Here is a 230,686-nt window from a genome sequence, read left to right on the forward strand (position 1 = left end):
GAAGTCCACGCCGCCCAGTTCGGGCAGGCCGGTCCTGGACGGCAGGCGGACCAGGCCGGGCGGGATCATGCCGAGGGTGTGGGCCATCACGCCGAGACCCGCGCGGGTCGCGGCGATCAGACCGTTGAGGCTGCCGCTGGTGCAGGCGATGCGCCAGGCGCGGCCCTGCCGCTCCAGGGCGTCCAGGGCGCGGGCGCGGGTGACGGCGGGCGGCGGGAAGACGACCAGCGGTACCGGACGGTGCGGATCGAGCCGCAGCCGGTCGGTGCCCACCCACACCAGCCGGTCCCGCCACACCAGCCGCCCGCGGTCCTCCTCCGGGTTCCTTTTGGCCAGCACCAGGTCGAGCCGGCCGGCCGCCAGCAGCTTGTGCAGGGTGCCCGACAGCTCGACGGTCAGCTCCAGGTCGACCTCGGGGTGCTCGCGGCGGAACCCCTCCAGGACCTCCGGCATCCGGGTCAGCACGAAGTCCTCGGACGCGCCGAACCGCAGCCGGCCGCGCAGCCGCGTCCCCGTGAAGAAGCCGGCGGCCCGCTCGTTCGCCTCCAGGATGCTGCGGGCGAAGCCGAGCATGGCCTCACCGTCCTCGGTCAGCTCGACGCCGTGCGTATCCCGGGCGAACAGCCGCCGTCCCGCCGCCTCCTCCAGCTTGCGTACGTGCTGGCTCACGGTCGACTGCCGCAGTCCCATGCGCTGTGCGGCCTGGGTGAAGCTCAGTGTCTGCGCGACGGTCAGAAAAGTGCGTAGTTGTACGGGGTCGAACATCGGCCACCTCGATGGCGTGAAGGGCGGCGTGCCGGGCAAAGTCGCAGGCCGGGGAGACATCACTATTCACGATGACAGTGACCACGGTAAACGGGGTTCCCGATCGCCGGGGCGACCGGCAAGCTGGCGAGGGCACCGTCCATGCCCGTCCGTGACCGCTGAACAACCCGAAGTGAGATCCATGCGCCGCCCTTCGCTCTCCCTGCCCTCCTGGCTGCCCGTGGACGGCTACATCCTGGCGCTGCTCGGGACGGTCGGGCTCGCCGCCCTGCTGCCCGCGTCCGGCCCGGCCGCCACCGTCGCGGACGGCGCCTCCACCGGCGCCGTCTCGCTGCTCTTCTTCCTCTACGGAGCCCGGCTCTCCACCCGCGAGGCAATGACCGGGCTGCGCCACTGGCGGCTCCATCTGACCACCCTGGCCTGCACGTTCGTGCTCTTCCCCGTGCTCGGTCTGGCGGCCCGCGGGCTGGTGCCGTACGTCCTGCCGGCCAACCTCTACACCGGGCTGCTGTTCCTGTGCCTGGTGCCGTCCACCATCCAGTCCTCCATCGCCTTCACCTCCATCGCACGGGGCAATGTCGCGGCGGCGATCTGCGCCGGGTCGTTCTCCAGCCTCATCGGCATCGTCGTCACCCCGCTGCTCGCCGCGCTGGTGCTGGACGGTGAGGGCGCCGGCTTCTCGGCCGACTCGCTGGTCTCGATCGTCTGCCAGCTGCTGCTGCCGTTCGTGGCCGGGCAGGTGCTGCGCCGCTGGATCGGCGGCTTCATCACCCGGCACAAGAAGCTGCTCGGTTACGTCGACCGCGGCTCGATCCTGCTCGTCGTCTACAGCGCCTTCAGCGCCGGCATGGTCGGCGGCATCTGGAGCCAGGTGTCGCCGCTGCGGCTGCTGTGTCTGGTGGGTGCGCTGGCCGTGCTGCTCGCGGCGATGCTGACCGCGACGTCGTACGGATCGAAGAAGCTCGGCTTCGACCGCGAGGACCGGATCGCGATCACCTTCGCCGGGTCGAAGAAGAGCCTGGCGGCGGGGCTGCCGATGGCCAGCGTGCTGTTCGGCGCGCAGGCCGGTCTCGCGGTGCTGCCGCTGATGGTCTTTCACCAGATGCAGCTGATGGTCTGCGCGGTGCTGGCGAAGCGGTACGCGGCGCAGGCGGCGGAGGAAGCGAGGGCGCAGGAGGGCCCGGGTGCGGTGGCCGGGAGCGGCGGGCGGCCGTCGGCGGCGGAGGCCGCGGTGGGGGCCGGGAGCTGTCGGGGCTGAGAGCGGGGGAGGGGCGCCGGGCCCGGCGGACATCGCCGGGCCCGGCACCGTTCAGCGGCCCTGTACCCGGTCGAGCGGGAGCCGTAGCACCGTTGGGCCGGACGGTGCGGCGTCCGTGGTGCGCAGGCCGGTCAGCTCCTGGTCGGTCAGCGCCCTGCGGTAGACGCCGACCTCGTCGAGTGCGCCGGTGAACTGCGCCCGGCTGTCGAGCCGTTGGCCGAGGTGCACGCCGAAGACGGAGCCGCGGCTGACCGATCCCGGCACGTCGGGCACCGTCGTGGTCGCCGTGCCGTCCACGGTCAGCCGCAGCCGTCCGCCGCCGCGGCGCAGGGCGAGGTGGTGCCAGTGCCCGTCGTTGTAGGAGCTCGCGGTGGAGACCACGGCGGTGGCCGGGGGTGCCGCGCCGTCCACAGCGGTCAGCCGGCCGGTGATCCTGCCGTGCGCCGGGTCGCCGACCAGCGTGACCTGCGGCGCGGCGGCGCCGGATCCGCCCATCCACAGCAGCGGCTGCTCGCCGCGGGTGGCGTCGTAGCGGAACCAGAGGCTGCAGGTGAAGGCGTGGGTGCCCAGCGGGAGGGAGTCGCGGTACGGGAGGCGGACCGCGTCGTCGTTGCCGTCGAAGGCCAGGGCGCGGCCGAAGACGCCGTCGGTGGTCCTGGCGCCGCCCAGGACGAGGGCGCCGGGAGCGCCCGGTGCGGCGTCCCGGGTCGTCGGGTCGGGGGCGCGGCGCGGGCCGAGCCACTGCTGGGTGAAGCGGGCGAAGCGCAGTTCGTCGCGGGCGTCGGCGGCGCCGCCTTCGTAGAGGAGGCCGGTGACGTCGGGGGAGATGGCGACCAGGTCCGAGTAGCCGGACCAGTCCGTGGTGACGCGGGCGCCCCGGTCGACACCCTCCCAGGTGCGGCCCTCGTCCCAGGAGGAGCGGATGGTCATGGTGCGGCGCCGGTCGGGGTCGGCGGGTGCCGCGAGCAGCGTCCGGCTGTGGCCGCCGGTGGCGCGGGATGCCGGCAGCCGGAGCGCCGATGCCTGCACCATCGGTGTGTAGAGGTCGGGGATGGCGCGGAACGGGGCACTGAAGGTGTCGCCGCCGTCCCGGCTGACCGCGGCGGTGCGGTGGCCGAGGTCCGTGCCGTCCTGTTCGCGCCCGTTGACGTAGACCGAGCCGTCGGAGCGTTCCAGGAGGGCCATTTCGGAGGGTTTCTGGCGGAAGGTGCCGGCCGGCTGCGCGCCCTTTCCGGTCGTTGGGGTTCCCCGGGGGACGGCGCCTGCGGTGATCGGCCAGCTGTCGACGGCGCCGACCCGCCAGGTGGTGCCGCCGTCGTCGCTGTGGACGAGGGCCGCGTGGTTGGCGGTGATCCGGCCGTCCGCGTAGCTCTCGGCGTTGATGCCGACGACCAGCCGTCCCGCGTGCCGCCCCCGCGTCAGCTGGATGCCGTGCAGCGGGCCCGTCGTGTACCAGGAGTTCCACTGCGGGGGCCGGATGGCGGGGGTGAGGTCACGGGGCGTCGACCAGGTGGCGCCGTCGTCGTCGCTGTACTGGAGGTGAGGGGTGCGGTCGCAGGGGGTGGTGCAGTTGAGGCCGTCGGTGCGGCCCTTGTTGTAGGTCTCGGTGAGGAGGATGCGGCCGGTGCGGCGGTCGACGACGGGGACCGGGTTGCCGTGGGTGTCGCCGCCGCCGTCGTTGACGACCTGGAGCGGGCCCCAGGTGCGGCCCCCGTCGGTCGAGCGCTTGAGGACGAGGTCGATGTCTCCGGCGTCGCCGCAGTCGTGCACCCGTCCCTCGGCGAAGGCGAGCAGGGTGCCGCGCGCCGACTCGACGACGGCCGGTATGCGGAAGCAGGCATAGCCCTTTTCCCGGTCCGCCTTGAAGAGGACCTGCTGGTCGAAGCCGCCTGCGGGGGCGGTGACCGGGGTCGCCGCAGGGGCCGCGGACCGGCTGGGTGCGGCGTCGGCCGGAGCGGTGGGGAGGAGGGCGAGCGCCGCTGCGGTCAGTGCGGCGAAGGCGGCGGTGGCGCGCCGCCGGGGTCTGCTGCGGAGAACGGAGTGTGCACGGAGGGCTGACGTCATGGTCCGGCCTGCTTTCGAGGCGTCGGGCGTCGGTCATCAGGACGGGACATCCCACGTCCCATGTCCTGTGACGGAACGTACTGCCGCCGCTACAGCGCGACAAGGAGTGTGCGCCGGTTGGCCCGTCCCGGACCGGAATTCACCCGCGCGGACCGTGGTGGGTGCGCCGTCGGCGCCGCGCACGCCGGGCGCGTACCGCTGCCGCGCGCCCGGCGCCCGGCGAATGTCACGGCCGGAGCGCGACCTTGCCCAGGTTGCTCCGGGCCTCGACGATCGCGTGTGCCTTCGCCGCGTCGGCCGGCGGCAGTTCGGCGTGCACGGCGGCCCGCGGCCGGTCGGCTCCCGCACCTCGGTGTGGTGCCGGTCGTGCAGCTCCCGGTGCGCGGTGGAGAAGTGCCGCATCGTCAGCCCGGTGCGGGCCTCGGAGCCGGTGAGCAGGTCGTGCGGGGGGGCGCCGGAGTTGAAGAAGATCAGACGGCCGCCGTGGTCGGCGCGCCGAGTACGCGCGTGAAGTCCGCCGTGGCCGCGGATCCGGCGGCCGTCACGACGCGCGCCACGCCCCGGAGTTCGGTCGGCGGGACCGCGAGGTGACGTGGCGTGATGGTGAAATGCGCCGTATGGACGGGTGCCTGCGGAAGGTTCGTCGGGTGTCCCGGCGGTGATCCGCCGACGGAGGGGCCGCCAGCGCATTTCCGTTGGGAGCGCCAATGGATTCTCGGTAGCCTGACCCCATGGCCGACACCCCCTACGCCCCCAGTCGTATCCGTGTGCTCCCCAGTTGGCTGCTGGGCCGGGCCGCCGCCCGCGGGCACCGGCTCGTCGCCGACGCGCTGGCCGCCGAAGGGATGCGGATGATGCATCACGCCGTGCTGTCGGCCGTCGCCGAAAGCGGCCCGGTCTCGCAGGCGGACCTGGGCCGCACGCTGGGCATCGACCCCAAGGACATGGTCGCCGTCGTCAACGACCTGCAGAAGGACGGGCTGGTCACCCGCAGCCCCGATGCCAGGGACCGGCGGAAGAACGCCGTGGAGATCTCCGCCGAGGGGCGGCGCAGGCTGCGCCGCACGCAGAAGCTCGGCGACGAGGCCAACGCCGAACTGACCGCGGCCCTGACGTCGGACGAGCGCGCCCAGTTGGTCGCCCTGCTCACCCGGATCGTGCGGCCCGGGGCGGGCTGACGGTCACCCGGATCCCGGGGCGGGCCGTACGCGGGCCGGCGGCGCAGGGGGCGCGCTTCGCCGGCCGGCCCGCCGGTCCGTGCCGCGGGGGGCGTCAGGCCCGGCCGGCCGTGGCCGGCAGGGCGATCCGATGCTCGCCCGCGTACACGTTCATGGAGGTGCCGCGCAGGAAGCCGACCAGCGTCAGGCCGGTCTCGGCGGCGAGGTCGACGGCGAGCGAGGACGGGGCGGAGACCGCCGCGAGGACGGGGATGCCCGCCATCACCGCCTTCTGCGCCAGCTCGAAGGAGGCCCGTCCCGACACCATCAGCACGCTCGACGACAGCGGCAGCAGGCCCTGTTGCAGCGCCCGGCCGACGATCTTGTCCACGGCGTTGTGCCGCCCGACGTCCTCCCGCACGTCGAGCAGTTCCCCGTCCGTGCTGAACAGCGCCGCCGCGTGCAGGGCCCCGGTCCGGTCGAAGACGTGCTGGGCGGCCCGGAGCCGGTCGGGGAGGAGGCTCAGGGTCGCCGGGTCGATCCGGACCGGGGTGTCGGGGGAGGTGTCCAGTGCCCAGTGCGCCGTGGTGCGCACCGCGTCCAGGCTCGCCTTGCCGCACAGGCCGCAGGACGACGTGGTGTAGACGTTGCGCTCCAGGGTGATGTCGGGGACGGGCACACCGGGCGCCAGGCGCACGTCGACGACGTTGTAGGTGTTCGCGCCGCCCTCGGCCACCGGCAGGGGCGTCCCCTCGCTGCCGACGGCGCCCGCGCAGTAGACGATGTGTGCCAGGTCGTCGGCGGACGCCAGGACCCCCTCGCTGACGAGGAAGCCGGCGGCCAGCGCGAAGTCGTCACCCGGTGTGCGCATGGTGATGGCCAGCGGCTTGCCGCCCAGCCGGATCTCCATCGGCTCCTCGGTGACGAGGGTGTCCGGGCGGGTGGTGGTCTGCACCCCGTCGCGGATGCGGATGACGCGGCGTCGCTCGGTGACCCGTCCCATGTCTGATCAGTTCCGTCCTCACCGGCGCCGTGCGTCCGGTGCGTTCTGTGCTGCCGGCCGAAGCGGTTCCCCTGCGGAAGCCGCCGGGGCCACCGGACCGCGGTGCGGCGGGGTGGCCTCGGCCCTTGACGCTCTCATTGTCCTGTACGTACCGGGCGGGCGGTGGGTGGCGCCGTGGTGGGGCGTGTGCCGGAGCTCAGGTCGGCCGGGCAGGGCAAGCGAATATTGTCTACAGTATTCGCCCGCCGGCGGCAAGGGGGCGGCGGCAACGGGAGTGGTGAAGGGGCGGTTTCGGTCAACTCGCGTTCTCAGGAACGGAGTTCGCTTCCGCCGAAGGTCCCCGAGGTGTCGGACGCGGCCCACTGCCGTGCCAGCGCTTCCCGGTCCAGCGCCGGCCAGTCCGGTGTCTCCACAGGACCAGCCACCGGCCGAGCCGCCGGCCCAGCTCCACCATCGACCGGCCGGCCGCGCCGCGTCCGCTGCCGTACGCCGCCGGAGAACCGGGCCGCTCGCGGACGGTGCACAGCACGCGCTCCAGTGCCGCAGCGTCCTGGAGCGCCTTGACCGCGCCGGCCCCCGTGTGCGGCCGCGCGACGGTGGCCGCGTCGCCGGCCAGCAGCAGCCTTCCGGAGACGTAGTCGGGCGCGGTGAAGTCGTAGAGCGGCTGGATGAAGCGTTCCGCGGGGGGCGTCAGGCGGATCAGTCCGCCCCAGTACGGGGGCAGCAACTCGTCGGCCACTTGGTCGAGATGGGTGTGCAGTGCGTCGGAGAGCGTGCCGGGCGGCAGGCTGGTGGGGGTGTCCAGGTGGAGGCCGAGGCCCGGGGGCGGGGTGGTGTAGAGGACCCAGTTGGCGCGGTGGCCGCCCCGGCCGTCGGGGATGCGGTAGATGATGACGTGGCCGCCGGGGAAGACGGCGTAGACGCAGTCCTCCTCGGCCCAGCCGGACGGTGGCAGGCCGGGCAGGTCGAGGGTGCCGAGCAGTTCGCAGGGGACCGCGCCGCGCCAGGCCAGGTAGCCGGCGTAAGCGGGCCGGACGCCGGGGAACGCCGCCTGCCGCACCACCGAGCGGTAGCCGTCGGCGCCGATGACCAGGTCGTAGCGGCGGGTGTCGGCTTCGCCCTCGCAGCGCAGCGTGGCGCCGTCGGCCGTCGCCGCGACCTCGCGCACCGTCGTCCCGGCGCGGAACGTGACGTCCGCAGGCAGCCGCCGCCGTAACTCCCGCCAGAGCGGCCCCCAGCAGGAGGAGCGGAACGGGAACGGCAGGGCGGCGATCTCCCGGCCGAACGGGGCGCGGCCGTCCCTGACGTACCAGCGGCGGGTGGTCAGCCGGACGCATGGCATGGCGGCGTCGAGGTAGCCGGCGGCGGCCAGTTCGGCGTAGCGGTCGTCGTGGACCGCGAGGCCGACGCCGCGGTCGGCCAGCTGTCCGGCGGCCCGCTCGAAGACGGTGATCCGGCCGGCGCCCGCGCGGTGTGCGGCGAGCGCGGCCGCGCAGCCGGCGACGCTGCCGCCGACGATCGCGATGTCGGCCCCCGCCGTCGCGCATGGTTGTCGCCCCCTGCCGGGCGCCGGGAATCCGGCGCTTCCTGCCGGCGGTGCCGCCGGTCCCAATGGGGTTCATTCTCCCCGCAGTTGGCGCGGGCGCGAGGTGGCCGGGGCGGCAGATCACCGGTCGTCCTGCGCGAGGGAAGGGGAGTCGGTAGACTGTAGACGATAACCAATTGCACCACCACGCGTGAGAGCCGTGAGCGATAACCCATTGCACCGTGCTGTGCAGTTCCGTCGTCGTGCGGGCCGATGCCGTCGGTCCGCGGTCCTGTAGGTGCGCACGCTCCCGCAGGCGTCAACAGAGGGGATCTCGATGCTTTCCGCCGGACTACCGCAGGGCACCGTCCCGAAGCTCGAACGACCGGGACCGCTGCGCGAGCGCGTCTACGAAGCGCTGCTGGAACTGATCACCACCCGCGCGCTGCGCCCGGGGCAGCATCTGGTCGAGAGCGAACTCGCCGGGCATCTGGGCGTCTCACGGCAGCCGGTGCGCGAGGCGCTCCAGCGGCTGAGCACCGACGGCTGGGTCGATCTGCGGCCCGCCCAGGGCGCGTTCGTGCACGAGCCGACCGAGGAAGAGGCCGACCAGCTGCTGACGGTCCGTACGCTTCTTGAGGCCGAGGCGGCCGGGCTTGCCGCGGCCGCCACCGGGTCCGCGGGCATAGCGGAGCTGGAGGAGCTGTGCACCACCGGCGAGCGCGCGGTGCAGGACGACGACGTGGACGGTGCGGTGGTGGCCAATGCCGCCTTCCACGACAAGGTGATGGAGCTGGCAGGCAACACCGTGCTCGCCGAATTGTCCGCACAGGTCGGGAGACGGGTGCGCTGGTACTACACGCCGGTGGCCCGGCAGCGCGGCAAGCAGTCCTGGATCGAGCACCGGGAGCTGATCGCGGCCATCGCCGACCGCGACGAGGCCCGCGCCGCGGCCGTCATGCGGACGCACACCGAGCACACCCGCCGCACGTACCACGAGCGCGCGCAGACCTGACACCACGGTGGCTCCGGCGGGTCGGTCCGCTCCCCGAGACGCGGATCGGCACCGCCCCGCCCGGCGGGTAATGTGCACCCGTTCACGCACCACCGATGACGAATGGCGAGAGGCACATGAGCGAAGGGACAGCAGCGGCGGCCGGCGACGCGGCCCGCGTCGCCGACGAGGCGGCCCGGGAGCGGCTGCTCCACCTGCGCAGCAGCATCGACAACCTCGACGCCGCGCTGGTGCATCTGCTCGCCGAGCGCTTCAAGTGCACCCAGCAGGTCGGCGAGTTGAAGGCCCGGCACAGCCTGCCGCCCGCCGATCCGGCCCGCGAGGCGGCCCAGATCGAGCGGCTGCGCACCCTGGCCGCCGACGCCCGGCTCGATCCGGCCTTCGCCGAGAAGTTCCTGAACTTCATCATCAGCGAGGTCGTACGCCACCACCGGGCGATTGCCGACCGGACGCTGGAGGAGACCGGCAACCCGGAAGGCTGACCCGTACGGCATTGACGTCACAGCAGGGCCGGCACAGCAGGCGAGGCGGGCGGCGCCGATGAGACACCGTCCGCCTTCGTCATCCTGCCGGCCGCTGTCCGCCGCGGCCGGGCCGGCTCAGATCAGCTCACGGCTGATCGGCCGAGGATTGGGCAGGACCTTGCGCACCCGCGGCCTGCCCGGCTGCCGCAGCAGCAGCGCGCATCCCGCCGCCACCATGGAGACGCCGCCGGCCACCGCGTAGGCGCCGTAGTAGCCCCAGGAGTCGACCACCATCGACCCCAGGCCGCCGCCGAACAGGCCGCTGATCAGCTTGCCGCTGTAGACCAGGCCGTAGTTGCTGGCGTTGTAGTTCTCGCCGAAGTAGTCCGGGGTCAGTGCGGCGAACAGCGGGTAGAACGCGCCGCCGCCGAATCCCGAGAGGAAGGCGAAGACCAGGAAAAGCCATTGGCTGTGGAGGGTGCCCGCCCAGATCACGCCGAACTGCGCGAGCCCCAGCATGACGATGACGAACACCAGCGTGGCCTTGCGGCCCCACAGGTCGGAGAGCCAGCCGACCGCCCCTCGCCCGACGCCGTTGACGACGGACATCACGCCCATCGACGAGGCGGCCACCAGCGGCCCGAAGCCGACGTCCTCCGCGAAGTCCACCTGGAACGAGATCCCGAATATCGATACACCGGCGGTCATCACGACCGTGACCCACATCAGCGGAAGCATTCCGCTGCGGAGCGCCTCCTTGGGCGTGTACTGCTTCACCGCGGGCGGATTCTTCGCCAGGCTCGCCGCGCTCTTCCTGTTGCCGGCGAAATGATGGGGGTCTCCCCTGCTCGAACGGAGCTGAGAGCTTGAGGAAGGGTCGATATCGGCCGGCCACCAGTTCTTCGGCGGATCCTTGAAGAACCAGGCGCAGACCGCCACCACGATCAGCACGTACACGCCGATGAGATCCAACACCTCGGCGAAATTGCTGGTGTCGAACGCGTAGTTGAAGATGAAGATGAACGGCAGCGCGCCATAGGCGAATCCACCGTTGACGAATCCGGTCTTCGCGCCCCGCCGTTCCGGGAACCATTTGCCGACCATGTTGATACAGGTGGCATAGACCAGACCGGAACCGAGACCGCCGACCACGCCGAAGCCGCAGATCGCCAGGAAGACGTTGTCCAGGTGCGCGAGTGCGACGAAGCCGACGAGGCAGAGCCCCGCCCCGAGGAAGGTGGCCCGGCGGGCGGTGAGCAGACCCCGCTCACGCAGCCAGCCGGCCGGGAAGGCGACGCCCGCCTGGAAGAAGATCCAGACGCTCAGGATCCAGAAGGTGTTGCTCTGCGACCAGCCGTGCGCCTGCGACAAGGTGTCCTCGGCGGAGCCGTACGCGTACTCGGACACGCTGATCGCGATCATTGCGATCCACGGCAGGTACACCATTAATTTGCGGGAATGCCCGAGCAGGTCCCGGTCGGTTTCCCCGATCCGGTACACCCGCCCCTTGCTGTCCGTGACTTCCCGGAATGCGGCACCGCCTGCCGCATTCCGGTCGTTCGTTGTACTCATGTGGTCCCCTTGGAATCGAAAGAACTCGGTCAGCGCCCCCTGTCCGAACCTTTTTCGCGCTCCAGGAGAGCGGGGTCAGGTCAACAGCCCCGCAGCCCGCGCCCAGCGGTACTTCGCCCCGAGCGCCGCCACCGGCTTCTCGGTCGTGTACGGATACGCGACCACCCCGCGCTCGAAGAGATACGCGGCGGCCTCCTCCACCTCGGTGTCGCCGGCCAGCGACGCCACCACCGGCTTCTCGATGCCGCGCGCCCGGAACTCCTCGACCACCCGCGCCGTCAGCTTCGCGAAGACCATCGGCGGTGTGACGATGGTGTGCCAGTAGCCGAGCACCAGCGCATGGATCCGCGGATCCTCCATGCCCAGCCGGATCGTCGCCTCGTACGTCGAGGGCGGCTCACCGCCGGTGATGTCCACCGGATTGCCGGCCGCACCGAACGGCGGGATGAACTTCCGGAAGGCGGCGTCCAGATCGTCCGGTATCTCCATCAGCCGCAGCCCGTTGTCGACGATCGCGTCCGACAGCAGCACGCCGGAGCCGCCGGCGCCGGTGATCACCACGACGTTGTCGCCCTGCGGCGTGGGCAGGACCGGCAGCGCCCGCGCGTACTCCAGCATGTCGTTCAGACCCGGCGCCCGGATGACACCGGCCTGCCGCAGGACGTCGTCGTAGACCGCGTCGTCCCCGGCCAGCGCGCCGGTGTGCGAACCCGCCGCCTTCGCGCCCGCGCTCGTACGCCCCGCCTTCAGCACCACCACCGGCTTCTTGCGCACCGTCTCGCGGGCCGCTTCGACGAACGCCCGGCCGTCCTTGAGGTCTTCGAGATGCATGGCGATGCACGTGGTGTTGTCGTCCTCGCCGAAGTACGTGAGCAGATCGTCCTCGTCCACGTCGGACTTGTTGCCGAGCCCCACGATCGCCGAGACGCCGGTCCTGGTGGTCCGTGCGAAGCCCAGGATGGCCATCCCGATCCCGCCGGACTGCGAGGTCAGCGCCACCCCGCCCTTGACGTCGTACGGCGTGCAGAACGTCGCGCACAGGTCGTGCCAGGTCGAGTAGTAGCCGTAGATGTTCGGCCCCAGCAGGCGGATGCCGTACTCCTCGCCGATCGCCACGATCCGTTCCTGGAGCGCGTGTTCGCCGGTCTCGGCGAAGCCGGACGGGATCAGCACCGCGTTCGGGACGCCCTTGCGGCCGGCCTCCTCCAGGGCGGCGGGGACGAACGCCGCGGGAATCGCGAACACCGCCACATCGACCTCGCCCGGCACATCCGCCACCGACTTGTACGCCTTGCGGCCGAGGATGTCGTCGGCCTTCGGGTTCACCGGATGGATCTCTCCGCCGAAGCCGCCGTCGATGAGATTGCGCATCACCGAATTGCCGATCTTCCCGGGCTCGTTGGACGCGCCGATGACCGCCACCGACCGCGGCCGCATCAGCCGCCGCATCGCGGTCAGGATCTCCTCCTTCCCGTAGCGCCGCCGCGCCACCGGCGCCTCCTGTGCCAGCAGGATCCGCACATCGGCCGCCATCGCGCCGTCCGCGGCGGCGAACACCGGATTGAGGTCGACCTCGGCGATCTCCGGGAAATCCGCGGCCAGTTGCGAGGTGCGCACGATCAGGTCGGTCAGCGCCGCACGGTCCACCGGCGGCGCGCCCCGCACCCCGCGCAGCACCTCCGCCGCCCGGATGCCGTCCAGCATCGACGCGGCGTCGTCCGCCGACGCGGGCGCGAGCCGGAAGGTGACGTCCTTGAGCACCTCCACCAGTACCCCGCCGAGCCCGAAGGCCACGATCTTGCCGAACGTCGGGTCGGTCACCGCCCCGACGATCACCTCCTGCCCCTCGGGCACCATCTGCTGCACCTGCACCCCGCTGATCCGCGCCTCGGGGGCGTACGCCTTCGCGTTCTGCACGATGGCGCAGAACGCGCCCCGCACCTCGGCGGCCGATGCCAGTTGGACGCGCACCCCACCCGCGTCCGTCTTGTGCAGGATGTCCGGCGACACGATCTTCAGCGCCACCGGGAAGCCGATCCGGTCGGCCAGCGCCACCGCCTCGTCCGCGGTCTCCGCCAGGCCCTCCGCCGGCGTCGGGATGCCGTAAGCATCCGCGATCCGCTTGCCCTCCGGGGCGGTCAGCGCCGCCCGGCCCTCGGCCCGCGCGGCGTCCAGCACCGCCTGTACGGACTCTTTCCGATCAGCCATCAGATCACTCCGTTCGCCTTGAGCAGCCGCAGTTCCTCGCCGTCGAGTCCCAGCTCACCGGCGTACACCTCTTCGTTGTGCTCACCGAGCAGCGGAGAACGGTCGACGTCGACGGGCGAGTCGGACAGCTTCAGCGGCGAGCCGACGGTGGTGAAGCTGCCGCGCTCGGGGTGCTCGACCTGCACCACCATCTCGTTGGCGGCCAGCGAGGCGTCCTCGACGATCTCCTTCGTCGAGAGGATCGGGCCGCACGGGATGTTGTGCGCGTTCAACTGCTCCAGCACCTCCCACTTGGGCAGCGTGCTGGTCCACTCCTCGATCAGCTGGAACATCTTGGAGAGCTTGGGCAGCCGGGCCTCCGGCGTCGCCCACTCCGGGTCGGCGGCCAGCTCGGGGCGCCCGATCAGCGCGGTGAGCGGCTGCCAGCCGACCGGCTGCACGATCACATAGACGTAGTCGTTGGGCCCGCCCGGCGCGCAGCGCACCGCCCAGCCGGGCTGCCCGCCGCCGCTCGCGTTGCCGCTGCGCGGCACCTCGTCACCGAAGTCGTCGTTCGGATACTCCGCCAACGGGCCGTTCCCGAGCCTTTGTTGGTCGCGCAGCTTGACCCGGCACAGGTTCAGCACGGCGTGCTGCATCGCGACGTTCACCCGCTGGCCGCGCCCGGTGTGCTCCCGCTGGTAGAGCGCCGCGAGAATGCCGGCCACGCAGTGCACGCCGGTCCCCGAGTCGCCGATCTGCGCGCCGGTGGCCAGCGGCGGCCCGTCCTCGAAGCCGGTCGTCGCCATCGACCCGCCCATCGCCTGCGCCACCACCTCGTACGCCTTGAACTTGGTGTACGGGCCGTCGCCGAAGCCCTTGATGGAGGCGTAGACGATCCGCGGGTTGATCTCCTGGATGCGCTCCCAGGAGAAGCCCATACGGTCCACCGCGCCGGGGCCGAAGTTCTCCACCAGGACGTCGCTGCGCTTGATCAGCTCGGTGAGGATTTCCTTGCCGCGCTCGCTCTTGGTGTTGAGGGTGATGCTGCGCTTGTTGCAGTTGAGCATGGTGAAGTAGAGGGAGTCGACGTCCGGGATGTCGCGCAGTTGCTTGCGCGTGATGTCACCGGTGGTCGCCTCCAGCTTGATGACGTCCGCACCGAGCCAGGCCAGCAGCTGGGTGGCCGACGGGCCGGACTGCACATGCGTCATGTCGAGGACACGGACCCCGCTCAGGGCCTTGCCCGCCTCCGGAGTCTTGCTCATCTCCCGCTCCTTACCGGTCACTTGTACATGGTCTGGTTCATGGTTCCGGGGGCGTACGCATCCGGATCCACCCAGACGTTGATCAGCGAGGGCTTGCCCGACTGGCGGGCCCGCTCCAGCGCCGGACGGATCTGCGCGGGGTCGCGGACCTCCTCGCCGTACCCGCCGAGCATCCGCGCGAACTGGTCGTACGGGACGTCCCCGAGGGTGTTGCCGATCCGCTCGCGCGCATCGCCGTACTTGGCCTTCTGGCCGTAACGGATCTGGTTCATCGAGGAGTTGTTGCCGACGATCCCGACGAACGGCAGGTTGAAGCGGACCAGCGTCTCGAAGTCCCAGCCGGTGAGCGAGAACGCGCCGTCCCCGAAGAGCGCCACGACCTCCTTGTCGGGCCGGGCCTGCTTGGCGGCCATGACGAACGGCACGCCGACGCCGAGGGTGCCCAGCGGCCCCGGATCCATCCAGTGGCCCGGCGACTTGGGCTGGACGACCTGCCCGGAGAAGGTGACGATGTCGCCGCCGTCACCGATGTAGATCGAGTCCTCGGTCAGGAAGTCGTTGATCTCGCTGACCAGGCGGTAGGGATGGATCGGGTCGGCGTCCGAGCGCAGCTGCGGCAGCCGCTTCTCGATCGCGGTCTGCTCGGCGGCCCGCAGCTCCTCGATCCACTCCTTGCGCGGCGCGGAAGTCCCGGTCAGCTGCCCGGAGGCGGCCTGGGTGACGGCGGCGAGCACCAGACCGGCGTCGCCCAGGATTCCCAGGTCGACGTCGCGGTTCTTGCCGACGGTGCGGTAGTCCAGGTCGATCTGGACGACGGTGGCCGCGGGGGACAGCCGCTTGCCGTACCCCATCCGGAAGTCGAAGGGCGTGCCGACGATGACGATGAGGTCGGCGTTGGAGAAGGCGTAGCGGCGCGACAGCTGGAAGTGGTGCGGATCGCCGGGCGGCAGCGTGCCACGGCCGGCGCCGTTCATGTACGCGGGGACGTTCAGGGTCCGTACGAGTTCCGTCGCCGCGTCCGTCGCCCGGGTCGTCCACACCTGGCTGCCCAGCAGGATCGCCGGCCGCTCCGCGCGCACGAGCAGATCGGCGAGCTGCTGGACGGCTTCCGGGTCGCCGGCCGAGCGGGTCGACGCGCGGTAGCGGCCGGCCTGGGGGATCCGGGCATCCTCCCGCGGCACCTTCGCGTCCAGCACGTCCCGGGGGATCTCCAGGAACGAGGGCCCCGGCGCGCCGTGGTAGCACTCGCGGAAGGCCATCGAGACCATGTCGGCCGCGCGGGCGGTGTCGGGCACGGTGGCGGAGAACTTGGTGATCGGCGCCATCATCTCGACGTGCGGCAGGTCCTGCAGCGAGCCCATCTTGTGCTGGGTGTGCGCTCCTTGACCGCCGATCAGCAGCATGGGGGACTCGGCGCGGAAGGCGTTGGCGACACCGGTGACCGCGTCGGTGGTGCCGGGGCCCGCGGTGACCACGGCGCAGCCGGGCCTGCCGGTGATCCGGGCGTAGCCGTCCGCGGCATGGGCGGCGACCTGTTCATGGCGTACATCCACCACCTCGATGCCCTCGTCGACGCAGCCGTCGTAGATATCGATGATGTGGCCGCCGCAGAGGGTGTAGATGACGTCCACACCTTCGGCCTTGAGTGCTTTGGCGACCAAGTGCCCGCCGGAGATGAGGTCCTGGGCGTCCTCGGGCATGGGGCATCGCTTCCCTTCATGGGGTACCGGCCGGGCCGTCCCGGCAGATTGCATACAGTCGACGAATACTGTATGGATCCCGTTATCCCGCACCACCGCCCCGATGTCCAGAGGCGTGCGGGGTGATCGAGCCAAGAAACCTGTGAGAGCCGCACGGCATATCCGGCACGGGAACCCGGCCCCTCCAGGGCCTGTTGGCGCCGGTCGCGGAGCGCGCCCGCCTCCCGCCCGGCCCTCCCGCCCGGCCGCCGTCACGGCCCGGCCCGGCGCCCGGCGGGGCCGCCGCGGACACCGGCAGATACCTCGCCATCGGCCCGGCCGAGGGCGGAACGGACAGCGAAAAGCGGCCGAGACCCGGCCGAAAGTCATCGGGCGGGCCCTTCGCGACCGTCCGAAGCGCGGGTGCCTGGAACCTTTCCGTGCTCCTCGTCATCCGGGGCGACCGGTCCCGCCCCCGACACCGGTCAGCCGATGCCCTGCCGGTCGGGAAGCTCCGCGAACTGCCGATCGGCAGCCGTCGGCGCCGTCCGCTCCCATGCCTGCACCAGGAGCGCACGGTGGCGCCGCAGCGGATCCCGGCGGTCGGCGGGCGCGAGCGGCAACAGGTCGTCGATCCCCGCCAGCAGCCGCCGGGTGACCTGCGGAGAGCGCACCGAGCACGCCCGGATCCCGGCCGGCCCCAGATCCACCAGATCCGTCCGCCGGGAACGTTCTGCACCAGCCGCACCGCGCCCTTCCGGTCCCGGTGCCGCACCTGTCCGAGCGGCCGGTGCGCCGGCGCCGCCAGAATCTGCACGACCAGGTCCAGGTGCTGCACGGCCGTCGTCGGATCGTTCACCGCCGACGACAGGGCCCGCAGCGCGATGTCCGACAACTGCCGCAGCTCCAGCCCCAGATACTGGTGAGAGGTGCGCTCCACGCCGACCGACACCGTGTACCCCAGCGCCCGACGCGGCGGCGCTGCCCCGCCGTGCACCGCGAGCACCGGCGTCCCCGGCATCACGAAATCCCCGACCCGCGGAATCAGCCGCAACACCACCCCTGCCGCCGCGCGGCCCGCACCAGCCGCGCGACATTCACATCGCGCAGCACCCCCGCCGGCCCCTGATGTGCCACCCGCGCCGACTCGGGAACCGGCGGCCCCTCGTCCCGCCAACCGCCGGCTGCCGCGCCGGCATCCGGAACGTCTCCCGCGTGATCTGCTCCACGACCGGCCCGACCTGCATCAGCCGCAGCGTCGATGACACATACGCGATGACAGCAGGCTCAGACCGACCAGCGCCACGGTCAGCACGCTCTGCACCAGCGGCACCGTGGTGACCTGCCGTGCATGCGTCTCGCCCTCGTACGAGGCCGGCACCAGCAGCGAGAACAGGAACGTCGCCAGGAACACGGTGAGCGTCAGCTCGCTGATCCGGCTCCTGACGGAGATCCGCACCACCCGCGGCGTGAACTGCCGCTCGCCATCTGCACCGCGACCAGCGAGATGCTGAAGACCACGCCGATGAAGGCCGTCATCGCCGAGCTGACCGTTGTCACGATCGTCCTGGCGTCATCCGCGAACGAGACCAGATCCCGGACCGCGTCGTACTCCCGCCCCCGCTGCAACACCGCGATGATCTCGGCATCGAGCGCCGACGCCCCCACCGCAGCGCCACACCAGCCCCGCGGTGGGCGCGAACCAGAAGGTGTCCCGCAGATGCTCCCGCAACGGCGACAGGCCCCGGGGCCTGCGCGATGATGTCACCCTTTGCCGAATATGCCCCTTATCGCCCATGACGTGAGGCTGTGTGCCGGGTGGATACGCAGGTGAAAGGCACTCCGAAACCTTGGTATTGTTGTCTATGTCGCCGCGGGGAACGCCCCGCGAAGATCACACCTGGTCCGGGTGGCGGAATGGCAGACGCGCTAGCTTGAGGTGCTAGTGCCCTTTATCGGGCGTGGGGGTTCAAGTCCCCCCTCGGACACAACAGAGCAATCCCCACGATCTCTCGCAGATCGTGGGGATTTTTCGTTGTCACGCCCCCGGCGACGTAGGCACCGCCGCATGCCCCGCCAGGACGCCGGTGCGTTTGCGCTGGACGAACCAGTAGTAGGCGAAGCCGCCGAGTGCCACGACGCCGATGAACAGGAAGGCGCCCCAGCGCAGGTACCAGTGCTGCGGGCCGGTCGCGTTGTAGACCGCGGCCCGCGGCCAGGCGAGGTTGAGGGACATCGCGGCGCCCCACAGGACGGCGAGGATGTTGACCGGCAGTCCGAACCGGCCGAGGGAGAACTTTCCCTCGGCCGGTTTCCACTGGCCGCGCAGCCGCTTGACCAGCATCGGAGCCGTCACCATCAGATAGGCCAGGTAGATCATGATGATCGCGATGCTGGTGATCACCGAGAAGATCTGCGGCTGGTTGACGTTGATCAGCAGGATGCAGACCGCGACCAGGCCGATCACCACCGCGGGCAGCACCGGGGTCTGGAAGCGCGGGCTCACCTTGGCGAGCAGCGAGGCGGCGGGCAGGTTGTTGTCCCGGGCCATCGCGAACGCGAGGCGGATGCCCGCGGTGTGCACGGCCAGTTCGCACACGGTGATCGCGACGACCACGCACCACAGGACGACCTGCCCCACCGTCGAGCCCAGCGTCGACAGCACCACGAACTGCAGCCCGTCCACGGACAGTTGCTTGGAGTGCAGGTCCGGCACCGCCAGCAGCGCGAACAGCAGGATCAGGCCGCCGATGAGAAACGACGCGAGCAGCGCCCGCAGGATCGCCCGGGGCGCGTTGCGGCCCGGATCCTTGGACTCCTCACCGAGCGAGGACGCCGTGTCGAAGCCGTACATGACGTACGCGGAGGCCAGGGACGCGGTCAGGAACGCGCTGAAGTAGCCGAAATTCTGGCCGCTGCCCAGGCCGAAGGTCTCGGTGATCGCCGAGGGGCCGCGGGTGATGTGCGCGGCGAGGAGGATGATCAGGACGATGGCGGCGATGAGTTCGATGGCCACGCCTGCGGAGTTGATCCGTGCCATCAGCTTCACGCCGAAGGCGTTGACCAGCGTGGTGAAGGTGATGAGGACGGTGCCCAGCAGGACGGCGTTGGCCGCCGAGTCCGTCCTGCCGGTGCCGTTGCCGATGAACTGGAACCACGACGAGATCTGCGGCAGCGTCACCTGGTAGGCGAGGGCCACGGCGGACAGCGAGACCATGGTGGCGGTCAGCATCATCCACCCGCCCAGCCAGCCGACGTGCGGGCCGCCGAGCTGCTTGGCCCAGTTGTAGATCGAACCGGCCACCGGATAGCGGGCGGCCAGCTCGCAGAAGCACAGCGCGACCGTCAGCTGGCCGAGGAAGACCATCGGCCAGGACCACCAGTACGCCGGGCCGCCGTGGCTCACGCCGAAGTAGAACAGCTGGAAGGTGCCGGTGAGGATCGAGATGTAGCTGATGCCGGCGGCGAAGGTGTGGAAGTTGCCCAGGGTGCGCTTGAGTTCGGGTTTGTAGCCGAACTCGGTGAGCGAATCGTCGTCGTGGCTGCCGTCGGCGCGGGTACCGGGGCGGGGCGGGTCCTCCTCGCTCACTCGAACCACCTCTGCGGTCTGGGCGCGGTATTGCGCCACACATGCTTGGCTTCCTGGTACTCGGCGAGCCCCGCAGGCCCCAGTTCCCGCCCGATGCCCGACTGCTTCATGCCGCCCCACTCGGCCTGCGGCACGTACGGATGGAAGTCGTTGATCCAGACCGTTCCGGCGCGGATCCGGGCCGCGACCCGGTGGGCGCGCCCGCTGTCCTGCGTCCACACCGCCGCGGTCAGGCCGTACACCGTGTCGTTGGCGAGCCGGACCGCCTCGTCCTCGTCGCGGAACCGCTCGACGGTCATCACCGGCCCGAACGACTCGTCACGGATCACGGACATGTCAGGGGTGCACTCGTCGAGCACCGTCGGCAGGTAGTAGAAGCCGTCCCGCAGCGCCGGGTCGTCGGGAGCCGCCCCGCCGCACCGGAGCACGGCGCCCTCGGCCAGGCCGGCCGCCACATACGCCTCGACCTTGGTGCGGTGCGCGGCGGAGATCAGCGGGCCGGTGCGGGCGTTGTCGTCGAAGGGACCGCCGAGCCGGATGCGCCGGGCGCGGGCCACCAGCTCGTCGACGAACGCGTCGTGCAGTTCGTCCTGGACGAGCAGCCGGGCCCCCGCCGAGCAGACCTGCCCGGAGTGCAGGAAGATCGCCATCACCGCGTGGTCCACCGCGGTGTCGAACTCGGTGTCCGCGAAGACGAGGTTGGGGTTCTTGCCGCCCAGTTCGAGGGCGATCTTCTTCACGGTGGGTGCCGCGGCGGCCATGATGCGCCGCCCGGTGAGCAGCCCGCCGGTGAACGACACCATGTCCACCCGCGGGTCCTCGGTGAGCGGCGCGCCCACCACGGGCCCGGTGCCGAGCACCAGGTTGGCGGCGCCGTCCGGCAGCCCCGCCTCGGTCAGCAGCCGCATCAGGTGGATCGCGGTGTGCGGGGTCAGCTCGCTGGGCTTCAGCACGAAGGTGTTGCCTGCCGCGACGGCGGGCGCCACCTTCCAGGCGGTCTGGAGCAGCGGATAGTTCCACGGCGTGATCAGCGAGCAGACGCCGACCGGCTCGTGCCGCACCGTGCTGTCCGTCTCGGCGGCACCGGTGTCCACCACGCGGTTCGTGCCACCGGCCGCCCCGAGATTGCCGAAGTAGCGGAAGCAGTTGGCGATGTCGTCCATGTCGTAGCAGCTCTCGACCAGCCGCTTGCCGGTGTCCAGCGACTCGGCGCGGGCCAGCGCGTCCTTGTCGCGCTCCAGCAGATCGGCGACCCGCAGCAGCAGCCGCCCGCGCTCGGCCGCAGGCGTCCAGGGCCAGGGCCCGTCGTCGAAGGCGGTACGCGCCGCGGCGATGGCCGCCGCCGCGTCCTTCGCCCCGCCTTCGTCGACGGTCGCGACCAGGGTGCCGTCCGCCGGGCAGCGGATCTCGCGCACCTGCCCGTCTGCCGCTGCGGTCCAGCGACCGCCGATGAACAGGTCCGGCATGGGAGTGCCTCCGGTCTCGGTCTCGTACGCGGTGCCGGCGGCGGGCCTGGCGGCGCTGCCGACGGGACGGGGCGCGGCCGCGGCGTGCGGCGGGGGAGCGCACCCCGGTGACGCTCTCGACACCGAGCGTAGGCGCGGCGGTGCGAGTCCGCACGACACGTGCCGCCGGGCCCGGGAGCGGCGGCCCGCGCCGGTACCGGGCGGACCCGGGTGCCCGTGCGGCGGCCGCCGGGGGAGAATCGGGGCCATGTCCTCCCAGCCCGCCCGGCAGCCCGCCCGCCACCCGGTGCCCGACACCGCGGCCTATCTCGCCGGCCGCTGGAGCATCGAGCGGACCGTCCGCGATGTGCGGTCCGGCGCCGCGGGCAGCTTCCGCGGCACGGCGGAGTTCCGGCCCGACGACGCGGGTGAGGCGCTGCTGCACGTCGAGGAGGGCGAGCTGACCTGGGCCGGGGCGGTACACCCGGCGTCCCGGACGCTGCGGCTGCGGCCGCGTCCCGACGGCGGCGCCGAGGTGTCCTTCGCCGACGGCCGGCCCTTCCACGACCTGGACCTGCGCCGCGGCCGGTGGCACACCGTCCACCCCTGCGCCGCGGACCGCTACGAGGGGACCTTCACCGTTGCCGGGCCGGACGAATGGCACCTTCAGTGGCGGGTCGGCGGCCCGGCCAAGGAGCAGCTGCTGCGGTCGGTGTACCGGCGGCTGTGAGACCGGGGTCCGCGGCGGCGGGCCCGTACCGCCCGCCGCCGACGGTGCCCTCAGCTCTTCTTCACCGCCCGCAGCGCGTACAGCAGCGGGACGATCGGCTGCGACGGCGGCAGGCGCCACCAGCCGTTCTCGGACGGCACCATCGCGTCGAAGCGCTTCCAGGGCAGCAGCTCGGTCTCGCGCAGCAGCTCCACCGACAGGCCCGCCCCGACCACCGCCGAGACCACCTCACCGATGCCGTGCCGCCACTCGTAGCTGACCGTCGCCTTCTCGACCGGCGGCCCGTCCGTATACGTACCGGGGGTATCGCTCCTGAGCGGCCCGCGGCCGGACAAGTAGTCGTGGTGCAGCAGCAGTTGCTGCCTTTCGGGGTCGGGCGCGGGGCCCAGGGAGTCGAGCAGCGGGTGGAATTCCACGAGGTAGAGCGTGCCGCCGGGGCGGAGCAGCGCGCTGACGACCGAGGCCCACGCGGTGAGGTCCGGGAGGTAGCACAGCGCGCCCTTGCCGGTGTAGATCACGTCGAACCGGCGGCCGCCGAGCGCCTCCACGGCCCGGTGCACGTCGGACCGGACGAACTCCATGTCCCGGCCGCCCTCGCGGGCCAGCCGCCGGGCCTCGGCGACCGCGGCGGCGGAGAAGTCGAGCCCCACCGTGTGCGCGGCACCGCGGTCGGCGAACGCGGCCGTCTCGGTGCCCAGGTGGCACTGGAGGTGCAGCACGTCCCGCCCGCCGAGGCCGCCGAGGTCGTCCCATTCGAAGGGCGCGAACCAGTCATCGGCGGTCCTGGATCCGTCCAGTCCGTAGAACGCGCTGGCCACATGGACGGGGGTGCGCGCGTCCCAGTTGGCCTGGTTGGCGCGCACCATCTCCTCGACGGTCGGTATTCCCCCGGCGGCCGGTGCCGCCCCGCCGGTCGGCTCACTCATCTCTGTGGTCATCCGTCCCTTCTACCGGTCGGACGCGGGCCCCACCAGAGGAACGGAGCGGAGGGGCTGGTTCCGTCCCGCCGTGCGGGCGGACGGCGCCCGGGGCGTGCCGGGAGGCGCGCCGCCCTGCGTGCTCCTTGCCGGTCCCGCCCGCGCAGGCATAATCTGACCTATTAGTAAGTTAACCGAACGATAAGGGGAATGTCGTGACTGATGACGTCCGTGTCCGACTGGCCGCACTGGACTTCGCCGGCGTCACCCCCGACGAATTCGCCGGGATCGTCAAGGGGTTGAGTGCCCGGCAGATCACCGAGATCGCCACCGGCGACCTGCGGGCGCGGGTGCTCGGCGAGATCTTCGGGCGGATGGGCCGGCAGTTCCGGCCGGAAGCCGCCGGCTCGCTCAGCGCGCTGATCCGCTGGAAGATCACCGGAGAGTCCGAAGCGGTCTACGAGACGACCATCGCCGACGGCGTCTGCACGGTGCGGGAAGGCGGGTCGGCGGACCAGCCGCGGCTGACGCTGGTGATGGGCGACGCCGCGTTCCTCAAACTGGTCTCCGGCAACGGCAATCCGGTGACGATGTTCCTCAGCCGCAAGCTCAAGGCGACCGGTGACCTCGGCCTCGCCTCCGGCCTGAACCGCTACTTCGACATCCCCAAGGTCTGACGGGCGGGTACCGGACGCCTGCCCCCGTGTCCTGTCGGCCTCTCCGGTCTGCCGCACAATTGACTCCACCGCCGACCTGCAACGACCGCCATTTCGTGGGTATGTTGGGGGCTGAGCCCGGCGCGGCCGCAGGTGGTGCACCGTTGCGGCCGCGGGCCCATGCCGGTGATGCCGAAGCGACGGGAACGTATGCAATGAGCCAAGAATCAAAGCCGCTGTCCGGCGTCGTCGATGTCAGTATTCCGAGCGTGGCGCGGATGTACGACTACTACCTCGGCGGCAAGGACAACTACGCGGTCGACCGCGAGGCGTGCGGGGAACTGGACAAGGTCGTCCCCAGCACCCAGGTGCTCGCCATCAACAACCGCCGTTTCCTTCAGCGGGCGGTGCGCTGGCTCGCCCAGGAACACGGCATCCGGCAGTTCATCGACCACGGCTCAGGTCTGCCCACCCAGGACAACGTCCACCAGGTCTCCCAGGCCGTGGACCCGGAGTCCCGCGTTGTCTACGTCGACAACGACCCGATCGTCCTGGCGCACGGCCGGGCCCTGCTGGAGGAGAACCACAACACCGCCGTCATCCAGGCGGACATGCGCGACACCGACGGCATCTTCTCCAGCGCCGAGGTCCAGCGGCTCATCGACCTGGAGCAGCCGGTCGCCGCGCTGTTCGTGTCCGTGCTGCACTGCATCACGGATGAGGACGACCCCGGCGCCCTGATACGCCGGGTCGCCGACAAGCTGGCGCCCGGCAGCTTCCTGGTGGTGTGTCAGCTGGTCAGCGAGGACAAGGCGACCCGCGACTTCGTCACCGAGTTCATGCGGGTCAGCACGCAGGGACAGTGGGGCCGGGTGCGCCAGGAGCACGAACTGGCTTCCTACCTCGATGGTTTGGAGATATTGGAGCCCGGTCTGGTCGAGGTCTCCACCTGGAAGCCGGACGGGAACATCGGCCCCAAGCAGGCCACCATGGAGTGGATCGAGTACGGCGGCGTGGCCCGCAAGAACTAGCAGCCTTGAACGCACGCGGAGGGGCGGGGGCCTGCCGGGCCCCTGCCCCTCCGTATGCGCTTTCCGGCGGCTCAACTCTCCTGTTCGAGCAGCCTTTCCAGTATCGCCAGCGAGTTGCGCGGTGACTCGGCCTGAGCGCTCAGCCGGTCCATGACGGCCAGGTAGTGGTCGACGTCATCGCGCTTGTCCAGATAGAGCGCGCTGGTCAGCTGCTCCAGGTAGACGATGTCCGGCAGGTCCGGCTCCAGGAACCGCAGGATCGTGATCGGACCACCGGCGGCAGCCAGCCCGCCGAGGCTGAACGGGGCGATCTGCAGGGTGACGTTCGGCAGCTTCGACATCGTCAGGAGATGCCGCAACTGCTCGTCCATCACCTTCCGGTCGCCCAGCGGACGCCGCAGGGAAGCCTCGTCTATCACAGCCCACAGTCGTGGCGCGTGCGGAACGCTGAGCAGCTGCTGACGCTGCATCCGCAGCGCCACCCGGCGCTCGATCTCCTCGGCCGAGGCCCGCGGATGCCCGAGCTTGGTCACCGCGCGGGCGTATTCCGCGGTCTGCAGCAGGCCCGGCACGAACTGCACTTCGTACGTGCGGATGACCGAAGCCGCCTCTTCGAGGCCGATGTGGGTCTCGAACCAGCCGGGCAGCACATCGCCGTACTGATGCCACCAACCCGGCGTGCTGGTACGGCGGGCGAGCGCGAGGAAGTCGGCACGGTCCGCCTCGTCCGTGACGTTGTAGAGCGTCAGGAGATCGGCGACGTCGCGTTCCTTGCAGCTCACCCGGCCCAGTTCGAGGCGGCTGATCTTGGCGTGCGAGCCGCGGATGGCATCGCCTGCCGCCTCGCGGGTGATGTGGGCGGCCTCCCGCAGCCTGCGCAGCTGGGTGCCCAGGACGATGCGCAGAACCGTCGGCCCGCCCCGTGGGTGCTCCAGATAGTGGCGCAGAGAGGGTTCGCGGCTCGGCTGCGCGGCGATCATGCAGACTCCCCAGGGTGGTCGGGCGAACGCCCAGTGTCCCACCGCGAGATGGATACGTACAGCGGATCGACTATCCGGCCGACATATGCGTCAGTCACGGCCGATCAGATCGTCGAAATCGCCGTCCTTGGCGCCTTGGACGAAGGCCGCCATCTCCTCCCGGGTGTAGACGAGCGCGGGGCCCGTCACATGCCGGGAGTTGCGCACCGCCACCCCGCCGTCGGCAAGAACTGCCAGCTCAACGCAGTTGCCGCTGGGGTTGCTTCGGCGGCTCTTGCGCCATTCCGCGCGCTCGATACGGGTTGCCGCTATGCCGTTGGGCACCGTCTCCATCACTGCTGCTCCTTGCTGGAGGCCCCGCCTCCGACCGTTCCGTGGCCTGCGATCACGTTGGCGTGAACAAGCCCCTGTGCGGCCGTCCTTACCGATGTACTTGCAGATGCACTTGCAGCGAGGGACGGCTGACGAGGATATTAGCTGTCCTGGGCAACCCGGCCCAGCCCCCGAAAGCGCCCTTCGCGGAGATCGTGATGACGACACATCCGGCAGAGACCGTGCACGCCAGCCTGTGGGAGGAGCCGTGTGACGACCCCTGGTGGGTGCCGGGCCCCGACTCCTTCGCCGCCTGCGCGCTCAGCGTCTCGGGACGCACCGTCGCGGACGCCCGGCGGTTCACCCGGGTGACCCTCCAGGGCTGGCGCATGTGCGCCACGGTCGCCGACGACGCGGCCCTGATCGTCTCCGAACTGGTCAGCAACGCACTGCGCTACGGCATACGGAAGGCCGCCGCCGGCACCGGCGACGGCGCGCATCCGAGCCGGGTCCACCCCGCCTGGCTGGCCCTGACCCGGCAGGACGGCGGCGTGCTGTGCGCGGTGTCGGACGGCGGCGCGGCGGCGCCTGTGATAGGTACCCCCGACCCGCTGGCCGAGTCCGGGCGCGGCCTCCAGATCGTCGACCAGCTCAGCGACGCCTGGGGCTGGACGCCGCCCGACCACTCCGGCAAGACGGTCTGGGCCACCCTCTCCTCCCGCGGCTGACCGCGCCGTGGACCTGCTGGCCCTGCGCTACTTCCAGGCCGTGGCCCGCCGCGAGCACATCAGCCGCGCCGCCGAGGAACTGCGGGTGGCGCAGCCGTCGGTGAGCCGCACCATCGCCAGACTGGAGGCCGAGCTGGGCGTGCCGCTCTTCGACCGCCAGGGCCGCACCGTCCGCCTCAACCGTCACGGCGCGGCCTTCCTGCGGCGGGTCGAGCGTGCGCTGGGCGAACTCGACGACGGGCGGCGGGAGCTGGCGGACGCGGCGGGGCCGGGCCGGGGCAGCGTGGCCCTCGCCGCCGAGACCCTGCTGCCGCTCGCCGACCTGCTGGCCGGCTTCCACACCGCACACCCGGACGTCACCGTCCGCCTCCACCAGTCCACCGCCGACGTGATGAGCGAGCAACTCCGGGCCCGCGAAGTCGACTTCTGCGTCGCCTCGCAGCCGCTGTACGGACCCGGCCTCGACGTGGTGGAACTGCTGCGCGAGGAAGTGCTGCTCGCGGTGCCCGACGGGCACCCGCTGGCCGGCCGGGCGTGCGTCGCCGTCGACGAACTCGTCGACGAGCCGTTCCTCAGCACCCGGCAGGGCCACTGGCAACGTGCCCTGCTCGACCGGCTGTTCGCCGGGATCGGCTGCCGGCCGCTGATCGTCTGCGAGGGCGACGAACCGGGCGCCACCCACTCCCTGGTGGCCGCAGGGCTGGGGGTCGGCCTGCTGCCCGCGGTCTCCCGGGCCGGCGTCGCCCACGCCTCGCTGTCCCTGGTGCGGCTGGACGCACCCGACTGCGTGCGCACGCTCAGCCTGGTCCGTCGCGCGGACACCTATCTCTCGGTGGCCGCCGCGCGCTTCGCGAAACGGGCCGTCGCCCACTTCACAGCGGCGGCACAGGACGCTGCGTGAGGACGGCACACCGTAGGTCCCCGCCGGGCGGCGGCCCGTTCAGCCGTCGGCGACCGGCAGTCCGAACGCGTCCAGGATCCGCTCGGCGGCCAGCGTCGCCGTGAGGGCGCCCTCACGGACGTCCTGCTCGATTCCCGGGCTCAGCTTGCGGACCTCGGGGTGGTTCCGCAGCCGGTCGATGAGCTGTTCGCGGACCATCGTCCACGTCCAGTCCACCTGCTGCGCACGGCGCCGCTCGGCCAGCGCGCCGCTCGACTCCAGCAGCGTGCGGTGCTGCTCGATGCGCTCCCAGACCGTGTCGAGACCGGTGCCCTCGCGGGCGCTGCAGGTGAGCACCGGCGGCGTCCAGGCCGCGTCCGGCGGCTGCAACAGACGCAGCGCGCCGGACAGTTCACGGGCCGCCGCGCGCGCGTCCCGCTCGTGCGGGCCGTCCGCCTTGTTCACCGACACCAGGTCCGCCAGCTCAAGGACCCCCTTCTTGATGCCCTGGAGCTGATCGCCGGTACGGGCCAGGGTCAGCAGCAGAAAGGTGTCGACCATGTTCGCGACGGTGGTCTCGGACTGGCCGACGCCGACCGTCTCCACCAGCACGACGTCGTAGCCCGCCGCCTCCATCACGATGATGGACTCCCGGGTCGCCCGCGCCACGCCGCCCAGCGTGCCGGACGTGGGGGAGGGGCGGACGAACGCGGCCGGGTCGGTCGCCAGCCGCTCCATCCGGGTCTTGTCACCCAGGATGGAGCCGCCGGTACGGCTCGACGACGGATCGACGGCCAGCACGGCCACGCGGTGCCCCGCGCCGGTCAGTTGCGTGCCGAGCGCGTCGATGAACGTCGACTTGCCGACCCCCGGCACCCCGCTGATCCCCACCCGACGGGCCGTGCCGGAGTACGGCAGCAGCTCGACCAGCAGCCGCTGGGCCGCCGCACGGTGGTCGGCTCGGGTGGACTCCACGAGGGTGACGGCGCGTGCGATCCACGCCCTGGACCCCGCGCGTACCCCCTCGGCGTACCGCTCGACATCGATCCTCACAGGCATCGGCCGTACCGGCTCACAGCTCGTGGCCGAGGACCTGTGCCAGGTCCTTCACCAGGTCGTACGCGGCGTCCGGGATGACCGTGCCGGGCGGGAAGACCGCGGCGGCGCCCATGTCGCGCAGCGTCTGCACGTCCTGGGGCGGGATCACCCCGCCCACCACGACCGTGATGTCCTTGCGGTCCTCGGCCGCCAGCGCCTCGCGCAGCGCGGGCACCAGCGTCAGATGGCCGGCCGCCAGCGAGGACACCCCGACGATGTGCACGTCGGCCTCCACCGCCTGCCGCGCCACTTCGGCCGGGGTCTGGAACAGCGGGCCGACGTCCACGTCGAAGCCCAGGTCGGCGAAGGCGGTGGCGATCACCTTCTGGCCGCGGTCGTGGCCGTCCTGGCCCATCTTCGCCACCAGGATGCGCGGCCTGCGCCCTTCGGCGCGCTCGAACTCGGCCACCAGCTCGCGGGTGCGCTCGACACCGGATGAGGGGCCCGCTTCGTCTCGGTACACACCGGAGATCGTACGGATCTGGCCGGAGTGCCGTCCGTAGACCGACTCCAGGGCGTCCGAGATCTCGCCGACCGTCGCCATCGCGCGGGCCGCGTCCACGGCGAGCGCCAGCAGATTGCCCTCAAGTCCCTCGCCGGGCGTGGTGGCCGCGGCCGCGGACAGTGCCCGCAGCGCCTCCTGGCACGCGCCCTCGTCCCGCTCCGCGCGCAGCCGCCGCAGCTTCTCGATCTGCTGGGTGCGCACCGCGGAGTTGTCTACCTTGAGGACGTCGATCTCCTCGTCGGTCTCCACCCGGTACTTGTTGACGCCGATCAGCGCCTGCCGGCCGGAGTCGATCCGCGCCTGCGTGCGGGCCGCGGCCTCCTCCACGCGCAGCTTGGGGATGCCCGCGTCGATGGCCTTCGCCATGCCGCCGGCCGCCTCCACCTCCTCGATGTGCTGCCAGGCCCGCTGCGCCAGATCGTGGGTGAGCTTCTCGACGTACGCGCTGCCGCCCCACGGGTCGATGACCCGGCAGGTGCCCGACTCCTGCTGGAGGAAGAGCTGGGTGTTGCGGGCGATGCGGGCGGAGAAGTCGGTGGGCAGGGCGAGGGCCTCGTCGAGCGCGTTGGTGTGCAGTGACTGGGTGTGGCCCTGGGTCGCCGCCATCGCCTCCACGCACGTGCGCGTGACGTTGTTGAACACGTCCTGCGCCGTCAGCGACCAGCCCGAGGTCTGCGAATGGGTGCGCAGGGAAAGGGACTTGGGGTTCTGCGGCTCGAACTGCTGGACAAGGCGGGCCCAGAGCAGCCGGGCTGCGCGCAGCTTGGCGATCTCCATGAAGAAGTTCATGCCGATCGCCCAGAAGAACGAGAGGCGCGGGGCGAAGGAGTCCACGTCCATGCCCGCCGCCATGCCCGCGCGCAGGTACTCCACGCCGTCGGCGAGGGTGTACGCCAGCTCCAGGTCGGCCGTCGCGCCCGCCTCCTGGATGTGATAGCCGGAGATCGAGATGGAGTTGTAGCGCGGCATCTTCTGCGAGGTGTACGCGAAGATGTCGGAGATGATCCGCATCGAGGGCTGCGGCGGATAGATGTAGGTGTTGCGGACCATGAACTCCTTGAGGATGTCGTTCTGGATGGTCCCGGCCAGCTTCTCGGGCGGCACGCCCTGTTCCTCGGCGGCCACGATGTAGAGGGCGAGAACGGGCAGCACCGCGCCGTTCATCGTCATCGACACCGTCATCCTGTCCAGCGGGATGCCCTCGAAGAGCTGCCGCATGTCGTAGATCGAGTCGATCGCGACACCCGCCATGCCGACGTCGCCGGTGACCCGCGGATGGTCGCTGTCGTAGCCGCGGTGGGTGGGCAGATCGAAGGCGACGGACAGGCCCTTCTGGCCCGCCGCGAGGTTACGGCGGTAGAAGGCGTTGGACTCCTCGGCGGTGGAGAAGCCGGCGTACTGCCGGATCGTCCAGGGCTGGTTGACGTACATCGTCGGGTACGGGCCCCGCAGATACGGCGCGATCCCCGGGTAGGTGCCCAGGAAGTCCAGGCCCGCCAGGTCCGCGTCGGTGTAGAGCGGCTTGACGTCGATGCCCTCGGGTGTCCCCCAGGTCAGGTCGTCGACGCCCTTGCCGGTGGCCTGCTGCACCGCTTCGGCCCACTGCGCGGCGTCGCCCTCGGCGCCCGCATCGCCGAGGTCCACGGCGCTGAAGTCCGGGATGGCGCCCGCCTGTTGCGTCGTGCTGTCCATCACGCCACCTCCATGACATCCAGGGCCGAGGTCAGGGCCTCGACCGCATCGCAGCCCGCGAAGACGAAGGCGTCCACACCGGCCTTCCCGAATTCCTCGCGCCGCTCGCCCGGCTTGCCCGCCAGGTGCACCCGCCGCGCCCCCGCCGACTTCAGCGCGGCCGCGACACCGGCCGCCTGCTCGGCGTAGAGCGCGTCGCTCCCGCACAGGCAGGCGATCTGCGCGCCGCTGGCGGCGAACGCACCGGCGGCCGATTCCGCGTCCACCGACGGCGTCTCCTGCACCGTCTCGATCCCGCCCGCCTGGAAGAGGTTGGCGGCGAACGCCACCCGCGCGGTGTGCGCGGCCGCCGGACCCAGCGCTGCGATGAACACCTTCGGGCGCGCCCCGGTGGCCGCCAGGTGTGTATCGGAGCGGGCCCGCAGCGCCTCGTACGCATCGTCCCTGCGCACCCGCGGCAGCCCGCCGCCGGCCGGTACCGGAGCGGGCTCGCGGTGTACCGAAGGCTCCGCCAGGTGCGGGAACTCGCTGACGCCGGTGATCGGTTCGCGGCGGGTGGCGAGCCTGCGGGACCTGCGCTGCCAGGTCGCCGCACACCGGCCGGCCACCGCGCCGGACCGCAGGGCCGCGGCCTGGCCGCCCGCGCCCTCGATCTCCTGGAACCACGCCCAGGCCGCGCGGGCCAGCTCGTCCGTCAGCTTCTCGACGTACCAGGAGCCGCCCGCCGGGTCGATGACCTTCGACAGGTGCGACTCCTCAAGGAGCACCGACTGCGTGTTCCGGGCGATCCGGCGGGCGAACGCGTCCGGCACGCCGAGCGCCGCGTCGAACGGCAGCACCGTCACCGCGTCCGCGCCGCCCACCCCGGCGGAAAGACCGGCGACCGTGGTGCGCAGCATGTTCACCCACGGGTCGCGACGGGTCATCATCACCGACGAGGTGACCGCGTGCTGGCGCTGCGCGCGAGCGGCGGGCGAGGCGCCGCACACCTCGGCGACCCGCGCCCACAGCCGCCGGGCGGCGCGCAGCGTGGCGATCGTCAGGAACTGGTCGGCGGTGGCGGCGTAGCGGAACTCCAGCTGGCCGCAGGCGGCGTCGATGTCCATGCCCGCGGCGGTGAGGGCCCGCAGATAGGCGACGCCGGTGGCCAGCGAGCACCCCAGCTCCTCGGCCGCCGAGCCGCCCGCCTCGTGGTACGGCAGGGCGTCAACGGACAGCGCCCGCAGGCCGGGCGCCTGTGCCGCGCAGCGCACGGCGAGTTCCGCGGCGGCCGCCAGATGCGCGTCCAGGGCCTCGTCTCGGCCGCTGCGGGCGACGATGCCCAGCGGGTCGGCGCCGAGCGTGCCGGTCGCGGCGCCGAGCGGCACCTCCGAGGTGCCGTAGAGCCGCAGCAGTTCCTCGGCGGCCGCCGCGAAGTCCGCGCCCGCGTCCAGTGCCACCGCGGCCAGGTCCAGATAGACACCCGCAAGGGCCTCGGGGAGCGAGGCCACCGGGATGCCGTCCGCGCCGACGGTCAGCCACAGGGACGTCACGCCCATCTCCAGGTCGGCGAGTACCGAGGCGTTGGCGCGGCGCGGATCGGTGTCCGCCTGCCGCTGGCGGACGTCCCACCCGGAGGCGGTGGTCCCTTCCGGGCGGCCGGCCCGTACGAACGGCGGGAAGCCGGGGTAGCCGCCGGCCGTGCCGCCGTCTTCGGCGGTGTAGAGCGGGCGGACGCGGATGCCGTCCTGGAGGTCGGTGGCGAGGACGTCATCGGGGGCGTCCGGCGTCGGGGTGGCACCCGATTTGCGCAGCACGCCTTCGACGAGGCGCTGCCACTGCGCACGGTCGGCGTCCGGGAATGCGGCGGCCAGGGGGAGTTCGGGGGACTCGGCGGTCATGGCAGCAGGCTAGGCGAACGACCGTTAGCCGGAGCAGAGGCTCCTGCTGTGACCTTGCACTCGTTGACCTTGCGCGGGTCCGTACTCCGGGACGCGCCGGTGGGGCCCGTGCGGTGGCCGGTACGGTGGGCGCGGCACCCGACCGAGGAGCGGAATGTCCAGCACGACCCCGATGCGCCGGGTGACCGTCGCCCTCCTCGCCCTCGCCCTGCTCGCCGCCGTCGCGGTGTTCGTGCGGGCGCTGCCGGGAGCCGCCCGGCAGCGGGAAGCGGCCTGTACCGGACGCCGCGTCGCCTCCTGGTCCGCCGATGCCGCCCGGACCGGCGAGTTCGCCCGCTACGGCGACGACAGCACCCACGCCGACGCCTGGACCGGCGGCGACGGCACCCACTCGCTGCGGCTGCCCGACGGACGGACGCTGTGGTTCTTCTCCGACACCTATCTCGACCGCGTGCATCCGCCGCCGAACCCCCAGGGCGAGCCGTACTCCTGGCGCACGGCGGACCACGGCGGCACCCCCTACCTGCGGCACAACTCCGTGGTGGTGATGGACCGTTCGGGGCACATCGAACGCACCCTGACCGGCGGCGGGGCGGCTCCCGGGCCGTTCTTCCCCGACCCGCGGGGCGGCTGGCGCTGGCCGGTGGACGCGCGCGTAGAGCCGAGGACACCGGGTTCGGCCGACAAGGTCGTCCGGGTCCTGCTGTGGAACCGCGCCCCCGGCACCGGCCCGTGGGTCTTCGGACAGCCGCGCGGTACCGAGGTCGCCACCCTCTCCCTCCCCGGCCTGCGCCTGGAAGGCATCACGGAGACCGTCGGGCAGACCTCCGTCGCCGACCCGGCCCGGCGGGTCCTCTACGGCACCGCGGCGGTACGTGACGGCGGCTGGACATACGTCTTCGGCGGCGACGACCCGCCGTCCGCCCCGGGCTCCAGCGCCTACCTCGCGCGGGTGCCGGACGGGCGCCTCGCCGACCGCGCCGCCTGGCGGTTCTGGGACGGCGCGGGCTGGGCGCGGGGGCCGGGCAGCGCGGCGCCGGTACTGCGGGACGGCGGCCGGCGCGGGGTCGGCAGCTCGTTCACCGTGGTGCGCGACGGTGCCGCCTGGGTGCTGGTCACCATGGACACCGGGGGGACCGGCGCGGCCGGCCTGTCGGACATCACCAGCTACTGGGCCTGCTCGCCGCACGGCCCCTGGCACGGCCCCAACGGCCGGATCGCGCCGCCCCGCCCGCCCGGAGCCGACCCCCGGTACACCACGGTCTACAACCCGCAGGCGCACCCGGAGTTCACCGCGTCGGGCCGGCTGCTGCTCAGCTACGACGTCAACTGGCTCGGCCCGCCCGGCGTGGCGTCCGACAGCCGCCTCAACGGCAACGTCGGCCTCTACCGGCCGCGTTTCCTCCGGGTGCGCCTGGCGGCCACCGGTCCCTGACCCGCCCGCTACCCGCCGTGCCGCTCGCGCCAGGCGCGGGCCCGTTCCTCGATGTCGAAGGGCGTGAGCTGGAGCGGGGGGCCTTCGAGCGGCGTGCGCAGGGCCGCGCGGATCTTTTCGTTGACGGCCGTGAGGAGGCGCCGCAGCGCCTCCTCGGTGGGGGCGTTCGCCGCCGCCTCGTCCGCTTCCTCGGCCTCCTTGCGCAGGGCGAGCGAGGGCGGCAGGCAGGACAGGTCCTCGCGGGCCATCTTCTCCTTGACCCACCAGAGTGCGTCGTACGGCCGGCTGAGGTGCGGGAGGGGTTTGCCGACGCCGGGCAGATCGGCGAAGTCACCCCGCTCCTGGGCCTCGCGGATCTGCTTGTCGATCCAGGACTCGAAGCTGACACCGGGGGGCTTGCGCTCGGTCATCGCGTGATTCTCCCGAAGGCTCAGGGGCCGGCCGGACCTTTACTCGGCACGCGGGTGCCTGCTTTTACGGTAGCGCGCGCCTCATTCGGACGAGACCGGCGGCGAGCCCGGGGCCGGTGTCGACTGGAGCACCGGGAACGCGGTGTTGCCGCCGCAGACCATCGGGCCGACGCGGTCACCGGCGCCGGTCAGGTTCACGATGACCTCGCCCGGCGGCTTGTCGCCCGGTATCCGGGCATTGGCCGCCGTGCACACCAGCTGGCTCAGCGACGCGGTGTCCAGCTTCCGCGGCGTCACGGGCAGCTTGATGTCGACCTTTCCGGTGCCGGTCTCCGCGGTCGGCCTGCCGGAAAGCTTGGGCAGGATGCTGGACAGACCGCGCTGCCGCTCGGCGTGGTTGGGCCCGTCCAGCAGCAGGTCGATCGCCTGCTGCGGATCGACAGGTGCCTTCGCCGGACGGGTCGCCGAGCGCAGCCCCGCGGGCCCGTAGAAGAAGAGCTGGACGTCGGCGTCCGGACGGCCGGGGGCCTTCACCCCCGCGGCGGGCGTTCCGGCGTCGATGACATCGGTCGGCGCGATCCCGCAGCCGGCCAGCGTGGTCGCGGACCAGCCGGTCAGCAGCAGCCCGCCGAGCGTGATCCCTACGGCGCGCAGCGAGCGCGGCGTGCTCATGCGGTGGCCTTCTTCCCTGTGTCGTCGTGGGGTGCGGGGGCCGGGTCCGGGGTGCCTTCGCCGTCCGCTTCCTCCGCGGCCTCGGGTTCCGCGACGGCCGGCGCCGCCGGTCGCCCCGCCGCTTCCGCGTGCCGAGCCGCTGCGGTGTCCGTGTCCGCCTCCGTGCCGTTCCCCGCCCCGTCGTGCTCCTCCGTGGCGTCCGCATCCGGGGCGTCCGCGTCCGACCTGTGCAGGGGCAGTTCCACGGTGAACACCGCGCCGCCTTCGGGGGAGTTGGCCGCATGTACCGAGCCGCCGTGCAGCCGGACGTTCTCCAGCGCGATGGCCAGTCCGAGTCCGCTGCCCTCGGAGCGGGCGCGGGCCGAATCGGCTTTGTAGAAGCGGTCGAAGACGTGCGGCAGCACCTCGGGGTCGATGCCGGGGCCGCTGTCGGCGATCTCGATGCGCAGCAGGCCGTCGTCCGGGGCCGGGGCGCAGAGCCGTACGCGTACCGGCTCGCCGCCATGGTGCAGGGCGTTGCCCACGAGGTTGGCGACCGCCACGTCCAGGCGCCGCGGGTCCAGCCGGGCGCGGACGGCGGCGGGCAGGTCGGCCGTCACCCGGTCCTGCCAGGCGCGGGCCTGCAACGTCTTGCGGATGGTCTCGGCCACGTCCACCTCGTCCGGGTGCAGGGCGGCGGCCCCCGCGTCGAACCGTGAGACCTCCATCAGGTCCTCCACCATGCGCGCCAGCTTCCCGGTCTCCTGGCTGATCAGCCGCACGGCGGACGCGGTGTCCGGATCCAGCGCGTCGGCGTCCTCGTCGAGCACATCGGTGACCGCCGTCATCGCCGCCAGCGGCGTCCGCAGCTCGTGCGACACATCGGCGGCGAACCGCCGGGAGTTGGACTCCAGCCGCCGCAGCTCCGCCACGTTCTCCTCCAGCTTCGCCGCCATGTCGTTGAACGACCGGGAAAGATCGGCGAGTTCGTCGGCGCCCTTGACTTCGAGACGGGTGTCCAGCTTCCCCTCGGCGAGCCGCCCGGCCGCCAGCCGCAGCCCCCGTACGGGACGCAGCACGCCACGGGCGGCCAGCAGCGCGGGGATCACGGACAGCGCGAGCACCGGCAGCGCACCCCGCTGCGCCGCGCTCACCAGCGCATCGACGTTCGCCTCCTCGGCGTTCAGCGGCAGCTGGGCGTAGACGGACAGCGCGGACGCCCGGCCGTCGGTCTGGCGCACCGGCATGCCGATCAGCAGCCAGGGATCGCCGTTGCGGTCGACGCGCTGGAAGGCCGGCACATGGCGGGCCTCGACCGATTTGCGGAGGTCGGCGGGCACCACGACGCTGCCGCTCAGCGGGGACGCGCTGTCGTCAGGCACGCCCCGGTAGTGCACCGAGATGTCCCAGTCGCGCGACTTCCCCGACCGCTCCAGCTGTACCCGGAACGAGTCGAGGTCCGCGCGCGCGGGCGGTACCGCCAGCTCCGGGGCCAGCGAATTGATCTGCGCCCGCAGGTCGTTGACCGCGATGTCCTGGGAGCGCTGCAGGATGGCGTTGCGGGCCTCGCGGTAGGTCAGACCCGCGGTGGTCAGCGCGCTGACCGCGGCCACCAGCAGGAAGGCGACGACGAGGCGGGCCCGCAGGCCGCGCAGCAGCGAACGGGGCGGTACCAGCCTGCCGGGGCGGTTCACAGGGGGCCGAAGCGGTAACCGAAGCCGCGCACGGTCTGCACGTAGCGGGGGCTGCGCGGGGTGTCCTCTATCTTCGTCCGCAGCCGCATCACGCAGGCGTCCACCAGCCGGGCGTCACCGTGGTAGCTGTGCTCCCAGACGTGTTCGAGCAGCTGCTGGCGGCTGAAGACCTGGCCCGGTGTGGCGGACAGGAACAGCAGCAGCTTCATCTCCGACGGGGCGAGCGCCAGATCGTGGCCGCTCTTGGCGACGACCAGGCCCGCGCGGTCTATGGCCAGCTCGCCGTACGACTCGACGGGTGCGGGCCCGGTCTCGGTGGCGGCGCTGCCGTCGGCGGGCAGCGCGGTGCGCCGCAGCACCGCGCGCATCCGGGCCTCCAGGACCTCGCCGCGCGCCGGTTTGACGATGTAGTCGTCGGCGCCCGCCTCCAGGCCGAGCACCACGTCGAGGTCTTCGCCACGGGCGGTGAGCATGATGATCGGCAGCTGCCGTTCGGCGCGGATCAGCCGGCAGACCTCGAAGCCGTCCTTGCCGGGGAGCATCAGGTCCAACAGGACGATGTCCGGCCGGAATCCGGGCAGAATGTCGAGTCCTTCCTCGCCGCTGCCCGCGGCCGCCACTTCGTGGCCGCGCCGCCGTAGCGCGAGCGAGACTCCGTCCCGTACGGCGGCGTCGTCCTCGATCAGAAGTACACGTGGCATGGACCCAGTATCAATAACTTTCATGATGGATCGGTAACAGGAGCATCCTGACCGGTTTCCTGCGCATCTGTCGTGGTGCAGGGCAGCGCGTGAGTGGCAGCGCGCGCGGCCGCCGCACCGCATACGGACACGAACACAGCGCGAGGGACGGGATCGACATGGCACGGCGCTTCGGGGTTGAAGGCAGCATCATCGGAGCGGCCGCGGCGGGGGCAGTGGCGCTCGCGGTCGCAGGGGTGCTCACCTTCACACAGCTCAGCTCCGACACGGCCCAGGCGGAAGGCGTCGATACCGGCAGGCAGAAGGCCGCGCAGCCCGAGACCCGCAAGGTGGACCCGTCGATCGTGCACGCGTCGGAGCGCCCGGGGCGGAGCCTGAACATCACCATCGACGACGGACCCGATCCGGTGTGGACGCCGAAGGTCCTGGAGGTCCTGAAGAAGCACCGCGTCTCCGCGGTGTTCTGCATGATCGGTCCGCAGGCGAAGGCCCATCCGGACCTCGTCAAGCGGGTGGTCGCCGCGGGGCACCGGCTCTGCGACCACACCATCAGCCACAACACCGGCATGGACCACCGGCCGGAGAGCTACCAGGCGCAGCAGATACTCGACGCCCAGAAGATGATCGAGGACGCGGCGGGCGGCACCCGGGTCGAGTACTACCGCGCCCCCGGCGGCGCGTTCACGCCGTACAGCCGGAAGCTGGCGGCCGATCACGGGATGCGCCCGCTGGGCTGGAACATCGACAGCAAGGACTTCGAGGGCGGCAGCCTCGCGACCATCGAGTCGACGGTGCGCGACGAGCTGACGAACGGGCCGACGGTGCTCTTCCACGATGGCGGCGGCGACCGGTCGCGGACCGTCGCGGCCCTGGACCAGCTGCTCCCCGAGCTGCGGCAGCAGGGCTACGGCTTCGGCTTCCCGCAGCGCTGACCACCGGTTGGCGCTCCCCGGTGCGCGGCGCCCGGCGGCTCCCCGTGCAGCGGGGCGGCCGGGTGTCCGCGGGCGGGAGCCGGCGGCCCGCCCGTGGCGGATCATGCTGCTCCGAAGAGTTCGGCGAGCCCGCCGTCGACGTCGAGATGCGCCTGCTCCTGCCCCGCAGGTACGGCCGTGTAGGACCGGGCCAGGAAGCGCTGCACATCCGCCGTCCGCATCTGCACCATGGCGACGCCCTCGTCCGCGTGGAACTCCATCACCGTGCGCTCAGGGCCGTAGGGCCGCACTCGTACGTCGCCCCGGCCCGCGGGGGTGTGCAGCCCATCGGCCAGCAGTTCGCGGGCGAACGCCCAGTCCACCGCCGCGCCGTCGAGGGAGATCTCCGGCGGGAACGACATCCGGACCGCGAGCGGGTCGGCGGGCTGGTAATGCAGAACAGCCGGAACCGCGTGCGGGCCGGGCGCGGTCGCGATGAGACGGACCTGGACGGCTTGGTCGATGACACGGGTGGGCATCGCGGCTGCTCCCTCACGGCTGTCGGTTCATGGGCACGGCTCGCCCTGTAGGACGGTCGGGACGGGCTCGTCGTGCACGCGACAGGTGTGTGATGTGCGTCATGGGGACGAATCGACGCCGGAGGACGGGGTAACCGCAGGGGCCGGGCAACTGCCGTCACTCCGGCCCCGCCCGTCAGCCCTCCGTCGCCCGGCCCGGGTGCAGCAGGAAGGCGTCGATGATGCCCGGGGCCGCGTCCGCCGCGAAGGCCGGCGCGTCCGCCGCGGCCAGATCCGGGATGCGGTACCCCATCTCACCTGCGGCGACCGCCGCGGTCAGCGTCACCAGGCCGGCCCGGCGGGTGACCGGCGTGCTGGTGAAGGTCCAGGCCGCGATGGCGTCGCGCTCCAGCACGAGGGTGTCCCGGCTGAACGTGCCCGAGCGGACGACGAGATGACGGCCGTGCACCCCGTGCCCCAGCGTGCGGTACGCGTCCCGGGCCAGCCACAGCACGGCAGACGTGGCGACCACCGCAAAGATCCAGGCGGCGTGCAGCAGCACCGGCGCGAAGGCCAGGCCGCACCCGGCGAACGCCAGAGTGCCGGGCAGTACCACCCACAGCAGCCCGCGCAGCCGCCGCCTGCGCAGCGCGGCCCGCGGATGCCGGGCCAGGGCGGGCCGGTCGGGCCGGTCAGATCCGACGGCGGACGGCGCGGGGCGGCCGGGCACCCCCGCGTCGGCGAACTCCGCGTCGGGGAACGGCGAGCGCAGGGTGCCGCCCGCCACCCGCAGGGCGAGGGGGCGGGGTGCGGGCGGCAGTACCGCGCTGCGCTTGCGGTTCTCCTCGCGGTTGCCGAGGCCGCCCGCGACCGCCCGGACCAGTGCGCCGCCGCCGGCCCGCAGCAGCAGCGGTTCCCTGAGCAGCACGCCGCGCAGCCGGGCCCGTTCGATGGTGACCGCGCGGGTCGTGAAGAGCCCCCGCCGTATCCGCAGCGTGCGTGAATCCGCCCATTCCAGGCGGTAGTTCCACCAGTTCTCCGTGTAGAGGGCGGTCGCGCCGATCGCGCCGGCGGCGAGGACGGCGAGCAGGGCCGCGGGAATCGTCAGCCACAGCAGGCTGCTGCCGAACTCCTGGGCCGCGCGCCGGACGAAGCCGAGCTTCCAGGGCTCGATCCCGATGCCGTCCAGCACCCGGTAGACCGTGCCGACCGCGACGAAGACGCCGCCGACGACCCAGAACGTCAGCGGCGCGTACCGCAGCCACCGCAGGCTGAACCGGGCCAGGACCGGATCGCCCGCGGCCGCCTCGGTGTCCGCGCGCGCGAGCAGTTCGGCGCGCAGCCGCCTCGCCGCGGCGACCGTGAGCGCCTCCAGGGACAGCGCGCCGCCGCTTTCGGACGGACTCGCGGTGCCGGCCCGCAGGACGGTGACGCCCAGCAGGCGGTGCTGGGGCGTGGCCGTCAGGTCGACGGTGCGGATGCGGTGCAGCGGCACGCTGCGCAGCCGCCGGGTCAGCAGCCCGCTGCGCACCTCGAACGACTCATCGGTGACGCGGAACGCGGTACGGGCCCAGCGGATCAGGCCGAGCGCGGTGACGACGGCGAAGGAGACGGCGACGGCGGCCAGCGTGATCCACGCGCCGGTGGTGATCCGGCCGCCGGTGGCCAGTGCGGTCAGCCCGAGTGAGCCGAGCGGTGCGGCGAGCCAGCCGCAGTGCACCAGCAGGGTGCGCGGATCCAGCCGACGCCAGGGCACGGCGGGTGCGGGGGTACTGGGGGCGGTGCCGCTCATGTCGCGTCACCCCGGATGTCCTGCGCGGCCTTGCTGATCCGCCGGGACAGCGCCTCGGCGTCGGTGTCGGACAGCCCGGCGATGGTGATGTCGCCCGCGGTGGACGCGGTGGTGACGGTGACGGTGGCCAGTCCGTAGCGGCGCTGGAGCGGGCCGCGCAGCGTGTCGACGGTCTGCACCCGGGACAGCGGGGCGATCCGGCGCCGCTGCCGGAACCAGCCGGCCGACGCGTAGACGGCCAGGTCGCCCAGCTCCCAGGCGTGCACCGTGTACCGCCACCGCGGCATCACCAGGAGGTACGCCAGGGCGGGAAGGACGAGCACCACGAGCAGCGGCCCCAGCCAGGGCAGCGCGCCGGGGAAGAAGAGGACGGAGCACAGGGTGAGCGCCAGCGCGGTGAGCAGCAGCGGTCCGCTGAGCGTCAGCAGCGCCTGGGCCGTCCACCAGCGCCGGGCGCGCGGGTCGACACGGTGGCGCGGCGGGCGCAGCAGCGGGAGGGCGGGCCCGGTGGCGGGCGGGACGGCAGGTGGCACGGCAGGTCCCCGTTTTCAAGTCAATCGTATTGGGTAGCGGTACGTTATAACGGTACGAGCGACTTGTAAAAGCGGCCTGTCACAGCGCGGGACGCGACCGAGGGAGGGCGCGGGTGCCCAAAAAGGTGGACCACGAGACCAGGCGCAGGGAGATCTCCGAAGCACTCTGGCGGATCGCGAGCACCCGCGGCCTGGACGGCGCGAGCCTGCGCGACGTCGCGGCCGAGGCCGGCATCTCGCTCGGCAGGCTGCAGCACTACTTCCGCACCAGGGACGAGATGCTCGGCTTCGCCCTCCGGCACATCAACGAGCTGGCCGACCGGCGGATCCGCGACCGCATCGCCGGCATGGCGGCGGAGCCGACGCCGCGCGCCGTCCTGCGCGCCTGCCTGTCGGGCATGCTCCCGCTCGACGACAAGAGCCGCACCGGCACCCTCGTCGGCGCCGCCTACTTCGTTCGTGCCGTGCACGACGAAAGCCTGCGCGCCGAGGCCAGGGAAGGCATCCCCCGTCTGTGCGCCTTCTTCGCCGGCCAGCTGCGCCGTGCGGCGGAGCGCGGCGAACTGCCGCCCGGCCGGGACGCCGAGGACGAGGCGATGCTGCTGATCAGCCTCGTCGACGGGCTCTCCACCTATGTCCTGCTGGACGTCCACCCGCCCGAGAAGGCGCTCCACCTCCTCGACCTGCACCTGGCGAACCTCTTCGGCACGCCGCCACCGGACGCAACGGACTGATCAGGCCCCCGGCCCGTGACGCGGCTACGCCTCCCGCAGCAGCGCCGCCAGGTCGGCGTCGACGTCCAGATGCCGGGCCTCGTCCCCCCGGGCGACGAGCCCGTACGCCATGGCCAGGAAGCGCCGCAGATCCCGCGCGTCGAACTGGACCATCGCCAGCCCTTCGACGGTGTGCAGCTCGACCATGACGGTGCGCGGACCGCAGGGCCAGAGATGCACGTCGCCGATCCCCGCGGGCCCCCGCAGCCCCTCCGTCAGCAGCTCGCGGGCGAACGTCCACACCACCTCGGTGCCGTCCAGGGAGGCGGGCGGCGGAAACACCACCAGGACCGCGAAGGGGTCGTCCGGGTCGTAACGCAGCGCCGCGGGGATCTGCCGCGCCCGCGGCTCGGTCGCGATGAGGCGGGCCTGGACGGCGTGGTCGATGACGGTGGGCATCGCCGGCTCCCTTGCGTTCGGTGCGCTTCCTTGTCCCTTCGACCACTGGGACGTCGGCCGTGTCACGCCGGTGTGCGGCATTCCTGCGTGAGCTGCGTCACGGAGCGGTGCGCGCGGGGAGCGGGCCCGAGGGCCGCCGCTCAGTCCATCAGGCTGCCCAGGCGGCCTTCGAGTACGACCAGCAACTCGGCCAGCCCGTCGGAGAGTTCGTGCTGCCGCTGGTCGCCGATGCCGGCGAGCAGGGCCGCCTCGTAGCTCAGCTGATCGGGCAGCAGCCGGTCGATGATGCCGCGGCCCTCGTCGGTGAGGGAGAGGTGGGCGACCCGGCGGTCCCGGTCGTCGGGCCGGCGGACGATCAGCCCGCGCGCCTCCAGCTGCCGCACCCGCTTGGTGACGGCGGCGCCGGACGCAAAGGTCTCGCGGGCCACCCGGCCGGGTGTCAGCTCGCGGTCCATCCGGCGCAGGGTGCCCAGGATGTCGAACTCGGCACGGGTGAGCCCGGCCCGCCGCAGTGGGGCGTCGGCCGCCTGCTGGAGCAGCGCCGAACAGCGGTTGAGCCGCCCGATCAGCGCCATCGGGCCGGTGTCGAGCCCTGGGTGCACCTGCTGCCACTGACGCAGCACTCCCGCGACGATGTCCTCGGCCACCCGGGCTCTCCTCTCGGCCTGCCGTACGGAGCCTTCGGCCGCCGCCGTGCGTCTCACCTGTGCCGTACGTCCTCGGCTGCCGTACGCCCCCCCAATTGTGCCTGCCCGGCACGCGGGTTCCGGCACGGGTCAAGCGACCGGCACGGGCTGCGCGAGCCGCCGGGCGAGCCGCGCCAGCGTGCGGTGCCCCTGCTGTTCGGCGCGCGTGACCCGCTCCTCCGGGAGGGCGTGCTGCCACCACTCGCCGGACGCTACGTCGACGGCCTCGCGCAGCTCGGCGAGGCAGACGGCGAGCCGGTCGCGGGCCCAGCCGGTCTCCAGCCCGTCGTCCGCAGCCGGCGCGGGGTCCGACGCGAGCAGCCGTTCCGCGGCGGCCCCGGCCGCGTCGACACGGTCCAGTGCGGTGTGGATCCGGTCGGTGGCGCGGCGGTTGGTGACCAGCACGCAGCAGGCCAGGCCCACCACGGCGCCGACCAGGGTGTCGATCCAGCGGTCGGCGACCAGTGTGCGGGCCGGCAGCGGATTGCCGAACTCGGTGAGCAGCAGCGCCATGGGCGTCACACAGACCGAGCCGAGCCAGTAGTTGCGGGTGATCCACGCCTCGGCCCCGAGCTGGAAGGTCAGGGCGAGGCCGATCATCGTCAGATGGCCGGTGTGGATCAGCGGCAGCAGCGCGGTGAACAGCAGCAGCCCGAGCAGATTGCCGAGGGTGCGTTGCAGTGCACGCTGCCAGGACAGGGTGGTGTTGGCCTGGAAGACCGAGGCCGCGGTCACCACCGCCCAGTACGGATGCCCGACGCCGAGCGCCATCGAGGCCCAGCCCGCCAGCGCGCAGCCCGCCGCGACCCGCAGGCCGACCGGCAGCAGCACAGACCCGGGCGCGAGCGCGGCCGCCAGGGCACGGAACCCGCGCGGCCGTCCGGGCGCGGGCCGCCGCGGCCCGTCCGGGCGGGTCAGGTCCAGGTCCGCGGTCTCCGTGACGACGCCGTCGAGTTCCGCGCGCTGGGCCGTCGAGAGCGGCACGTCGGGGAGCGGCCCGCCGCCGCGGACCTCGCGCGCCCAGCCGCCGAACAGCTCCGCCTCGGCGGCCGCCGCGCCGCCCGGACCTGCCGGGCCTTCCAGGGCCGATTCGGCACGGATGAGCAGCCGTTCGAGACCGGTCCGTGCGGCGGCCTTCGCGGGGGTGCGGGCGGGCACGAGGAAGAGGGTGTGCCAGGCGGCGTTCACGGCGCCCGCGGTCGCCTGCCGTGCGCCTGCCGCGGCCGGTCCGCCGCCGGGATCCGTGCGCAGCAGCGCCGCCGCTGCCTCCAGGGCGCGGGCGGTGGCGATGCGCTCGGGGCCGTGCGGCCGGATCAGCGCGGGCGCCATGCACACCAGCCAGGCCAGCGCGCCGGCCGCCAGCGCCAGTGCCAGGTGCAGCGGTAGCTGCCCTGCCTGCTGAGGGACGAAGAAGGCCGATGCCGCGATGAAGGTGAAGATGAGGTTGCCCGGCGGGCCGATCCGCGTCGCGTCGCAGACCATCTTGTGGACCGCGGCGAGCAGCGAGGCCGGCACCACCAGCAGGGCGGTGGAGGTGATCAGGGACGCGGCCGTCAGGGCGGCGCCGAGGCTCGCGACCATGCCGGCCACGACCCACGGCAGGGTGCGGGCCCGCGCCGCGTACGGCAGGCCGTGCCCGTACAGGGCGCACATCGCGCCGGCCGAGGTGTAGAGGACCAGATCCATCCGGCCCAGCGCGAACAGCGTCAGGTCGGGGACGGCCATCGCGACGACCGCGCTGAGCGCGGGCTTGTGCCAGATGTCGACGGGCCTGCGCAGCCGTACGGTGCTGCGGATCGGCAGCGGCCGGGCACGCACACCGCCTCCCGGCGCGTGTGTGATCCGCGTCCTCGTCGGTCTGGCATGCTTTCCCATGCTTAAACGTTAACAGGTGTTTTACCTGTAAAAAGAATCGGCTGCGGCGGGCACCTCTCCGTCCGTCGCCGCGAGGACCCGGGCCCGGCAGGCCGACGGCGTGCCCCAGGCCGACCGCAGCGCCCGCGCCTTGCGGATCCACAGGGACAGGTCCAGCTCCTCCGTGTAGCCGACCGCGCCGTGCAGCTGGAGCGCGGCCCGCGCCGCCCCGTACGCCGCCTCGCCCGCGGCGGCCTTCGCCGCGGCCACGTCGCGCGTCGCCGTCCCGTCCGCGGCCCGCGCCAGCGCCACCGCCCCCGCGAACACCAGGGGCCGGGCGAACTCCAGGGCCAGCAGCGCATCGGACAGCCGGTGCTTGACCGCCTGGAACGAGCCGACCGGCACGCCGAACTGGATGCGCTGCCGTACGTAATCCACCGTGTCGGCGAGCAGGCGGCAGCCGGTGCCCAGGGCCTGGGCCGCGGTCAGCAGGGCCGCCGCATCGGCTGCCGCGGCGGCGGCCGCCGCGACCCCGGGGCCGTGCGCCAGCAGCGCGCCGTCATCGGCGGGCCGGGCGAGGCGCCGCGCCGGGTCGAGCGACGGCTGGACGGTGCCATGGCCCGCCGGGCGCCGCAGTTGGTCGCCGGACACCGCCAGCGTCACGTCGGCCACGTCGGCGTCGAGGGCGTACGGACCGTGCGCCGCATCCGCGTACGAGGCGAGGGCGGAGCCCGACGCGATGCCCGGCAGCCACGACGCGGCCGGCTCCGGGCCGTCGAGCCGATCCAGCAGGACGGCCGCCGCGACCGTCTCCACCGCCGGTCCCGGAACCGCGTAGCGGCCCAACTCCATGAACGCCACGGCCAGTTCGATGGGAAGGAAGCCCACTCCGCCGTGTTCCTCCGGTACCGCGAGCGCGAACACCCCTGTTCCGGCGAGCCGTTGCCACAGTTTCCGGCCGGGTCCGGCGTCGCCGTCCGCCCAGGCGCGGACCGCGGCCGCGGTGTCCGCGGCCCCCAGCAGCCGCCCCAGCGTGCGCCCGAACTCGCGCTGCTCGTCGTTGAGAAGAAATGCCATCCGATGCCGGTCCCTTCCCTTGCGTGGTCGTGCGGTGGCGGCGGTGCGGGCCCTACCGCCGTCCCTTGGGCAGTCCCAGCAGCCGTTCGGCGATGATGTCGCGCTGGATCTCGTTGGTGCCCGCGTAGACGGGGCCGGCCAGGGCGAAGGTCCAGCCGTCGGCCCAACTGCCGTGCGCGGGGGCCTCGGTCGCGGTGTCGGCGAGTTCGCCCTCGGCGCCGAGCAGATCGAGCGCGGTCTCGTGGAGCGCGATGTCCAGTTCGGACCAGAAGATCTTGTTGAGGCTCGACTCGGCGCCGAGATCCTCGCCCGCCGCGAGCCGCGCCGCGTGGGCGCGGGTGAACAGGTGGTAGGCGCGGGCCCCGATGACGAGGTCGGCGACGCGGTCGCGCAGCGCCGTGTCGGACGGGTCGGCGCGGCGGTTCCACAGGGCGACGAGGCGGTCGGCGGCCGCGGTGAAGCGGCCGGGGCTGCGCAGCGTCAGCCCGCGCTCGTTGCCCGCCGTGCTCATGGCCACCCGCCAGCCCTGCCCCGGCTCGCCGATCACGTCCTCGTCGGGGACGAACACCCCGTCCAGGAACAGCTCGGCGAAGGCGGGCTTGCCGTCCAGCCGCCCGATGGGCCGTACGGTCAGGCCGGGCGCCGTGAGATCGAACATCAGGTACGTCAGGCCGCGGTGCGGGCGGTCCGCCTCCGGGTGGCTGCGGAACAGGCCGAACGCGCGGTCGGCGAAGGCGGCCCGCGAGGACCAGGTCTTCTGCCCGCTCAGCAGCCAGCCGCCGTCGGTGCGCACCGCGGTGGACCGCAGCGAGGCCAGGTCCGAACCGGCCTCGGGCTCCGACCACGCCTGCGCCCAGACCACCGTGCCGCCCGCCATCGGCGGCAGGACACGGGCGAGTTGGGCTTCGGTGCCGTGCGCGAAGAGGGTCGGCGCGAGCAGGCTGATGCCGTTCTGGCCGACCCGTCCCGGGGCCCCGGCCGCGTAGTACTCCTCCTCGAAGAGCAGCCAGCGGGCGAGCGAGGCGTCCCGGCCGCCGTACTCCGCCGGCCAGGAGACCACCGACCACCGGTCGGCCGCCAGTGTGCGTTCCCACTCCCGGTGGGCCGCGAAGCCCTCCGCGGTCTCCAGGGACGGCAGGGGGGCGGCCGGTACGTGCGCGGCGAGCCAGGCGCGGGCCGTCCGCCTGAACTCCTCGTCCTCCGGGGTGTGTTCGAGATCCATCGGCGGGCGGCCTCTCTGCTGATCGGCTCCTGGAGGCGCGGTCGCCGGTGGGGTCCGGCGCGGCACCGAGTGTTCCCTAACAAGTGTTTGGTAGGTTAGCGTACGGCCATGACGACCGAGAAGCCTTCGTATGTGCCGGGGCACGGACTGCTGGCCGGCCGGACGGCCGTCGTCACCGCAGCGGCCGGTGCCGGAATCGGCGGCGCCACCGCCCGCAAACTGCTGGAAGAGGGCGCGGACGTCCTCATCTCCGACACCCACACGCGCCGCCTCGCGGAGTCGGCCGACCGGCTCGCCGCGGAGTTCGGCGCCGCCCACGTCACCGCCGAGCCCTGCGACGTCACCGACGAGGCACAGGTCGGCGCGCTCTTCGCACGGGCCGAAGAGCGGCACGGCCGGCTCGACATCGTCGTCAACAACGCCGGACTCGGCGGCACAGCCGACCTCGTCGACATGACCGACGCGCAGTGGGACACCGTCCTCGACACCACCCTGAACGGCACCTTCCGCTGCACCAGGGCCGCCCTGCGCCGGATGCGGGACCACCCCGGCACACCTGGAGGCGCCATCGTCAACAACGCCTCCGTCGTCGGCTGGCGCGCCCAGCGCGGCCAGGCCCACTACGCGGCGGCCAAGGCCGGCGTGATGGCGCTGACCCGCTGCGCCGCCGTGGAAGCAGCCGCCTACGGAGTCCGGGTCAACGCGGTCTCGCCGAGCCTCGCCATGCACCCGCACCTCGCGAAGGTGACCACCGACACCCTGCTCGCCGAACTGACCGCCCGCGAGGCGTTCGGCCGCTACGCGGAACCCTGGGAGGTCGCCAACGTCATCGTCTTCCTCGCCAGCGACTACGCGTCGTACATGACCGGCGAGGTCGTCCCGGTCAGCAGCCAGCACGCCTGAGCCGGCGATGACCTCATGCGCCAGTACGCCGGCCAGGGACCGGGAGCGACAATGGGCAGGTGTCCACCGCCAAGAAGTCAGCCGCGAAGAGCCCGGCTGCCAAGAAGAAGACGACGACCGTGAGTGCGTCGCCCGAGCGCCGCCGCGAACTGCTGCACACCGCCGCCGAGGTCTTCGCCGCCCACGGCTACAACGCCACCACCGTCCGCCGCATCGCGGACGAGGCCGGCATCCTCGCCGGCAGCCTCTACTACCACTTCGACTCCAAGGAATCGATGGTGGACGAGATCCTGTCCACCTTCCTGAACGAACTGTGGGACGGCTACGACGCGGTACTGGCCGCCGGCCACGCCCCCAGGAAGACCCTGGAGGCCCTGGTCACCGAATCCTTCCGGGAGATCGACCGGCACCGCGCCGCGGTCGCCATCTACCAGAAGGAGTCCCGGCACCTCGCCGCCCAGCCCCGCTTCGGCTATCTCACCGACTCCCAGCAGAAGTTCGAGAAAGCCTGGCTCGGCACGCTGGAGCGGGGCGTCGCCGACGGCAGCTTCCGCACCGACCTCGACATCCGGCTCACCTACCGCTTCGTCCGCGACACCGTCTGGGTGGCGGCGAGCTGGTACCGGCCGGACGGACACCACAGCCCGGAGGAGATCGCCCGCCAGTACCTCTCGATGGTCCTGGACGGCATCGCCCTGCGGGACTGACCTGACCCGCTCACGCGAAGGAGCCTGATCGCCATGGCCGTGGCCTACATCGTCGACGCGCTGCGCACCCCGGTCGGCAAACGCAACGGCGGGCTGGCCGCCGTCCACCCCGCCGATCTCGGCGCCCACGTCCTGGCGGCACTGATGGACCGGACCGGCCTGGACCCGGCAGCCGTCGACGACGTCGTCATGGGCTGCCTGGACACCGTGGGCCCGCAGGCCGGCGACATCGCCCGGACCAGCTGGCTGGCAGCCGGGCTCCCCGAAGAGGTGCCCGGTGTCACCGTCGACCGCCAGTGCGGCTCCTCGCAGCAGGCCGTGCACTTCGCCGCGCAGGCCGTACTCTCCGGCACCCAGGACCTCGTCGTCGCGGCCGGTACCCAGAACATGTCGATGATCCCGATCGCCTTCGCCAGCCGGCAGGCCGCCGTACCGCTCGGCCTCACCGAAGGCCCGTTCGCGGGCAGCGCGGGCTGGCGGGCACGCTACGGCGACCTGCCAGTGAACCAGTTCCACGGCGCCGAACTCATCGCCGAGAAATGGGACATCTCCCGCCCCGCCATGGAGGAGTTCGCACTCCGCTCCCACCGACGCGCCCTGCACGCCGTCGACGAGGGCCGCTTCACCCGCGAGATCGTGCCGTACGGGGACGTCGCCGTGGACGAGGGGCCGCGGCGCGACACCTCGCTGGAGAAGATGGCCGGGCTGAAGCCGGTGGTCGACGGCGGACGGCTGACCGCCGCCGTCTCCTCCCAGGTCTCCGACGGCGCCGCGGCGATGCTGCTGGCGAGCGAGCGCGCACTGCGCGAGCACGGGCTGACGCCGCGCGCCCGCATCCACCACCTGTCGGTACGTGGCGATGACCCGATCCGGATGCTCACCGCGCCCATCCCGGCCACCGCCCACGCGCTGAAGAAGACCGGCCTCACGCTCGACGCCATCGACCTCGTCGAGATCAACGAGGCGTTCGCGCCGGTCGTGCTGGCCTGGCTGAAGGAGACCGGCGCCGACCCCGCCAAGGTCAACGTCAACGGCGGAGCCATCGCCCTCGGCCATCCGCTCGGCGCGACCGGCGTCAGACTCATGACGACCCTGCTGCACGAGCTGGAGCGGACCGGCGGCCGCTACGGCCTCCAGACCATGTGCGAGGGCGGCGGCCAGGCGAACGTCACGGTGATCGAGCGGCTGTGAGCCGCGGGGAGCGCCGGCCGGCAGCGGAGCCCCGCCCGGCCGGCGCCTCCCGTCAGCCGCTCAGCACTGCGCGTTCTTGACGTACAGCGCCCGAGGCGCGCGCACCGTCGTGTAGGACACGTCCTTCGTCACGCCCTTGGAGAGCCGCCCGCGCGGGTCGGCGTGATGCGGCACGACGATGACGTAGCAGGCCGGGCGGCGGGTGCACAGATTCGTCAGCCGCACCGCGCGCTGCTCGCCCTTGGTGAAGAACTTCCGCACCTTGACGCACTGTGCAGGCGGCCCGGCGGCCGCCGCCTGCGACGCCGTCGAAAGGGTCAGTGAAGCGCTGCATGCCACCACGGCCAACGCCGTGGCCAGGAACTTCCGCATATGTGGATCTCTCCCCCCAGTGGACAATTCCCCCTGCGAAGCCCGCAGCGGTCTTCGCACGTACATTCTCCATTCTCCACAGGTACCCGCCAGGAATCAGCACCGCCCGTCGGACGTCCTCGGGAAAGCGGCCATACCCGCAGGTGGCACGGGCAGCCGCCGCAGCGTCGCACCCGCCTCCGCCATGATCCGCTCCACCAGTTCCGCGCACGACGGCAGATCCCCGATCAGTCCGGCCACCTGCCCCGAGGCCATCACCCCCAGATCCGGCCGGCCCTCCACCATCGCCGCGCGGAGCATCATCGGCGTGTTCGCGGCCAGCAGCACCTGGCTCCAGCTCAGCCCCTTGCCGCGCCGCAGGGCCAGCCCGTCGCGCGCCAGCTGCGACCAGCGCAGCCCCGAGCGCTTGCGGAAGGCCGCCGCATGCCGCACGGCCCGCAGCAGCGCGGCCGTCCGCCCGGACCGTTCGAGGGCGGTGACCAGATCGGTGCGCAGCATCCGGTGCGGCAGCCCGTCCACCTTCGTCGTGACGGTGACGTCGCGGACCGACGCCGCCAGGTAGCGCGCCTTGACCGCGTCCGGCACGGTGCTGTCCGACGTCAGCAGAAACCGCGTCCCCATGGCCACCCCGCACGCACCGAGCGCCAGCGCGGCCACCAGGCCCCGGCCGTCGTGGAACCCGCCCGCGGCGATCACCGGAATGTCCACCGCGTCCACGACCTGCGGCAACAGCACCGTCGTCGCCACCTCGCCGGTGTGCCCGCCGCCCTCGCCGCCCTGGACCAGGACGGCGTCCGCGCCCCAGGCGGCGACCTTCTCGGCATGCCGCCGCGCCCCGACGGAAGGGATCACCAGCACACCGGCGTCCTTGAGGCGGGCGATCAGTTCACGCGACGGCGCGAGCGCGAACGACGCGACCCGCACCCCCTCCTCGATGATGATCCGCACCCGCTCCGCCGCGTCCCCGGCATCCGCCCGCAGATTCACCCCGAACGGCGCCCGGGTACGCGCGTGCACCTCGCGCACCGCGGCCCGCAGCTCCGGCACGGTCATCGTCGCCGACGCCAGGATCCCCAGCGCCCCGGCGTTCGCGGTCGCCGACACCAGCCGCGGCCCGGCCACCCAGCCCATACCGGTCTGGACGACGGGATGCCGCACCCCCACCAGATCGGTCAGGGCGGTACGCAGCACCGGCGGGCCATCGGCCGGGGAGGCACGCCGCACCGGCGGACCGCCTTCGTCCTCTTCCCGCTGCCGCCCGGCCGTCACGTCCGCACCTCGCCCTCGCGCAGCCCGTGCGGGTCGATCACCTCACGGATCAGCCGCAGCTCACCGGCCGTCGGCTCCCGCGTCGCGGGCACGCCGGGCGGTACGGCCAGCGCGAAGCCGGTCGCCGCGCGGACCTGCTCGACGGTCACGCCGGGGTGCAGGGAGCGCACCCGCATCGTCCGGCCGGGCGTGGCGAAGTCGAACACCCCCAGATCGCTGATGACTTCGGGTATCCGGTGGAAACGGGCCGCGGCGGGCCCGGCCGCGGCCGCCCGGTCGTAGCCGACCCCGCAGACCATGTCGACCTGTTCCACGAAGGACCTGGGGGAGTGCCGCGGCACCCAGTAACTCGTCGGATTGTTCACGGTGTTGGCAGGGGCACCGCGAGCGCCGAGCAGCTGCCGGGCGGGCCGGGACCAGTCGCCGATGCAGGAGATGTTCTGGTTCCCGAAACGGTCGATCTGGCTCGCGCCCATCATGACGTGCCGGCGGCCCGTGGCCACCAGGGCGAGATGCCCGCGATAGGGCAGCCACCCCTCCGTCACCTCCGCCCGCGCCCCGAGCGCCGGCACATCGCCGATCAGCAGCGCCTCCCCGTCCGTGAGCAGCAGATCGGGCGAGAAGGTCAGCCGCGCCAGCCGCGCCCCGATGGACGGTACGGTCCCCATCGGGCTGGCAAGGACCTCGCCGGCGTCCCGCCACGCCTCCGCGCAGGCCAGCACGCAGTACTCGGCACGGGTGGGCGCCCCGTCAGTCACGGCACGCGGCCCGGCGCGCCCGCCGGCGCCCTGCCGCTGCGGACCCGCGCCCGCCGGCTCCGCCGCGCCCGTCCGCGTCGCATCCGTCTCCGCCATGGTCACGCCCCCTTCCGCTCGTGCTGCCCGGTGCGGCCGTGGAAGGCGGCGACCGCGTCCTGGTACTCCTGCTCGTCGCCGGAGAGGAAGCGCGCGGCGAACTCCGCCCACCGCGCCGGATCCGCCGCCGCCGTCGCGTACGCCTTCTGGAAGGTCTCGTCCCGGCCGTAGTCCGGCTCGCAGGCGGTGAAGTGCGCGCCGTTCGGGGCCTCCACCACGCCCTGCACGAACGGCCGCTTGACCAGCAGCGTCTGCGGCCCGCCCGCCGCCGTCAGCTCGGCACTGTCCACGATCCGCTCGCAGGAGAGATACGCGGCGTCCGCCGCCTCGCAGAACAGGTCGTCGAAATACGGATCGGGCCCCAGGTACTGCCCGTTGCCCCTGGCGTCCGCGCGGTGCAGATGCACCAGTGCCGCATCGAGCCGCAGCGCGGGCGCGGCCACCAGCTCCTCGCCGTCCGGATACGGCGAAGTGACCGTACGGAGGCCGGGGTTGACGCGCAGCAGGTCCGAGCCGAGCCCGGCCCGCACCGGCAGGAAGGGCAACCGCTGACCGGCCGCGGTCAGCCCCCACATGAACATCGCCTCGTCCAGTTCCGTGAAGTCGATGCTGCCGTTCTGGCGCGCGGCACGGAAATGCGGCTCCAGGGGGATCGAGTCGAGCGTCGCGAACGGGGCGATGACGCGCCGCAGTTTGCCGGCGGCCGCGAGCAGACCGACATCGGGCCCGCCGTACGAGACCAGCGTCAGCTCCCGCAGCTCGGACCGCAGCACCGCACGGACCAGTGCCATCGGCTTCCGCCGCGACCCCCAGCCGCCGATCCCGATCGTCATGCCGCTGGCCAGCCGCCCGACGGCCGCATCGGCGCTCATGGTCTTGTCGCTCAACGGGGCTCCTTCGGTGGGGTGGACGGGGGGACGGCTGGTGGGACGGGTGGGGGACGCGTTTCGGTAGGCGCGGTGTTCTCGGGGGCTTTGGTGCCTGCGTGGGGGCCGGGACCGGGGTCGGCCCCCACGGGGCCCGGGTCTCCGCGCCTGCCCATGAACGCGTCGCGATGCCGGTCGGCGATCCCGCTGAGGTTCGCCTCGAAGGTGAAGCCCTGCTCGAAGCGGTAGCTGCGGCGCACATCGACCGGATCGATACCGTTGATGGCGGCCTTCGCCAGCCGGATCAGGGAGCCGTCCTTCGCCGCGATCTCCCCGGCGAGCGCCAGCGCCGCGTCCCGCACCTGCGCACGCGGCACCACGTCCCACACCGAGCCGTGCCGCCGCAGCTCCTGGGAGGTGACGGTGCGTGAGGTGTAGTAGAGCGTGCGCATCAGGTGCGGCGGCACGAGCCGGGCGAGATGGGTGGCGGCTCCCAGCGCGCCACGGTCCAGCTCCGGCAGCCCGAACGTCGCGTCGTCGCTCGCCACGATCGCGTCCGCGTTGCCCACCAGGCCGATCCCGCCGCCCAGGCAGTACCCCGCCACCGCGGCGACCACCGGCACCTCGCAGTCATAGACCGCGGCGAACGCTTCGTAGCAGCCCCGGTTGGCACCGATCAGCGCGGCATGTCCCTCGGTCCGCTGCATCTCCTTGATGTCGACACCGGCATTGAACCCCCGCCCCGCCGCGGCGAGCACCACACACCGGATGCCCGGATCCCGGCCGGCGTCCCGAACCGCATCGGCCAGGTCGTACCAGCCCTGTACGGGAAGGGCGTTGACCGGCGGGAAGTCCACCGTGACCAGTGCGATACCGCGGCCGCCCGGCGGAGCGCCGGGGCGGGAGGTGGAGACACCCATCAGCAGATCAGCTACCTTTCCACCAAACGTTTGTTAGGTGCTGTTGAATGAGAAGGTAGCAGCGCGACGCGCGCTGCGGGAGGTGGCGCATGGCGCTCAGCATCGATCTGACGGGCCGCGTTGCGGTCGTCACGGGCGGCACACGCGGGGTCGGCGCGGGCATCAGCACGGCACTGCTGGCCGCGGGCGCCCAGGTCGTCACCTGCGCCCGCAGGCCACCCGACCGGCCTCTGGAGGCGGACGGACGCACCGCGCTCTTCCGTCAACTCGACCTGCGCGACCCCGAAGCGGTCACCGCCTTCTTCCGCCGCGTCCGACGCGAACACGGCCGCCTGGACATCCTCGTCAACAACGCCGGCGGCACGCCGTACCGCCTCCTCGCCGACTCCAGCCCCCAACAAGCCGCACGCGTAGTGGAGTTGAACCTCGTCGCGCCTCTGACGGCCTCCCTCGCCGCCTACGAGGTGATGGCCGCCCAGCCGTCCGGCGGCTCGATCATCATGATCGGAAGCGTCAGCGCCACCCGCCCCTCGCCCGGCACCGCCGCCTACGGCGCCGCCAAGGCCGGCCTCGACAGCCTCGCCCGCTCCATGGCCGTCGAATGGGCCCCGAAGATCCGCGTCAACACCCTCACCCTCGGCATGGTCCACACCGAACTGACCTCCCTCCACTACGGAGACGAGTCCGGCGTCGCCGCCGTCGGCCGCACCGTCCCTCTCGGACGGCTCGCCACCCCGTCCGAGGCCGGCGAGGCATGCGCCTTTCTCGCCTCCGACCTCTCGTCCTACGTCAGTGGCGCCGCCCTGCTCCTCCACGGTGGCGGCGAACGCCCCGCCTTCCTGGCAGCCGCCCACCCGGCCCCGAACCCGCCGACGCACTGAACGCCCGCCTGCGAGCAGGTCACTCCTGCCCCCCTCGAACCTCGCCCACCTCACTCCCTGCCACTCCAACTCCCCTCAAGGAGAGCCGAGATGCCTGATGTGCCCGAGAAGTCCGGAATCTGTGAAGGTCGCGTCGTCATCGTCACGGGTGCGGGACGCGGCCTCGGCCGTGCACATGCCCGCGCTTTCGCCGCGGAGGGCGCCCGCGTCGTCGTCAACGACCTCGGCGTCGGTCTCGACGGCGCTGGCGACGCCCTCGATCACGGCAGCCCCACCTCCGGCAGCCCCGCCGAGGAAGTGGCCGCGGACATCCGCGCGGCGGGCGGCGAAGCCGTCGCGCACGGCGGGGACATCGCGACCAGCGCGGGAGCCGCCTCACTCGTCGCCACCGCCCTGGACACATACGGCCGCCTGGACACCCTCGTCAACAACGCGGGATTCCTGCGCGACCGGATGCTGGTCAACCTGGACGAGGACGCATGGGACGCGGTGCTGCGTGTCCACCTCAAGGGCCACTTCCTTCCCCTGAAACACGCAGCGGCACACTGGCGTGCCGAGGCCAAGCACGGCCGGATGCCGCAGGCCCGGGTCATCAACACCACCTCCGGTGCCGGACTTTCGGGAAGCGTCGGACAGGGCAACTACTCGGCGGCCAAGGCCGGCATCCTCGGCCTGACTCTGGTCTCCGCCGCAGAACTGGGCCGCTACGGCGTCCAGGTCAATGCCATCGCACCCGCCGCCCGCACCCGTATGACGGAGCAGACCTTCGCCGACACCATGGCCGCCCCATCCGACGGGGCCTTCGACGCCATGGCCCCGGAGAACGTTTCCCCCCTGGTGGTCTGGCTGGGCTCGGCCGCATCGGAAGGCGTGACGGGCCGGGTCTTCGCGGCGGAAGCCGGCCGCATCACCGTCATGGAGGGGTGGCGCCCAGGCCCGGCCACCGACAAGTCCGCCCGCTGGACGCCATCCGAGGCCGGCGAGACCGCCCGCCAACTCCTCGCCGCCTCTGAACCGCCGCAGCCTGTCTACGGAGCGCGGTAGTGATGGCGGGGAGGGGAGCGGGCGGTGGGGTGGCGTCCGGGGAGGGCGGGGGTATGGAGACGCTGGACGAGTAGGCGGAGACGACAGAGACAGGACCTGGTGAACCCATGCGCACCCTCATCCGCACCACCGTGCTGCCCGCGGCCCCCGACACGGTCTGGCACACGATAGGCCGCTTCGACGGCCTCCCCGACTGGCATCCGCACGTCCCCCCTCTGGTCATCGAAAACGGAGCCGACCCCGAAACCCCCGGCGCCGTGAGGGCGTTCATGCTCAATGGCACAGTCGTCGCCCGCGAGCGCCTGCTCGCCCTGGATCACGTCGCCCGCGTGTACCGCTACACCGTGCTCGATCCCTTCCTCCCGATTTCCGACTACGAAGCAACCCTCACGGCCCTGCCGCACGCCATCGGAACCGAGGTCCGCTGGACCGCCACCTATCGCAGCGACGACGAGGCCGTATCCCAGGTCGAGGAACTCTTCGGGGACGCGGTCTACGCCACCGGCCTGACGTCCCTACGAGCACGCTTCTGAACGGCGGCACAATCCCGGGCCGCCCCAGCGGTCGTGTTCCGACAGGCATGCCCCGACAGTGGCGACCGGCAGTCAAGGGCGCCGACGGGGCACGTCCTCGTCAGCGGTCCCAGTGTGGTGATCCAGGCGCGGCGGCCCGAGCACGGTGGCCAAAGCGCAGGTGCGAGTGTGGGTGCGCGCTCTCCTCTCGTGTGGGTGGCCGGGGGTGGCCGGGGGCCGAGGTGTCCGATGGGTGGCGGGGTCAGACCGTGACACCAGGGCGGGCCGCTACCACCCGCAGGCCGCGGTCGGTGAACTCGCGGCGAGTGGCTTCCGTCGCGCCGCTGTCCGTGATCAGGGTGTCGAACACGTCCGCACCGCCGATCCGGGCGAAGCAGCGCTCACCGATCTTCGATGAGTCCACGACGATCACCGCACGCCGCGCCCGCTCCGCCATGAGGCGATTGACCCTGGCCTCGGCCTCGTCGTGCACCGTGGCACCCATGATCGGGTCCATGCCGTTGGCGCCGATGAAGGCGATGTCGACGGAGATCTGCTGGAGCACCAACTCGCTGAACGGGCCGACCAGTTCGAAGGATCGCGAGTGCGCCACCCCGCCGGTGAGCACGATCTTGATCTGCGGCCGCACGGCCAGCTCATTCGCGATGTTGAGGGAGTTGGTGACGATCGTCAGATGCGGCTGGGGGCCCGCCTCCGCGAATTCGGGACGCGTGGCCAGCACCCGCGCGATGGCCGTGGTGGTGGTGCCACCGCTGAGCCCGACCACATCGCCACGCTCGACCAGCTTCGCCGCTGCCTGCGCCACTGCCTCCTTCTCCTCGGACCGGTGCGCGTGCTTGTACCGGATCGGCAGGTCGTACGCCACCGAGCTGAGCACCGCCCCGCCCCGGGTGCGGGTCAGCAGTTGCTGCTCGGCGAGGGCGTCCATGTCGCGCCGCATCGTGGCGGCCGAGACCTCCAGCGCGGTTGCCGCCTCCTCGACCTCCACCCGGCCTCTTTCGCCGAGCAGCTCGAGCAGTGCGTTCATCCGTTCATGGCGCTTCATGCGGCGAGCCTAGCCGGGCCGTGACGGGGGCTCCTCCTCTCACCCCCGGACCGGTGCCTGGGCCGCGTACCGGTCGGGAGCCGCTATCGGGGTGCGCAGTACCTCCAGCAGTCTGGCCGCCTCCTGGGCCACCGCCTCCCGTGCCGGCTTGAGGTACTTGCGGGAGTCGACGAGCGCGGGATCCGCACCCAAAACATCCCGGACGGAGCGGGTGAAGACCGACACCAGGTGCGTCGAGATATTGATCTTCGTCATGCCTGCCGCGATGGCGCGCTGCAGTTCCTCGTCCGGCACGCCGGACGAGCCGTGCAGCACCAGCGGCACCGGAAGTGCCGCCTGCAATCGGCCGATCAGCTCCTTGTCCAGTACCGTCGTGCGTTCGTGCATCGCGTGGGAGGAGCCGACGGCCACGGCGAGCGCATCGACCCCCGTCGCGTCGATGAAGGCCAACGCCTCGTCCGGATCGGTGCGGGTGCCCGGCGCGTGGACACCGTCCTTGCCGCCGACCTTGCCGAGTTCCGCCTCGACGAAGGACCCGCGTTCATGGCACCAGGCGGTGAGCGCGGCGGTGGTGGCGACGTTCTCGTCGTAGGGGAACGCCGAGGCGTCCACCATGAACGAACTCACCCCGGCCGCGGCGCCCTGCCGGACCAGCTCCGCGTCGGTGATGTGGTCCAGGTGCACCGCGATGGGGGCGCTGGAGTCTTCTGCGAGGGCGAGGGTGGCACGGGTGATCGGTCGCAGGCTGCCGTGGTACCGGATGCAGTTCTCGCTGATCTGGAGGATCAGCGGGGCGTTGGCGCGCTCGGCTGCGGTGACCAGCGCCTCGGCGGTTTCCAGGTGGATGACGTTGAAGGCCGCGGCGCCGATGCCGGCCGTACGCGCGCTGTCGATGATCGATGAGGTCGGAACGAGGGACATGGGATCCTGACTCCCTTGCGTACGGGGTGACTTGAGTCGGGTGGGGTGGGCTAGCGGGCCGCCGGAATCCCGAGCATCACGGAACGGGTCAGGCTGCGCGGGCTGTCCGGGTTCAAGCCGCGGGCGCGGGCCCGCTCCAGGGCCACCCGCTGCACCAGCACCAGGTCGGCCAGCGGATCGCGGTCGTGGCGTACGAAGTGCGCCCCGGTCCTGGCCACATCCGCCTCCAAGCCCTCGGGAGCCTCGCCGAACAACCAGGTCACGCGGCCGGGGGCGGCTATCGCGATCGGGCCGTGGCGGTATTCCATCGCCGGATAGGACTCCGTCCAACTCTGCGAGGCTTCCCGCATCTTGAGGGCCGCCTCGTTGGCCAGCCCGAAGGTCCAGCCCGTACCGAGGAACGAGAACTGTTCCGCGTCGACCCATTCCTGTGCGACCGGCGCGGCGAGGGCTTCCCGCGCGTCGCGCACCGCGGCGGAGACGTCCTCGCCGAGGTGTGCGCGCAGCAGCGTCAGCGCGGTGGTCGCGAAGCGGGTCTGGACCACGGACTGCTCGTCCGCGAACGGCAGCGCGACCGTCGCGTCGGAGAGGCCCACCGCCGGTGTCCCGGGATCGCCGATGATCGTCACCGTCGGGATGCGGCCCTTCACCGCTTCCAGGATGCGCAGAACCTCGGTCGTGGTGCCGGATCGGGTGATCGCCACCACCGCGTCGTATCCGCGCTCGCTGCCGAGAAATGCCTCCGAGGCGGCAAAGGGATCGGTCACGCCCGCGCCGGCTCTCTCGCGCAAGGCGGCGTACGCCTGCGCCATGAACCACGACGTGCCGCATCCGACGACGGCCACGCGCTGTCCGGGTTCGGGCAGCGGGCCGCCCGCGGCTCCGATCCGCGCGGCTTCCTGCCAGGTCTCCGGCTGACTGCGCAGCTCCTGCTCCATGTATGAGGTCTCGCTCATGGCCACCCTCTCGTGAATGCCGCCGTGATGCGCAAAGATGCATTTTCGTGTTCCGTTGCAAGCAACTGTACGCAAGATCTTGGATCGCTTCCATACCTCGTAAGGGTGGCTGCAGCAGAGGGGAGGGCCGCCGGTTCCCTCGACTGGCCCTCTGAGGGCGGCAGGTGAAGGGGATATCGCAGTAGCCTGAGTCTGTTGACACTTGCGCGAAACGGCGCCAATACTTGCATGATCAGTCATGAGCAGGCCGCCCCGCCGCACAAAGGACTCATCATGTCCACTGCAACGCTCTCCGAGACGCCTCCACCATCACCCGCCAATGCGCGCCGAACCGGCCGTCTCTTCGCGCTGACGGGAGCCGTCGTCGGTGTCATCTATGGCTACGACTCCGGCAGCATCTCCGGCGCCCTGGTGTTCCTCAGCGAGGACTTCCATCTCACCGCGGCCGAAAAGGGCCTGGTCAACAGCATCTTGGTGTTCGGCAGCATCATTGGCGCGCTGATCGGCGGCAAGCTCGCCGACGCCCTGGGCCGCAAGACCGCGATGCTGATCGTCGCGAGTTCCTACGCCGTGTTCGTCGCACTGTCCGCCGTCTCGCCCAACGTCATCGTGCTCGACGCCGTCCGCCTGCTGCTCGGGGTCGCCATCGGCATCTCGATCGTCGCCGCACCGCTCTACATAGCCGAGTCGACGCCTGCGCGCATACGCGGCGCGTCCGTGGCTGCGTACCAGGTCGCCACGGTCGCCGGCATCGCCATCACCTACTTCGTCAACTGGGGCCTGTCCGGCGGCGGCCACTGGCGCTGGATGCTCGGCATAGCGGCGCTTCCCGCTGCGCTGGTGATGATCCCGCTGTGGCGGCTGCCCGATACGCCCCGGTGGTATGTGCTCAAGGGCGACACGGAGCGCGCGATCGAGGTCATGGCGACGACCGACCCGGGTGTGGATCCGCGCGCAGAGGTGGCGGCGGTGAGCGCCGCGCTCGCGGAGGAGAGCGGCGGATCGGTGGGCTCACTGCTGCGCAGGCCGTACGTCCGCGCCACGCTCTTCGTCCTCGGACTGGGTTTCTTCTGCCAGATCACCGGCATCAACGCCGTGACTTACTACAGTCCGCAGATCTTCGAGGAGATGGGGTTCACCGGCAACGGCCTGAACTTCCTGCTTCCCTCGTTCGTGCAGCTCGCGTCGCTGGCCGCGACCGTGCTCGCCATTCTCATCATCGACCGAATAGGACGCCGGGTGGTGCTGCTGTCCGGCATCGGCACGATGGTCGTCATGCTGGCCGTGCTCGCCACCGTCTTCGGCATGGGTGACCTGCACGGCGACATGATCTGGGTGGGCTTCGGCGCGATCCTGCTGTTCACGGCCGCCTTCAACTTCGGCTTCGGATCGTTGATCTGGGTCTACGCGAGCGAGGCGTTCCCGGCGCAGCTGCGTTCCACAGGCGCTTCGGCGATGCTCACCGCCGATCTCATCGCCAACCTGCTGATCGCGCAGTTCTTCCCGTCCGTGATGGCCTGGGCGGGGGCCGGCTGGACGTTTGCGGGCCTCGGTGTCCTGGCGCTCGGGGCGCTGGTCTTCGCGTCGATCACCGCGCCGGAGACCAAGGGGCGGCAGCTGGAGGAGATCCAGGGGTACTGGAGCAACGGCGGCCGCTGGCCCACGCCGGCGCCCGATGAGGGCCCCATGGCGAAGAAGGCCCCGGAAGCGGCCGCACCGGAGGCTGCCGCTCCGGAGACGGCTCCGTAACGACGGCCCAGGGACGGGGTGGACGCGGCAGGCGCATGGACAGCGGCCCGTCGCGGCCGCGCCTCCAGGAGGAGTGGCCGGTCGCGGGCCGCACAGGTGGCGCTTCAGGAAGACCGCTGCTCCCGGAGGCGCTCCAGTTCCGGTGCCGTGGTCGTCGCCACGAACTCGACGATGCGGTAGTCGCAGACGCCGGCGAGGGTGAACGGGTCCTCGGCCACGAGCCGTTCGACCGCCGGGCGGTCCATGCCGGCGGCGAGGATGACGCCGCCGTCGCGCGGTACCTTGCGGCCGGCGGCGATGAAGTGCCCGGCGTCGTACTGCTCTTGCAGCCACTCCACGTGGTCGGCCAACGCGGCTTCGACGCGTTCGATGGGGGCGGTGTAGGTCAGCTCAAGTACGAACATGAAGGAAATATAGAGGAGCCCCCCGGGTGCTGCCGATGTGGCCTCCTGCGGTGAAGACGCAGGCCGGGGGCGGTGCGGCGGCGCCCGCCGAGGGCCTGCGTCAGCTCGTCGGCAGGTACGGGCGCCGCCGTCCGTGCCGCGTCGCCTGCTCGTACGCGTGGCCGGCCTGGAGGAGCGCCAGATCCGCCCGGGGAGCGGCGATGATCTGGAGGCCCACGGGAAGCCCCTCAGGTGTGAATCCCGCCGGGACGGAGAGCGCGGGCACCCCGAGGACGGAGATGACGTAAGCGGACCGCATCCAGTCCAGATACGTCCGCGTGGGACGGCCGGCGACCGTCTCCGGGTACTCCAACGCGGCATCGAACGGGACGACTTGACTGACCGGTGCGAGCAGCAGGTCGTAACGGGAGAAGAAGTCGAGGGTATCCAGGTGGAGCCGGCTGCGGATCGCGGTGGCGGTGTTGAGCTCGTCCGTCGTCAGCCGGCGGCCCTCCTCGATGTTCCAGACCAGGCTCGGTTTGAGCGATGCGCGACGGGTGTCGAGCAGGGCGCCGAAGGCCAGGTCGAAGGCGTGCGCCCGCAGGGTCCTGAAGGTCTCGTCGGCGCCGGTGAGGTCGGGGCAGGCGGTGTCCACCTGGCAGCCCAGTTCGGTGAAGACCGCCAACTGGGGCTCCAGGACGGCGAGTACCTCCGGGTCGGCGGGGGCCGTTCCGCCGAGGTCGGGGGTCCAGGCGACGCGCATTCCGCGCAGATCGCGGTCGAGGGGAACCCGGAACGCCTCGCCGGGCGTTTCGAGACTGAGCGGGGAAAGCCGGTCGGGGCCGGCCAGTACGGACAGCAGCAGCGCCGTGTCGGCCACGGTCCGCGCCATCGGCCCGGCCACCGCCAGGGTGTCCCACAGATCGGCGGAGGGATGGGAAGGCACCCGGCCCGGAGTCGGCCGCAGCCCGACGACGTTGCAGAAGGAGGCAGGGTTGCGCAGCGAACCGCCCATGTCGCTGCCGTCGGCGAGCGGTTGCAGTCCGGCGGCGAGTGCGGCGGCCGCACCGCCGCTGCTGCCACCGGCCGAGCGGGAGGTGTCGTACGGATTGCGGGTGATCCCGAACACCGGGTTGAAGGTGTGGGAGCCGGCGGCGAATTCCGGGACGTTGGTCTTGCCGATACGGATGGCCCCGGCCTCCTGCACCCGGCGGACGAGGAGTTCGTCCTGGTCGGGTACGTGCTCGGCGAAGAGGGGCGATCCGTGGGTGGTGCGCATGCCGCGGGTGAGGTGGGTGTCCTTGAACGCGATCGGCAAGCCGTGCAGCGGCGGCACGTCCGCTCCCTGGGCGAGCCGCTGATCCGCGCGGGCCGCATCTGCCAGGGCGCCCTCGGGGTCGAGGGTGACGACGGCGTTGACGGCCGGGTTGACGCACGCGATGCGATCCAGGTGGTCCTGGACCACTTCCCGGGCGGACACCTCCCGGCGGCGCAGCCGGCCCGCGAGGTCGGTGGCGTCGAGCGTGTGCAGTTCGTCGGTCATGACGGCCTCGCGTCGGGTGGGTGCGGGGGCGGGGGAGGGCCTCATCTTGTGATCGCCTGACGGATCCGGTCAATGAGCCGGCAGGGAATGTCGCATTCACGCTTCACGTCCCGTCCGTGCGCGAAATTCCGTCGACCAAGCGCGAGATGAGGGCGGCAAGTTGTCAGCCGGATGTCAGAGGGCCAGGAGCCCTGCCCCCCCGTAACCCTCTCCCACTGTCCCGTCATCGGCCGGGCGCTGACCGTCAAGGAAGGCGCGCGAGACGGGTATCCCGGCGGCGCTCCGCTTGAGTGCCCCGACGGCGAGGTGTGACGGGCATCCGACGGAAGATGCAGGTCACGGGTTCGATAGCGTGGTGTCACCATGGACACTCCCGGAATGCTCTCCTGCGACGACGAACTGCGGAACTGGCCGTCCGGCGAAGCCGAGGCCCGTGCGGTCCAGGACCGGCTGCGGCGCCATGTGCGCCTTGACGAGGCCGGTCCGCCAACGGACTTCGACGGCACCGTCGTGGGTGTCGATGTCGCCTACGACGACGCACGCGATGTCGTCGCAGCGGCGGCCGTGGCACTGGACGCCCGCAGCTTCACCGTCGTCGACGAGGCCACCGCGGTCGGCCGGGTCAGCTTCCCCTACGTCCCCGGGCTGCTCGCCTTCCGTGAGATCCCCACGGTGGTCGAAGCCCTGGCCCGCCTCGCCCGCACACCGGATCTCGTGATCTGTGACGGCTACGGGCGTGCGCACCCGCGTCGTTTCGGGCTCGCCAGCCACCTCGGTGTGCTGACCGGACTGCCCACCATCGGCGTCGCCAAGAACCCCTTCACCTTCCGCTTCGAGGCCCCGGGACCTGAGCGCGGCGCGACCGCTCCGCTCCTGGACGGCCCCGAGGATGCCGCCGAAGAGGTGGGGCGGGCACTGCGCACCCAGGAGAGCGTCAAACCGGTCTTCGTCTCCGTGGGCCATCGCATCGGCCTCGACCGGGCCTGCGCGCACACCCTTCGCCTGGCGCCCGAGTACCGCCTACCGGAGACGACTCGGGCCGCTGACGCGCTGTGCAGGCGGGCACTGGCCGGCATCCGAACGCCGCGGTGGCCGGGAACCGCCCCGTAGGAGAGTGCGGCTCCCGGTGGGCGGCGGATCAGCCCCGTACGACCCGGAAGGTGATGCCGGCCTCCTGGAGCCGCACAGTGAGGGCGTCCCCCATGGCGACCGCAGGCGTCACCTGGCCCGCGGTCTTCGGTAGTTCGTCAAAGGCGAGGCTGAGGGCCGATTCGGCCAGCATCTTGGCCGTATCGCCGTAACCGGGATCGCCACCGGACACCTCGGTGAGCAGCCGCTGCCCGCCTCCCTGGGCGACGAAGCGGAGGGTGAACCAACTCTTCGCCCGCCGCTCCGGGCTCGGCCCCTCGCCCGGCTCCAGATGCCCGGCCAGCCACCGCCGTGCGGGCGGCAGTTGGGCCAGCGCGGCCACCGCGCCGGCGCCCAGCACACCCCCCACCGCGACCGGCAGCCGGCGCACCCCGGCGTAGTGGCGGTAGCGGAAGTCGGGTCCGTAGCGCTCCAGCGCGGCGGCTGAGCGGCCGATCACCTGGGGATCGAGGGTCGGCAGCGGCACACTCCATGGGTGCGTCGGGCCGCTCCTGAGAGGCGGGCCCGGAGCGGCCCGCACCGTACGGCCCTCCGGGATCGGCGGCTCCTTCAGCCGTCGCTCGCGGGCCGCCCGTGCCATGTCGCGCGGGCGGGACATCGCGGTCAGCGTCGAGGCCAAGGTGCCGCCGGAGAACATCGCCCGCGCCCGCACGAAGCCGTCGATGCGCAACGGGACGTCCTCCGGGAGGTGCTGCACGGTGAAGAGCACTCCGAGGTCGTGCGGTACCGAGTCGAAGCCGCAGGAATGCACGAGGCGGGTGCCCGAAGCGCGGGCCGTCGCGTCGTGACGCAGGTACATACGGTCGATGAACTCCGGCTCGCTGCTCAGGTCGACGTAGTCGGTGCCGGCCTCGGCGCAGGCGGCGACCAGGGGTTCGCCGTAGGACAGGTACGGGCCGACGGTTGTGGCCAGCACCCGGGTGCCGGCGGCCAGTGCGCGCAGCGATTCCGGATCCGCACTGTCGGCCCGCAGCAGCGGCAGGTGCGCGCAGTCCGGGTCGATGGCGGCCAGGCGGGCACGCAGCCGCTCCAGTTTCGGCACGCTGCGCCCGGCCAGTGCCCACCGGCAGTTCGTGGGGGCGTGCGCGGCCAGATATTCGGCGGTGAGCGCCCCCACGAATCCGGTTGCGCCGAAGAGGACGAGGTCGTGGGCCCGTCCCGGAGTGTCCTGCCGTCGCATCGAGCGTCCTTTCGCCTGGGGCTCCGGACCCTAAGTAGTCGCCGGCCAAACATCAACGCGTCGCCCGGAAGGTGCGGTTGGCGTGTCGTGACGCCTTTCCGGGTGGCCGCGCCTGCGGCACCGGCGGCCCGTCATACGGAGCGCCCCTCCCCGCCGGCGGCGCTCCGGCAGCGTCATTCCGTGCTGTCGCCCTGCCGCCCCAACGCCACTCCCCGCACGCCGTCGAGTTCGGTGAGCGCCTCCACCAGAGAATGCGCCGATGCGGTGCCCTCCAGGCGCAGCAGCACCTCGGCCGAGACCCGTTCGTCCTCCACGCCGGTCTCCACCTGGACGTCGGTCACCCGGAACCCGCTGCTCGTGCACATCTCCAGCATCCGCCCCAGCAGCCCGTGTTGGGAGCGGTAGGTCAGGCGCAGTTCGACGTTCTCCGGCAAGCGGGTGGGGCCGATGCGTTCCGACACCTTCGAGAAGCCGCGGACGATGAGGAAGTGCACGGCCGTCGCGCCGGCGGCCAGCAGCGGCAGGCCGCCGCCGCACGCCATGCCGATCGCACAGGTCAGCCAGATCGTGGCGGCCGTCGTCAGCCCGCGCACCGCGTCCTTCTTGACGAAGATCAGTCCGCCGCCGATGAAGCCGATGCCGGAGACGACCTGCGCGGCGACACGGGACGGGTCGAGGGCCACGCCGTCCATCCCCAGCAGCGCGCCGAAACCGTGTATCGACACCTCCATGAACAGCGCGCTGCCCACACCGACGAGCGTGTGGGTGCGCAGCCCGGCACTCTTCTGCCGGGCCTCCCGTTCCAGTCCGATCAGCGACGACAGCAGCAGCGCTATCGCCAGCTCGGCGAATTGACGCGGTCCCTGACCGCTGTGGATGTCGAAGAGGGCGGCGGCGAGATACGGGTGCGACATGCAGACATTGTCTCTCCGCAGACGGCGAATCCCCGCTCCGCGGGCCGTTGTCAGTGGTCGCCGTTAGCGTGGTGGGCGATGGAACGTGGCGTGGGCGAAAGCACCGCGGGACGACGGCATTCCGGTGCTGTCGACCGATACCGACGGGGGAGTGACATGGAGGTTCGCATGACGAAGGCGGCGGGCGCGGCGGAGGTGCGCGAACGGATCCGGGGGTATGCGCTGCGGCTTCCCGGCGCGTCGGAGGAGTTCCCGTGGGGTGAGAGCGTCGTCAAGGTCAACGACAAGGTCTTCGTCTTCCTCCGAGCCGAAGACGACGGCGGCCCCCTGAGAGTCACCCTCAAGCTCAAGGATCCGGAGGCGCACGCCCATGCGCTCTCCGCCCCTGGTGCCGAGCCGGCCGGCTACGGCCTGGGCAAGGCCGGCTGGGTGACGGTGCCGCTGGCGGAACGGGGCGCGCCGCCCGCCGAGTTGCTCTGTGACTGGGTGGAGGAGTCCTATCGCGTCATAGCCCCGAAGAGGCTCATCGCCGAGCTGGACGGGGGATAGCGGCGCACGGTCAGCAGTGCGCAAAGGCCCGTGGCGGCGATGGCAGTTGAGCATCGTCACCACGGGCCTTTTCCGTGGCGGGTCTTGACTCGGAGGGCTTGTGGAAAGTGGAACACGTTCTTAACATCACGAGTGTTACATCAGAAGTGTCACAGTGGGGCAGAGCGAGGGGCGTGAGGGTGGAGTCAGGCAACGGCCCGCTCAGCGGGGTGCGCGTGGTGGAGCTGGCAGGCATCGGCCCCTGCCCCTTCGCAGCCATGACACTGGCCGACCTCGGTGCCGACGTCGTGCGGGTGGACCGGCCCGGAGGCGCGGGGCTCGGCATCGACCCGGCATACGACCTCACCAACCGCAACAAACGCTCGGTCCTCATCGATCTGAAGAGCCCCGACGGAGCGCCCCGTGTCCTGGAGCTGGCCGAGCGCGCCGACGTCCTGATCGAGGGCTTCCGCCCCGGTGTCGCCGAACGTCTCGGGGTCGGCCCGGACGACTGCCTGGCCCGCAACCCGCACCTCGTCTACGGCCGGATGACCGGCTGGGGGCAGCAGGGTCCGCTGGCCGACACCGCGGGGCACGACATCGGCTACATCGCCATCACCGGTGCCCTCGGCATGATCGGCGCACCCGACGCACCTCCCGTCGCCCCCGCCAACCTCCTCGGCGACTACGCGGGTGGCTCCCTCTACCTCGTCATCGGCATCCTCGCCGCGCTCCAGCACGCCCGGAACGGGGGTGGCCGGGGCCAGGTCGTGGACGCTGCGATCGTCGACGGCACCGCCCACCTCTCCGCGATGATCCACGGCATGCTGGCGGCCGGCGGATGGCAGGACAGACGTGGCGCCAACCTGCTCGACGGCGGCGCGCCGTTCTACGGCACATACGAGACAGCGGACGGCGCCCATATGGCGGTCGGCGCCCTGGAACCGCGGTTCTACGCCGAGTTCATCCGCCTGCTGGGCATCGAGGACCAGGCACCCGACCGCAACGACCTCGCTGCCTGGGCGGAGTTGCGCAGCGCCATCGCCGCCCGTTTCCGGACCCGTACGCGCGCGGAATGGACCGCGGTCTTCGAGGGGACCGATGCCTGCGTGGCGCCCGTACTGACCCTGCGGGAGGCGCCGGCCCACCCCCATCTCGCCGCCCGCGGCACCTTCATCGACCACGGCGGCCTCACGCAGCCCGCTCCTGCCCCGCGCTTCTCCCGCACCCCGGGCGCGGTGCGCAGACCGCCCGCGCAGCCCGGCGCCGACACCGAGGAGGTAGCCCGCGACTGGCAGATCCCCGGCCTCCTCGCCGACGGCCACCCCGCCACGCCGCGCGCGGCGGACGACCGTGACGGGCAGCAGGACGTGGGCAGTTGAGGGAACCCACCACCACACCCCGGTACCTCGGCGCCCGGCCCTTCGGCCCGGAGCCGGGCGAGCCGGCCGACACCGTCAAGAACTGGCTCTGAGGAGGGCCCGGACAGATGAAGCGCCAGATCTTCACCGAGGACCACGAAGCCTTCCGCGGGACGGTACGCACCTTCCTCGCCAAGGAGGTGACACCGCACTACGAGCAGTGGGAGAAGGACGGCATCGTCAGCCGGGACGCCTGGCGCGCGGCGGGACGGCAGGGGCTGCTCGGCCTGGCCGTGCCCGAGGAGTACGGAGGCGGCGGGAACGCCGATTTCCGCTACAGCGCCGTGCTGGCCGAGGAGTTCACCCGGGCCGGCGCGGCCGGGCTCGCGGTCGGGCTGCACAACGACATCGTCGGCCCGTACCTCACCTCGCTCGGCACCGGGGAGCAGAAGCGGCGCTGGCTGCCCGGATTCTGCAGCGGCGACCTCATCACCGCCATCGCGATGACCGAACCGGGTGCCGGGTCCGACCTCCAGGGCATCCGCACCGGAGCCGAGGACCGCGGCGACCACTGGCTTCTGAACGGCTCCAAGACCTTCATCTCGAACGGCATCCTCGCCGACCTCGTCATCGTCGTCGCGAAGACGACACCCGAAGGCGGGGCGCACGGCCTGAGCCTGCTGGTCGTCGAGCGCGGGATGGCGGGCTTCGAGCGCGGCCGCAACCTCGACAAGATCGGCCAGAAGGCACAGGACACCGCCGAGCTCTTCTTCCGCGACGTCCGGGTGCCCAAGGAGAACCTGCTCGGCGAGCTGAACGGCGCCTTCGTCCATCTGATGACCCATCTCGCGCAGGAACGGATGGGCATCGCCGTCGCCGGGATCGCGGCCGCCGAACACCTTCTGGAGATAACCCGCCAGTACGTCAAGGAGCGCGAGGCGTTCGGGAGGCCGCTGGCCAAGCTCCAGCACGTCCGCTTCGAGATCGCCGAGATGGCCACCGAGTGCGCCGTCACCCGCGCCTTCCTCGACCGCTGCATCGCCGACCACGCCGCGGGCGAACTCGACGCGGTGCATGCGTCGATGGCCAAGTGGTGGGCCACCGAACTGCAGAAGCGCGTCGCCGACCGCTGCCTCCAACTCCACGGCGGCTACGGCTACATGACCGAATACCGCGTGGCCAAAGCCTTCACCGACGGCCGCATCCAGACGATCTACGGCGGGACCACCGAGATCATGAAGGAGATCATCGGCCGGTCCCTGCTCGGCTGACCCAGGACCGTTCGGTCCGCACCCGCCGCGACCGCTCCACCCCCATGCGAAAGGCTGCCTGACTTGAGCACCGAAGCGTACGTATACGACGCGATCCGCACCCCGCGCGGCCGCGGCAAGGCCCATGGCGCATTGCACGGCACCAAGCCCGTCGACCTCGTCGTCGGCCTCATCCACGAACTCCGCAGCCGCTTCCCCGGCCTGGACCCGGCGGCCATCGACGACATCGTGCTCGGCGTGGTCAGCCCGGTCGGCGACCAGGGGTCGGACATCGCCAAGGTCGCCGCCATCGCCGCGGGGCTGCCCGACACCGTGGCCGGCGTCCAGGAGAACCGCTTCTGTGCCTCCGGCCTGGAAGCCGTCAACCTCGCCGCCGCAAAGGTGCGTTCCGGCTGGGAGGACCTGGTCCTGGCCGGCGGCGTCGAGTCGATGTCGCGCGTCCCCATGGCATCCGACGGCGGCGCCTGGGCGATGGACCCGATGACCAACTTCGCCACCAACTTCGTCCCGCAGGGCATCGGCGCCGACCTCATCGCCACCATCGAGGGCTTCTCCCGCCGCGACGTCGACTCGTTCGCCGCCCTGTCCCAGGAACGCGCCGTCGAGGCATGGAAGAACAACCGCTTCGAACGCTCCGTCGTCCCGGTACGCGACCGCAACGGCCTGGTCGTCCTCGACCGCGACGAGCACATCCGCCCCGGCACCACCGCCGATTCGCTGGCCGGCCTCAAGCCGTCCTTCGCGATGATCGGCGACGCCGGCGGCTTCGATGCGGTGGCACTCCAGAAGTACCACTGGGTCGAGAAGATCGACCACGTGCATCACGCGGGCAACTCCTCCGGGATCGTGGACGGTTCCGCCCTGGTCGCCATCGGCAACGCCGAGGTCGGTGAGCGCTACGGTCTCGCGCCCCGGGCCCGGATCGCCGCGGCCGCCGTCTCCGGGTCCGACCCGACGATCATGCTGACCGGTCCGGCGCCCGCCGCCCGCAAGGCCCTCGCCAAGGCCGGGCTGACCATCGACGACATCGACCTGGTCGAGATCAACGAAGCCTTCGCCGCCGTCGTGCTGCGCTTCGCCAGGGAGATGGGGCTCTCCCTCGACAAGATCAACGTCAACGGCGGCGCCATCGCCATGGGCCACCCGCTCGGCGCCACCGGCGCGATGATCCTCGGCACCCTCATCGACGAACTGGAACGCCAGGACAAGCGCTACGGCCTGGTCACCCTCTGCGTCGGCGGCGGCATGGGCATCGCCACCGTCATCGAGCGCCTCTGACCGCCCGTCCCACCCCTTACGGAGAAGCCACAGTGAGCGAGACCTCTGCGATGTCGACCATCCGCTGGGAGCAGGACGAGACCGGCGTGGTCACCCTGGTCCTGGACGACCCCGGCCAGTCCGCCAACACCATGAACGACGCCTTCAAAGCCTCCCTCACCGCGATCGCCGACCGTCTGGAGGCCGAGCAGGACAGCGTCCGCGGCGTCATCTTCACCTCCGCCAAGAAGACCTTCTTCGCCGGCGGCGACCTGCGGGACCTGATCGCGATCACCCCGGACCGGGCCCAGCAAGCATTCGACGCGGGCAACGGCATCAAGCGCGACCTGCGCCGCATCGAAACCCTCGGCAGGCCCGTCGTCGCCGCCATCAACGGCGCGGCCCTGGGCGGCGGTTACGAAATCGCGCTGGCCTGCCACCACCGCGTCGCCCTGGACACCCCCGGCACCAAGATCGGCCTGCCGGAGGTCACCCTGGGCCTGCTGCCCGCGGGCGGCGGTGTCACCCGTACGGTCCGGCTGCTCGGCATCGCCGACGCCCTGCTGAAGGTCCTCCTCCAGGGCACCCAGTACAACGCCACCCGCGCCAAGGACAACGGCCTGGTCCACGAAGTCGCCTCATCCCCCGAGGAGTTGCTGGCCAAGGCCCGCTCGTTCATCGACGAGCACCCCGCATCCCAGCAGCCCTGGGACGTCAAGGGCTACCGCATCCCCGGGGGCACCCCGGCCCAGCCGAAGTTCGCCGCCAACCTCCCGGCGTTCCCCGCCAACCTCAAGAAGCAGGTCAACGGCGCGCCCTACCCGGCGCCGCGCAATATCCTCGCCGCGGCCGTCGAGGGCTCCCAGGTCGACTTCGAGACCGCCCAGACCATCGAGGCGCGCTACTTCGTCGAGCTGGTCACCGGCCAGATCTCGAAGAACATGATCCAGGCGTTCTTCTTCGACCTCCAGGCCGTCAACTCCGGAGCCAACCGCCCCCAGGGCATCGCTCCCCGCACGGTCGAGAAGGTCGCGGTGCTCGGCGCCGGCATGATGGGCGCGGGCATCGCCTACTCCTGCGCCAAGGCCGGTATGCAGGTCGTGCTCAAGGACGTATCGGCGGAGGCCGCGGCCAAGGGCAAGGCGTACTCCGAAGGGCTCCTGGCCAAGGCGCTCGCCCGCGGCCGCACGACCGAGCAGCAGCGGGACGAGCTGCTGGCCCGCATCACGCCCACCGCCGACCCGCAGGACCTCGCCGGCTGTGACGCGGTCATCGAAGCGGTCTTCGAGGACGTCTCGCTCAAGCACAAGGTCTTCCAGGAGATCGAGCACCTCGTCGCTCCCGATGCGCTGCTCTGCTCCAACACCTCGACGCTGCCCATCTCGGGACTGGCCGAAGGGGTCGAGCGCGACGGCGACTTCATCGGACTGCACTTCTTCTCGCCGGTCGACAAGATGCCCCTGGTGGAGATCATCAAGGGTGAGAAGACCGGCGACGAGGCGCTGGCCCGCGCCTTCGACCTGGTCCGCCAGATCCGCAAGACCCCGATCGTCGTCAACGATTCGCGCGGCTTCTTCACCTCCCGCGTCATCGGCCACTTCATCAACGAAGGCGTGGCGATGGTCGGCGAGGGCCTCGACCCGGCCTCCATCGAGCAGGCCGCGGCCCAGGCCGGCTACCCGGCGAAGGTCCTGTCGCTGGTGGACGAGCTGACCCTGACGCTGCCGCGCAAGATCCGCAAGGAGACCCAGCGGGCGGTCGGGGAGGCCGGCGGCAGCCGGCAGCCGCATCCGTCCGACGCGGTCATCGACCGGATGGTCGACGAGTTCGGCCGCCCCGGGCGCAGTGGCGGCGGCGGTTTCTACGAGTACGGCGATGACGGCAAGCGGGCCGGTCTGTGGCCGGGGCTGCGCGAGCACTTCACCGACAAGGACGCCGCCATTCCGTTCATCGACATGCAGGAACGGATGCTGTTCTCCGAGGCGCTGGACACCGTCCGCTGTTTCGAGGAGGGCGTGCTGACCTCGGTCGCCGACGCCAACATCGGCTCCATCTTCGGTATCGGCTTCCCGGGCTGGACGGGCGGCGTGATCCAGTACATCAACGGCTACGAAGGCGGCCTGCCCGGGTTCGTGGCCCGCGCCCGCGAGCTGGAGGCGGCCTACGGCGAGCGGTTCGCGCCGTCCGCGCTGCTGGTCGAGAAGGCCGGGAAGGGCGAGAAGTTCAGCGACGGCTGACGGGCGGCGGGGGCGGCCGCCAGAGAAAGCGGTCCGCCCCCGTCACTCCCCGGTCCCGCCGAACCACTCCCGCAGCTCTTCCTTCATCGACCGCTGGAAGGCCGTGACCAGCGCCTGCACGACCATGGGCTGCATATGGGCGGAGAGCGACTTCATCCGCGCCATCTCCTCGGGGTCGGGCCCGCCGCCGCGGTAGGGCTCCCCCATCTCGTCCTTGAAGAGCCGGCTCAGCTCGCGGGCCGCCGAGCGGGTGTGTTCGAGGACGACGGTGCGTGCCGCGAGGATCGTCTCCAGGGCGATCGGCACGTCGAGCAGCCGGGTGCCCAGGTGCAGCAGCCCCGGGTCGACCTGGAAGACGTCCGGGGCATCGGTGCGCACCAGCACGCTCAGGGCCGCGAGCCGGTCCAGATCGTCCTCGGTCAGCTCCCGGCCGACCCGGCGTTCCAGCTGGTCACGGGTGGTGTCCTCGGCCTTGTCCGGGATCCAGCTCGCCACCAGCGCCCGGTGGATCGCCAGGTCCTGGGCGCTCAGATCGGGCGGCAGCTGCCGCAGATAGCGCTCGATGGCGGACAGCGTCATGCCCTGGTGCTGGAGTTCCTCGATCAGCGCCAGCCGCGAGAGATGGTCCGGTCCGTAGCGGCCGACCCGGCGCGGGCCGATCTCGGGCGGCGGCAGCAGTCCGCGCGTGCTGTAGAAGCGGATCGTGCGGACGGTGACGCCGGCGCGGGCGGCCAGTTCGTCGACCGTCAGGCCGGTGGCGGACTCCATCATGTTCAACAGTATTGCTGTCTCACCATTCTTGTGAAACCTCCGGGACCGCCGCGGCCGCGCCGGGGACATGAGCCAGTGTGACTGCTCATGCTTGTTTGCGAATGCTCGCGTTAGTTTGCGAGACGGGCTGAGTGAACGATCGAGTTACGGGCAATATCGGTGATCGTCTGTGGACGGCGGGCCTGCTGTGCTCCCGTGGAGCCATGACGAGCCCGAGGACGAAGCCCCTCGTCCGTTCCGACGTGTGTCCGTTGAAGAAGTTGATCGTTCCGTACAGCGGCGGTGGGACTCGCAGCAGGCTGTCGCTGGGGGAGGAGTGGACGCGGCGGTGGACCGGCTCGTGGATCATCGGTGACGGCGAGGTTGCCTGGCCCGTACGTGACCTGGCCTCGGTGCCTGTGCTCTCGTCCCGGCCGGTTCGCAAGTTCACGTGGAGGGCCCGTCAGGGGAACCGGCCTGGGCTGCAGTTCATGGTGTCGACCGGCCGGCACCATGCGTTCGAGTCACTGGAGGAGCAACGACTGCTGCTCGCACTGGACTTTCTCGGCGTGAGTGAGGTGTTGCCGCAGCCGTTCCGGCTCGACTTCGACCACGTTGGTGGTCGTGGCCAGCACATCCCTGACTTCCTGGCCGTGATGCCCGGGGGCTTGGTGCTCTTCGACGTCCGGCCGGGCAATCGGATCGAGGACGACGACCGGCTGAAGTTCGACGCGGCGGCGGAGGCCGCGGCGGCCTGCGGCTGGCAGTATGTGGTGGTGACAGGATGGCGTCAGCACGTTCACAGCGTCCTGGATCATCTGTCGTCGCAGCGTCGGCCTCTGAAGGATCAGCTCGGGCTGCAGCGGCAGCTGATCGGGCAGGTCAATCAAGGGCCTTTGCCCTTCGGCGAACTGGTGGATCGCACGATCCTGCCGGCGGTGGCCCGGGCGCATGCGACGCATCTGCTCTGGCACCGGCGTCTCGCGGTCGGCCTGGGCCGGCCGCTCGGCGACGGTTCGCTGGTCTGGCTCGGGCAGCGACCTCGTCGGATGCCGTGATGGCGGGCGAGCGTGGTCTGTTGAACCTCGCGCCGGGCAGCCAGCTACGGCTGAACGGCGTCGAGTGGACTGTCGACGCGATCGAGCCGCAGAAGGGGCGCTTCGCCCTCTCGGACGGCGAGGGCCGGTCCGAGGTCCGCCCGATCCGCTGGCTGATCCACCACCCGGACGCCCGCCCTGTCAGCACGGCGGCCTCTTTGGTGCGGCTGGCCGACACTGGGCAGTCCCGGTCTCTGGCGGACCTGACGCCTGACCAGTTGGAGCTGGCCCGGATCCGGGCCGAGCACGTGCTGGAGGCGGCCACCGGGTTTCGCGGCGGCCGCGCGGACCGCGCCCGGCCGGGGGAGCCTCGGTCCGCATACGACCCGGCGACGACCACGCTCGGTCAGCGCCGGGCCGCGAAAGTTGTCGAATGCCGGTCCATGCCCCGACACGAGGCAGCCCGGCTGGGGCTGCAGTTCATGGGCCGCAGGACCTTGGAGACGCTCACCGTCTTGCGCGGGGAAAGCCTGTTGTTGGCTTGTGCGGACGGCCGGTGGACCCGCCGCAGTGGCGGTCACCGCAGCGTCACGGAGGAGGTCCGCCAGGCGATCTTCGCGGTCAAGGCCGAATGCGGTGACCGATCCACCATCTCGATGGCGGCCAAGCACCGGCTGGTGCATCAGTTCATGGCGGAGACCTTCAAGGATTTCCCGACGGAGAAGATCCCCAGCCGGATGACGCTGACCCGGGTCTGGGACGAGTGGTTCGGCTGCACCGGCGCCAGGGCCCGTTACGCGCGCTCGGCCCAAGCCGCCGCAGAGGCAGGAGTCGGCCAGAGGCTGGTGGTCTATCGCCCCGGCCAGGTGATCGCCTTGGACTCGACGCCGTTGCCGGTCAAGCTCCGCGAGACGGTCTTCGGCGAGGCGGTCTCCTCGACGCTCACGCTGGGGTTGGACCTCTATACGCATGGGGCGCCCGCATTCCGGCTGACGCTGGAGTCGGACACCTCGGTGGACGTCGCGATGCTGCTGCGGGACGTGATGCTGCCGCTGCCGATGCGTGAGAGCTGGGGCGAGGACATGGCCTGGCCCTATCCCGGGGTTCCTGCGGACATCGTTACCGAGTTCGCCGGCCATGAGGTCGCCGCCTTGCCGTTCTTCGCACCGGAGACGGTGACCACCGATCACGGCAGCTCCTATAAGAACCACGACCTGGTTGAGGCCGAGAGGGTGCTGGGCTGCAACATCCTGCCGGCCCGCACTTTCCGGGCCAGCGACAAGTTCGCGGTCGAGCGGGCCTTTCGAGCGTTCAACACCATGCTGCTCGAGCATCTGCCCGGCTACACCGGCGTCGATGTCGCCGACCGCGGGGCCGACCCCGAGGGGGACGCGGTGCTGACCAGATCGCAGATGGAGCACGTGATCGCGACCTTCATCGTGAAAGTCTTTACCGACCGTAGTTTGTGCTGTTCGTGATGTCTGTTCGAGCCTGTGGCATGGACGTCATGGGCTTGTTTACCGACCGGGTTCAGGACGTTCGTCATGTTCTGGAGTCGGTATGGAGGACGATGGTGCGGCACCTTGTGGTCGGGGACTTGAGGGTCCAGCGGATCGAGCGGAAGGGCGGGTGGAGGTCATGGACCATCGTCTGGCCCGAGGGTGCTCTCCACGCCGAAGCGGACAGGTTCCTGCGCGTCCATGACGGCTCGGGCACGCAGAAGACTTACGCGTACTACCTGGTTGATCATCTGCGATGGCTGGAGCGGGAGTGCCTGGCCTTTGGCGCGGTCCAACTGCGCGACCTGGAACGGTACATGGGCATTGTCGGCGCCGATGTCCACATGCCGCTCGGCGAGCCGTGGCGGGTGGGCAAGCGGCCCTACGGCCGGGACGCGTCGGCGACCGCGGCGTCCTGCCTGAAGGGCTTCTACCTGCACCAAGCCTCTCTCGGCGTCAATGTGGGCCTCGGTGAGAAGCTCGACGGCACGCGGCTGCCGTCGCGAGTGGACCGGCGCCGCTCGCTCCTCGGCACGTGAAGACGGCCATGCCAGCGAACCCGCTCGCGCCGAAGGGACCACACCGCCGGCACCCGAAGATGCTGCCCGACGGCGCGAGGGAGAAACTGTTGGCGACGGTGAACTCGGCCCGGGACCGGATGATGGTTACCTGGCTGGCCGACGGCGGCCTGCGCATCGGCGAGCTCTGCGGGCTGCACGGTTACTGGCGGGCTGATCAAGCGGGTCAGCCCGGCGATGGTGCACTCCTACTTCGAGTACCTCACCAGCGAGTACCCGCGCGAAGCAGGACATGGCATGCTCCTGGTCCAGCTGCACGGCGCCTGCGCCGGACAGCCGTGGGCGCCGGTCGGGGCCCGCCGGATGCTCGGCCGGGCCGGGAATCGCGCTGGTCTGGGGCTGGTGAAACCCCACGCCTTCCGGCACACGTTTACTTCCGCGGTCCTCGACGCCGCCGACGGCAACTTGCTGATCGCCCGGGACGCCGGCGGCTGGGCCTCGGCCGCCACCGTCGACGAGGTCTACGGACACGTCGACATCCACGACCCCGCCTTCGACTCCGCTCTGCGCGCGGTCTGGGGTGAGACGCGGTGACCGAGACAGTTCCGGCCCCGGTTCGGGTTGGGCGGGAGGGACGGGACCGGTTCGAGATCATGACCGCGCTGGTCAACTCCCCGACCTTCGATCCGGTGTTCCGCTCGGAGATCGTCGAGATCCCACCAGACCACCCTGTCTACCGATGGATCTGCCTGGTCACCGATTGCGAACGGCCGAGAGCAGGCCGGGGAGATCTCTGCGGCGCCCACGAAACTGCCTGGCGTCGGCTCCGCGCGGAGCAGTCCCGGGCAGACTTCCTGCGCACCGCCGACCTGGTCGGGCACGGCGAGGAACTGCGCGAACGGCCGTGCCGGCTATGCCCCGAGCGGCCGTCACGCCAGTTGACGTGGGAGTTGTGTCACCACCACCAGTTCAGCTGGTATCACCACCGTGACCGGCACGGAGACGCCGCCGACTTCGACAGCTGGCTGGCCAAGCAGTCGCCCCGGCCCGGATATGGACGCTGCAAGGCCGTGGTCTGCCCTGACCTGGTGGAATCGCCCCTGGGGCTTTGCTGTCGGCACCATCGGCGCTATCGCAGAGAGGGACGGCCGGGCGGAGCCGTGCTGCCCGCGCAGTGGGGCAACCGCTACGAGCGGGTCGGTTCGCCAGTGCCGGTCGCCTACGACAACGAATCGGACTTCCGGTGGTGGTGCTCAAGGACAGCGCCGGTATCCCGACCGGGTCAGATCAACCTCCGGGGTCTGCACCCGCTCCTGAGAGCTGAGACCCAGTGGGGACTGTTCGTCCATGCCCGTGGATCGGGCAGGCGCTGGGAACTCATCCAGGTCCAGAGCCTGGCGGACTATTGTCGCGACCACGGATTTCACTCGCTCACCGACCTGGCTGCCGACAGCCTGGACCTGGACGAGGAAGATAGTCGGCTGACCACAGCTGGCCTGGACGCCTCCTACCTCGCCCGGATCCTCATAGACCTGCTCACCCCGCTCTATGTGACGCCGGAGCAGACCCGCGAGCAGGGCTACCTGAACACCGAGCATTTCGGCCGCAGGCTGAACAACCGGTCGGCACGCATCGACCTGACCCCGATATCCCAGCGATGGCTCCGCGACCTTGCCTGGGATCATTTCGCCGCGATACTGCGATCACCGAGCTGCCCGCGCTCAGGTCACACCTTCGACGGCACCCGGCGGGCCTGCACCGAACTCAGCGCCTTCCTGGAGATCCAGGCCCCCGGCGGCAGTCACGACCCAAGGCTGCTTCGGGCGCATCACGTTCACGACTTCGCTGCCGACCAACGGCTGCGGGAACTGGACGGGCTGCCGTCCCTGGGAATGAAAGGTCTGCACGGGAAGCCTTCCATCGTGACGGCCTACACCCGCCAGATGGTCTTCACCCGCACCCGGCGGATTCTCTTGGAAGCCCTGGAATCGGTCGAAGCCGAACGGCTCGGCCTCGACCGGGGTTTCGTCACCGCCATGCCCCCTCCGGGAAGGATCGTCACCCGAACACGAACCCCCTTCTCCGACGAAGTCGCCCGGGCCCTCGCCGCGGAAGCGAACCTGCAGACGCTCGCCGCCTGCCACGACCCGGCCGACCGCGGACTGCGCGACGCCTGGGAGACCATCGTCGTCACCGGACGACGCTGCAGCGAGGTGATCAAACTGCGTCTGGACTGCCTGGGCCGCTACGGCGGCCTCCCCATGCTCTGGCACGACCAGACGAAGGTCGGCAACTACGACGCCGCGATCCGCATCCCAGAACAGCTCCACCAGCGGCTGGAAGCCCGGCAGCGTAAGACCCTGGCGCTGTTCGCCACGCGCCACAACCGCCAGCCGACCCCGGAGGAGCGCGCCCACCTGCCGCTGTTCCCCAGTAACCAGCGCAACAGTGACAGCCGCCGGCCGCTGTCCTACCAGTGGTTCCACCGGGGCTTCAAAGCATGGATCAACGGCCTCGACATCGGCCGGTGGGTGCCCCACCAAGCCCGGCACTCGCTGGCCACCAGCCTGCTTCGAGCCGGAGCGAGCCTGACCCACATCCGTCGATACCTCGGCCAGGTCTCCGAGCGCATGGCCGAGCATTACGTCCACCTCGCCCAGTCCGACCTGGAGAGTGTGCTCCAGCACGTCTGGGTCGCCGGCCCCGGTGCCGCCAACCCCGGCGAAATCCTCACCGACGACCTCACCCCACTCACCCGAGAGCACGCCATGGCCATCGCCATCGACCTCGGCCGCCGCAGCACCCCCGCCGAGGGTGGCTTCTGCACCTTCCAGCCCGTCGTCGACGGCGGCGACTGCCCCTGGAGCCTCAACTGCCACTCTTGCGACAAGTTCGTCCTGTCCGGGGCCGACCTCCTCTACTGGCGGCGCAAGCGCGAGCAGTGGCGACTGCTGGCCGAGGGCGCCCCGGACGATGCCACCGCCGACTACCTGCACGCCTACTTCGAACCCACCGCCCGCGCCATCGACGGCCTGGAGAAGGCCCTGGCCGGCCTCGGCCTCCTCGATGACGCCCTCGCCCTGGACCTGCGCAAACCCCAGGACTACTTCCACCGTGTCTGGTCCACCGCCTTCCGCGCCACCGACCTCGCCGACGTGGGCAGCGACGAGCCGGACGAGTACAGCGATGCGTGCACAACCAACGGCGACGACCCCGAACAGGAAGCCGCATGAACACCGCCACCGTTTCCGAGCCCCGCACCGCGGCGGCCCTGGCCGCCCGCCGTCGCAAGACCGAGACCGCCCTTGAGCGGGTCCGCCAAGCCCTCGCCCGCCTCCGGCGTGAGAAGGCCCAGGTCAGCGTGACCGCCGTCGCCCGCCGAGCGGACGTCTCCCGCACCTTCCTCTACGACAACACCGAGGCCAGAGCCGCGGTCTCCGCAGCGATGGCTGAGGCCGGCGAACGCCGGGCCCAGACGCTTGCCGAACAGGATGACGAACGCGAAGCGATCTGGCGCGAACGCGCACTGAACGCCGAGGACGCCCTCAAGGCCGCCCGAAGCGAGATTCTCGCCCAGCGCACCCGTATCGGCGAACTCCTGGGCCAGGTCCGAGACTTGCAAGCCGAATGGACCCAGGAATCCGTCCAGCGGATCACCACCGAGAACACGACTCTCAAGCAGCGGGTCCGCCAGCTCACCACCGACAACCGCACCCTCGAAGAGCGGCTCAAGGCCGCCCGCTCCAACCTCGTTTCCAGGACCGGCGCGTCGCCGACCTCGAAGCCCTCGACATGTGGTGGTGGCGGCGACACCCGCGTCTGCTCGTCGGCGATCTCGGCCGCTCGCTCCGCTCAGCGGGCGCCACCGACTGATCATCGACAGGACAACGCCCGAGAATCCGCCAGGCCAGGGCCACTGAGCCTTTTCCAACCGGTTGACGGCTTGTTGGCCTGCGGAGAGCGTCTCCCAGCGGCCCCAGTAGGGCAGTCGTATGGTGTCGCCGGCGCCGCGGTAGCCCTTGTCGGCGAAGCATTCGAGGCCGGCTTCGGTCAGGGCGTCGAGGATGCCGTGGGTGCGGGCGGCCTTGATGTCGTGGATGGTGCCGGGCAGGGCAGGCGAGGCCCACAGCAGTCGCCCCATCGGATCGGTGATGACCTGCACGTTCATGCCGTGTTTCTTGTGTTTCCCGGAGTAGAAGGGCCAGTCGGCCGCTGTCCGGTCGATCGGCAGCAGCGTGCCGTCCAGCATCACGAACGCCTTGGTGGAGGCGGTCTTCATCGCTCCGGCGAGGGTCGGCGCGAGAGCGGCCAGGACGTCGATGGCCTCGACGACGTACCGGTAGGCGGTGGCGGTGCCGCCGCCGAAGCCGGCGGCGAGCTGGGCGTAGGTATGGCCGCAGCGCAGGTGTGCCAGGACGAGCAGGGCCTGACGGCCCGCGCTCACGCGACGCCAGCGCGTTCCGCGTTCCTGGCGGTGGATCCGCAGGTGAGTGGCCAGGTAGCGCAAGGTCGAGCTGGACACATCGACGCCGGCGGGTAGACAAGCACGCGGAAGCTCCTGGCAGACAGGCGATCTTGGTCGTGAACCCGTCTACTGGCCGTGGGCTTGCCGACCCCGCTGAAGGCACCACGCGAGGCTTCGGGTGCCGCGTAGTCGTGTGTCGGTCCTGGAGTGGCTGTTCGGAGTGGGCAGGGCACGGTCGGGGTGCGGCGGTGACAGGTCGGCTACTGACGTGTGATCGGTGTGTCGGAGCCGCCCTCGAACGTGCCAGCCGGGGGCTGCGACGGGTCGGAGCTGGGCGTGGCCGCGGCCTTGAACAGCGGGGCCAGTGACCGACGCATGTACCGCCCTGTCCCGACGGCCACGAGCAGTGCCATGACCGGCTCGACGAGCGAGGTGACAGCGGCGGACACGGTCACCGGGAGCGTGTAGGCGAAGGCGACGCAGGCCAGGGCCGACACACCGAACGCGACCGCCCACAGGACAGTGAGGATCCGCATGGCGCGTAGACCACGCGGTTGGCGGGAGACCGCGTTGAATCGCGGGGCCGCATCGGGCCGGTTGCGGATGGTGAAGTAGCGCGCGATCAGCAAGATCAGCGGGCTGCGTGTGGGCACCGAGACGGCCGCGGCCACGGCAAGGGCCAGGTAGATCAGGCCGCCGCGCGCGATCACCGCCCGGGCGTCGTGGGTCACCAGCGCCAGCACCATCGACACCACGAGGAAGATCAGGATCAGGCCGGAGATCGCGTTGAACGGACGTCCACGGAGGCGGTCGGCGATCAGTCGAGCCAGCGGGACGACCGAACCGGCGAGATAGGCGAGCACGTCACTGATCCCGAACGCCCGCAGGACGTAGAAGACCAGTATCGACGGGACCACGTCGACGACGAGGTTGAGCAGTATCGAGCGCCAGGCACTGGGGGCCGGGGCTGGGGTGGTCATGAGCGTGCCCTCCACGGACAGTCGGAGTTGGTCAGGGGTGACGGGTGGACAGCGGGCGGTACACCTCGACCGCGAGGTCCTTCGTCACCGCAGTGGCGATGTCAGCGAGCGCGGCCACCGCGATCGAGACGAGGTAGCGGCCGACGGAGAACCAGGCCACCGCCGTGGCCGGTGCTCCGTCCTCGTTGGCGGGCAGCAGGTAGCCGCGGGCTGCCGGCACGCCGACGTCCACCGCGGAGGGATTCATGACCGCGAGGATCGATGTGCAGTCCGACGCGCCGCCGAGTTCAACCACGATCGCGTGTGCGATGCCCTGGCCCTCCTGCTCACCCCCGTCCTCCGCGCTGCTGTTGTGCTCTGGGCCGACGATCGGCCATGACGTGATCCAGCCACCGCGCAGCCCGTGACTCATCAACATCAGCCGCTGTTCGCGCTGTTCGGTGAAGCTCGAGTAGCCGGCCGGCATGTCGTAGCGCGCACTGATGGGCCCGGAACGCAGCGGCTCCGCGCGCCGCCCGGCCAGCACCGGGTCGGTCGGTAGGAGGGTCGAGTGGTCGATCCGGCCCGGGGACGCGTCCTCACCACAGCCGTCCGCTCGCGCGTCCCGGGCGGTGTCCGCGGCGGTGTCGTCGTCGGCGAGCAGGGCTGCGAACACGATGGACATGGCCACGACGCGGTCCTCGTCCGGGTCGGTTCCGGTCCGGCCGGCCTCCTGCGAAGCCGTGGTGAGCAGCTTGGTCAACAGTTCCTGCTCTTCCCGGAACACTTCGGCTCCGGCCGCGGTCATTCGGACCCAGGTCCGCGGCCGCCGGTTCTCGAACACCTTCTCCGTGGTGATGTAGCCGTGCTCCTCCAGCACGCCCAGGTGGCGGCTCAGGCTGCCGTTGGACTGCCCCAGAGCGTCCCGCAACTGCGAGAACGTGCACGGTCCACGTCGGTCGACGATGGCCAAGACGCCGAGGCGTACCCGCTGGTGAACCACTTCGCGCAACCCTGACTCGGGCTCTTGCTCCGCCACTTTAACTCCTGATCCGTGTGTAGTCTCAGATTGAGACTACACTCCAAAAGGGAAAGGTCGGTAAACATGACTGACAAGCTCGACCCCAGTGGCTGGGATCCCGGGGAACGCGCGCACGCCCTGGACTGGCGGAACGTCGGACTCGATCCGCGCTCCGCCAGCGCGACCGGGACGTCGGGGGCCTTGGTCGGGTCCACCGGCCCCTTCGCCACCCTCGCCGGCCGCTACACCCTCGACGCCGCAGGCAGCGCCACCGATGCCGTGCTGACTACCGCCTTCACCCAGATCGCGCTGTCTTTGGGCTCATGGGTCAGCTACGCCGGACTGTTCGGCATGGTGCACCACGAGGCCGCCACCGGAGCAACGACCAGCGTGTCCGCCGGATTCAGGACCTTCGCCGGAGAAACCCACCCGCTGGAGATCCCGCCCGCCCCGCAACCGAGCGGACGCACCGCCCTGGTCCCCGGATTCATCGCAGGCGCCTACGCCGCCCACACCCGCTCGGGCCGACTGCCCTGGGAGCAGCTCTGGTCACCCGCGCGGTACCTGCTCGAACGGGGTGTCCCAGTCACCGAGCACCTCTCGCGCCTACTTGCCCAGCGAGCCGATGTCCTCACCCGCACCGACGAGGGCCGCGCCGCATTCGCTGCGCAAGGACGGCTACCGCGGGCCGGCGAACTCTTCACCCAGCAGCGTCTGGCGGCCACCGCCGCGGCCCTCGCCGAACACGGACCGGACTGGATGTATCAGGGGCCCTGGGCGGAGCACTTCGTATCGGCGGTGCGCAGGGAGGGAGGCCAGGCGAGCATGGAGGATCTCGCGGGCTACCGGGCCCGCTGCGGCGAACCGGCACGCGGGTCCTTCGCAGGCCACGAGATCGCGACCCTGCCCGCCCCGGACACCGGTGGGACCAATCTGCTCGCCAACCTCGCACGGCTGGAGACAGCCGAGATCGGCGAACCCGCACAGGACCCGCACGCCCTGGCCGGATTCCTCACGGCCCTCGACGGCTCGCCCTCGACCGGCAGCCACTCCGACTACGTGCTAGCCGTCGACGCCGAGGGCAACCTCGCCGCACTGTGCCACAGCATCAACACCGCGATGTGGGGCACCACCGGCATCGTCGTGGACGGCATCCCCCTCCCCGACCCGGCGGCATTCCAGCAGCCGCTCCTCGCCGAACTCACCCCCGGGGACCACCTCCCCATGCCCGTCGAGCCCGCCATTGCCTTGCGCGAGGGTCGCCCCGTCCTCGCCTGCAGCAGCATCGGCGTCGGACTGCACCCGGCCACCGTGCTCGGTCTGCACCGCGTTCTCGCCCTCGAACAACCTCTCGCGGCGGCGGTCGATGCCCCGCTGGTCCACGGCCACGACATCATCATGGGCGACTCGGTGACCTCCATACTGGCCCACCGCGAACTGCCGACGCCCAGCCGAGTCATCGACGACTGCTTCCCCGACGCGTGTCTGGAGGCGGCTCGCGACGCTGGACACGCCGTGACGCCACGATCCGCCGATGACCCGACGCTGCCCCGCGGTTTCTGGGCCGCGATCACCACCGATCCCGATACCGGGGTGCACACCGCAGCACGTACCCCGTACGGCCAAGGCCCGGCGCGCACGATCGGATGACCGACAGGAGCACACACCATGTAGTGCTGGCTGCATGAGTCGATCGCGCGTCTCCTGTCGACGCAGCGATAAGTCACGAGGGGCTATCAGGAATCAATGGTGATTCCTGATAGCCCCAACGGTTCACTCACTACGTCGGCAGACCGTCACGAAAGAGACTGTAAAACGTTCGGTGTAACTCCCGATCATGGAAGATGCATCGATGACCAGCAACAATGTGACCGGGGCCGAGCCCGTCGAGCCGTCTGAGACGACCCCGTCGAAGTCTGTGGACGACCGGCTGATCGACGAGCTGGTGGGCCGGGCTCAGGCCGAGGGCCTGCAGCTGACCGCGAAGGCGGGCTGCTCCAGCAGCTGACGAAGCGGCTCCTGGAGTCCGCTCTCGAGGGTGAGATCACCGATCACCTCGGCTATGACAAGCACGATCCGGCGGGGAAGAACGGCGGCAACTCCCGCAACGGCACCCGCGCCAAGACCGTACCGGCCGATGTCGGCCCGGTGGAGATCACCGTGCCCCGCGACCGCGACGGCTCCTTCGAACCGAAGATCGTCAAGAAGCGGCAGAAGCGGCAGAAGCGTCTGACCGGCGTCGACGAGATGGTCATCTCACTCGCGGCGAAGGGCCTGACCACCGGCGAGGTCCAGGCCCATCTCGCCGAGGTCTACGGCGCCGATGTATCCCGCCAGACGATCTCCACGATCACCGACAAGGTCCTCGAGGGCATGGCCGAATGGCAGAACCGGCCCTGGACGCCGTTTACCCGGTGGTCTTCATCGACGCCATCCACGTGAAGATCCGCGACGGTGCGGTCGCCAACCGGCCCATCTACGTGGCTCTGGCGGTCACGGCCGAGGGCCGGCGGGACATCCTCGGGCTGTGGGCCGGCGATGGCGGCGAGGGCGCCAAGCACTGGATGCACATCCTCACCGAGATCAAGAACCGCGGCGTGAACGACGTCCTCATGCTCGTCTGCGACGGAGCCTTTTCCAACCTGGCCGGACTGGTGGCCAGTTGGATAGGTGGGGCGGTGTCTGGACGTGAGGAAGCTCCTGGTAGACGGGTTCACGACCAAGATCGCCTGTCTGCCAGGAGCTTCCGCGTGCTTGTCTACCCGCCGGCGTCGATGTGTCCAGCTCGACCTTGCGCTACCTGGCCACTCACCTGCGGATCCACCGCCAGGAACGCGGAACGCGCTGGCGTCGCGTGAGCGCGGGCCGTCAGGCCCTGCTCGTCCTGGCACACCTGCGCTGCGGCCATACCTACGCCCAGCTCGCCGCCGGCTTCGGCGGCGGCACCGCCACCGCCTACCGGTACGTCGTCGAGGCCATCGACGTCCTGGCCGCTCTCGCGCCGACCCTCGCCGAAGCGATGAAGACCGCCTCCACCAAGGCGTTCGTGATGCTGGACGGCACGCTGCTGCCGATCGACCGGACAGCGGCCGACCGGCCCTTCTACTCCGGGAAACACAAGAAACACGGCATGAACGTGCAGGTCATCACCGATCCGATGGGGCGACTGCTGTGGGCCTCGCCCGTCCTGCCCGGCACCGTCCACGACATCAAGGCCGCCCGCACCCACGGCATCCTCGACGCCCTGACCGAAGCCGGCCTCGAATGCTTCGCCGACAAGGGCTACCGCGGCGCCGGCGGCACCATACGACTGCCTTACTGGGGCCGCTGGGAGACGCTCTCCGCAGGCCAACAAGCCGTCAACCGCTCCCACGCAAAGATCCGCGCACTCGTCGAGCAGGCCATGGCCACCCTGAAGAGCTGGCGCCTCCTGCGCAAGCTCCGCTGCAGCACCACCCGCATCACCCACCTCGTCCAGGCCATCCTCACCCTGCACCTGACCTGCTCAAACTGAGGTTGGAAAAGGCTCACTACCTGAATCACTCGGACAAGCGACAGCATCGACCCAACTCAGCGTCACGGACATGTAGTCTATGAATCGCCGCAGTTCAGAGCAGGTTCACGAGTTCCTGCGGTCGGTAAACTTCGCTGGCAGAACCACAAGCTCAGCGAATACGCACCCGCCTGGGGCCCAGGCGAGGACCATAGCCCCAACTCGCTGTTCGCCGCCGCCATGCAGCAAGGCGGCTGGTCCATGCAGATCCCCGAGCCTCAGCTCTACTACCAGGTTCTGCGCAAGCACCACGTGATGATCCACCCGAGACGGGGCGTGAAGATCCTCGGGCTTTGGTACTACGACGAGGTCCTTGAGCTGGAGCGTTTCACCGGGCACTCGGGCCGCGGCGGGAAGCACAAGGGCAAGTGGGTCATCCACAGTGACCGAAGGGACCGGCGCCAGGTATTCGTCCAGGATCCGCTCGACCGGGACCGCTGGCACGACCTGCGCTGGACCGGACTGCCGCCGCAAGGCGAGGTCCCGGCCTTCTCCGACAAAACGGTGAGCCAGCTGCTGTCCGCCGTCCGTGAGCGCAAGCTCGCTCCCAAGTCAGACATCGAACTGCTGCCGCTGATGCTTGAGATCCTCGGTCAGGTCGTCCCGGTCGACCAGTGGCCGACCCAGCAGCAGGAAGCCAAGAAGCAGGCGAAGAAGGCCGCGAAGCGAGACCGGGCCGCCCGCTCTCGCGAGATCTCCCGAGCCGAGACTGCTGCGGCCGACCGGACCGCCGGCCGGCCTGCCGAGCCCGAGCCGGAGAGCTGGCAGAAGCAGGCCCGCACCGTCAGACAGGCCGTCACCGCCGACCGGCGCCGCCGCCGTGAGGCCGCCGTCACCGTCGATACATCCGTCCCTCGGCACCTGGACGAATCACTCAAGAGCCGTCATCTGTTCCTGGCGTCGCCCCTTCTGGAGGACGACGAGGACACGGCCGACACCGAGGAGAACGTGTGACGCTCGACAATGTCTCGGCTGGGCAGCTGGACGGCGTGCCGTCCCGCAGCCAGATCGCCGCCATGATCCTCAGTCCCGCGACGCACCGGCACACCTTCACTGGCTGGCAGCACTACCGCGCCACCCGCGACCAGTTCACCCCGCCGCCTCGGCTCACCGTCAGGCAATACAGGATGCTGCCGGACGACAGACGCTCCGACTACGACGTCTATCGGCGCCTGACCAACATCAACCTGCCGGTCCAGGAAACACCGATGCTCGGAGGCGTGACACGGTTGCTCGACCGGCGCCTGCAGGGCAACACGCTCCGGCGCAACAGCCCCACGATGCCCGGAGTGATGGTGAGCGGCTGGGGCAACCACGGCAAGACCGCCACGGTCTGCTCGGTCGCCGCGGCCTTCGAGGACCAGTGGCTGGACTTCCACCACCACCTCAACCCCGACTCCGTCCCGGGCACAGCGGACCTGCACGCGCCAGTCGTCTATGTCCAGACACCTGTCACAGCGACCCCGAAAAGTCTCTGCGAGTCGATCCTCAACTTCTTCGGGCCCGAACGCTGGAAGTTCACGCTTCCGCAGCTGATCCGGCTGGTCGCCGACTGCCTACGCGACCACGGCGTGAAAGCCCTGATCATCGACGACATCAACCGACTGCGGATGCACCGCGCCGACGACCAGGACGTCCTGGACTTGATCCGCGCCCTGATGAGTTTCAACGTCACGCTCGTCCTGACCGGCGTCAACATCCCCGGCACCGGGCTACTGCGGGAAGCGCATTTCAGCCGCCGCGCCCGCCAATGGGTGCTGCCACCGTTGGAGACCACACGTGTCCACGGCCTCGAAGTCACTCAGATCGAGCGTCGCTTTGAACTGGTGGAACTCGACCGCTTCGCCTACTCGACACCCTCCCAGATCCAGGCGTTCGTGAAGCACCTGAGAGGAATTGAGGCTCACCTGCGGCTACTGAAAGCGAAGAAGGGCATGCTCACGGACGGTTCGATGCCCGAATACCTTATGGACCGCACCGGCGGCGTCATCGGCCTCCTGGGCCGACTGCTTGAAGAAGGCGCCCAAGAAGCGATGGCCACCGGCAAAGAGGCCCTCACCGAGGCACTCCTCGACGAGATCGTCATCGGCCGGGACATCCCCGCAGAGGGGACCGAGCCGGCACCGTCAGCAGCAGCCGGCACCGAACTTTCCGACAACAAGAAGACGCCCGGGCGAACACGTAAGCCGCGCAACACCGTGTTCGACGACCGCGGCCCCCGAGGCGACTCCGAACCCCCATCAGAGGTGGCGAGTTGATACAGATCCCGCCCACCGGTGCCATGCCCCGCAGCCTGATCCCACTGCCGGGGGAGAGCGTGGCCGGCTTCATCCTGCGTCTGTCCCACCGCCTGCGCGTTGCGCCCAGCAACGTCACCTGGCGCACGGGCCTGACCCCCCATCGCTTCGGCAGCGGATTCTCGCCCATCCGCCACCTGCTCATGATGGAGCCGACCGAGGCTTCCGCGTTCGCGCACGCCGCCCGCATGTCCGCCGCGGACGCCGAGCGGCTCACTCTCCTGCCCTATCTCCGCCGCTGTCCACCTGTCTCCGGAGCCCTCAGACGACAGCCGGACGGGCCGCCCCGAGCGCGGAGCGTCTTCCCTTCCTGGCTTCTTATCGGTTCCACCCGCTACTGCCCAGCCTGCCTCAGGGGCGACGGCTCTGTGATCCAGGCACGTCACGGAGGTGCATGGCAGCTGCTCTGGCACCTGCCCGTCGTCTTTGCCTGCCTGGAGCACCAAGTCCTACTTCAGGACTCGTGCCCCGCCTGCCGGCACCCCGCCAGTCGACACCCCGAGGGCCGCCTCAAGCTGGTTCCGTCACCAACGGCAGCAGAACTTCACCCAGTTCAATGCCGCAATAGCGGCCTCAGCGCGAACATAGGGAGAACATTCTGCGGCCACCGGCTCGACGACAGCAGTAGCCTCACCGAGACCCGTCTCAGTTCCGAACTGGCCGTGCTGCAGCAGAAGATCCTCGACTGGCTCAGCCCAGACACGCCTGCTCAAACGGCCTTCCACAATTTCGCGGACCTGCTAGTCATGGCCTCGATCGTCAACGCGACTTGGCCGCACGGCGCAGCCGCGACCGACCTTCCCCACGCGCTGAGCGCAGCCTTCGATGAACACCTCGCCGTCCAGCAGCGGGCAGCCGAGTCCGTCGGCGGCAAACCACCCCACCGCAGCAGCCGCCACCCCAGCCTCTGGAGCACGGAACCGCGCTCCTCCGCGGCCACCGCCGCCCTACTCGCCATCGCTCACGCCCACCTCCAGCACCCTGTCCACCGAATGCGAAAGACCCTGATCACCCTGCTGGAACACGCACCGGAAACCGCTGATCGCCGATGGGGCTCCACATGGGGCACCCTGCAACTCGACGCTTCCCCCTTGATCCGGCACGAGATCGACAACGCCTTCAGGCGACGGTTCCCCGCCCAACACCCACCCGGCACGTCCGACCAACCCGACCGGACAGCCTGCGTCATCCCCGTCCGCACACGCGGCTACCGCGCCGAAAGCATCCCCCAGCACATCCCTGACGAGTGGTTCACCCTTGTGTCCAATGCCTCCCGCCCGAAGCCGCTGCCACGCTCTCCGCAGGCCACCGGGCTGCGGAGAGCACTTGCGGTTCAGCTCGTCCAGGCCGTCACCGGCATGCGCATGGATGAAGCCGCCCGGTTCCTCGGCGTCCCCGCTCACTGGATCGGCCACTTTCCCGCCCCGCTGCATCCCCTTCGTCTGATCTTCCAGAAGGATCCCTACGACCTGCCCGGCGCCCTTGAATACCTCGGCGAACACATCGCATCCCTCCCCGAGCCGATCGACCACCGGCAACGCCGCGAGACCTTCAGATCCTGGAACCTCACCACCACCGCTTGGAAAAGGATCCGCCGGTCTCACCCCGCACCCCAGTGGAGCAGCCGACCAGGGGCAGAGGGCAGGGAAAACAGGCTCCGCGAGTGCTCCTCCGCAGTCATCTGGACATACCTCACCGGCAGTGAATGGAAGCTCGCACCGTGCTTCCGGCCAGCCCAGGCGTCAGCCGCCAGGACCTTCACCATCCCGGAGAAAGCGCTCGTCAATGAGCTTTCAGACCCGCCAGACGGTGTCATCCGCACCGAGCTCGCAGTGCTCCTGCGGAGAACCGCCGAGGAGATCCTCAAGTCCAAGCTTGGACACCGGCAGCAACTCTCCGTGACTACGTGAATCTCAGCGGTCGCAAACTAGCGTGAGCAACGTCGCTAACTACGGTGAGCAGCCCTGCCGACGACCAGCGCAGTTCAATCGAGGCTCTCGCAAACCATCGCGAGCAGTCACAGAGCCACGCGGGCTCCGAAGTGCCGGTGACCGTATGGAACAGGTCACACGATGCCCCCGCTGAGGGCGAAGCAGGAGCCGGATGGCGCGGAAATTCCGGCATCGCGGTATGTCCAGTGTGGGATTAACCCTGTCAAAAACGCCCAAATCACCAATGGCGCGTAATGAATGTGATCCAGCACACAGACGAGGGGGCCCTCTTCGGGGATGGTGTGCCGTCGGCTGTCCGCGAACAGCGGAATCCGGCCACGGCTCCAGCACACCTGCCTGAAAGTGAGATGAATCAGCAGTGAGCACAGACACCGTCACGGATGAAGCGCAAAAGCCACCGGGCGGGGGGAGCGGGGCTCAGCAGGACGCGGGGGACGCGGGATACAGCAAGGGACTCAAGGGCCGCCACGTCAACATGATCGCGATCGGTGGCGCGATCGGCACCGGCCTGTTCCTCGGCGCGGGCGGCCGGCTGCACTCCGCAGGACCCGCGCTGGCCGTCGCCTACGCCGTCTGCGGCCTCTTCGCCTTCTTCGTCGTCCGGGCGTTGGGGGAGCTGGTACTGCACCGCCCGTCCTCCGGTTCGTTCGTCTCCTACGCCCGGGAGTTCCTGGGGGAGAAGGGCGCGTACGTCGCCGGCTGGATGTACGTCGTCAACTGGTCGACGACCGGCATCGCCGACATCACCGCCATCGCGCTCTACACGCACTACTGGAGCCTGTTCACCGACATCCCGCAGTGGGTGATGGCGCTGATCGCGCTCGCCGTGGTGCTGACCGTGAACCTCATCTCCGTGAAGATCTTCGGCGAGCTGGAGTTCTGGTTCGCGATCATCAAGGTCGCCGCACTGGTGATCTTCATGTTCATCGGCATCTTCCTGCTGGCCACCCAGCACCCGGTCGGCGGGCACCCGCCGGGCCTCGACGTGCTCACCGACAACGGCGGCTTCTTCCCGACCGGCATGCTGCCGGTGGTGATCGTCCTCCAGGGCGTCGTCTTCGCCTACTCCGCCGTCGAGCTGGTCGGCGTGACCGCGGGCGAGACCAGCGAGCCCGAGAAGATCGTCCCCAAGGCCGTCAACTCCATCATGTGGCGGGTGGGTGTCTTCTACGTCGGATCGGTGCTGCTGCTGACGCTGCTGCTCCCGTGGAACAAGTACACCGACGGCGAGAGCCCCTTCGTCACCGTGCTCTCCAACGTCGGGGTGCCGGCGGCGGGCGATGTGATGAACCTCGTCGTGCTGACCGCCGCCATGTCGAGCCTGAACTCCGGGCTCTACTCGACGGGCCGCATCCTGCGCTCCATGTCGATGGCGGGCTCCGCACCCAAGTTCGCCGGGCTGATGAACCGCAACCAGGTGCCGTACGGCGGCATCATGCTCACCTCCACGGTCTGTGTGCTCGGCGTGGCACTCAACTATGTCGTGCCGGGCAAGGCGTTCGAGATCGTGCTGAACATCGCGGCGCTGGGCATCATCAGCACCTGGTGCACGATCATGGTCTGTCACATGGTGTTCGTACGCCGTGCCAGGTCGGGGCAGGTGCAGCGGCCGCGCTTCCGGCTGCCCGGCACACCCGTCACCGACATCGTGACGATCGCCTTCCTGCTCGGCGTCATCGTGCTGATGTGGTTCGACGACGGCGTCGGCCGCCAGACCGTGCTGCTGATTCCGGTGCTCGCCGTCGCGCTGGTCGTCGGCTGGTTCGCGGTACGCGGCCGGGTGCAGCGCATCGCCGAGGGGCGTGAAACGGCGCCGTAGGCAAGCGCCGGACGCCTGACGTGCCGGGGCGGCCGCGGAGGCCCGGGCGGCGTCCGCGGCCGCCCCTGCACGTGCGCGAAGGCCGCCGCGCTCAGCCGCCGAGCAGCGGGTAGTGGTCGGAGAGATTGGTGTACGTGTAGTCCTTGCCCCAGCTGGAGACCGTCCAGGGCGCGGACTTCTCCTTGATCACGTCGTTGCGCCAGCCGGCGGGCCGGGCATGGCCGTTGCGGTGCAGGACGTAGTCCAGATCCTCGCGCGGGTCGTCCGGGTAGCGGTACTTCGCGACGGAGTTCTCCTGGGTGTCGAAGGAGTACGGATGGCCCGTACGGCTGTCGGCGGGGGCCAGGTCGCCGTTGGCGAGCAGCGCGTCGTACTCGGAGCCGTGCGAGTCGATGTTCATGTCACCGGCGACCATGACCTCTTCGCCGGCCGGGATGTGCCGGGCGTCCAGGAAGGCGTCCATCTCCTTGAGCTGGGACGCGCGGTCGGCGGCCGCCTCGCCCGCCTTGCAGCCCGAGTCGGTGGACTGGGTGTGCGTGCCGACCATGTGCACCTTGGTGCCGTTCACGTCAAGGACCGCGTAGACGAAGCCCTTGTTGGAGAAGGAGTCCGAGCCGCAGGCGTCCTTGTAGATGTACTGCTCCTTGTGGAGGACCGGCCACTTGCTCAGCAGCGTCACCCCGCCGTCCTCCGGAGTGGCGGCGGAGTAGGCGCCGCCGGTGGCGTCCCAGCCGTCCTTGCTGCGGCCCACCACGGGGGTCTGGTGCGGATACTGCGCCGCGGCACGGGACTTCAGGGCGTCGGACGAGGAGTTGTCGAAGGCCTCTTCCAGGACGACGACATCGTTGCTCTGGAAGAAGTCCGCCGCCGGTATGGCCTCGGCGCGGTGGTCCTGGCCCCAGTTGGGGTAGAGGTTCTTGCTCATCAGGAACGTGTTGTAGGTCAGGACCTTCAGGTGCGGGGGCGGCGCCGCCGATGCGGTGGGGGTCGCGGCGGTGACGGCCGCGACGGCGAGGACCGCGGCCGTCGCGGCGGCCCGTGAAGTGCGCAGTGAGGGGTGCGGCACTGAATCTCCCTGTGGGGTGGGGGACATGATCCGGCGAGGCACATCAAACCAGCTGCGGTTACCTCGTGGTAACCACCCGGTGTGCGCGAGATTCACAGGGCGTGGCGCTTGCCGGTGAGGCCGCGGCGGAGGCCCGGGGCCGACGGCCGGGCGGTCGTATCATGGAGGAACGCGAGGAATGTCGCGTGATACGGCAAAGGCGATGACGGCGGTGCACAACGACCCGCAACCCCCGCCACCGGGTGGCGTCCTGTGGTCCCTGGCCGGAGACATCCGCACCCTGCTGACCCTGCCCGCCGCCTTGACGCTCCAGGTGGCGCACCCCGAGGTGAGCGCCGGTGCCGACGCCCGCTCGGTGTTCCGCACGGACCCCTGGGGACGCGGCGAGCGGACGCCGACCTCCTTCCAGCTGTGGGTCTACGGAGGCCAGGCGGCGGAGGGCCGCAGGCTGCGGCGGCTGCACCGGAGCGTCCAGGAGGCCGACGCGCACGGCCGGACGTACCGCGGCCTCACGCCGGCCGGCTACGCCTGGGTGCACGCCACCGGCTACCCCGTCCTCCGCTACGGCCGGCGCTGTCTCGGCCGCCCGTTCACCGAGGCGCAGGAGCGGCGGCTGTACGCGGAATGGCTCCAGGTCGGCCGGGCGCTGGGCGTCAGCGACCGCGATATGCCGCAGACCGTCGAGGAATTCTGGCCGTACTACCGCAAGGTGCTCGACAATGATCTCGAACCGACGCCCGTGGTACGGGACTTGGTCGCCACCGGCCTGCCGCTCCCGGCACCCGACGCCGGCCCGCTCCCGCTGCGGCTGGCGCTGCGGGCCGCCTGGCCTGCGGTACGGCCGCTGGCCGCCCGCTGCCGCCGCTTCCTCACGATCGGACTGATGCCGCCCGACGCACGCCTCGCCATCGGGCTGCGGTGGAGCGACGCCCAGGAACGCAGGCTGCGGTGTTTCGGCCGGGTGGTCCGCCTGGTCGTGCCGGCTCTTCCGGAGCGGGTGCGGTACCTGCCGATGGCGCGCAGGGCACGGCGGGCGGTGCGGGGTGGGTGAGGGGGATGGGGGCGCGTTCGAGGTCTCGTCGCCCCCCACCCCCGAACCCACCCCCGCCCCCTCCCCCGTAGGGGGAGAGGGGGGAGGGGGCGGGGGAGCGCCGGGCAGGCCCTGAGTGGGGTGGTAGTGCCCGGCAGGCCCCGAGCCGACCCGTCTAGTGCGCCCCCGCCTCATGCGCGTGTACCTGGTGTGTGGCTGCGATCTGCTTCCAGGACTTGGGCTGGGCGGCCGGTGTGCGCGGTGCGCCGAGGGTGCGCTTGGTGGCGCCTGCGGCGGGCTTGACCGGTTGGAAGAGCCAGGTGTCGAAGAAGTCGGCGAGCGGTGTGCCGGTCTTCTTCTCTGCGAACTTCACGAAGTCGGCGACGGAGGCGTTGCCGTACTTGTGCTCGGTGGGCCAGGTCTTGAGGATGTCGAAGAAGACCTTGTCGCCGACCTTGTCGCGCAGTGCCTGGATGGCCAGCGCGCCGCGGTCGTAGACGGCGCCGTCGAACTGCTTGTCGGCGCCGGGGTCGCCCGGCTTGACGGTCCAGAACGGGTCGTCGGCGGGGTGCTGGTCGTAGACGTAGTCCGCCAGTTCCTGTGCGGTGCCCTCGCCTTCCTTCTCGGACCAGAGCCACTGGCTGTAGGCGGCGAAGCCTTCGTTGACCCAGATGTCCTTCCAGTCCTTGAGCGAGACGCTGTCGCCGTACCACTGGTGCGCGAGTTCGTGGACCACGACGGAGACGTTGGCACCGCGGTCGAATGCCTTCTTGCCGTAGAAGGGGCGGGTCTGGGTCTCCAGCGCGTATCCGGCGGGGACGTTGGGGACGTAGCCGCCGACCGCGTTGAACGGGTAGGGGCCGAAGACGCTCTCCAGCCATTCGGTGACTTCGGTGGTGCGCCCGATGCTGGCGCGTGCCGCGCCGTCGTTCGCGCCGAGGTCCTTGCTGACGGCGTTGATCACCGGCAGGCCGTCGGCGGTCTTGTCGGTGGTGATGTCGAACTTGCCGACGGCGAGGGTGGTCAGGTACGTCGCCTGCGGCTTGTCCGAGCGCCAGTTGTAGCGGGTCCAGCCGAGCTTGGAGGACTGGGAGGCCAGTACGCCGTTGCTGAGGGCCTGGGTTCCGTCGGGGACGGCGACGGAGATGTCGTAGGTGGCCTTGTCGGTGGGGTGGTCGTTGCTCGGGAACCACCAGACGGCGGAGTCGGGTTCCTGTGCGACCACGCCGCCGTCGGGGGTGCGGGCCCAGGCGGTGAAGCCGTCGATCTTCAGCTCGGACGGCTTGCCCGCGTAGCGCACGACGACGCTGATCTGCTTGCCCTTTTCGAGGGGCGAGGCCGGGGTGACTTCCAGCTCGTGCTTGCCGGAGGTGGCGTAGGTGGCCTTCTTGCCGTTGATCCGGATCTCGCTGACCTTCAGGCCGAAGTCCAGGTTGAAGCGGGAGAGGTCCTGGGTGGTGGTGGCGAGCAGGGTCGCCGTGCCTTCCAGGAGGTCCGTCTTCGGCTGGTACTTGAGCCGCAGGTCGTAGTGGGAAACGTCGTATCCGCCGTTTCCGCTCTCGGGGTAGTAGCTGTCGCCCGCACCCGGAGCGCCGGGGGTGAAGCCGGCTGCCGATGCCGGGATTGCCAGCAGCAGGCTGAGCGCAGCGGCGCCCGGGACGAGGAGTCTGTGACGCACGAGTCCTCCAACTCGTAGGGGAGGTGGATCTGTTCAGAGCCTATGTACCTGCCGGGGTGTCGTCATGTCCATGGCCTCATCTGACACATGACCGTCATGAAGCGCGGGCGGCCCCCGGTGCACGCCGCGTACCACCGGTTTCGGCCTCGCGCGGTGCCCTGAGCCCCATCGGCCCCCTTACGCACAGGAGTTGCGGCGCGCTACCTTCCCGCCGTGACGCATCCCGCGCGGGCCACCCGCATCCCCTGGAAAGCACTCGTGCTGGCGGCGGTCGTCGCCCTGCTGACCGCGCTGGCCGGTTCGCCGCCGGCACGGGCGGACTCCGGCGCCCCGCGCACATCGGCCCCGCCGGGCGAGAGCAGCCCCGTCTACTCCTACGACCGGGCGATCCGCGAAACGGTCTGGGTGGACACCCGGCTGGACGGCGACGGTGACGGGCGAACGGACCGCGTCGCCGTCGACATCATGCGCCCGAGCGAGCCCGCGCAGCAGGGCCGCAAGGTCCCGGTGATCATGGACGCCAGCCCCTACTACTCCTGCTGCGGGCGCGGCAACGAGAGCCAGAAGAAGACCTACGACGCGCAGGGCCGGCCGGTCCAGTTCCCGCTCGACTACGACAACTACTTCGTGCCACGCGGCTATGCGACGGTCCTCGTCGACCTGGCGGGCACCAACCGCTCGGACGGCTGCGTGGACGTCGGCGGGCGCTCCGACATCGGCTCGGCGAAGGCGGTCATCGACTGGCTGGGCGGCAGAGGCCGCGCCTACGACGCCCCGTCGGGCGGCGGCGCGGTCACCGCCGACTGGACCGACGGCAGTACCGGCATGATCGGCAAGAGCTGGGACGCGACCATCGCCAACGGCGTCGCGGCCACCGGCGTCAAGGGCCTCAAGACCATCGTCCCGATCGCCGGCATCTCCTCCTGGTACGACTACTACTTCTCCCAGGGAGCGCCGCTCTACGACTCAGGACCCGACGGGCTCGCGGACGCCGTCGAGAGTCCCGGCGCGCACAAGCGGTGCGCTGCCGTGCAGCAGAAGCTCGTCGACGGTGCCCCGCGCTCCGGCGACTGGACCGGCCTGTGGAGCGAGCGCGATTACGTTCCCGACGCGGGCAAGGTCCGCGCCAGCGTGTTCATGGTGCACGGGATGCAGGACCTCAACGTCCGTACCAAGCACGCGGGTCAGTGGTGGGACGCGCTCGCCCGGCACGGCGTGGAGCGCAAGATCTGGCTCTCGCAGACCGGCCACGTCGATCCGTTCGACTACCGGCGCCCGGAGTGGGTCAGCACCCTCCACCAGTGGTTCGACCACTACCTGATGGGCTACGACAACGGCATCGAGCGGGCGCCGATGGCCGACATCGAGCGCGCGCCCGGCCAGTGGTCCACGGACGCGCACTGGCCGGCCGACGGCACGGCGGCGACCACCCTGCACCCGGGCAACGGCGGCGCGCCCGGCGTCGGCACGCTGGGGACCGCACCGGCCCCGCAGGGCGCGACGGAGAAGTTCACCGACGACCCGAAGCTGAGCGAGGCCGACTGGGCGGCGGCCATCGACCGCACGACACCGGCCAAGGCCGGGTTCACCACCGGGAAGCTGACCGCGCCGCTGCGGCTGTCCGGCTCCGGAAAGGTGACCGTGACGGCCACGCCGACGACGGCGACCGCGCACCTCTCGGCCGTCCTGATCGACCTCGGCCCGGACACCATCCGCAACTACGCCGCCGCCGGGGAAGGCATCACCACCCTGGACCGCAGCACCTGTTGGGGAGCGGGCGACAAGGGCGACACCGGCTGCTTCCTGGAGACCGCAGCCGACACCGAGAAGGTGGACCGCACCGTCTTCAGCCGCGGCTGGGCGGACCTCGGCACATACGCCGATCCGCACAAGGGCCGCCCGCTCACCCCGGGCAAGCCGTACACCCTCACGCTGGATCTGGCGGCGAGCGATCACATCGTGCCCGCGGGGCACCGGCTCGCACTCGTCGTGGCCGGTACCGACGCCGGGCTGATCGATCCGCCGTCCACCCGGCCGACGCTGACCCTGGACCTCGCGCGCACCTCGGCGGAGCTGCCGGTGACGGGCGGCGCCCCGGCGCTGGCACGGGCGCTGGCGGGCGCCCGCCCGGCGACCGCGGGCCCCGGCGCAGGCGTCGCACCGCCGCACCTGCTCAGCCGGCTGCCGTCCGGACGGTGAGGCACGGGCACGGGACGGCCGGACGGCTGACGGACGTCTGAAGGGCGACGGGCCCGCCGCGGAAGCATCGCGGCGGGCCCGGTTCGCGCGCCGCTCCGGCTACCGGGCCGGAGCCTCCCGCACCTTGCGCACCACCTCGTCCGCACACCCCCAGGCCACGGTGACGCCGGCGCCGCCGTGCCCGTAGTTGTGCACGCACCACGCGCCGCCCGGCAGCCGCTCGGCGGCCAGCCGCACCGCGGTCCGTGCCGGGCGCAGTCCCACCCGGTGCTCCAGCACCCGGGCGCTCTCCAGCGCGGGGAAGTGCCGCGCGCAGCGTGCCACGATCGCCTCGGCCACCGCGGGATCGGGCTCCCGCGACCAGGCGTGCTCGCGCGCCGTGCCGCCGAGCACCACACCGAACGGCTGCGGCAGCACATACGTCGTGTCGGACGCGCCCCCGTCGGCCGAGACGAACCACTCATCGATCCCCGGGTTCGCCACCACCACCAACTGGCCCTGCACCGGCTGCACCTGCGGATCGGGAACCAGTTCGCGGGCGCCGAGGCCCGAGCAGTTCACCACCGTGCCGGCTTCCTCGCCCGCCTCCTTGAGCGAGGTGAACGGGCGGCGCTCCCGCGTCCCGCCGGCCGCCGCCAACCGCCGCTCCAGGTACCGCAGATGGGCCGGCATGTCCACCAGGGGCGTGCGGGCCCGCCACCCCGTGGTGTGTCCCGCCGGGAGTTCGTCCGGGCGGGCCTGCCGCAGGCCGGGCACGGTGTCGTACCAGGCGGTCAGCGCGTCGTCGGAGGACGCGGCGGTCTCCGTCATCGTGCCGGTCATCATCCGGGAGCCGGTCTCCTCCGGGCGCTCGGCGAGCGCCGCCAGCACCTCGAAGCCGCGTAGCGACCAGCGCACCGCCTGAGCCTGCGGCTGGATCCGGTAGGGCCAGCACAGTCCGCCGGCCACCGCAGATGTGGTGTCGTCCGCGCGGTCGCGGCTGACCAGGCGTACCCGGTGCCCGTCCTCCGCCAGCGCGATGGCCGACGTCAGCCCCACCACGCCGCCACCGATGACCAGTACCTCGCTCGCATTGATCCTCATATCCGGACGCTAGCCGCTGGCGTCGGCGCGGGCGAGGGAGGGGGAGGGGGAGGGGGAGGGGGAGCGGCCTGAACGGTATCGGGCGGGCGCGGGCACGGCTTCGGTGCGCAGCGTCCGTCCTCCCCGTGACGGCCCGGGTACGGACCGTCCGCCACCCGTTCGTGATCTTGAGGTAACCGGCCCGCAGTGGCCCGGACAAACCCGGACCTTAGGCTGGTAGGCAGCACCGTCGGCCGATGACGCCCCTCGGATCGTGTTCCCGCCGTCCGCCCGCCGTCGTCTGAGGAGGCCCATGCCCCGCGCCCCGCGCGCCGTGCCCGCCTGGCTCGCCCACCCGTTCCGCTGGCAGCGGCTGCCCGTCCCGTGGCCCGCCGTGGCCCGCGGCGCGCTCTGCGCGGGGCCGCTGCTGGGCGCGGGGGTCGCCACCGGGCATCCCGCGCCGGGCGTGCTGGCGGGGCTCGGCTCGATGCTGGCCGGCGTCAACGACCGGCCGGGCACCCGCAGGACCGGCATCGTGCACATCGGCCTGCCCGCGCTGGCCTCCGCCCTCGGCATGCTGATGGGCGCAGCCCTGCAGACGGCGGGCGCCGGCTGGTGGCTGGTGCCCGCCCTGTTCGCCGTCGGCTTCGTCTCCGGCGCGGGCAGCGTGGCAGGTCCCGTCCGGTCCACCGCCGGGATGCAGATGCTGGCCGCCACCGTCCTCGGTGCCGGCATGCCGTTGCCCGGAGCGCCCTGGATGAAGAGCCTCTACCTGCTCGCCGGGTGCCTGTGGCTGCTGCTGCTCCGGATGGTGCTGCGCAGCCCGCGGCCCGCGGGCGGCGCGCTGGGCGGCGAGCGGGCGGCCGTCGCCACCGTCTTCGACGCGCTGGCCGTCGCCCTGGGCGCGGCCGGCGGGCCGGGCGCCGAACCGGCCAGACGCCGGCTGACCGCGGCACTCGACCGCGCCGACGAGGCGCTGCGGCTGCGCCGGCTGACCGACCGGCTGCTGCGCCGTGCGCCCCGCCGCGAGGAACTGCTGCTGGCCGAGCGGTTCGCCGCGGCCACCGCGCTGTGCGAGGCGAGCGTCGCGCTCCTGTGGGAGGCGCGGCCGCTGCCCGCCCGGGTCGCCGACAGCCCCCGGCAGTTCGCCGACGCGCTGCGCTCCGGCCGCCCGCCCGGCCGGCTCTCCGCCCCGGAAACCGGCTCGGCGGCCCGCGGCGCCTTCGACCGCGCGCTGCTGGACGCCGCCGTCGTCTTCGCGCGGACGGAGCCGGCCTCGCCCGCGGCCCGTCCGCGGCCCCGCGCCTCGTGGCGCACCCTGGCCCGCCGGGCCCGCGGGTTCATCGACCGGCGCACCCGCCGCGGCCGCAACCTCCTCGGCCCCGCCGCGCGGGACTACGGCCTGCGGGTCGCCGTCTGCATCGGCGCGAGCACCGCGGTGGCCCTGCTGCTGCACGCCAACCACTGGTACTGGCTCCCGGCGACCGCCACCTTCCTGGTCAAGCCGGATCTCGGCCCGCTGTTCTCGCGCACCGTCAACCGCTTCGCGGGCACCCTCGCGGGTGTCGTGGTCTTCGCGCTGGCGGCCCTGGCGCTGCCCGGCCCGTGGTGGCCGCCGGTGGCGGCCGGTATCGGCGGCGCGCTGCTGCCGTTCGCCACCCGGCATTTCGCCCTCCAGACCTCCGCGATCACCTTCATGGTGCTGGCGTTCGTCTGGGTCAGCGGCGATCCGCAGGCGTCCGCCGAGCGGATCGCCGACACCGCCATCGCCTGCGGCATCGTGCTGGTCGTCGGCCACCTGCCGCGCCTCGCGGATCCGCGCCGCCGGGTCGGCCAGCGGGTCACGTCCGCGCTGCGTGTCACCGAGCGGTTCCTGCGGCACGTTTTGGAGGCCGAGCCGGGGCAGGACACCGCCGAGCGGCTGGCGCTGCGCCGGGCCGCGTACCGGGCGCTCGGCGAGGCCAGGGCGGCCGCGGAGACCGCCGCCGCCGAACTGCTCGCCGCCCGCGGCCGCAACCCCGACTGGCTGACCGTCGTCACCGCGGCCGAACGCATCGTGGACGCGGCGACCGCCTGCGCCGTACGCCTCGACCACGGCGCGCGCCGGCCCAGCGTCGCGGAGGCCGAGCGGCTGTGCGGGGCGCTGTCGGCGATGGCGGACGCCCTGGGGCAGCCGGGCCGCCGAACTCCCGGTGTGCACGACCGCGCGGTGGCACCCGTACCGGACTGCGCGACCCTCACCGACGTGGCCGCCGAACTGGAGCGGATGCGCGGCTTCGCGGGAGCGGCCTGACCGGGCGGGCCGCCGCGGGCGTCACCAGAGTGTCCGTACAGCCGAGCCGGGCGGGCCGCCGCGTGCCCCGCTACGCGGTCCGGTAGCGCAGCAGCACCTCACCGGGGCGGAACGGCCGGTCCGGCGTGAGGAAGGCCACCGCCTCGCTCCCGCCGGACCGCCGCCCCCGCTCACGAACGGCGCTTCGGCTCCTTGCCGCCCAGGAGACCGGCCCGCCGCAGCGCGTCGGCCATCGCGTCGTTGGCCGGTGCGGCCTCCCGGCCGCCGCCCCTGCGCTCGCCGCCGCGCGCCGCGCCGCCCGACGTCCGCTGCGCGCCGCCGGGCCGACCGCCGGATTGTTGCCCGCCGCCGCGCCGCTCGCCGCCGCCCCCGCGCCGCTCGCCGCCCGCCGGGCCGCCCTTGCCGGGCTCGTCGTCCAGGCGCAGCGTCAGCGAGATCCGCTTGCGCGGGATGTCGACGTCGAGCACCTTGACCCGCACGATGTCGCCGGGCTTGACGATCTCGCGCGGTTCCTTGACGAAGGTCTTCGACATCGCCGATACGTGCACCAGGCCGTCCTGGTGGACCCCCACGTCCACGAACGCCCCGAAGGCGGCGACGTTGGTCACCACGCCCTCCAGGAGCATCCCCGGCTGGAGATCGCCGATCTTCTCCACGCCCTCCTTGAAGGTGGCGGTCTTGAAGACCGGCCGCGGGTCGCGGCCCGGCTTCTCCAGTTCCTGGAGGATGTCGGTGACCGTCGGCAGCCCGAAGGCGTCGTCCACGAAGTCGGCCGGCCGGAGCGCGCGCAGCGCCGTGGCGTTGCCGATCAGTGAGCCGCCGCCCGCCGCGCCGACCATCCGGCGCACGACCGGGTACGCCTCCGGGTGCACGCTGGACGCGTCCAGCGGGTCCTCGCCGTCCCGGATCCGCAGGAAGCCCGCGCACTGCTCGTACGCCTTGGGGCCGAGCCGCGCGACATCCTTGAGGGCCTTGCGGGAGCGGAACGGGCCGTTGTTGTCGCGGTGCGCGACGATGTTCTCGGCCAGGCCCGAGCCGATGCCCGACACCCGTGAAAGCAGCGGCGCCGACGCGGTGTTGACGTCCACGCCGACCCCGTTCACACAGTCCTCGACCACCGCGTCCAGCGAACGCGACAGCTTCACCTCGGACAGGTCGTGCTGGTACTGCCCGACCCCGATCGACTTCGGGTCGATCTTGACCAGCTCGGCCAGCGGGTCCTGGAGGCGCCGGGCGATGGAGACCGCGCCGCGCAGCGACACGTCGAGCTCCGGCAGTTCCTGGGAGGCGAAGGCGGAAGCGGAGTACACCGAGGCGCCCGCCTCGGACACCAGCACCTTCGTCAGCTTCAGCTCCGGCTGCGCGGCGATCAGATCGGCCGCCAGCTTGTCGGTCTCGCGGGAGGCGGTGCCGTTGCCGATCGCGATCAGCTCGACGTCGTGCTCCTTCGCCAGCCGCGCCAGCGTCGCCAGCGAGGCGTCCCACTTCTGCTGCGGCACATGCGGATAGATCGTCTCGGTCGCCGCCACCTTGCCGGTCGCGTCGACGACCGCGACCTTCACGCCCGTACGGAAGCCGGGGTCCAGGCCCATCGTGGCGCGCGTGCCGGCGGGCGCCGCCAGCAGCAGATCGCGCAGGTTCGACGCGAAGACCCGCACCGCCTCGTCCTCGGCGGCCTGCCGCAGCCGCAGCCGCAGATCGATCCCGAGGTGCACCTGGACCCGGGTGCGCCAGGCCCAGCGGACCGTGTCCTGGAGCCACTTGTCGGCCGGGCGGCCCTGGTTGCGGATGCCGAAGCGGTGCGCGATGGCCTGCTCGTACGCGCTCGGCCCCTCCGTCACCGCCGACGGGTCGTCCGGCTCCAGGGTGAGATCGAGGATCTCCTCTTTCTCGCCGCGGAGCATCGCGAGCACCCGGTGGGAGGGCAGCGCCGTGAACGGCTCGGCGAAGTCGAAGTAGTCGGCGAACTTCGCGCCAGGACCCTCCGTGCTGTCGCCCTTGCCCTCGCGCACCTTCGCCGCGATCCGCCCGCGCGACCACATCCGCTCGCGCAGCTCACCGATCAGGTCCGCGTCCTCGCCGAACCGCTCGGTCAGGATGGCCCGTGCGCCCTCCAGGGCGGTGGCCGGGTCGGCGACACCCTTGCCCTCGTCCACGAACGCGGCGGCGGCCGCGGCCGGTTCCACCGACGGGTCGCCCAGCAGCCCGTCGGCCAGCGGCGTAAGGCCCGCCTCCCGGGCGATCTGCGCCTTGGTGCGGCGCTTGGGCTTGTACGGGAGGTAGATGTCCTCCAGCCGGGCCTTGGACTCGGCGCCACGGATCTGCGCCTCAAGTGCCGCGTCCAGCTTGTCCTGCGACCGTACGGACTCCAGGATCGCGGTCCGCCGCTCCTCCAGCTCCCGCAGGTAGCGCAGCCGCTCCTCCAACGCGCGCAGCTGCGCGTCGTCGAGCATCTCGGTGGCTTCCTTGCGGTAGCGCGCGATGAACGGCACGGTCGAACCGCCGTCGAGCAGTTCGACCGCGGCCTTCACCTGCCGCTCTTTGACGCCGAGCTCCCCGGCGATCCTCGCTTCGATGGTCCCGAGGGCCCCGATGGGCTCGGTGGATGCCGTCACGTTGATCCTGCCCCGCCTTCCAGCGCTTGCCTGAGCCTGCATTGTGCAGGGTCGCAGGTCGCACTGTCGCGCCGCCCGGCCAGCGGCGCCGCGGTGTGAGAAGGCGCACGCACACCCCGCGGCCGGCGCGCTGTTGCGGCTACTTGCCGAACATCTCCGCAGGGAACGCCCCGGCTTCCATGGCGGCGGTGGTGAAGCCGCCCGCGATCTCGGTGAGCCGGGCCACGCCCTCGGCGCCGAGGTGCTCGTACGGCGCCCGGTCCAGCCGGTCCGTGGTGTCCTCCAGGTCCTTGCGCAGCTGGTGTCCTGCCTCGGTCAACTCGCCTTCGGCGTCCAGCAGTCCGCGGCCGCGCAGCCGCTCCTGTGCCTCCGTCCAATCCTCCTGCGACCAGCCGCGGGTCTTCATGATCCCGAGGTGGCTCATGCCGCGGCCGCTGGCGTTGTGGGTGACCAGCGCCTCCAGGCCGTCCAGTTCGGCGTCGAGCAGCGCCATCAGGTGGCCGTCGCCGCGGTGTTCGCGCAGCAGGGACGCGGCGTGCCAGTAGGCGAGGTGCGGGGCGTCCGGTACCGGCAGGTCGGCGTGCGAGGCGAACAGCGGCCTGGCGTGCCGGGTGCCCGCCTCCGCGGCCCGCAGCGCCAGCTCCGCGGCCTCCGCCATCTCCGGCGACTCCAGCAGCGCGTCGCCGAGCAGGCGGCGCAGGGTGGTGTCGGCCGCGCGCAGCCGGGCCGCCAGCACGGTCTCGGGGGAGGCCACCGACCAGACGGCGGGGACGTGCCGGGAGACCAGGCTGTGGCTGAAGTTGTAGAAGGTCGCGGTGATGGTCCCGGGACCGACCGCGCCCATGGCCGCGCCGCGCACCGCGAAGTAGCCGGCGCTGCGGCTCCCGATGCCGATCTTCGCCAGCTCGTCGTGCAGGTCGGGTGAGAAGTAGTGCGTCGAGTGGAACGGGTTGATCACGTTGTGGCAGTGCCGTCCGGCGCGCGGCGGCAGCGAGGTCGCAGAGGTCATGCCGGGCAGGTTACCGACCCGTTGGTATGGCCCGGAGGCCAGGCCCCGCCGCCGGTCGCGGGGCGCCTGCGCGGCGATGGCAGAAAAGGTGGGGTATTCGTCATTGCCGCCGTCCCCGCCACTGGCCAGGATGGAGTCATGGAGACGCGTGACGTGCTGGTCATCCTCTACGACGATGTCCAGAGCCTTGATGTCAGCGGCCCGGTGGAGGTCTTCAGCGGCGCCAACCGGAGCGTGCCCGACGCGTACCGGATCCGCACCGCGAGCCTCGACGGCGGGCCCGTCACCACCTCCAGCGGGCTGCGGCTGACCCCGGACCTCGCACTGGCCGACGCCGCAGTCCCGCACACCCTCCTGGTCCCCGGCGGAGAGGGCAGCCGCGCGATCGACCCAGGAGTGATCGACTGGCTGCGGCGGCACGCCCCGCACGCGCAGCGGAAGGTCTCGGTCTGCGGCGGCGCGCTGCTGCTCGCCGAGGCCGGCCTGCTGGACGGCCGCCGGGTGACGACCCACTGGGCGCTGTGCGAGCGCTTCGCCGCGCAGTACCCCGCCATCGAGGTCGTGCCCGAGCCGATCTACGTACGCGACGGCGACGTCGTCACGTCCGCCGGTGTGACGGCGGGTATCGACCTGACGCTGGCGCTGGTGGAGGAGGACCTGGGCCGGGATCTCGCACTGTGGATCGCCCGCCGGCTCGTCGTCTTCCTCCGGAGGCCGGGCAACCAGACCCAGTTCAGCACCCAGCTCGCGGTGCAGACGGCGGGCCGGCGGCCGCTCCGCGACGTCCAGCAGTGGATCATCGACCACCCCTCGGCCGATCTGTCCGTCGACTCGCTGGCAGGCCGGGCCGGTCTCTCCCCGCGGCACTTCGCCCGCGCGTTCCGGCTGGAGGTCGGCATGACGCCGGGCCGCTACGTCGACCGGATACGCCTTGAGGCCGCGCGCCGCCGCCTGGAGGACACCGCCGACGGCGTCGAGGAGGTGTCCAGGCACTGCGGCTACGGCACACCCGAGGCGATGCGCCGCGCCTTCGTCCGCGTTCTGGGCACCGCACCCGCCGAGTACCGTCGCCGCTTCCGTACCGCAGGCCCCGCCCTCTGACCGCCGCCACCCCGTTTTCTCCCGCAGCCCGCCGTCACCCGACGCGCGGCATCCGCCACCACCACCGACAGGACCCGCCATGCAGATCGCCATCCTGCTCTTCGACCGCTTCACCGCGCTCGACGCCGTCGGCCCGTACGAGACGCTCAGCAAGATGCCGGGCGCCGAGCTGGTGTTCACCGGCGAGCGCACCGGCCCGTACCGCAACGACAGCGGCGCGCTCGGCCTCGTCGCCGACGCCACCCTGTCCGAGGTCACCGCGCCGGACATCCTCGTCGTGCCCGGCGGCCCGGGGCAGAGCGGGCAGATGGCGGACGGCCCGGTGCACGAGTGGATCCGCGCGGTGGACGCCGGCACCACCTGGACCACGTCGGTGTGCACCGGCTCGCTGATCCTCGCCGCCGCCGGACTCCTCAAGGGCCGCCGCGCGACGTCCCACTGGCTGGCCCTCGACCAGCTGCCTGCGTACGGCGCCGAGCCGACCGGTGAACGCGTGGTCTTCGACGGCAAGTACGTCACGGCGGCCGGCGTCTCGTCCGGCATCGACATGGGCCTGAGCCTGGTGGGCCGCATCGCCGGCGACACCGTGGCACAGACCGTCCAGCTCGTCATCGAGTACGACCCGCAGCCGCCCTACGACGCGGGCGCCCCGCAGAAGGCACCCGCCGAGGTCACCGCGCAGCTCAGGGAACGCAGCCGGTTCCTGCTCCGCGGCGAGGAGTAGCCACCGCGGCGGTCCGTCGCGCGCGGGGGCCGGGTCAGCCGGCCGGCCAGGTGAAGCGCGGTGCCCTGCGCTCCAGGAAGGCGGTGGCGCCTTCGGTGATGTCGCCGCTCGCGTGGGCCACCGCCGCCCAGTGGGCGCCGCGCTCCCCGGCCTCCGCGGCCGGCACGTCCCAGGTGCCGTCCGCCAGTTCCTTCGCCGCGGTCTGCGTCAGCAGCGACCGCCCGGCCAGCACGGCGGTGAACTCCGTGACCCGCTTGCCCAGTTCGCCTTCGGGCAGCACCTCGTCCACCAGGCCGGTACGCAGCGCCCGCGCGCCGTCGATCAACTCGGCCGAAAAGAGCAGGTACTTGGCGGCCGACACCCCGACAAGACGGACCAGCCGACGGGTGGCGGACGCCGGATAGACGATCGCCAGCTTCGCAGGCGTCACCCCGAACAGCGCGCCCTCCTCCGCGAACCGCAGGTCACAGGCGGCCGCCAACTGGCAGCCGCCGCCCACGCAGTACCCGCGCACCGCCGCGAGCGTCGGCTTCGGAAAGGCGGCCAGCGCCTCCTCGGCCGCCACCGCAAGCCCCTGCGACTCCCCGGCCGTCTCCCGCAGCGCCCCGATGTCCGCCCCGGCGCAGAACGTCCCGCCCTCACCGGTCAGCACCAGCGACCGTACGGCGCCCTCGCCCGCCAGCCGCTCCAGCAGCGGCGGCAGCTCCCGCCACATCTGCCCCGTCATCGCATTGCGCTTGGCGGGATTGCTGAGGGTGACGGTCGCTGTGCCGTCGCTGACATGCGTCTTCAGGCCCGGTTCCATGCCCCGGATATTAGAGCGACCGCCCGCGGGCCGGGCGGCTACGATCGCTGGTCTGATGTCAGCAACTCTCGTCGCCAAAGACCTCGCCGCCGGCCACGGCGAGCGCGTCCTGTTCTCCGGCCTTGACCTGGTCGTCGCCCCCGGCGATGTGATCGGCCTGGTCGGCGCCAACGGAGCGGGCAAGTCCACCCTGCTGCGGCTGCTCGCAGGACTGGACGCCCCGGAGGACGGCAAGCTCGCCCTGAGCCCGCCCACCGCCACCGTCGGCCACCTCCCGCAGGAGCCCGACCGCCGCCCCGGCGAGTCCGTCCGCGCCTTCCTGGCCCGCCGCACCGGCGTCACCGAGGCCCAGGCAGCCCTGGACGCCGCCACCCAGGCGCTGGTCGACGAACGGCCGGGCGCCGACGACGCGTACGCCACCGCGCTGGAGCGCTGGCTCGCGCTGGGCGCGGCCGACCTCGACGAGCGGGCCGAGGAGACCGCGGCCCAACTGGGCCTGGCCGTCGGCCTCGACCAGCCGATGACCGCTCTCTCCGGAGGCCAGGCCGCCCGCGCCTCGCTCGCTTCGCTGCTGCTCTCCCGTTACGACGTCTTCCTCCTCGACGAGCCGACCAACGACCTCGACCTGGACGGGCTGCGCCGCCTGGAATCCTTCGTCTCAGGGCTGCGCGCCGGCACGGTACTGGTCAGCCACGACCGCGAGTTCCTGACCCGCACGGTCACCCGCGTCGTCGAGCTGGACCTCGCCCAGCAGCAGGTCAACACCTTCGGCGGCGGCTACGCCTCCTACCTGGAGGAGCGCGAGCGGGCCCGGCGGCACGCCCGTGAGGAGTACGAGGAGTACGCCGGGACCAAGGCCGCCCTGGAGACCCGCGCACACACCCAGCGCAACTGGATGGAGAAGGGCGTCAGGAACGCCCGCCGCAAGGCCACGGACAACGACAAGATCGCCCGCAAGGGCCGCGTCGAGTCCACCGAGAAGCAGGCCGCCAAGGCCAAGCAGACCCAGCGCCTGATCGAGCGCCTCGATGTGGTCGAGGAGCCGCGCAAGGAGTGGGAGCTGCGGATGGAGATCGCCGCGGCGCCGCGGGCCGGCGCGGTGGTGGCCACCCTGCGCGGCGCCGAAGCACAACGCGGCGGCTTCCGCTTCGGCCCGGTGGACCTGCAGATCGACTGGTCGGACCGGGTCGCCATCACCGGGCCCAACGGCTCGGGCAAGTCCACGCTGCTCGCCGCGCTGCTCGGCCGGCTCCCGCTGGCCGCGGGACAGGCGTCGCTGGGCCCCGGCGTGGTGGTCGGCGAGGTCGACCAGGCGCGCGGCCTGTTCCTCGGCGACGCCCCGCTGATGGACGCCTTCCGGGAGTCCGTACCGGACATGGCCCCGGCCGACGTGCGGACCCTGCTGGCGAAGTTCGGGCTGAAGGCGGCGCATGTGCTGCGCCCTGCGCGCACCCTCTCGCCGGGCGAGCGGACCCGCGCCGCGCTGGCCCTCCTCCAGGGCCGTGGCGTCAATCTCCTCGTCCTGGACGAGCCGACCAACCACCTCGACCTGCCGGCCATCGAGCAGCTGGAGTCCGCGCTGGCGTCCTACCCGGGCACGCTGCTGCTGGTCACGCACGACCGGCGGATGCTGGATGCGGTGCACACCACCCGCAGGATCGAGGTCGCGGACGGGCGGATCGCCGACCGGCCGGTGTGAGCGCGGCCGCCCCGCGGCGGGCGCCGGGTCACCGATTTGGCCCTGTGGCGGGCGGCCCGTAGTGTGGGGCGAACCGACGCGGGGTGGAGCAGCTCGGTAGCTCGCTGGGCTCATAACCCAGAGGTCGCAGGTTCAAATCCTGTCCCCGCTACTCCTTACGGCAGCAGGCCCGGTGCTCAGGCACCGGGCCTGCTGCCGTCTGCGTCCCTCCGGCCCCCGTCCCGCCCTGCCCCCGCCTCTGATACGCGGTATACCAGGACAAAAGTGGCGGACTGAGGAGACGGCAATGATCGGCAGATCCTCCCGCGACCGGCCGCCGGGCCGGACCCGCGACCGGCAGACCCGGCGGCTCGGCCGCGGCTTCGGACGGCTCATGGCGCTCGGCGTCATCCTCGTCGCCGCCGGCCTCGTGGGCCTGGTCTACGTAGGGGTGGCGACGCTCACCTCGATGCTGCTGTTCGGCTGGCTGCTGCTTATCGGCGGGGTGGTCGGCCTGTTGCACGCCATCCAGTCACGCGGCTCGAACTTCTTCTGGCTCGCGGTGATCGTGGCGGCGCTGAACATCGCGGCCGGTGTCGTGGTGATTCTCAGGCCGGGCGTCACGGCCGCCGCGCTGACCATGTTCGCCGCCCTGCTCTTCCTGACCGGCGGTGTCTTCCGGCTGGTCGGCGGGGTGGTGGTGCGCGGGCCGCAGTTCGGCTGGACGCTGGTGCAGGGCGCCTTCGGCATCCTGCTGGGCGTCCTGGTGCTCAGCGACTGGCCGCACAGCAGCCGGTACGTGCTGGGCTGCTTCTTCGCCCTCGCGCTGCTCTTCGACGGGCTGGGGCTGTTCGCGCTGGGGTTCGGCGGGCGCCGGATCGTCGGCATGGTCACGGAGAACCGGGAGGCCGGCGAGCGGCACGGGCCGAGCTGGGCGCAGGAAGGGGTGGCGAATGGCTCGGAACATTCGCCGACCGCGCCCTGGCGCTCCCTGAGAAAGAAACAAAAGGGACAAGGCCGGTCTCAGGAGTGATTGACCAGGACTTAATCGGTCAATGGGCGCCAATACGTGCTGACTTGTGTTCAGCAGGGCGACCCGGACCGGCGCATTCTCAACACTCGACCTGTGAGGATGCCTTCCGGACCACCCGCAGAACCTCCCGAGGAGCTGGCCGCTCCGCCCGCGTACGAAGGTGTCTGGCGGTTCACCACCCCGCCAGAGGCGGCATCGGTGCCCCAGGCGCGCCACGCGGTCAGGGAACTGCTCGACGACCAGCAGGTGCCCGTCGCCCCCGCCATCCTGGACGGCCTGCTGCTGATCGTCTCCGAACTCGTCACCAACGCCGTCCAGCACGCCGCCCTGCTCTCGCCCGAGATCGCCGTACAGCTCACCATCGGCGCGGACCGGCTGCGGGTAGCCGTCGAGGACAGTCATCCCTGCCGGCCCAAGGCCCTGGAAGCGGACGAAGACGACGTCGGCGGCCGGGGCCTGTGGCTGGTCAAGGTGATCACCGCGGAGGTGGGCGGCACGTGCGATGTCGTGCACACCGCGGACGGCGGCAAGGCCATCTGGGCCGAACTGCCGCTGTCCCCCCTCCCGGCAGGACCGCCGCGCCCTACCAGCCCGCCGACGGCCCCGTCAGCTCCCGCACCGCCGGACGCGCGGCGTCCAGCACGGTCATGAACCACGCGGAGAACGGCAGGTCCGCATGGCGCTTGGCCAGCTCGTCCGGCGTCACGAACGCGATCTCGCCGACCTCTTCGGGATTGGGCGCGGGATCGTTGCGCACCAGCCCGACGAAGAGGTGGTTGAACTCCTGCTCCACCAGGCCGGACGCCGGGTCCGGATGGTTGTAGCGCACCGTGCCCGCCTCGGCGAGCAGCGACGGGGCGAGCCCCAGCTCCTCGGCGGTCCTGCGGGCCGCGGCGGCGAACGGCGTCTCACCGGGGTACGGGTGGCCGCAGCAGGTGTTGGACCACACGCCGGGGGAGTGGTACTTCTCCAGCGCCCTGCGCTGGAGCAGCAGCCGGCCCATCTCGTCGAAGAGGAAGACCGAAAAGGCGCGGTGCAGTTGGCCTGGAGGCTGATGGGCGGCGAGCTTCTCCGCGGTGCCGATCGTCGTGCCGTCCTCGTCGACCAGCTCCAGCATGATCGGTTCGGCGGCGCCGTCCGGTGCGTTCACCGCCGAGTTCCCGGCGGTCTGTCCGTTGGCAGGTGTGATCGGCATGCCCATCCTTGTCGTCGGTCTTCGGGGCAAGTCTGCCCTAGGCGCGTCCGCATCACGGGCCAACCGGTGTCCCGCGGTGCGCGGCGGCGCGGGACACCCTGCCCAGGTCGGCCCCGAGGGGAGCGAAAAGGCGCCGAACGCCGGACGAACGCCGGGAGCCGGAAACGGCCGTCGGCATACGCGCCGCCGCCCCGGGACGGGCCCGTTCCGGATAGGCCGGACGGTGAGAAGGTCCACAGCCCGAACCGCGGCCCGCGGCCGCCCAGGAACGCGCCGCGGTCCTGGCCGCTCCGGAAGCCCGGGTCGCCTGACCTGGCATGGTCCTCACCACAACCGTCACGGACCAACCCACACCACCCGTGACCAGCCCGCTCATAACCGGCACCGGAACGCGGCCCCGGCAGGGACGGCAGTTGTTCATGCGCCACCCGATCCACCATGATGATCGCGGCAGGCGCAGCCGTCGGTCACTCGATCGTGCGGTGAATGCGCGGTGAACGGCCGCATCCCGCGATCCGATAGCCTCTGCCGACGTGCCACCCGGCCCGCCGGAGGCCAGGTGTGCCACGCCCGCTGCCCGGGTAGTTCGTATCGAATGCGGACCGACCGGCGCTGCCTTGTCAGCATCCAAGGAGTGAGTTCGTCTGTCGACCGCCATCCTCACCGGTCCGCCGGTCGCCGGGTCGCCGCTCGAAGGCGACCTGCGCGCGCTGGGCTTCGACGTCCGCACGGCCGATGATCCCCTGACCGCCGCCGAGCTGATCGCCGCGGTGCCCGCACAGGAGCGGGTCGCCGTCGTCGACCCCCGCTTCGTCGGACACCGGCACACCCTCCGGCTGGCGCTCACCGACCCCCGCTTCCCTGCCGCCGCCGTACCGGGCGCCCTCACCGCGCAGCCCGAAGCGCGCGCCGCACTGACCCACGCGGCCACCAAGATCCCGGTCGGCGCCGGCACCGCACACCTCACCGACGTCCTCACCGGCACCCTGACCGACGCGCTGGAGCGCGCGGACGTCGGCCTGCAGCGAATCGAGCTGGGCAGCCTGGTCGCCGCCGTACCGCTCACCCCCGCCCAGCGGGAGGACGCCCAGGAAGCGGTCGCCGCCGTCGACGGCGAGGCGGTACGGCTGCGCACCGCGGTCAAGTCCCGCGACGGCTTCTTCACGACGCACTGCATCAGCCCGTACTCCCGCTACCTCGCCCGCTGGTGCGCGCGCCGCGGACTGACCCCCAACCAGGTCACCACCGCCTCGCTGCTCACCGCGCTGATCGCCGCAGGCTGCGCGGCCACCGGCAGCCGCGGCGGCTTCATCGCGGCCGGCGTCCTGCTGCTCTTCTCCTTCGTCCTGGACTGCACCGACGGGCAGCTCGCCCGCTACTCGCTCCAGTACTCGACGATGGGCGCCTGGCTCGACGCCACCTTCGACCGCGCCAAGGAGTACGCCTACTACGCGGGCCTGGCGCTGGGTGCGGCCCGCGGCGGCGACGACGTATGGGCGCTGGCGCTCGGCGCGATGGTGCTCCAGACCTGCCGCCACATCGTCGACTTCTCCTTCAACGAGGCGATCCACGTTGAAGGAGGGGCGAGCGCCAACACCAGCCCCACCGCCGCGCTCTCCGACAAGCTCGACAGCGTCGGCTGGACGATCTGGGCCCGCCGGATGATCGTGCTGCCCATCGGCGAACGCTGGGCCATGATCGCCGTGCTGACCGCCCTGACCACCCCGCGCATCGTCTTCTACGCCCTGCTCATCGGCTGCGCGCTGGCCGCCTGCTACACCACGGCAGGACGGGTACTGCGCTCGCTGACCCGCAGGGCCCGGCGCACCGACCGCGCCGCACAGGCGCTCGCCGACCTCGCCGACTCCGGCCCGCTCGCCGAGCTGATCGCCGGCACCATGCGCGGCCGCAGCCGCGCCGGCTCCTTCCTCGCGCCGGCCATGGCCTTCCTCTCCGCCGCCGTCCTGCTGGTCTGCGTGATCTTCGAGGACGACCCGGCCTCCTGGCTGACCGTAGGTGTCGCCGCCTGTGCGGCGCTGCTGTCCGGCGTGGCCGTCGCCCGCCCCCTCAAGGGCGTTCTGGACTGGCTGGTGCCGCCGTTCTTCCGCGTCGCCGAATACACCACGATCCTGGTCCTGGCCGCCCGCGCGGACGTACCGGGAGCGCTGCCCGCGGCGTTCGGGCTGGTCGCGGCGGTCGCCTACCATCACTACGACGTGGTCTACCGCATCCGTGGCGGCAGCGGAGCCCCGCCGCGGTGGCTGGTCCGTGCGGCCGGCGGCAGTGAGGGACGGATCCTCGTGGTCACCGTCCTCGCCGCCCTGCTGTCCCCCTCAGGTTTCACCATCGCGCTCACGGCGCTCGCCGTCGCGGTGGCCCTGCTGGTGCTCGCCGAGAGCATCGGCTTCTGGGTGTCCTCCGGAGCACCCGCCGTACACGATGAAGGAGAACCCGCATGATCGGCCTCGTGCTGGCAGCCGGCGCCGGACGGCGTCTGCGCCCCTACACCGACACCCTGCCCAAGGCTCTGGTGCCGGTCGATGGGGACACGACCGTCCTGGACCTGACCCTCGGCAACTTCGCCGAGATCGGCCTGACCGAGGTCGCCATCATCGTCGGCTACCGCAAGGAAGCCGTGTACGAGCGCAAGGCCGCCCTGGAGGCGAAGTACGGCCTCAAGCTCACCCTGATCGACAACGACAAGGCCGAGGAGTGGAACAACGCCTACTCCCTGTGGTGCGGCCGTGATGCGATCCAGCACACCGTGATCCTCGCCAACGGCGACACCGTGCACCCGGTCTCCGTCGAGAAGACCCTGCTCGCCGCCCGCGGCAACGGCCAGAAGATCATCCTCGCGCTCGACACCGTCAAGCAGCTCGCGGACGAGGAGATGAAGGTCGTCGTCGACGGCGACAAGGGCGTCCGCAAGATCACCAAGCTGATGGACCCGGCGGAGGCCACCGGCGAGTACATCGGCGTCACCCTCATCGAGGGCGAGGCCGCGGCCGAGCTGGCCGACGCGCTGAAGACCACCTTCGAGCGCGACCCCGACCTCTACTACGAGGACGGCTACCAGGAGCTGGTCAACCGCGGCTTCACCGTCGACGTGGCGCCCATCGGTGACGTCAAGTGGGTCGAGATCGACAACCACGAAGACCTCGCGAAGGGCCGTGAGATCGCATGCCAGTACTGACCCGCCTCATCCCGTCCCCGGTCGTCGTCGACATCAACGCCGGCGCCCTGGACGACCTGGCGGGCCTGCTGGCCGATCAGCGCATCTCCGCTTCCGGCAAGCTCGCCATCGCGATCAGCGGTGGCTCCGGGGCACGGCTGCGTGAGCGGCTGTCCCCCGCACTGCCCGGCGCCGACTGGTACGAGGTCGGCGGCGGCACCCTCGACGACGCGATCAAGCTCGGCGACGCCATGAAGAAGGGGCACTACGACGCGGTCGTGGGCCTCGGCGGCGGCAAGATCATCGACTGTGCGAAGTACGCCGCGGCGCGCATCGGGCTGCCGCTCGTCGCCGTCGCGACGAACCTGTCGCACGACGGCCTGTGCTCGCCGGTCGCGACTCTCGACAACGACGCGGGCCGCGGCTCCTACGGTGTGCCGAACCCGATCGCCGTGGTGATCGACCTCGACATCATCCGCGAGGCACCGGTCCGCTTCGTCCGCTCCGGCATCGGCGATGCCATCTCCAACATCTCCGCGGTCGCGGACTGGGAGCTGGCGCACCGCGAGAACGGCGAGGCGATAGACGGGCTGGCCGCCGCCATGGCGCGCCAGGCCGGCGAGGCCGTACTGCGGCACCCCGGCGGCGTCGGCGACGACAACTTCCTCCAGGTGCTGGCCGAGGGCCTGGTCCTCACCGGCATCTCGATGTCCGTCGCGGGCGACAGCCGCCCGGCATCCGGCGCCTGCCACGAGATCAACCACGGCTTCGACATCCTCTTCCCCAAGCGGGCCGCGAGCCACGGCGAGCAGTGCGGCCTCGGTGCCGCGTTCGCCACGCACCTGCGCGGGGACAAGGAGATGTCGGCGCTGATGGTCGAGGTGCTCCGGCGGCACGGCCTGCCGGTCACGCCGGGTGAGATCGGCTTCACGGACGAGGAGTTCGTCCAGGTCGTCGAGTTCGCACCGAAGACCCGTCCCGGGCGCTACACGATTCTGGAGCACCTGGACCTGTCCACCGACGAGATCAGGGACGCATACGCCGACTATGCCAAAACCATCAGTAGCTGAACTCCGCCCGGTCGTTCACCCTCCGGGCGTGAAGGACCGGCGGAGCGGCGAGCACTGGGCCGGTCGGCTCTACATGCGCGAGGTCTCGCTGCGCATCGACCGGCACCTGGTGACCACGCGGGTCACGCCCAACCAGCTGACCTACGTGATGACCGTCGCCGGCGCCCTCGCCGCCCCTGCCCTTCTGGTGCCGGGGATCTGGGGCGCCGTGCTCGGCGTGGTGATGGTCCAGCTCTATCTGCTGTTCGACTGTGTCGACGGCGAGATCGCCCGCTGGAAGAAGCAGTACTCGATGTCCGGGGTCTACCTGGACCGGGTCGCCGCTTACCTCTGCGACGCCGCGGTGCTGGTCGGCTTCGGGCTGCGCGGCGCCGACCTGTGGGGCTCCGGGCGGATCGACTGGCTGTGGGCCTTCCTCGGAACGCTCGCCGCCCTCGGCGCGATCCTGATCAAGGCGGAGACGGACCTCGTCGGCGTCGCCCGTCACCAGCAGGGCATGGCGCCGGTCAAGGAGGCGGCGTCCGAGCCGCGTTCGTCCGGTGTGGCGCTGGCCCGCAAGGCGGCCGCGGCGCTGAAGTTCCACCGGCTGGTCCTCGGCATCGAGGCGTCCCTGCTGATCCTGGTCCTGGCCGTCGTCGACCAGATCCGCGGCGACCTGTTCTTCTCCCGCCTGGGCATCGCCGTGCTGGCCGGCATCGCGGTCCTCCAGACGCTGCTCCACCTCGTGTCCATCCTCGCCTCCAGCAGGCTCAAGTGACGGGGGCGCCGTCGATGCGTATCGGTGCGGTCGTTCTGACCATGGGCAACCGCCCCGAGGAACTGCGTGCGCTGCTGGACTCGGTCGCCAAGCAGGACGGCGACCCGGTCGAGGTCGTGGTCGTCGGCAACGGTTCGCCGCTGCCCGAGCTGCCCGAAGGCGTACGGACCGTCGAGCTGCCGGAGAACGTCGGCATCCCGGCGGGCCGCAACGTCGGCATCGAGGCGTTCGGGCCCGGCGGCACCGACGTCGACGTCCTGCTCTTCCTGGACGACGACGGGCTGCTGGCGCGGACCGACACCGCCGAGCTGTGCCGCGAGGCGTTCGCCAAGGACGACAGGCTCGGCATCATCAGCTTCCGGATCGCCGACCCGGACACCGGCGAGACCCAGCGCCGGCACGTACCGCGGCTGCGTGCTTCGGACCCGATGAGGTCCTCCCGTGTCACCACCTTCCTGGGCGGCGCCAATGCCGCACGGACGAAGGTGTTCGAAGAGGTCGGCGGGCTGCCGGACGACTTCTTCTACGCGCACGAGGAGACCGACCTGGCCTGGCGGGCGCTGAACGCGGGCTGGCTGATCGACTACCGGTCGGACATGCTGCTGCTGCATCCGACCATGGCGCCCAGCAGGCACGCGGTCTACCACCGCATGGTCGCCCGCAACCGCGTCTGGCTGGCCCGGCGCAATCTGCCGGCCCCGCTGGTTCCGGTCTATCTCGGTGTCTGGTTCCTGCTCACCCTCGCCCGGCGTCCTTCATGGCCTGCGCTGCGCGTCTGGCTGGGCGGCTTCAAGGAGGGCTGGACGACCCCGTGCGGTCCCAGGCGCCCCATGAAGTGGCGTACCGTTTGGCGCCTGACCCGGCTGGGCCGCCCTCCCGTCATCTGACAAGCTCCTATCTGAGAGCATCAGGCGCGATCCGGGGCGTGGCCCCGGCAGCGCACCTTGAGGACGAAAGTGTCAACTGTGAGCGAGACCACGCACGACAGTGCGGTCGCCATGAGTGCCCCGCCATCTCCCGACGACGGGCTCACCCCGGCCCAGCTGGCCCATAAGTACGGGCTGTCGCAGAGTGGAGCCCGGCCGGGCCTGTTCGAATATGTCCGGCAGCTGTGGGACCGGCGGCATTTCATCGCGGCCTTCTCCAGCGCCAAGCTGACCGCCCAGTACAGCCAGGCGAAGCTGGGCCAGGTCTGGCAGGTGGCGACGCCACTCCTCAACGCGCTGGTGTACTTCTTCATCTTCGGCCTGCTCATGGGCGGCCGCGGATCGATGAAGAACGACGTCTACATTCCGTTCCTGGTGACCGGTGTGTTCGTCTTCACCTTCACCCAGAGCTCGGCGATGGCCGGCGTCCGGGCGATTGCCGGGAACCTCGGCCTGGTGCGCGCGCTGCACTTCCCGCGCGCCTCGCTGCCGATCTCGTTCGCGCTCCAGCAGCTCCAGCAGCTGCTCTTCTCGATGATCGTGCTGTTCCTGATCCTGGTCGGGTTCGGGCACTACCCGTCCTGGTCCTGGCTGCTGATCTTCCCGACGCTGGCCCTCCAGTACGTCTTCAACACCGGCCTGGCGCTCGTCATGGCGCGGGCCGGTGCCAAGACCCCTGACCTGGCCCAGCTGCTGCCGTTCATCATGCGCACCTGGATGTACGCGTCCGGCGTCATGTACAACCTGACCGAGCAGCTGAGGGGCAAGCACGCCCCGGAGTGGCTGATCAACACCTTGGCGTCCAACCCGGCGTCGGTCTACATCGACCTGATGCGGTTCTCGCTGATCAACCACGGCTTCAACAAGGCCGACCTGCCGCCGCACGTCTGGGCGCTCGCGCTCGGCTGGGCCGTGGTCGCCGGAGCCCTGGGCTTTGTGTATTTCTGGAAGGCTGAGGAGCGTTACGGTCGTGGCTGAGCAGCAGAACGACACCGGCGCGCAGCCGCAGCCGCAGCCGCAGGCACCGGCCGCCCCGGTCACCCCCACCGTGATCGCCGACGATCTGCACATCGTCTACCGCGTCTACGGAGGCAGCAGCGGCAAGGGCAGCGCGACCGCCGCACTGAACCGCATCATCCGCCGCAAGCCGGGCGGCAGCGTCCGCGAGGTGCACGCGGTCAGGGGCGTCACCTTCACTGCCTACCGCGGCGAGGCGATCGGCCTGATCGGCTCGAACGGCTCGGGCAAGTCGACCCTGCTGCGCGCCATCGCGGGGCTGCTGCCGGCCGAGCGCGGCAAGGTCTACACCGATGGCCAGCCGTCCCTGCTGGGTGTCAATGCCGCGCTGATGAACGACCTGACCGGCGAGAAGAACGTGGTGCTCGGCGGCCTGGCCATGGGCATGTCCCGCGACCAGGTACGCGAGCGCTACCAGGGCATCGTGGACTTCTCGGGCATCAACGAGAAGGGCGACTTCATCTCGCTGCCGATGCGGACGTACTCGTCCGGCATGGCGGCCCGGCTGCGGTTCTCCATCGCCGCGGCCAAGGACCACGACGTGCTGATGATCGACGAGGCGCTGGCCACCGGTGACCGCAAATTCCAGAAGCGCTCCGAGGCCCGCATCCGGGAGCTGCGCAAGGAGGCCGGCACGGTCTTCCTGGTCAGCCACAACAACAAGTCGATCAGGGACACCTGCGACCGGGTGCTGTGGCTGGAGAAGGGCGAACTCCTGATGGACGGCCCGACCGACGAAGTGATCAAGGCGTACGAAAAGGAGTCGGGCAAGTAGCCCGCCGCGTCGCCCAGGCCCCCGCGAGTCCGGCTCGCGGGGGCCTGCTCCATTAATGGCTGGCCAACTCGGCGGCGGCAGGGAACAGTTGGCGCCGATTCGATGTTGACCCGATCGTTGTCCGGGTGTTCGGTACCCCCTCGGACGCCGGTGAGATCTACGGCGTAAGCTGTACGGGTACTGAACGGCACAAGTGGTATAAGTCGGGCAATGCTCACTTTTCGGGCGGTTAATGGCCTGGTCGGGCGCGTCGCGACCTGCGGCGTGTCCGAAATGGGATGTTTTGACTTGGCGGTGTAGAACGGGAGACGTGACGGCAATGGCTACTGGATCGCTCCGGCTCCGAAACGCGCCGGGCAGCCTTCGGTGAGCCGAGGAACGGCTGAGGCCCCCGGCCGGCCGACGGACGCTCAGTCACGCACCGTCCTCGACCAGGCAGCCCACGAAAACTTCCCGGTGGCGCCGTTCTTCCTGCCCCGCGCCTGGCGCGGCGACCTGATGGCCGTCTACGGCTTCGCCCGGCTCGTCGACGACATCGGGGACGGCGACCTCGCACCCGGCGGCGGCGACGCCGCCCTGCTCGGCCTGAAGCGCACCCGCAGCGACGATCGCCCGGCGATGCTCGACGCCCTGGAAGCCGACCTGCACCGTGTCTTCAGCGACCGCGCCCCCGGCCCCTGGCACCCGCTCATGCGCCGCCTCGGTCCCACTGTCCGCCGTTGCGCGCTCACCCCGGAACCGTTCCTCGGCCTGATCGAGGCCAACCGCCAGGACCAGCGGGTCTCGCGCTACGCCGGATACGCCGATCTCGCCGCGTACTGCGAACTGTCCGCCAACCCCGTCGGCCGGCTGGTGCTCGGCATCACCGGCACCGCAAGCCCCGAGCGCATCCGGCGCTCGGACGAGATCTGCACCGCCCTGCAGATCGTCGAGCACCTCCAGGACGTGGCCGAGGACCTCGGCCGCGACCGCATCTACCTGCCCGCAGAAGACATGGAAAAGTTCGGTGTCACCGAGGCGGATCTGGCCGCCCCGAGCGGCAGCGCTGCGGTGCGCGCGCTGATCGCTCATGAGGCGGCACGCGCCGGTGACCTGCTCGACGCCGGTGCCCCGCTGGTGGGCAGCGTGCACGGCAGGCTCAGGCTGCTGCTGGCCGGCTTCGTCGCCGGCGGGCGCGCCGCACTGAGGGCCATCGCCGCCGCCGATCACGACGTACTCCCTGGACCGCCCAAGCCGACCAAGCTCAGCCTGCTGCGCGAGGTGGGGGCGACATTGCGAAGAGAGGGGTGAGTCGGACCGTGGAGGCAACCGCACACACATCCGCGCCGGTGCTCGCTGCATACCGCTACTGCGAGGCCGTGACCGGGCATCAGGCCCGGAACTTCGCGTACGGCATCCGACTGCTGCCCGCAGGCAAGCGGCAGGCCATGTCGGCGCTCTACGCCTTTTCCCGCCGGGTCGACGACATCGGGGACGGCGCCCTGGAGCCGGAGGCCAAGCGGAGCCGCCTGGAGGACACCAGGGCGGTGCTGGCCCGGGTGAAGGACGGCGAGGTCGAGGAGGACGACACCGACCCGGTGGCCGTCGCGCTGAGCGACGCCGCCCGCCGCTTCCCGCTGCCGCTCGGCGGACTCGACGAGCTGATCGACGGCGTCCTGATGGACGTGGCGGGCGAGACGTACGAGACCTGGGCTGAGCTGAAGGGCTACTGCCGCTGCGTCGCCGGGGCGATCGGCCGGCTCTCGCTGGGCGTGTTCGGCACGGTTCCCGGCGCACGCGACGTCGCACGCGCCCCCGAGTACGCCGACACCCTCGGCCTCGCCCTCCAGCTGACCAACATCCTTCGCGACGTCCGCGAGGACGCCGGGAACGGCCGCGTCTACCTCCCCGCCGAGGACCTCGCGAAGTTCGGCTGCTCGGCCGGATTCGACGGTCCCGTCCCGCCGCCCGGCGCCGACTTCGCCGGCCTGGTCCGCTTCGAGGTGGCCCGAGCCCGTGCGCTGTTCGCCGAGGGATTCCGGCTGCTGCCGATGCTCGACCGGCGCAGCGGCGCCTGCGTGGCGGCGATGGCAGGTATCTACCACCGTCTGCTGGCCCGCATCGCGGCCGACCCGGAGGCCGTCCTGCGCGGCAGGGTGTCGCTGCCCGGCAGGGAGAAGGCGTTCGTCGCGGTGCGCGGGCTCTCCGGTCTCGACGCCCGTGCGATCGGCCGCCGCCGGCCCGTCAGGGGGCGCTGATGATCCGCCCGCCCGTCCGCGGAAGTCACTCTTCCGTGTCGGCCCCACGGGCAACCCTCCTTCGGACGCCTGCGTCCATGACTGTCGTACGGGGGGAGAACTCATGACAGCGGGAGCGCAGCGGGACGGCCGCGGGCACCGCGCGGCGTCCGGCGGTCCTGAAGGGGCGAGCGCGGTCGTCGTCGGCGGTGGCCTGGCCGGCACCACAGCGGCGCTGGCGCTCGCCGACGCCGGGCTCCGGGTCACCCTCGTGGAGGGCCGGCCGCGCCTCGGCGGGCTGGTCTTCTCCTTCCGCCGCGGCTTCGGCAGCGGCGACCTCAGCGTCGACAACGGCCAGCACGTCTTCCTGCGCTGCTGCACCGCCTACAGCGGCTTCCTGGACCGGCTCGGGGCCGCCCACCTGGTGCCCCTCCAGGACCGTATGGACGTACCGGTCCTGGACGCCGACCGGATGCGGCTCGGGCGGCTGCGGCGCACCGCGCTGCCCGTGCCGCTGCACCTCGCCAGGAGCCTCGCGCTGTACCCGCACCTGTCGCCCGCCGAGCGGGCCGGTGTGGTGCGCGCGACGCTGGCGCTCAAGGGGCTCGACCTGGACGACCCCGCGCTGGACGCGGTGGACTTCGGCAGCTGGCTGCGCAGGTACGGCCAGTCGGCCCGTGCCGTCGAGGCGCTGTGGGACCTCGTCGGCGTCGCCACCCTCAACGCCACCGCAGGCCACGCCTCGCTGGGTCTGGCGGCCAAGGTCTTCAAGACCGGGCTCCTCTCCGACCCGGGTGCGGCCGACATCGGCTGGTCCCGCGTGCCGCTCGGCGAGGTCCACGACACGCTCGCCCGCGCCGCCCTGGAGAAGGCCGGCGTGCGCGTCGCCCTGCGCACCCGTGCGGGGCGTGTCGCGCGTACGGACGACGGCTGGCAGGTCTCGGTCGGCAGCGGGCCGCACGACCGCGAGCAGCTGACCGCCGACACCGTTGTGCTGGCCCTGCCGCAGCGCGAGACGCACGCCCTGCTGCCGGACGGCGCGCTGGACGACAAGGACCGGCTGCTCGGCATCGGCACCGCGCCGATCCTCAACGTCCACGTCGTCTACGACCGCAAGGTGCTGCGCCGCCCCTTCTTCGCCGCGGTCGGCTCCCCGGTCCAGTGGGTCTTCGACCGCACCGACGCCTCCGGCATCGCCCAGCTCCCCGAGGGCGCGGGCTGCCAGTACCTCGCCCTGTCGCAGTCCGCCGCGCAGGAGGAGATCGAGGAGCCGGTCGCCAAGCTGCGTGCCCGCTATCTCCCGGAGCTTGAGCGGCTGCTGCCCGCTGCCCGCGGCGCCCGGATCCGCGATTTCTTCGTCACCCGCGAACGCACCGCGACGTTCGCCCCCGAACCGGGCGTCGGCAGGCTCCGCCCCGCCGCCCGTACCCGAACCGCCGGCCTGTACCTGGCCGGTGCGTGGACCGCCACCGGGTGGCCCGCGACCATGGAAGGCGCCGTGCGCAGCGGTACCGTTGCCGCGCGCGAGGCGCTCACCGAACTCGGCTTCCCCCAGGGCCAGTTGCCCCAGGAGGCGGCATGACAACGAGCACCAGCGCTCGCACGAGCACGAGCATCGGAAACAGAGGAGAAACCGTGAACCCGGCTTCCCCAGCTATCGACACCGAGAGCGTCACCGCGCTGCTGGAGCGTGGCAGGACACTCGCCACTCCTGTGCTGCGTGCCGCCGTGGACCGGCTCGCTCCTCCCATGGACACCGTCGCCGCCTATCACTTCGGGTGGATCGACGCCGAGGGACGTCCCTCGGCGGCCGACGGCGGCAAGGCGGTACGGCCCGCACTGGCCCTGCTGTCCGCCGAGGCGGCGGGCGCCGCGCCGGAGATGGGCATTCCCGGCGCGGTGGCCGTCGAGCTGGTGCACAACTTCTCGCTGCTGCACGACGACCTCATGGACGGCGACGAGCAGCGCAGACACCGCGACACGGTGTGGAAGGTGCACGGTCCCGCCCAGGCCATCCTGGTCGGTGACGCGCTCTTCGCCCTCGCCAACGAAATACTGCTGGAGCTCGGCACGGTCGAGGCCGGCCGCGCGACGCGCCGGCTCACCCTGGCCACCCGCAAGCTGATCGACGGTCAGGCCCAGGACATCTCCTACGAGCACCGCGAGCGGGTCACCGTCGCGGAGTGCCTGGAGATGGAGGGCAACAAGACCGGCGCCCTGCTCGCCTGCGCCGTCTCCATCGGTGCGGTACTCGGCGGAGCCGACGACCGCACCGCAGACATCCTCGAAAAGTACGGCTACCACCTCGGTCTCGCCTTCCAGGCGGTCGACGACCTGCTCGGCATCTGGGGCGACCCGGACGCCACCGGCAAGCAGACCTGGAGCGACCTGCGCCAGCGCAAGAAGTCGCTGCCGGTCGTCGCGGCCCTCGATGCCGGAGGGGCCGCGTCCGAGCGCCTGGCCGGCATCCTCGCGGCCGACGCGAAGAAGAGCGAGACCGAGATCGCCGACTTCACCGAGGAGGAGTTCGCCTCCCGCGCGGCCCTGATCGAGGAGGCCGGCGGCCGCGAGTGGACCTCCCAGGAGGCCCGACGCCAGCACGCCACGGCCATCGCCGCGCTGGACGAGGTGGACATGCCGGAAAGGATCCGCGCGCAGCTCGTCGCGCTCGCGGACTTCGTCGTCGTACGAGAGAGATGATCACCATCGACACGAACTGATCGCAGTCGCCGGCCGGTGCCAGCCGGGCGCCGGCCGACGGAATCCCTGAGCACGCTTCACAGTTCACTGCAGAAGGGGAAGCCATGACAGCGACGACCGACGGAAGCACCGGGGCGCTGCAGCCCCGGGCCCCTTCGGCCAGCGATGCCACCGCTGAGACAACCGAAAACACCGCAGCAACAGCAGGTACACGGACCGCCGTTCAGCCCGATACGGCGGCCGCCGCCCGACGCGCGACGGCCCGCGCCACCGCCCATCTCCTCGCCGCCCAGGACCCCGCCGGATGGTGGAAGGGCGACCTCGAAACCAACGTGACGATGGACGCCGAGGACCTTCTGCTCCGTCAGTTCCTGGGCATCCAGGACCCGGAGCTCACCGCAGCCGCCGCCCGATTCATCCGTGGCGAGCAGCGCGAGGACGGCACCTGGGCCACTTTCTACGGCGGCCCCGGCGAAATCTCCACCACCATCGAGGCGTACGTGGCGCTCCGGCTCGCCGGTGACGCGCCGGACGCGCCCCACATGGCCAGGGCCTCCGCCTGGATCCGCGAGCGCGGCGGCGTCGCCGCATCCCGCGTCTTCACCCGCATCTGGCTGGCCCTCTTCGGCTGGTGGAAGTGGGACGACCTTCCCGAACTCCCGCCGGAACTCATCTACTTCCCGAAGTGGTTCCCGCTCAACATCTACGACTTCGGCTGCTGGGCCCGGCAGACCATCGTGCCGCTGACCATCGTCTCCGCCAAGCGCCCGGTGCGCCCCGCGCCGTTCGCCCTGGACGAGCTGCACACCGATCCGCGCCGTCCCAACCCCCCGCAGCCGCTCGCGCCCGCGGCCGGCTGGGACGGCGTCTTCCAGCGCCTCGACAAGGCGCTGCACCTCTACCACAAGGTCGCCGTACGCAAGCTGCGCGGCGCGGCGATGCGCTCGGCGGCCCGCTGGATCATCGAACGCCAGGAGAACGACGGCTGCTGGGGCGGTATCCAGCCACCCGCCGTCTACTCCATCATCGCCCTGCACCTCCTCGGGTACGACATCGACCATCCCGTGCTGCGCACCGGCCTCGCGTCCCTGGACCGGTTCGCGGTATGGCGCGAGGACGGCGCCCGGATGATCGAGGCGTGCCAGTCCCCGGTCTGGGACACTTGCCTGGCCGCCATCGCACTCGCCGACGCCGGGCTCCCCGCCGACCATCCGCAGCTGGTCAAGGCCGCCGACTGGATGCTCGCCGAACAGATCGAGAGACCCGGCGACTGGATGGTCCGAAGGCCTCAACTCCCGCCCGGGGGCTGGGCGTTCGAGTTCGAGAACGACAACTACCCGGACATCGACGACACCGCGGAAGTGGTGCTCGCGCTGCGCCGGATCGCGCACCCGGACCAGGAGCGGGTCGCGGCCGCCGTCCAGCGCGGGGTGCGCTGGAGCGCCGGGATGCAGTCGAAGAACGGAGCCTGGGGCGCCTTCGACGCCGACAACACCAGCCCGTTCCCCAACCGCCTGCCGTTCTGCGACTTCGGTGAGGTCATCGACCCGCCGTCCGCCGATGTCACAGCCCACGTGGTCGAGATGCTCGCCGACGTCGGCCGCACCGACGACCCGCGCACCCGCCGGGGCATCGACTGGCTGCTGGCCGAACAGGAGCCCAGCGGTGCCTGGTTCGGGCGCTGGGGCACCAACTACGTCTACGGCACAGGGTCGGTGCTCCCCGCGCTGGCCGCGGCCGGCATCCCCGCCTCGCACCCCGCCGTCCGCCGCGCCGTCGGCTGGCTGGAGCGGGTGCAGAACGAGGACGGCGGCTGGGGAGAGGACCAGCGCTCCTACCGGGACAAGAGCTGGGCGGGGCGCGGCGCCTCCACCGCTTCGCAGACCGGCTGGGCGTTGATGGCGCTGCTCGCGGCCGGCGAGCGGGAGAGCGAAGCCGTCCGGCGCGGGGTGCGCTGGCTGGCCGACACCCAGCTCGACGACGGGTCCTGGGCCGAGCCGTACTTCACCGGCACCGGCTTCCCGTGGGACTTCTCCATCAACTACCACCTGTACCGGCAGGTCTTCCCGCTGACGGCGCTGGGCCGTTACGTCAACGGCGGGCCGGCCGGCGCGCCGCTGGGGGACTGATGCCGAGACGGCCCCCGCCGGAGGGCGGCCCCCCGCTGCTGGTCGCCTGCGCGCTCGGCATCGAGCGGTTCGCACTGCGGCGCGGCGGCCGTGGCGGCGACCGCACCCCGGTGGTCACGCTGCGCACCGGCATGGGCCCCCAATCAGCCGAACGGGCTATGGCGAAAGCACTGCGCGAGGGCGCCGTCACCGAGCACTCCCCGGTGATCGCCAGCGGCTTCTGTGCCGGGCTCGCCCCGGGGATGCGGCCCGGGGACGTCGTCGTGGCCGACCGGACGCGCGATCACCGGCCGGACGCACCCGAGGTGACCTGCCACGACAACGAACCGCTGCTGCGGGCCCTGCGCGCACGCGGGCTGACCGTGCACACCGGGCTGCTGCGCGGCAGCGATCACGTCGTGCGCGGCGTCGAGCGGGCCGACCTGCACGCCGCGGGCGCCGTCGCGGTGGACATGGAATCCGCGGCGACGCTCCGCGCGGCGGCCGGCTCCGGTGCCCGCCCGGTTGCGGCCGTCCGGGTGGTCGTGGACGCTCCAGAACATGAACTCGTACGCATTGCGACCGTGCGCGGAGGAATATCGGCCTTCCGCGTCCTGCGGTCCGTCCTTCCTGTTTTTTTCGAATGGCACCGTTCTTTGTTGCTCCCCAGGAGGTGAGCCAGATGGTTATGCCGCTCCGCCAGTCCATCAGGGTCGGGACCTATCTCTTTGAACAGAAGCTCAGGAAACGTGAGAAGTTTCCGCTGATCGTGGAACTGGAACCGCTCTTCGCCTGCAACCTCAAGTGCGAGGGCTGCGGGAAGATCCAGCATCCGGCGGGCGTGCTCAAGCAGCGCATGCCGGTCGCGCAGGCCGTCGGCGCGGTGCTGGAATCCGGCGCTCCGATGGTCTCCATCGCGGGCGGTGAACCCCTGATGCACCCGCAGATCGACGAGATCGTGCGGCAGTTGGTGGCGAAGAAGAAATATGTCTTCCTGTGCACCAACGCGATGTTGATGCGTAAGAAGATGGAAGAGTTCACGCCCTCCCCGTTTTTTGCGTTCGCGGTGCACATCGACGGTATGCGCGAGCGGCACGATGAATCCGTCGCGAAGGAGGGCGTGTTCGACGAGGCGGTGGCGGCCATGAAGGAGGCCAAGCGGCGAGGATTCCGCGTCACGACCAACTCCACCTTCTTCAATACGGACACCCCGCAGACCATCATCGAGGTGCTCAATTACCTCAACGACGACCTGAAGGTCGACGAGATGATGCTGTCGCCCGCCTACGCCTACGAAAAGGCCCCCGACCAGGAGCACTTCCTGGGTGTCGAGCAGACCAGGGAGCTGTTCAAGAAGGCGTTCGCCGGGGGCAACCGCCGGCGCTGGCGGCTCAACCACAGTCCGCTCTTCCTCGACTTCCTGGAGGGCAAGGCGGACTTCCCGTGCACCGCCTGGGCGATCCCCAACTACTCGCTCTTCGGCTGGCAGCGGCCCTGCTACCTGATGAGTGACGGCTACGTCCCGACGTACCGGCAACTCATCGAGGAGACCGACTGGGACAAGTACGGCCGCGGCAAGGACCCGCGGTGCGCCAACTGCATGGCGCACTGCGGATACGAGCCGACCGCCGTCCTCGCCACCATGGGCTCGCTGAAGGAATCCCTGCGCGCGGCGAAGGAGACCATCGCGGGGAACCGCGGGTGACGTGAGGGCCGTGGAGGCCGTCTCCTGCCCTCTCGGAGGGGCAGGAGACGGCCTCCTGGCGTAGCCATCAGCCGAACGGAGTGGAGGGGACCGAGCATGACGATGCTGGAAGGCATCAGGGAACCGCGCGACCTCAAGGCGCTCGGCGCGGAGCGCCTGGGTGAACTCGCCGCGGAAGTACGGCAGTTCCTGGTTCCGGCCGTTGCCCGCACCGGCGGGCATCTGGGGCCCAACCTGGGGGTGGTCGAGCTGACCATCGCCCTGCACCGGGTCTTCGACTCGCCTGCCGACCGGATCCTGTGGGACACCGGCCACCAGTCCTACGTCCACAAGCTCCTCACCGGCCGCCAGGACTTCTCCAAGCTGCGGATCAAGGGCGGCCTGTCCGGCTACCCCTCGCGCGCCGAGTCCGAGCACGACGTCATCGAGAACAGTCACGCATCGACGGTCCTCGGCTGGGCCGACGGCCTGGCCAAGGCGCATCAGGTACGCGGGAAGGACGACCGCGTTGTCGCGGTGATCGGCGACGGGGCGCTGACCGGCGGGATGGCCTGGGAGGCGCTGAACAACATCGCGGCCGCCAAGGACCGCCCGCTGATCATCGTCGTCAACGACAACGAGCGCTCCTACGCGCCCACGATAGGCGGCCTCGCCGACCACCTCGCGACGCTGCGCACCACCGACGGCTACGAGGCGTTCCTCTCCTGGAGCAAGGACGTCCTGACGCGCGCCCCGGTCGTCGGCCGGCCGCTGTACGAGTCGCTGCACGGTGCCAAGAAGGGCTTCAAGGACGCCTTCGCACCGCAGGGCATGTTCGAGGACCTCGGCCTGAAGTACATCGGCCCGGTCGACGGGCACGACATCGCCGCCGTCGAGTCCGCCCTGCGCCGTGCGGCCGGCTTCCACGGGCCGGTGCTGGTGCACTGCCTGACCGAGAAGGGCCGCGGCTACCGGCCCGCCCTGGAACACGAGGCGGACCGCTTCCACACCGTCGGCGCCATGGACCTTCCCCCAGCCACCACTGGGAGGTGCCCCCCGGCCGGCGAGCCGGTCGCCCCGCCAGGACCGCCGTCCTGGACGTCCGTGTTCGGCGACGAGATGGTCCGGATCGGCGCGGAGCGGCCCGACGTCGTCGCGCTCACGGCGGCCATGCTCGACCCGGTCGGGCTCTCCCGGTTCGCCGAGGCGTACCCGGAGCGGGTCTGGGACGTCGGCATCGCCGAGCAGCACGCCGCGGTCTGCGCTGCCGGGCTGGCCACCGGCGGGCTGCACCCCGTCTTCGCGGTCTACGCGACGTTCCTCAACCGCGCCTTCGACCAGGTCCTGATGGACGTCGCGCTGCACAGGTGCGGGGTCACCTTCGTGCTCGACCGGGCGGGTGTCACCGGTACCGACGGCGCCTCGCACAACGGCATGTGGGACATGTCGGTGCTCGGCGTGGTGCCGGGGCTGCGGATCGCCGCGCCGCGCGACGCCGAGCAGCTCCGCGCCCAGCTGCGCGAGGCGCTGGACGTCGATGACGCGCCGACCGTCGTCCGCTACCCCAAGGAGTCGGTGGGCGAGCCGGTCGCGGCGGTGCAGCGGATCGGCGGTGCCGACGTGCTGCACCGGCCGGCCCGGCCCGACGTGCTGCTCGTCGCCGTCGGCGTGATGGCGCCCGTCTGCCTCCGGGCCGCCGAACTGCTGGCGGACCGCGGCGTCGGCGCCACCGTCGTCGACCCGCGCTGGGTACGCCCCGTCGATGACGCCGTCGTCCAACTGGCCGCCGGGCACCGCCTGGTGGCCGTCGTCGAGGACAACATCCGTACCGGAGGCGTCGGTTCGGCCGTCGGGCAGGCGCTGCGGGACGCCGACGTGGACGTGCCGCTGCGCACCTTCGGCATCCCCGATGAGTTCCTGCCGCACGCCAAGCGCGGGGAGCTGCTGGCCGATCTCGGCCTCACCCCCGCCGAGATCGTCGGCCGGATCAGCGCCGACCTGGCCCGTAAGGAGAACCGTTCGTGACCGGATTCGACCTGGCCGCGCTGCTCGCCGAACGCGGCGGCGAGCGCTACGACCTGCACACCCGCCACCTCAACCACCAGCTCCCGCGGATGCTGCACACCATCGGCTTCGACAAGGTCTACGAGCGGGCCGAGGGCGCGTACTTCTGGGACGCGGACGGCCAGGACTATCTGGACATGCTCGCCGGATTCGGCGTGATGGGCCTGGGGCGGCACCACCCGGTGGTACGGCAGGCGCTGCACGACGTGCTGGACGCCCAGCTGCCCGACCTCACCCGCTTCGACTGCCCGCCGCTGCCCGGCCTGCTCGCCGAGCGGCTGCTGGCCCACGCTCCGCACCTGGACCGGGTGTTCTTCGGTAACAGCGGCACCGAAGCCGTCGAGACCGCCCTGAAGTTCGCCCGCTACGCCACCGGCAGACCGCGCGTCCTGTACTGCACGCACGCCTTCCACGGCCTGACCACCGGATCGCTCTCCGTCAACGGCGAGGACGGCTTCCGCGACGGCTTCGCGCCGCTGCTGCCGGACACCGCCATCGAGATGGGGGACCTTCAGGCACTGGAGCGGGAGCTGCGGCGCGGCGATGTGGCGGCGCTGGTCGTCGAGCCGATCCAGGGCAAGGGGGTGCTGCCCACCCCGCCCGGATTCCTGGGCGCCGCACAGGAGCTGCTGCACCGGCACAAGGCCCTGCTGATCGCCGACGAGGTGCAGACCGGCCTCGGCCGTACCGGTGACTTCTTCGCGTACCAGCACGAGAGCGGTGTCGAGCCGGACCTGGTCTGCGTCGCCAAGGCGCTCTCCGGCGGCTACGTGCCGGTCGGCGCCACCCTCGGCAAGGACTGGATCTTCAAGAAGGTCTACTCGTCCATGGACCGGGTGCTGGTGCACTCCGCCAGCTTCGGCGCCAACGCCCAGGCGATGGCGGCCGGACTCGCCGTGCTGTCGGTCATGGAGGACGAGCAGATCGTCGCCAACGCCCGGCACACCGGCGACCTGCTGCGGACCCGGCTCGCCGCGCTCACCGAGAAGTACGAGCTGCTGCACGAGGTCCGCGGCCGTGGCCTGATGATCGGGATCGAGTTCGGGCGGCCCAAGTCGCTGGGCCTGCGCAGCCGTTGGACGATGCTGCAGGCGGCGCGCAAGGGGCTGTTCGCGCAGATGGTCGTGGTGCCGCTGCTCCAGCGCCACCGCATCCTGACCCAGGTGTCCGGCGACCACCTCGAAGTCATCAAGCTCATCCCGCCGTTGACCATCGGCGAGCCCGAAGTGGAGCGCTTCGTCGAGGCGTTCACGGCCGTCATGGACGACGCGCACAGCGGCGGCGGGCTGATGTGGGACTTCGGGCGGACGCTGGTGAAACAGGCGGTCGCTCATCGGTGACAGGGGAGGGAGGGCAGGGGACGGGGAGGATGTCACCTTGCGGGCACACCCACTTGGGTGTGCCCTTCCCGTTTTCGTGATTCGTAGGGTGGCCGGGTGCCCGGCGCTGCCCGCGAACCGGCCGGTGTGTCGTCCGTCCGGAACGGGAGGGGCCGGGACTGCCCCGCTTCACGAAATCCCATTCACGAACGGAGAGTTACCATGTCCAACGATCTGCTCGACGCCTTCGACCTCGACGTGCGCGAGGTGGTCGCCGAGGCCGCGGAGCCCGCGAACAACCTTGTCACCGTCCACCCCTCCGGCTACTGGGGATCCGACTGCTGCACCGCCTGCATGGCTCCCGGCGCCCGGGGCTGCTGACACCGCAGAAGGTGACACCGGCCGGCCCCGGGGCTCGTGACGGAGCGGTTGCGTCGCCGGCCCGGGGCCGGTCGGGGCGACGACGACCGTGAGGAGGGGGCAGGTATGTCCGAGGCTTCAGGAGGAGCCCTGTTCCGGGATGCGGGCATCGCCATGGTGCGCGCACCGGTCCACCCGGTGGGCGCAGCCGCCGGCGTCCGCCCGGACACCGGGCCGGGCGATGACGAGGCCGCCCGGCTGACCCGGACGCTCCGGGAGCTGGCGGACGAACCGCTGGTGCGGGAGGCGGTGGCGCTCTCCAGCCCGTCGCTGGCCGCGGTCCTGCATCGCGTGCTGACCGGATCGCAGACCGTACCTCTGCCTCAACTCAGGCGTTCTGTACGGGCGTTGACGTCCTACCGGCTGCGGATGAGCACCCGGGCCACGCCGTTCGGGCTGATGGCAGGGGTGGCCCCGGCGCGTTTCGGCGGGCCGGGCGAGGCGGCGAAGGTGCGGTGGGGCGGTGCCCACACCCGAGCGGTGCGCCCGGACCGGGAATGGCTCACCGGGCTGATCGCGTCCTGGGAGCGGCGTCCCGGCGTGCTGCGGCACCTGCGGGTGGTCGGCAACGCGCTGTGCGCCGTACGGGGCGACCGGCTCGTGCTGCCGTACGTCCCGCAGTCCGCCCGGGAGGACCTGCCGGAAGGCGGCTCCGACGGCGCGGCCCCGCGCTTGGTGCACGAGGTCAGCGTGCGGCACACCGTGGTCGTACAGGCGGTGCGGGAGCTGGCCCGCCGGCCGGTGCGTGGCGCGGAGCTGGCCAGGGCGCTGCTCGAACGGTTCCCCGGTGCCACCGACGAGGCGGTGGACCGGGTGCTGAGCGAACTCGTCGGCAAGGAAATCCTGCTCACCGACGCGCGCCCGCCGCTGGAAGCCGCCGACCCGCTGCGGCACATCCAGGAGACCTGCGCCGATGTGCCCGGTGCCGACCTGCCCGAACTCGAAGAACTCGGCGCGGTAGGGGCGGCCCTGGAGACGTACGCCGCCGCTGGTGCCGATGACGGCCCGGCCGCGCTGGCCGACGTCACCGCGCGTATGCGCAGGCTCTACGACCTGCCGAGGCCGCTCCAGGTCGATCTCGCGCTGGATGCCGAGGTGCAGCTCCCTGCCGCCGTCGCCGACGAGGCCGCCCGCGCGGCCGAACTGCTCTGGCGGATGGGGCCCAAGGACACGGAACCCGACTACCTGCGCGAGTACCGCGAAGCCTTCCTGGAGCGCTACGGCACCAGCCGCCTCGTCCCGGTCGCCGAACTGCTCGACCCGGACACCGGCCTCGCGGCGCCGGCCGGCTATCTGCGGCCGCCCAGCCCCCGGTACGCCGCGCCCGCGGAGGCCGACCGGGAACGCGACCTGGCGCTGGCCGAGTTGGCGCAGCAGGCCCTCATGGACGGGTCGCGGGAAGTGGTGCTCGACGACGATCACCCGGTGGTGCGCCGCCTGTCCCGTACCGACGGCAGCCCGCCGAAGTCCCTGGAGCTGAACGCGAACCTGCTCGCCGACTCCTGCGAGGCGTTGGACGCGGGAAACTTCCGGCTGGTGACCGTCGGTGGATCCCAGCAGGCCGGGGCGCTGCTCGGCCGCTTCGGCTATCTCCTCGACGACGCGGCAGCCGCCGATCTGGCCGCCGTGGCGCGGGAGGCCGCCACCGGGGACGGCGGGGCGGTGCCCGTGCAGGTGGCCTTCCGCACCGGCAGGTCCCGGGACGGCAACGTGGCGCAGGTGCCGCCATGGCTGCCGCACCTCCTGCCGGTGGGCTGCTTCGCCGACCCGGACGACCCCGGGGTGCTGGACCCGCGCCGCCTCGCCGTCGGCGCAGACCACCACCGGATGTACCTGGTGGACACCGCATCGGGACGCCGCGTCGAGCCCACGGTCTTCCACGTGCTCAATCGGCAGGCGAACCTGCCGAACGCCGCCCGCTTCGTCTGCGACCTCGCGGGCAGCGGCGTGCGCGCATGGCGGACGTGGCACTGGGGACCGGCCGCCGGCGCGCTGCCGTACCTGCCCCGGGTCCGTTACGGGCGCACCGTGTTGACCACGGCGCGCTGGCGGCCCGCCGCCGAACTCCGGGACGGGAAGCTGCCGTTCGCCGACTGGCTGCTCGCCCTGCACCGCTGGCGGGAGCGGTGGCGCGTGCCCAGCCGCGTCCGGGTGGCCGCCCACGACCGTGGCGTCCAGCTCGATCTGGACCTGCCGGGCCATCCCGAGATCCTCCGCCACGAACTGCTGCGCAACGAAGACGCCGAGCTGCGGGAGGTGCCCACCGACGCCGCCGGGAGCCCGGACGGCTGGCTCAGCGGTGCCGACGGCGCACACCACACCGAGGTGGTGATCCCGCTGTGGTCGGCCCGCCCGAGCCCGCTGCCTTCCGTGACCGTGCCCTGCGCCCCGCGGCGCACCGGGAGCGGGGTCCACCTCCCGGGCGGGGAGTGGCTGTACGCCGCGCTGTACGCCCCGGCCGAACGGCACGAGGAACTGCTCGCCGTCCACCTGCACGCGCTGCTGAACGGCCTGCCCGCGGAGGTGGACCGCTGGTTCTTCCTGCGCTACCGGGACGCGCACGGGGCACACCTGCGCATCAGGTTCCACGCCCCGCCCGAGGTACTGGCCGGGCAGCTGCTGCCTCAACTGCACGCAGCCGCCGGCACGTTGCGCAGCAGCCGCCTGGTCGGCAGGGTGGTGTGGGACACCTACGACCCGGAGCTGGAACGCTACGGCGGACCGGAAGCCATCGCCGCCGCGGAGCGCGTCTTCCACGCCGACAGCGTCGCCGTACTGGAACACCTCAGGCGCAGGTACCGGCGGCAGGACGACACCGCGCCGCCGCTGCTGGCCGCGGCCGGCTACGCGGATCTGGCCCGCGCCTTCCACAGCAGTCGGGACGGCACCGGGGCGGCGGGCGGCGAAGGAGCGGCCTGGCTGCTGCGCGCGGTGCCCAAGGACGAGGAGCGGCAGCGGGCCTTCCGTATGCGGCGGCGCGAAGCCCTGCCGCTGGTCGACCCGTACCGCGAGGGCCCTGCCCCGGCCGCGGACGAAGAGCTGCGCGCAGCCTGGGCCCACCGTGCGCAGGCAGTGGACGACTACGGGCGGCTGCTGCGCGACCTCGGGGCCCGGTCCTGGTCGGACACCGACCAGGCCCTCCACGCAGTGCTGCACATGCACCACAACCGGCGTGTGGGCGTGGACCGGGAGGCCGAGACCTTCGCGCTCGCCGTCGCCCGCGGGGCGGCGCAGGCCCACACCGACCGCAGGAGGCACGGCCGATGACCACCGATGTACGGGACGACGCGGCCCCGGCCGATCCGGCCGCGCTGCGGGAGCGTGCCGCCCAGGTGGTGGCCGAACTGGCGGACCGGCTGGCCGATCCGCGCCGGGTGGCGGCCGCGGCGGACTTCTGGCACGCGCTGGGCCTTTCGGAGGGCCACCCCGGGGCGGCCCTGCTGTTCGCCGAACTCGCCCACCACGACCCGGCGCACCGCGCCACCATCCATGCGCATCTGGCGGCCGCGGCCGGCGGTCTGCCCGGCCCCGACGCCGACGGGCTGTTCGCCGGCGTGCCGTCGCTGGCCTTCGCCGCGCACACCGCCCGGCAGGCGCCGGAGGACTACGCCGGCCTGATGCGCCGCCTGGACCCCGCGCTTGACCGGAGCGTCCGCACCCGGCTGGACGCGGAGCGGGCGCGACAGACCGAGCCGCAGGACGGGACGGCCTTCCACCACGACTACGACCTGATCCGCGGCACCACCGGACTCACCCGGCTGCTGCTGGCGCGGCGGGCCGAACACCCCGAGCTGCTGCACGAGGCACTGGCGTCGCTGATCCGGCTCCTGGAGCCGTTGCCGCTGCGGGGCGGGCACGTACCGGGCTGGTGGGCGCCCTCCGGGCCGCAAATCGACAGCGAAGCGGACTTCCCCGGTGGCCGCGGCCATCTCAACTTCGGCGTCGCGCACGGTATCCCCGGAACCCTCGCCGTCCTGACGGCCGCGTACCAGGAGGGTGTGCGGGTTCCCGGCCTGCACGGGGCGATGACGGGGATCGGTGACCTGCTGCTCACCTGGCGCACCGCTGACGGCGGCTGGCCGGGGTCGATGACCGTCCAGCGGTTCGAGGACGGAGCGGCCCCGCTGCGGAGCCGCACCGCCTGGTGCTACGGCACCCCCGGAGTGGCCTGTGTACTGCACCGGGCCGGAGAGGCGCTGGACCGGGCCGACTGGCGGGAGGCCGCCGTGGCGGGCCTGGTCCGTGAGCTGGAGGCGCCGGTCAGGGTGCATGACAGCAGTCTCTGCCACGGCTGGGGCGGTCTGCTGCATCTGACCGGCCGGCTCGGCCGGGCGTCCGGGGATCCCCGCCTGGCCGTCCACCGCGACCGGCTCGCCGCCAGGGTCCTGGACGCCTACGACCCGGCGCTGCCCTTCGGATTCCGTGCCGGCCGGCGCGAGGAACCGAGGGAGTCGCCCGGCCACTACGCCGGGTTCCTCATGGGTGCCGCCGGCATCGCGCTGGCGCTGCACAGCTACGCGGTGGACGCCTCGCCGCTCTCCGGGTGGGAGATGGCGCTGGCGCTGCGCTGACGGCAGGACCGGCGTCAGTCGTCCAGCAGCTGGGCGCGCAGCCTCTCGCGGACCTCGGGCGTGAGCCGGAGGCCCTCGGTGAGGTACGTCTCCGTGGAGCCCCAGGTCTGGGCGATGGCGTCGAAGGCGGCCGTGAGGTAGTCGGTGTGCGCGCCGAAGAGCGGCGACAGCAGCTCCAGGACCTCGGGGGACATGCCGACGGCGGAGTTGTCCGAGCGGCGGATCTTGTAGCGCCTGCTGGGGTCGTTGGACTTGAGGTAGTCCTGCTCGATCGCGTCCCGTTCCACGCCGATGGCCAGCAGTGTCACGGCGATGGACAGGCCCGCGCGGTCCTTGCCGGCCGCGCAGTGCATCAGGGCGGGGACGCTGTCGTCGGCGAGCGCGCGCAGCAGGCGGCTGTGGTCCTCGGTGCGGGTGGTGATGATGTGGCGGTAGGACGTGGCCATGCGGGACGCGGCCTTGCCGTCGCCCAGCACCGTCCGCAGCTCGTCCAGTTCGCCGTCGCGCACCATGGTCCAGAATTCCGCGCCGTCGGCCGGATCGGTGAGCGGGATGTTCACGTTCCGTACGCCGGGGAGCGTGACATCGGGGCCTTCCAGCTTGATGTCCGAGGAATTGCGGAAGTCGAAGACGGTGTGCAGCCCGAGGCCGGCGAGGAATGCGGTATCGGCCTCGGTCGCGTGCGCGAGATGGCCGCTGCGGAACAGGCGCCCGTGCCGTACCCGACGCCCGTCCACGGTCGGCAGTCCGCCCACGTCGCGGAAGTTGCGCACCTCCGTGAGCGGGAATTCGGCCGGTGGGACCTGCGGCGTCTGCGTCACGGGCGCTCCTCGGGATCGGCCGCCGACGCTGCTCGTCGGCGATGCGGGGCCACCTTTGACCCTACGACATCGGTGTCCTGGGCAATCAAGACGTCGGTGCGCGGTATCTGTCGCAGGAAACGGAGCCGGTTGGCGACATTCGGTGATCGATCGGTATTCCGACTTGAAGAGAATTTGACCAGGTGGCATTAATCACCACCAGTCAACCCCTGGTTACGGTGGCGTAAGTCACTTCTCAAGGTGAAGTATGTCCTGACGTGGCAGACGATTCGGAAAACATCAGCAGCGGCGCCTTGGGCGCCATCGGGTCGTACGCAGCCGTCGGGGACAGCTTCACCGAGGGGGTCGGGGATCCCGGCCGTGACGGGGCGTACATCGGTTGGGCGGACCGGCTCGCGGTTCTTCTCTCGGACCAGCGTGCCGAGGGCGACTTTCGCTATGCGAATCTCGCCGTCCGCGGCCGGCTCCTGGACCAGATCATCGAGGAGCAGGTGCCCCGGGCCAAGGAGTTGGCCCCCGAGCTGGTGACGTTCTGTGCCGGCGGGAACGACATTCTGCGGCCGGGCTCGGACCCGGACGCGGTGGCCGAGCGGTACGAGGCGGCCGTCGCGGATCTGCGCGAGTCGGTCGGAACGGTGCTGCTGTGCACCGGCTTCGACACCCGCGGCATCCCCGTCCTCAAGCACCTGCGCGGCAGGATCGCGACCTACACCGCGCACGTCCGCGCCATCGCCGACCGGCACGACTGCCCGGTTCTCGACCTGTGGTCGCTGAAGTCGGTGCAGGACCGACGGGCCTGGAGCGACGACCGGCTGCACCTGTCCGCCGACGGGCACACCCGGGTCGCGCTGCGCGCAGGGCAGGTGCTCGGGCTCCAGGTGCCGGCCGAGCCGGACCAGCCGTGGCCCCCGGAGGCGGAGCGCTCTCCCGCGAAGGCGCGGCGGGACAACATCCACTGGGCGCGCGAACACCTCGTGCCGTGGATCGGCCGCCGGCTGCGCGGCGAATCCTCCGGCGATCACGTCGAGCCGAAGCGGCCCGACCTGCTGCCGCTGTGACCGGCGGGGGCCGTGCGCGGTAACCGCCCGCCCCTGCCGAGCCGTCCGAGGTCCCGTTCCCCGCGCCGGGGGCCGGGACCTCAGTGCGTGCCGGCCGTGTAGGGCAGGTCCGCCCACACCACGCAGCCGCCGCCGGGGTCGGATCGGGTGCCCCAGTTCTGGGACAGTGCGCCGACGAGGAACAGTCCGCGGCCGCACTCTTTGTCCACGCTGCCCGGCTGTACCTGTGGGGCCGATGCGCCCCCGCCGCCCTCGTCGGTGACGGCTATCCGGACGTGCGCGCCGAAGAGTGTCAGCTCGCAGCCGACCTTCTCGCTGGCGGTGTGCCGCAGTGCGTTGGTGAACAGTTCGGACACCACCAACTCCACGTCGTCACACACGGGTTGATCCGCGCCCCATTCGTGCAGCAGCGCGCTGGCGCGTCTGCGCGCCTCGGGCACGGACGTGCGTCGTGCCGGCAGATGGAACGCGTCCTGTGGGAGCTCGGCGACGAAGCCGCCACAGCGCCCTAACGAAGGAGCGTTGTTGGAGGAAGCCACGTCGCAACTATGTGCGATGTAGGTGACCGATGGCAAGGATCACTCTGCAAATTACAGAATCAGAAGTGCAGTCTGTTCGCCCTGCTGACGGCATGACACACTGCTGACCACTGAAGCTGGTTGGAGGGATCAGACGTGGCGGAAGCCCGGTCGGCCGGGGCGCCGACCGTTCTGCGGGTGGTGCTCGGAAAGCGACTGCAGGACCTGCGCGAGAAGGCCGGACTGTCCTACGAACAGGCCGCCAAGGCCCTCGATGTCACCCACGCGACGATACGACGCATGGAGAAGGCCGAGGTCGGCCTCAAGATCCCGTACGTCGAGAAGCTGCTGGCGACCTACGGCGTCCGCGACGACGACGAGATCGCCGGATTCCTCTCCCTGGCGCGGGAGGCCAACCGCCCCGGCTGGTGGCACAACTTCCGCGACGTGCTGCCCGACTGGTTCAGCGCGTACGTCAGCCTCGAAAGCGAGGCGAATCTCATCCGCGCCTACCAGCCCGCCTACGTACCCGGCCTGTTGCAGACCGAGGACTACGCGCGGGCGGTGCTCAGGGCCGGTATGCCGCACGCATCCGGCGCGGACATCGACCGGGCGGTGGCGCTGCGCAGGGAGCGGCAGTCGCTGCTCACCCGCGAGAACGCGCCGATGCTGTGGGTGGTCATGGACGAAACCGTTCTGCGCCGCCCGATCGGCGGCCCGAAGGTGATGCGCGGCCAGATCGGCCGGCTGATGGAGGCCACCGCGCTGCCCAACGTCCGGCTCCAGATCATCCCGTTCGCCGCGGGGCCGCACCCCGCGATGTACGGACCGTTCCACATCTTCCGGTTCCCGATTCCGGAACTCCCGGACATCGCGTACACGGAGAGCCTCGTCGGGGCCGGGTATTTCGACCAGCGCAACGACGTCTCGCAGTTCCTGGAGGCCCTGGACCGGATGTGTGCGCAGGCCGCGCCGGCACACACCACCGAGGCCATTCTGGGTGGCTTTCGCAAGGAGATCTGAACCATGGATCGCATACGCATCTACAACGGCATGCCCGCCAAGGAACTCGGCAGCGACGGCTGGCACAAGCCGTGGAGCGGCGGCAACGGCGGCGAGTGCGTCGAGGCCATGCGATTGGGGGACGGACGGGTCGCGCTGCGCCAGTCGACCGATCCGGACGGCCCCGCGCTGATCTATACCCACCGGGAGATCGTCAGCTTCATCGAGGGTGCGAAGGCCGGAGACGCCGACTTCCTGCTCTCCGCGGCGCCGGGCCGGCACACCGAGCAGAGGACGGCATGAGCGAACAGGACATCGCCGGAGGGCCGTTGAGTCCGCCGCTGCCCGAGGGCACGGACCAGGAAGGCTTCACGGCCGAGGAAATCGACACCAGCAGGCCCCACCCGGCCCGGATGTACGACTACTACCTCGGTGGCCGGGACAACTACGAGGTCGACCGGGTCGCCGCGGACCGCGTTATCGAGGTCCACCCGCAGGTCCGGCTCAGTGCCCGCGCCAACCGCGACTTCCTGCGGCGCGCGGTGCGCGGCCTGGTCGCCGACGGCATCCGCCAGATCATCGACATCGGCACCGGCATTCCCACCTCGCCCAGCACCCACGAACTGGCCCGCGAGACCGCCCCCGACACCCGGGTCGTCTACGTCGACAACGACCCGATCGTCGCCACCCACGCCGGCGCCCGGCTGACCAACACCCCGCAGACCGGCTTCGTCCTGGGCGACGTCCGCGACCCCCGGGCGATCCTGGACCACCCGGCCGTCCGCGAACTGATCGACTTCGACCGGCCCGTCGCGCTGCTGCTGCTCGCCGTGCTGCACTTCGTCCGGGACGACGAGGACCCGGCCGGCATCATCGCCACCCTCGCCGAAGCGCTCCCCGCCGGCAGCCATCTCGTCCTGTCGCACGCCACCGGCGAGCCCTACGAGGCGTTCCCCGGCGGACGCACGGACGTCCGGGCGCGCGACGGCGTCGTCAACGTCTACAAGAACGCCACCGCTCCCCTCAACCTCCGCACCAAGGCCGAAGTCGAGCCGCTCTTCGGTCCTTTCACCCTCCTGGAGCCGGGGGTGGTGCGGGTGCCGCTGTGGCGCCCGGACGGTCCCCTTCCCGGCGCCGGGGAGCTGAACAACACCATCTTCTACGGGGCGGTGGGCCGGAAGGACTGACCGTCCGGGGCGGCGTCCGCGGGCGGCTCATCGCCGTCGAGCGTCGCCTGCAGGGTGCCGGGGTCGGCGAGCGCCGTGTGGGTGCCGTGCGCGGTACAGGCGTACGCGCCCGCCGCGGCGCCCCGGCGCGCGCACTCGTCCAGGCTCAGCCCGGCCAGCCGGCCGTAGAGGAACCCGCTGGCGAAGGCGTCGCCCGCGCCGTTGCTGTCGACCACGGGGCCGGGCGGCACGGCGGCAGGGATGTGCCGGGGCGAGCGGTCGTCGCGGGCCAGGAGGTACGCGCCGCCGGCGCCGGCCGTGGCGATCACCGCCTCGGCGCGCCCGTCGTGCAGGATCTCCCGCATCACGTGGCTGATCCGCTCGCCCGCCCCCGCCGTACTGAGGAACACCAGGTCGGAGCGGAGCGCGAACTCCCGGTGGTGGGTGGTCAGTCCGTCCCAGTCGTGCAGATCGGTGGAGACGGGCAGGCCCAGTGCGGCGATGTCGTCGTAGAGGAATCGGGCGAAGTGGGTGATCGACAGGTGGACGTGCCGGGCGCGCCGCAGGGCGGGCAGGTAGTGCTCGGGCGGCATCCGGAGATCGGCCGGGTCGCGGCCGTCGTAGAAGGAGGTGCGGCGTCCGTCGGGTGCCACCAGGTTGACCGCGCGACGGGTGCCGTGCGGCGAGATCAGTGGCCGGAAATCGACGCCGGTGCCGGTCAGTCGTTCGCGGACCAGCGCGCCCGGAGCGTCGTCGCCGATGAAGTCCACGAATCCGGTGCGCAGTCCGAGCGCGGCGCAGCCCAGGGCCACGCCGGTGCCGGTGTGCCCCGCCCATTCCCGGACCGGTGGCACCGCGTAGGAGTCGGCGGATGGCACCGGCAGCGCGCCGACCTGCACGAGGGTGTCCACCCCCGATCCGCCGATGACCAGGACGTCGTAGGGCTCGGTTCCCGTCTGATGTGTCACAGGCGTCCTTGCATCCCTTGCTGGTGAGGCGATGGGCGGACGGCAGGCGTCCGCAGGCCGGAGTCTAGACGCAGGGCGTCCCCGGAAAGGGACGTCAGGGGCGCGCGTGACGTCAGGGGAGCGGCAGATGTCCGAGAAGACATGTTTCAACGGGCCGCCGGACGATCCCGGTGCGTGCCACAGGAACGGAGTTGGCGGAAACCCTCGTTGACACGGCCGCGCGCCGCGCCGAAGCCTGTCAGCCGAAGCCGTCGGTGATCACCGCGGCACCGCGGCTGAACAGCCGTTGGTGGAGGGGAGATACGGATGGCCGAGCAGGCCGGCGGAGCGCGCGACGCGATCGTGATCGGCGGCGGACTGACCGGAATGCTGGCGGTCGTCGCCCTGTTGGGACACGTCGAATCGGTCACTGTGGTCGAACGCGACCGCTACCCGGAAGGACACACCTTCAGGAAGGGCGTCCCACAAGCCCGCCACCTGCACCTCTTCCTCACCGGCGGCCAACGCGCCCTGGACGCGCTGCTTCCCGGCAGCTGCGCAGCGCTCATCGCGGCCGGCGCCCGCAGCCTCGACCTGCCCCGCGACATCCTCGTCCGTACCCCCACCGGCTGGCAGCGCCGCTTCGACGAGGGCAGGCACCGCTCGCTCAGCCTCACCCGGCCGGTGCTCGACGGCGTGGTCAGGGAACGCGCGCTGCGTGCCGCCGCCGCGTCGCCCACCCGCGTCGAGGTGCTGGAGGCCACCGAAGCGACCGGCCTGACCGGGGACGCCCGGCAGGTGACGGGCGTCCGGGTGCGGTCCCGCAACGGCGGCCCTGACGGCCGCGCGGAGCGGACGCTGCCCGCCGCGCTCGTCGTGGACGCCTCCGGACGCAGCTCGCGGGCGCCCCGGTGGTACGCCGAACTCGGCCGGGCCGCCCCGCACGAGGAGACCGTGGACGTCGGTCTCTCCTACGCCACCCGGATGTACCGCCCGCGCACCACGGACGGCTCCCCGGAGACCGGCGTCAACATCCCCGGTCGGCCGGACAGCCCGCGCGGCGCCGCGTACCTCCCGGTCGAGAACGGTGCCTGGCTGCTGACGGTCTCCGGGGTGCGCGGCGACCATCCGCCCACGGACGCCGCCGAGTTCGTCGCCTTCAGTGCCACGATCGGCGACCCGGACATCCGCGACCTGGTCGCCGACGCCGAACCGCTCTCGCCGGTCCACGGCTTCCGCGACACGTACAACCGCCGCAGGAACTTCGCGCGCCCCGGGGCGTCCCCGGACGGGTTCGTCGTCCTGGGCGACGCCCACTGCACCTTCAACCCCGTGTACGGGCAGGGCATGTCGGTGGCCGCGCTCGGCGCGCTGGCGCTGCGCGAGACCCTCGACAAGGAGGGCGGACCGCGGCCCGGCACCGCGGCCAGCGCGCAGCGGGCGGTGGCAGTGGTGACGGAGCCCGCCTGGCTCGTCGCGGTCGGCGCCGACCGGCCCTTCGCCCGCGACGACGACCGGAAGCCGGGGCTCGGCGAGCGGCTCACCGGCTGGTACGTGGACCGGCTCGGCGCCCGTGCGGCGATCGACCCGGTCGTCGGCGCCGCCTTCCGGGACGTCCTGTGCCTCACCGCGCCGATGTCCCGGCTCGTCGCGCCCGCCGTCGTGGCCCGCACGGTCCTGCTGCCACGCCGTCCCGCCCTGCCCGCGCCGCCCAGGACCACCGAACCGGTGTGAACGGACCTGCGGCTTCCGCACGGCCCGGCGGAAAACCGGGTGCCCCGGCGGCGGGCCCCGCGTCAGGCTGAGGCATGACATGGACCACGACGCGCAATCCCGAGGCGTTCGAGGCGGCGGCGGGCGGTTTCCTGCACACGCGGCCCGTCGAACACACCGTGCTGCTCTCGGTCGCCGCCGCACTGCGGACGGGCGGTGCCGACACCTACGGGGACGAGCCGCCCCGGTACGGCTGGTGGCGGCAGCCCGACGGACGGGTGGGCGGCGCTTTCCTGTGGACGCCGCCACGGCCGGTGCTGCTCTCCCCGATGCCGGACGGCGCCGCGGCGGCCCTCGCGGATGCGCTGGCCCGGGAGCGGTGCCGCGTACCGGGGGTGAACGCGGGCCCGGCCGCCGCCGCGTCGTTCGCCGCCGCCTGGCAGCGCCACCACGGCGGCACCGCACGCCCCGCCGGGCGCCACCGGCTGTACCGGCTCGGCGCACTGCGCCCGCCGGACCCCGCCCCGCCCGGTGCGGCCCGGTGGGCGGGGCCGGCCGACCGCGAGCTGCTGGTCTCCTGGTTCGCGGACTTCGCCGCCGCGATCGGCAGCCCGCCGCCCCGGAGCGCCGCGCCGGTGGACGACCGGATCGCGGCCGGCCGCTGCCTCCTGTGGGAGGACGGCGGCCGGCCCGTCGCGATGGCGAGCCGCACCGGCACGGTGTCGGGAGCGGCCCGCATCGCGCCCGTCCACACCCCGCCCGGCCTGCGGGGACGCGGATACGCCGGGGCGGTGACCGCGGCCCTGTCGCAGCGCGCTCGGGACGCCGGGACGGACACCCTGGTGCTCTTCACCGACCTCGCCAATCCCACCAGTAACTCCCTGTACCAGCGGCTCGGCTACCGGCCGGTCGAGGACCATCTGGTGCTGGAGTTCCACGGGACGACGGGGACGGAGTGACCTCCGGGGTCCGTCGTACGGCGGGGCCTGCGACCGGGACCGTACGGCGGATCCCGGCCGTTCCGGAATGCCCGCGCCGGTCGCGCCGTTGAGGGCGGAGGGAGAGGGTGGGGACGTCCGGGCGCCTCGTCACCGGAGAACGGGGCCACGGAGTCCGGTGTACCGGAACCTGCCGCCCACGCGGTCCGTTCACTTCGCGACCGCTCTGACACTGGAGGTGCCGTGACCGCTTTCCGACCCCGCCGCACAGCACGGGCTGCGCTGCGCCCCGCGAGCTTCGGCGCCGACCCCACCGGCGAGCGGCTGGCCAGGATGCGCAGGTCACCGCAGTTCGTGGACGGGCAGTTCCGCAATCCGACGCCGACCCGCCGGAATCCGTCCGGCTCGGCGCTGCCGATGGCCCGTACGCAGTTCAGCCGCGAGGGCCGGCTGCGCCGGGCCCCGGTCGGCCGGATTCCGGTGCATCGCCCGGCCGCCGACGGCCGGGGCGGACCGCCGGAATCCGGTCTGCGGATCACTTGGATGGGCCACTCCAGCGTGCTCGCCGAGATCGACGGTGCGCGGGTGCTCTTCGACCCGGTCTGGGGCGAGCGGTGCTCGCCGTTCGGCTGGGTGGGGCCCAAGCGGATGCACCCCGTGCCGATCGGGCTGTCCGAGCTGGACCCGGTCGACGTCGTGGTGATCTCGCACGATCATTACGACCACCTCGACATGCCGACGGTCCGGGCCCTGGCCGCCACCGGTGCGCTCTTCGTCGTACCGCTCGGCATCGGCGCCGACCTGGAGTTCTGGGGCGTGCCCGCCGAGCGCATCACCGAACTGGACTGGCACGAGGCCACCCGCGTCGGCGGCCTGACCCTCACCGCCACCCCCGCCCAGCACTTCTGCGGCCGGGGACTGCGCGGCCCGCAGCACACCCTCTGGGCCTCCTGGGTCGTCAGCGGCCCCGACCACCGGATCTTCCACAGCGGGGACACCGGCTACTTCCCCGGGTTCGCGGAGATCGGCGAGCGGCACGGACCCTTCGACGTGACCATGATCCAGATCGGTGCCTACAGCGAGTTCTGGCCCAGGAACCGCCCTACGGGCGCACCGCTTCCGGGCCTCTGGCCGGACATCCACATGCCGCCCGACCAAGGCGTGCAGGCGCACCTGGACCTCCAGGGCACAGCGCCCGGCGGCCTGATGCTGCCGATCCATTGGGGCACCTTCCAACTCGCCCCGCACCCCTGGGCGGAGCCCGCCGAGTGGACCATGTACGCCGCCCACGCGGTGGGAGTGGCGACCGTGGCGCCGCGGCCGGGCGAGCCGTTCGAAGCCGCCGACGGGCATGTCGTGGACCCCTGGTGGCGAGCGGTGGCGGTGCCGCCCGTCCACGGGTGGCCGAGCTGGCCGCCCGTGGCGACGACCCGGCACGGATACCCGACACCGGCCGTCGAGGAGCGTCCCGCACGCGCCGATGACGACCTCGTGGCCGAGGCGTGAGGCCGCCCCGGGCGGTTCAGGCCGTCGGGCGGGTGCCGTTGATGGCGATGCGCCGGCCGTAGCGCGCGTGCGGGTAGTAGTCCCAGACCGCATGGTGCTGGACGCACCGGTTGTCCCAGAACACCAGGGTGCCCGGCTGCCAGCGGACCCGGCAGTGCAGCAGATGCGTGCGCGCGATGTGCGTGTACAGCATCTGGAGCACCGCGTCGCTCTCGCCGCGTGACAGCTGCACGATGTGCGACGTGTACGGGCCGTTGACGAAGAGGAGTTTGCGGCCGGTCTCGGGGTGGCGGACCACGACCGGGTGCTCGTTCAGCGGGATGTCGTAGCCGGCCGGCGGGGTCTGTCCCCTCCAGGGCAGCGCACCGTCGTGGACGGCGGTCAGGCCCTCCAGGAACGTCTTCATCGCCGGGGAGAGCATGTCGTAGGCGAGGTGCATGTTGGCGAACAGGGTGTCGCCGCCGCTGCCCGCCTCGGGGATGCGGGTGATGTGGAGCATCGAGCCGAGCGAGGGCTCGGTGTCCGCCGTGCCGTCGGCGTGCCAGCCGTTGCCGGCGACGGCCCGCGAGTCCTTGTCGGCGCTGATCTCCAGGATGTACGGGTCGGAGCCCTCGACGGGGGCTGCGACGGGGTGCAGCGGGCCGAAGAGACCGGCGAAGCGCTTGTGGTCCTCGTCCGTCAGATTCTGGTCGCGGAACACCAGCACGTGATGTGCCAGGAACGCCCGCTTGACGTCGTCGGTCTGTTCCGCGGTCAGTTCCTTCGTGAGGTCCAGACCTGACACCTCCGCGCCCAGGAGCGGGGTCAGCGGGTCGACGGTGAAGGACGTGCCGTACTCCCTCGTCCTGGTGGTGAGGCGCTCGATGGCGTCGAGTGCGAACTGTTCCACGGTCGTTCTCTTCTCTGTGTGGGGAAGCGTGGGGCGGGGTGGGCGGAGGCGGTCAACGTCCGTCCGTGCGGGGCGTGTCCGCGTTGACGGCCTCGCTCACGTGCTTCACCTGGGGCGGCCGCACGAGGTCGTAGTGGCTGGTCTCCAGGTGGTGCAGGCTCGACGGCCGGGGCAGCAGCGCCTCCCAGGCCGCGGCCTGCACGTCCGGCGATCCCGGAACCGGCAGCCCCGGCGTGGGCAGCCCGGCCAGCCACAGGGTGCTCGCCGTGCGGGCCAGCCGCGGCAGCCGGTGATCCGCCATGCTGTGCAGGTTCGCGCGGCAGCACCGGGTGAGCCGGTCCGCGTACTGCTGCGCCTCGTCGCCCAGGGGGCGGCCGGTGTCCTGCCGGGCCAGCTCGTGGGCGAAGACCGTCCGGATCTGCTGCTCGTCGTAGCCGCCGAGTACGGGACCTGCGCCGGGCGGCGGCGGGTCGAGCAGATAGACGTGGTCCACGGGCGCCGTCTCCGCCTCCGCCGCGGCCGCCATGGACAGTGCCACCCAGGCGCCGAACGACCAGCCGGCCAGCCGACGGCGCCAGGTGCCGTGCGGGAAGCGGGCCTCCAGGGCCGCGTGGTAGCGCGCGGCGCGTTCGGTGAGGGGCCAGGGCGGCAGTCCGGGGTCGTGCAGCGCCGGGTCCGCGATCAGGCACACGGTCAGCCGGGGATCGAGGGCCGTGACCAGCGGCCGGTACGCCTGGATGTCGCCGCCCACGGGGTGCACCAGGCACAGCACGTCGCGGCCGGTGCCCGCCTGCCAGATCTCCAGCCGTACCGGATCGTCGCCTGGGGCCTCGGTGCGGGCCGCGGCATGGAGGTGTGCGCGTATCTCGTCGAGGCTGACGCGGTGGCTGAACCGGGACAGTTCCAGCTCGATCCCGTACCGGTCGTGGAGATCCGTGATCAGTTCGAGGAACGTCAGGGAATCGGCGCCCAGGTCGTAGAGCGAGGACGACGGGTCCAGGGAGTCCGCGCCCAGCAACCGGCAGAGCAGGCCGGTCAGTTCGGCGGCGGTCGGGAGGGCGCCGGGGGCCGGGCCGGGGTTGGTGGTCTCCGCCGTTGCCGTTGCCGTTGCCGGAGCCGGGGCGGGCCCGGCGGGCTCGTAGAAGGAGCGTGCGTGGTCGAGGTCGGTCGTGGAGACCAGCAGGTGCGGCAGTTGCCGCCGCAGCGCGTCCGCGAACACCCGCCGGCCCTCGTCGGCGGTGAGACCGACCGTCAGGTGGGCGCGGTGCCTGGTGTCGTGCGGCAGGGCGTCCCCGGCCATGCCGACGTCGCTCCAGATGTCCCAGTCGACGGCGATGCGGACGGTGTCGTCGGACGGGCCGGGACGGTACTGGGCGAAGGCGTCCAGGAGTCCATTGGCGGCGGCGTAGTCGAACTGTCCTGTGCCGCCGTACCAGGCCGACATCGACGAGCAGTAGACGGCGTAGGCGGGGCGGTGCGTCGCGATGAGACCTTCCATCAGCAGGGCCCCGTGCAGCTTGGCCGCTGTCCCGTGCCGCATCGCGTCGGCGTCGCGCCGCACCAGCAGGGCGCCGGACGCGACGCCGGCCGCGTGGACGATGCCGTCGATGCGCAGGCCGTCCTGCTCGATGCGGGCCCGTACCCGCTCGGGCGGTTCTTCGGCCAGGTCGGCCGCGAGCAGCTCGACGCGGTCCGCCCAACGCACCAGCGCCGTGGGCAGGTTCGCGCGCCGGGACACCAGGACGACGTGGCAGTCCGTGGTCTCCAGCAGGTGTGCGGCGATGCTGCTGCCGATGCCGCCGGTGCCGCCCAGGACGAGCCACCGGGCTCCTGCGCCGACGGGCCGGCAGGACTGCGGCGCGGGAGCCGCGACGGGCTGCGGCGTCGCGTGCCACCAGTACCCCGAGCGCAGCGCCAGCCGCCGGGGCGGCGGATCCGCGTCCTCGCCGTGCTCGTCCGCCAGCACGGACACCAGCGCCGCGGCCCAGTGCGCGGGCCGGGGCGTCGGCAGGTCGAGCCAGCACGTGGCCAGGCCGGTCTCCTGACGCGGCACGTCCACGGCCCCCGCGAGGAGCCCCAGTTCGGGACGCTCGACCGCCCCCTCGACCGGCTGGGCGCGGTGCGACAGCCACCAGACGCGCGCCGGACCTGCGGCTTCGGCGTGCTCCGCGTGCTCGGCGAGTGCCCGCACCAGTGCGGCCGGTGTGTCCAGGCAGGCCCAGCGGGCCCGCGCGAGGGCAGTGTCGCCGACCTCGCCCCGCACCGACAGCGGCAGCGCGTGCAGCCAGTCGAGACCGGCAGGCGCCGCCTCCCGCAGGGCGCGCAGCAGCAGGCCGAGCGAGGCGGCGTCGGCGGGATCGACGGTGTAGACGTCGTCGGCGCACCGGGCGAAGGAGTCACCCGCAAGGACCCGGACCACTCGCCCGTACGCCGGTGCCAGGCCGTGCCAGTCGGCGGCCTCGGCGGGCGTGGCGGTCATGATGACCAGCGTCCGTGAACTTGCCTGATCCGTACGGGTGTGGGCCCGCTTCAGCCGCGTCCAGGCGGGCTGGTGCAGCCAGCGGTCGGCGGGGAGCCGGTGCGCGCCGTCGCTCGGCCCGTCCGGTGTGCCGGGCGCGGGCCGGGGGAAGTCGTGCGCGGACAGGTCGAAGGCGGGCGGCGGGAAGTCCCAGGGGGCCTGGGCGCCGCCGGCCGGCCACCGGACGGGGTGCCCGGCCGTCCAGGCGGCGGCCAGCCGTTCCGGGGCGAGGTCCGGCGCGAACGGCCGGTCCGTCCCAAGTGGTGCCTGATCTCCGGGAGTTACCTGCGTGCCGGTGGCCGTACGCAGCCACGCGACGGCCGAGGCGGCGTCGGGGCACACCGCGGCGGCGCGCCACCGGTGGGCGGGGCGGCCCGCCTGGAGGTGGCGCAGCACCTGCTCGTAGCTGTCCGGGCGGGCGCTCAAGTAGGCCGCGATACGGGTCGCTTCGGCGCGCAGGCCCGCCGCGCTGCGGCTGGACAGGACGAGGCAGGGCACCGTATCGGGCCCCGCCGCCGGGCCGGCAGGCGCGCCCTGTTCGAGGATCAGGTGGGCGTTGGTGCCGCCGATGCCGAAGCTGCTGACGGCCGCCACCCGCGGCCGGCCGGACGGCCACGGAGCGGAACCGGCCGGTATGTGGAAGGGCGCAGGGTCGTCGCCGATGTGCGGATTGAGGCGCCGGAAGCCGACGTTGGGGGGTATCAGGCCGTGATGCACCGCGAGGGCGGCCCGTACGAGTCCGACGACACCGGCGGCCGCGCCGAGGTGCCCGATCTGGCTCTTGACGGACGACAGCGCGCAGCGCCCGGACTCCGTCAGGCCGAACGCCTGGCGCAGGGCGCCCACTTCGACTGGGTCGCCCAGCCGGGTGGCCGTGCCGTGCGCCTCCACGTAGCCGAGGTCGGCGCTGCTGCGGCCGCTGCGCTCCAGCGCGGTACGGATGACCTCGCGCTGACCCGCGAGGGAGGGCGCGCTGTAACTCATCTTGTCGGCGCCGTCGTTGTTCAGGGCCGAGCCGGTGACGACGGCGTAGACGGTGTCCCCGTCGCGGCGGGCCTGCGAGAGCCGTTTGAGTACGACCACGCCGACGCCGCTGGCGCCGATGGTGCCGCCCGCGTCGTCACTGAAGGGCCGGCAGTGGCCGTCGGGGGAGAAGATGTGCTGCGGCCGGTAGGTGTAGCCGTCGCTGAGCCGGGTGTCGACCAGGACTCCGCCCGCGAGCATGACGTCGGCGTCGCCCTGACGGAGCAGCCCGGCGGCGACGTGCACCCCGGCCAGGGAACTGGCGCAGGCGGCCTGCACGGTGAGCGCGGGGCCGGTGAGGTCCAGGTGGTAGGCGGCCTTGGTGGCGAGGAAGTCCTTGTCGTGGTGGAGGGCCAGCTGGAAGGAGTCGGGCAGCGCCGCCGGGTCGCCCTCGCGCAGCATCTCCTGGAAGTACGTGTTCTCCCCGCAGCCGGCGACGAGTCCGACGCGCCGCACGGCCGGATCGGCGATACCGGCGTGCGCCAGTGCCTCGACGCAGCTCATCAGCAGGTGCCGCTGCTGGGGATCCATCAGCCTGGCCTCCTGGCGGCTGATGCCGAAGTGACCGGGATCGAAGTCCAGCAGGCCGTCCATCTGGCTGCGGGCGCCCACCGTTCCGTCCGGGGCGTCGAAGTGCTCGATGCCCCGGGCACCGGACTCGACCAGCTCCCAGAAGGCACCCAGGTCCCGGGCGCCGGGCAGCCGGACGGCCATGCCGATGACGGCGATCGGTTCGTTCCAGGCGGACGGCGTGACGGAGACGGCCGCCGCGGGCGCTTCCTCGCCGGCTGCGCGGGACCGGCCGTCGAGGAAGCGGCCCAGTGCCCGGATCGTCACGTGCTCGAACAGGTCGGGGATGGTGAAGTCCAGGTCGGGTTCGGCCACGCAGCGCAGGTGGAAGCGCATCAGGTCGAGGCTGGTGGCGCCGACGTCGAAGAAGCGCTGTTCCGGGGCGACGCTCCGGCCGGTGGCCTCGGCGAACAGCTCGGACAGGCGCGCCTCGTGGGCCGGGAGGACGGGCGCTTGCTCGGTGCCGGCGGCGGCTCCGGCTTCCTCCGTGCTCGCTGCCAGGGCCGCCCGGCGGTCCAGCTTGCCGCTGGGGGTGCGGGGCAGCGTGTGCAGGCGGCGGAAGCGGTGGACGCGCAGGTGGGCCGGGAGCAGGGCCGCGAGATGAGTGTCGAGGCCGGTCGGCGGGGCCGCCCCGTCGCGCCACTGGAGGCAGGCCACCAGCTGGGCGCCGTCGAGGACGACGACCGCCTGGACGATCCGCGGATGCCGCAGCAACGCGGCCTCGATCTGGCCCAGTTCGACGCGATGGCCGCTGACCTTGACCTGCTCGTCGTCGCGCCCCGCGTAGTGCAGCAGGCCCTGGCGGTCGAAGCGGGCGAGGTCGCCGCTGCGGTAGAACGTGCCCGATTCCCCGTCGGCCGTGAACCGGGTCCGGTTCAGGGCGTCGTCACCCACGTAGCAGGGCGCGGCCATCGGGCCGCCGATGAGCAGGTGGCCCGTGCGGCCGGGCGGCAGGGGCTGCCCGTCCTCGTCGGCCACCCGCAGGTGCGCGTTGGCCACCGGGCGGCCGATGGCGGGGCGGTCGGGCCAGCGGGCGGGGTCGCCGTCCAGGCACAGTCCGCTCACCACGTGCGTCTCGGTCGGTCCGTAGTGATTGCACAGCCGCGCGCCGGAGAGCCCGGCGAACCAGCGGCGGATCGCGTCGGTGCACACCAACTGCTCGCCCGCGGTGACCACTTCACGCAGCCGTGACGGGTAGCGGCCCAGCCGGACGCCGTGCTCGGCGAGCAGGTTCAGGGCCACGTACGGCAGGAAGACGCGTTCGACGGCGGCGGCCTCCAGCTGCTCCAGCAGGGCGGGCACGTCCTGGCGCCAGCCCGGCCGGATCAGGTGCAGCAGGCCGCCGCCGCACAGCGTGGTGAAGATTTCCTGGAAGGACACGTCGAAGGACAGCATCGAGAACTGCTGGGTGACGGCGGGCCCGCCGAGGCCGCCCTCTTCGGCCTGCCACGACAGCAGGTTGCACAGGGTGCGGTCGGGCACCCGGACGCCCTTGGGGGTGCCGGTGGAGCCGGAGGTGAACAGGATGTACAGCGGCCGCAGGCCCTGGTGGGGCTCCGGGTCCTGCGGGGCGGGCGGATGCTGCGGCAGGGTGACCGGATGACGGGGCAGGTCCGGGCCGGCGACCGCGTCGATGGCGGACTCCTCGCCCGGCGGCAGCAGCACACACAGCGGCTCGATGCGGCCGAGCACCTGCCGCAGCAGCGCGGGCGGATACGACGGATCGAGCGGCACCGCGGTCACGTTCAGACGGGCCAGCGCGAGCAGCGCCACCACGTGCTCGACGGACGGAGGCAGGTGCAGCGCCACGCAGGCCGGTGCGTCGGCGGCGGGCAGCGGGTACCGTGCGCGCAACTCTGCGGCCAACGCCGCGGCCTGGGCGTCCAGTTCGCGGTAGCTCAGGGTGCGGTCGCCGTGGGTCACCGCCGGGGCGTGCGGGGCGCGCCGCACCTGGCGGGCGAAGCCGTCGGCCACGGTGGCGAAGGCGGGGGTGGCCGGAGTGCCGAGGCCGGGGCCGGCGAGTGCGCGCCGGTAGGGGGCCACGACGTCGGCGAGGGTGCCGGTGCCGCCTGCGGCCAGCCGGTCGAGTCCCTGGACGAACAGGTCCGCGAGGGCCTCGATGTCGGCGGGGTCGAAGTGGTCGTCGGCGTACTCCCACAGGCAGTCGAAGCCGTTCTCGTGCTCGACCACGGACAGCGTCAGCGGGCACTTGGCCTCGGTCGGCTGGAGGAACTCCGGGCGGCTGTCGCAGTCTTGCAGCGCCAGCGCCCCGAAGTCGGTGTTCTCCAGGACGAACAGGAAGTCGAAGGGCGTCCCGCCGGTGCGGACGCCCCGGCCGTCCAGGACGTCCGCGAGCCCCACATCCTGCCGGTCGAGCACCGTCTGCACGGCCGTCGACAACATCCTTATCTGGTCGCTCAGTTCGGCCGCCGGATCCAGGGACACCGGCAGCAGCACGGTGTTGGCGAACATGCCGACGCTGGACTCGAAGTCCGGCAGCGGCCGTCCGGCGACCGGCGCTGCGATGACGGGACGGGCCTGCCCCGTGACGCCGTACAGGCTCCACGCGTAGGCGCTGAGCAGCACGTGGAAGCGGGTCAGGCCCAGTTCGGCGGTCAGCCGGTCAAGTGCCGTGCGGCGTACGGGGTCGAGCGAGGTGCGCACGAGGCGGGCGGTGGGGCGGTTCGCGGTGTGCAGCGGCTCCAGGGCCGGGGAGGGGGGCTCCAGGCCGTCGTAGTACGCCCGCAGCTCCGCGCGCTGGGTGCGGTAGGCGTCGTGGGTGTGCCAGTCAGCCTGCCAGAGCGCCAGGTCAAGTGGCGTGGGGGTGCCGTCCTGCGGTCGTTCGGCTGCCGGGTCCTCGCCGTCGCGCAGGGCGGCGGCGTAGCCGGTGGACAGGTCGTGGAACAGGACGTTGAGTGACCAGCCGTCGACGGCGATGTGGTGCAGGTGCAGCAGCAGCGTCCCGCCGCCGTCCCGCGGCAGCAGCCCGGCCCTGAGCATCCGTGGATCGGCCAAGTCGAATGGGTCGCGTGCCAGTTGGCGGGCCGCCGCCTCCTCGCCCTCCCCGTCATCGGTCACGATCTGCCGCCACGGGTCGTACGGCTCGGACACCCGCTGCACGAGTCCGCCGGACGTGGCCTCGAACGCGGTGCGCAGGGCGGGGTGGCGTGCGACCAGCCGCCGCAGGGCGCGGCGCAGCGCGGGGACGTCGAGGTCGCCGCGTATCCGGAAGGCGAGGGGCACGTCGTAGGCGCGGGACTGCGGGGCGCGCTGCTGGAGCAGCCACAGTCGCTGCTGTTCACAGGTGGCCGGGGCGCTGTCGCGTCCGGCGACAGGGGCGGGCAGTGGCGGGTGGACGCGGTCGCCCGCGGCGCGGCCCGCTGCGACGGCGGCGGCCAGCGCGCCGAGATCGGAGCCGATCACCAGCGACTGCGGCACATCGCAGCCGTAGCGCCTGCGGACCTCGAAGCGGAGCCGCAGCGCCTTGAGGGAGTCGCCGCCCAGGGGGATCCACCGGTCGTCGAGCCGCAGGTCCGTGGCGCCGAGCACGTCACCGGCGAGGTCGAGCAGTTCGCGCTGCCAGGGTGTGGTGCCGGTGTCCGTGCCGCCGGCGGGCCGCCACGGCCGGACGCCGCGGGAGCGCAGGGCGTCCTCGTCGATCTTGCCGTTGGCGGTGCGGGGGAGTGCGTCCACGAGGTGCAGGTGGTGCGGGCGCATGTAGGCGGGCAGCCCGGCGGCCAGGTGACGCTCGAACCGCTCGAACGACAGCTCGCCGTCCGGGACCAGATAGGCGAGGAGTTCGCCCGCGCCCGCGGTGTCGCGGCGGGTGCAGACGTACGCCTGCCGGACCTTCGGGTGGGACTCCAGGCAGCGCTCGACCTCGCCCGGCTCGATGCGGAAGCCGCGCACCTTCACCTGGCGGTCGGCGCGGCCCAGGTACGTGAGCAGGCCCGCCCCGTCACGGCGTACGAGGTCGCCGGTGCGGTACCAGCGGGTGCGGCCCGCGTCGTGCCAGGGCAGCGTCACGAACCGGCGGGCGGTCTCATCGGGCAGGTTGCGGTAACCGGCGGCGAGGCCGTCCCCCGACAGGTACAGTTCCGCGGCTTCCCCGGGCCGGGCCGGGCGGGTGCCGTCCGCGACGAGGAGCGTGCCGGTGCCGGGCAGCGCCTCGCCCAGGGGTACGACATCGCCGTCGAAGTCGCGCGGGATGGGGTGGCACAGCGCGAACGTGGTGGACTCGGTCGGCCCGTAGACGTTGAACAGCCGGGTCGCGGACGTGGCCGCGTTGTGCCGGTACCAGCGGCTGACCGCTCGGGCGTTGAGCTGCTCGCCGCCGATCAGGACCTGCCGCACCGAGGAGAAGCAGTCGGGCACCTCGTGGGTCACCGCGTTGAACAGCGCGGTCGTGACGAACAGGGTATCGACGTCCTCTCGGCGGAGCGCCGCGGCGAGCGCGTCCGGAGTCTGCACGTCCTCGTCGGCCAGGATCACGCAGCAGCCGCCGGTCAGCAGTGGCACCCACACCTCGAAACTCAGGGCGTCGAAGGCGGGGTTGGACAGACAGGCGTAGCGTGCGCCTTCGACCAGGTCGAGGTAGCCGTCGCGGGCCAGCCGCAGCACACCGGCGTCCCGCACCTCAACTCCCTTGGGCCGGCCGGTACTTCCCGAGGTGTAGAAGAGGACCGCGACCGGTGGCCCGTCGGACGGGGCGGGCGGCGCTTCGGCGGGCCGGTCCGGGAGGCCGCCGGGCGCGTCGGCGGCTGCCAGCAGCGCCGATGACGTGAGCTGGGTGACGGCCGTGGGCAGCGCCTCGTCCGGTGCTGCGTCGTGCACCAGCACCATGGCGCCCGCGTCCCGCAGAATGTGCGCGCGTCGCTCGGGCGGGCTCTGGGCGTCCAGAGGCACCACCACGGCACCGGTCCGCAGCACGCCGAGCAGCACGCAGACCAGCTGCCAGGACCGCGGCAGGCACACCGCGACGGCCTGGCCGGGGCGTATCCCGTGGCGGCGCAGGGCGGCGGCGACGGCCGCGCTCAGCCTGTCGAGCCCGGCCCGGTCGAGCGCCGGCCCGCCGTCCACGACCGCGGGCGCGTGCGGCGCGCGCCGCACACCGGCCAGCACCGCAGCCGCCAGCCCCGCTGCCGCCGGCGATGCGGGCGTCCCGGGGGCGTCGGCAGTCATCGTGCCTCCCTGACCGGGGCGGTGGCGTCCGGCTGTGCGGGCCGGGTCACCGGCGGTGGCGCGCACCGCTCCAGTTCGCGTTCGAGCACGGCGGCGATCAGCGGCGCCTCGGTGTTCTCCAGCATTTCCCAGTGGCCGCAGTCCACCGGCTCCACGTGGTAGCCGCCGCCGGCCCGCCGGTGCCAGAACGTCCGCACGGCGTCGAGGAACGCCTCGTCCGCGCCCCCGCCGGCCGCTTGTAGCAGCACCAGCCGCGCCGCGGAACGGGCGGGGACGTGCTCGCGCGCCGTCATGCGGTTGTGGTTGTAGATGCGGAAGTACTGCTCGATCTGCTCGTCGTCGATGCCGGGGTACATGCCGTTGAAGCGGACGAGCTTGTCGCGGAACTCGGCCATGTCCACCGGTGTGACGGCGGCGCGCTCTGCGGGGTCGTCGGTGGCCTGCGTGTCGAGCAGGACCACGCTGACACCGGTCCTGCCCGCATCGGCCAGGCGGCGCCCCATCTCATGGGCGACGAGACCGCCGTAGGAGAGACCGGTCAGCACCAACGGGCCGTCCCCCAGCGGCTCGATGAGCCGCAGATACGCCTCCGCCATGGCCTCGACACTGGGCAGGAACGATTCGCCCGGATTGACCCCCGGCGACTGTATGCCGTACAGGCCGACGCTGTCCGGCAGCACCTTGGCCAGCGAGAGGTAGCAGAAGGCGGTCCCGCCGCCAGGGTGCACGCACACCACGCGACGGCCGCTCGAACCGGCCCGGAACGCAATGAGGTTGCTCGCCGGACGCCCGGCCGCGCCCCGCCTGATGAGCCCGCCGAGGTCCTCGATGGTCGGGTGCAGCATGATGTCGCGGACGGCAACCGTCTCGCCCAGCCGCTCCCGCACCCCGTGCGCCATCTTGATCGCGGACAGGGACGTGCCGCCCAGGTCGAAGAAGCTGTCGCTGATGCCGATGTCCTCGGTCAGCAGGATCTCCTGCCACATCTGATAGAGGCTCAGCTCTATGTGGTCGCGCGGGCCGGCCACGTTGACCTGGGTGGTCGCGGCGGCACGTGCCCGCTCGACCAGGGCCGCCCGGTCGAGCTTGCCGCTGCGGTTGAGCGGCAGCGACGGGACCTCCACGAAGAGGGCGGGGATCATGTAGTCGGGGAGCCGCGCGGCCAGCAGGGCGCGCCATTCGTGCGGCAGGCGCGGAGGCGCGTCGCCCCTGCCGATGCCGGCCACCAGGCGCAGTTGCCCGTCCGTGTCCCGGTCCGCGAACACCGCCGCCTCCCGGACGCCGTCGAGCGCCAGGACCGCCGCCTCGACCTCACCCGGTTCGATGCGGAAGCCGCGCAGCTTCACCTGGTCGTCCGAGCGGCCCAGGTACTCGGCGTTCCCGTCGGGCAGGCGCCGGGCCAGGTCACCGGTGCGGTACAGGCGCTCGCCGGGGACGAACGGGTCGGCGATGAACCGTTCTTCGGTCAGGTCGGGCCGGTGCAGATAGCCCTGGGCGAGGCCGGCGCCGCCGAGGTAGACCTCGCCCGCGACCCCGGCAGGGACCGGCCGGAGACGGTCGTCCAGCAGATACATCCGCGTACCGGGCAGCGGCCGGCCGATCGGGCACTGCCGCTCCAGCGGCTGCGGGTCGTAGTAGGCGGTGCTGTAGAGGGTGGCCTCGGTGGGGCCGTAGCCGTAACAGACGCGCAGGCCGGGCAAGTGCTGCGTCAGGCGGTACAGCGCCATCTCGGGCAGCGACTCCACGCCGGTCAGGAGCCGCCGCAGACGCAGCCCGGCCAGGCGCCGCGCGGGATCCTCGTCGATCCACTTGACGTAAGCGGGCGGCAGAAAAGCCTGCCCGATCCGGTGCTCCCGCATCCACGCCAGCAGCGCCTCGGGGTCGCCCCGCAGGTCGTCGGGGACCAGGTGCAGGGTGCCGCCCGTGGTGAGCGGCAGCAGCAGCTCGTGCACGGACGCGTCGAAGCCGATGCCGGACCACGCCGACGACGCCTCGCCCGGCTCTGCCCCCATCCTGGCGAGCCAGGTGTCGAAGAGGTTCAGGACGGCGGTGTGCGGCACCGCGACGCCCTTGGGGCGGCCGGTGGAACCCGAGGTGTAGATCACGTACGCCGGTTGCGAGGCCGGTATCCGCACGTCGGGTGCGTCCTCGCGGGTGGCCTCCGCCTCGACCGCGCGCAGGGAAGGCCACGGGCCGGGCGGGTCGTCCGCGTCGCTGAGGACGAGCGCCGGCGCCGCGTCCTCGGCCATCGCGGCCAGCCGGGCCGCGGGCTGCCCCGGATCGAGCGGGAGCCAGGCGGCGCCCGCCTTGAGGATCCCGAGAATCCCCACCACCAGCTCAGCGGTCCGCCCCGCGTGCACGCCGACCACCTGGCCGGGCCCTGCGCCGCGGGCCGCCAGCGCGTGCGCGAGGCGGTTGGCCCGCAGGTCCAGCTCCGCGTAGCTGTGCCGGACGTCGCCGCAGACGAGCGCCGGTGCGTCGGGCCGCAGCCGTACCTGGTCGTCGAAACGCCGCACGAGACCGTCCGGTGCGTCCGATGCGTCCAGTACGGCGGCCGGGCGGCCGGCGTCCCAGTCCGCCACCAGCCGCCGGGTCTCCTCCTCGTCCATCAACGGGAGGTCCGCGATGCCGGTGCCGGGCCACTCGGCCATCGCCGTCAGCAGATTCCGCAGATGCCCGGCGTACCGCTCGACCGTCGCCCGGTCGAACAGGGCGCAGGCGTAGTCGAGATGCCCGACGACGCGCCCGTCGGTCTCCGTCACCGACAGCGCCAGGTCGAACTTGGCGGCCGCGTCGGGGATGTCGAGCGGCTGCACGTCGATGTCCGGCAGGGTGAGCATCCCCTGCTGGTCGGAAACCCAGGCGCACATGGTCTGGAACAGCGGGGTGTGCGCGGGGCTGCGCGGCGGGTTGACCAGTTCCACGATGCGCTCGAACGGCAGGTCCTGGTGGTCGAGCGCGCCACGGACGACGCCGCGCACCCGCTTCAGCGCGGCCGCCGCCGTCGGCGTACCGGACAGGTCGACGCGCAGCGGAAGGGAGTTGACGAAGAAGCCGATCAGGCCCTTCGTGTCACCGTGGCCGCGGTTGGCCGTCGGGGTGCCCACCACGATGTCGCTCTGCCCGGTCAGCCGTGCCAGCAGGACCGACCAGCCGGTGAGCACCGCGACGAACAGCGTGCCGCCGGACTTCCGCGCCACGGACCTGAGCGCCGCGGTGAGTTCCTCGTCGAGACAGAAGCTGACGCGGCCGCCATGGTGGTCCTGCTCGGGCGGGCGCGGCCGGTCGGCGGGCAGCGGGAGGAGAGCGGGGGCACCGGCGAGCTGCTGCTGCCAGTACGCGGCCTGCGCGGCGAACTCCTCGCCCGCGGCCTCCGCCCGCTGCGCGCGGGCGTAATCGGCGTACTGGCGCACCGGCTCCGGCAGCGGATCCGGGATGCCGCTCACCGAAGCGGCGTACAGGAGCCCCAGTTCGCGATAGAGCACCTCCATCGACCAGCCGTCGAAAACGGAGTGGTGCATCGTCAGCAGCAACACGTGATGCCGCTCGCCCAGGACGAGGAGGCGGGCCCGGCCGAGCGGGCCCCGGCGCAGGTCGAAGGGGGTGGTCAGCTCCTCGCGCTGCCGGGCGGCCAGGTGTTCCTCGGCATCCGCACGGCCCGTGAGGTCCTCCACGACGAGGGCGAAGCCGGTCCCGGGCGGATCGATGTACTGGACCACCTCGCCCCCGGCCTCGGCCAGCCGGCTCCGCAGCGTCTCGTGCCGGCGGACCAGCGCGTCGAGCGTCCGCCCGAGTACGTGCCGGTCGAGCGGCCCGCGCAGCCGGAAGGCCATCGCCTCGTTGTAGGCCTCGCCGGCGCCGGGCAGCTGCGACAGGAACCACATGCGCTGCTGCGGGAAGGACGAGGGGGCAACAGCGGCCGGTGGGGCGGGGAAGCGGGAGGAAACGGGGTGGGAGGTGTGCTGAGGCAAGGCTTGTACTTCCCCTCTACGGAGAATGGTGCGTTCACGCATGTTTCGAGCCGCGCGGAGATGTCCAAGGGGGCGCAGGCTGTCCAACGGTGTGCGGGGGTGGGGTGCGCCGGTCCGGACGTCTTCGGGCACGATGCTCAAGAGGCCGTTTTCGGTCACCTGATACCGGCGCCGACGCCGGTGAGGACAGGGGACCTGCGCACGGTCATCTGTGGAAGCTCATGGCAGTCGTGGCAGGTGGCGACAACGTTGCCAAGGCAAGTCGGGGGCGCCGGGGCGGAGTTGCACAGCGGGTACCAGCTTCCTCGTGAGCCGCACGGCGGACGTGCAGACATCGTGCCTGGCTGCGGGAACGGGACGGTGGGGACGCCGGGCGCACGGCGATAATTGATCACGCTCCTATAGCCTGTCAATGGTCTTCCCGGGAGGGGAGAACTGGTCTTCCGGGCGATACTTCTGGCCCTTGACGCGACGGTCAGGTGCATGGGTAGGCTGTCGCTCCGTTTTCAACTACCTGCCTGCCGATGCCGGGCATGCTTCGGTATCCGGGCGGGCGGAACGGCGCGGGAGCTCGGCCGCGGGGGAGTCGAGCGGGCGCGGCGGGGGCCGTTCCCGCTCCGTGACGGGAGCGTCGGCCGGACTGAGCTTCGGCGCGGGCGCGGGATGCCGTACGGGCGTCATGCGCCGCCGACCGGCTCGCAGTTCCGGCCGGATATCCCCTTGACTTCCCGAGGATGCCTCGTACGTCTCTCGCGGGCGATGCGAGGGCGGACGTCCCCGACGCGCCGGGCACGCCGTGCGGACCGACGGGCGCGGGCCCGGCCGGGCCGCCCCCCGGCGCCGCTCGCCCCGGTGGACCCGCCCCCCCGTCCGTCCAGCCTCGGACCAGCCTCAACTCCCTTCACCTGAACGCCAGTTCTCATTGATTCGTACGGCTGTGCCTCCGGCGCCCTCTCAGGGAGGTGGCGTGGGGTAGCGAAACCTCCAAGGGGCTCCGAACCCCACCCCTGCAACAACTAGCGTGCGTGCTCCGTGAACTGCCAACGGCCGATCCGGAGGGCGCCGATGCCTACCGCAATCCCCCAGGGGCCCGAGACGTCCCAGGAGACTCAGAGGTCCACCGGACCCCAGGGCTCCCCGGGGGCTGCTCCTGTACCGATGACCGCGCGGCGGCGGGAGCGTGAGGGCGGGCGGCACGGCCGGGCCTCGTTCCCGGAATCGGCTGCCGACTCGTCGATACGGTCCAGGCTGGTCCGGCTCACCCTCATCCCCTGCCTGCTCGTCATCGCCGTCTGCGTCACGGTCACCGCCTTCGTCGTCCGGGCAGGCGTCGTCCTCACCGGCACCGAAGGGGCGGTGCTCGGCGGCGGCCTCGCGGTGACCGTCGTCATCGTGCTCACCGCCGTCGCCGTCGCCAACTCCGAGGCCCGCGCCACCGCCGCCCGCTATGCCAGGCTGCGCCAGGTCTGCGCCCGCAGCCAGTCCGACCTCTACAACCTGCTCGACCGGGTACGCCAGGGCGAATGGCTCCAGCACCGCGACGCGGCCCCGGCCCCGCTGCCCAGCGGCGACACCCTCGACCTGCTCGCGCACGAAGTGGCGGCGGCAGGACGGGCCGCCGAGTCCGCCGTCATCGACGCGGTCGCCATCGCCCGCAGCAACGCCAGCGGCAGCGAGCAGAAGGTCGAGGTCTTCGTGAACCTCGCCCGGCGCCTCCAGTCGCTGGTGCACCGCGAGATCGAGCTGCTGGACGACCTGGAGAACAAGGTCGAGGACCCGGACCTGCTCAAGGGCCTCTTCCAGGTCGACCATCTCGCCACTCGCACCCGCCGGCACGCGGAGAACCTCGCGGTACTCGGCGGCGCCATCTCCCGCCGCCAGTGGAGCCGTCCGGTCACCATGACCGAGGTGCTGCGCTCGGCCATCGCCGAGGTCGAGCAGTACCCCAGGGTCAAGCTCGTCCCGCCGACCGAGGGCACCCTGCGCGGGCACGCCGTCGCCGACGTCATCCACCTCGTCGCCGAACTCGTCGAGAACGCCTCCGTCTACTCCGCCCCGCAGACCCACGTCCTGCTCCGCGCCCAGCTGGTCACCGCCGGTCTCGCCGTCGAGGTCGAGGACCGTGGTCTGGGCATGGAGCCGGACGAGCAGGCGCGGATGAACGCCCTGCTCGCCGACCCCGAACACGTCGACGTCGCCGAGCTGTTGAGCGACGGCCGGATCGGCCTGTTCGTGGTCTCCTCGCTCGCCAGGAGGCACGGCATCGTGGTCCAGCTGCAGGGCAACATCTACGGCGGCGTGCAGGCCGTCCTGGTCCTGCCGAAGTCGCTGCTCGGCGCGGAATCGCACACCGGCGGCGCGGTCGACCGGGCCGCAGGACGACGTGAGGAAGCGGCGGGGGAGCGCGGCGCACCGGCGGGGCCGACCGCCCGCCCGGCGCTGCCGCAGACCGTCCCCGCGGCCCGCGGCCCGCTCGCCGCGCCCCGGCCGTCCGGCGAGGACGGCCAGGACACCCACGGGCCTGCCGGCCTGCCCCCGCTGCCGGTCCGCACCCCCGCCTCCGGGTACCAGACCCCGGCGTCCGACCCCACGGACGAGAACGGCGAGAACAGCGACAACCGGCACTCAGCCGCCGCCTATCCGGCCGACGGCACCGCCTACCCGCCCGCGGCGGAGGAGCCCGCAGGCCCCGGCTCCGTCGTCCTGCCGCCCGCACCGCACGGCGACGACGACGGCAGCCGGCCCCACCTGCCGCGCCGCCGCAAGCAGGAGCACCTCGTGCCCGAACTGCGCGGTGAGCCTGTCCTGCCGGGCACCGCGGACCGCGAAGGACCCGAACCGGAGCACGACCCCGGCCTGATGGCCGCATTCCGGCGCGGCATCAGCCTCGCCGACGACGCCTACGAAGCCGGCCACTCCGCCGGCGGCAACGACTTCAGCCCCACCCAGAGCGGCGTGTTCGGCAGCCTGGGCGGCAACGACCTGTTCTACGAACCCGACCACGAGGCCCCGCCGGCCCGCCCCCGAGGAGACGACCACAACCATGGTGAGTGATCTGCACACGCAGGCGCATACACACCTGCCGGGAAGCCAGCAGACCGACCTGTCCTGGCTGCTGACCGGACTCGTACAGCGTGTGCCGCACGCCACCAGTGCGCTCCTGCTGTCCTCCGACGGGCTGGTCAAGGCGGCCCACGGCTTCGACCCGGACAGTGCCGACCACATGGCCGCCCTGGCATCCGGCCTCTACTCACTCGCCCGCAGCGCGGGGGTGCGCTTCGGTGAGGGCGGCGATGTCCTCCAGGTCGTGGTCGAGCTGGAGTCCGCCTTCCTGTTCGTCTCCACCGCCGGATCCGGCGCCTGTCTGGCCGTACTGGCCGGCCGGGACGCCGATGTGGCCGTCCTCGGCTACGAGATGGGGATGCTGGTCAAGAGCGTCCGGCCGTATCTGTCCACTCCGGCCCGCCAACAGGCGTCAGCGGGTGGTCGCTGACCATGGCGGTGCGCCGCCGAAGACGGCAGGGGGGCCAGGAACCCGCATGGTACGACGAGGAAGCAGGCCGGCTGGTCCGCCCGTACACCGTCAGCAACGGGCGGACGCGGCCCACGGCGCACCTCGATCTGCTGACGATGGTGATGGCCACCGGACGACGCCCGGAGCCCGGCCAGGGGCCCGACCACGTCCAGGTGCTCGGGCTGTGCAGCGGCCCGGTGTCGGTGGCCGAGATCGCCGCGCACATAGGTCTTCCGGCCGCGGTCACCAAGGTGCTGCTCGCCGACCTCGTCGACTGCGGCGCGCTCACCGCACGGGCCCCCGCGACCGTTGCGCCAGGCCCCGCGTCCCGGACCGACCGCGACCTTCTTGAGGCGGTGCTGCATGGCCTTCGTAAACGACTGTGACCCCCTGACCACGGACGACGCCCCCGTCGGCCTGCCGACCGCGCTCAAGATCCTGGTGGCGGGCGGCTTCGGGGTCGGCAAGACCACCTTCGTCGGAGCGGTCAGCGAGATCGAACCGCTCAGCACGGAGGAGCTGCTCACCCAGATAAGCGTCGGGCACGACGATCTGGCGGGCATCGAGGACAAGACCACCACCACGGTCGCCATGGACTTCGGCCGGATCACCCTCAGCCCGGCGCACGTCCTCTACCTCTTCGGAACGCCGGGTCAGGAGCGTTTCTGGTTCCTCTGGGACGAGCTGTCCAACGGCGCGCTCGGAGCGGTGATCATCGCCGACACCCGCCGCCTGGACCAGTGCTTCGCCGCCGTGGACTTCTTCGAGCGCCGCGGCATCCACTTCATCGTCGCCGTCAACGAGTTCGACGGTGCCTACCACTACGGTCCTGACGAGGTACGCGCCGCCATGGACCTCTCCCCGGACATTCCCGTGGTGCTCTGCGACGCCCGCCAGTACAGCTCGGCAACGAACGTCCTGGTCGCCCTCGTTCAGCATCTGCTCACCCCCGTCCTCGCCGCCTCCCCGGAGCTGCCATGAGCCATCCCGCCTCGCGCACCCCGTACGCCACTTACGACCCGACGCGTCACCTGCTGCTCACGCCGGAGGACGAGGAGGCGCCGGCGCGGGTCGCCCGGCTGCAGGCACTGGGCATCGGGCAGTCGCCGCTGCCCGCCTTCGACGACTTCGCACGCAAGCTGGCCAGGACCACCCGGGCGCCGTACTCGATGGTCAACTTCATCGACGAGCGGCAGCAGTACTTCGCCGGGCTCTACACCCCGTCGGACGACCAGGCCCCCATCGAGCTGGGTCCGGCCCCGGCGAGCGCACAGCCCGGCCGCGTGATGGCGCGCGATCACGGCTACTGCCCGCATGTCGTCGTCCGCCGCAAGGCCCTCGTCCTGGAGGACGTCTGCGACTACCCGCGCTTCGCGGGCAACCCCGTCGTCGACGAGATCGGCATCCGCTCCTACCTCGGCGCGCCGCTGATCGACCGTACCGGCATGGCGCTGGGCACGGTCTGTGTGGTGGACCTCGAACCGCGCCCCTGGGGGCGGGCGGGTCTGGAGACGATCAAGGCGATGGCCGCCGAACTCGTCGAGCAGATCCACCGGATGGAACAGCAGCTCCACGGCCTGGCCTGAGCCTCCACGGCCTGGCCTGGCCTGGCCTGAACCGGGCGGACGCCGGGCGGCCGGCATTCCGTGGCCGGGCCCGCGGCGCAGCGGGCCCGGCCACGGCGCTCAGCTCAGCGGCACGCAGGAGGACCGCTCGGCCTCCGGCGCGGTGCGCGGTGACGGGACGACGGGCGGCGCGCCGTCCTCCGGGCGTTCGTCGCCGGTACGTTCCGCATTTTCCAGGCGCAGCAGGGGCGACAGCCGCTTGGACCACTCGCCCTTCCCCTGCCCCAGGGCCAGTTCGCCCAGCCGCAGCAGCTGGATGTCGGAGGTGCCGGCCGGCGCGAAGATGTGGTGTGCGTCGCGCAGGAAGCGCTCCACCGGCCGGTCGGTGAACAGTCCGCACGCGGCGTGGATCTCCATCGCGTCGCGCGCCGACTCCAGGCAGGTCTCCACGTTCACCAGCTTGGCGTTCATCAGCTCCGCGTCGCACGGCTCGCCCTGGTCCAGCAGATCCACCGCGTGGTAGGCGCAGAGCCGGGCGATCAGCAGTCGGGACTGGATGCGGCCGAGCTTGAGTTTGATGTTGTTCAGTTCGGCCAACGGCTGGCCGTAGCGCCGCCGTTCGGTGCAGAACCGCGTGGTCTCCTCCAGCACCGCCTGGTGGATGCCGAGTGAGACGGCGGTCAGGTTGGGGCGTCCGTACAGGACGCTCGACGAGTACGCGACGGAGAGGCCGTCGCCCTCGGCGCCCAGCATGTTGGCGGCCGGGACACGGCAGTTGTCGAAGATCAGCTCGCCGAAGCTGAAGCCGTGCAGTCCCATCGCCGGCTGCTGCCCGCCGACCCGGAAGCCGGGCCTGCCGGACTCCACGAGGAACGCCGACAGGCCCTTGGAGCCCTCGCCGGTGCGCACGATCACACCGTGCAGATCGCCGACGTGGCTGTTGCCGACGTAGATCTTGCGGCCGTTGAGCACATAGTCGTCGCCGTCGCGTACGGCGCGGCTGGCCATGCCGAGGACATGGCCGCCGGATTCCGGTTCGGTGACGGCGATGGTCGGCAGGCAGGAGCCGGCGGCGACGGCCGGCAGCCAGGTCTGCTTCTGCTCCTCGCTGCCGAAGTGCACGATTTTGGCCACGCCGAGCTGGGAAGCCTGAACCATGGCGCCCATCGCGCCGCTCACCCGGGACAGTTCCTCGATGATCAGAGTTTTGGCCAGATGTCCGGCGCCCATGCCGCCGTACGCCCGCGGTACGGTCACGCCTATCCAGCCCTGACGGGCGATCAGACGCGAGAGATCATGGCAAACGGTGCGGCTCGCCTCCATCTCCGCGATACGGGGGCGTACTTCGCGTTCGGCGAAGTCCCGCACCTGGTGCCGGAGTGATTCATGTCGCTGGTCGGTGAAATAGCGAGGCAAGACGAGCCCTCCTCCACGTACATTCCCGCGCTTTCTGCTTCCGCCTGGCGGCGGCACGGGTGGTGTCGTGCGCACCGTTTTTTCGCAACATAGTCCTGTGTTCACCGGGCGCAACACCCGATGGCATACCTGCTTCATGACGCATAAAACATCAACTCCTTGCATTTATGCGCCGAGTTGAAGCATGAAACAAAAGGCCGAATGACCGTTACGCGACAGGAAGGAATGATTCCGGCACTGTCCGTGATCGTTCCGGGCCCCGGCGCGCCGTCCGCCGGGGCCCGGAGGCAGGTCAGCGGCCCGTGTCGCAGCAGGCATCCCGCCGCTGCAGGCGGCCTACTTTCAGCCAGTTGACAGAGGTGTCACCGGTACGCAGCGTTGCCGCCCCCGACGGGTCGGCGGATTCCACCGGCGCAGGGAAAGATGCCACCAACTTTCGCTGCTCGAACAGCCGTCCACCGCGCAGAACCGCCGCGGTCCGCACCAGCGAAGTGAAATCGGTGAACGGATCACCGTCCACGCACGTCATGTCGCCCAGCTTGCCGACCTCCAGGGTGCCCAGGTCCCGTTCGGCGCCGAACACCTTGGCGGGCAGCGCCGTCGCGGTACGCAGCGCGGCCGCCGCGCTCAGGCCGCCGCGGTGCAGCGCCCGCAGGCTCAGGTGCAGGCCGAGCCCCACCGGCGTCAGCGGCTGATCCGTCCCCAGCGCCACCGCCCCGCCGCCGTCCAGAACCCGCCGGTAGACCCCCACCTCGACCGCGATGCTGGCGAGTTGGTCCGGCGTCGGACGGTGCCCCGCGCCCTCCTGGACCACGGCCGTGTCCCACGGCGGCATCAGTCGCGTCACCCGTGCGTCCCCGGCGAGCGCCGGGTCATCGCCCAGCAGCGGCGTGGCGGAGAACGGCGTGGCGATCAGGTGGAAGTCCGTGCCCGTGTAGATCTCCGTCACGTCCTGATAGGTGTGTCCCGAGGCGCTGACCGCGTGCCCGAACTCCAGCCGCTGCGTGGCCTGTAGATGAGTCGTCAGATCCTGGCCCGCCTGAAGTCCGGGAGTCAGCAGATGGCTTCCGGCGCGGGCGCCCAGCCGCCGGTGCGCGAAGCGCGCGGCCTCCTCCATCACCCAGCCGGGCGCCCGCACATAGGTCTTGACGAAGTCCCAGTCCAGCGCCGCACCCCGCTCCAGCGACCGGCGCAGCCCCGCCCGGGTCCGGTGAGCCCGCCCCATGCTGTACGCGACCCGGTCGCCGTCCAGCAGCTCCCCGCAGGTCAGCAGGCGCGGCCCGGCCAGCACCCCGGCGGTGATCGCCTCCCGCAGCCTGGCCTGCTCGTACGAGAAGCCGCCGCAGGACACCGTCGTCGTGATGCCGTACGCGAGTTGCAGGGCGGACTGCCGGCCGCCGTAGGTCGTCTGCCACGGATGGGTGTGCGCGTCCCAAAGCCCCGGCAGCACGGTCTGCTCCGACGCGTCCACCCGGCGGGCCGCGCCCCGGCCCGAGCGGCGGGCGCGGTGCGGGGTGACGGCGGCGATCCGGCCCTCGCGCACCACCACGTCGATGTCCTCACGGACCTCCTCGCCGGTGCCGTCCCAGAACCTGCCCGCGTGGACGACGGTGTCCCGGGCCCGATCGGGGCGGTGGTCGAGCGCCAGCGGAACGGTGCGCGCCGGGCCGCCGGATGCCGCGATCAGCCGCAGTCTGCCCGCCGACAGGTACAGCAGCGTGCGGCTGTCGCCCGACCAGGAAGGGTGGTCGGCGCTCTCGTCGGTGAGTCGGCGCGGCGCGCCGTTCGGGCTGCCGGCGGCCGCCACCGGCAGCACCCACAGCGCGGACTCGGCGATCACCGCCATCCAGCGGCCGTCGGGTGACCACACGGGACCTGAGTCGTAGCGGTCGGAGAGCGAGACGTGGTCGGCGAGTGCGTGCAGCCGGTCCTTGCCGGTCCTGGTGTCGACGACCCGCATGAGGTTGTAGCCCTCGCGGAAGCGCTGGTTGATGCGGTTGCGGTCGCAGTACGCCAGATATCTGCCGTCCGGCGACCAGCTGGGTCTGCCGGGCAGCCCGCCGCCGCCCATCGGCTCCGCCGCCACCGTCTCCGTACCGTCCGCCAGGTTCCGTATGACGAGATTGCCCGCCATGTCGAGCGCGGCCAGCCGCCGGCCGTCGGGCGACAGCGCCGGCTGTACCCGCCCGCCCGCCGCCAGCACCGTCTCCTTGCCGGATGCCACCTCGTGGCGGCGCACCGCGAACAGCCCGTCCCGGTCGTCCGCGTAGAGCAGCGCACGGCCGTCACGGGACCAGCTCGGAGCGAGGACGTACCGCGTCGGGGACGCCCGGACGATCCGGCGCGGCCGGCCGCCGCCCGAAACCGGTGCCAGCCACAGCGAGTTGAGCGCGGCGAAGGCGATCTGCCGGCCGTCGGGGGAGAGCGCGGGCAGATGCACGCCGCGCACCGGGCGCACCGCGGTCCGTTCGAAGCCGTAGTCCTTGACGCGGTAGCGCGGCCGGTCGAGCGGCAGCCGCGCCGTGAACGCCACGGTCTCGGACCGCTCGGGAGCGTCCGGCCGCAGGATGCGGAACTGCCCGCCGACGGTCAGCAGCAGCTCGTCCCGCGACACCCAGCGCGGCGGGACCGGCTCCACATCGCCGTCGACCGGAACCGCGGCGCCGTCCACCACCAGCGTGCAGCCGGCGCCGGGACCGCTGGTGGTGCGCAGATACGCCAGCCGTCCGGACGGGGCCTGCGCCGGCGTCATGACCTGCGCATCGGCCGTCTCGGTGTGCTCGGTGCGTACCGCGCCGCCGCCGTCGGCCGGGGCCGAGGCGACGGTGCGCGAGACCAGTGCGCCCTCGACCGGCCGGCCGCGGACGAAGGCGATCCGGGAGCCGTCCGGCGTCCAGCAGGGGTCGAAGTCCTCCCAGGCGCCGTCCTGATGCGGCCCGTCCTGCCCGTCGAGCCCGGTCACCCGCGTCAGCCGCCCGGTCCGCAGGTCGAGCACCCAGATCCGGTACCCGCCGCCGGCCACCGGATCGCTGCCCCGCTCCGAGGCGAACGCGAGCCGGTGGCCGTCAGGTGACCAGGCCGGTCCGCGGTCGTCCCAGGGCCCTTCGGTGACCTGCCGCAGGTGCGAGCCGTCCGGGCGCAGCGTCCAGAGGTGGAAGGTGCCGCCGCGGTAGGCGCAGACGGCGATCCGGCTGCCGTCGGGCGAGTACACCGGGCGGGTGGGCTCCAGATCGGCCGGGGTCAGCGCCTGCGCGGCGCCGCCCGCCCGCGGGATCGACCACAGGACGTTCTGGATCTCGGCGATCAGGCGGCTGCCGTCGGGGGAGAGGGATGCCGCGCCGTTCGTGGCGGCGGTGAAGTCGAGCGCCGCGGCTCCGGTGCCGGCCGGCTGCGCGGCCACGGGCCCGGCCACACCGGTCAGTCCGGCGGCGGCCGCCACCGTGGCGGTGCCCTGGAGGAACCTGCGGCGGCTGAGCGGCATCGGGCCCGGCATGCCTGCGGGGCAGGCGGGGCCTGTGGTGGTGGCAGGGGAAGGAGTCTCGGAGCGGTCTGTGGTGTCCAACGTTCCTCCTGTGGCAGGGGGTTGGGCAGTGACGCCGACAAGAACCGGCCGATCGTGTCACGGCCTGTCGGTGACCGGTCAACCATCGCGGCGGAGTGTCGTCCGGTTCCCGCCGCTCGCCGGAAACCGGACGACACCCCGGCCTCTTGGCGCGTCGAGGCCAGGGAGGGAAGAGTGGGCGCCCAGCGGGGTGCCGGCCAGGCCCGCCCGGCGCGCCGGGAGCCCGGGGCGGGGGCGGCGACGGGCACCCCGCGCACGCGACCGACGCCACGGCGGCCACCGCCCCGCAGTCAGGAGACGATGTCATGCAGGCCATGCAGCAGGACTTCCACCAGGCCCCCGACGGCGCCCGGATCGCCACCTACACCTGGCTGCCGGAGTCCGGCCACCCGCGGGCCCTGGTCCAGATCGCCCACGGCGCGGCCGAACACGCCCGGCGCTACGACCGGTTCGCCCGCTTCCTGACCGGCCACGGCTACGGCGTCGTCGCCTCCGACCACCGCGGCCACGGCGCCACCGCCCCGTCCACCGGAGGCCGCGGCGTGGTCGGCGAGGACGCCTGGCGGGCCATCGTCGGCGACCTCAAGCGCATCGGCGACCACGCGGCCGCCGCCCACCCCGGCATCCCGCTGGTCCTGTTCGGCCACAGCATGGGGTCGATGCTGGCCCGCGACTACGCCCAGGAGTACGGCGCCGACCTCGCGGGACTCATCCTGTCCGGCACCTTCCGTACCCTGCCAGGACTCGAAATCGACAGCGCGCTCGCCGAGCTCGACGCGGAGATCGCCGAGCACGGCCGCGCCGCGCTGTCCCCCTTCATCCCGCGGACCTTCAGCTCCTTCAACGACGCCTTCCCCCACCGCACCGGCTACGAATGGCTCTCCCGCGACAGCGAAGAGGTGGACAGGTACGCCGCCGACGAGGACTGCGGCTTCCCGTTCTGCGCGGGCCTGGTGATCGACTGGGTACGTGCCATCCGAAAGATCAACGACCCGGCCGACCTCGCCCGCATCCCGCGCGGCCTGCCGGTCCACGTCGCGGTCGGCGCCGACGACCCCTGCAACCAACGCCTGACCCTCATGGGCGAACTGCTGGAGGACTTCCGCTACCTCGGCACCCGCGACCTCACCTGGCGGGCCTACCCGGGCGCCCGGCACGAGATCCTCAACGAGACCAACCGCGACGAGGTCCAGGCCGACCTGCTGGCCTGGCTCGACAAGCGGATCTGAGCCGCGGGTTGTGCCCCGCGGCGCGGGCTCACCGGGCGTCCAGGAACCCGGTGATCCGCCCGCGCAGGCCCCGTGCGTCCAGGCCGTGGCCCGCCAGGTGCTCGTCCAGCTGCCCGTAGCGCCGCAGCTCGCGGCGGCCGACCCCGAGCCCCAGCACACGGTGCGGCCGGTCCTCCAGCGCCTCGTTCACCTGGCGCGTCGACGTGCCCGCGAGATACGGCTCGACGATCACCACGTCCGTACTGCCGGCCGCGTCCACCGCCGCGCGCAGGGCCGCCGCGTCGAAGGGGCGCACGGTCGTCGCGTAGAGCACGGACAGGTCCAGGTCACGGGTCGCGGCGAGGACCGGATCCAGCATCGGCCCGATGGCCAGGACGACGCCCCTGCCGCCCTGCCGCAGCGGCTGGAAGCGGGCCCCGTCCACCGGCCGTGGCACGGCGTTGACCTGCACGGACAGCCGGACGTAGACCTTGTCGTCCCCGGCGGCCGCGGCATGCCGCAGCAGCGTCTCGGCCTCGTCGGGGTGGCCGGGCACGTGCACCGTCCAGCCGTCCAGGGTGTCCAGCAGGCCGACGTCGCCCGGTGCCATGTGGGTGAAGCCGCCGGCCGGCCAGTCGTAGGAGCCGCCGGCGCTGACCAGCACGCCGCCCACACCCTGGTGCCCGAAGTCCAGTTTCACCTGCTCGAAGGGGCGCTCCACCAGGAAGCCGGCGAAGGTGTGCAGCACGGGCCGCAGCCCCGTGAGGGCGAGCCCACCGCCCACCCCGACCAGGAGCTGCTCCCTGATGCCGACGTTGACCACCCTGCCGGGGTGCTTCTGTGCGGCGTCCGCGAAGCCGTCCTTGCCGATCTCGGCGAGTACGACGGCCAGCCGCGGGTCCTCGTCCAGCAGCCGCGAAGTGACCGCGGCGAAACGCTCACGCATGGTGTCCATCACAAAATCCCTCTCGAAGTCCTGAGCGGTGAAGCGCGGGCCGCGGCTTCCGGGCGGCCCGGCGGGGCAGCGGGCGGTCAGGCGTCCTTGGGCTCGACGCGCGCGACCACCACGTGCGGGCGTCCCGGATGCGGCGCGGTGTACGCCGCGTGCAGCGCCCCGTGGTCGCGGCCGTCGACGCTCGCCACCGACCAGCCCGCCGCCTCGAACCGGGCGGCGATCCCGCCGCGCCTGCCGTGCGTGGCGGAGGAGTTGTCGATCACGAGGGTGTGCAGCCGGTCGAGCCCGGTCGCGCCCGCGTAGGCCAGCGCTTCGTGGTTGCTGCCCTCGTCCAGCTCGGCATCGCCGACGAGCACCCATACGGCGGGCCCGGTCCTGTCCTGCGCACGCAGCCCCAGGACGGTGCCGACGGCGAGCGGGAGCCCGTGCCCGAGCGATCCGCTGCCGATCTCGGCGCCGGGAACCAGCTCGCGGTCCGGATGGTGGCCGAGCGGTGAGGCATAGGCCCCGAAGCCCGGGAGCCAGGCGCTGGGGAAGAAGCCCTTCGCGGCGAGCACGGCGTAGTACGCCATCGGGCCGTGGCCCTTGGAGAGCAGAAAACGGTCCCGGCCGGGGTCCTGGACGGTGTCGGGCGTGACCCGCAGGACGCGGTCGTAGAGGACCCAGAGGGCGTCGAGGGTGGAGGTCGCGGCCGGCCCGTGCTTCTCGTCGCCCGTCATCAGGCCCATCAGGCCGGTGAGTTGGGCGAAACCGTCGTCGTCGCCGGACGGGACGGCCGCGGTGGGCCCGGTCGTGGGTGTGTACGGGGGAGTCATGAACGACAGCCTGCTACCTCAACTTATATTGAGGTCAAGCCCTGGCCTGCGGACCCGGTTCCCGGCCTGCGGGCCCCGACCCCCGCTCCCCGCTCCCCGCCTCCTCGGCCGCCTGCCGGTCGTGGCACTCATCCCGGCCCGGCCCCCGTCCGGCCGTCCGGGACATGGCAACGCGCACCCTCTGACATGCGGTATTGTTCTCGTGCGCGGTCAACCGGGAGAAACACCGGTTCGGACGGGCATCGGGACGTGGCGCAGCTTGGTAGCGCACTTGACTGGGGGTCAAGGGGTCGCAGGTTCAAATCCTGTCGTCCCGACAGTGATGTCGGAAGCCCGTCGGCTTGGGGAAACCCGAGGCGGCGGGCTTTTTCGTGATCCTGCTCCAGGTGCGGGTGCAGATGCGGACGTCTTCCGCCGCCACGGCACCACGGTTCCCCGCCCGTCCGGCACACGGGAATCACCGGTGTGCCGGACGGGCGGCCGGAGGGTGTCCGCATCGCGGTGCGAGGGCATGCGGCTCGCCCTACGGCCGGCGCGTCGCCCCCCTCGCCCGTCAGCGCCCTGCCGCCGCCTCCGCCTGGGGTGGGGTCGTGCTGCGGAGGCCGGCTGCCAGGTCGGTGCGGCGTTTTACGCGGAGTTTGCGGTAGACGCGGGTCAGGTGTTGTTCGACGGTGCTGACGGTGATGTAGAGGCGGGCCGCGATCTGGCGGTTGCTGTGGCCGCGGGCCGCCAGTTCGGCCACTCTGCGCTCGGCTTCGCTGAGGTCGGTTGTGGGGCGGCGTTCGGTGTTCTGGGGGACGAGGCGGAGGTTGCGGGGGAAAGGCGTCTGCCGGGGGGTGCGGGTGGTCTGGGTGAGTCTGGCGGGTGTGTCGGGGGCGATGCGCCGGTCGTTGGGAGGGGGGCCGGGCGGGCGGGACTCCTCCTCCGTCTTGGTCAACTCCTCCAGAGTGGCGGCGAGTTCGCGGGTGGCGCCGCATTCCCGGAAGGCTGCTGCCGCCGCTTCCAGGAGGGGGGTGCGGCGGCCGGGGGCGGCGCAGGCGGCGAGGATGCGGAGCGCGGCGCCGCGTGCGCGGGCGTGCAGGGCGGTGCACAGGTCCAGCTGCGCCTGGGCCAGTTCGCGGGCCCGTTCCTGGTCGCCCAGCGTCAGGTACACGCGGGCGGCCTCGCTGCGCCACGGCACCAGTGCGGGGACGTCCATCTTGTACTTCTGGGCGAGGTCGCCTGCGGTGAGGAACTCCTCCAGGGCGGAGGGTTCTTGATGTGTGGCCAGGTGGTGGTGGCCGCGGGCCTGCATGTAGTGCAGGCCGATCGGTGTCTGGAACATTTCGTCCGGCACCGGCACCTGGAGGGCGCGGTGGGCGACGTCGAACCGGCCCGCGGCGATGCCGGCCTGTACCAGTGTGGCCAGCGGCAGGCCGATGCCCACGCCCCAGCTCTCGTGGGAGATGACGGAGAGCGAGGTGTGCGCCAGCCGCAGCGCGGTGGGCAGGTCGCCGCGGCGCAGCGCGACCTCCGCGCGCAGCGCCGTGAACAGGGCGCGCCAGGTCTGGGACGACAGCTGGTTCGCCTCGGTGGTCAGCCGCCGGCACGCCTCGTCGGCGATCTCCAGGCGGTCGGAGAAGAGCAGCGTGATCAGGCAGGACGTCAGGACGGCGAAGGTGCGCTGGTTGAGCCGGTAGCGGCGCACCAGCCGCTCGGCCTCGTCCGCGAGCTCGGTGTCGGGGCCGCCGCCGCTCAGCCGGCTCAGCAGTACCGCGCCCTGGACCTGCGGGCTCAGCGGGTCGACCGGTGGCCTGGTGCCGGCCGGGTCGTCGGGGATGTCGGCGAGCTGCCGGCTGCCGGCCGCCGCCGGGTAGCCGAGCCGCAGCCACAGCTGGGACGCCTGCACATGGGCCGCGGTGCCCGGCGGGTGGACCTCGGGCGCGGCGCTGATCTGCCGGAGGCCCGCGACCGCCGAATCGACGTCCCCGAACCACAGCGGCGCGGTGACCGGAATCGAGGCGTACGAGCCGGTGAGCGCGCCGGAGCGGGTCGCGGCGGCCAGCGAGGGCAGGCCGCGGACCGCCGCGCACGGGTCCGTCCGCCACTCGATGTCGAAGAGCGTCGCGGTGATCGAGGCCAGCAACTTCTCGTCGGCGGGCTCCAGTTCGCGCGCGAGCACCAGGCAGTCGTGCGCGAGGTCCAGCATCCCGTCGCGGACGGCCGCCCTGGCCGCCTCGTCGAGGATCGCGACGGGCCAGTCGCCGGCCGGGACCGGCGCGGCGGCGAGCAGCTGCCGGGCGACGGTGAGGGGCGCGGCGCCGCTGCGGTAGAGCACCTCGGCGACCCGGGCGCGCAGTCCGGCCCGCTTCTCCGGCGCCATGTTGTCGAGGATCACGGCACGCGTCTTGGGGTGCCGGAAGCGGTTGCCGGACAGGATTCCGGCGTCGTCGAGGGTGCTGAGCGTCCGCATCAGGGTCTTGCTGTCGACGCCGGCCAGCTGGGTCAGGACGCGGGTGGTGGCGGGGCCGTCGATCAGTGCGATGTGCTGTGCGAGGGAGAGCGCGGCGAGGCCGCAGCGGTGCAGGCAGGACAGGACCGCCGCGGCGTATCCCGAATCCACCGCCGGGTCACCCGAACCGGCGTCCGCCCGCTGGTTGTCGGCGATCAGGCCGTGGACCTGGAGCGGATTGCCGGCCGTGATGTCGTAACAGGCGTCGGCCAGGCGTTGCGCGGCCGCCCGGCCCAGATGCTGCCGCAGCAGGTCCTGCACGCCGGACCGGGACAGCGGCCACAGCCGCAGCCTGCGCGAGTGCGGCTCCAGCGGCAGCTCGGCCTGCAACGAGGCGTCCGCCGAAGGCCGGTCGGAGGATTCACCGAGCACGACCAGGACGGGCTTGGGCCCCAGCCTGCGGACGACGGCCGCCAGGCACTGGAGGGACACCGCGTCCGCGTTCTGGAAGTCGTCGATGCCGATGACCACGGGCCCGGGGATCTTTTCGATGACGTCGAGCAGCGGCAGGCACACCGTGTGGATGACCTGCGCGGACAGCGGCGTGGACCCGTCCTGCGGCGCCGCGCCCGTCACGGAGCTGAGCACCTTGCCGTCCAGCGGACGGGACAGGTCACCGCCGGCGGACGGGGTGAGGCCGCCCGCGCTGCGGAAGAGCTGCGCCCAGACGCCGAACGGTACGAGATGCTCGGTCCGCGACGCCGTGGCGCTGAGGTAGGCGGCACCGGAGGACGTGGCCTCGCGCGCGAAGGTACGCAGCAGCTCCGTCTTGCCGCAGCCCGCAGGCCCCGAGATGATGGCGAAGCGTGTGGGTCCGTTCAGACTGTCCACCAGGAGCCGGTGCAGCGAAGCGAGTTGCTCGTCGCGCTCGTGCAGAGGGTGAAAGCCGGCCGGTGCGGTCATCGGAACTCACTCGTTCGTTGCTGAATGCCGAAGTATTCCTTCACGTATCTTCCTGGACTTCATGGCGTCGCACGCCCTGCCGATGGTGCTGACGCTCCGGATGAGGGTTCGGAATGTATCGGACACAGGCTCTAATCCGGGCCCCGGTACGGTGCGGTTCACAAGGGGATTCCCAACTCGCGTGCGCGGGCGATGGCTTCCACCCGGTTGCGGACGTTCAGCTTCTGCAGCACGTTCTGCAGGTAGCTCTTGACCGTGTTGCGGGAGATGAACATCGCCTGCGCGATTTCCGGATTGCTCTGGCCCATGGCCACTCTGCGCAGCACTTCGTACTCGCGCGGGGTGACGAAGCCGTCCCCGGCGGGCGGGGCCGCCCGGCCGCCGGGCCCCGGCGCCCGCCCCTCCGGACCTGTCGCGGCCGGCGCCACCCGGTCGATGACGATGCCCTGCCGGGCGATCGGCCCGGCCCAATCGGGGTCGCAGGTCAGCAGGGTGACCCGGGTGAGTCCCAGCGCCGACAGCATCTCGGCGACGACCCGGCAGCTCTGCTCCCGGTCGCTGGGCCGCGGCGCGGCCGCCGGGGGACAGGCGGCCGACGGCGGCTGCCTGGCGCAGACGTCGAGCCCGCCGGTGACACCGAACCCGCGGCCGCTCTGCCGCAGGTAGAGCAGGATGCCGCCCGCGTCGTGCACCGCCCGCATCGTCTCCTGGAGCCGGGCCCCGCAGTCGCAGTGCAGCGATCCCAGGACCTCACCGCTCAGGCACTCGGTGTGCACCCCCACCAGCGGCACCCGCGCCCCGGCGCGCGCCGGGACCGCGTCGAAGCCGAGTGCCACGTGCTCGCCCCCGTACGACAGTCCGGTGAAGGTGAACGCGGTGCCCACCGCCTTGCTGCCGTCCTTCAGGCCGACCCGGAGATCCGCCGCGGCACGCACCCGCGGCACCGGCCGGCCCGCCGGTGCGGTACGCGGCCGGTCCACCGCGCCCCGCACCGGTCCTTCCAGGATCTGCTGCCGGGGCGCTGCCGTCCCCTCCGGACTGACGAGAGTCATCGCCCCACGCCCCCGATCGCACCGGAACGGACCGGCCGGCGCGTGTCCGCCGCGCCGAGCACGGCGTCGGCGAGGGCGCGCGGGGCCCGGCCGGCGCTCGCGAGGGTGGGGGTGAGGAGCACGTCGGGGCCGAACGCCCGGATGGCGTCCGCTTCCTGGGCGTCCGCCGTGTCCAGCACGAAGACGTCGCACAGATCACGGATCATTTCCGCGGCCCCGGTGGCCGTCGCCTGCACACCGCGGGATTCCATCAGCCGCTGCCTGCTGTCCGCCCGCCGCGCTTCGCCCGGATCGTCGAACGGCACCCGGCTGACGGTGGGCGTGACCGCGACCACCGGGCACCCGGCGTCCCGCACCGCCTCGCGGATCCCCGGAACGGCCAGCACCGGGCCCAGGCTCGCCACCGGATTGCTCGGGCCCAGCACGATGAGGTCAGCGGATTCCAGCGCCTCCAGGACGCCGGGCGCCGGCCGGGCCGCCGGGATCCCCGCGTACGTCACCTCGTGCACCCGGGGCCCGGCGGCGTCCCGCACCAAAAACTCCTGGTAGCTGCGCCGCTCGCCGTCCGTGCACAACAGCTGGGTGGACACCGGCTGTTCGGTGGCCGGCAGCACCCGGCAGCGCAGGCCCATGCCTTCCGCCAGCCGGCGCGTCACCTCGGCCAGGCCCACGCCCTCCCGCAGCCACGCGGTACGCAGCAGATGGGTGGCCAGGTCGGTGTCACCGAGGTGGAACCACACCTCGCCGCCGAGCCCGCGCACCGCCTCCATGCACCGCCAGGACTCGCCCTTGGTGCCCCATCCGCGTTCCACGTCCTGCCGGCCGCTGAGCGCGTAGAGCGTGGTGTCGAGATCCGGGCAGACCCGCACGCCGTGCGCCCAGAGGTCGTCACCGGTGTTCACCACCAGCGTCAGTCCCGACGGCCCGTCCGCCGCGTCGTCCTCCAGCGCGTCGTGCAGCGTGAGCCACAGGCGCGATGCGCCGATCCCGCCGCCGATACCCACAACGTTGACCATGTCACTCCGCCTCAGCGTGCTCGATCAGCGGTCGCCGGCAGCCGGCGACACACAAGGACGACAGCGCGTCGGCACCTGACACCCGCCGACGGGACCACACCACCGAACGCTCCCGCGCTCTCTCTGCCGCCGTGCGCCGTCCGCCCGGTGGCCGGCCGGTGCCGGTCGGGCGCGGCGGGCCTGCGCGGCGGACGGTCACGGGACGCGTGCATGCCATGGGGGCATCCCCTCCAGGGGCTTCGGGGGCGGATGGCTCGCCCGCCGAGGAGTATTGACGGCATGTCAGCTGGGCCGGACGCGATAACCGGGAGGCGGTGCCCCGGGGCGGCCCTTCCGGTCGGGGGCGCCCGGCCGCGCCAGGACGCCGCGCCCTGGCAGGACCCCGCTGCTCCCGCTTGCGCCGCCGCGCCTGCGCGGGCGCCGGCACCGGCGCGACGGTCTCCCGCATGCCGTACAGCTGGAGCAGCGAGACGTGGAAGCGTTTCTCGAACGACGCGATCTGCTCCTCGGACACCTTCTGCGTGGCGACCACGGCCCGTAGCCGGTGCGCGTCGTCGTCGCCGCCCTCCTCCCGCGCCAGCAGCATGCAGATCGGCGCGGGGAGCAGTCCGGCGAGCGTCGCCCCCAGCGACCGGGCCTGCGAGGGCCAGCGCGTGGCGGAGAACCCGGGGGCGAGCGCTATCGACGCGCCGCTGACCAGCGCCGACATCGACGCGTACTGCTGCGCGTTGCCCCGGAACAGCGGCAGTACGACCAACTGGCGGTCGTCGGGGCGCATCCGCAGCCGGGCGGCGACGGAACGCCCCGCGCCCAGGTAGGCGTCATGGGTGATGAGCACCTCCTCGTGCCGGCCCGCTTCCGCCGTCACATGGAGGACGCCCAGGGTGTCGTGCGGCCCGGGGCCCGCGCCGTCCTCCTCCGGGGACCACGGTGCGTCGGACTGCGCGTCACGGGCGGTGTGGAAGGCGTCGTCGCCGTCCCCGCCGATGACGAACAGGTGCCGGCAGTCGTGCGCCTGGAGGCGGGCCCGTGCGGTGGTCTCCCGCAGGCTCGCGTGGGTGAAGGTGAGGTGGCAGCGGGAGCGCGCCAGAAGGTAGGCGAGTTCGTCCGGCGTGTGCAGCGGGTCGCTGGGGACGATCACGGCGCCCAGCCGCGCGGCGCCGAACCACAGGTCGTAGAACTCCGCGCAGTTGGTCGCGTGTACGTTCAGCCGGTCGCCGGTCTGCAGGCCGAGCGAGCGCAGCAGCCGGGCCGTTCTGGTCGCCCGTGCGTCCATCTCGGCCCAGCTGATCCTCTGCTGCTCACCCGGCGCGGTCTCCACGACGAGGAAAGTCCCCTCGCCCTGGAGAGCGGCGCCTTCGGCTAGTGCGGCAGCAACGGTGCCTGCGGATCTCGTACTCACGGTTGAACTCTCGTGCGGCCACCTCACCTGCTCCGCAACGTTTCATCAAATATTGCTTAACTGCTCGCTCAAGGTGATCGCGTGGTGACGCGAAGGGGTGAACATGAGATGATCTCCACCCCGCGCAGTGCGGTCGATCGAAGCGGGGAGGGGCCTTGCCGACGGGCGACATACATGCTCACGTCCTGGTGGTGGACGACGACGAGGACGTACGGACCTTGGCCAGATGGCAGTTGGAGTCCGAGGGCTTCCACGTCCTGACGGCGGCCGACGGCCAGGCGGCGCTGGAAGCCGTCGAAACCGGGCAGCCCGACGTGGTGCTGCTCGACCTGACCCTGCCCCTCGTCGCGGGTCTTGACGTTCTCACCCAGATCAGACGCAGGTCCGCCGGCCTCCCGGTGATCGTCGTCTCCGGCAGGTCGGGCGAGACGGACCGCATCATCGGACTCGACCTCGGCGCCGATGACTACGTCGTCAAGCCCTTCTCGCCCGCCGAACTGGCCGCGCGGGTCCGCTCGGTACTGCGCCGCAGCAAGCGGACGGAGCACGCCCCGGCCGCCCCGCAGAACCCGCGGCCGGGCCTGCCGGGCCCCCGGCACCCCCAGGAGGACCTGATGATCGACCGGGCGACCAGGACCGTCACGGTGCGGGGCAGCGCGGTGGAGCTGACCGCCCGCGAGTTCGACCTGCTGGCCTTCCTCGCCGACTCGCCGCGCCACGTCTACACCCGCGACCAACTCCTCGAACACGTCTGGCAGTCCTCCAGCGACTGGCAGGAGCCGGCCACCGTCACCCAGCACGTGCACCGGCTGCGGCGCAAGGTGGAACGAGATCCCGACCGGCCACGCTGGCTGCGCACGGTCCGCGGTGTCGGCTACCGGTTCGAGCCCTGAGGTGGCCATGCCGCGCGAATTCGACCGGCGGGCATCCCTCGGCGTGGGGCAGGAAGCACCCGCCGAGGCCATCCCCCAACTGCTCGTCCACCACGCCCAGGTGCTGGAGATGATGGCGGAAGGCGCCGCGCTGCATGCGGTGCTCGACGCCGTGACCGGAGCCCTGGAAGACCTGCTGCCCGGCACCAAGTGCTCGGTGCTGCTGCTCGACGAACGCTCCGGGCGGCTGCACCACGGCGCGGCCCCCAGCATGCCGCTGGAGTACGTCGAGCTGATCGACGGCATGGACACCGGGCCCTGCGCGGGGTCCTGCGGTACCGCCGCCTATACGGCCGTACCGGTCGTGGTGTCCGACATCCATGAGAGCGCCCTGTGGGACGACTTCCGCCCGGCCGCCGCCATCGCCGGTGTGCGGGCCTGCTGGTCAACTCCCATACCGGGCAAGGACGGACAGGTCCTGGGGACCTTCGCTGTCTACCACGACATACCGCACACGCCCAGCGAACACGAGCGTCATCTGGTCGACCGCTTCACCCACCTCGCCGCCGTGGCCATCGACCACGACCGGCTGTTCGGCAGCCTCGCGCAGAGCGAGGAGCGCTTCCGCAGGGCGTTCGACGACAACGCCGCGGGCATGGCGCTGCTCGGCCTCGACGGCCGGGTGCTGCGCGTCAACCGCGCCCTGTGCACGCTGCTCCAGACCGACGCGTCCGGCCTGGTCGGCCGCTTCTTCCAGGACCTGGTGCAGGCCGACGACCGGCCGAGCCTGCTGCACGGCGTCGCCGCGGAAGGCGGCGACACGCACCGCTTCGAGCTGCGCTTCAACCGCCTGCACGACGGTCCGATCGTCACCTCGACCACCTACTCGGGCGTCCGCGACGCGTACGGCAACATCGTGTCGTGGTGCGTCAACCTCGTGGACGAGACCGGCCGCAAGGCCGCCGAGGAAGAGCGCAGGGCACGCGCCGAGGCGGAGATCGCGCAGCGGCACGCGGAGGAGAACAGCAGGACCAAGTCCCAGTTCCTGACCGCTCTGGGGCACGAGATCCGCACCCCGCTGCACGCCGTCGTCGGCTTCGGCGAGCTGCTGCGGTCCGGCAGCCTCACGGTGGAACGGCGCCAAGAGGCGCTGGAGCGGATGAGTTCGGCTGCCCATCACCTCGTGGCGCTGGTCGACGATCTCCGTGACGTGGCCGCCATCGAGGCCAGGGCGCTGCGGCTGCACACCGAGCCGCTGCCCGTCGGACCGCTGCTGACCGACGTGCACGGGCTGCTGGTGGCCGGGGCCCAGGAGGCGCAGGTGACGTTCGACGTCGTCCTCGCCGATGCCGCGCCCGCCGCGGTCTGTGACGAACGGCGGCTGCGTCAGGTCCTGTTGAATCTGGCCACGAACGCCATCAAGTACAACAGGCCCGGCGGCCGGGTGGTGCTCAGCGCCGAGCACCGGGCGGACGGCCTGCTGGATCTGGTGGTCACGGACGACGGGCCCGGCATTCCCAAGCATCTCCAGCACCGGCTGTTCGTGCCGTTCGACCGGCTCGGCGCGGAACGCACCAAGAACCCCGGATCCGGCCTCGGCCTGCACGTCACCAAGGGGCTCGTCGACGGGATGGGCGGCCGACTCGCCATCGAGAGCGGGGCGGCCGGCGGCGGCACCGTGGCCCGCGTCACGCTGCCGACGGCGGAGCCGGTGTCCGAAGACGCTTCGGATACCGCACCGACTCCTGACCTCCGGGCCGAATGACCGTACCCGCAGGGGCATTTCACGACGTCCCGGCGCCAGGGGGCGTCCGCGGAAGGGGAATTGCGCGTACACTTCGCGGCGGCAGCAGTGCGGCGCACCTCGTGCGCTCACTGGAACAGGTCGCCGGGGCAGGCCCCGGTGCGCCAGGGGCCGGGCGGGCCCGCTGCCGCAGTCACCACAAGGGAACACCGGCGTCCGACCGTGTCATCCGGTCACGCCGCGGCGGGTTCCCGTCATAACGGCGGGCCGGGCCCTGTCTTCAGGCGGCGCCATAACGGTGCCCACGGTCCGCAAGGCCGCCGGCAACCGCCGGACTCCGGCCCACGGGCCGGGCCGTCGCGCGCGTGCGGCCCGCACTTCTCACACGTCATCAGCACACGTCATCGGTAATCAGGGAGTCGACCCGCTCCGGCGTAGGGACCGGCACGGGCGCCGACCCGATCACAACGAAGGGGGAGCGGCGTTGGCTCGCCACCTGTTGATCGTGGACCCGGACGGGGTCGACGGACATCGCACCATCGCAGAAGCCATCCAGGCGGCCCGCAGCGGCACCGTGATCAGCGTGCGGGCCGGCCGGTACGAGGAGAACCTCGTGGTGACCAAAATGGTCACCTTGGTGGCCCACGAGGCCGGGGCGGTCGTCGACATCGCGCCGCGTACCGGCAGCGCCGTCCAGGTCCTGGCCGAGGCCGTCAAACTCTCAGGACTGCGGCTGCGCAGCGAGGACACCGAACTGCCGGTGATCGACGTGCCGCGCGGCCAGGCCGCCATGGACGACTGCGAGATCACCGGCGCCGCCTGGACGGCACTGCTCTCCCGCGAGGAGGGCTCCCTGGCCATGCGCAACTGCCACGTGGTCAACCAGGCGGGCGCCGGCCTCGTCGACATCTCGCGGGCGCCCAGCATCATCGAGAACTGCCTCTTCGAACGCCTCGGCAGCTCCGGCGTGGTGATCGGCGAGGAAGCGGCACCCGTGGTGCGCGGCTGCACGGTACGCGACGCCCGGGGCAACGGCGTGCTGGCCAACGGCCGGGCGCGGGGCAGCGTCGAGGACTGCGTCATCTCGATGACCGGCAAACCCGCCGTCGCCATCGAGCAGGACAGCGCCACCCGGATCGCGCAGTGCCGGCTGCGCGACACGGTCATCGGGCTGCACATCAGCTCCTCCTCGCAGGCCACGGTCGAGGACTGCACCGTGAGCGAGACCTCCAGCCACGGAGTGACGCTCACCGGCGACACCAACCCCGTGTTCCGCGGGCTGACCGTCGAACGCAGCGACGGGCACGGCATCGTCGTCGCAGGCCACGCCCGCGGCTCCTTCACCGACTGCACGGTCGATGACGCATCGGGCTCCGGCGTGGTGACCGAGGAATCCGCCGCTCCGCACCTCACCGGACTCCAGGTGCGCGGCTGCGCCGCGGAGGGCATCCTGCTCTCCGGCGACGGCGCGCCCCGCGTGGACCGCGCCGAAGTGACCGGCGCGAAGGGCACCGGAATCCTCATCGACGGGGAAGCGGAGCCGGTACTGCGCCGGGTGAGCGTCACCGACGCGGCCGGGCACGCCGTCGAGGTACGCGGCACCGGGCGCGGCCAGTTGGAGGACTGCGAGCTGACCGGAGCCGGCCGGTGCGGGGTCTACGTCGCCGAAGGCGCCCGGCCCACGCTCCAGGCCACCACGGTGCGGGCCGCGAAACGTGCGGGTGTCCAGGCGGGCCCGCGTGGCACTGTCACACTGCTCGACTGCGAGATCGACGGATCCGGGGCCGACGGCGTCGCGCTGGACGAGGACGCGGAACTGACCGCGGTCCGCACCTGGGTGCACGACGGCAAGGCGAACGGCGTGCTGATGGGGCAGAAGGCGCGGGGTGCGCTCAACGGCTGCCGGCTCACCGGGAATGCCGGCGACGGGGTCCGGGTCGAGACGACCAAGCGGGTACGGGTGACCGGCTGCACGGCGACCGACAACGAGGGCGCAGGCGTGCGCCAGACCTCACCGGACGGCGAGACCAGCGTCGAGAACCTGACCAGCAGCGGCAACACCGACCCGGACGTCTGGGGGGAGAGCGCGGCGGCCGCCGGGGCGGGCGGCGCCGCCGACACCCACGGGCCGCTGGCCCGGCTCGACGAACTGGTCGGCCTACAGGCGGTCAAGGAGCAGGTCAACATGCTCGTCAACCTCAACCGGCTGGCGCGCCGCCGCCGCGAGGCCGGGCTCCCGGTGCCGACCAACGCCCGCCATGTGGTCTTCGCGGGCCCGCCCGGCACCGGAAAGACCACCGTCGCCCGGCTCTACGGCTCCATCCTCGCCTCGCTGGGCGTGCTGCGCTCGGGCCACCTGGTGGAGGTGTCCCGCGCCGACCTGGTCGCCAAGATCGTCGGCGGTACGGCCATCAAGACCACCGAGGTCTTCGAAAAGGCCCTGGGCGGCGTGCTGTTCATCGACGAGGCGTACACCCTCACCTCCCAGGAGGGCAGCGGGGCCAACTTCGGCCAGGAGGCCGTCGACACCCTCGTCAAGCTGATGGAGGACCACCGTGACGACGTCGTCGTCATCGCGGCCGGATACACCTCCCAGATGAGCAACTTCCTGGAGTCCAACCCCGGCCTCGGCTCCCGCTTCAGCCGCACCATCGAGTTCGAGAACTACAGCGTTCCTGAGCTGGTCACCATCGTGCGGCGGCAGTGCGACGCGCACCGCTACACCCTGGCGGAGGAGACCGAGAAGGCGCTCGGGGTGCACTTCGAGCGGATGCACAAGGACGAGTCGTTCGGCAACGCGCGGGCGGCCCGCAAGGTGTTCGAGGAGATGGTGGACCGGCAGGCGTTCCGGCTGGCGGCGATGGCGGAGGTGTCCAAGGACGACCTGACGACCTTCGTCCCGTCCGACGTCGGCAAGCAGGCAGCGGCGGCGGTCGGCGCGGGCACCGACCGGCACGACGACGGGGCGCTGGACGAGGTACTGGGGCGGCTGCGCGCCATGACCGGCCTGGACGCCGTCAAGAACGAGGTCGAGGACCTGGTCAACCTGCTCGGCACGGCCCGCAGGCGGCAGGCGGCCGGGCTGCCCGCGACCTCCGTCGGGCACCACCTGATCTTCGCCGGGCCGCCAGGCACCGGAAAGACCACGGTCGCCCGGCTGTACGGCGAAATCCTCGGCACCCTGGGCGTGCTGCCGCGCGGCCAGCTCGTGGAGGTGGCCCGCGCCGACCTGGTGGGGCGGTACGTCGGCCACACCGCGCAGCTCACCAAGGATGTCTTCGCACGGGCCCGCGGCGGGGTGCTCTTCATCGACGAGGCGTACACCCTCACCCCGGCGGGCGGCTCCTCGTCCGACTTCGGGCAGGAGGCGGTGGACACCCTCGTCAAGCTGATGGAGGACCACCGTGGTGACGTCGCTGTCGTGGCAGCGGGCTACTCGCTGGAGATGGAGCGCTTCCTGGCCTCCAACCCGGGCCTGGCGTCCCGCTTTTCGCGCACCGTGCACTTCGAGGACTACACCACCGACGAGCTGCTCGCGATCGTGCTGGGCACCTGCGCGCGGGACGGCTACGAGTGCGTCCCGGCGACCGTGGACGGGCTGCGCAGGCACTTCGCATCGGTGCAGCGCGGTGACGACTTCGGCAACGCACGCTATGCCCGTAAGGTGATGGAGGCGATGGTCACCCGGCAGGCGGGCCGCCTCAGCCGGCTCCCCGATGCGGGACTCGACGATCTGCGCAGGCTGCTGCCGGAGGACCTGGAGGCGGCCAACCTGTGAAGGCGGCGGCCTTCCCCTGACCCGGTGGGCGAAATGCCCCCGATATCACCCCCACTTGTATGTGGTGGACGCGGCCCGCACCTGCGTGAATGGAGTGTCCGCAGCGGGCCGCGCCGTCGTCTCCCGAAGGCCGTATGCCGCGCGGTGCCCGGTGTCCGGAACGGCGCAGCGGCCGTGTTCGCCACGAGGGTGTGAGGCGATGGGTGACGACGGAAGTAGGGGAACACCGCTGGTGGACGGTCACAACTGCCGTGAGATCACTGCCCGGTTCACCGGCCGTCCGGCCCCCGGCCCCCGGCTCTCCGGAGTGCGGCGGGTCCTGGGGACGGCCGCGGCCCTCGGGCTGCTGGCGGTGAGCGCCACGGCCGCGGCCCCTGCGGCGCAAGCGGACGGCGCGCAGGGCGGCGGCACCACGCTGCCGCCCATCCCGCGGGTGCTGGAGGGCAAAGCCTGCACCAAACCCTCCGCCAAGAAGGCGTCCGAACCTCCGTGGCAGCAGGCGGTGTTGAACCCCGCGCTGGCCTGGGACCTCACCGAGGGCGACGGCGCGACCGTCGCCGTCGTGGACACCGGCGTGGACGCCACCGGGTCGCCCGCGCTGGCCGGGCGGGTCACGGCGGGCCCCGACGTGGTCGCGGGCGGCTCGGCCGGTACCGACTGCGTCGGCCACGGCACCTTCGTCGCCGGACTGATCGCCGCCGCGAAACCGGCCGACATCGGCTTCGCCGGGGTCGCCCCCGGCACGCACATCCTGGCCGTACGCGCCACCGAACACGACGGCACCACCACGGCCGACCACATCGCCGCCGGGATCGAGGCCGCTGTCAAGGGCGGCGCGAAGGTCGTCGACGTGCCGGTGGCCCTGGCGTCGGGCAGTGCGGCGCTGAGCGCGGCGGTGAAGGCGGCGCAGGCCAAGGACGTGCTGGTGATCGCCCCGGCCTACGGGGAGCAGCAGGAGAGCGGCAAGGCGGCGCCCGCCGCGTATCCCGCGCAACTGCCCGGTGTGGTGGCGGTCGCCTCGCTCGCGCCGCCCGACGGGCTCCCCGACCAGGAGTTGCCGCCGGCCACCGCGCCCGACCTGGCCGCCCCCGGCCGGAGTGTGCTGAGCATCGGGCCGCGCGGCGCCGGGCACTTCACCGGCAGCGGCGCCGACCTCGCCTCCGGCTTCGTCGCGGGCACCGCGGCCCTGGTCCGTTCGTACCGGCCTGACCTGACGGCGCATCAGGTGCTGTCGCGGCTGGAACGGACCGCGTACCACTACCAGGGTGCGGGGGCGGGGCCGCTGGTCGGCTGGGGGACCGTGGACCCGGGGTCGGCGGTCACCGCCAACCTGGGCACGCCGGCGCGCGCGGGCGACGCGGGCGGGGCCGAGGCGCTGCGGCTGCCCGCGCCGGATTCCAGGGCCGCCGGGCACCGTGCCTGGCTCATCGCCGGAGCGTCCGCGGTGCTGCTGGCGCTGATGGCCCTCGCCGCCGTGGTCATTCCGCGCGGGCAGCGGCGCGGCTGGCGGCCCGGCAGGCTCGCGGCCGCGGGCGACGGACCGGCGCCGGCGGGCGACGCGGCGGGCGGTACGGCCTCCGGAACCTGAGCCCCCGCACGGAGGCCGCCGGCCTCGCCCCGCATCCTCCGCGCACCACAAAGGAGGCCACCTCTCGCCGAGGTGGCCTCCTTCGTGCGTGGTGCGCGCCCGTGCCCGGGTGCGCAGCCCCGGCCATCTCGGCCATCCCGGCCCTTCCGAGGCGCATTTCTTTTCTCGTTCGAGCGTATTTCGAGCCCGCTCTTTCGGCTGCTGATTTCGACCCGTCACTTTTTATCGGTGCCCAAACCCTCCACCTGGGGGTGGTGCGTGACGGCATTTATGGCCCGTGGTGTCCGTGCCGGTACTCAAGAAAAGGGAATAGTTGATCTCCGCGTGCGAGGAAATCCCTTTCGATGTGCAAGAGCAAAGCCCCGCGCGGGGTGCCTGAGCGGCATCCGTGCGGGGCTCGGGGGCTCGCCGTGCCCGCCCGCTACGGGGCGGCGGGCGCGTCGAGCAGACCCGTCTGCACCTGGGTCGTGCCCCGGCGCGTGAGGTACAGGCCGCGGCCCGTGGCCATGGTGCGCGGCTTGACGCCGGGCAGGAACATCCCTTCCGACGGCGGGCAGGACAACATCAGCGCGGGAGTGTTGGCCTCAAGGAGCTGACGCAGCAGCGGGTCGTTGATGCCGCGGGACGCGCCGTTGGCGCTGCGCGCCACGATCAGGTGCAGGCCCAGCTCGTTGCCCTGGGCCAGGAACTCCGTCAGCGGCGCGAACGGGCTGGGCCCCGACATGCCGCCGCCGCCCACCATCTCGAAGTCGTCGACGACGAGGAACAGCTGCGGCCCGGTCCACCAGTCGCGCCTGCCCAGCCGCTCCGGTGTGATGTCGGGCCCCGGCACCCGGTCGCGCATCGCCCGTGCCACGCCCTCGACCATCTGCCGCAGCTTGTCCGTCGAGACCGCGTAGCCCAGCCGGGACTCCTCCGGCACGCTGGCACCCAGCGTGCGGCGGAAGTCCACCAGCATGACCCGCCCCTGGTCCGGCGTGTAGCGGTTGGCCACCGCCCGGCAGATCAGGGACAGCAGGTTGGTCTTGCCGGTCTCCGCGTCGCCGATGACGATCAGGTGCGGGCTCGACTCGAAGTCGTGCCACAGCGGTTCCAGACGCTGGTCCTCCAGGCCGATCGGCACCCGCAGGTCGCCGTCGGGAGCGGGCAGCGTGGCCGCGTCCAGCTGCGCGGGCAGCATCCGCACCGGCGGCGCCGGCGGCCCGTCCCAGGCGGCCGCCACCCGCTCCACCATGGCGGTCACCCCCTCGGCGAGCGAGGCGGTCCGTGCGTCGCCGTCCAGCCGCGGCAGTGCGGTGAGGAAGTGCAGCCGCTCCTCGGTCATGCCGCGCCCGGGGATCTTCGGCACGGTGTCCGCCGCCCGCATGTTGATCACCGAGTCGACGGGGTCGCCCATCCGCAGCTCGAAGCGGGTGCCGAGCTGGTCGCGCAGCGCGCTGCCGATCTCGCCCCACCGGGTCGACGCGATGATCAGGTGGACGCCGAAGCTCAGCCCGCGCGAGGAGATGAGGTTGAAGGTCGGCACCAGGTCCATGAAGTCCTGCCGCACCGTGCCCCAGCAGTCCACGACCAGGAACACGTCCCCGTACCGCTCGTCGGCCATTTCACCGGCAGCGCGCCGCCGCCGGAAGTCGTCCATCGACTCGATGCCCAGCTCCGCGAACTGCCGCTCGCGGCGTGCGATGACGCCGGTGATCTCGGCCAGCGTGCGCACCACGCGCTCGGGGTCGAGGCGCCCTGTGACGCCGCCGACGTGCGGCAGCCCGGCCAGTCCCGACAGCGAACCGCCGCCGAAGTCCAGGCAGTAGAACTGCACCTCGCGCGGGGTGTGGGTCAGCGCGAGCGAACTCACCAGGGCCCGCACCAGGTTGCTCTTGCCGCTCTGCGGCCCGCCCGCGATGCCGACGTGGCCGCCGGCCCCCGACAGGTCGGCCGTCAGCGGGTCGCGCCGCTGGTCGAACGGCCGGTCCACGATGCCCACCGGCACGGTCAGCCGGCCGTCCTGCTGCGGGTCGGCGGGCGCCAGGCCCCGCCCGGCGGCAGCGGCCAGCGGCGGCAGCAGCGCGTCCAGGGTCGGCGCGAGGTCCAGCGGCGGCAGCCACACCTGGTGCGCGGGGGCCGTGGGCCGCTCCCGCAGCCGGTCCACGGCGACGTTCAGCAGGTTCGGCGCGGACTCGTCGGGCAGCGGCTCGGGAGCGGTCTGCGGCAGCTGCCGCTGCGCCACCCACGCGGTGCTGAACGGCACCACCTGGCCCGCCACCACCGCCTGCTGCGTGCTGCGCCGGGCCGGACGGTAGGGCCCGGACACGTACGCGGCCTTGAAGCGGGTCAGCGTCCCCACGTCGTTCTTCAACAGGCCGCTGCCCGGCTGGGACGGCAGGTTGTAGGCGTCCGGCACGCCCAGCACGCCGCGGCTCTCCATCGCGGAGAACGTCCGCAGGCCGATGCGGTACGACAGGTGCGACTCCAGCTGGTGCATCCGGCCCTCGTCGAGACGCTGCGAGGCGAGCAGCAGATGCACGCCCAGGCTGCGGCCCAGCCGGCCGATCATCACGAACAGCTCCATGAAGTCGCGGTGCGCGGCCAGCAGTTCGCTGAACTCGTCGACGACCACGAACAGCGTCGGCAGCGGCGCGAGGTCGGCGCCGCCCTCGCGCGCCTTCTCGTACTCCAGCGCGGAGGCGTGGTTGCCGGCCCGCCGCAGCAGTTCCTGGCGGCGGATCATCTCGCCGTGCAGCGCGTCCTTCATCCGCTCGACCAGCGCCGTCTCGTCCGCCAGGTTGGTGATCACCGCGGAGGTGTGCGGGAGTTCGTCGAGGCCGAGGAAGGTCGCGCCGCCCTTGAAGTCGACGAGGATGAAGTTCAGCGTCTCGGACGAGTGGGTCAGGGCCAGCGCGAGCACCAGGGTGCGCAGCAGCTCGGACTTGCCCGAGCCGGTCGCGCCGATCAGCATGCCGTGCGGCCCCATGCCGCCCTGCGCCGACTCCTTGATGTCCAGCTCGACCGGCGTGCCGTCCGCCGACAGGCCGATCGGCACCCGCAGCCGTTCGCTGCGGGAGCGGGTCTGCATCCGGTCCATGGCCGCCGTGCGCAGGTCGGCGATGCCCAGCAGTCCCGCCAGGTCCATGTCCTCCTGGAGCGGCTGGTCGGTCCGGGTGCGCGCGCCGGGCCGGTAGGACGCGACGGTGGCGGCCAGCGCCCGCGCCGCGGCGGTGCCCAGCGCCTCGGGCCTGCCGATCGCGGTCTCGGTCTCCTTGCCGTTGCGGTCCGTGCCGACCATGTGCAGCTCGTCGGCGCCGATCCGCAGCCTGAGCACCTGGCGCGAGTGCTGCCAGCCCAGGATGCCGCGCACGTCGAGCACCACGGCGTTGGCGTAGCCCGCGCCCGCCACCCGTGCGCCCTGCGGCACGTTCGCGGTGTCCAGCACGATCACGGTGTACGGCTCGTCCCGGCTCGGCTCCCGGTCGGCGTCGAACTTGGGCCGCTGGGCGAACTCCTCGCCGAGCAGCGCCTCCAGCTCCGAGACGCTGTCGATGACCAGACGGGCCGCGCCCGCCCCGTCGGTCTCCGCCGCGTGCTGCACGTGCGGCAGCCACTTCGCCCACTCCCACTCGGCCCGCGCCTCACCGTCCGCGACGATCACGATGTCCAGCTCGCGCGGCGCGTGCAGCACCGCCAGCTGGGCGAGGAGCGCGCGCACCGCGGCACGGGATGCCGTCTCGTCGCCGCGCAGCACGATCCGTGCGTAGGTCCGCAGCCGGACTGCCACCGGCTGGTCGGCGACCGTGCCGTACGCCCGGATGAAGCGGCGCAGCGCGTGCGCGCAGAGCGGTTCGAGGTCCTCCACCGGCTTGGTCGACAGTGGCGAGAGGGTGAGGGCCAGCTGCTGGGAGCCGCGGGCGATCCGTACCTCGGCGAAGTCCTCGTGCGTCAGGCGCCGTTCCCACAGCCGGCTGGTGCGGGCCAGCGACCACAGGGCGGGCGGCTCGGGGTGCTGCCAGGACAGCGCCTGCCGCTGCTGGGCGATCACCTTGCGGACCCGGCGCCGGGTGGTGGTCAAGTAGCGGAGGTAGTCACGGCGTTCACCGCGCAGCTTGCGCTTGCGGTCCTGGGCGCTGCGCATGAACTGGGTGACCAGCATGCCGATGGCGGAGATCGCCATCATGCCGATCGCGACGTAGGTGAGGGCGCCGCCGCTGCCTCCCGGCTTCAGGAAGATCAGCACCATGCCCATCGAGCTGAGGGCCATGGGGAGGTAGGTGATCACGCCGGACATGGCGCTCTGCGACTCGGGCAGGGCCGGCGGCTCCTGAAGGCTCAGCTCGCCCTGCGGCAGTTGTGGCCCCGGCCTGCGTGGGGGGCGGCGGAATGTGACGGTGCTCAAGACGGACCTTCCTTCGGGAGGCGGCCGTTCCCGCGCTGCGCGGCCGCCGGTGCAGGCCGGCACCGGGGGAGTGGAAGCGAGGAACAATTCGCAACCGCGATGATGCAAATGTGAGCGGTTCAGGGAAGATTGCAGTGCAGTGACCGGATGGCTTGAGGTACACCTTCAACTCTCGGGAGTACGCTCTGCGATCGAATTGCTGATAAGCAGTCACGATAGTGTTCTCCTCAATCCGCGTCGACCCGGAGGCTTTTCCGGGACGAAGAGAGCGAGCCGCCGTGAGCGACACCACCGTCGGCCTGTGCCGACTCACCGTCCGATCCCCCGAAAGGTCCTTCGACATCGGCGTGCCCGTCGACGTCCCGGTCGCCGACCTGCTGCCGGTCCTCGTCGACTACGCGGGAGAAGACCTCCACGAACAGGGCCTGGACCAGGGCGGCTGGGCCGTACAGCGCCTGGGGCAGCCGCCCCTCGACGACGAAGGCACCCCGCGCACACTGGAGTTGCGCGACGGCGAGACCCTCTACCTCCGCCCCCGCCACGAGACGCTGCCCGAAGTCGCCTACGACGACCTCGTGGACGGCGTCGGCGAAGCCCTGCGCAAGCGGCCCGACTCCTGGCGGCCCGAACTCACCCGCCGCCTGCTCCTCGGCTTCGCCGCCACCGCCCTCACCGTCGGCCTGATCGTCCTGGCCCTGCCAGGACCCACCGTGCTGCGGGCCGTGATCAGCGCAGGGCTCGCCCTGCTGCTCGTCGCCTGCTCCGGCGCGGCCTCCCGCGCCGTCGGCGACGCCTCGGGCGGCGCGGTGCTCGGCATCATGGCCGTGCCCTACATGGCGCTCGCCGGAGCCCTGGTGCCCAGCGGCGGACACGCCGAAGTGCTGCTCGGTGCCCGGCTGTTGGCCGCCGGTGCCACCGGCGCCGGCGCCTCCGTGCTGGCGCTGGCCGCGGTCGCCGCCTGCGCCCCGCTGTTCTTCGGCGCGCTGACCGTCAGCCTCTTCATCGCCGTCGGCGGTGCCGGCGTGGTCGCCGGACTCCCGGTCAGCCACGCCGCCGGCATCGTCGTCCTGTGCGTACTCATCTGCGGCGGACTGGTGCCAGGACTCGGCTTCCGGATGTCGGGCCTGCGGCTGCCCGTCCTGCCCGCCAACGCCGACCAGCTCCAGGAAGGCATCACCCCGCACCCCGCCGACCGGATCGCCACCCGCGCGGTACTCGCCGACAGCTACATGACCGGCCTCTACGCCGCCCTGGGACTGGTCGCCGCCGCCTGCCTCACCGCCCTGCTCACCGCCCCCGGCACGGATGACTGGCCGCCCCTGGCGTGCGCCTGCGTGCTGAGCCTGCTCCTGCTGCTGCACTCCCGGCACTTCGGCAGCCTGTGGCAGCGCCTGTCCATGGTGCTGCCCGGCGCCTACGGACTCGCCCTGGCCGCCGCCCTCGGCGCGACCGGACTCGCCCTGCCCGCACGGCTGGGACTGACCGCGGGACTGCTCGCGGCGGCCGCCGTGGCCGCCATCGCCGCCTGGACCGTTCCCGGCCGCCGGCTGGTCCCGTACTGGGGCCGCATCGGCGACCTGCTGCACACCACGACCGCCGTCGTCCTCGTCCCGCTGACGATCCTCGTCGCCGGCATCTACCAGCAACTGCGCGCCATCAAGGGCTGATCCGTCCTCCCGGACAGCCGCCGGCCGTACGTCACGGCCGAGGAAGGGGAATTCCATGCAATCCAGGCGGGACCAGGTACAGGCCCACCTGTTCGTGATGAGCCGGCTGTCGGCAGGCATGCTGCGCGTCGAACCCGACGCCCCCGACGCGCCCAACGCCCGCACCAAGCGCGGCCTGATCGGCGGCACGTTCCTCGCGCTGCTCGCCGCCGTCGGCGTGACCCTCTACGGAGTGGTCTCGCCCGGCGGCGCCACCTCGTGGCAGACCCCGGGCACGCTCGTCCTGGTCGACGACTCCACCAGCCGCTACCTCTTCGCAGGCGACGCCCTGCACCCCGTGCTCAACGAGGCATCGGCCAAGCTCATCGCCGGCAGCCGGATGACGGTGCAGAGCGTCAGCGCCGCCTCTCTCGGGGGCACCCCGCACGGCGCACCCGTCGGCATCGTCGGCGCGCCGGACTCGGTGCCCGCACCCGACGCGCTGGACACCGGAGCCTGGCTGGCCTGCGCCGGACACCTCACCGACTCCTACGGCAAGAAGCGGGACGTGCTGAGCGTCGCCGTCGGCAGCACCGAGGTCGGCGACGCCCTCGACGACACGTCCGGCACCCTCGTCAGCTCGCCGTCCGGCGGAGTGCAGCTGCTCTGGCACGGCATGCGGCACCGCATCGACACCGACCACGGCGCCCACTCCGCACTCGGCTGGGCCAACGTCACCCCCCTCCAGGTCAAGGACGACTTCCTCAACACCCTTACCGCGGGCACCGACGTCGCCGCACCCGAAGTGCCGGACCGCGGCAACGAAGGACCGTCGCTGGCCGGCGCCCCCTCCCGCATCGGCCGGCTGTTCAACGCCACCGGCGGCCAGCACTACGTGCTGCGCAAGGAGGGACTCGTCCCGCTGACGCCGCTCCTCTTCGACCTGCTGCGCGGCGACCCGCGCACCCAGAAGGAGGCGTACGACGGCGCCGCCGTACAGGTACGCACCATCGGACCCGCCGATCTGGAGGCCCACCAGGCGTCGTCCGACCTGGGCAACGCCCTCGCCGACGGCCTGCCCGCGACGGCGCCGCAGCTGATCACGGCGGACCGCAAGCAGGACGTGTGCACCAAGGTCACCCCGGGCAGCAGCGCGGGCAAGGGCCCGTCGACCGGCATCGTCGTCCTGGACGCGAAGGACGTGCCGGCCGGCGCCCCCAACACCCAGCCGGGCATCCAGGCCGGCTGTCTGCAATCCGACCGGGTCTGGGTGCGTCCGGGCCGCGGCGCGCTGGTACGGGCCCTCTCGTCGGCGGGCGCCGGCGCCTCCGACTACCTCGTCACCGACTCCGGCGCGGCCTACCCGATGAACCGGGCCGCGTCCGAACAGCTGGGCTACGAAAACGTCCAACCGGCCACGTTCCCGGCCCAGTTGGTGCAGTTGCTGCCCACCGGGCCGAGCCTGGACCCGGCGAAGCTCGCCAAGGGCGGAGTCGTACCGGCGGCGGCCGCCTCGTCCGCGGGCTGCGCGCACTCCGGCTCCTGAGCGGGAGCCGCGCGAAAGCCATTCCCGAACGTCAGCCTTTGGTATGACTACACGGCACAGAGCGATCTCTACCCTGGTGATGATGAAATCTCCCGAAGCTGGTTCTCTCGTGAACTCGGCGTCGTGGCAGCCGGATTACCGGCGTGAATCCCGCCGCAGCGCGGGCGAAACGGCCAGTAGGGCCGGCGACTCCGTGACAGCGACACCGGACCGACGCATTCGGGAGCGGTGCATTCGGACAACGTGAACCCTCCGTGAACGGTACCGCCCACTGTTCGCGCACGTATCCGGATGCCACCGCACAGCGGTGTACGGGAATACCGGCACCGTCGGCCGAAAATGAAAGGCGAGGAAAGCCAGGAGCGTGTCCGCCGCACGCCTCTTCGGCCGTCCCGCCTCCCCGAAAGGAATTCTTCATGGGTGCCCAGGTAACCAAGCAGGAACAGGACATCAAGAATGCCTTGGTGCTTCTGGAAGGCCAGATGCAGGCCATGCGCACGGCCGGACAGAAGGTGGAGGACACCGTCCAGCAGGCCGCCCAGCACTTCCACTCCACCGCCAGCACCACCTTCCAGCAGAAGATGCAGGAATGGATCGAGACCTACAACCAGGCGTCGGCCAAGGTGAACAATCTGCACGCCAGCCTGGAAGCCGCCAACCAGACGCTGAACACCGGTGACTCGCAGGCGCAGGAGCACGCCGCGGGCTGGTCGGGCGACATCGACGGCATCCACGGCGTGCTGTCCGGGGGCGGCTCTTCGTCCTGATCCCCGCGCCTGGTGACGGACCCGGCATCAGGCACCCCGACCACAACAGGTGGGCGCACGCCCGGGATGGGCCGCCCCGTATGCACAAGGAGCAGCCATGGCAGATTTCAGTCTTCAGATCCAAGAGGCGCAGAACGACGTCAATGTACTGAACCAGGCCAATACGGAGATGACGAAGGCGCTGGAGGACATGGTCCAGCAGCTCGCGCCGCTTCTTGCGAATACCCAGGGCCGCACGAAGGACGCCTGGCAGGAAGTCCAGGGGAAAGTGGACACCCAGGTATCCCAGCTGAACAGCTCCCACAAGCAGGGCGTGCAGGCACTGGACAGCATGATCAACGCCATGATCGAGGCCGACAACAGGGGTCAGAGCCACTTCTGAGCGCCGGAAAAGCCCGCGTGAACAGAGAGGCCGACTCGTGAGTGACGACGACAAGAATTCCGGTGGTACCGGCAAGGTCAAGGTGACCGAGGGATACCTCGAAGACTTTGCCCAGCACCGGATCAACGATTTCATCCAGGGGCTGCGGGACAACGACGACTACCGCAATCTGGACGGTTTCGCCGGTGGCCCCGCAGGGCCCGGCGGATACGCGAAGCTGCTGGCCGGCAGCAAGGACCTGCCCGCGGGCCAGGCGTTGCAGCAGCGTTACGCCAAGTTCTGCCAGAGCCTGAAGCACGAACTCGACGGATTCGCCCAGTCCATGACCGATCTGTCGAACGACCTGATGACGGTCCATCAGATTCTGGACAAGGGCGAGCAGGACACCGAGCTGACCGCGTCGCAGATGATGCAGGACCTCCAGGACATCCTGAACGGGTTCGGCGGTGGCGGTGGCGGCAGGACACCACCGCCCCAGGGCGCGGCCTGACGGCTCTGACAAGGAACAACCGACCGCACACCGGAGCCCTTTCGGGCAGCCGCACGAGGCTGCCCGAGGGACGGGATCCGGCAGGAGAGGGACCAGGGTGAACTGGGACGAGCCGAAGGGACGGGCGCGCGCGTGAACTGGGGAGAGGCGATGAAAGCCTTCGCCGCCACCGGTCAGAAGGTGACGGACAGCTCAGCGATCGGGACCGACGGCGGACCGAGCTGGTTCACGTCGTTCGACGCGGGCACGCTCCCCGGCGGCGACCACAACTTGGACTCCGTGTACGACGTGTGGTGGTCGTTCAACTACACCACCCAGGGCGACGGGACCGGCGCCGGACTGCCCAACCAGTACGTCCTGGGCGTCACCATGGACTGGGCCGGGGTGGACGCTTCGGACGGCCCGCTCAGCCAGTTCGTGCACCAGCCCGACCAGATCCTCGTCCCCGTCTTCAACAGTCTCAAGGGCAACGACGCCGCCAGCCTGGGCAGTTTCGACACCGCGGTCATCACCGCCCGGGGCCTGGAGCGTCGGATCCAGGGCGCCAAGGACATCATCGAGAGCTGGGCCAGGGAGATCAACGAGGACGACTCGAACTGGCAGGGCAGCTCGGCGGGCGTCTTCCGCGCGGTGCTGCACGGCATGGCCGACGAACTCGACCGGCTGCGGGTCGAGATGACCAACCCGCGCGACTTCGCCGCGGACATCGACCACGCCAGGACGCAGCTGCACGACACCCTCGCCCAGCTGTACGACGCCCACACCGCCTGGCGGGGCGACCGGATGGCGTGGCCGGTCAACGCTACGCACGACGCGCTCCAGGAAGCGATGCAGGGCGCCCACATCGAGTTCCCCGACCAGGTCAACCCCAAGGTCACCTCGTCCTACGGCGATCCGAACACGCAGGAGTTCTGGGACCGGGTCCAGTCCCGGGCCAAGGCGCTGTGGATGGCGAACGTCAACACCCGGCTCGACCAGCCGGCGGATCAGCACATGCAGGCACTCAACTCCGCTCTCGGCACCGCCACTTCGGCGATCCCCGAGCAGCTGAAGCCCATGCAGCTGAAGATGCCCGGCGGGCAGACGCCTCCCGGCGCCTCGGCCACCAACCCGTTCGGCAGCCAGACCAACCCGTTCGGCGCCGGCACCAAGCCGCCCGGCACCTCCGGAACGGACCAGCAGAACCAGCAGCTGCCGCCCGGCGCGCAGGAACTCCTCAAGCACAACGCCGACGGCACGGACTCGGCGGATCTCGACCCGTCCAAGGGGACGGGCGGGGACGGCACGGCGCCGCCTGGAGAGGGCGCGTCGGGAGCGGACGGCCTCGGGGGCGGCAAGGGCGAGGACCTCAAGGCGCCGCTGTCGGCGAAGGTGGACGGGCCGCCGACCAGCAGCCTCGACACCCAGCACGCGGGCGGCGAGGGCGACAAGGACCAGCACGCGCCGCCGGCCGGCATGATGCCGCCGATGCCGTCCAGGATCCAGCCGCCGATGACCGGCACCGCCGGGAACAAGTCGAGCACCGGCGGGCCGCCGAACACGGGCATGCACACCGTCGGCGGCAACAACCCCGCCGCCAGGCTCATCGGGCCGGACGGCAAGCCGCTCACCGACCGCAACGGCAAGGCGCTCGACGTGCCGCCGGGCTCGAAGGTCAACTCCAACGGAACCGTCACCCGCCCCGACGGCACGCTCGCCGCGGACCGCAACGGCCACCAGATCACCGTGCCGCGGGGCACCAAGCTCAGCCACGTGACGGAGCCGCCGAACGACGGATCGCTGTGGCGCGAGCGGAAGCTCGCCAACAACCTTCAGACGCCTCCCGGCGTGAAGCCGCCGGGCACGCACGGCGACCTGGAGCACCCGCCGGCGATCCCGCGCGGCCTCAAGACGGTCAGCGGCCCGGCCGGCATGGGCGGCGGCGGGGCCGGCGAAGGCGGCGGCCTCGGGCGCAACTCGTCGCTCAACGAGGCGACCCCGCCCCGGACCGGCATGAGCACCAAGGCGCTCAGATCCGGCGGGTCGATGCCGCCCGAGGAGATGCCTCCCGGCGGTCGGCTCGCCCGCGGCGCGGCGCAGGAAGCCACCGCCATGGGGCGGGCCACCTCGTCCGGCAGCCCCATGGTGCCGCCGATGGGCGGCGGGGGCGGCGGTGCGGGCGGCGGTGGCCAGGGCGGCGAGCGGCAGCGCCAGACCTGGGTCGACGAGGAGGAAGAGGTGTGGGGCACCGACGAGGGCACCACACCGGGCGTGATCGGCCGATGACCGCACGGACAGTGGCAGACGAACGGAAGGGCAGGCGATGAGCCCCGGATTCCAGGACCAGGTCGACCAGATGATGGGCCGGCTGGCCGAGCACCGCAACCAGCTGATGGAGACGCAGGCGAGGCTGGCGAAGGAGACCGTCAAGGTCACGTCCAAGGACCGGGCGATCACCGTCGTGATGGGCACCCGGTCCGACGTGCGGGAGATCAAGTTCAACGGGGACCGATACCGGTCCATGGCGCCGGCGGAGCTGGGCCGGGCGCTGGTGCAGTTGCTGGAGCAGGCGCGCGCCGACGTGCACGAGAAGGTGAACCGGGCGGTCGCGCCGTTCACGGGATTCGGCGACGAGGTGCGCGAATCGATGCTCGGCGGCACGGAAGCGCTCAAGGCGATGAACGAGGCCAGGAAACTGTGGCCGCAACAGGGGCCGGGCGGCACCGCTTTCGGCCGCCGCGGTGAGGACGAGGACGAGACCGATGGCTGAAGAGATCAGGACGACCGAAGACCTCCACCGGCTGTTCGCGGAATACCCGAAACTCGCCACGCAGATCAGCACCTTGGGCCTGGACGTGGCGGACATCAAGCGGCTGAATCTCCAGGGCGCGGGCGACAACGACGAAGTGGCCGAGCAGTACAAGTCGATCGCCGATCCCGGGACCGAAGCCCTGGAGCGGATCGTCAAGATGATGAGCGATGTCACCGATTCCACCGGCCAGGCAGGCGGCGACGTCATGAAAATCTTCCAGGCCGCCGACGACGACAACAAGCAGATCGCCGAATCCTGGAATCACATGCAGGAGGCGGAGAAGAAGGCCCAGGAAAAGTCGGGGCAATAGCGGGAGAGCCGTAAATCCCGCACCAAGGGGGTGCCCGCGGCCGCGGACATCCCCTGGCGCCTTCCCTTCCTTCCCCACCCGCTCGTTCCCCGTGTCCACCCGCACCTGTCGCCGTGCACTCCGTCATGCGGGCCCGTCGCCCGTAGTTCAGAAAGGGGTCGGCCGTGGCCCTCATGCCCTCCCAGGATGTCATCAACGTTCTCAACGCCCTGGGCATGAAATGGCCGCAGGCCAACGAGGACATACTCCGCGAGGCGGAGGCCGCCTACCGGAAGACCGCGGGCGATTTCCGGCAGGCCGAGGACTACTTCCTCGACGTCGCCAAGGGGATCAACGAGAACTTCAGCGGGCAGACCGCCGGCGCCTTCGTGGAGCTGGTGAACTACCTGTGTTCCGGGGACCAGCCGATTCTGGACGGCGCGGCGAAGCAGTGTGAACACCTTGCCGAGAACGCCGGGAACACGGCCACCGACGTGGAGCACACGAAGTGGTCGATCATCGGCCAGGCCGTCGCCATGATCGCGATGCAGGCGGCCATGGCCTTCTTCAGTTTCTTCTTCGGTCCAGGCGTGATGCTCGGCATGAGTTTCGAATTCGCGTTGATCCGCGAATTCATCATGAGCCTGATCGCGTCGCTGCTGAAATCCATCGCGATGCAGGCCGTCATCGGCGCGGGCGTGGGCTTCGCGGTGGACGCCGCCATCCAGGGAATCCAGATCGGGCAGGGGCACCGCGACGGCATCGACACGAAGCTGCTGTCCCAGGCCGTGGTGGCAGGCGCCATCGGCGGCGCGATTGCCGCCCCGTTCGACCTGATCGGCGTCGGCATCGGCAAGTGGCTCGGCAACGCCATCGGCACCGGCGTGAAGGGCGCACTCGGCAAGGAATTCGCGAACCTCTTCGCGGGCAACAGCGCCAAGGGGCTCGGGAAGGACGCGGCCGGCGCCGGCGTCAAGGGCGCGGCCACCGGCCTGGAGAAGGGGGCGACGGGGCCGCTGTCCTCGCTCTCGCACGCCGAACAGCAGGCGTTCGGAAAGGACTTCGGCAGCCTCGTCAGCAACACCCAGGCGCAGCTGTCCAAGGGCTTCGGCAAGGGGATCGAGGGCGGCAAGGGCACCATCGCGCACGCCTTCGCCGAGAAGACCGGCGACCTGTTCAAGAAGCACCTGGGCGGCAAGGCGCTGTCCGAGTCCGAGGCCAAGCAGCTCGGCGGCGACTGGGGCCGCGCCGTCGTCAAGGACTGGGCGGCGGACGCCGAGCGCAGCACCGTCAAGGAGTCCCTGCAGAACGTACTCAAGCCGTACGAGAAGCAACTCGGCGCGGACGGCACGAAGTTGTTCGCGCACGACGTCCCGGACGCCATGCACGCCGCGCTCCGCGACAACCTCGAAGGCAACCTCCGCTACCGCATGGCGGGAACGGCCGCCGGCACGCTGACGGACGGCGCCAACAACGCCCTGTCGGACGCCACCGTCAACTACCTCTACACGGGCAAGTTCGAGACGACGGGCGGCGCGTTCGCCGGCGGCATGGTCATGGGCGCGGCCGGCCGCGGCCTCGGCGAATACGCCATGCCGCCGGTGACCCAGCACGTGATCCACCCGTCGATGGCGGCCGTGGGCAGCGGCCTGAAGAGCTTCAAGGACCAGGTGTTCGGCCCGTCGGCGGCGAACGACTCCGCGTCGATGCTGACCGAGCACTCCGCCACCCCGCCGTCGATCGCCACCACGAGCACCACGGATCAGACCTCGCTCTCCGGTACGGCCCACGACGGCGGATCCGACGGCTCGGGCACGCTGCACGACGGCGCTTCCGGGACGAGCACCCCGCATGACGGTGCTTCCGGCGGCGCGGCCCGGCACACCGTCTCCGTCACCGACTCCGACGGCCCTGCGGCGGCATCCGGCCACGCGTCGACCGCGGCGACGTCCCACGACGACACGGTGCAGCCGCCTGCCCCGCAGCGCACCTCCACCGAGAGCACGGATACGTCCGCAGGGAGTACGGAGACCGCCGACGGAGGCCCCGGCGAGCCGGGTTCGGCCGGGCAGCAGCAGAGCACCGAGCAGGCAAGCGGCGACGGCCCCGCCCCGTACGCCACCGGCTCCAGCACCCCGGTGCACCAGGAAGCGCCGCCGCAGACCTCCGCCGCCACGGGCACCCCGGCACCCACGGGCGGCCGCTTGGGCAGCCCCGTCAACCAGCCGCCCACCGGCGGCAGCACACACGAGACGCCGCAGAACCGGGCCCAGGGCTCCCGGACGGCGGCGCAGGAAAGCCCCCTCCCGCCGGCCAGGCCGCGCCAGGTCGTCACCAGCAGCACCCAGAAGTCGCCCGCCCCGGACGCCACGCGCCATGATGCGCCCCCCACCACCGGCACCGGATCAGCACCGGGCACCTCGCACGAGGCCACCCCGCCGCCCGCACCCCACGTGACGGAGAGCGCAGCCACCACGTCGGCATCGGATTCCGCCCACCCGTCCCCGTCCACCGAGCCGCCCCGCCCCACCACCCCCACGGCCGGGGACCTGCACACCACCGACACGTCCTCCTCCGCCGAGCCCCCGCACGCGTCCACGCCGACGCCCGAGGGGCACACCGCCCCGCCGAAGACCCCGTCCGAGCTGGTCGACCGGATGATCCGGGTCCGCGAGGCCCGGCACACCGCGGACGGCGAGAGCCTCGGGCCGCAGGGGACCGACGGAGCGGGCGCCGCCCATCCGTCGCCGGACGAGGGCGAAGCGCCGCTGCGGCCGCTGACCGAGCGGGAGCGGCAGGAGTGGATCGAGGAACAGGTGCTGGCCGCCCGACGGCCGCTGCCGCAGCCCGAGTCCGAGCCCACGTTCGACGAGGCGGCGGTCCGTGCGCAGAGCGCGGAGTTCCTGGCGGCGCTGCACGTGGATCTGACGGGCGCGTTCGCCATGCCGCAGGGCGCGCAGCAGCACGCCTCCGCCGCGCCCCACTGGTCGCAGGCCGAGGACCGCCGGGTCCGCGCCGACCGGTGGCGCGACGAGCAGGCCAGGATGGCGGGTTGGCGGGACGCCGAACTGTCCCAGGCGCAGCGGGACGCGGCCCGGGAGAAGTTCTTCGACGAGGTCTTCGACCGGTGGGCCGGGGACCGGCTGGGGGGCGAACGGTCCACGGGCGGCGACGGAAGCGACACGGGAACCCAGGGCGCCGGCGGGCAGCTGACGGTCGGCCGCGGGCGTCCGCAGGCGCGGCCGACCGGTGACGACGAGCTGCACTCCCGGGTCCTCCAGCGCCTGTACGACCAGGAGTTGGCGCGGAGCAGGAACCAGCTCGCGGCCGACGGACACGACCCGCTCGCCACTCCGGAAGCGCTGCGAGCCCACCTGGACCGCCAGTGGGTGATCGAGCACGGCCTGGAACACGTCGGCCGGTGGGCCGAGGCGGCCTTCGACAACTGGCGTGGCGGCCTCGCTCCCGAGGTGCGGGCCGGGCTGGACGAGGTGGAGCCCACGGCCGAGCCGCAGCGCGCCGACGGCGAGGAGGGCCGGGAGCAGCCCCAGCACACCCGGGGCGAACGGGCGCTGGCCGAGGCCCGGTACGCCTTCGAGCACCGAGCCCGCGCCGTCATGGAAGAGATGCTCGGCGCCGGACCGCTGCGCACCGACCCGCAGCGGCTGATCGCCGCCCTGGAGACGATGAGCGAGGGCGCCTTCACCTCCGCCGTGGTCGGCGAACAGCTCGGGCGGCAGGCCGGCGGCGTGCTCAGGGCCCTCAACTCGGCCCTCCCTGACCTGTACCGGGCCTTCGGCGGCGCCGTCGAGGACGTCACCCACCGGCACCAGGCCCAGAAGCTGTTCGAGGACGCGGCGGACAGCGCCGCCGTCCGCCGCACCGAGACGACGGACGAGGAACGGCCCAAGGACGTCCTCGTCCCCCGGGAGAAGCCGGAATCGGCGCTGTCCGAAGGCGGCCGGGAACGGCTGCGTCGCCAGTGGATGGAGACGTACGACCAGGACCGGCTGGAGCTGTACGGGCCTCCCGGTGCCGGGCAGCGGCCCCCCGGCGGCGGGGTGGTGGAGCGTGCCTGGCAGGAGCGGCGGCGGGCCCGCCAGGAGGAACTGCCCGGCCTGCTGGAGCTCCAGGTGGCCAAGGAGACGGCCGCGAAGGAAGCCGTCGATGCGGTCAAGGAGGCGGCGTCCGGGACGTGGCAGCGGGCGCTGGAAGACCTGGGCGAGGACTTCAAGAACGCGTTCTCGCTGGACGGGCAGACGGCCGGCCACGCCGCGCAGCGCACCGCGGCCTTCAAGCTCGGCGGGGAACTGCACGAGAAGCTGGACGCGTGGGCCAGGGACCAGGACCGTGACCCGTCCGGCGCCGAACGCCTCCTGGCGGAGTACACGAAGCCGGAGGCGGTGCGGCGGCGGGTCGCGCTCGCGGTGGCGCGGACCGTGGCCGAGGACCGGGCCCGCCAGGAAGCGACCGAACTCGCCGAGCGGGAAGCGGAGTTCCTGGCCCGTGACGCCAAGGACCGGTTCGTCACCGAGCACGTGGGGCGGGTGACCGCCCAGTTCGACGCCCTCTTCCCCTTCGACACCGTCTTCGGGAAGCCGGAGGGCGCGGCGCACGGAACCGACGCGCCGGTGGCGGGGGAGCCGGCGGACACCGGCACCCCGCCCGCCGCCGACGGGCCGGACCGCTGGCGGGACGGCAGGGAGAGCCTGAGCGCGGAGCTGCCGGACCGGCTGCGGTTCGAGATCAGCGCCACGGACGGGCTGGGCGCCTGGGCCGATGGCTTCCACGGTGCCGCGGCCGGTCACGACATCGCCAGGGACGAGCTGACCCGCATCGGATCCCGCACCCGCGAGGAATGGTTCACCACCTTCCAGGAGCTGTGGGGCCCCGACGACCTCGACGCCGAACACTGGCTCCGGCACGAGAGCGAACACCGCGGCCGCTTCGAGAGCGGTACCACCGGGCAGGCCGGCGCGGGCGCGCTCGTGACCAGGCCGGACACCGCCGCCCAGCCCGTGGACGACGGCGCCCCCGCCACCTTCGCGCACGGCGACAACGACAGCGTCGCCCCTGCACCCGACGACACGCCCCCCGCATCCGTCACGGCGCCCCCGAAGCCCGATACCCGCTCGCAGGACGGCCTCGCCACCCCGCACGAGGATGCCGAGGCCGGCGAACTGGAGCGGCGGCTGCGGGCCCTGCGCCGGGACGATCCGGCCGGCCAGATGGTGGACCCGTACGACCCGGAGTTCATCCGGCAGGTGCAGGAGAGGCATCCGGGCGAGCAGCTGCTGACCCCCGAGGAGCGAGCGCTCACGTACACGTCCGATGACGAAGAGCAGGGGACGCCGTCGGGCCCGGCGACGATGAGCCCGCAGCGCTCCGCGCCGGACCGCACGGGCCGGGAAGAGTCGCGGAGCGCATACTCCGAGCGCTCCGACGACGCGTCGGACACCTCCCGCGAGCCGGACGCCGGGGCCGAGGAGGCGGCGGCCGCGCACCGGGAACTGGAGCAGCGGCTGTTGGCCCTGCGCGGGAAACCGGGAGCCGAGCAGGAGCAGGGCGGCTCGCACGAAGAGCAGGAATCCGCCGGGCAGTTGACGGCGCCCGGTCAGGGTACGACGGGGCCGGCACCGCACTCCGCCGACTGGGAGACCCTCCGCACCCAGCTCGCCTACGGAAAGACGTGGGCGGGGGCGAAGGAAGCCGTCCAGGGGATCGGGACGACGCTGAAGTCGTTGGGCCCGGGAAGCGACGGAGCGGCCTCCTTCGTCGTCGGAACCAAGGGCGAGGACACCGTCGTACGGCTGCACGCGGTCCGCCACGGGGACGAGGTCATCTGGCTGGACCCCGTCGGCGGGAAGCTGCTGCGCGTGGGTGACCACGAGGGGCAGACCGTCTGGCGGTACGCGGCCGACGGCCGGCGGATCCCGGTGCCGACCGACGGCATGGTCTTCACCTCGATCGACCTGGGCCCCGACGCGCACGTCGTCCACCCCTCCACCGGACTGCGCAGGCTGGGCGAGCAGGAAGGCGGCGAGGACGCGGGCAGGTTCCCGCACCTGATGCCCGACCCGCTCGCCGTGCAGCACGCCCTCCGGAGGCTGGGCAAGCCCGGCTTCCAGCTCGTGCCCGAGGGCCGGAAGCTGAGGGGCCCCAGCGGCGAGACGTACCGGCTCGGTGCTCCCGCGTCCGGCAGCAGCGGTTTCGCCAAGGCGCTGAGCGAAGCGCTGACGGGGGTGCTGCCCCAGCAGTACGGCTCGCCGGAAGGCGTCCGGCGGGTGCGCTCGCTGGCCGAGCTGATCGCCGAAGAGGCGACCACCGCCACGCTCGACGAGGTCAAGCTGCCCCAGCGGGCGGTCGGCGACGAGGAACTGGCCGCGGCCGGCATCGTCCTGGACGCGAAGGCCCGCAGCAGCTTCGACGCCGCGGGCCGTCTTCCCGACGCACTCGACGCCCCGCGGCGCCGGGCGTGGATCCGCCACCTGCTGCGCTCGGACGCGGCATGGGACGAGGCGCTGACGAAGGCCGCGGCCAAGGCGGCGGCCGAGAAGCTGCATCTCCAGGTGACCCTCGTCAAGGAGGACGGCAGCCACGAGAGCGTGGGCGGGGCCTGGGACACCGAGGCCACGATCCGGCACGTCGGCGATGACTTCCAGGGCGCCTCGCTCGACCCCTGGCGGCGTATCCAGCGCATGATCCAGCGCCTTGAGGGCGAACGCGCCCGGCTGTACGAGGAGCAGGGCCGGCCCGCGCCGGAGCCGCTGGGCGGCACGTGGTACCCGAGCCTTCCGGCGGCCGGGACCGCTGCCACGGCGAAGGCCGGATCCGGCACGGATGTCACGCCCGTCACGACCGACCGGCCGCGGGCGCTGACCGCCGACGAGCTGAAGATCTGGCTCGACCACGTCTCCTCGCCGCGCGAGTTCGCCGAACACGCCCTGTCGCAGGAGCTGTTGGGCCGGCCCGTGGAATCCGAGGAGGAGTGGCGGGCGGCGCGGACCGAGCACCACAAGAAGCTGCTGCGCGAGTTGCAGCGCGACGTGGTGTTCGCCACCCGCGACGAGAAAGGCAAGCTGCCCGCATCGGTGGCCGACGACAAGCTGACACTTGAGCGGCAACACCTCGACGCCGACCGGCCGGTCCTCTTCGGCCACCCGTCCACCGACTTCGCCGCCGTCCACACGAAGGGCGCCAAGGACACCTTCGAGGACGAGAGCAGCCTGGAGCGGCATGCCTCGGCGGTCGGCGGCACCAAGATCACGCTGCGGGAGGCGGAGACGGTCGCGCGGCAGCTCGCCAACAGCGTGACGGACATCGCTCCAGAGGACCGCGAGCGCCTGCGGAACGCCCTCGTCAAGCTGATGAAGCACCGCCCGCACGCGCTGCTGGCGCACCCGGACGAGGCGTCGGGCAACAAGCCCACCTCGCTGGGCCACGGCACGTTCCTGAGCTACACGACCTCCGTGGGCGAGACCAGGCTGCTCGCCGTCAGCGCCCTCAACCACGGTGCGTACAGCCGCTATGCGGACCCGGAGAAGGTCAAGGTCAAGGGCGGGCAGCGGAGCAGCGAGAAGAGCGCCACGTCGTACTCCCAGTCCGCCAGCCACCAGATCGGCGTGAACTCCGGGTTCGCGCCCGGCACCGGTACGTCCGGCATGTTCAGCGCCTCCGTCACCGGCGGCCTGAACCAGGCGTCGCACAGCACCGTGCACTCCTCCACCTCGACGGACACCCGTGGCGTCGGCTCGGAGGGCGACTCGCACACCTACGTCAACGACGTGCTCTACGAGGCCAGGACGTATGCGCTGGACGACCAGGGCAGGCGGGTGCGCACCGCGTCCGGGGCGGTGCGGATCCCCGTCGGCAGCGGCTTCGAGTGGCGGGTGCCGGACGCCATGACGGCGAAGAAGCCCAAGGCACCCACCGGGCTGCCGGACAGCTTCGTCATGCCGGAGGGCACCTACCCCGACCTGGTGTCGCCCGACCACCTCGTCATCTCGCAGGACTTCCTGGACTGGGCCCTGCAAGTCGCCGTCCAGCACGGCCAGATGAAGCCGGACATGCCGGCGATGCAGGCCATCCTCAGCGGTTTCGCCACCCACGCCATGCACGAGAAGCTGATCCCGACCATCCGGGGCGACGTGCAGGCACTGGAAGCCGTCGGGGAGAGCGGCAAGGTCATCGGCGTGTTCCGCTACAGCGTCGAGATCGACCGCAGCAAGCCCGCGGAGCTGGTCGGGACGATCCTGCACGGTGAGAGCGACAACAAGGTCCAGAAGAACACCGCGGTCGGCAACGACCGCAGCCGGGCGGTCGCCAGCAACCTCTCGGTGACCGTCACCGCGGGACCTGCGGAGAACTCCGTCGTCCGCGCCCAGGCGGGTTTCACGGGCCAGGTGGGCACCGGCCGCACCGACACGCTGACGGTCTCCGACAAGGGGCAGGTGCAGTACGGCCTGTCGGACAAGTCGGCGCAGGGGCTCTACAAGCAGGCCCTGAAGATCAACGTCGAGTTCGTGCCCGGCTACAAAGCCTCCGGATTCGGGCCGCCCGACGAACTGATCGCGCACCAGGACACCCTCGTCCAGAGCTTCCCCGCCTCCGCGCTCCTGCGCACTCCCAGGGACTCCGCGCGGGCCTGGGCGGGCTGGGACGACAACCGGCAGATCAACCAGCGCGACGCGTCGGCACTGTCGGGCTCACGCGGCCAGGACAGCCCGAACGGGCCGAAGGTGCCGGAGTTCACCGAGCCGCCGCGGCCCGCGGAACTGGTGCGCGACGCCCAGCTGTTGCTGAACTCGATGCACTACACGCGCATCAGCGCCGCGGTGGTCGCCTCCCAGGCACCGCCCCGCAAGCCCAGGCCCCATCTGCGGCGTCGTGCCGTGTCGTCGCTGATCAAGGCGACCGGTCTCGGCAAGGCGTCCCAGGCCCGTAATGGGCGGCACGACCGGATGATGAAGAGGTCGAGGACCGCCCCGGCACTGACCACCCACACGCCCTCGCCGCCCGCCACCACTGCGTCCCTGCGGGAGGCCGACGGCACCTCCCGGACCTCGACCCCGCCGAACACGCCCGTCACACCTGTCACGCCCGCCACCCCCAGCGCGCCGCTCGTGGAGACCACGGACTCGCACGTCCGCTCCACCGGCGACACGCCGCAGAACCCGGCCGCCCAGCCGTCGGCGCCGGAGGAGACGCGCCCGCTGGCCCACCAACTCCTCAATCGGACCGAGCAGGCACTGGCGAACCACGAGAAATCCAAGGTGCGGCAGCTGGTCTCCACCAGGGCGACCACCGTGCGCAGCATGCAGCACCACCTGCCGTACGCCGCCAAGAAGGCCCTGTACCGGGTGCAGAAGAAGGCCGGCTTCACGGCGGAGCCCCCGGCGTACCCGACCCCCAAGGCCGGGCAGCGCAGGGGCTGGCGGAACACGAACAAGTTCCGGGCACTGCACGGGGCGACGGCGCTGGAGACGCAGGGCCCCAAGCTCCTGCGCGGGACGTTCGACAGCATCGGTGACCTGACCGCCGAGGCATCGGGCTCGACGGTGGTGCTCCGGCGCTCCGGATGGCTGCGCCGTCACACCGCCGCCCTGACCATGTCCATGGAACTCTCCGGCCTCACCTACGCGGGCCTGTGGCCCGACGCCACCACCGCGGGCAGCCTGTCCGGCGCCCGCACCGTCTCCACCGGCACCGAGGCGCAGCTCAACTGGCAGGCGGGAGCCGGCGTCGACGTGGGGTTCAAGCCCGTCGCCACCTCCAACCTCGCGCTGGGCGGCGCCACCGTCACGTACGGCGAGAACTATGCCCGCAAGTCCGAGGCCGGCGTGGAGACCGGCACCGAATACGCCCTGGCGCCGGGCAGGGGCGTCCACGCCTACGTGGCCGAAGGCGTGTTGTCGCTGGAGGGAAAGCACCACGCCGAGCCGCGCTACCTGCTGAGGCTCGCCGCCGGGGAGATGTTCAACATCGACCCCAGCAAGATCGAACTGAGCGGGAACCCGGACGGCAACCTGATGGCCAAGGTCAAGGTCCACATCTTCCACCCCACCGCGCTGATGCCCGCGAACCTCCGGCTGCCGCGCCGCAACCCCACGCCTCCCGAGGCACTCCGGAACGAGGCGAAGGACACCGGCAGCACCGCGCTGTGGACACCGCAGCAAGGCGTCACGAAGCTGACGCCGCAGGAGGCCGAGGCCCTTGCCGCGGGCCCGCGGGTCCGCCACGACTGGGACGACGCCTTCCACTCCCACGTCCGCATCGGGCACGGGCCTTACGTCGCCGCCGTGGCGAAGGACGTGCTCGGGCAGCTCTCGGAGCACCTGAAGCAGAAGCTCGCCATCCGGGGCACCCAGGCACACACCGATCTGATGGCCCTCACGGAGCAGTTGGAGGCGCAGTTCGACGCCGCAGTGCACGGCGGGCGCACCCTGGACCTGCTGCACTACCGCGACCGTGCGTTCCGCTTCGAGGCACAGCTGCGTCTCGAAGCACGGCCCCGGGGCCCGAAGGTCCGCGACATCGTCGACAGCAACCTCGAAGCCAAGCACGCCGTCTCCAGCGCCCTCAGCGTCGGCACCGGGACCTCGCTGACCCGCACCGTCAACGCACAGGCGCAGCTGACGTTCGGCACCGCCTTCAACGCCGGAGTGCCGGGCAAGGTCCAGGAGTCCCAGGGCTGGGGCGTCGTGTGGACCCTGTTCAACCGCGGCACCACGCACACCACATCCCACTCGCTCTCCATCGGCACGACCTTCACCGAAACCCGGTCCGGCCGGATGGCGAGGGTGGACTTCGACGAGACCACCTGGACCGTGACCGGCGGGGTGAAGTCGCTGCGCTGGTTCGCCCCGGAACGCACCGGGTTCGGCGGCGCCACGGTGCCCGGTGACAAGACGACGGTCTACTCCCTGGACGACGCCCGCAGACTGGGCTGGGTGACCAACGGCCTGGACGAACTGCCCCAGAACACCCGGTGGTTGCCGCCGAAGGAACTGCCCTCGTTCGTCTCCGTACGGGGCGCGCTCGACGCCGGACCCGCACTGCGGGCCTTCGCCGGGCAACTGGGCTCCCAAGCGGGCAAGGTGCTGTCCGACAGCAGCATGGGCCCTGCGGGAGCGCTGCGCGTCGAACTCGACACGCTGCTGACACCGGACTCCCTCAACGGCGGCCTGCACTACCAACTCCTGCGCGAGGGCGTCCCGCTCAGCTCCGGCGTGTGGCTGCGACTGGTGCCCGGCCCCCTCACCCAGCGGCACACCCAGCACAACGTCTCGGTCGACGAGGACCGTTCGGTCTCCTTCACGCGGTCCCGTGCGGTCGCCGTGGCCGAGACCCACAGCCTCGGTGTGACCAGCACACAGACCGCGCTCACCCAGCCGAACACCACGGAGGGCAAGCCGCCGGGCAATGTCGTGGGCGTCGGCGTGCCGCTGACCGCGACCGGTACCGCCACCACCACCCGTACCCTCACCGTCACCGAAGCGGTCAGCACCACCCGCACGCTGTCGATCGGCGGCGGGTTCGTCGACTTCAGCGCCGACTACCAGATCGAGCTGACCCACACCGACGAGGACGGCCACGTCACCCGGGCGCGCGAGAACGCCGGCTCGCTGATCCAGATGCATCCGGAGCTGCTGCTGACGCCGGTCCGTGAGGAGGCCGCCGCCACCACGTCGGATGTGTCCGCCACCAAGGGGCCGACGTCCACGACCGAGGCGACGACATCCCACGAGGTGACGACGTCCGGGCCGCCCGTGACCGGGCCCGACCCCGTATCCGATCCCGTCCCCGCTCCCGCCCCGCAGATCATCGAACCCGTATCCCCGGGCACCTGGCAGGCCAGGAACAGCGCGCTGACGGGTGTACTGGCCCACCAGGACGTGGTGTTCCTCGACGCCCGGGGCGCGAACCACCTGCTGGCGAACGCCACCGCGGCACTGGACGCCGCCGCAGGCCGGGCCACCACCCTGTCCCGGTCCCCCAAGGGGAAGGACGCCGAGTCGTCCGTCTCCACCGAGCGCACCGCCGTCGGCGGCGGCAGCCTGACCCGGCCCCGCACCACAGCGGCCCGCCAACTCGCCCAGCAGAACAGCTCGCAGGTACTGCGCGCGATGCTGCCGCAGGCGTTCGGCACGCACGGCTGGCAGCAGCCCACGCTGGAGGACGGCTCGGCGTTCGGGGCCGCCCGCGGCAACATCACCGTCCACGCGCGGGCGAAGACCGCCCGGCCCAAGATCCTCGCCGTCTTCGACGAGGTCACCCTCACCAGCGACGAGCGGATCACCGACACCACCCAGCACGCCGAGGGACTCACCGCCAGCTCCAGCCTCACCGGTGGCGCCTACCCCACCCACACCGTGCAGCCCACCACCGGCAACATGACCAGCCGCGGCACGGCGCCGGTCACCCAGGGCGGCGACGTCGCCACCACTCAGAGCGCCGTCAGCAATTCGGTCAACTCGGCGGTGTCGCCCAAGGCGGAGCGCCGCCTCCTGGTCGAGGTGCCGCTGGACTTCCTCGTCGGCGCCACCGTCACCAAGCACGGCCTGAAGTCGGCGTCCGACACCATCGGCAAGGCACTCGACACCGCCAAGGCAACCCTCAGGCGCAGCGGCACACCAGCCACTGACGCCGCCACCGCCGAACTGCTCAGCCACGTCGTCGAGTCCACCAAGGGCTCGGCCAGCGCCGCCTTCTCCTCGGACAAGGTGGTGGCGCTGGTGCCCGAGCGGGTCCTGCGCGAGGCGGGCCTGCTCGACGACGACAACTTCCCCGAGTCCGTGGGGAAGGCGTACGACCAGGTCAAGGACCTGCGGGAGAAGGTCAAGGACACACAAGAGCTGTACCTGGGCGCCGAAAAGCGCGTCGAGCGGTGTTACGAAGAGCTGTACGAGGTCATCCGCGAGGCCGGCCAGGCGCGCCGGACGCAGCAGCAGACGTCCACCGGGAGCGCGTCCCACGAGAACGCGCCCACCGCGGCGCGCTCGGCCGAAGAGCTGGACAAGAGTTTCCGGTCCGCCGGAAGCCGCCTGGTCGAGTACACGATCGAGTGGTCCGGCCTGCGCGCCGAGATCGAGCGCCTCAAGAAGGAAGTGGACAAGGCCCTCCGCAGCGCGGACGAACAGCGGGACTGGCACCTGGACAACGCGGGCCGCCCCGAAGCCCAGGGCAAGCCCGAGCCGTACACCTGGGACAAGGAGGAAGACACCACCCGCAGGCCGCTGGCGACCCCGGCCACCGATGACGACGCGCAGAGCCCGGCTCCTCTCCCCGCCCCGTACGAGGACCCGTCGGTACGCGAGCTGGTGTCGCAGGCCGAGTCCTACGGCGGCATCTGGACGGGCGGCGCCGTCCCGCCAGCCCACGCCGAACTGCGCGAGAAGATCATGGTCTGGGCGCTGGGCGAAGAGCTGCGCGAGAAGGCCGACCAGGACCTCGATGTGCTGCGCCGCGCCGAGATCGCCTACCTCCGGCAGGCCCGCGCCCGCGTCCAGGAGGCCGCGCAGCGCATCCACGACGCCATCGCCGCGAAGCTGGCCGCAGCCGACGCGGCCACCGGCCGGGGAGACACGGACGCCGAGCTGCTGGCCGAGGCGGCCGAACGGCTCCGCAAGGGCGTTCCGGTGGAGACCACCGACGACCTGGCCGGCCGGATCGCGGAGCAGCAGGCCAGGTTCAACGCGGCACGGCAGGCATTCGAGGGGCAGCCCGAGGGCTCCGAAGCCCGGACCAAGGCCGGGCAGGAGGCCGCCGAGCAGCTGGCGGCCCTCGAAGAACTTCACCGCGCCGCCCAACTCCAGGTATCCGCAGCAGAGTTCGCGCAGAACCTCAAGCCCTCGACGTTCCCCGAGCCGCCCCTGGTCAAGGACCGCGGCGATGACGAGCGCCTGGCCGCCGAAGAACTGGCCGTCCTCGACAAGCCCGTGCAGTTCACGGCGGGCGAGACCGGGGGCAAGGACGACAGTCCCACCACCTACACGCACGACGACGGCACCGTCTACGACGTCCTGGACCCGCACGACACCGCGAACCCGGACAGCACCCAGGGCGAGGGCCTGCCGCTCGCCCTGAACGCCGCGCTGACCAAGCTCGCCGACAAGGGCGTGGCGCTGCCCGTGGCGCCGCACCGCGGCACACCCGCCGAGATCGCGCAGCGCGTCCGGCAGGCGATGGCCGACCGCCTGCGCCAGGACGGCGAGGACCCCGACTCCTGGCTCAACGTAGCCAACGACACCGGCAACACCTGGCTCCAGCCGGAGCCCGGCCGGGACCGCTTCACCCAGGCGGACCTCGACGAGGCCGGCATCACGCTCGACCCCAAGCACCAGCTTGAGTTCGACCAGGACGGCACGCTGCACACCAACATCCGACTGCCGCACGCGGCGCGCCTCAAGCTCGTCGCCCTCCAGATGGAACGCCCGGCCAACTCCCCGCTGCGCCACGGCACCATGGAGGACCGCGAAAACGCCGACCTCTTCCTGGGGCCGCTGTCCTACGCCCGCGCGTACGGCGTCGAGGTCCACGTCGTACGCCCCGGCGCCGGCGTCGAGATCTTCCACCCGGCCGGGCCCGACGGGGTCCGTGACCTGTCTCTCCCCCAGGTGACCGTGGTCCTGGAGGAGGACACGGTCAAGGCCCTTGTCCCGCGTGGCGGCGGATCGCCCACCCCGACAACGGACGCGCCGCCCGCGACGGACCAGCAGCCCCACCCCGCACCCTCCTCGCCTTCCTCCCCGCCCGTGACGGCACCGGTCGGCACCCCGCCGCAGCAGTCCGTCGCGGTGGGCCCGCCGCACCCCGCCGGGCCCCCGCCCTTGGGAACCGAACTGCCGGTCCCCATGGACGGCTGGTGCCAGATCTCGTCACTCATCGTGAACGCGCCCCAACACGTCCGACAGCAGCTCGACTTGACGCATCACCACGAGGCGGATGCACTGCTGAGCGACCCGGCAGCGGTGCGCCGCGCCGCGCGGGCGCTGGCCCGCGGCAACCGGACCGCGGCCGCCGCCGTCTTCTCCCAGGCCGTACGCCTCGCCCACCAGCACGTCCTGGACTTCCTCACCGAGGACGTCACGACCATGCCCGAGCGGTTCGCGTCCCGGCAGAGCGCCAGGGTGCACCGGACCACACACACGTCATCCGCGAGCCCGCAGGAACTGCTCCGGGAACTGGGCGAACGCATCCGCAGCACCGAGGAACTGCACCGGCTCAGGAGGGACTGGCTCCCTGTCTACGAGCGTCAGCTGCGTAGGCAGTCCGAGGAGTCGTTCCGCGGCTCGGCCTCGTCCGAGCAGGACCTCGAACAGATCCTGCGAGCGCTTGCGGCGCGCGACTTCCCCGAGGTCGACCTGACCGGCACCGTGCACGAACAGCTTGCCGCGATGTCCACCGAAGCCCTCACACCGTTCAGGCAGCACGCCTGGGAGCACGCCTCCGGCTGGACCACCACGGAGTTCGAGGGACTGCTCCGCACCGCTCAGGGCTGGCCGAGCACCTACGCCGATGAGCACTACGGCGAACAGCTCACGCCGCTGCTGGCCGAGGCGTTCGGCGTCAGCATCTACGTCAGCCGGCCGAACGACCACATGCAGGCGGCGCCGCTGGGTCCGCCGGGCGGACCGCCCGTCATCTTCCGTTACAACGGCATCAACCACTACAACGGCGATACAGGCGGCGACAGTCGGAACGTCACCACTCCCTCGGCGCCGACGAGGACCGCGCCCGCCCCGGCCGTCGTCGAGAACGTCACGCAGCCGGAGGAACCGGCCTCGCCGAAGGACGCCCCGCTCTCGGAGGGCGACGAGATCTTCGCGCTGCTCTCCGGGAAGAAGGGGAAGCCCGAAGCCGATGAGACGTCTCCGGGGGAGGAGTCCGTCCAGAGCCCGGATGACGAGCCCGTCCGCACTTCCGAAGCCGACGAGGCCGAGAAGCGGCTGTCCGCGCTCTCGCGCAGGCCGGTGTCGGACGACGACCTCCAGGCCGACGATTCGCCGCTGGGGCGGCTGGCACGCAACCACCGGGAGTCGGCCCGCAACCTCCGGGAGGAGGAGAAGCACCAGGAACAACTGGCGAACCATGCGTCCGAAGAGCTCACCTTCTTCCCCGACGAGCAGTCCGGCCACTCCGACGTCTACGCCGCGCCGTCGGACCCCACTCCGGTGCATGCGCCCCAGGAAGCTGTCACGACGGGGTTGATCGCCCACCAGGAAACGCACACCGTGTCCTTCGCCGAAGGCTCGAAGGAGATCGGCAGCCCCGAACAGCGCGCCGCCATCGACCACTTGGCAGAGTTTCTGATCCTGCAGGCCCTGGAGAGCCGCCGGACCGGTACGCCACTTCCCGAGGTCGAGGTCACCGGTTTCGGCAATGGCTCCAGGCGGCCTTTCGTGAACTCCGCCGACCAGGCCGCCCGCACCGGCCGGATGCGGGCCGCCAACGTCGCCCACGCCCTGAAGCAGCGGCTGGCGGCGAAGCTCGCCCCGCTGGGCCAGGTCGAGGGCTCACAACTGACGGCAGGTGACTTCTCCATCACCCAGCTGGAGCCGTCCGAGACGGCCCGCGGCCTCGGCACGTCCGAGTTGCGGCGCCGCGTCGACATCACCGTTCGCCGGACCTCCGTGACGCCGGAGACGCCGCATCCGGAGCCTGTCGGCGATGATCACAGCGCGACCGTCACCGCGCCCGCGGACAGCAACCAGAACAGCCCCGTCGGCCCCGACAACCAGCCGGCGCACGAAGAGAACCAGGCCGGTCACGAAGAGAATCAGGACGGTCACGAGGTCACTCCGTCTTCGGCGCACCCTTCCACGAGTCAGGGCGCGCAGGACCCCTTCCTTGACGAGGACCTGCGGCTCCAGACGGTGAAGACGCGGAAGACGCCGGCCCGCGACGTCCGTATCGGTGACTTGAACCACCTGCCGATCACTGCCAGCGGCACCGGTGACCGGATCGGGCGTTCCTTCCTGACCAGCGAGCGCATGAAGGCCGACCTACCGCTGCACAATCTTGATCTGAAGAAGCCGTACTTCGCCCATTACGAGATGCCGAGCGACGCGCCCCGTGGCCACCGTGCGGGGTCCGGCCACGTTCCGGAGGACGGGCTGGAGAAGGTGTCCTGGGACGTCGACCGGCCCACATACCTGGCGATGCTGCACGGGGGAGCCGGCCGGGTGCAGATCGCGGTGACGGAGGAGGGCACGGAGTCCAAGCTCTGGCTGCGGGGCGAGTCGTTGGGCGAGGTACTCATGCGCCGCCCGAGCCTGCGGCACCTGCGGGAGACCTTCGGGGACCAGGGTCAGATCATCCTGAGCGTATGTGAGGCGGGTACCGCCGACAGGTTCGGCCGGATCGTCGCCCAACAGGTGGCGAACGAGACCGGATTGACGGTGTGGGCGGCCACCAGCCAGGTCGGCGTGTCCGTGGGGGAGGGTGACTACACGTTCTACATCGCCTATGAGGCCGGTGGTGAGCGCGGCAGGTGGCTGAAGTTCACCCCGCAGCCCGTGAGCGACGCCGCTGCCGGGTCCTCGCAGGTGCGGGCTCCCGGCGCCGGCCCTTCCCGCCCCGCTGCGGGTCCGCGCCTGGACGAGACGGTGTCCCAAGGCGCTGCCAACCGGGCCACGGCCGAGCGGGGAGCCGAGGGCCTGGAGGCCGAGCACCCGGAGTACGCGGATCACCGGCAGGCGTTCCAGACCCTGTCCGACCGGCTGGACGCGGTGGGCGAGGGCGGCGACCCGCACGCGTGGACGAAGTTCGTGTCCGGCTGGACGGCCCGTGAGATGCAGCTGCGGGCACAGTTGGACGACGTGAGCCTGGCCGAGAGCGTGCGGGGCGACGAGACATCGCTGGTCTGGCAGGGCGCGACGGAGCCTGGCCGGGAGCTTGTTCAGCGCACCCGTGGCCTGGCGGTGTGGGCACGGAGCCGGATCGAGGCGCTCGCCCGTCAGGTCGGGACTCTCCCGGAGGGCCTGAGTGCCCTGGGCATGGACCCGTCGGAGGTCGTGAAGGCGATGTCCAAGCTGATCAACTGGATCGACCAGCGCGTATCCGATCTGGAAGAGGGACTCGGCGCGCCCGCACAGCGAACCCAGGAAGCGCAGCAAACACCGGAAGTACCGGAAGCGCAGGAACCGCACGGGCAGGTCTTCGCGGATTCGTCGGACGAGCCCGCTGAGCGTTCCGGGGACGAGGCGTCGGTGGTCTCCGCCCCCGCCACACCCCAGGACGACCCGCCGTCCTACAAGGCGGCCCTCGCACACCAGGCCGTCGAGTCGGCGCCGCCGGCCGAGGGCACCGGCGTCGGGCCGGAGCCCGGCCCCCTGCCCGGCTACCAGGAGTCGCGCGCCTACTCCGCGCAGGAAGTCGCGCGCGGGGCCAGGACGACGGGCCTGGCCCGCGACCGCTTCCGGGAACTGGCCCGCTACGAGTGGTTCAACCCGGAGCAACTGAGCCGACTGCGCACCGACTTGGGCGTGCGGCAGATGGCGCACCTCGCCGATCTGAGCGAGTCCATCGGGCGGATCCCGACGGACATCCCGGAACTGGCCCGCGGCCTCGGTATGCCCGTCGTCAAGGACCTGTACCGCATCGCCCGGGACCTGGGCGCCGACCCCCGGCACCTCGCCCAGGTGTTCCCGCGTTCGTTGGGCGCGGTGAACGCGCAGACCCCGCTGCGGGCGGCCGAGCACTTCCTGCACATGGTGCGGCGGCAGCTCGGCCGGTACGGCGCCACCCTCAGGGGCGGGCGGAACTCCGATGCCGCGTGGCTGATCGAGCTGGCGGGCCGCGAGTCGATGCCCTGGCCGGACGGCGACTCCACCGTCCACAGCGGCGACAGCAGGATCCACCACGGGACGATGCGCTCCTTCCTGCACTACGTCTCCGGAGTGGAGCGGCTGCGCCGAGCCGATCAGGCCGTGGCGCACCTGCGGGACATGCACCCCAGCAGGCTGGACGAACTGCTCCTGGGCTACCGGGACCAGGGGCTGCGCCAGGAACCGCCCACGTACGAGGCGGTGTCCGGCCCGCTCGCGGGGGCGCCGGGCGAATCGGAACGCCGGCTGCTGACCGACTGGGAGATCGCCGACCTCGCCGCCCGGTGGGACGTCGGGCTCCACATGCTCACCACCCTGCGGCGGCAGGCGTGGTTCGACGCACGGCGGCTCGATCGGCTCGGGGTCGAACTCGGCGTGGGCGAGATGCACAACCTGGTCACCATGACCCGGCTCATCGGGCGGATGCCGACCGATATCACGGCGCTCGCCACCCGCCTCGGCATGTCCGTCCCCAAGGACCTGTACCGGGCGGCGCGGGACCTCCATGCCGATCCGCAGGACCTCGCCTTCCTCTTCCCCGGCCAACTGGGTGCGCTGCGCTCAGGCTCCGGCCATCCGTGGCAGCGTCCGCACCGGGACTTCGTACGCTTCGCCGAGCGCGAGCTGTCCCGCATCGGCGCGTCCGAACCGGCCGTCAGGCGCTGGCTGTTGAGCTTGGCCCGTACGGAGTCCATGCACTGGGACGGCTCCGCGCGGGCCGGCGATGACCCCCGGACCCTGCAGGGCTTCATCCGGTTCGTCGGCGGCCCGGACGGGCTGCGCGAGCTGAACCGGCGCCGGGGCATCGCGCTGACGCAGCGGCTCACGGATTGGCGGGAACGGTCGCTCCGCTACGAGAGCGACAGCCCGCCGCCGTCCTCCGAGGACACGGTGCCCCAGGGGCAGGACACCCCGGCGAACACCCCGCAGGGCACCGACACCGACACCGCCCCGCACGAGATGACGTTCTTCAGCGACGAGGACTCCGAGCCGGACACCACGGGCCCCGGCCGCGACCGGTCGGGCGGGCTGACGCCGCTGAGCGAGCACACCGAGTACAGCGAGCACGGTGAGCACGGTGAGGACGGCCGGGGCACCGCCGGAGACATCCCGGTCCAGGAGGTCTTCTGGAGCCGCGTCGAAGAGCTTGGCGTCCCGATGGCCGTGGCGGACCTGATCGATGAATGGGACGACCTGCCGGAGTCGGTGGACCCCCTTGACCTGTTGACGACCGCGAGCGAGTGGCGGCTCGACGCCTCCGGAATGAGCGTCGTACTCCAGCTGACCGGGGCGCTCGGCATCCAGCCCCGGGACGTGCTCGGGCTGGCGGACCGGCTCGACGTGCCGACGGAGCATCTGGTCCCGCTCGCGGGCGAGTTGACGTGGGTCGGCGAGCTGCGGCCCGACGAGCGGCCCGCCGTGCCCGCGCACGCGCTGCGCAGCAGGCTGGCGCTGGTCGGTTTCGAGCCACGAGACCTCGCGTGGTTCGCGGGCGCAGGGGATCTGCGCCTGGCCGACCTGGACGCGTTCCGCCGCCACCTGGAAGCCCGGGGCTCGTCGCTCGCGGAGCTGCGGGAGGCCCCGGCGGACGAGGCCGGGCGGCAGGTGGCGCAGTGGGCGCGGGACCTGACGGCGAACCCCGGGGGTACCGGCGTCCAGCAGCAGTTGGCGGAGACCGTGTTCGGCGGCCGCGGGCCGGCCGCCACCGCGCAGGCCGCCGCGGACGTGCTGGACATCGACATCCTGGACCTCGGGCAGCTCTTCCAGGGCGACCTGGACATGCTGCACGCCGACCGTGTGCGGTCGGGCGCCAACTGGACGCCGCCGGTCGCCTGGGCGGCCAACATGCAGCGGTACATCGAGCGGCTACGGCTCCAGAGGCCCGCCGACCGCGCCGCCTTCGCCTACCTCACCGACCGGCTGCCTGCGCTGTTCGCCGCGTCCGCGCACCACGCCGCAGGAGCCGGAACCCAGCGCCTCGGCACCCCCACCTACCGCGCGGCGGACGACTTCCTGCGGGCGTTCGTACCCTCGGACCACACGCTGGACGGCGACACCTCCTGGAGCCCCCCGCAACCGCCGTCGCTCGCCACCCTGCGCGACGACCCGGTCTGGGCCGTCCTCTACCACACCGTCTTCAGCGCTCTCGGATGGCGCCCGCGGCTGCGCACGACCGCCCACGCGGTCGGTGAACTGGCCGACAGCCTCTTCCGGATGGTGCGGCTCCGGACACCGAACGGCATCTGGGCGCAGCTGGCGGCACGGGGCACACACGGCCGGTGGGAATACACCCGCGACTGGCTGGTCAGCCACAACCTCGCCCGGGGGGTGGAAGCGTGGGCCGCCGCCTACGAGAACCCGGCCCAGGAAGCCGACCCGGGTGCCGACGTGGTCCTGGACCCCGAGGTCCGCGCCGACCTGGACGGCGCACGCCTGCCCTCCTACGAGGAGCACGATCCGGACGACGACACCCAGCCGCTGCCGCTGTCCGAAGAGCCGGAGCAGCACGGGGCCGGCTCCGGGCCCGCCGATGACGAGTCCGCGGAAGCGGACCGGTTGTCCCTCGTCGAGGAGGGCGAAGAGCCCCCGCCCTACCCGGCTCCTGCCACACCGGCCCCGGAGCCGGTGCGCCGGTGGGCGTCCCGCACCTGGGACGTACCGGAATCCCGGCTGCGCACCTTCACCGCCGACGACATCGGGCGACTGGAGGACCTGCGCACGGGCCTCGGCCGCGGCGTCCAGCGGATGCGGAACCTGCTGGACGTGGTCCAGGGGATGCCCGAGGTGCCGTCCCTGACCGACATGCGGGCCGCGGCGGGCCGCCTGGGCCTGACCGACCCCAAGAACCTCTACCGGGTGCTCAAGCAGCACCCGATGTCACTGGAAACCTTGCGCACGCTCGGGGGGCGGCATGACCTGACCGCGGTCTTCCAGCCGCTCAACAGGGCGTCGGCGCTGCTGCGCACCTCGGTCGCCGCCCGGGTGGCGACCCAAATCGCCACGCTGCACGCCGCGTTGCCCGACACCCCGGCGCCGCCCCCGGCCGGCCTTCACGACGATCCCCCCACCACCGCATCCGATGCCGCGGCCCACGTCGAATCCGAGCCGAGTCAGGACGACGTGACACCGCAGCACGTGCCGCACGAGCGCGTACCGGACGAAAACGCCCCGGACGAGTCCGTGCAGCCCGCTGACGGCGAACAGCAGGAGACCGACGGGCCGGGGCATGACGTCGCCCCTCCGGCCTGGTCCGAGTCCCTGATCCACTGGTCCCTCCGGCCCGAGCCGGAGACGCCGGAGGCGATGGCCCGGTACGAAGAGGACGCCAGGGAACACTTCCTGACGACGTTTGGGCTGCCCGACAACGAGGAGGTAGGCCGTACCCTGGAGCAGGTCGCCTCCGTGGCCAATGCCCTCACCCCCGTCGAGCGCGCCTGGCTCTACCGCTTCCTGTCCGACCCCGCCGTGGCAGGGCCGTCGCCGCAGGGCCAGGAATGGTACGGCCGGTGGTATGCGCCATCGCAGGTGATCTCCGCGCTGACCTGGGCAGCTTCCCGTGCGCGTCATCCACAGAACAGGTGGCGGACGAGCGGAGCGAGGGCGCTGCGCGAGCACCCCTTCCAGGATGCACTCGGAAGGTTCGACGATCTGCTCACGGAATACGGGCGGAACGGCGCCGACATTCAGCACGTCTACCCGGTCGTCCCTGGGAGCGCCGGGGTCCTCGACGGCCTCTGGCGAGCTGTCCAGGACGCGGAGGATGTGGCTCTCAGCGCCTTCAGGGAGCACTTCCACCTGTGGAGCTATCCCTTCGAGAGCCTGCTGGGCGATGCCGCGGCACTCGTCGGAGCCCTGGACACGGGAAGCAGGGGGTGGCTCTACAACCTCGCGATCGAGGCGGCGTTCCCCAGCCTCGAACATGTGCCGGCAGACACCCTGGAACTGGGACGGATCCACCCCGCGAACCTGTTGGGGCTCCTGCACTGGGTCGACCGGTTCGAAGGCGACACCCTCGCCGGCGGCCGTACCTTGTCGCAGTTGCGCGACATGGTGCCGGGGGAGGCGCTGGCGATTCTGCACGGGCTGGCCGCGGATTTCGAGCTGCAGTACGGCGTAGCTCTTCGGGATACGTCGGGGGCCATGCCGGACGAGCAACTCGTGCTGCAGGACATCGGAGCGTGGGCCCGGCGCCAACTGGGCCTGAGCAGGGACGAGTATGCGCAACTGGGGCAGACCGGCGTGACCGTGCCCCAGGCGATCGGCTTCCTTCACGGCCTCAATGCCGACCGGCGGAGCGGGTATCAGGCGGGCATCCACGACCTGCGGGACCTGCTCGACGTCACTCAGGGCCTGGGGCACTTCCCGGACCGGGATATCCGGCACGTGGCGCACGAGGCGGCGGTGCCACCGTCGCTCGGCCCCCTCCTGTACCGGCAGAGCCTCAGCCTCGGGATCGAGTCGGCGGATTTCGCGCTGATGCGGACGTTCCGCGCCCCGTACATGGAGATGGTGCGGCGCGGCGAGAACCCCCAGGACTTGAGCGACGGGATCGAGGCGCTGCTCGCGGCGAGCGGCGTCGATCTGGCTGTGCTGGCCCGAACCCCCCGCAGTCCGTTGGTCGATGAGGAGCAGCTGGCGGAGGACCAGGAGCGGGAGCAGGCGTACGTACAGGGGCTCCTGCGCACTCTGCACGCCGCCGGTGCGAGTCTCGTCGAGCTGCCGGCGCTGGGGGCGTACCTGAGCACGGAGAGCATGAGGTCCTGGCTGACCGGGCGTCGCCCCTACGCGGAGCTCAACGGGGACCAGCGGCGCCGGATGTGGGGCCACCACTTCAACGGGAGGCTGACTCCCGAGATGGTCAGCGCCTGGCGTGCCGCACAACTGCGCTCCAGTGTCGCGCACTTCGAGATGCTGGACGCGCAGTCGTGGTTCGACGTGGCCGACGTGATGGAGATGGCGCGTGGCCGGAACACGGAGCCGGGCGAAGGGAGGGGATCGGCCCTTGACCCCTACATGAGCACCGCACTGGACCCGGCACAGCTCGCGTCCCTCGCCCACCGGACCCAGGGGATGCCGTACGCACTCCGTGACGTGGCCCGCGAAGTGGAGGAGGACCCGCGCTCGCTGCTGCGCAGCGTGATCGAGGGCGGCGGCGAGGACGTCCGGCGTGCCCTGGCGGGCGAGTTCCTGCGGTGGCCCGACGTCAACGAGGACACCGGGATCGACGCGCAGGAGGCCGTACGCCGCCGCGAACTGACCAACACGACATTGGATCAGTTGAGTTGTGTGCTGTTCGTGGACGGACCGCACGCCGCCGTCCGGGAGGCGGCCATGCTGTCGCAGCGCGCACGCGAGGCGGAGGCCGAGCGCCTGGGAGCGCAGGACCCCGACAGCACCTGGCTCGGTACGGAGCGGCAGCGGCAGGTGGCCGTGATGAACACCGGGACGGAGCCGGACCGGGACTCCGTCCAGGACCCCGACCTCGATGTCGTCCCGCACCAGGACCAGGACCAGGACCAGGACCCGGACACGCACTCCGATGCGGGATCCGCCCCCGATGGCCCGCTGCGGCTCCGGGGCGGCGCCGCCCCGGATGAGGCGTGGTGGAACCAGGACGACTTCGACTCCTACTCCGAGACCGACAGCCTCGCCCCCGTCGAGCAGGCGGACGCTCCGCACGACGACGCGACGAGTGAGCCGCACACCGTCGAAGAACTGGCCGGCCGGATCGGAGTCGACGCCGAAGACATCGAAGACGTCGAAGAACTGGTCCGGTTCACCGGCATGGACGGGAACGTGGCGGCGCTGGCGTTCCTCGATCCGCAGCGGCTCGGCGAACTGGTGCGGGACTTCGGCGGGGCGGGCACGGCGGCACGGGTCTCGTCGCACCTGACGCGCCACGGCCTGCCGTCCGTCGGCGACCTCACCTGGTTCCGCGACCTGTCGGCGCGTGCGACGGGCCCGCAGGCCACCGCTTTCACCCGCTTCGCGGCTTCGGTTCGTGAGGTCAGGGAGGTGCTGGGCAGCAGCCGGACAGTGCCGGGTCACGAGGTGTTCCGCGAGATCATGACGGGGTGGCGCAGGGCCATGGACGGGCAGCGCGCGCTGCCGGACACCGTGGACGTCGCCGGGCTGCTGGCCTTCGCACATGAGCAGCGGCTCGACAGGAACCAGACGGCGGCCCTGGTCCGGCACGTCGCCGAGGCAGGGCAGCTGTCCGTGGCCTTGACCGGCCTGGTCACGGAATGGCGGGTGCGCCCGTCGGACGTCATCGAGCTGGCAGACGCCCTGGACATCACGCCGGAACAACTGGCCGTGCTGCCCGGCGAGTTGTCCTGGCTCGGCGATGTCGACGCGCACCAACGCGTCGAGCTCGGCGCGTACCGGCTGCGCGACCGGCTGGCACAGGTGGGGCTGGAGCCGCGCGATCTCGGCCCGTTCGCCGACCGTGGAGAGCGGCTGGAGCTGAACGACCTGGTGGACTCCGGCGCCCGGGTGCCGGCCGGCGTCGACGCAGAGTTCCACGCGACCGTGCAGGCGGCATCGAGGGCCATCGGCGTGGACGCACGGGACTTGAACCGCCTCTTCGCCCGGGAGCTGCGGGAACTGTACCGGGGACGCCGCGAGATCAACGCGCTCCAGGACAGCGACTGGACGCCCCCGGGCCGGTGGAGCGACGCGATGAACGTGCGACTGCGGGCACTCGGGCTGCGGGGAACCGCCGACTGGGTGGCGCTGTCCCGGCTGGCGGACCGGTTCGGGCCGCTGACGGAGCCCACTTGGGGAACCAGGAACGAGGCACCGGGCGACAATGCGGAGCAGGCGGCACGGAGCGGCGCACAAGCAGAGCTGGGCGTCATCCGCTACCTGCGGGCCGATCAGTTCCTGCGCCCGCTCGGCACTTCGGTGCGCGAGCTGATGCACGCATCGCCCGCCACCGTCGACCTCTACGACGCGATCTTCCGCGCGCTGAAACCCAGGCCCGCACTCCGCACGGACTTCCGCGCCCTGGAGGACCTGCGCCCCCTGCTGCTGGACCGGACACGGGACGGCGGCATGACGCCGCAGCGCGCCCACGACCTGGTGACGGCCTGGCTGAACGAGTGGCCGACGGCACCACCGCAGACTCCGGAGGCCCCGTCCACCGACACGGCCCCGACAGGCCGGACGCCCCTGACCGACGACGACCTGCCCGGCTACGGCGACGCCACCTCCCGGACGGAGAACAGCGACACCCCGCCCGCATACGAGGCGTCGCGCCGCGCGGCGGACGAGGCACTGCACCTGCGGGCGGCGGAGGTCTGGCGCACCCATCGGCCCCTGATGGACGGCTTCACCCCCGAGGAGACCCTCCGTCTCGACACCCTGTACACCCGGCTCGGCGTCCAGCGGATGCAGCACCTGGTGCACCTTGCCCGGGTCACCGGAGAGGTACCGACCTACGAGGCGTACGAGCAGCAGGCACGCGCGCTGGGGGTGACGCCCAAGGATCTTTACCGGGTGCTCAAGCAGTTCCCGGTACGGCTGGACGCGCTGCACCTGCTCGCCGGGCCGCAGGAACCGACGGATATCTTCCGGCCGCTCGTCGGCCGCCAGCCGTTGTGGTCCAGCCGGAGGGTCGCCCAAGTCCTTGAGGCGTTCAAGAAGTTGGACATGGGCACCCCGGTGCGCTCCGGCATCCACTGGTCGCTCCAGCCCCAGCTGCTGGTCGACGAGACGGCGGCGCTCCAGCACTTCCGATCCGTGTTCGGCCTGGACGAAGGCTCGCAGTTCGAGGCCCTGCTGCAGGACGCGGCCCCGCTGCTGGGCGCCCGTACGCCGCAGGACCGGGCGTGGCTGTACCGCGTCGCGTCGGACCGCGCGTTCACCGGGCCCGGCGACCTGTCGGCACGCGAGTGGACCGGCCGCCGGCTGGCGCCCTCGCAGGTCTTCGCGCTGATGCACAGGACCGCCCACAGCTCCATCGGTCACGGGTTCGCCGAGCTGCGTGAGATGGACTTCCTCGGCGTGCTGGACGCGCTCGACGGCGTGGCGCTCGAATTCGAGCTGGGGGAGGGGATGCCCGTCCAGGAGTTCTACCCGGTGGGCCGGGGTGGCGCCGGGGTGATGTCTGGCCTCCAGCGCTGGGTCGCCGAGACGATGGGCTTTGAGGACGTCGAACAGTACGTGCACATGGTGTCCCAGGGCCTCACGCTCGCGCGGGCGGACGACTTCGCCCGTGACATCGGCGCGGGCGCCGACGAGGCGCTGCGGCTCCACGGCATCAGCAGGGCCCAGGGGCGGCTGCCCGAGCAGGAAATCCGCGCCGTGGCGGACGCGTTGGACCTGCCCCGGGCGCTCGGCCCGGCTCTCTACAACCTCACCGTCCTGCTGGAACTCCCCGAGGACCGTTACCACCTGCTCCGCGGTCTGCGTACCGACCTGCTTGACCACGTGGAGTCCGGAGAGGCGCCGCACAGGTGGCAGGAGGACACCCTTGAGCCCCTGTTGGAGGACATCGGGGTCGACATGACGGCGCTCCTCGTCGGGCGACCGCAGGCGCTGGCCTACGCGCAGACGGTGCTCACGATGCTGCAGACCCTCCGCCTCGACATCGGTGAACTGCCGTATCTGGGTGAGTACGTGGCGCGGAGTTCCTTCGGCGGCACGCAGCTGGGCCTGACCGCCTACCGCGACGGCACCCCCGACGAGCACCGCAGCCTGTGGCAGTACCTCAGCGGCGCCGGTGACACGGCGCAGGACCAGGTCGACGCCTGGCGTTCGGAGCAACTGGGCGTGGGCAGGGACCGCTACGCCGAGCTGGCCGCACAGCCGTGGTTCGACGGTCCGGCCCTGACGGGCCTCGCCCGCGAGCTGGGCCTGAAGGGCGTCGCGGCGTCGCGGCTGGCAAAGCTGGCCGAGGAATTGCAGATGGTGCCCCGTGGTCTGGTGGGGATCGCGAACGAAGCCGGGACGGGGCGGGCGAAGAGGATCGACCAACTGCTGGCCGACGCCCCCGGGGAGCGCGTCACGATGGCGTCGGCGGTGCTGCGCTGGCCGCCCGTGATCGGCACCGACGAGGAGTCGCCGACCGCACGGCAGCGCCGGGAGGCGACCGGGAACGCGCTGAACGAGGTGGAGTCCGCGCTGTTCAGGTCGGGCCCTGACCTGGCGGAGCAGGTCGCCGCCCGGCTGTCCGAAGCGGAGCGGGCACGGGAGCTGGCCGCGCTGCCGGAGGACCGGCGGGCGCACGCCGTGCCGTGGATCGGCACGGAGGACCAGCGGCAGAACCGCCGGGTGGGCGGAGGGCCGATGCGGGGCTGGCGCCACACCACGCTCCGGCCGTCGAACGAGACCGGCCTGCCCGCGGCTTCGGGTTCGGGCAGCACGTCGGAAGCGGGCCCGTCGGGTGCGCGTCCGGGCTCCGGCCCGCACGACGACACCATGACGCACGAGGCCGGGCAGGCGTCGCCCTCCGGGCCCGCGCCGGTGCGGCCGGGGGAACTGACGCCTCCGCAGCTCGTCGACGCCGTCCGGAGCTACCTGGTGCGGTGGGGCAAGAGCGCCCAGCGCACCGTGTCGGCCGCGCGCCTGGAGGAGGGCTGGGCCTACCTGGCCGAGCTGGATGAAGCCGTGCGGGCAGGAACCGCGCCCGAGAGCCTGCGGACGGAGCTGCTGGAGGCTCTGGTCAACGCCGACGCGGCGCGGCCGGGTGCCCGGCCCTCGCTGCCGGCGGCCGGTGCCGGTGAGCGGGAGTGGATTGCCTGGGATCCGCGATTGCCGCGTCGGGCCAAGGCCCCCAAGGCAACCGCTGCCCCAGCACTTGTGGCTGACGTGACAGAAATCCACGGTGCGGGACACCCGATGACCGAGGCGGTGACCAGCTTCCTGGACAGTCAGCGGCTCAATCAGTTCAACCGGCTGCCGTCGGCGCGGATGCGATATGACTACGCGGTGGGGCTCCGGCGGTGGTGGGAGCAGGCGCGGAACGACCTCGGGGAGCTGCACGGCTCCCCGGATGAGCAGATGCAGCACTTCTTTGCACACCTGGAGGCCACGAAGGCGGCAAGGTCCCGGGGCACCGGCGGCTCCGGTGCGCGGGTTCCCGAGCGGGTGCGCGTGGCGGTCCAGGCATTCCACGGCCACCTCACCCGAGACCGCCGCCCGGCGATGCAGCGTGTGCAGCACATACTGGAGCATCGATACGGCAACGACCCCCTGGCCCGTGTGGTGCCCCACTGGCTGTCCTCGCTCGCAGATCCCACCGGCCCGGCCGCCCCTGTCGCGCAGAAGGAGCACGCGCAGGCATTCCTCCGCTGGGAGGAGTACCTGCACCAGGGCGGCCGCCATCCGCTGACCGAGGCGGTCCCGCCGTCCCAGGACGACGAATTCGACCACTATCTGCGGGGACTCCGTACCCCCAAGCTGTCGCTCGACGCCCGCACGGCGCTGCGGAAGCGGCTCGACGCCTTCCAGACCTTCGCCCGGTCCCACCTGGAGCGGCTCGAAGCCGACCAGCAGCCTCCGCGCACCCGGCCGGACGACGACGTGCCGATGGGCGCGGTGCAACAGGCGGATGCGGGACTCCAGGACGACCCGTGGGGCGGGTTGTTCGACGACCTGGTGGAGCCGGATG

General features: G+C 71.8%; 154 protein-coding genes, 3 tRNA genes and 4 pseudogenes (2 of these 161 cut by a window edge). 94 read left to right on the forward strand and 67 right to left on the reverse strand.

The features are described from left to right. Positions 1 to 765 carry the 5' portion of a LysR family transcriptional regulator gene (locus tag LIU39_RS00630; protein WP_227043356.1) on the reverse strand. The gene continues 99 nt to the left of window position 1, outside the view, so only the first 765 of its 864 coding nucleotides appear in the window; the start codon lies at positions 763 to 765; its stop codon lies off the left edge, out of view. A 181-nt stretch (positions 766 to 946) separates the two neighbouring features. Here LIU39_RS00630 and LIU39_RS00635 point away from each other — a divergent pair, with 181 nt between their 5' ends. Next, positions 947 to 2,023 (forward strand): bile acid:sodium symporter family protein, encoded by a 1,077-nt coding sequence (locus LIU39_RS00635; RefSeq protein ID WP_227043358.1) that lies wholly within the window; start codon positions 947 to 949, stop codon positions 2,021 to 2,023. A gap of 51 nt (positions 2,024 to 2,074) precedes the next feature. Here LIU39_RS00635 and LIU39_RS00640 read toward each other — a convergent pair whose 3' ends face one another. Further along, positions 2,075 to 4,087, reverse strand: a complete 2,013-nt coding sequence (locus LIU39_RS00640; protein WP_227043361.1) for a sialidase family protein — start codon at positions 4,085 to 4,087, stop codon at positions 2,075 to 2,077. 731 nt (positions 4,088 to 4,818) lie between these two features. Here LIU39_RS00640 and LIU39_RS00650 point away from each other — a divergent pair. Next, positions 4,819 to 5,265: a MarR family winged helix-turn-helix transcriptional regulator gene (locus tag LIU39_RS00650; RefSeq protein WP_227043363.1), complete on the forward strand. Its 447-nt coding sequence runs from the start codon at positions 4,819 to 4,821 to the stop codon at positions 5,263 to 5,265. 94 nt (positions 5,266 to 5,359) lie between these two features. Here LIU39_RS00650 and fdhD read toward each other — a convergent pair whose 3' ends face one another. Both fdhD and LIU39_RS00660 read right to left on the reverse strand, forming a co-directional pair. Continuing rightward, entirely contained in the window at positions 5,360 to 6,247 is an 888-nt protein-coding gene (fdhD, locus tag LIU39_RS00655) for a formate dehydrogenase accessory sulfurtransferase FdhD (protein WP_227043365.1), read from the reverse strand. Between the two features lie 295 nt (positions 6,248 to 6,542). After that, on the reverse strand, positions 6,543 to 7,859 hold the full coding sequence (locus tag LIU39_RS00660) for an FAD-dependent monooxygenase (RefSeq protein WP_227043366.1): 1,317 nt from the start codon (positions 7,857 to 7,859) through the stop codon (positions 6,543 to 6,545). A 250-nt stretch (positions 7,860 to 8,109) separates the two neighbouring features. Here LIU39_RS00660 and LIU39_RS00665 point away from each other — a divergent pair, with 250 nt between their 5' ends. Next, positions 8,110 to 8,787 carry a GntR family transcriptional regulator gene (locus LIU39_RS00665; protein ID WP_227043367.1) on the forward strand — a complete coding sequence of 226 codons (678 nt, stop codon included), beginning with the start codon at positions 8,110 to 8,112 and terminating at the stop codon, positions 8,785 to 8,787. Positions 8,788 to 8,903: 116 nt separating this feature from the next. Beyond that, positions 8,904 to 9,269 (forward strand): chorismate mutase, encoded by a 366-nt coding sequence (locus LIU39_RS00670; RefSeq protein WP_227043369.1) that lies wholly within the window; start codon positions 8,904 to 8,906, stop codon positions 9,267 to 9,269. A 117-nt stretch (positions 9,270 to 9,386) separates the two neighbouring features. Here LIU39_RS00670 and LIU39_RS00675 read toward each other — a convergent pair whose 3' ends face one another. The 5 genes and pseudogenes from LIU39_RS00675 to LIU39_RS00695 all read right to left on the reverse strand — a co-directional run bounded on the left by LIU39_RS00675 (position 9,387) and on the right by LIU39_RS00695 (position 17,755). Continuing rightward, a complete protein-coding gene (locus LIU39_RS00675; RefSeq protein ID WP_227043371.1) occupies positions 9,387 to 10,823 on the reverse strand; it encodes an OFA family MFS transporter in 1,437 nt (478 codons plus the stop codon). Positions 10,824 to 10,898: 75 nt separating this feature from the next. Next, a complete protein-coding gene (locus tag LIU39_RS00680; RefSeq protein ID WP_227043373.1) occupies positions 10,899 to 13,031 on the reverse strand; it encodes an acetate--CoA ligase family protein in 2,133 nt (710 codons plus the stop codon). Then, entirely contained in the window at positions 13,031 to 14,278 is a 1,248-nt protein-coding gene (gene frc, locus LIU39_RS00685; protein ID WP_227043375.1) for a formyl-CoA transferase, read from the reverse strand. Before frc ends, LIU39_RS00680 begins: the two co-directional genes overlap by 1 nt. A gap of 17 nt (positions 14,279 to 14,295) precedes the next feature. Continuing rightward, positions 14,296 to 15,978 (reverse strand): thiamine pyrophosphate-binding protein, encoded by a 1,683-nt coding sequence (locus LIU39_RS00690; RefSeq protein ID WP_227043377.1) that lies wholly within the window; start codon positions 15,976 to 15,978, stop codon positions 14,296 to 14,298. 464 nt (positions 15,979 to 16,442) lie between these two features. Next, a pseudogene (locus LIU39_RS00695) lies at positions 16,443 to 17,755 on the reverse strand (DUF2254 domain-containing protein). 105 nt (positions 17,756 to 17,860) lie between these two features. On the opposite strand from LIU39_RS00695, the gene LIU39_RS00700 reads away from it, so the two are divergent. Then, positions 17,861 to 17,945, forward strand: a tRNA-Leu gene (locus tag LIU39_RS00700). 50 nt (positions 17,946 to 17,995) lie between these two features. On the opposite strand, the gene LIU39_RS00705 is transcribed toward LIU39_RS00700, so the two are convergent. Beyond that, positions 17,996 to 19,546, reverse strand: coding sequence for an APC family permease (locus LIU39_RS00705; protein ID WP_227043379.1), 1,551 nt, complete (start codon positions 19,544 to 19,546; stop codon positions 17,996 to 17,998). After that, a complete protein-coding gene (locus LIU39_RS00710) occupies positions 19,543 to 21,012 on the reverse strand; it encodes an aldehyde dehydrogenase family protein (RefSeq protein ID WP_227043380.1) in 1,470 nt (489 codons plus the stop codon). The genes LIU39_RS00705 and LIU39_RS00710 overlap by 4 nt, the downstream gene beginning before the upstream one ends. Before the next feature lie 247 nt (positions 21,013 to 21,259). On the opposite strand from LIU39_RS00710, the gene LIU39_RS00715 reads away from it, so the two are divergent. Then, on the forward strand, positions 21,260 to 21,721 hold the full coding sequence (locus LIU39_RS00715; RefSeq protein WP_227043381.1) for a DUF6314 family protein: 462 nt from the start codon (positions 21,260 to 21,262) through the stop codon (positions 21,719 to 21,721). 50 nt (positions 21,722 to 21,771) lie between these two features. Here the strand turns inward: LIU39_RS00715 and LIU39_RS00720 are convergent, their stop codons facing one another. Then, positions 21,772 to 22,659, reverse strand: coding sequence for a class I SAM-dependent methyltransferase (locus tag LIU39_RS00720; RefSeq protein ID WP_372463756.1), 888 nt, complete (start codon positions 22,657 to 22,659; stop codon positions 21,772 to 21,774). 194 nt (positions 22,660 to 22,853) lie between these two features. Between LIU39_RS00720 and LIU39_RS00725 the strand changes: the two genes are divergently transcribed. Further along, positions 22,854 to 23,315 carry an SCP2 sterol-binding domain-containing protein gene (locus tag LIU39_RS00725; RefSeq protein WP_227043382.1) on the forward strand — a complete coding sequence of 154 codons (462 nt, stop codon included), beginning with the start codon at positions 22,854 to 22,856 and terminating at the stop codon, positions 23,313 to 23,315. Positions 23,316 to 23,509: 194 nt separating this feature from the next. After that, positions 23,510 to 24,325 carry an SAM-dependent methyltransferase gene (locus LIU39_RS00730; protein WP_227043383.1) on the forward strand — a complete coding sequence of 272 codons (816 nt, stop codon included), beginning with the start codon at positions 23,510 to 23,512 and terminating at the stop codon, positions 24,323 to 24,325. 71 nt (positions 24,326 to 24,396) lie between these two features. Here LIU39_RS00730 and LIU39_RS00735 read toward each other — a convergent pair whose 3' ends face one another. After that, the gene (locus LIU39_RS00735; protein ID WP_227043386.1) at positions 24,397 to 25,305 is read right to left on the reverse strand and encodes a Sco1979 family transcriptional regulator; all 909 of its coding nucleotides are present in this window, start codon (positions 25,303 to 25,305) and stop codon (positions 24,397 to 24,399) included. Positions 25,306 to 25,395: 90 nt separating this feature from the next. Beyond that, positions 25,396 to 25,638: a DUF397 domain-containing protein gene (locus tag LIU39_RS00740; RefSeq protein WP_227043388.1), complete on the reverse strand. Its 243-nt coding sequence runs from the start codon at positions 25,636 to 25,638 to the stop codon at positions 25,396 to 25,398. 197 nt (positions 25,639 to 25,835) lie between these two features. On the opposite strand from LIU39_RS00740, the gene LIU39_RS00745 reads away from it, so the two are divergent. Next, positions 25,836 to 26,345 carry an ATP-binding protein gene (locus LIU39_RS00745; RefSeq protein WP_227043390.1) on the forward strand — a complete coding sequence of 170 codons (510 nt, stop codon included), beginning with the start codon at positions 25,836 to 25,838 and terminating at the stop codon, positions 26,343 to 26,345. Between the two features lie 7 nt (positions 26,346 to 26,352). Continuing rightward, positions 26,353 to 27,246 (forward strand): LysR family transcriptional regulator, encoded by an 894-nt coding sequence (locus LIU39_RS00750; RefSeq protein WP_227043392.1) that lies wholly within the window; start codon positions 26,353 to 26,355, stop codon positions 27,244 to 27,246. Between the two features lie 39 nt (positions 27,247 to 27,285). Here LIU39_RS00750 and meaB read toward each other — a convergent pair whose 3' ends face one another. The 3 genes from meaB to LIU39_RS00765 are packed head-to-tail and all read right to left on the reverse strand — an operon-like array spanning position 27,286 to position 32,400. Beyond that, positions 27,286 to 28,284, reverse strand: a complete 999-nt coding sequence (gene meaB / locus LIU39_RS00755) for a methylmalonyl Co-A mutase-associated GTPase MeaB (RefSeq protein ID WP_227043394.1) — start codon at positions 28,282 to 28,284, stop codon at positions 27,286 to 27,288. 13 nt (positions 28,285 to 28,297) lie between these two features. Further along, on the reverse strand, positions 28,298 to 30,520 hold the full coding sequence (gene scpA / locus LIU39_RS00760; RefSeq protein ID WP_227043395.1) for a methylmalonyl-CoA mutase: 2,223 nt from the start codon (positions 30,518 to 30,520) through the stop codon (positions 28,298 to 28,300). After that, complete coding sequence (locus tag LIU39_RS00765; RefSeq protein ID WP_227043397.1) at positions 30,520 to 32,400, reverse strand: methylmalonyl-CoA mutase subunit beta; 1,881 nt, start codon at positions 32,398 to 32,400, stop codon at positions 30,520 to 30,522. Before LIU39_RS00765 ends, scpA begins: the two co-directional genes overlap by 1 nt. A gap of 154 nt (positions 32,401 to 32,554) precedes the next feature. On the opposite strand from LIU39_RS00765, the gene LIU39_RS00770 reads away from it, so the two are divergent. Then, positions 32,555 to 33,835 (forward strand): DUF5005 domain-containing protein, encoded by a 1,281-nt coding sequence (locus LIU39_RS00770; protein WP_227043399.1) that lies wholly within the window; start codon positions 32,555 to 32,557, stop codon positions 33,833 to 33,835. An 8-nt stretch (positions 33,836 to 33,843) separates the two neighbouring features. Here LIU39_RS00770 and LIU39_RS00775 read toward each other — a convergent pair whose 3' ends face one another. The 4 genes from LIU39_RS00775 to LIU39_RS00790 form a co-directional block, all read right to left on the reverse strand. Next, positions 33,844 to 34,245 carry a DnaJ family domain-containing protein gene (locus tag LIU39_RS00775; protein ID WP_227043401.1) on the reverse strand — a complete coding sequence of 134 codons (402 nt, stop codon included), beginning with the start codon at positions 34,243 to 34,245 and terminating at the stop codon, positions 33,844 to 33,846. Positions 34,246 to 34,326: 81 nt separating this feature from the next. Then, positions 34,327 to 34,917 carry a hypothetical protein gene (locus tag LIU39_RS00780; RefSeq protein WP_227043403.1) on the reverse strand — a complete coding sequence of 197 codons (591 nt, stop codon included), beginning with the start codon at positions 34,915 to 34,917 and terminating at the stop codon, positions 34,327 to 34,329. Beyond that, positions 34,914 to 36,590 (reverse strand): ATP-binding protein, encoded by a 1,677-nt coding sequence (locus LIU39_RS00785; RefSeq protein ID WP_227043405.1) that lies wholly within the window; start codon positions 36,588 to 36,590, stop codon positions 34,914 to 34,916. Before LIU39_RS00785 ends, LIU39_RS00780 begins: the two co-directional genes overlap by 4 nt. Continuing rightward, positions 36,587 to 37,291: a response regulator gene (locus LIU39_RS00790; RefSeq protein ID WP_227043407.1), complete on the reverse strand. Its 705-nt coding sequence runs from the start codon at positions 37,289 to 37,291 to the stop codon at positions 36,587 to 36,589. Before LIU39_RS00790 ends, LIU39_RS00785 begins: the two co-directional genes overlap by 4 nt. A gap of 158 nt (positions 37,292 to 37,449) precedes the next feature. Between LIU39_RS00790 and LIU39_RS00795 the strand changes: the two genes are divergently transcribed. After that, on the forward strand, positions 37,450 to 38,223 hold the full coding sequence (locus tag LIU39_RS00795; protein ID WP_227043657.1) for a polysaccharide deacetylase family protein: 774 nt from the start codon (positions 37,450 to 37,452) through the stop codon (positions 38,221 to 38,223). Between the two features lie 101 nt (positions 38,224 to 38,324). Here LIU39_RS00795 and ssgD (LIU39_RS00800) read toward each other — a convergent pair whose 3' ends face one another. The 3 genes from ssgD (LIU39_RS00800) to LIU39_RS00810 form a co-directional block, all read right to left on the reverse strand. Next, a complete protein-coding gene (gene ssgD, locus LIU39_RS00800) occupies positions 38,325 to 38,741 on the reverse strand; it encodes a spore wall synthesis regulator SsgD (RefSeq protein ID WP_227043408.1) in 417 nt (138 codons plus the stop codon). Positions 38,742 to 38,916: 175 nt separating this feature from the next. After that, on the reverse strand, positions 38,917 to 40,512 hold the full coding sequence (locus tag LIU39_RS00805) for a PH domain-containing protein (protein ID WP_227043409.1): 1,596 nt from the start codon (positions 40,510 to 40,512) through the stop codon (positions 38,917 to 38,919). Further along, positions 40,509 to 41,045, reverse strand: coding sequence for a PH domain-containing protein (locus LIU39_RS00810; protein ID WP_227043410.1), 537 nt, complete (start codon positions 41,043 to 41,045; stop codon positions 40,509 to 40,511). Before LIU39_RS00810 ends, LIU39_RS00805 begins: the two co-directional genes overlap by 4 nt. 113 nt (positions 41,046 to 41,158) lie before the next feature. On the opposite strand from LIU39_RS00810, the gene LIU39_RS35145 reads away from it, so the two are divergent. Continuing rightward, complete coding sequence (locus tag LIU39_RS35145; RefSeq protein WP_227043411.1) at positions 41,159 to 41,779, forward strand: TetR/AcrR family transcriptional regulator; 621 nt, start codon at positions 41,159 to 41,161, stop codon at positions 41,777 to 41,779. A 24-nt stretch (positions 41,780 to 41,803) separates the two neighbouring features. Here the strand turns inward: LIU39_RS35145 and ssgD (LIU39_RS00820) are convergent, their stop codons facing one another. The 5 genes from ssgD (LIU39_RS00820) to LIU39_RS00840 all read right to left on the reverse strand — a co-directional run bounded on the left by ssgD (LIU39_RS00820) (position 41,804) and on the right by LIU39_RS00840 (position 47,056). Beyond that, a complete protein-coding gene (ssgD, locus tag LIU39_RS00820) occupies positions 41,804 to 42,217 on the reverse strand; it encodes a spore wall synthesis regulator SsgD (RefSeq protein ID WP_227043413.1) in 414 nt (137 codons plus the stop codon). Between the two features lie 140 nt (positions 42,218 to 42,357). Then, a complete protein-coding gene (locus tag LIU39_RS00825) occupies positions 42,358 to 42,864 on the reverse strand; it encodes a MarR family winged helix-turn-helix transcriptional regulator (RefSeq protein WP_227043415.1) in 507 nt (168 codons plus the stop codon). A gap of 129 nt (positions 42,865 to 42,993) precedes the next feature. Further along, complete coding sequence (locus tag LIU39_RS00830) at positions 42,994 to 44,721, reverse strand: FUSC family protein (RefSeq protein WP_227043417.1); 1,728 nt, start codon at positions 44,719 to 44,721, stop codon at positions 42,994 to 42,996. Positions 44,722 to 44,799: 78 nt separating this feature from the next. Beyond that, the gene (locus tag LIU39_RS00835) at positions 44,800 to 45,834 is read right to left on the reverse strand and encodes an acyl-CoA dehydrogenase family protein (protein WP_227043419.1); all 1,035 of its coding nucleotides are present in this window, start codon (positions 45,832 to 45,834) and stop codon (positions 44,800 to 44,802) included. A 52-nt stretch (positions 45,835 to 45,886) separates the two neighbouring features. Further along, positions 45,887 to 47,056 (reverse strand): acyl-CoA dehydrogenase family protein, encoded by a 1,170-nt coding sequence (locus LIU39_RS00840; RefSeq protein WP_227043421.1) that lies wholly within the window; start codon positions 47,054 to 47,056, stop codon positions 45,887 to 45,889. Positions 47,057 to 47,164: 108 nt separating this feature from the next. On the opposite strand from LIU39_RS00840, the gene LIU39_RS00845 reads away from it, so the two are divergent. The 3 genes from LIU39_RS00845 (at position 47,165) to LIU39_RS00855 (ending at position 49,857) form a co-directional block, all read left to right on the forward strand. Next, positions 47,165 to 47,959: an SDR family oxidoreductase gene (locus LIU39_RS00845; RefSeq protein WP_227043423.1), complete on the forward strand. Its 795-nt coding sequence runs from the start codon at positions 47,165 to 47,167 to the stop codon at positions 47,957 to 47,959. A gap of 119 nt (positions 47,960 to 48,078) precedes the next feature. Next, positions 48,079 to 48,666 (forward strand): TetR/AcrR family transcriptional regulator, encoded by a 588-nt coding sequence (locus tag LIU39_RS00850; RefSeq protein WP_227043659.1) that lies wholly within the window; start codon positions 48,079 to 48,081, stop codon positions 48,664 to 48,666. Positions 48,667 to 48,699: 33 nt separating this feature from the next. Further along, complete coding sequence (locus LIU39_RS00855; RefSeq protein WP_227043424.1) at positions 48,700 to 49,857, forward strand: acetyl-CoA C-acetyltransferase; 1,158 nt, start codon at positions 48,700 to 48,702, stop codon at positions 49,855 to 49,857. Between the two features lie 60 nt (positions 49,858 to 49,917). On the opposite strand, the gene LIU39_RS00860 is transcribed toward LIU39_RS00855, so the two are convergent. The 5 genes from LIU39_RS00860 to LIU39_RS00880 form a co-directional block, all read right to left on the reverse strand. Beyond that, positions 49,918 to 50,229 carry a hypothetical protein gene (locus LIU39_RS00860; protein ID WP_227043426.1) on the reverse strand — a complete coding sequence of 104 codons (312 nt, stop codon included), beginning with the start codon at positions 50,227 to 50,229 and terminating at the stop codon, positions 49,918 to 49,920. 96 nt (positions 50,230 to 50,325) lie between these two features. Further along, the gene (locus LIU39_RS00865) at positions 50,326 to 51,417 is read right to left on the reverse strand and encodes an NAD(P)H-dependent flavin oxidoreductase (protein ID WP_227043661.1); all 1,092 of its coding nucleotides are present in this window, start codon (positions 51,415 to 51,417) and stop codon (positions 50,326 to 50,328) included. Between the two features lie 77 nt (positions 51,418 to 51,494). Beyond that, on the reverse strand, positions 51,495 to 52,352 hold the full coding sequence (locus LIU39_RS00870) for a CoA-transferase subunit beta (protein WP_227043429.1): 858 nt from the start codon (positions 52,350 to 52,352) through the stop codon (positions 51,495 to 51,497). Between the two features lie 2 nt (positions 52,353 to 52,354). Beyond that, positions 52,355 to 53,239, reverse strand: a complete 885-nt coding sequence (locus LIU39_RS00875; protein WP_372463757.1) for a CoA transferase subunit A — start codon at positions 53,237 to 53,239, stop codon at positions 52,355 to 52,357. Continuing rightward, the gene (locus LIU39_RS00880; RefSeq protein ID WP_227043431.1) at positions 53,236 to 54,138 is read right to left on the reverse strand and encodes an enoyl-CoA hydratase family protein; all 903 of its coding nucleotides are present in this window, start codon (positions 54,136 to 54,138) and stop codon (positions 53,236 to 53,238) included. Before LIU39_RS00880 ends, LIU39_RS00875 begins: the two co-directional genes overlap by 4 nt. A gap of 89 nt (positions 54,139 to 54,227) precedes the next feature. On the opposite strand from LIU39_RS00880, the gene LIU39_RS00885 reads away from it, so the two are divergent. The 3 genes from LIU39_RS00885 (at position 54,228) to LIU39_RS00895 (ending at position 56,596) form a co-directional block, all read left to right on the forward strand. Further along, positions 54,228 to 55,019, forward strand: a complete 792-nt coding sequence (locus tag LIU39_RS00885) for an SDR family oxidoreductase (protein WP_227043433.1) — start codon at positions 54,228 to 54,230, stop codon at positions 55,017 to 55,019. A gap of 90 nt (positions 55,020 to 55,109) precedes the next feature. Next, positions 55,110 to 56,063 carry an SDR family oxidoreductase gene (locus LIU39_RS00890; protein WP_227043436.1) on the forward strand — a complete coding sequence of 318 codons (954 nt, stop codon included), beginning with the start codon at positions 55,110 to 55,112 and terminating at the stop codon, positions 56,061 to 56,063. Between the two features lie 107 nt (positions 56,064 to 56,170). Beyond that, the gene (locus tag LIU39_RS00895) at positions 56,171 to 56,596 is read left to right on the forward strand and encodes an SRPBCC family protein (RefSeq protein WP_227043439.1); all 426 of its coding nucleotides are present in this window, start codon (positions 56,171 to 56,173) and stop codon (positions 56,594 to 56,596) included. 241 nt (positions 56,597 to 56,837) lie between these two features. Here the strand turns inward: LIU39_RS00895 and LIU39_RS00900 are convergent, their stop codons facing one another. The 3 genes from LIU39_RS00900 to LIU39_RS00910 are packed head-to-tail and all read right to left on the reverse strand — an operon-like array spanning position 56,838 to position 59,518. Beyond that, positions 56,838 to 57,641 carry a DeoR/GlpR family DNA-binding transcription regulator gene (locus LIU39_RS00900; protein WP_227043441.1) on the reverse strand — a complete coding sequence of 268 codons (804 nt, stop codon included), beginning with the start codon at positions 57,639 to 57,641 and terminating at the stop codon, positions 56,838 to 56,840. A gap of 39 nt (positions 57,642 to 57,680) precedes the next feature. Next, the gene (locus LIU39_RS00905; RefSeq protein ID WP_227043443.1) at positions 57,681 to 58,562 is read right to left on the reverse strand and encodes a class II fructose-bisphosphate aldolase; all 882 of its coding nucleotides are present in this window, start codon (positions 58,560 to 58,562) and stop codon (positions 57,681 to 57,683) included. 50 nt (positions 58,563 to 58,612) lie between these two features. Then, entirely contained in the window at positions 58,613 to 59,518 is a 906-nt protein-coding gene (locus tag LIU39_RS00910; RefSeq protein WP_227043445.1) for an SIS domain-containing protein, read from the reverse strand. Positions 59,519 to 59,791: 273 nt separating this feature from the next. Here LIU39_RS00910 and LIU39_RS00915 point away from each other — a divergent pair, with 273 nt between their 5' ends. After that, positions 59,792 to 61,267, forward strand: coding sequence for a sugar porter family MFS transporter (locus LIU39_RS00915; protein WP_227043446.1), 1,476 nt, complete (start codon positions 59,792 to 59,794; stop codon positions 61,265 to 61,267). 104 nt (positions 61,268 to 61,371) lie between these two features. Here the strand turns inward: LIU39_RS00915 and LIU39_RS00920 are convergent, their stop codons facing one another. Both LIU39_RS00920 and LIU39_RS00925 read right to left on the reverse strand, forming a co-directional pair. Then, on the reverse strand, positions 61,372 to 61,671 hold the full coding sequence (locus tag LIU39_RS00920; RefSeq protein ID WP_227043448.1) for a YciI family protein: 300 nt from the start codon (positions 61,669 to 61,671) through the stop codon (positions 61,372 to 61,374). Positions 61,672 to 61,771: 100 nt separating this feature from the next. Then, positions 61,772 to 63,193, reverse strand: a complete 1,422-nt coding sequence (locus LIU39_RS00925) for an amidase (protein ID WP_372463767.1) — start codon at positions 63,191 to 63,193, stop codon at positions 61,772 to 61,774. Between the two features lie 363 nt (positions 63,194 to 63,556). On the opposite strand from LIU39_RS00925, the gene LIU39_RS00930 reads away from it, so the two are divergent. Further along, positions 63,557 to 64,303, forward strand: coding sequence for an endonuclease V (locus LIU39_RS00930; protein WP_227043451.1), 747 nt, complete (start codon positions 63,557 to 63,559; stop codon positions 64,301 to 64,303). A gap of 28 nt (positions 64,304 to 64,331) precedes the next feature. On the opposite strand, the gene LIU39_RS00935 is transcribed toward LIU39_RS00930, so the two are convergent. Continuing rightward, entirely contained in the window at positions 64,332 to 65,522 is a 1,191-nt protein-coding gene (locus LIU39_RS00935) for a saccharopine dehydrogenase family protein (RefSeq protein ID WP_227043453.1), read from the reverse strand. A 173-nt stretch (positions 65,523 to 65,695) separates the two neighbouring features. After that, positions 65,696 to 66,436: an MgtC/SapB family protein gene (locus tag LIU39_RS00940; RefSeq protein ID WP_227043454.1), complete on the reverse strand. Its 741-nt coding sequence runs from the start codon at positions 66,434 to 66,436 to the stop codon at positions 65,696 to 65,698. Positions 66,437 to 66,604: 168 nt separating this feature from the next. Here LIU39_RS00940 and LIU39_RS00945 point away from each other — a divergent pair, with 168 nt between their 5' ends. From LIU39_RS00945 to LIU39_RS00965, 5 genes are all read left to right on the forward strand, one after another. After that, entirely contained in the window at positions 66,605 to 66,985 is a 381-nt protein-coding gene (locus LIU39_RS00945; protein WP_227043456.1) for an MmcQ/YjbR family DNA-binding protein, read from the forward strand. Between the two features lie 209 nt (positions 66,986 to 67,194). After that, positions 67,195 to 68,346 carry a CaiB/BaiF CoA transferase family protein gene (locus LIU39_RS00950; protein ID WP_227043665.1) on the forward strand — a complete coding sequence of 384 codons (1,152 nt, stop codon included), beginning with the start codon at positions 67,195 to 67,197 and terminating at the stop codon, positions 68,344 to 68,346. A 107-nt stretch (positions 68,347 to 68,453) separates the two neighbouring features. Beyond that, positions 68,454 to 69,596, forward strand: coding sequence for an acyl-CoA dehydrogenase family protein (locus tag LIU39_RS00955; protein WP_227043458.1), 1,143 nt, complete (start codon positions 68,454 to 68,456; stop codon positions 69,594 to 69,596). Between the two features lie 63 nt (positions 69,597 to 69,659). Then, positions 69,660 to 70,874, forward strand: a complete 1,215-nt coding sequence (locus LIU39_RS00960; protein ID WP_227043460.1) for an acetyl-CoA C-acetyltransferase — start codon at positions 69,660 to 69,662, stop codon at positions 70,872 to 70,874. A 50-nt stretch (positions 70,875 to 70,924) separates the two neighbouring features. Then, on the forward strand, positions 70,925 to 73,090 hold the full coding sequence (locus LIU39_RS00965) for a 3-hydroxyacyl-CoA dehydrogenase NAD-binding domain-containing protein (RefSeq protein WP_227043667.1): 2,166 nt from the start codon (positions 70,925 to 70,927) through the stop codon (positions 73,088 to 73,090). 42 nt (positions 73,091 to 73,132) lie between these two features. Here the strand turns inward: LIU39_RS00965 and LIU39_RS00970 are convergent, their stop codons facing one another. Further along, complete coding sequence (locus LIU39_RS00970) at positions 73,133 to 73,861, reverse strand: MerR family transcriptional regulator (protein ID WP_227043462.1); 729 nt, start codon at positions 73,859 to 73,861, stop codon at positions 73,133 to 73,135. A gap of 242 nt (positions 73,862 to 74,103) precedes the next feature. On the opposite strand from LIU39_RS00970, the gene LIU39_RS00975 reads away from it, so the two are divergent. The 6 genes and pseudogenes from LIU39_RS00975 to LIU39_RS01000 all read left to right on the forward strand — a co-directional run. Continuing rightward, on the forward strand, positions 74,104 to 74,898 hold the full coding sequence (locus LIU39_RS00975) for a TnsA-like heteromeric transposase endonuclease subunit (protein ID WP_372463768.1): 795 nt from the start codon (positions 74,104 to 74,106) through the stop codon (positions 74,896 to 74,898). Next, a complete protein-coding gene (locus LIU39_RS00980; protein ID WP_227043467.1) occupies positions 74,898 to 76,355 on the forward strand; it encodes a hypothetical protein in 1,458 nt (485 codons plus the stop codon). The genes LIU39_RS00975 and LIU39_RS00980 overlap by 1 nt, the downstream gene beginning before the upstream one ends. Positions 76,356 to 76,447: 92 nt before the next feature. Next, positions 76,448 to 76,915, forward strand: coding sequence for a hypothetical protein (locus tag LIU39_RS00985; RefSeq protein WP_227043469.1), 468 nt, complete (start codon positions 76,448 to 76,450; stop codon positions 76,913 to 76,915). A gap of 216 nt (positions 76,916 to 77,131) precedes the next feature. Continuing rightward, positions 77,132 to 77,488, forward strand: coding sequence for a site-specific integrase (locus LIU39_RS00990; protein WP_227043471.1), 357 nt, complete (start codon positions 77,132 to 77,134; stop codon positions 77,486 to 77,488). Continuing rightward, the gene (locus LIU39_RS35150; RefSeq protein ID WP_227043474.1) at positions 77,485 to 80,127 is read left to right on the forward strand and encodes a tyrosine-type recombinase/integrase; all 2,643 of its coding nucleotides are present in this window, start codon (positions 77,485 to 77,487) and stop codon (positions 80,125 to 80,127) included. The genes LIU39_RS00990 and LIU39_RS35150 overlap by 4 nt, the downstream gene beginning before the upstream one ends. Beyond that, positions 80,124 to 80,396: pseudogene (locus LIU39_RS01000) on the forward strand (DUF6262 family protein); the annotation flags it as partial. The gene LIU39_RS35150 and the pseudogene LIU39_RS01000, both read left to right, overlap by 4 nt. A gap of 429 nt (positions 80,397 to 80,825) precedes the next feature. On the opposite strand, the pseudogene LIU39_RS01005 reads toward LIU39_RS01000, so the two are convergent. From LIU39_RS01005 to LIU39_RS01015, 3 genes and pseudogenes are all read right to left on the reverse strand, one after another. After that, positions 80,826 to 81,416: pseudogene (locus LIU39_RS01005) on the reverse strand (transposase family protein); the annotation flags it as partial. 203 nt (positions 81,417 to 81,619) lie between these two features. Continuing rightward, a complete protein-coding gene (locus LIU39_RS01010; RefSeq protein WP_227043476.1) occupies positions 81,620 to 82,339 on the reverse strand; it encodes a VC0807 family protein in 720 nt (239 codons plus the stop codon). Between the two features lie 31 nt (positions 82,340 to 82,370). Next, positions 82,371 to 83,357, reverse strand: a complete 987-nt coding sequence (locus LIU39_RS01015) for a transcriptional regulator (RefSeq protein WP_227043479.1) — start codon at positions 83,355 to 83,357, stop codon at positions 82,371 to 82,373. A 66-nt stretch (positions 83,358 to 83,423) separates the two neighbouring features. Between LIU39_RS01015 and LIU39_RS01020 the strand changes: the two genes are divergently transcribed. The 7 genes and pseudogenes from LIU39_RS01020 to LIU39_RS01050 all read left to right on the forward strand — a co-directional run bounded on the left by LIU39_RS01020 (position 83,424) and on the right by LIU39_RS01050 (position 92,960). Beyond that, a complete protein-coding gene (locus tag LIU39_RS01020) occupies positions 83,424 to 84,989 on the forward strand; it encodes a gamma-glutamyltransferase (protein WP_227043480.1) in 1,566 nt (521 codons plus the stop codon). A 202-nt stretch (positions 84,990 to 85,191) separates the two neighbouring features. Continuing rightward, positions 85,192 to 85,969: pseudogene (locus tag LIU39_RS01025) on the forward strand (IS256 family transposase); the annotation flags it as partial. 146 nt (positions 85,970 to 86,115) lie between these two features. Then, positions 86,116 to 86,853: a transposase family protein gene (locus tag LIU39_RS01030; protein WP_227043483.1), complete on the forward strand. Its 738-nt coding sequence runs from the start codon at positions 86,116 to 86,118 to the stop codon at positions 86,851 to 86,853. Between the two features lie 240 nt (positions 86,854 to 87,093). Beyond that, on the forward strand, positions 87,094 to 87,846 hold the full coding sequence (locus LIU39_RS01035; protein ID WP_227043486.1) for a hypothetical protein: 753 nt from the start codon (positions 87,094 to 87,096) through the stop codon (positions 87,844 to 87,846). Continuing rightward, positions 87,843 to 89,150 carry a TniB family NTP-binding protein gene (locus tag LIU39_RS01040; RefSeq protein ID WP_227043489.1) on the forward strand — a complete coding sequence of 436 codons (1,308 nt, stop codon included), beginning with the start codon at positions 87,843 to 87,845 and terminating at the stop codon, positions 89,148 to 89,150. Before LIU39_RS01035 ends, LIU39_RS01040 begins: the two co-directional genes overlap by 4 nt. Before the next feature lie 23 nt (positions 89,151 to 89,173). After that, complete coding sequence (locus LIU39_RS01045) at positions 89,174 to 91,099, forward strand: TniQ family protein (RefSeq protein WP_227043668.1); 1,926 nt, start codon at positions 89,174 to 89,176, stop codon at positions 91,097 to 91,099. 400 nt (positions 91,100 to 91,499) lie between these two features. Then, entirely contained in the window at positions 91,500 to 92,960 is a 1,461-nt protein-coding gene (locus LIU39_RS01050) for an amino acid permease (protein WP_227043490.1), read from the forward strand. Between the two features lie 91 nt (positions 92,961 to 93,051). Here LIU39_RS01050 and sph read toward each other — a convergent pair whose 3' ends face one another. Continuing rightward, positions 93,052 to 94,026, reverse strand: a complete 975-nt coding sequence (sph, locus tag LIU39_RS01055) for a sphingomyelin phosphodiesterase (protein ID WP_227043491.1) — start codon at positions 94,024 to 94,026, stop codon at positions 93,052 to 93,054. Positions 94,027 to 94,204: 178 nt separating this feature from the next. Between sph and LIU39_RS01060 the strand changes: the two genes are divergently transcribed. Beyond that, a complete protein-coding gene (locus LIU39_RS01060; RefSeq protein WP_227043493.1) occupies positions 94,205 to 95,077 on the forward strand; it encodes an oxygenase MpaB family protein in 873 nt (290 codons plus the stop codon). A gap of 154 nt (positions 95,078 to 95,231) precedes the next feature. Here the strand turns inward: LIU39_RS01060 and LIU39_RS01065 are convergent, their stop codons facing one another. Next, positions 95,232 to 96,734 (reverse strand): M1 family metallopeptidase, encoded by a 1,503-nt coding sequence (locus LIU39_RS01065; protein ID WP_227043495.1) that lies wholly within the window; start codon positions 96,732 to 96,734, stop codon positions 95,232 to 95,234. A gap of 213 nt (positions 96,735 to 96,947) precedes the next feature. Here LIU39_RS01065 and LIU39_RS01070 point away from each other — a divergent pair, with 213 nt between their 5' ends. Continuing rightward, positions 96,948 to 98,933, forward strand: a complete 1,986-nt coding sequence (locus LIU39_RS01070; RefSeq protein ID WP_227043497.1) for a Xaa-Pro dipeptidyl-peptidase — start codon at positions 96,948 to 96,950, stop codon at positions 98,931 to 98,933. 99 nt (positions 98,934 to 99,032) lie between these two features. On the opposite strand, the gene LIU39_RS01075 is transcribed toward LIU39_RS01070, so the two are convergent. After that, positions 99,033 to 100,016 (reverse strand): FAD-dependent oxidoreductase, encoded by a 984-nt coding sequence (locus LIU39_RS01075; protein ID WP_227043499.1) that lies wholly within the window; start codon positions 100,014 to 100,016, stop codon positions 99,033 to 99,035. 292 nt (positions 100,017 to 100,308) lie between these two features. Between LIU39_RS01075 and LIU39_RS01080 the strand changes: the two genes are divergently transcribed. Then, complete coding sequence (locus LIU39_RS01080) at positions 100,309 to 102,288, forward strand: FUSC family protein (RefSeq protein WP_227043501.1); 1,980 nt, start codon at positions 100,309 to 100,311, stop codon at positions 102,286 to 102,288. A gap of 170 nt (positions 102,289 to 102,458) precedes the next feature. Here LIU39_RS01080 and LIU39_RS01085 read toward each other — a convergent pair whose 3' ends face one another. Next, complete coding sequence (locus tag LIU39_RS01085; RefSeq protein WP_227043502.1) at positions 102,459 to 104,903, reverse strand: Tex family protein; 2,445 nt, start codon at positions 104,901 to 104,903, stop codon at positions 102,459 to 102,461. Positions 104,904 to 105,042: 139 nt separating this feature from the next. Further along, complete coding sequence (locus LIU39_RS01090) at positions 105,043 to 105,912, reverse strand: SCO6745 family protein (RefSeq protein WP_227043504.1); 870 nt, start codon at positions 105,910 to 105,912, stop codon at positions 105,043 to 105,045. A gap of 138 nt (positions 105,913 to 106,050) precedes the next feature. On the opposite strand from LIU39_RS01090, the gene LIU39_RS01095 reads away from it, so the two are divergent. Both LIU39_RS01095 and LIU39_RS01100 read left to right on the forward strand, forming a co-directional pair. Next, positions 106,051 to 107,013 (forward strand): GlxA family transcriptional regulator, encoded by a 963-nt coding sequence (locus LIU39_RS01095; protein WP_227043506.1) that lies wholly within the window; start codon positions 106,051 to 106,053, stop codon positions 107,011 to 107,013. A gap of 79 nt (positions 107,014 to 107,092) precedes the next feature. Further along, entirely contained in the window at positions 107,093 to 107,737 is a 645-nt protein-coding gene (locus LIU39_RS01100; protein ID WP_227043507.1) for a DJ-1/PfpI family protein, read from the forward strand. 34 nt (positions 107,738 to 107,771) lie between these two features. Here the strand turns inward: LIU39_RS01100 and LIU39_RS01105 are convergent, their stop codons facing one another. Beyond that, complete coding sequence (locus tag LIU39_RS01105; RefSeq protein WP_227043509.1) at positions 107,772 to 108,542, reverse strand: enoyl-CoA hydratase/isomerase family protein; 771 nt, start codon at positions 108,540 to 108,542, stop codon at positions 107,772 to 107,774. 55 nt (positions 108,543 to 108,597) lie between these two features. On the opposite strand from LIU39_RS01105, the gene LIU39_RS01110 reads away from it, so the two are divergent. The 4 genes from LIU39_RS01110 to LIU39_RS01125 all read left to right on the forward strand — a co-directional run bounded on the left by LIU39_RS01110 (position 108,598) and on the right by LIU39_RS01125 (position 111,904). After that, positions 108,598 to 110,241 carry an ABC-F family ATP-binding cassette domain-containing protein gene (locus LIU39_RS01110; RefSeq protein WP_227043511.1) on the forward strand — a complete coding sequence of 548 codons (1,644 nt, stop codon included), beginning with the start codon at positions 108,598 to 108,600 and terminating at the stop codon, positions 110,239 to 110,241. A 77-nt stretch (positions 110,242 to 110,318) separates the two neighbouring features. After that, positions 110,319 to 110,392, forward strand: a tRNA-Met gene (locus LIU39_RS01115). A 135-nt stretch (positions 110,393 to 110,527) separates the two neighbouring features. Continuing rightward, on the forward strand, positions 110,528 to 111,253 hold the full coding sequence (locus LIU39_RS01120; RefSeq protein ID WP_227043512.1) for an HdeD family acid-resistance protein: 726 nt from the start codon (positions 110,528 to 110,530) through the stop codon (positions 111,251 to 111,253). A 99-nt stretch (positions 111,254 to 111,352) separates the two neighbouring features. Then, a complete protein-coding gene (locus LIU39_RS01125) occupies positions 111,353 to 111,904 on the forward strand; it encodes an ATP-binding protein (RefSeq protein ID WP_227043670.1) in 552 nt (183 codons plus the stop codon). On the opposite strand, the gene idi is transcribed toward LIU39_RS01125, so the two are convergent. Continuing rightward, the gene (idi, locus tag LIU39_RS01130; RefSeq protein ID WP_227043515.1) at positions 111,837 to 112,448 is read right to left on the reverse strand and encodes an isopentenyl-diphosphate Delta-isomerase; all 612 of its coding nucleotides are present in this window, start codon (positions 112,446 to 112,448) and stop codon (positions 111,837 to 111,839) included. The two genes, LIU39_RS01125 and idi, sit on opposite strands and share 68 nt — an antisense overlap. 644 nt (positions 112,449 to 113,092) lie before the next feature. On the opposite strand from idi, the gene LIU39_RS01135 reads away from it, so the two are divergent. From LIU39_RS01135 to LIU39_RS01225, 19 genes are all read left to right on the forward strand, one after another. Further along, positions 113,093 to 114,907, forward strand: a complete 1,815-nt coding sequence (locus LIU39_RS01135) for a DUF5941 domain-containing protein (protein ID WP_227043671.1) — start codon at positions 113,093 to 113,095, stop codon at positions 114,905 to 114,907. After that, on the forward strand, positions 114,904 to 115,641 hold the full coding sequence (locus LIU39_RS01140; RefSeq protein ID WP_227043517.1) for a phosphocholine cytidylyltransferase family protein: 738 nt from the start codon (positions 114,904 to 114,906) through the stop codon (positions 115,639 to 115,641). The genes LIU39_RS01135 and LIU39_RS01140 overlap by 4 nt, the downstream gene beginning before the upstream one ends. After that, complete coding sequence (locus tag LIU39_RS01145) at positions 115,629 to 116,690, forward strand: iron-containing alcohol dehydrogenase family protein (RefSeq protein ID WP_227043519.1); 1,062 nt, start codon at positions 115,629 to 115,631, stop codon at positions 116,688 to 116,690. The genes LIU39_RS01140 and LIU39_RS01145 overlap by 13 nt, the downstream gene beginning before the upstream one ends. After that, a complete protein-coding gene (locus LIU39_RS01150) occupies positions 116,668 to 117,447 on the forward strand; it encodes a CDP-alcohol phosphatidyltransferase family protein (protein ID WP_227043520.1) in 780 nt (259 codons plus the stop codon). Before LIU39_RS01145 ends, LIU39_RS01150 begins: the two co-directional genes overlap by 23 nt. A gap of 14 nt (positions 117,448 to 117,461) precedes the next feature. Next, positions 117,462 to 118,334, forward strand: coding sequence for a glycosyltransferase family 2 protein (locus LIU39_RS01155; RefSeq protein WP_227043521.1), 873 nt, complete (start codon positions 117,462 to 117,464; stop codon positions 118,332 to 118,334). Between the two features lie 78 nt (positions 118,335 to 118,412). After that, positions 118,413 to 119,351, forward strand: a complete 939-nt coding sequence (locus tag LIU39_RS01160; protein ID WP_227043522.1) for an ABC transporter permease — start codon at positions 118,413 to 118,415, stop codon at positions 119,349 to 119,351. Next, the gene (locus LIU39_RS01165) at positions 119,344 to 120,165 is read left to right on the forward strand and encodes an ABC transporter ATP-binding protein (protein WP_372463761.1); all 822 of its coding nucleotides are present in this window, start codon (positions 119,344 to 119,346) and stop codon (positions 120,163 to 120,165) included. The genes LIU39_RS01160 and LIU39_RS01165 overlap by 8 nt, the downstream gene beginning before the upstream one ends. A 366-nt stretch (positions 120,166 to 120,531) precedes the next feature. Next, entirely contained in the window at positions 120,532 to 121,455 is a 924-nt protein-coding gene (gene hpnC, locus LIU39_RS01170; protein ID WP_227043523.1) for a squalene synthase HpnC, read from the forward strand. After that, positions 121,452 to 122,402 carry a presqualene diphosphate synthase HpnD gene (hpnD, locus tag LIU39_RS01175; RefSeq protein WP_227043525.1) on the forward strand — a complete coding sequence of 317 codons (951 nt, stop codon included), beginning with the start codon at positions 121,452 to 121,454 and terminating at the stop codon, positions 122,400 to 122,402. The genes hpnC and hpnD overlap by 4 nt, the downstream gene beginning before the upstream one ends. Before the next feature lie 103 nt (positions 122,403 to 122,505). Further along, a complete protein-coding gene (gene hpnE, locus LIU39_RS01180; RefSeq protein ID WP_227043526.1) occupies positions 122,506 to 123,963 on the forward strand; it encodes a hydroxysqualene dehydroxylase HpnE in 1,458 nt (485 codons plus the stop codon). A 53-nt stretch (positions 123,964 to 124,016) separates the two neighbouring features. Then, positions 124,017 to 125,081 carry a polyprenyl synthetase family protein gene (locus LIU39_RS01185; RefSeq protein ID WP_227043530.1) on the forward strand — a complete coding sequence of 355 codons (1,065 nt, stop codon included), beginning with the start codon at positions 124,017 to 124,019 and terminating at the stop codon, positions 125,079 to 125,081. Positions 125,082 to 125,185: 104 nt separating this feature from the next. Then, the gene (gene shc / locus LIU39_RS01190) at positions 125,186 to 127,210 is read left to right on the forward strand and encodes a squalene--hopene cyclase (protein WP_227043532.1); all 2,025 of its coding nucleotides are present in this window, start codon (positions 125,186 to 125,188) and stop codon (positions 127,208 to 127,210) included. Next, entirely contained in the window at positions 127,210 to 127,866 is a 657-nt protein-coding gene (locus LIU39_RS01195; protein ID WP_227043533.1) for a phosphorylase family protein, read from the forward strand. The genes shc and LIU39_RS01195 overlap by 1 nt, the downstream gene beginning before the upstream one ends. A 5-nt stretch (positions 127,867 to 127,871) precedes the next feature. Then, positions 127,872 to 128,894, forward strand: coding sequence for an adenosyl-hopene transferase HpnH (gene hpnH, locus LIU39_RS01200; protein ID WP_227043535.1), 1,023 nt, complete (start codon positions 127,872 to 127,874; stop codon positions 128,892 to 128,894). Positions 128,895 to 128,990: 96 nt separating this feature from the next. Next, a complete protein-coding gene (dxs, locus tag LIU39_RS01205; RefSeq protein WP_227043537.1) occupies positions 128,991 to 130,898 on the forward strand; it encodes a 1-deoxy-D-xylulose-5-phosphate synthase in 1,908 nt (635 codons plus the stop codon). Continuing rightward, positions 130,895 to 132,277, forward strand: a complete 1,383-nt coding sequence (locus LIU39_RS01210; protein ID WP_227043539.1) for an aspartate aminotransferase family protein — start codon at positions 130,895 to 130,897, stop codon at positions 132,275 to 132,277. The genes dxs and LIU39_RS01210 overlap by 4 nt, the downstream gene beginning before the upstream one ends. A gap of 201 nt (positions 132,278 to 132,478) precedes the next feature. Further along, positions 132,479 to 132,637 carry a hypothetical protein gene (locus LIU39_RS01215; RefSeq protein WP_227043541.1) on the forward strand — a complete coding sequence of 53 codons (159 nt, stop codon included), beginning with the start codon at positions 132,479 to 132,481 and terminating at the stop codon, positions 132,635 to 132,637. 105 nt (positions 132,638 to 132,742) lie between these two features. Next, positions 132,743 to 135,943: a lantibiotic dehydratase gene (locus tag LIU39_RS01220; RefSeq protein WP_227043543.1), complete on the forward strand. Its 3,201-nt coding sequence runs from the start codon at positions 132,743 to 132,745 to the stop codon at positions 135,941 to 135,943. Continuing rightward, positions 135,940 to 137,247: a lanthionine synthetase C family protein gene (locus tag LIU39_RS01225; RefSeq protein ID WP_227043545.1), complete on the forward strand. Its 1,308-nt coding sequence runs from the start codon at positions 135,940 to 135,942 to the stop codon at positions 137,245 to 137,247. Before LIU39_RS01220 ends, LIU39_RS01225 begins: the two co-directional genes overlap by 4 nt. Positions 137,248 to 137,261: 14 nt before the next feature. Here LIU39_RS01225 and LIU39_RS01230 read toward each other — a convergent pair whose 3' ends face one another. Continuing rightward, the gene (locus LIU39_RS01230) at positions 137,262 to 138,068 is read right to left on the reverse strand and encodes a tyrosine-protein phosphatase (protein WP_227043547.1); all 807 of its coding nucleotides are present in this window, start codon (positions 138,066 to 138,068) and stop codon (positions 137,262 to 137,264) included. A 257-nt stretch (positions 138,069 to 138,325) separates the two neighbouring features. On the opposite strand from LIU39_RS01230, the gene LIU39_RS01235 reads away from it, so the two are divergent. Beyond that, a complete protein-coding gene (locus LIU39_RS01235; RefSeq protein ID WP_227043549.1) occupies positions 138,326 to 139,126 on the forward strand; it encodes an SGNH/GDSL hydrolase family protein in 801 nt (266 codons plus the stop codon). An 80-nt stretch (positions 139,127 to 139,206) separates the two neighbouring features. Here the strand turns inward: LIU39_RS01235 and LIU39_RS01240 are convergent, their stop codons facing one another. After that, a complete protein-coding gene (locus LIU39_RS01240) occupies positions 139,207 to 139,665 on the reverse strand; it encodes an ATP-binding protein (protein ID WP_227043552.1) in 459 nt (152 codons plus the stop codon). A gap of 135 nt (positions 139,666 to 139,800) precedes the next feature. On the opposite strand from LIU39_RS01240, the gene LIU39_RS01245 reads away from it, so the two are divergent. From LIU39_RS01245 to LIU39_RS01255, 3 genes are read left to right on the forward strand one after another with little or no spacing between them, the layout of a single operon-like run. Then, positions 139,801 to 140,667, forward strand: coding sequence for a Sco1979 family transcriptional regulator (locus LIU39_RS01245; protein WP_227043554.1), 867 nt, complete (start codon positions 139,801 to 139,803; stop codon positions 140,665 to 140,667). 3 nt (positions 140,668 to 140,670) lie between these two features. After that, positions 140,671 to 140,949 (forward strand): DUF397 domain-containing protein, encoded by a 279-nt coding sequence (locus tag LIU39_RS01250; RefSeq protein WP_227043557.1) that lies wholly within the window; start codon positions 140,671 to 140,673, stop codon positions 140,947 to 140,949. Continuing rightward, positions 140,946 to 141,833: an SAM-dependent methyltransferase gene (locus LIU39_RS01255; RefSeq protein ID WP_227043559.1), complete on the forward strand. Its 888-nt coding sequence runs from the start codon at positions 140,946 to 140,948 to the stop codon at positions 141,831 to 141,833. The genes LIU39_RS01250 and LIU39_RS01255 overlap by 4 nt, the downstream gene beginning before the upstream one ends. Here the strand turns inward: LIU39_RS01255 and LIU39_RS01260 are convergent. Beyond that, positions 141,806 to 142,780, reverse strand: coding sequence for a carbohydrate kinase family protein (locus LIU39_RS01260; RefSeq protein WP_227043561.1), 975 nt, complete (start codon positions 142,778 to 142,780; stop codon positions 141,806 to 141,808). The genes LIU39_RS01255 and LIU39_RS01260 overlap by 28 nt on opposite strands. Before the next feature lie 306 nt (positions 142,781 to 143,086). On the opposite strand from LIU39_RS01260, the gene LIU39_RS01265 reads away from it, so the two are divergent. The 3 genes from LIU39_RS01265 to LIU39_RS01275 all read left to right on the forward strand — a co-directional run bounded on the left by LIU39_RS01265 (position 143,087) and on the right by LIU39_RS01275 (position 146,916). Then, on the forward strand, positions 143,087 to 144,493 hold the full coding sequence (locus tag LIU39_RS01265) for an NAD(P)/FAD-dependent oxidoreductase (RefSeq protein WP_227043564.1): 1,407 nt from the start codon (positions 143,087 to 143,089) through the stop codon (positions 144,491 to 144,493). A 74-nt stretch (positions 144,494 to 144,567) separates the two neighbouring features. Next, the gene (locus LIU39_RS01270; RefSeq protein ID WP_227043566.1) at positions 144,568 to 145,431 is read left to right on the forward strand and encodes a GNAT family N-acetyltransferase; all 864 of its coding nucleotides are present in this window, start codon (positions 144,568 to 144,570) and stop codon (positions 145,429 to 145,431) included. 222 nt (positions 145,432 to 145,653) lie between these two features. Beyond that, a complete protein-coding gene (locus LIU39_RS01275; protein WP_372463762.1) occupies positions 145,654 to 146,916 on the forward strand; it encodes an MBL fold metallo-hydrolase in 1,263 nt (420 codons plus the stop codon). A 16-nt stretch (positions 146,917 to 146,932) separates the two neighbouring features. Here LIU39_RS01275 and LIU39_RS01280 read toward each other — a convergent pair whose 3' ends face one another. The 3 genes from LIU39_RS01280 to LIU39_RS01290 are packed head-to-tail and all read right to left on the reverse strand — an operon-like array spanning position 146,933 to position 161,110. Next, positions 146,933 to 147,805: a TauD/TfdA dioxygenase family protein gene (locus LIU39_RS01280; protein WP_227043568.1), complete on the reverse strand. Its 873-nt coding sequence runs from the start codon at positions 147,803 to 147,805 to the stop codon at positions 146,933 to 146,935. 52 nt (positions 147,806 to 147,857) lie between these two features. Then, on the reverse strand, positions 147,858 to 157,097 hold the full coding sequence (locus LIU39_RS01285; protein ID WP_227043570.1) for a non-ribosomal peptide synthetase: 9,240 nt from the start codon (positions 157,095 to 157,097) through the stop codon (positions 147,858 to 147,860). Then, positions 157,094 to 161,110 (reverse strand): non-ribosomal peptide synthetase, encoded by a 4,017-nt coding sequence (locus LIU39_RS01290; protein WP_372463763.1) that lies wholly within the window; start codon positions 161,108 to 161,110, stop codon positions 157,094 to 157,096. The genes LIU39_RS01285 and LIU39_RS01290 overlap by 4 nt, the downstream gene beginning before the upstream one ends. 1,116 nt (positions 161,111 to 162,226) lie before the next feature. Between LIU39_RS01290 and LIU39_RS01295 the strand changes: the two genes are divergently transcribed. From LIU39_RS01295 to LIU39_RS01315, 5 genes are read left to right on the forward strand one after another with little or no spacing between them, the layout of a single operon-like run. Beyond that, the gene (locus LIU39_RS01295; protein WP_227043574.1) at positions 162,227 to 164,122 is read left to right on the forward strand and encodes an ATP-binding protein; all 1,896 of its coding nucleotides are present in this window, start codon (positions 162,227 to 162,229) and stop codon (positions 164,120 to 164,122) included. Then, positions 164,112 to 164,561, forward strand: coding sequence for a roadblock/LC7 domain-containing protein (locus tag LIU39_RS01300; RefSeq protein WP_227043576.1), 450 nt, complete (start codon positions 164,112 to 164,114; stop codon positions 164,559 to 164,561). Before LIU39_RS01295 ends, LIU39_RS01300 begins: the two co-directional genes overlap by 11 nt. 2 nt (positions 164,562 to 164,563) lie before the next feature. Next, complete coding sequence (locus LIU39_RS01305) at positions 164,564 to 164,968, forward strand: DUF742 domain-containing protein (RefSeq protein ID WP_227043578.1); 405 nt, start codon at positions 164,564 to 164,566, stop codon at positions 164,966 to 164,968. Beyond that, the gene (locus tag LIU39_RS01310; RefSeq protein WP_227043580.1) at positions 164,946 to 165,563 is read left to right on the forward strand and encodes a GTP-binding protein; all 618 of its coding nucleotides are present in this window, start codon (positions 164,946 to 164,948) and stop codon (positions 165,561 to 165,563) included. Before LIU39_RS01305 ends, LIU39_RS01310 begins: the two co-directional genes overlap by 23 nt. Beyond that, positions 165,560 to 166,168, forward strand: coding sequence for a GAF domain-containing protein (locus LIU39_RS01315; RefSeq protein WP_227043582.1), 609 nt, complete (start codon positions 165,560 to 165,562; stop codon positions 166,166 to 166,168). The genes LIU39_RS01310 and LIU39_RS01315 overlap by 4 nt, the downstream gene beginning before the upstream one ends. Before the next feature lie 99 nt (positions 166,169 to 166,267). Here the strand turns inward: LIU39_RS01315 and LIU39_RS01320 are convergent, their stop codons facing one another. Both LIU39_RS01320 and LIU39_RS01325 read right to left on the reverse strand, forming a co-directional pair. Continuing rightward, the gene (locus LIU39_RS01320; RefSeq protein WP_227043584.1) at positions 166,268 to 167,563 is read right to left on the reverse strand and encodes an acyl-CoA dehydrogenase family protein; all 1,296 of its coding nucleotides are present in this window, start codon (positions 167,561 to 167,563) and stop codon (positions 166,268 to 166,270) included. A 292-nt stretch (positions 167,564 to 167,855) separates the two neighbouring features. Further along, positions 167,856 to 171,125, reverse strand: a complete 3,270-nt coding sequence (locus LIU39_RS01325) for an amidohydrolase family protein (RefSeq protein ID WP_372463764.1) — start codon at positions 171,123 to 171,125, stop codon at positions 167,856 to 167,858. A 305-nt stretch (positions 171,126 to 171,430) separates the two neighbouring features. Here LIU39_RS01325 and LIU39_RS01330 point away from each other — a divergent pair, with 305 nt between their 5' ends. Then, positions 171,431 to 172,354 (forward strand): alpha/beta fold hydrolase, encoded by a 924-nt coding sequence (locus LIU39_RS01330; RefSeq protein WP_227043587.1) that lies wholly within the window; start codon positions 171,431 to 171,433, stop codon positions 172,352 to 172,354. A 28-nt stretch (positions 172,355 to 172,382) separates the two neighbouring features. Here LIU39_RS01330 and LIU39_RS01335 read toward each other — a convergent pair whose 3' ends face one another. Continuing rightward, positions 172,383 to 173,288, reverse strand: coding sequence for a transketolase family protein (locus LIU39_RS01335; protein ID WP_227043589.1), 906 nt, complete (start codon positions 173,286 to 173,288; stop codon positions 172,383 to 172,385). 77 nt (positions 173,289 to 173,365) lie between these two features. After that, the gene (locus LIU39_RS01340; RefSeq protein WP_227043680.1) at positions 173,366 to 174,016 is read right to left on the reverse strand and encodes a thiamine pyrophosphate-binding protein; all 651 of its coding nucleotides are present in this window, start codon (positions 174,014 to 174,016) and stop codon (positions 173,366 to 173,368) included. 330 nt (positions 174,017 to 174,346) lie between these two features. Here LIU39_RS01340 and LIU39_RS01345 point away from each other — a divergent pair. Further along, positions 174,347 to 174,420, forward strand: a tRNA-Pro gene (locus LIU39_RS01345). A gap of 236 nt (positions 174,421 to 174,656) precedes the next feature. On the opposite strand, the gene LIU39_RS01350 is transcribed toward LIU39_RS01345, so the two are convergent. The 4 genes from LIU39_RS01350 to LIU39_RS01365 form a co-directional block, all read right to left on the reverse strand. Further along, a complete protein-coding gene (locus tag LIU39_RS01350; RefSeq protein ID WP_227043591.1) occupies positions 174,657 to 177,497 on the reverse strand; it encodes an AAA family ATPase in 2,841 nt (946 codons plus the stop codon). 158 nt (positions 177,498 to 177,655) lie between these two features. Continuing rightward, on the reverse strand, positions 177,656 to 178,549 hold the full coding sequence (locus tag LIU39_RS01355; RefSeq protein ID WP_227043593.1) for a LuxR C-terminal-related transcriptional regulator: 894 nt from the start codon (positions 178,547 to 178,549) through the stop codon (positions 177,656 to 177,658). Further along, positions 178,546 to 179,565, reverse strand: coding sequence for a 2-phospho-L-lactate transferase CofD family protein (locus tag LIU39_RS01360; RefSeq protein ID WP_227043594.1), 1,020 nt, complete (start codon positions 179,563 to 179,565; stop codon positions 178,546 to 178,548). Before LIU39_RS01360 ends, LIU39_RS01355 begins: the two co-directional genes overlap by 4 nt. 1 nt (position 179,566) lies before the next feature. After that, a complete protein-coding gene (locus LIU39_RS01365) occupies positions 179,567 to 180,967 on the reverse strand; it encodes an AMP-binding protein (RefSeq protein ID WP_227043596.1) in 1,401 nt (466 codons plus the stop codon). Between the two features lie 155 nt (positions 180,968 to 181,122). Between LIU39_RS01365 and LIU39_RS01370 the strand changes: the two genes are divergently transcribed. The 4 genes from LIU39_RS01370 (at position 181,123) to LIU39_RS01385 (ending at position 188,949) form a co-directional block, all read left to right on the forward strand. After that, a complete protein-coding gene (locus LIU39_RS01370) occupies positions 181,123 to 181,860 on the forward strand; it encodes a response regulator transcription factor (protein ID WP_227043598.1) in 738 nt (245 codons plus the stop codon). 7 nt (positions 181,861 to 181,867) lie between these two features. After that, positions 181,868 to 183,604, forward strand: a complete 1,737-nt coding sequence (locus LIU39_RS01375) for a GAF domain-containing sensor histidine kinase (RefSeq protein ID WP_227043600.1) — start codon at positions 181,868 to 181,870, stop codon at positions 183,602 to 183,604. A gap of 463 nt (positions 183,605 to 184,067) precedes the next feature. After that, positions 184,068 to 187,361, forward strand: a complete 3,294-nt coding sequence (locus LIU39_RS01380; RefSeq protein WP_227043602.1) for a right-handed parallel beta-helix repeat-containing protein — start codon at positions 184,068 to 184,070, stop codon at positions 187,359 to 187,361. A 199-nt stretch (positions 187,362 to 187,560) separates the two neighbouring features. Then, positions 187,561 to 188,949 (forward strand): S8 family serine peptidase, encoded by a 1,389-nt coding sequence (locus LIU39_RS01385; protein ID WP_227043604.1) that lies wholly within the window; start codon positions 187,561 to 187,563, stop codon positions 188,947 to 188,949. A gap of 421 nt (positions 188,950 to 189,370) precedes the next feature. Here the strand turns inward: LIU39_RS01385 and eccCa are convergent, their stop codons facing one another. Further along, entirely contained in the window at positions 189,371 to 193,333 is a 3,963-nt protein-coding gene (eccCa, locus tag LIU39_RS01390; RefSeq protein ID WP_227043606.1) for a type VII secretion protein EccCa, read from the reverse strand. 278 nt (positions 193,334 to 193,611) lie between these two features. Here eccCa and eccD point away from each other — a divergent pair, with 278 nt between their 5' ends. The 9 genes from eccD to LIU39_RS01435 form a co-directional block, all read left to right on the forward strand. Beyond that, a complete protein-coding gene (eccD, locus tag LIU39_RS01395) occupies positions 193,612 to 195,000 on the forward strand; it encodes a type VII secretion integral membrane protein EccD (protein ID WP_227043607.1) in 1,389 nt (462 codons plus the stop codon). A 55-nt stretch (positions 195,001 to 195,055) separates the two neighbouring features. Beyond that, positions 195,056 to 196,525: a type VII secretion protein EccB gene (gene eccB, locus LIU39_RS01400; protein ID WP_227043610.1), complete on the forward strand. Its 1,470-nt coding sequence runs from the start codon at positions 195,056 to 195,058 to the stop codon at positions 196,523 to 196,525. A 416-nt stretch (positions 196,526 to 196,941) separates the two neighbouring features. Continuing rightward, positions 196,942 to 197,292 carry a hypothetical protein gene (locus LIU39_RS01405; protein ID WP_227043612.1) on the forward strand — a complete coding sequence of 117 codons (351 nt, stop codon included), beginning with the start codon at positions 196,942 to 196,944 and terminating at the stop codon, positions 197,290 to 197,292. A 97-nt stretch (positions 197,293 to 197,389) separates the two neighbouring features. Then, on the forward strand, positions 197,390 to 197,674 hold the full coding sequence (locus LIU39_RS01410) for a hypothetical protein (protein WP_227043620.1): 285 nt from the start codon (positions 197,390 to 197,392) through the stop codon (positions 197,672 to 197,674). A gap of 37 nt (positions 197,675 to 197,711) precedes the next feature. After that, complete coding sequence (locus LIU39_RS01415; protein WP_227043623.1) at positions 197,712 to 198,164, forward strand: hypothetical protein; 453 nt, start codon at positions 197,712 to 197,714, stop codon at positions 198,162 to 198,164. A gap of 150 nt (positions 198,165 to 198,314) precedes the next feature. After that, complete coding sequence (locus LIU39_RS01420; protein WP_227043625.1) at positions 198,315 to 200,429, forward strand: hypothetical protein; 2,115 nt, start codon at positions 198,315 to 198,317, stop codon at positions 200,427 to 200,429. 37 nt (positions 200,430 to 200,466) lie between these two features. Beyond that, on the forward strand, positions 200,467 to 200,913 hold the full coding sequence (locus tag LIU39_RS01425) for a YbaB/EbfC family nucleoid-associated protein (RefSeq protein WP_227043627.1): 447 nt from the start codon (positions 200,467 to 200,469) through the stop codon (positions 200,911 to 200,913). Further along, positions 200,906 to 201,265, forward strand: coding sequence for a hypothetical protein (locus tag LIU39_RS01430; protein ID WP_227043629.1), 360 nt, complete (start codon positions 200,906 to 200,908; stop codon positions 201,263 to 201,265). Before LIU39_RS01425 ends, LIU39_RS01430 begins: the two co-directional genes overlap by 8 nt. A 173-nt stretch (positions 201,266 to 201,438) precedes the next feature. Then, positions 201,439 to 230,686 carry the 5' portion of a WXG100-like domain-containing protein gene (locus LIU39_RS01435; protein WP_227043682.1) on the forward strand. The gene runs 15,998 nt beyond the window's last position, so only the first 29,248 of its 45,246 coding nucleotides appear in the window; it begins with the start codon at positions 201,439 to 201,441; its stop codon lies beyond the right edge, outside the window.

It is taken from the genome of Streptomyces pinistramenti (assembly GCF_020564935.1).
In the GTDB taxonomy this organism is placed as follows: domain Bacteria; phylum Actinomycetota; class Actinomycetes; order Streptomycetales; family Streptomycetaceae; genus Streptomyces; species Streptomyces pinistramenti.

Bases quoted from the DNA above. Each gene is read 5' to 3' on its own strand.
- hpnH (WP_227043535.1), top strand. From the start codon at position 127,872: ATGGTTATGCCGCTCCGCCAGTCCATCAGGGTCGGGACCTATCTCTTT.
- LIU39_RS01340 (WP_227043680.1), bottom strand. From the start codon at position 174,016: ATGGGCCTGATGACGGGCGACGAGAAGCACGGGCCGGCCGCGACCTCC.
- LIU39_RS01080 (WP_227043501.1), top strand. From the start codon at position 100,309: ATGCCCCGCGCCCCGCGCGCCGTGCCCGCCTGGCTCGCCCACCCGTTC.
- ssgD (WP_227043408.1), bottom strand. From the start codon at position 38,741: ATGCCCACCCGTGTCATCGACCAAGCCGTCCAGGTCCGTCTCATCGCG.
- eccB (WP_227043610.1), top strand. From the start codon at position 195,056: ATGCAATCCAGGCGGGACCAGGTACAGGCCCACCTGTTCGTGATGAGC.
- LIU39_RS00880 (WP_227043431.1), bottom strand. From the start codon at position 54,138: ATGGGTGTCTCCACCTCCCGCCCCGGCGCTCCGCCGGGCGGCCGCGGT.
- LIU39_RS00715 (WP_227043381.1), top strand. From the start codon at position 21,260: ATGTCCTCCCAGCCCGCCCGGCAGCCCGCCCGCCACCCGGTGCCCGAC.
- LIU39_RS01335 (WP_227043589.1), bottom strand. From the start codon at position 173,288: ATGGACACCATGCGTGAGCGTTTCGCCGCGGTCACTTCGCGGCTGCTG.
- LIU39_RS00720 (WP_372463756.1), bottom strand. From the start codon at position 22,659: ATGACCACAGAGATGAGTGAGCCGACCGGCGGGGCGGCACCGGCCGCC.
- LIU39_RS00635 (WP_227043358.1), top strand. From the start codon at position 947: ATGCGCCGCCCTTCGCTCTCCCTGCCCTCCTGGCTGCCCGTGGACGGC.
- LIU39_RS00835 (WP_227043419.1), bottom strand. From the start codon at position 45,834: ATGGCATTTCTTCTCAACGACGAGCAGCGCGAGTTCGGGCGCACGCTG.
- LIU39_RS01385 (WP_227043604.1), top strand. From the start codon at position 187,561: ATGGGTGACGACGGAAGTAGGGGAACACCGCTGGTGGACGGTCACAAC.
- LIU39_RS01330 (WP_227043587.1), top strand. From the start codon at position 171,431: ATGCAGGCCATGCAGCAGGACTTCCACCAGGCCCCCGACGGCGCCCGG.
- LIU39_RS00935 (WP_227043453.1), bottom strand. From the start codon at position 65,522: ATGCGACGGCAGGACACTCCGGGACGGGCCCACGACCTCGTCCTCTTC.
- LIU39_RS00985 (WP_227043469.1), top strand. From the start codon at position 76,448: ATGGTGCGGCACCTTGTGGTCGGGGACTTGAGGGTCCAGCGGATCGAG.
- LIU39_RS00740 (WP_227043388.1), bottom strand. From the start codon at position 25,638: ATGGAGACGGTGCCCAACGGCATAGCGGCAACCCGTATCGAGCGCGCG.
- LIU39_RS00690 (WP_227043377.1), bottom strand. From the start codon at position 15,978: ATGCCCGAGGACGCCCAGGACCTCATCTCCGGCGGGCACTTGGTCGCC.
- LIU39_RS01095 (WP_227043506.1), top strand. From the start codon at position 106,051: ATGGAGACGCGTGACGTGCTGGTCATCCTCTACGACGATGTCCAGAGC.
- LIU39_RS00710 (WP_227043380.1), bottom strand. From the start codon at position 21,012: ATGCCGGACCTGTTCATCGGCGGTCGCTGGACCGCAGCGGCAGACGGG.
- fdhD (WP_227043365.1), bottom strand. From the start codon at position 6,247: ATGGGACGGGTCACCGAGCGACGCCGCGTCATCCGCATCCGCGACGGG.
- LIU39_RS01060 (WP_227043493.1), top strand. From the start codon at position 94,205: ATGTCGCGTGATACGGCAAAGGCGATGACGGCGGTGCACAACGACCCG.
- LIU39_RS00680 (WP_227043373.1), bottom strand. From the start codon at position 13,031: ATGGCTGATCGGAAAGAGTCCGTACAGGCGGTGCTGGACGCCGCGCGG.
- LIU39_RS01430 (WP_227043629.1), top strand. From the start codon at position 200,906: ATGGCTGAAGAGATCAGGACGACCGAAGACCTCCACCGGCTGTTCGCG.
- LIU39_RS01350 (WP_227043591.1), bottom strand. From the start codon at position 177,497: ATGACCGCACCGGCCGGCTTTCACCCTCTGCACGAGCGCGACGAGCAA.
- LIU39_RS00895 (WP_227043439.1), top strand. From the start codon at position 56,171: ATGCGCACCCTCATCCGCACCACCGTGCTGCCCGCGGCCCCCGACACG.
- LIU39_RS01145 (WP_227043519.1), top strand. From the start codon at position 115,629: ATGCCAGTACTGACCCGCCTCATCCCGTCCCCGGTCGTCGTCGACATC.
- LIU39_RS00770 (WP_227043399.1), top strand. From the start codon at position 32,555: ATGTCCAGCACGACCCCGATGCGCCGGGTGACCGTCGCCCTCCTCGCC.
- LIU39_RS01215 (WP_227043541.1), top strand. From the start codon at position 132,479: ATGTCCAACGATCTGCTCGACGCCTTCGACCTCGACGTGCGCGAGGTG.
- LIU39_RS01220 (WP_227043543.1), top strand. From the start codon at position 132,743: ATGTCCGAGGCTTCAGGAGGAGCCCTGTTCCGGGATGCGGGCATCGCC.
- LIU39_RS01105 (WP_227043509.1), bottom strand. From the start codon at position 108,542: ATGGAACCGGGCCTGAAGACGCATGTCAGCGACGGCACAGCGACCGTC.
- LIU39_RS01355 (WP_227043593.1), bottom strand. From the start codon at position 178,549: ATGACTCTCGTCAGTCCGGAGGGGACGGCAGCGCCCCGGCAGCAGATC.
- LIU39_RS00920 (WP_227043448.1), bottom strand. From the start codon at position 61,671: ATGTTCGTACTTGAGCTGACCTACACCGCCCCCATCGAACGCGTCGAA.
- LIU39_RS00765 (WP_227043397.1), bottom strand. From the start codon at position 32,400: ATGACCGCCGAGTCCCCCGAACTCCCCCTGGCCGCCGCATTCCCGGAC.
- LIU39_RS00910 (WP_227043445.1), bottom strand. From the start codon at position 59,518: ATGAGCGAGACCTCATACATGGAGCAGGAGCTGCGCAGTCAGCCGGAG.
- LIU39_RS00955 (WP_227043458.1), top strand. From the start codon at position 68,454: ATGAAGCGCCAGATCTTCACCGAGGACCACGAAGCCTTCCGCGGGACG.
- LIU39_RS01110 (WP_227043511.1), top strand. From the start codon at position 108,598: ATGTCAGCAACTCTCGTCGCCAAAGACCTCGCCGCCGGCCACGGCGAG.
- LIU39_RS01075 (WP_227043499.1), bottom strand. From the start codon at position 100,016: ATGAGGATCAATGCGAGCGAGGTACTGGTCATCGGTGGCGGCGTGGTG.
- LIU39_RS00790 (WP_227043407.1), bottom strand. From the start codon at position 37,291: ATGCCACGTGTACTTCTGATCGAGGACGACGCCGCCGTACGGGACGGA.
- LIU39_RS00945 (WP_227043456.1), top strand. From the start codon at position 66,605: ATGACGAAGGCGGCGGGCGCGGCGGAGGTGCGCGAACGGATCCGGGGG.
- LIU39_RS00860 (WP_227043426.1), bottom strand. From the start codon at position 50,229: ATGCGGAAGTTCCTGGCCACGGCGTTGGCCGTGGTGGCATGCAGCGCT.
- LIU39_RS00905 (WP_227043443.1), bottom strand. From the start codon at position 58,562: ATGTCCCTCGTTCCGACCTCATCGATCATCGACAGCGCGCGTACGGCC.
- LIU39_RS01265 (WP_227043564.1), top strand. From the start codon at position 143,087: ATGGCCGAGCAGGCCGGCGGAGCGCGCGACGCGATCGTGATCGGCGGC.
- LIU39_RS00855 (WP_227043424.1), top strand. From the start codon at position 48,700: ATGGCCGTGGCCTACATCGTCGACGCGCTGCGCACCCCGGTCGGCAAA.
- LIU39_RS00890 (WP_227043436.1), top strand. From the start codon at position 55,110: ATGCCTGATGTGCCCGAGAAGTCCGGAATCTGTGAAGGTCGCGTCGTC.
- dxs (WP_227043537.1), top strand. From the start codon at position 128,991: ATGACGATGCTGGAAGGCATCAGGGAACCGCGCGACCTCAAGGCGCTC.
- LIU39_RS00745 (WP_227043390.1), top strand. From the start codon at position 25,836: ATGACGACACATCCGGCAGAGACCGTGCACGCCAGCCTGTGGGAGGAG.
- LIU39_RS01250 (WP_227043557.1), top strand. From the start codon at position 140,671: ATGGATCGCATACGCATCTACAACGGCATGCCCGCCAAGGAACTCGGC.
- LIU39_RS01150 (WP_227043520.1), top strand. From the start codon at position 116,668: ATGCCAAAACCATCAGTAGCTGAACTCCGCCCGGTCGTTCACCCTCCG.
- LIU39_RS00900 (WP_227043441.1), bottom strand. From the start codon at position 57,641: ATGAAGCGCCATGAACGGATGAACGCACTGCTCGAGCTGCTCGGCGAA.
- LIU39_RS01090 (WP_227043504.1), bottom strand. From the start codon at position 105,912: ATGACCTCTGCGACCTCGCTGCCGCCGCGCGCCGGACGGCACTGCCAC.
- LIU39_RS01305 (WP_227043578.1), top strand. From the start codon at position 164,564: ATGGCGGTGCGCCGCCGAAGACGGCAGGGGGGCCAGGAACCCGCATGG.
- LIU39_RS00840 (WP_227043421.1), bottom strand. From the start codon at position 47,056: ATGGATCTCGAACACACCCCGGAGGACGAGGAGTTCAGGCGGACGGCC.
- LIU39_RS01125 (WP_227043670.1), top strand. From the start codon at position 111,353: ATGCCTTCCGGACCACCCGCAGAACCTCCCGAGGAGCTGGCCGCTCCG.
- LIU39_RS01155 (WP_227043521.1), top strand. From the start codon at position 117,462: ATGCGTATCGGTGCGGTCGTTCTGACCATGGGCAACCGCCCCGAGGAA.
- LIU39_RS01270 (WP_227043566.1), top strand. From the start codon at position 144,568: ATGACATGGACCACGACGCGCAATCCCGAGGCGTTCGAGGCGGCGGCG.
- LIU39_RS01300 (WP_227043576.1), top strand. From the start codon at position 164,112: ATGGTGAGTGATCTGCACACGCAGGCGCATACACACCTGCCGGGAAGC.
- LIU39_RS01295 (WP_227043574.1), top strand. From the start codon at position 162,227: ATGACCGCGCGGCGGCGGGAGCGTGAGGGCGGGCGGCACGGCCGGGCC.
- LIU39_RS00915 (WP_227043446.1), top strand. From the start codon at position 59,792: ATGTCCACTGCAACGCTCTCCGAGACGCCTCCACCATCACCCGCCAAT.
- ssgD (WP_227043413.1), bottom strand. From the start codon at position 42,217: ATGCCCACCGTCATCGACCACGCCGTCCAGGCCCGCCTCATCGCGACC.
- scpA (WP_227043395.1), bottom strand. From the start codon at position 30,520: ATGGACAGCACGACGCAACAGGCGGGCGCCATCCCGGACTTCAGCGCC.
- LIU39_RS01010 (WP_227043476.1), bottom strand. From the start codon at position 82,339: ATGACCACCCCAGCCCCGGCCCCCAGTGCCTGGCGCTCGATACTGCTC.
- LIU39_RS01290 (WP_372463763.1), bottom strand. From the start codon at position 161,110: ATGCGTGAACGCACCATTCTCCGTAGAGGGGAAGTACAAGCCTTGCCT.
- LIU39_RS01285 (WP_227043570.1), bottom strand. From the start codon at position 157,097: ATGACTGCCGACGCCCCCGGGACGCCCGCATCGCCGGCGGCAGCGGGG.
- LIU39_RS01315 (WP_227043582.1), top strand. From the start codon at position 165,560: ATGAGCCATCCCGCCTCGCGCACCCCGTACGCCACTTACGACCCGACG.
- idi (WP_227043515.1), bottom strand. From the start codon at position 112,448: ATGCCGATCACACCTGCCAACGGACAGACCGCCGGGAACTCGGCGGTG.
- shc (WP_227043532.1), top strand. From the start codon at position 125,186: ATGACAGCGACGACCGACGGAAGCACCGGGGCGCTGCAGCCCCGGGCC.
- LIU39_RS01045 (WP_227043668.1), top strand. From the start codon at position 89,174: ATGCCCCGCAGCCTGATCCCACTGCCGGGGGAGAGCGTGGCCGGCTTC.
- LIU39_RS00640 (WP_227043361.1), bottom strand. From the start codon at position 4,087: ATGACGTCAGCCCTCCGTGCACACTCCGTTCTCCGCAGCAGACCCCGG.
- LIU39_RS01120 (WP_227043512.1), top strand. From the start codon at position 110,528: ATGATCGGCAGATCCTCCCGCGACCGGCCGCCGGGCCGGACCCGCGAC.
- LIU39_RS01100 (WP_227043507.1), top strand. From the start codon at position 107,093: ATGCAGATCGCCATCCTGCTCTTCGACCGCTTCACCGCGCTCGACGCC.
- LIU39_RS00735 (WP_227043386.1), bottom strand. From the start codon at position 25,305: ATGATCGCCGCGCAGCCGAGCCGCGAACCCTCTCTGCGCCACTATCTG.
- LIU39_RS00805 (WP_227043409.1), bottom strand. From the start codon at position 40,512: ATGAGCGGCACCGCCCCCAGTACCCCCGCACCCGCCGTGCCCTGGCGT.
- LIU39_RS00885 (WP_227043433.1), top strand. From the start codon at position 54,228: ATGGCGCTCAGCATCGATCTGACGGGCCGCGTTGCGGTCGTCACGGGC.
- LIU39_RS01425 (WP_227043627.1), top strand. From the start codon at position 200,467: ATGAGCCCCGGATTCCAGGACCAGGTCGACCAGATGATGGGCCGGCTG.
- LIU39_RS00845 (WP_227043423.1), top strand. From the start codon at position 47,165: ATGACGACCGAGAAGCCTTCGTATGTGCCGGGGCACGGACTGCTGGCC.
- frc (WP_227043375.1), bottom strand. From the start codon at position 14,278: ATGAGCAAGACTCCGGAGGCGGGCAAGGCCCTGAGCGGGGTCCGTGTC.
- LIU39_RS00795 (WP_227043657.1), top strand. From the start codon at position 37,450: ATGGCACGGCGCTTCGGGGTTGAAGGCAGCATCATCGGAGCGGCCGCG.
- LIU39_RS01195 (WP_227043533.1), top strand. From the start codon at position 127,210: ATGCCGAGACGGCCCCCGCCGGAGGGCGGCCCCCCGCTGCTGGTCGCC.
- LIU39_RS01035 (WP_227043486.1), top strand. From the start codon at position 87,094: ATGCAGATCCCCGAGCCTCAGCTCTACTACCAGGTTCTGCGCAAGCAC.
- LIU39_RS00870 (WP_227043429.1), bottom strand. From the start codon at position 52,352: ATGGCGGAGACGGATGCGACGCGGACGGGCGCGGCGGAGCCGGCGGGC.
- LIU39_RS00990 (WP_227043471.1), top strand. From the start codon at position 77,132: ATGGTGCACTCCTACTTCGAGTACCTCACCAGCGAGTACCCGCGCGAA.
- LIU39_RS01410 (WP_227043620.1), top strand. From the start codon at position 197,390: ATGGCAGATTTCAGTCTTCAGATCCAAGAGGCGCAGAACGACGTCAAT.
- meaB (WP_227043394.1), bottom strand. From the start codon at position 28,284: ATGCCTGTGAGGATCGATGTCGAGCGGTACGCCGAGGGGGTACGCGCG.
- LIU39_RS00775 (WP_227043401.1), bottom strand. From the start codon at position 34,245: ATGACCGAGCGCAAGCCCCCCGGTGTCAGCTTCGAGTCCTGGATCGAC.
- LIU39_RS00780 (WP_227043403.1), bottom strand. From the start codon at position 34,917: ATGAGCACGCCGCGCTCGCTGCGCGCCGTAGGGATCACGCTCGGCGGG.
- LIU39_RS01225 (WP_227043545.1), top strand. From the start codon at position 135,940: ATGACCACCGATGTACGGGACGACGCGGCCCCGGCCGATCCGGCCGCG.
- LIU39_RS00670 (WP_227043369.1), top strand. From the start codon at position 8,904: ATGAGCGAAGGGACAGCAGCGGCGGCCGGCGACGCGGCCCGCGTCGCC.
- hpnE (WP_227043526.1), top strand. From the start codon at position 122,506: ATGACAGCGGGAGCGCAGCGGGACGGCCGCGGGCACCGCGCGGCGTCC.
- LIU39_RS01375 (WP_227043600.1), top strand. From the start codon at position 181,868: ATGCCGCGCGAATTCGACCGGCGGGCATCCCTCGGCGTGGGGCAGGAA.
- LIU39_RS00940 (WP_227043454.1), bottom strand. From the start codon at position 66,436: ATGTCGCACCCGTATCTCGCCGCCGCCCTCTTCGACATCCACAGCGGT.
- LIU39_RS00650 (WP_227043363.1), top strand. From the start codon at position 4,819: ATGGCCGACACCCCCTACGCCCCCAGTCGTATCCGTGTGCTCCCCAGT.
- LIU39_RS00665 (WP_227043367.1), top strand. From the start codon at position 8,110: ATGCTTTCCGCCGGACTACCGCAGGGCACCGTCCCGAAGCTCGAACGA.
- LIU39_RS01255 (WP_227043559.1), top strand. From the start codon at position 140,946: ATGAGCGAACAGGACATCGCCGGAGGGCCGTTGAGTCCGCCGCTGCCC.
- LIU39_RS00970 (WP_227043462.1), bottom strand. From the start codon at position 73,861: ATGATGGAGTCCGCCACCGGCCTGACGGTCGACGAACTGGCCGCCCGC.
- LIU39_RS00965 (WP_227043667.1), top strand. From the start codon at position 70,925: ATGTCGACCATCCGCTGGGAGCAGGACGAGACCGGCGTGGTCACCCTG.
- LIU39_RS00930 (WP_227043451.1), top strand. From the start codon at position 63,557: ATGGACACTCCCGGAATGCTCTCCTGCGACGACGAACTGCGGAACTGG.
- LIU39_RS01020 (WP_227043480.1), top strand. From the start codon at position 83,424: ATGACTGACAAGCTCGACCCCAGTGGCTGGGATCCCGGGGAACGCGCG.
- LIU39_RS00730 (WP_227043383.1), top strand. From the start codon at position 23,510: ATGAGCCAAGAATCAAAGCCGCTGTCCGGCGTCGTCGATGTCAGTATT.
- LIU39_RS00980 (WP_227043467.1), top strand. From the start codon at position 74,898: ATGGCGGGCGAGCGTGGTCTGTTGAACCTCGCGCCGGGCAGCCAGCTA.
- LIU39_RS01360 (WP_227043594.1), bottom strand. From the start codon at position 179,565: ATGGTCAACGTTGTGGGTATCGGCGGCGGGATCGGCGCATCGCGCCTG.
- LIU39_RS01405 (WP_227043612.1), top strand. From the start codon at position 196,942: ATGGGTGCCCAGGTAACCAAGCAGGAACAGGACATCAAGAATGCCTTG.
- LIU39_RS00675 (WP_227043371.1), bottom strand. From the start codon at position 10,823: ATGAGTACAACGAACGACCGGAATGCGGCAGGCGGTGCCGCATTCCGG.
- LIU39_RS01420 (WP_227043625.1), top strand. From the start codon at position 198,315: ATGAAAGCCTTCGCCGCCACCGGTCAGAAGGTGACGGACAGCTCAGCG.
- LIU39_RS00925 (WP_372463767.1), bottom strand. From the start codon at position 63,193: ATGACCGACGAACTGCACACGCTCGACGCCACCGACCTCGCGGGCCGG.
- LIU39_RS01310 (WP_227043580.1), top strand. From the start codon at position 164,946: ATGGCCTTCGTAAACGACTGTGACCCCCTGACCACGGACGACGCCCCC.
- LIU39_RS01140 (WP_227043517.1), top strand. From the start codon at position 114,904: ATGATCGGCCTCGTGCTGGCAGCCGGCGCCGGACGGCGTCTGCGCCCC.